At 74.8% G+C, this 226,800-nt stretch carries 214 protein-coding genes, 6 tRNA genes, 1 other RNA gene, 2 pseudogenes and 1 riboswitch (2 of these 224 cut by a window edge); of the genes and pseudogenes, 128 read left to right on the top strand and 95 right to left on the bottom strand.

Annotated elements, in window-relative coordinates; all coding sequences use genetic code 11:
- Positions 1–578, bottom strand: the 5' portion of a protein-coding gene (locus tag EV188_RS12600) for a protein kinase domain-containing protein (protein ID WP_166659860.1). The gene continues 538 nt to the left of window position 1, outside the view; only the first 578 of its 1,116 coding nucleotides appear in the window; it begins with the start codon at positions 576–578; the stop codon falls past the left edge of the window.
- Positions 579–890: 312 nt separating this feature from the next.
- Between EV188_RS12600 and EV188_RS12595 the strand changes: the two genes are divergently transcribed.
- The gene (locus EV188_RS12595; protein WP_133826618.1) at positions 891–1,358 is read left to right on the top strand and encodes a hypothetical protein; all 468 of its coding nucleotides are present in this window, start codon (positions 891–893) and stop codon (positions 1,356–1,358) included.
- A 113-nt stretch (positions 1,359–1,471) separates the two neighbouring features.
- The gene (locus EV188_RS12590) at positions 1,472–1,849 is read left to right on the top strand and encodes a hypothetical protein (protein ID WP_133826617.1); all 378 of its coding nucleotides are present in this window, start codon (positions 1,472–1,474) and stop codon (positions 1,847–1,849) included.
- A 90-nt stretch (positions 1,850–1,939) separates the two neighbouring features.
- On the opposite strand, the gene EV188_RS12585 is transcribed toward EV188_RS12590, so the two are convergent.
- From EV188_RS12585 to EV188_RS12570, 4 genes are all read right to left on the bottom strand, one after another.
- Positions 1,940–3,559, bottom strand: coding sequence for a peptide chain release factor 3 (locus EV188_RS12585; RefSeq protein WP_133826616.1), 1,620 nt, complete (start codon positions 3,557–3,559; stop codon positions 1,940–1,942).
- Positions 3,560–3,621: 62 nt separating this feature from the next.
- Positions 3,622–4,590, bottom strand: a complete 969-nt coding sequence (locus tag EV188_RS12580) for a TIGR03557 family F420-dependent LLM class oxidoreductase (RefSeq protein WP_133826615.1) — start codon at positions 4,588–4,590, stop codon at positions 3,622–3,624.
- Positions 4,591–4,755: 165 nt separating this feature from the next.
- Positions 4,756–5,046 carry a PASTA domain-containing protein gene (locus EV188_RS12575; RefSeq protein ID WP_133826614.1) on the bottom strand — a complete coding sequence of 97 codons (291 nt, stop codon included), beginning with the start codon at positions 5,044–5,046 and terminating at the stop codon, positions 4,756–4,758.
- A gap of 20 nt (positions 5,047–5,066) precedes the next feature.
- Positions 5,067–5,516, bottom strand: coding sequence for an ATP-binding protein (locus tag EV188_RS12570; RefSeq protein WP_133826613.1), 450 nt, complete (start codon positions 5,514–5,516; stop codon positions 5,067–5,069).
- A gap of 180 nt (positions 5,517–5,696) precedes the next feature.
- Here EV188_RS12570 and EV188_RS12565 point away from each other — a divergent pair, with 180 nt between their 5' ends.
- The 15 genes from EV188_RS12565 to EV188_RS12495 all read left to right on the top strand — a co-directional run bounded on the left by EV188_RS12565 (position 5,697) and on the right by EV188_RS12495 (position 18,245).
- Positions 5,697–7,193 carry an alpha/beta hydrolase gene (locus EV188_RS12565; protein ID WP_133826612.1) on the top strand — a complete coding sequence of 499 codons (1,497 nt, stop codon included), beginning with the start codon at positions 5,697–5,699 and terminating at the stop codon, positions 7,191–7,193.
- A gap of 79 nt (positions 7,194–7,272) precedes the next feature.
- Positions 7,273–8,568 carry a Na+/H+ antiporter NhaA gene (gene nhaA / locus EV188_RS12560; protein ID WP_133826611.1) on the top strand — a complete coding sequence of 432 codons (1,296 nt, stop codon included), beginning with the start codon at positions 7,273–7,275 and terminating at the stop codon, positions 8,566–8,568.
- 129 nt (positions 8,569–8,697) lie between these two features.
- Positions 8,698–9,765: a ParA family protein gene (locus EV188_RS12555; RefSeq protein ID WP_133826610.1), complete on the top strand. Its 1,068-nt coding sequence runs from the start codon at positions 8,698–8,700 to the stop codon at positions 9,763–9,765.
- Positions 9,762–10,460, top strand: a complete 699-nt coding sequence (locus EV188_RS12550) for a PadR family transcriptional regulator (protein WP_133826609.1) — start codon at positions 9,762–9,764, stop codon at positions 10,458–10,460. Before EV188_RS12555 ends, EV188_RS12550 begins: the two co-directional genes overlap by 4 nt.
- Before the next feature lie 528 nt (positions 10,461–10,988).
- A complete protein-coding gene (locus EV188_RS12545; protein ID WP_133826608.1) occupies positions 10,989–11,801 on the top strand; it encodes a hypothetical protein in 813 nt (270 codons plus the stop codon).
- The gene (locus EV188_RS12540) at positions 11,794–13,053 is read left to right on the top strand and encodes an SRPBCC family protein (RefSeq protein ID WP_133826607.1); all 1,260 of its coding nucleotides are present in this window, start codon (positions 11,794–11,796) and stop codon (positions 13,051–13,053) included. The genes EV188_RS12545 and EV188_RS12540 overlap by 8 nt, the downstream gene beginning before the upstream one ends.
- A 142-nt stretch (positions 13,054–13,195) precedes the next feature.
- Positions 13,196–13,546, top strand: a complete 351-nt coding sequence (gene gvpJ / locus EV188_RS12535; protein WP_243741651.1) for a gas vesicle protein GvpJ — start codon at positions 13,196–13,198, stop codon at positions 13,544–13,546.
- 11 nt (positions 13,547–13,557) lie between these two features.
- Positions 13,558–14,367: a GvpL/GvpF family gas vesicle protein gene (locus tag EV188_RS12530; protein ID WP_166659859.1), complete on the top strand. Its 810-nt coding sequence runs from the start codon at positions 13,558–13,560 to the stop codon at positions 14,365–14,367.
- A 13-nt stretch (positions 14,368–14,380) separates the two neighbouring features.
- Positions 14,381–14,617: a gas vesicle protein GvpG gene (locus EV188_RS12525; protein WP_133826604.1), complete on the top strand. Its 237-nt coding sequence runs from the start codon at positions 14,381–14,383 to the stop codon at positions 14,615–14,617.
- Entirely contained in the window at positions 14,614–15,813 is a 1,200-nt protein-coding gene (gene gvpO / locus EV188_RS12520) for a gas vesicle protein GvpO (protein ID WP_133826603.1), read from the top strand. The genes EV188_RS12525 and gvpO overlap by 4 nt, the downstream gene beginning before the upstream one ends.
- A gap of 37 nt (positions 15,814–15,850) precedes the next feature.
- Complete coding sequence (locus EV188_RS12515) at positions 15,851–16,387, top strand: gas vesicle protein (protein WP_133826602.1); 537 nt, start codon at positions 15,851–15,853, stop codon at positions 16,385–16,387.
- Positions 16,380–17,147 carry a GvpL/GvpF family gas vesicle protein gene (locus EV188_RS12510; RefSeq protein ID WP_166659858.1) on the top strand — a complete coding sequence of 256 codons (768 nt, stop codon included), beginning with the start codon at positions 16,380–16,382 and terminating at the stop codon, positions 17,145–17,147. Before EV188_RS12515 ends, EV188_RS12510 begins: the two co-directional genes overlap by 8 nt.
- Positions 17,144–17,404 (top strand): gas vesicle protein, encoded by a 261-nt coding sequence (locus tag EV188_RS32235; RefSeq protein ID WP_208114161.1) that lies wholly within the window; start codon positions 17,144–17,146, stop codon positions 17,402–17,404. The genes EV188_RS12510 and EV188_RS32235 overlap by 4 nt, the downstream gene beginning before the upstream one ends.
- Positions 17,397–17,705 (top strand): gas vesicle protein K, encoded by a 309-nt coding sequence (locus EV188_RS12500; RefSeq protein ID WP_279536726.1) that lies wholly within the window; start codon positions 17,397–17,399, stop codon positions 17,703–17,705. The genes EV188_RS32235 and EV188_RS12500 overlap by 8 nt, the downstream gene beginning before the upstream one ends.
- A 54-nt stretch (positions 17,706–17,759) precedes the next feature.
- On the top strand, positions 17,760–18,245 hold the full coding sequence (locus EV188_RS12495) for an Asp23/Gls24 family envelope stress response protein (protein WP_133826600.1): 486 nt from the start codon (positions 17,760–17,762) through the stop codon (positions 18,243–18,245).
- Between the two features lies 1 nt (position 18,246).
- Here EV188_RS12495 and EV188_RS12490 read toward each other — a convergent pair whose 3' ends face one another.
- Positions 18,247–18,852, bottom strand: a complete 606-nt coding sequence (locus EV188_RS12490) for a dTDP-4-dehydrorhamnose 3,5-epimerase family protein (protein ID WP_133826599.1) — start codon at positions 18,850–18,852, stop codon at positions 18,247–18,249.
- A 60-nt stretch (positions 18,853–18,912) separates the two neighbouring features.
- Here EV188_RS12490 and rfbB point away from each other — a divergent pair, with 60 nt between their 5' ends.
- Entirely contained in the window at positions 18,913–19,920 is a 1,008-nt protein-coding gene (gene rfbB / locus EV188_RS12485) for a dTDP-glucose 4,6-dehydratase (protein ID WP_133826598.1), read from the top strand.
- Positions 19,917–20,819 (top strand): glucose-1-phosphate thymidylyltransferase RfbA, encoded by a 903-nt coding sequence (gene rfbA / locus EV188_RS12480; protein ID WP_133826597.1) that lies wholly within the window; start codon positions 19,917–19,919, stop codon positions 20,817–20,819. Before rfbB ends, rfbA begins: the two co-directional genes overlap by 4 nt.
- 9 nt (positions 20,820–20,828) lie before the next feature.
- Here rfbA and EV188_RS12475 read toward each other — a convergent pair whose 3' ends face one another.
- The 3 genes from EV188_RS12475 to EV188_RS12470 all read right to left on the bottom strand — a co-directional run bounded on the left by EV188_RS12475 (position 20,829) and on the right by EV188_RS12470 (position 21,822).
- Positions 20,829–21,224, bottom strand: a complete 396-nt coding sequence (locus EV188_RS12475; RefSeq protein ID WP_133826596.1) for a DUF2267 domain-containing protein — start codon at positions 21,222–21,224, stop codon at positions 20,829–20,831.
- 91 nt (positions 21,225–21,315) lie between these two features.
- Complete coding sequence (locus tag EV188_RS31555) at positions 21,316–21,468, bottom strand: hypothetical protein (protein ID WP_166659857.1); 153 nt, start codon at positions 21,466–21,468, stop codon at positions 21,316–21,318.
- Between the two features lie 108 nt (positions 21,469–21,576).
- Positions 21,577–21,822, bottom strand: coding sequence for a hypothetical protein (locus EV188_RS12470; RefSeq protein ID WP_133826595.1), 246 nt, complete (start codon positions 21,820–21,822; stop codon positions 21,577–21,579).
- 74 nt (positions 21,823–21,896) lie between these two features.
- On the opposite strand from EV188_RS12470, the gene EV188_RS12465 reads away from it, so the two are divergent.
- Positions 21,897–22,157, top strand: coding sequence for a hypothetical protein (locus EV188_RS12465; RefSeq protein WP_133826594.1), 261 nt, complete (start codon positions 21,897–21,899; stop codon positions 22,155–22,157).
- 13 nt (positions 22,158–22,170) lie between these two features.
- Here the strand turns inward: EV188_RS12465 and EV188_RS12460 are convergent, their stop codons facing one another.
- Positions 22,171–25,590 (bottom strand): arabinosyltransferase domain-containing protein, encoded by a 3,420-nt coding sequence (locus tag EV188_RS12460; RefSeq protein ID WP_133826593.1) that lies wholly within the window; start codon positions 25,588–25,590, stop codon positions 22,171–22,173.
- Between the two features lie 141 nt (positions 25,591–25,731).
- On the opposite strand from EV188_RS12460, the gene EV188_RS12455 reads away from it, so the two are divergent.
- From EV188_RS12455 to EV188_RS12445, 3 genes are all read left to right on the top strand, one after another.
- Positions 25,732–27,678 (top strand): aconitate hydratase, encoded by a 1,947-nt coding sequence (locus tag EV188_RS12455; protein ID WP_133826592.1) that lies wholly within the window; start codon positions 25,732–25,734, stop codon positions 27,676–27,678.
- Between the two features lie 107 nt (positions 27,679–27,785).
- A complete protein-coding gene (locus EV188_RS12450) occupies positions 27,786–29,078 on the top strand; it encodes a lipopolysaccharide biosynthesis protein (RefSeq protein ID WP_166659856.1) in 1,293 nt (430 codons plus the stop codon).
- Positions 29,075–29,770 carry a class I SAM-dependent methyltransferase gene (locus EV188_RS12445; RefSeq protein ID WP_166659855.1) on the top strand — a complete coding sequence of 232 codons (696 nt, stop codon included), beginning with the start codon at positions 29,075–29,077 and terminating at the stop codon, positions 29,768–29,770. The genes EV188_RS12450 and EV188_RS12445 overlap by 4 nt, the downstream gene beginning before the upstream one ends.
- Before the next feature lie 6 nt (positions 29,771–29,776).
- On the opposite strand, the gene EV188_RS12440 is transcribed toward EV188_RS12445, so the two are convergent.
- Both EV188_RS12440 and EV188_RS12435 read right to left on the bottom strand, forming a co-directional pair.
- The gene (locus EV188_RS12440; protein ID WP_133826589.1) at positions 29,777–31,240 is read right to left on the bottom strand and encodes a hypothetical protein; all 1,464 of its coding nucleotides are present in this window, start codon (positions 31,238–31,240) and stop codon (positions 29,777–29,779) included.
- Positions 31,241–31,261: 21 nt separating this feature from the next.
- Positions 31,262–34,366 (bottom strand): arabinosyltransferase domain-containing protein, encoded by a 3,105-nt coding sequence (locus EV188_RS12435; protein ID WP_133826588.1) that lies wholly within the window; start codon positions 34,364–34,366, stop codon positions 31,262–31,264.
- Between the two features lie 230 nt (positions 34,367–34,596).
- Between EV188_RS12435 and EV188_RS12430 the strand changes: the two genes are divergently transcribed.
- Positions 34,597–35,742 (top strand): glycosyltransferase family 4 protein, encoded by a 1,146-nt coding sequence (locus EV188_RS12430; RefSeq protein ID WP_133826587.1) that lies wholly within the window; start codon positions 34,597–34,599, stop codon positions 35,740–35,742.
- A gap of 2 nt (positions 35,743–35,744) precedes the next feature.
- Here EV188_RS12430 and EV188_RS12425 read toward each other — a convergent pair whose 3' ends face one another.
- The 5 genes from EV188_RS12425 to EV188_RS12405 all read right to left on the bottom strand — a co-directional run bounded on the left by EV188_RS12425 (position 35,745) and on the right by EV188_RS12405 (position 42,922).
- Positions 35,745–37,004, bottom strand: coding sequence for a hypothetical protein (locus tag EV188_RS12425; protein ID WP_133826586.1), 1,260 nt, complete (start codon positions 37,002–37,004; stop codon positions 35,745–35,747).
- Positions 37,001–38,884 (bottom strand): glycosyltransferase, encoded by a 1,884-nt coding sequence (locus tag EV188_RS33305; RefSeq protein WP_133826585.1) that lies wholly within the window; start codon positions 38,882–38,884, stop codon positions 37,001–37,003. The genes EV188_RS12425 and EV188_RS33305 overlap by 4 nt, the downstream gene beginning before the upstream one ends.
- 79 nt (positions 38,885–38,963) lie before the next feature.
- Positions 38,964–41,075 (bottom strand): acyltransferase family protein, encoded by a 2,112-nt coding sequence (locus tag EV188_RS12415; protein WP_133826584.1) that lies wholly within the window; start codon positions 41,073–41,075, stop codon positions 38,964–38,966.
- 238 nt (positions 41,076–41,313) lie between these two features.
- Positions 41,314–42,189 carry a class I SAM-dependent methyltransferase gene (locus EV188_RS12410; protein WP_133826583.1) on the bottom strand — a complete coding sequence of 292 codons (876 nt, stop codon included), beginning with the start codon at positions 42,187–42,189 and terminating at the stop codon, positions 41,314–41,316.
- A 79-nt stretch (positions 42,190–42,268) separates the two neighbouring features.
- Positions 42,269–42,922: a hypothetical protein gene (locus tag EV188_RS12405; RefSeq protein ID WP_133826582.1), complete on the bottom strand. Its 654-nt coding sequence runs from the start codon at positions 42,920–42,922 to the stop codon at positions 42,269–42,271.
- A gap of 186 nt (positions 42,923–43,108) precedes the next feature.
- Between EV188_RS12405 and EV188_RS12400 the strand changes: the two genes are divergently transcribed.
- Genes EV188_RS12400 through EV188_RS12375 form a run of 6 tightly spaced genes read left to right on the top strand, consistent with a single transcriptional unit; the run spans position 43,109 to position 51,271 of the window.
- Positions 43,109–43,996 carry a DMT family transporter gene (locus EV188_RS12400; RefSeq protein WP_133826581.1) on the top strand — a complete coding sequence of 296 codons (888 nt, stop codon included), beginning with the start codon at positions 43,109–43,111 and terminating at the stop codon, positions 43,994–43,996.
- The gene (locus EV188_RS12395) at positions 43,993–44,802 is read left to right on the top strand and encodes a hypothetical protein (RefSeq protein ID WP_208114160.1); all 810 of its coding nucleotides are present in this window, start codon (positions 43,993–43,995) and stop codon (positions 44,800–44,802) included. Before EV188_RS12400 ends, EV188_RS12395 begins: the two co-directional genes overlap by 4 nt.
- A 1-nt stretch (position 44,803) precedes the next feature.
- Positions 44,804–48,262, top strand: coding sequence for a lysine--tRNA ligase (gene lysS, locus EV188_RS12390; protein WP_133826580.1), 3,459 nt, complete (start codon positions 44,804–44,806; stop codon positions 48,260–48,262).
- Positions 48,259–48,762 (top strand): hypothetical protein, encoded by a 504-nt coding sequence (locus EV188_RS12385; protein WP_133826579.1) that lies wholly within the window; start codon positions 48,259–48,261, stop codon positions 48,760–48,762. Before lysS ends, EV188_RS12385 begins: the two co-directional genes overlap by 4 nt.
- Positions 48,759–50,153, top strand: a complete 1,395-nt coding sequence (locus EV188_RS12380) for an APC family permease (RefSeq protein ID WP_133826578.1) — start codon at positions 48,759–48,761, stop codon at positions 50,151–50,153. The genes EV188_RS12385 and EV188_RS12380 overlap by 4 nt, the downstream gene beginning before the upstream one ends.
- The gene (locus EV188_RS12375; protein WP_243741649.1) at positions 50,150–51,271 is read left to right on the top strand and encodes an alpha/beta hydrolase; all 1,122 of its coding nucleotides are present in this window, start codon (positions 50,150–50,152) and stop codon (positions 51,269–51,271) included. Before EV188_RS12380 ends, EV188_RS12375 begins: the two co-directional genes overlap by 4 nt.
- Before the next feature lies 1 nt (position 51,272).
- Here the strand turns inward: EV188_RS12375 and EV188_RS12370 are convergent, their stop codons facing one another.
- Entirely contained in the window at positions 51,273–52,232 is a 960-nt protein-coding gene (locus EV188_RS12370) for a helix-turn-helix transcriptional regulator (protein ID WP_133826577.1), read from the bottom strand.
- A gap of 94 nt (positions 52,233–52,326) precedes the next feature.
- Here EV188_RS12370 and EV188_RS12365 point away from each other — a divergent pair, with 94 nt between their 5' ends.
- Both EV188_RS12365 and EV188_RS12360 read left to right on the top strand, forming a co-directional pair.
- Positions 52,327–53,757 (top strand): amidase, encoded by a 1,431-nt coding sequence (locus tag EV188_RS12365; protein WP_133826576.1) that lies wholly within the window; start codon positions 52,327–52,329, stop codon positions 53,755–53,757.
- A 43-nt stretch (positions 53,758–53,800) separates the two neighbouring features.
- Positions 53,801–54,349, top strand: coding sequence for a hypothetical protein (locus EV188_RS12360; RefSeq protein ID WP_133826575.1), 549 nt, complete (start codon positions 53,801–53,803; stop codon positions 54,347–54,349).
- A gap of 4 nt (positions 54,350–54,353) precedes the next feature.
- On the opposite strand, the gene EV188_RS12355 is transcribed toward EV188_RS12360, so the two are convergent.
- Positions 54,354–54,794 (bottom strand): SRPBCC family protein, encoded by a 441-nt coding sequence (locus EV188_RS12355; RefSeq protein ID WP_133826574.1) that lies wholly within the window; start codon positions 54,792–54,794, stop codon positions 54,354–54,356.
- A 55-nt stretch (positions 54,795–54,849) separates the two neighbouring features.
- Between EV188_RS12355 and glf the strand changes: the two genes are divergently transcribed.
- The 3 genes from glf to EV188_RS12340 all read left to right on the top strand — a co-directional run bounded on the left by glf (position 54,850) and on the right by EV188_RS12340 (position 58,605).
- Positions 54,850–56,046 (top strand): UDP-galactopyranose mutase, encoded by a 1,197-nt coding sequence (gene glf / locus EV188_RS12350; RefSeq protein ID WP_133826573.1) that lies wholly within the window; start codon positions 54,850–54,852, stop codon positions 56,044–56,046.
- Between the two features lie 86 nt (positions 56,047–56,132).
- Positions 56,133–56,408, top strand: coding sequence for a hypothetical protein (locus tag EV188_RS12345; protein WP_133826572.1), 276 nt, complete (start codon positions 56,133–56,135; stop codon positions 56,406–56,408).
- Between the two features lie 85 nt (positions 56,409–56,493).
- Positions 56,494–58,605, top strand: coding sequence for an HNH endonuclease signature motif containing protein (locus tag EV188_RS12340; RefSeq protein ID WP_166659854.1), 2,112 nt, complete (start codon positions 56,494–56,496; stop codon positions 58,603–58,605).
- A gap of 27 nt (positions 58,606–58,632) precedes the next feature.
- Here EV188_RS12340 and EV188_RS12335 read toward each other — a convergent pair whose 3' ends face one another.
- Complete coding sequence (locus EV188_RS12335; RefSeq protein WP_208114159.1) at positions 58,633–59,259, bottom strand: mycothiol-dependent nitroreductase Rv2466c family protein; 627 nt, start codon at positions 59,257–59,259, stop codon at positions 58,633–58,635.
- 98 nt (positions 59,260–59,357) lie between these two features.
- Here EV188_RS12335 and EV188_RS12330 point away from each other — a divergent pair, with 98 nt between their 5' ends.
- From EV188_RS12330 to EV188_RS31550, 3 genes are all read left to right on the top strand, one after another.
- Complete coding sequence (locus EV188_RS12330; RefSeq protein ID WP_243741648.1) at positions 59,358–61,397, top strand: glycosyltransferase; 2,040 nt, start codon at positions 59,358–59,360, stop codon at positions 61,395–61,397.
- A gap of 106 nt (positions 61,398–61,503) precedes the next feature.
- Positions 61,504–62,103: a DinB family protein gene (locus EV188_RS12325; RefSeq protein ID WP_133826569.1), complete on the top strand. Its 600-nt coding sequence runs from the start codon at positions 61,504–61,506 to the stop codon at positions 62,101–62,103.
- Positions 62,104–62,153: 50 nt separating this feature from the next.
- Positions 62,154–62,849 carry a hypothetical protein gene (locus tag EV188_RS31550; protein WP_166659853.1) on the top strand — a complete coding sequence of 232 codons (696 nt, stop codon included), beginning with the start codon at positions 62,154–62,156 and terminating at the stop codon, positions 62,847–62,849.
- 7 nt (positions 62,850–62,856) lie between these two features.
- On the opposite strand, the gene EV188_RS12315 is transcribed toward EV188_RS31550, so the two are convergent.
- Positions 62,857–64,188 (bottom strand): MFS transporter, encoded by a 1,332-nt coding sequence (locus tag EV188_RS12315; RefSeq protein WP_243741647.1) that lies wholly within the window; start codon positions 64,186–64,188, stop codon positions 62,857–62,859.
- Between the two features lie 452 nt (positions 64,189–64,640).
- On the opposite strand from EV188_RS12315, the gene EV188_RS12310 reads away from it, so the two are divergent.
- The 3 genes from EV188_RS12310 to mscL all read left to right on the top strand — a co-directional run bounded on the left by EV188_RS12310 (position 64,641) and on the right by mscL (position 65,881).
- Complete coding sequence (locus tag EV188_RS12310; RefSeq protein WP_133826567.1) at positions 64,641–64,928, top strand: hypothetical protein; 288 nt, start codon at positions 64,641–64,643, stop codon at positions 64,926–64,928.
- Between the two features lie 96 nt (positions 64,929–65,024).
- Positions 65,025–65,345: a hypothetical protein gene (locus EV188_RS12305; RefSeq protein ID WP_133826566.1), complete on the top strand. Its 321-nt coding sequence runs from the start codon at positions 65,025–65,027 to the stop codon at positions 65,343–65,345.
- Positions 65,346–65,452: 107 nt separating this feature from the next.
- Positions 65,453–65,881, top strand: a complete 429-nt coding sequence (gene mscL / locus EV188_RS12300) for a large conductance mechanosensitive channel protein MscL (RefSeq protein WP_133826565.1) — start codon at positions 65,453–65,455, stop codon at positions 65,879–65,881.
- A gap of 259 nt (positions 65,882–66,140) precedes the next feature.
- Here the strand turns inward: mscL and EV188_RS31545 are convergent, their stop codons facing one another.
- Positions 66,141–66,695: a GNAT family N-acetyltransferase gene (locus EV188_RS31545; RefSeq protein WP_166659852.1), complete on the bottom strand. Its 555-nt coding sequence runs from the start codon at positions 66,693–66,695 to the stop codon at positions 66,141–66,143.
- Positions 66,696–67,043: 348 nt separating this feature from the next.
- Between EV188_RS31545 and EV188_RS12290 the strand changes: the two genes are divergently transcribed.
- Positions 67,044–68,540: an acyltransferase family protein gene (locus EV188_RS12290; protein WP_166659851.1), complete on the top strand. Its 1,497-nt coding sequence runs from the start codon at positions 67,044–67,046 to the stop codon at positions 68,538–68,540.
- 127 nt (positions 68,541–68,667) lie between these two features.
- Positions 68,668–69,180, top strand: coding sequence for a RidA family protein (locus EV188_RS12285; RefSeq protein ID WP_133826562.1), 513 nt, complete (start codon positions 68,668–68,670; stop codon positions 69,178–69,180).
- Here EV188_RS12285 and dprE2 read toward each other — a convergent pair.
- Genes dprE2 through EV188_RS12265 form a run of 4 tightly spaced genes read right to left on the bottom strand, consistent with a single transcriptional unit; the run spans position 69,125 to position 77,454 of the window.
- Entirely contained in the window at positions 69,125–69,880 is a 756-nt protein-coding gene (gene dprE2, locus EV188_RS12280; protein WP_133826561.1) for a decaprenylphospho-beta-D-erythro-pentofuranosid-2-ulose 2-reductase, read from the bottom strand. The genes EV188_RS12285 and dprE2 overlap by 56 nt on opposite strands.
- A gap of 8 nt (positions 69,881–69,888) precedes the next feature.
- Positions 69,889–71,259 (bottom strand): decaprenylphosphoryl-beta-D-ribose oxidase, encoded by a 1,371-nt coding sequence (gene dprE1, locus EV188_RS12275; RefSeq protein ID WP_133826560.1) that lies wholly within the window; start codon positions 71,257–71,259, stop codon positions 69,889–69,891.
- Between the two features lie 11 nt (positions 71,260–71,270).
- Complete coding sequence (locus EV188_RS12270) at positions 71,271–74,306, bottom strand: arabinosyltransferase domain-containing protein (RefSeq protein WP_133826559.1); 3,036 nt, start codon at positions 74,304–74,306, stop codon at positions 71,271–71,273.
- On the bottom strand, positions 74,290–77,454 hold the full coding sequence (locus tag EV188_RS12265; protein ID WP_133826558.1) for an arabinosyltransferase domain-containing protein: 3,165 nt from the start codon (positions 77,452–77,454) through the stop codon (positions 74,290–74,292). The genes EV188_RS12270 and EV188_RS12265 overlap by 17 nt, the downstream gene beginning before the upstream one ends.
- Before the next feature lie 74 nt (positions 77,455–77,528).
- Here EV188_RS12265 and EV188_RS12260 point away from each other — a divergent pair, with 74 nt between their 5' ends.
- Positions 77,529–77,969, top strand: coding sequence for a GtrA family protein (locus EV188_RS12260; protein WP_133826557.1), 441 nt, complete (start codon positions 77,529–77,531; stop codon positions 77,967–77,969).
- Between the two features lie 53 nt (positions 77,970–78,022).
- Positions 78,023–79,000 (top strand): glycosyltransferase, encoded by a 978-nt coding sequence (locus EV188_RS12255; protein WP_133826556.1) that lies wholly within the window; start codon positions 78,023–78,025, stop codon positions 78,998–79,000.
- Positions 79,001–79,085: 85 nt separating this feature from the next.
- Here the strand turns inward: EV188_RS12255 and EV188_RS12250 are convergent, their stop codons facing one another.
- Genes EV188_RS12250 through EV188_RS12230 form a run of 5 tightly spaced genes read right to left on the bottom strand, consistent with a single transcriptional unit; the run spans position 79,086 to position 85,999 of the window.
- A complete protein-coding gene (locus EV188_RS12250) occupies positions 79,086–82,670 on the bottom strand; it encodes an arabinosyltransferase domain-containing protein (protein ID WP_133826555.1) in 3,585 nt (1,194 codons plus the stop codon).
- 59 nt (positions 82,671–82,729) lie between these two features.
- On the bottom strand, positions 82,730–83,635 hold the full coding sequence (glfT1, locus tag EV188_RS12245; protein ID WP_133827078.1) for a galactofuranosyltransferase GlfT1: 906 nt from the start codon (positions 83,633–83,635) through the stop codon (positions 82,730–82,732).
- 11 nt (positions 83,636–83,646) lie between these two features.
- Positions 83,647–84,444 carry a galactan export ABC transporter ATP-binding subunit Wzt/RfbE gene (gene wzt / locus EV188_RS12240; protein WP_133827077.1) on the bottom strand — a complete coding sequence of 266 codons (798 nt, stop codon included), beginning with the start codon at positions 84,442–84,444 and terminating at the stop codon, positions 83,647–83,649.
- 5 nt (positions 84,445–84,449) lie between these two features.
- On the bottom strand, positions 84,450–85,388 hold the full coding sequence (gene wzm, locus EV188_RS12235; RefSeq protein ID WP_133826554.1) for a galactan export ABC transporter permease subunit Wzm/RfbD: 939 nt from the start codon (positions 85,386–85,388) through the stop codon (positions 84,450–84,452).
- Positions 85,389–85,444: 56 nt separating this feature from the next.
- A complete protein-coding gene (locus EV188_RS12230; RefSeq protein WP_424922925.1) occupies positions 85,445–85,999 on the bottom strand; it encodes a bacterial proteasome activator family protein in 555 nt (184 codons plus the stop codon).
- A gap of 119 nt (positions 86,000–86,118) precedes the next feature.
- Here EV188_RS12230 and EV188_RS12225 point away from each other — a divergent pair, with 119 nt between their 5' ends.
- Positions 86,119–87,336, top strand: coding sequence for a cysteine desulfurase-like protein (locus EV188_RS12225; protein ID WP_133826552.1), 1,218 nt, complete (start codon positions 86,119–86,121; stop codon positions 87,334–87,336).
- A 241-nt stretch (positions 87,337–87,577) separates the two neighbouring features.
- Here EV188_RS12225 and EV188_RS12220 read toward each other — a convergent pair whose 3' ends face one another.
- Positions 87,578–88,588: an NAD(P)H-quinone oxidoreductase gene (locus EV188_RS12220; RefSeq protein ID WP_133826551.1), complete on the bottom strand. Its 1,011-nt coding sequence runs from the start codon at positions 88,586–88,588 to the stop codon at positions 87,578–87,580.
- Between the two features lie 77 nt (positions 88,589–88,665).
- Between EV188_RS12220 and EV188_RS12215 the strand changes: the two genes are divergently transcribed.
- The 3 genes from EV188_RS12215 to EV188_RS12205 all read left to right on the top strand — a co-directional run bounded on the left by EV188_RS12215 (position 88,666) and on the right by EV188_RS12205 (position 89,682).
- A complete protein-coding gene (locus EV188_RS12215; protein ID WP_133826550.1) occupies positions 88,666–89,133 on the top strand; it encodes a MarR family winged helix-turn-helix transcriptional regulator in 468 nt (155 codons plus the stop codon).
- 21 nt (positions 89,134–89,154) lie between these two features.
- Positions 89,155–89,239: transfer RNA gene (locus EV188_RS12210), tRNA-Ser, on the top strand.
- 23 nt (positions 89,240–89,262) lie between these two features.
- Positions 89,263–89,682: a PPOX class F420-dependent oxidoreductase gene (locus EV188_RS12205; protein ID WP_133826549.1), complete on the top strand. Its 420-nt coding sequence runs from the start codon at positions 89,263–89,265 to the stop codon at positions 89,680–89,682.
- Positions 89,683–90,332: 650 nt separating this feature from the next.
- Here the strand turns inward: EV188_RS12205 and EV188_RS32970 are convergent.
- The 3 genes from EV188_RS32970 to EV188_RS12195 all read right to left on the bottom strand — a co-directional run bounded on the left by EV188_RS32970 (position 90,333) and on the right by EV188_RS12195 (position 91,531).
- Positions 90,333–90,458 (bottom strand): hypothetical protein, encoded by a 126-nt coding sequence (locus EV188_RS32970; protein ID WP_279536724.1) that lies wholly within the window; start codon positions 90,456–90,458, stop codon positions 90,333–90,335.
- A 24-nt stretch (positions 90,459–90,482) separates the two neighbouring features.
- Positions 90,483–90,716: a hypothetical protein gene (locus tag EV188_RS12200; RefSeq protein WP_133826548.1), complete on the bottom strand. Its 234-nt coding sequence runs from the start codon at positions 90,714–90,716 to the stop codon at positions 90,483–90,485.
- A gap of 137 nt (positions 90,717–90,853) precedes the next feature.
- Entirely contained in the window at positions 90,854–91,531 is a 678-nt protein-coding gene (locus EV188_RS12195) for a DUF1990 family protein (protein ID WP_166659850.1), read from the bottom strand.
- Positions 91,532–91,698: 167 nt separating this feature from the next.
- On the opposite strand from EV188_RS12195, the gene EV188_RS12190 reads away from it, so the two are divergent.
- Positions 91,699–92,349 carry a DUF1990 family protein gene (locus tag EV188_RS12190; protein WP_133826546.1) on the top strand — a complete coding sequence of 217 codons (651 nt, stop codon included), beginning with the start codon at positions 91,699–91,701 and terminating at the stop codon, positions 92,347–92,349.
- A gap of 64 nt (positions 92,350–92,413) precedes the next feature.
- A pseudogene (locus tag EV188_RS32560) lies at positions 92,414–93,376 on the top strand (acyltransferase family protein); the annotation flags it as partial.
- A 65-nt stretch (positions 93,377–93,441) separates the two neighbouring features.
- Here EV188_RS32560 and hisC read toward each other — a convergent pair.
- Positions 93,442–94,494 (bottom strand): histidinol-phosphate transaminase, encoded by a 1,053-nt coding sequence (gene hisC / locus EV188_RS12180; protein WP_133826544.1) that lies wholly within the window; start codon positions 94,492–94,494, stop codon positions 93,442–93,444.
- Between the two features lie 98 nt (positions 94,495–94,592).
- Between hisC and EV188_RS12175 the strand changes: the two genes are divergently transcribed.
- Both EV188_RS12175 and EV188_RS12170 read left to right on the top strand, forming a co-directional pair.
- Entirely contained in the window at positions 94,593–95,345 is a 753-nt protein-coding gene (locus EV188_RS12175; RefSeq protein ID WP_133826543.1) for a dienelactone hydrolase family protein, read from the top strand.
- Between the two features lie 24 nt (positions 95,346–95,369).
- Entirely contained in the window at positions 95,370–97,121 is a 1,752-nt protein-coding gene (locus tag EV188_RS12170) for a phosphatidylglycerol lysyltransferase domain-containing protein (protein WP_133826542.1), read from the top strand.
- A gap of 62 nt (positions 97,122–97,183) precedes the next feature.
- Here the strand turns inward: EV188_RS12170 and EV188_RS12165 are convergent, their stop codons facing one another.
- Positions 97,184–98,215 carry a zinc-dependent alcohol dehydrogenase family protein gene (locus EV188_RS12165; RefSeq protein ID WP_133826541.1) on the bottom strand — a complete coding sequence of 344 codons (1,032 nt, stop codon included), beginning with the start codon at positions 98,213–98,215 and terminating at the stop codon, positions 97,184–97,186.
- A 158-nt stretch (positions 98,216–98,373) separates the two neighbouring features.
- Between EV188_RS12165 and EV188_RS12160 the strand changes: the two genes are divergently transcribed.
- From EV188_RS12160 to EV188_RS12145, 4 genes are all read left to right on the top strand, one after another.
- A tRNA-Ser gene (locus EV188_RS12160) sits at positions 98,374–98,463 on the top strand.
- Between the two features lie 44 nt (positions 98,464–98,507).
- A tRNA-Arg gene (locus tag EV188_RS12155) sits at positions 98,508–98,580 on the top strand.
- Positions 98,581–98,694: 114 nt separating this feature from the next.
- A complete protein-coding gene (locus tag EV188_RS12150) occupies positions 98,695–99,051 on the top strand; it encodes a VOC family protein (RefSeq protein WP_133826540.1) in 357 nt (118 codons plus the stop codon).
- Positions 99,048–99,389, top strand: a complete 342-nt coding sequence (locus EV188_RS12145; RefSeq protein WP_133826539.1) for a VOC family protein — start codon at positions 99,048–99,050, stop codon at positions 99,387–99,389. The genes EV188_RS12150 and EV188_RS12145 overlap by 4 nt, the downstream gene beginning before the upstream one ends.
- Before the next feature lie 10 nt (positions 99,390–99,399).
- Here EV188_RS12145 and EV188_RS12140 read toward each other — a convergent pair whose 3' ends face one another.
- Positions 99,400–99,738, bottom strand: coding sequence for a hypothetical protein (locus EV188_RS12140; protein ID WP_133826538.1), 339 nt, complete (start codon positions 99,736–99,738; stop codon positions 99,400–99,402).
- A 274-nt stretch (positions 99,739–100,012) separates the two neighbouring features.
- Here EV188_RS12140 and EV188_RS12135 point away from each other — a divergent pair, with 274 nt between their 5' ends.
- Positions 100,013–100,258 carry a hypothetical protein gene (locus EV188_RS12135; protein ID WP_133826537.1) on the top strand — a complete coding sequence of 82 codons (246 nt, stop codon included), beginning with the start codon at positions 100,013–100,015 and terminating at the stop codon, positions 100,256–100,258.
- 60 nt (positions 100,259–100,318) lie between these two features.
- Here the strand turns inward: EV188_RS12135 and EV188_RS12130 are convergent, their stop codons facing one another.
- Positions 100,319–100,495: a CsbD family protein gene (locus EV188_RS12130; RefSeq protein ID WP_133826536.1), complete on the bottom strand. Its 177-nt coding sequence runs from the start codon at positions 100,493–100,495 to the stop codon at positions 100,319–100,321.
- A gap of 30 nt (positions 100,496–100,525) precedes the next feature.
- The gene (locus EV188_RS12125; RefSeq protein WP_133826535.1) at positions 100,526–101,458 is read right to left on the bottom strand and encodes a DUF3048 domain-containing protein; all 933 of its coding nucleotides are present in this window, start codon (positions 101,456–101,458) and stop codon (positions 100,526–100,528) included.
- A 56-nt stretch (positions 101,459–101,514) separates the two neighbouring features.
- Between EV188_RS12125 and EV188_RS12120 the strand changes: the two genes are divergently transcribed.
- From EV188_RS12120 to EV188_RS12100, 5 genes are all read left to right on the top strand, one after another.
- Positions 101,515–102,165, top strand: coding sequence for a DUF1707 SHOCT-like domain-containing protein (locus EV188_RS12120; protein ID WP_133826534.1), 651 nt, complete (start codon positions 101,515–101,517; stop codon positions 102,163–102,165).
- A 66-nt stretch (positions 102,166–102,231) separates the two neighbouring features.
- Positions 102,232–104,031, top strand: a complete 1,800-nt coding sequence (locus tag EV188_RS12115) for a serine/threonine-protein kinase (RefSeq protein ID WP_133826533.1) — start codon at positions 102,232–102,234, stop codon at positions 104,029–104,031.
- Between the two features lie 122 nt (positions 104,032–104,153).
- Positions 104,154–104,543 (top strand): hypothetical protein, encoded by a 390-nt coding sequence (locus tag EV188_RS12110; protein ID WP_133826532.1) that lies wholly within the window; start codon positions 104,154–104,156, stop codon positions 104,541–104,543.
- Between the two features lie 10 nt (positions 104,544–104,553).
- Complete coding sequence (locus EV188_RS12105; protein WP_133826531.1) at positions 104,554–105,564, top strand: acetamidase/formamidase family protein; 1,011 nt, start codon at positions 104,554–104,556, stop codon at positions 105,562–105,564.
- 11 nt (positions 105,565–105,575) lie between these two features.
- On the top strand, positions 105,576–106,334 hold the full coding sequence (locus EV188_RS12100) for an SDR family NAD(P)-dependent oxidoreductase (RefSeq protein ID WP_133826530.1): 759 nt from the start codon (positions 105,576–105,578) through the stop codon (positions 106,332–106,334).
- Here the strand turns inward: EV188_RS12100 and EV188_RS12095 are convergent.
- Entirely contained in the window at positions 106,331–106,627 is a 297-nt protein-coding gene (locus EV188_RS12095; RefSeq protein ID WP_133826529.1) for a hypothetical protein, read from the bottom strand. The two genes, EV188_RS12100 and EV188_RS12095, sit on opposite strands and share 4 nt — an antisense overlap.
- Before the next feature lie 459 nt (positions 106,628–107,086).
- On the bottom strand, positions 107,087–108,058 hold the full coding sequence (locus tag EV188_RS12090) for a hypothetical protein (RefSeq protein ID WP_133826528.1): 972 nt from the start codon (positions 108,056–108,058) through the stop codon (positions 107,087–107,089).
- A gap of 7 nt (positions 108,059–108,065) precedes the next feature.
- On the opposite strand from EV188_RS12090, the gene EV188_RS12085 reads away from it, so the two are divergent.
- Entirely contained in the window at positions 108,066–110,654 is a 2,589-nt protein-coding gene (locus tag EV188_RS12085; RefSeq protein ID WP_133826527.1) for a transglycosylase domain-containing protein, read from the top strand.
- A 9-nt stretch (positions 110,655–110,663) separates the two neighbouring features.
- Here EV188_RS12085 and EV188_RS12080 read toward each other — a convergent pair whose 3' ends face one another.
- The 3 genes from EV188_RS12080 to mobA are packed head-to-tail and all read right to left on the bottom strand — an operon-like array spanning position 110,664 to position 112,183.
- Positions 110,664–111,101: a cupin domain-containing protein gene (locus tag EV188_RS12080; protein ID WP_133826526.1), complete on the bottom strand. Its 438-nt coding sequence runs from the start codon at positions 111,099–111,101 to the stop codon at positions 110,664–110,666.
- Positions 111,098–111,523, bottom strand: coding sequence for a PPOX class F420-dependent oxidoreductase (locus tag EV188_RS12075; RefSeq protein WP_133826525.1), 426 nt, complete (start codon positions 111,521–111,523; stop codon positions 111,098–111,100). The genes EV188_RS12080 and EV188_RS12075 overlap by 4 nt, the downstream gene beginning before the upstream one ends.
- A gap of 9 nt (positions 111,524–111,532) precedes the next feature.
- A complete protein-coding gene (mobA, locus tag EV188_RS12070; RefSeq protein ID WP_133826524.1) occupies positions 111,533–112,183 on the bottom strand; it encodes a molybdenum cofactor guanylyltransferase in 651 nt (216 codons plus the stop codon).
- 86 nt (positions 112,184–112,269) lie between these two features.
- On the opposite strand from mobA, the gene EV188_RS12065 reads away from it, so the two are divergent.
- Positions 112,270–112,500, top strand: a complete 231-nt coding sequence (locus tag EV188_RS12065) for a hypothetical protein (RefSeq protein ID WP_133826523.1) — start codon at positions 112,270–112,272, stop codon at positions 112,498–112,500.
- Between the two features lie 5 nt (positions 112,501–112,505).
- On the opposite strand, the gene EV188_RS12060 is transcribed toward EV188_RS12065, so the two are convergent.
- A complete protein-coding gene (locus EV188_RS12060; protein WP_133826522.1) occupies positions 112,506–113,453 on the bottom strand; it encodes an AEC family transporter in 948 nt (315 codons plus the stop codon).
- A 22-nt stretch (positions 113,454–113,475) separates the two neighbouring features.
- Complete coding sequence (locus EV188_RS12055) at positions 113,476–114,261, bottom strand: cutinase family protein (RefSeq protein ID WP_166659849.1); 786 nt, start codon at positions 114,259–114,261, stop codon at positions 113,476–113,478.
- A gap of 154 nt (positions 114,262–114,415) precedes the next feature.
- Here EV188_RS12055 and EV188_RS12050 point away from each other — a divergent pair, with 154 nt between their 5' ends.
- The 8 genes from EV188_RS12050 to cobA all read left to right on the top strand — a co-directional run bounded on the left by EV188_RS12050 (position 114,416) and on the right by cobA (position 122,816).
- Positions 114,416–116,113, top strand: coding sequence for a formate--tetrahydrofolate ligase (locus tag EV188_RS12050; protein ID WP_133826520.1), 1,698 nt, complete (start codon positions 114,416–114,418; stop codon positions 116,111–116,113).
- Positions 116,017–116,664 carry a cyclodeaminase/cyclohydrolase family protein gene (locus EV188_RS12045; RefSeq protein ID WP_133827076.1) on the top strand — a complete coding sequence of 216 codons (648 nt, stop codon included), beginning with the start codon at positions 116,017–116,019 and terminating at the stop codon, positions 116,662–116,664. The genes EV188_RS12050 and EV188_RS12045 overlap by 97 nt, the downstream gene beginning before the upstream one ends.
- Positions 116,661–117,596 (top strand): asparaginase, encoded by a 936-nt coding sequence (locus EV188_RS12040; protein WP_133826519.1) that lies wholly within the window; start codon positions 116,661–116,663, stop codon positions 117,594–117,596. Before EV188_RS12045 ends, EV188_RS12040 begins: the two co-directional genes overlap by 4 nt.
- Before the next feature lie 11 nt (positions 117,597–117,607).
- Positions 117,608–118,222 (top strand): helix-turn-helix transcriptional regulator, encoded by a 615-nt coding sequence (locus tag EV188_RS33090; RefSeq protein WP_133826518.1) that lies wholly within the window; start codon positions 117,608–117,610, stop codon positions 118,220–118,222.
- A 99-nt stretch (positions 118,223–118,321) separates the two neighbouring features.
- A riboswitch (cobalamin riboswitch) is annotated at positions 118,322–118,444 on the top strand.
- Between the two features lie 97 nt (positions 118,445–118,541).
- Positions 118,542–118,826, top strand: a complete 285-nt coding sequence (locus EV188_RS12030) for a hypothetical protein (RefSeq protein WP_133826517.1) — start codon at positions 118,542–118,544, stop codon at positions 118,824–118,826.
- Between the two features lie 8 nt (positions 118,827–118,834).
- On the top strand, positions 118,835–119,878 hold the full coding sequence (gene cobC, locus EV188_RS32230) for an Rv2231c family histidinol phosphate aminotransferase CobC (RefSeq protein ID WP_243741646.1): 1,044 nt from the start codon (positions 118,835–118,837) through the stop codon (positions 119,876–119,878).
- Entirely contained in the window at positions 119,875–121,602 is a 1,728-nt protein-coding gene (gene cobT, locus EV188_RS12025; protein WP_243741645.1) for a nicotinate-nucleotide--dimethylbenzimidazole phosphoribosyltransferase, read from the top strand. Before cobC ends, cobT begins: the two co-directional genes overlap by 4 nt.
- Positions 121,599–122,816 carry a uroporphyrinogen-III C-methyltransferase gene (cobA, locus tag EV188_RS12020; protein WP_133826515.1) on the top strand — a complete coding sequence of 406 codons (1,218 nt, stop codon included), beginning with the start codon at positions 121,599–121,601 and terminating at the stop codon, positions 122,814–122,816. Before cobT ends, cobA begins: the two co-directional genes overlap by 4 nt.
- Here cobA and EV188_RS12015 read toward each other — a convergent pair.
- The 6 genes from EV188_RS12015 to EV188_RS11990 all read right to left on the bottom strand — a co-directional run bounded on the left by EV188_RS12015 (position 122,788) and on the right by EV188_RS11990 (position 129,431).
- Positions 122,788–123,669, bottom strand: coding sequence for an endonuclease/exonuclease/phosphatase family protein (locus tag EV188_RS12015; protein ID WP_208114157.1), 882 nt, complete (start codon positions 123,667–123,669; stop codon positions 122,788–122,790). The two genes, cobA and EV188_RS12015, sit on opposite strands and share 29 nt — an antisense overlap.
- Positions 123,624–124,457 carry a DNA-formamidopyrimidine glycosylase family protein gene (locus EV188_RS12010; RefSeq protein WP_133826514.1) on the bottom strand — a complete coding sequence of 278 codons (834 nt, stop codon included), beginning with the start codon at positions 124,455–124,457 and terminating at the stop codon, positions 123,624–123,626. The genes EV188_RS12015 and EV188_RS12010 overlap by 46 nt, the downstream gene beginning before the upstream one ends.
- Positions 124,458–124,469: 12 nt before the next feature.
- Positions 124,470–125,624, bottom strand: coding sequence for an Hsp70 family protein (locus EV188_RS12005; protein ID WP_133826513.1), 1,155 nt, complete (start codon positions 125,622–125,624; stop codon positions 124,470–124,472).
- A 21-nt stretch (positions 125,625–125,645) separates the two neighbouring features.
- Positions 125,646–126,875, bottom strand: coding sequence for a cytochrome P450 family protein (locus EV188_RS12000; RefSeq protein WP_133826512.1), 1,230 nt, complete (start codon positions 126,873–126,875; stop codon positions 125,646–125,648).
- A gap of 80 nt (positions 126,876–126,955) precedes the next feature.
- On the bottom strand, positions 126,956–127,840 hold the full coding sequence (locus tag EV188_RS11995; protein ID WP_133826511.1) for an SDR family oxidoreductase: 885 nt from the start codon (positions 127,838–127,840) through the stop codon (positions 126,956–126,958).
- 22 nt (positions 127,841–127,862) lie between these two features.
- Positions 127,863–129,431 carry a flavin-containing monooxygenase gene (locus EV188_RS11990; RefSeq protein WP_133826510.1) on the bottom strand — a complete coding sequence of 523 codons (1,569 nt, stop codon included), beginning with the start codon at positions 129,429–129,431 and terminating at the stop codon, positions 127,863–127,865.
- A gap of 128 nt (positions 129,432–129,559) precedes the next feature.
- On the opposite strand from EV188_RS11990, the gene EV188_RS11985 reads away from it, so the two are divergent.
- Together EV188_RS11985 and EV188_RS11980 are read left to right on the top strand one after the other, a co-directional pair.
- The gene (locus tag EV188_RS11985; RefSeq protein WP_133826509.1) at positions 129,560–130,249 is read left to right on the top strand and encodes a TetR/AcrR family transcriptional regulator; all 690 of its coding nucleotides are present in this window, start codon (positions 129,560–129,562) and stop codon (positions 130,247–130,249) included.
- A 358-nt stretch (positions 130,250–130,607) separates the two neighbouring features.
- The gene (locus EV188_RS11980; RefSeq protein ID WP_243741644.1) at positions 130,608–131,831 is read left to right on the top strand and encodes an LCP family protein; all 1,224 of its coding nucleotides are present in this window, start codon (positions 130,608–130,610) and stop codon (positions 131,829–131,831) included.
- Between the two features lie 30 nt (positions 131,832–131,861).
- On the opposite strand, the gene EV188_RS11975 is transcribed toward EV188_RS11980, so the two are convergent.
- Together EV188_RS11975 and EV188_RS11970 are read right to left on the bottom strand one after the other, a co-directional pair.
- Positions 131,862–132,974, bottom strand: coding sequence for an NHL repeat-containing protein (locus EV188_RS11975; RefSeq protein ID WP_208114156.1), 1,113 nt, complete (start codon positions 132,972–132,974; stop codon positions 131,862–131,864).
- 99 nt (positions 132,975–133,073) lie between these two features.
- The gene (locus EV188_RS11970) at positions 133,074–133,664 is read right to left on the bottom strand and encodes a type 1 glutamine amidotransferase domain-containing protein (protein WP_133826508.1); all 591 of its coding nucleotides are present in this window, start codon (positions 133,662–133,664) and stop codon (positions 133,074–133,076) included.
- A 122-nt stretch (positions 133,665–133,786) separates the two neighbouring features.
- Between EV188_RS11970 and EV188_RS11965 the strand changes: the two genes are divergently transcribed.
- A complete protein-coding gene (locus EV188_RS11965; RefSeq protein ID WP_133826507.1) occupies positions 133,787–134,011 on the top strand; it encodes a copper ion binding protein in 225 nt (74 codons plus the stop codon).
- A 15-nt stretch (positions 134,012–134,026) separates the two neighbouring features.
- On the opposite strand, the gene ku is transcribed toward EV188_RS11965, so the two are convergent.
- A complete protein-coding gene (gene ku / locus EV188_RS11960) occupies positions 134,027–135,055 on the bottom strand; it encodes a non-homologous end joining protein Ku (RefSeq protein ID WP_243741643.1) in 1,029 nt (342 codons plus the stop codon).
- Positions 135,056–135,204: 149 nt separating this feature from the next.
- On the opposite strand from ku, the gene EV188_RS11955 reads away from it, so the two are divergent.
- On the top strand, positions 135,205–135,894 hold the full coding sequence (locus EV188_RS11955; RefSeq protein WP_243741707.1) for an ATP-dependent DNA ligase: 690 nt from the start codon (positions 135,205–135,207) through the stop codon (positions 135,892–135,894).
- Between the two features lie 16 nt (positions 135,895–135,910).
- Here EV188_RS11955 and EV188_RS11950 read toward each other — a convergent pair whose 3' ends face one another.
- The 3 genes from EV188_RS11950 to EV188_RS11940 all read right to left on the bottom strand — a co-directional run bounded on the left by EV188_RS11950 (position 135,911) and on the right by EV188_RS11940 (position 140,117).
- The gene (locus EV188_RS11950) at positions 135,911–137,677 is read right to left on the bottom strand and encodes an HNH endonuclease signature motif containing protein (protein WP_133826505.1); all 1,767 of its coding nucleotides are present in this window, start codon (positions 137,675–137,677) and stop codon (positions 135,911–135,913) included.
- A gap of 101 nt (positions 137,678–137,778) precedes the next feature.
- Positions 137,779–138,807, bottom strand: coding sequence for a prephenate dehydrogenase (locus EV188_RS11945; protein WP_133826504.1), 1,029 nt, complete (start codon positions 138,805–138,807; stop codon positions 137,779–137,781).
- A 56-nt stretch (positions 138,808–138,863) separates the two neighbouring features.
- Entirely contained in the window at positions 138,864–140,117 is a 1,254-nt protein-coding gene (locus EV188_RS11940) for a M20 metallopeptidase family protein (protein WP_133826503.1), read from the bottom strand.
- A 165-nt stretch (positions 140,118–140,282) separates the two neighbouring features.
- Between EV188_RS11940 and EV188_RS11935 the strand changes: the two genes are divergently transcribed.
- From EV188_RS11935 to EV188_RS11925, 3 genes are all read left to right on the top strand, one after another.
- Complete coding sequence (locus EV188_RS11935) at positions 140,283–140,822, top strand: tRNA adenosine deaminase-associated protein (RefSeq protein WP_133826502.1); 540 nt, start codon at positions 140,283–140,285, stop codon at positions 140,820–140,822.
- Entirely contained in the window at positions 140,812–141,282 is a 471-nt protein-coding gene (locus tag EV188_RS11930) for a nucleoside deaminase (protein ID WP_279536744.1), read from the top strand. Before EV188_RS11935 ends, EV188_RS11930 begins: the two co-directional genes overlap by 11 nt.
- A gap of 10 nt (positions 141,283–141,292) precedes the next feature.
- Positions 141,293–141,378: transfer RNA gene (locus EV188_RS11925), tRNA-Ser, on the top strand.
- 63 nt (positions 141,379–141,441) lie between these two features.
- Here the strand turns inward: EV188_RS11925 and mftD are convergent.
- The gene (gene mftD / locus EV188_RS11920; RefSeq protein ID WP_133826500.1) at positions 141,442–142,614 is read right to left on the bottom strand and encodes a pre-mycofactocin synthase MftD; all 1,173 of its coding nucleotides are present in this window, start codon (positions 142,612–142,614) and stop codon (positions 141,442–141,444) included.
- A 104-nt stretch (positions 142,615–142,718) separates the two neighbouring features.
- On the bottom strand, positions 142,719–143,789 hold the full coding sequence (locus EV188_RS11915) for a LacI family DNA-binding transcriptional regulator (protein WP_133826499.1): 1,071 nt from the start codon (positions 143,787–143,789) through the stop codon (positions 142,719–142,721).
- Positions 143,790–143,916: 127 nt separating this feature from the next.
- On the opposite strand from EV188_RS11915, the gene EV188_RS11910 reads away from it, so the two are divergent.
- From EV188_RS11910 to EV188_RS11895, 4 genes are all read left to right on the top strand, one after another.
- A complete protein-coding gene (locus EV188_RS11910; protein WP_133826498.1) occupies positions 143,917–144,171 on the top strand; it encodes a hypothetical protein in 255 nt (84 codons plus the stop codon).
- Between the two features lie 72 nt (positions 144,172–144,243).
- Positions 144,244–144,903: an RNA polymerase sigma factor gene (locus tag EV188_RS11905; RefSeq protein ID WP_243741642.1), complete on the top strand. Its 660-nt coding sequence runs from the start codon at positions 144,244–144,246 to the stop codon at positions 144,901–144,903.
- The gene (locus tag EV188_RS11900; RefSeq protein ID WP_133826496.1) at positions 144,900–145,718 is read left to right on the top strand and encodes an anti-sigma factor domain-containing protein; all 819 of its coding nucleotides are present in this window, start codon (positions 144,900–144,902) and stop codon (positions 145,716–145,718) included. Before EV188_RS11905 ends, EV188_RS11900 begins: the two co-directional genes overlap by 4 nt.
- 183 nt (positions 145,719–145,901) lie before the next feature.
- Positions 145,902–147,665 carry an ATP-dependent DNA ligase gene (locus tag EV188_RS11895; RefSeq protein ID WP_133826495.1) on the top strand — a complete coding sequence of 588 codons (1,764 nt, stop codon included), beginning with the start codon at positions 145,902–145,904 and terminating at the stop codon, positions 147,663–147,665.
- Between the two features lie 89 nt (positions 147,666–147,754).
- Here EV188_RS11895 and EV188_RS31540 read toward each other — a convergent pair whose 3' ends face one another.
- Positions 147,755–148,039: a hypothetical protein gene (locus tag EV188_RS31540; RefSeq protein ID WP_166659848.1), complete on the bottom strand. Its 285-nt coding sequence runs from the start codon at positions 148,037–148,039 to the stop codon at positions 147,755–147,757.
- 231 nt (positions 148,040–148,270) lie between these two features.
- On the opposite strand from EV188_RS31540, the gene EV188_RS11885 reads away from it, so the two are divergent.
- Positions 148,271–149,050: a hypothetical protein gene (locus EV188_RS11885; protein ID WP_133826494.1), complete on the top strand. Its 780-nt coding sequence runs from the start codon at positions 148,271–148,273 to the stop codon at positions 149,048–149,050.
- Positions 149,051–149,052: 2 nt separating this feature from the next.
- Here EV188_RS11885 and EV188_RS11880 read toward each other — a convergent pair whose 3' ends face one another.
- The 5 genes from EV188_RS11880 to EV188_RS11860 are packed head-to-tail and all read right to left on the bottom strand — an operon-like array spanning position 149,053 to position 153,485.
- Complete coding sequence (locus EV188_RS11880; protein WP_133826493.1) at positions 149,053–149,334, bottom strand: twin-arginine translocase TatA/TatE family subunit; 282 nt, start codon at positions 149,332–149,334, stop codon at positions 149,053–149,055.
- Between the two features lie 18 nt (positions 149,335–149,352).
- On the bottom strand, positions 149,353–150,264 hold the full coding sequence (gene tatC / locus EV188_RS11875) for a twin-arginine translocase subunit TatC (RefSeq protein ID WP_279536723.1): 912 nt from the start codon (positions 150,262–150,264) through the stop codon (positions 149,353–149,355).
- Between the two features lie 3 nt (positions 150,265–150,267).
- On the bottom strand, positions 150,268–150,519 hold the full coding sequence (gene tatA / locus EV188_RS11870; RefSeq protein WP_133826492.1) for a Sec-independent protein translocase subunit TatA: 252 nt from the start codon (positions 150,517–150,519) through the stop codon (positions 150,268–150,270).
- Positions 150,520–150,568: 49 nt separating this feature from the next.
- Complete coding sequence (locus tag EV188_RS11865) at positions 150,569–151,045, bottom strand: (2Fe-2S)-binding protein (protein WP_133826491.1); 477 nt, start codon at positions 151,043–151,045, stop codon at positions 150,569–150,571.
- Positions 151,046–151,055: 10 nt separating this feature from the next.
- Positions 151,056–153,485 (bottom strand): molybdopterin cofactor-binding domain-containing protein, encoded by a 2,430-nt coding sequence (locus EV188_RS11860; RefSeq protein ID WP_243741641.1) that lies wholly within the window; start codon positions 153,483–153,485, stop codon positions 151,056–151,058.
- A 322-nt stretch (positions 153,486–153,807) separates the two neighbouring features.
- On the opposite strand from EV188_RS11860, the gene EV188_RS11855 reads away from it, so the two are divergent.
- Both EV188_RS11855 and EV188_RS11850 read left to right on the top strand, forming a co-directional pair.
- Complete coding sequence (locus EV188_RS11855) at positions 153,808–155,091, top strand: Gfo/Idh/MocA family protein (RefSeq protein WP_133826489.1); 1,284 nt, start codon at positions 153,808–153,810, stop codon at positions 155,089–155,091.
- On the top strand, positions 155,061–155,987 hold the full coding sequence (locus EV188_RS11850) for a TIGR03619 family F420-dependent LLM class oxidoreductase (protein WP_208114155.1): 927 nt from the start codon (positions 155,061–155,063) through the stop codon (positions 155,985–155,987). The genes EV188_RS11855 and EV188_RS11850 overlap by 31 nt, the downstream gene beginning before the upstream one ends.
- Here the strand turns inward: EV188_RS11850 and EV188_RS11845 are convergent.
- Genes EV188_RS11845 through EV188_RS11835 form a run of 3 tightly spaced genes read right to left on the bottom strand, consistent with a single transcriptional unit; the run spans position 155,976 to position 158,973 of the window.
- Positions 155,976–157,082 carry an ROK family transcriptional regulator gene (locus EV188_RS11845; protein ID WP_133826488.1) on the bottom strand — a complete coding sequence of 369 codons (1,107 nt, stop codon included), beginning with the start codon at positions 157,080–157,082 and terminating at the stop codon, positions 155,976–155,978. The two genes, EV188_RS11850 and EV188_RS11845, sit on opposite strands and share 12 nt — an antisense overlap.
- Positions 157,083–157,120: 38 nt before the next feature.
- A complete protein-coding gene (locus tag EV188_RS11840) occupies positions 157,121–158,134 on the bottom strand; it encodes a Gfo/Idh/MocA family protein (RefSeq protein ID WP_133826487.1) in 1,014 nt (337 codons plus the stop codon).
- Positions 158,135–158,160: 26 nt separating this feature from the next.
- Positions 158,161–158,973 carry an LmeA family phospholipid-binding protein gene (locus EV188_RS11835; protein ID WP_166659847.1) on the bottom strand — a complete coding sequence of 271 codons (813 nt, stop codon included), beginning with the start codon at positions 158,971–158,973 and terminating at the stop codon, positions 158,161–158,163.
- Between the two features lie 271 nt (positions 158,974–159,244).
- Here EV188_RS11835 and EV188_RS11830 point away from each other — a divergent pair, with 271 nt between their 5' ends.
- Positions 159,245–160,069 (top strand): hypothetical protein, encoded by an 825-nt coding sequence (locus EV188_RS11830; protein WP_133826485.1) that lies wholly within the window; start codon positions 159,245–159,247, stop codon positions 160,067–160,069.
- Between the two features lie 59 nt (positions 160,070–160,128).
- Here the strand turns inward: EV188_RS11830 and EV188_RS11825 are convergent.
- Positions 160,129–160,213: transfer RNA gene (locus tag EV188_RS11825), tRNA-Ser, on the bottom strand.
- 74 nt (positions 160,214–160,287) lie between these two features.
- Here EV188_RS11825 and ffs point away from each other — a divergent pair.
- Positions 160,288–160,382, top strand: an RNA gene (gene ffs / locus EV188_RS11820) — signal recognition particle sRNA small type.
- A gap of 50 nt (positions 160,383–160,432) precedes the next feature.
- Positions 160,433–162,520, top strand: coding sequence for a DNA polymerase III subunit gamma and tau (locus EV188_RS11815; RefSeq protein ID WP_133826484.1), 2,088 nt, complete (start codon positions 160,433–160,435; stop codon positions 162,518–162,520).
- A gap of 3 nt (positions 162,521–162,523) precedes the next feature.
- On the opposite strand, the gene EV188_RS11810 is transcribed toward EV188_RS11815, so the two are convergent.
- The 3 genes from EV188_RS11810 to EV188_RS11800 form a co-directional block, all read right to left on the bottom strand.
- Complete coding sequence (locus tag EV188_RS11810; protein ID WP_133826483.1) at positions 162,524–163,363, bottom strand: DMT family transporter; 840 nt, start codon at positions 163,361–163,363, stop codon at positions 162,524–162,526.
- Positions 163,364–163,367: 4 nt separating this feature from the next.
- Positions 163,368–164,480 carry an MGDG synthase family glycosyltransferase gene (locus EV188_RS11805; protein WP_243741640.1) on the bottom strand — a complete coding sequence of 371 codons (1,113 nt, stop codon included), beginning with the start codon at positions 164,478–164,480 and terminating at the stop codon, positions 163,368–163,370.
- Between the two features lie 89 nt (positions 164,481–164,569).
- Positions 164,570–166,381: a S9 family peptidase gene (locus EV188_RS11800; protein ID WP_133826482.1), complete on the bottom strand. Its 1,812-nt coding sequence runs from the start codon at positions 166,379–166,381 to the stop codon at positions 164,570–164,572.
- Positions 166,382–166,479: 98 nt separating this feature from the next.
- Between EV188_RS11800 and EV188_RS11795 the strand changes: the two genes are divergently transcribed.
- Positions 166,480–166,800 (top strand): YbaB/EbfC family nucleoid-associated protein, encoded by a 321-nt coding sequence (locus EV188_RS11795; RefSeq protein ID WP_133827069.1) that lies wholly within the window; start codon positions 166,480–166,482, stop codon positions 166,798–166,800.
- Positions 166,801–166,806: 6 nt separating this feature from the next.
- Positions 166,807–167,415, top strand: coding sequence for a recombination mediator RecR (gene recR / locus EV188_RS11790; protein WP_133826481.1), 609 nt, complete (start codon positions 166,807–166,809; stop codon positions 167,413–167,415).
- Between the two features lie 3 nt (positions 167,416–167,418).
- Here the strand turns inward: recR and EV188_RS11785 are convergent, their stop codons facing one another.
- Entirely contained in the window at positions 167,419–167,616 is a 198-nt protein-coding gene (locus EV188_RS11785; RefSeq protein ID WP_133826480.1) for a hypothetical protein, read from the bottom strand.
- Positions 167,617–167,919: 303 nt separating this feature from the next.
- Here EV188_RS11785 and EV188_RS11780 point away from each other — a divergent pair, with 303 nt between their 5' ends.
- Positions 167,920–168,768: a helix-turn-helix domain-containing protein gene (locus EV188_RS11780; RefSeq protein WP_166659845.1), complete on the top strand. Its 849-nt coding sequence runs from the start codon at positions 167,920–167,922 to the stop codon at positions 168,766–168,768.
- Positions 168,769–168,817: 49 nt separating this feature from the next.
- Complete coding sequence (locus EV188_RS11775) at positions 168,818–169,021, top strand: DUF397 domain-containing protein (protein WP_243741639.1); 204 nt, start codon at positions 168,818–168,820, stop codon at positions 169,019–169,021.
- 221 nt (positions 169,022–169,242) lie between these two features.
- On the opposite strand, the gene leuA is transcribed toward EV188_RS11775, so the two are convergent.
- Positions 169,243–171,054, bottom strand: coding sequence for a 2-isopropylmalate synthase (leuA, locus tag EV188_RS11770; protein WP_243741638.1), 1,812 nt, complete (start codon positions 171,052–171,054; stop codon positions 169,243–169,245).
- Positions 171,055–171,358: 304 nt separating this feature from the next.
- Between leuA and EV188_RS11765 the strand changes: the two genes are divergently transcribed.
- The 6 genes from EV188_RS11765 (at position 171,359) to EV188_RS11740 (ending at position 176,899) form a co-directional block, all read left to right on the top strand.
- Positions 171,359–171,718: a hypothetical protein gene (locus tag EV188_RS11765; protein ID WP_133826477.1), complete on the top strand. Its 360-nt coding sequence runs from the start codon at positions 171,359–171,361 to the stop codon at positions 171,716–171,718.
- 102 nt (positions 171,719–171,820) lie between these two features.
- Positions 171,821–173,086, top strand: coding sequence for an aspartate kinase (locus EV188_RS11760; protein WP_133826476.1), 1,266 nt, complete (start codon positions 171,821–171,823; stop codon positions 173,084–173,086).
- A gap of 4 nt (positions 173,087–173,090) precedes the next feature.
- Positions 173,091–174,143, top strand: coding sequence for an aspartate-semialdehyde dehydrogenase (locus EV188_RS11755; protein ID WP_133826475.1), 1,053 nt, complete (start codon positions 173,091–173,093; stop codon positions 174,141–174,143).
- A gap of 169 nt (positions 174,144–174,312) precedes the next feature.
- Entirely contained in the window at positions 174,313–174,780 is a 468-nt protein-coding gene (locus tag EV188_RS11750) for a Fur family transcriptional regulator (RefSeq protein ID WP_243741703.1), read from the top strand.
- A 9-nt stretch (positions 174,781–174,789) separates the two neighbouring features.
- A complete protein-coding gene (locus EV188_RS11745; RefSeq protein ID WP_133826473.1) occupies positions 174,790–176,274 on the top strand; it encodes a catalase in 1,485 nt (494 codons plus the stop codon).
- A gap of 145 nt (positions 176,275–176,419) precedes the next feature.
- Positions 176,420–176,899 (top strand): Dps family protein, encoded by a 480-nt coding sequence (locus EV188_RS11740; protein ID WP_133826472.1) that lies wholly within the window; start codon positions 176,420–176,422, stop codon positions 176,897–176,899.
- A gap of 109 nt (positions 176,900–177,008) precedes the next feature.
- Here the strand turns inward: EV188_RS11740 and EV188_RS11735 are convergent, their stop codons facing one another.
- Positions 177,009–178,877, bottom strand: coding sequence for a S9 family peptidase (locus EV188_RS11735; protein ID WP_133826471.1), 1,869 nt, complete (start codon positions 178,875–178,877; stop codon positions 177,009–177,011).
- Between the two features lie 80 nt (positions 178,878–178,957).
- On the opposite strand from EV188_RS11735, the gene EV188_RS11730 reads away from it, so the two are divergent.
- Both EV188_RS11730 and EV188_RS11725 read left to right on the top strand, forming a co-directional pair.
- Positions 178,958–179,761 (top strand): SAM-dependent methyltransferase, encoded by an 804-nt coding sequence (locus EV188_RS11730; RefSeq protein WP_166659844.1) that lies wholly within the window; start codon positions 178,958–178,960, stop codon positions 179,759–179,761.
- 7 nt (positions 179,762–179,768) lie between these two features.
- Positions 179,769–180,500 carry an enoyl-CoA hydratase gene (locus tag EV188_RS11725; RefSeq protein WP_133826469.1) on the top strand — a complete coding sequence of 244 codons (732 nt, stop codon included), beginning with the start codon at positions 179,769–179,771 and terminating at the stop codon, positions 180,498–180,500.
- A gap of 66 nt (positions 180,501–180,566) precedes the next feature.
- Here the strand turns inward: EV188_RS11725 and EV188_RS11720 are convergent, their stop codons facing one another.
- On the bottom strand, positions 180,567–182,015 hold the full coding sequence (locus EV188_RS11720; RefSeq protein ID WP_243741637.1) for an HAD-IB family hydrolase: 1,449 nt from the start codon (positions 182,013–182,015) through the stop codon (positions 180,567–180,569).
- On the bottom strand, positions 182,002–184,383 hold the full coding sequence (locus EV188_RS11715) for a glycerol-3-phosphate 1-O-acyltransferase (protein WP_208114154.1): 2,382 nt from the start codon (positions 184,381–184,383) through the stop codon (positions 182,002–182,004). The genes EV188_RS11720 and EV188_RS11715 overlap by 14 nt, the downstream gene beginning before the upstream one ends.
- Before the next feature lie 187 nt (positions 184,384–184,570).
- On the opposite strand from EV188_RS11715, the gene EV188_RS11710 reads away from it, so the two are divergent.
- Positions 184,571–185,584, top strand: a complete 1,014-nt coding sequence (locus EV188_RS11710) for an alcohol dehydrogenase (protein ID WP_208114201.1) — start codon at positions 184,571–184,573, stop codon at positions 185,582–185,584.
- Between the two features lie 3 nt (positions 185,585–185,587).
- Here EV188_RS11710 and EV188_RS11705 read toward each other — a convergent pair whose 3' ends face one another.
- The 5 genes from EV188_RS11705 to EV188_RS11685 all read right to left on the bottom strand — a co-directional run bounded on the left by EV188_RS11705 (position 185,588) and on the right by EV188_RS11685 (position 191,590).
- Positions 185,588–186,601: a glycoside hydrolase family 18 protein gene (locus tag EV188_RS11705; protein WP_133826466.1), complete on the bottom strand. Its 1,014-nt coding sequence runs from the start codon at positions 186,599–186,601 to the stop codon at positions 185,588–185,590.
- 77 nt (positions 186,602–186,678) lie between these two features.
- Positions 186,679–187,953 carry a hypothetical protein gene (locus EV188_RS11700; RefSeq protein WP_133826465.1) on the bottom strand — a complete coding sequence of 425 codons (1,275 nt, stop codon included), beginning with the start codon at positions 187,951–187,953 and terminating at the stop codon, positions 186,679–186,681.
- Between the two features lie 184 nt (positions 187,954–188,137).
- Positions 188,138–188,211, bottom strand: a tRNA-Pro gene (locus EV188_RS11695).
- 23 nt (positions 188,212–188,234) lie between these two features.
- Positions 188,235–189,221: a metallophosphoesterase gene (locus EV188_RS11690; RefSeq protein WP_133826464.1), complete on the bottom strand. Its 987-nt coding sequence runs from the start codon at positions 189,219–189,221 to the stop codon at positions 188,235–188,237.
- Entirely contained in the window at positions 189,218–191,590 is a 2,373-nt protein-coding gene (locus EV188_RS11685; RefSeq protein ID WP_243741636.1) for a penicillin-binding protein, read from the bottom strand. Before EV188_RS11685 ends, EV188_RS11690 begins: the two co-directional genes overlap by 4 nt.
- A 254-nt stretch (positions 191,591–191,844) precedes the next feature.
- Between EV188_RS11685 and EV188_RS32965 the strand changes: the two genes are divergently transcribed.
- Positions 191,845–192,243 carry a WhiB family transcriptional regulator gene (locus EV188_RS32965; RefSeq protein ID WP_424922924.1) on the top strand — a complete coding sequence of 133 codons (399 nt, stop codon included), beginning with the start codon at positions 191,845–191,847 and terminating at the stop codon, positions 192,241–192,243.
- A gap of 9 nt (positions 192,244–192,252) precedes the next feature.
- On the opposite strand, the gene bagB is transcribed toward EV188_RS32965, so the two are convergent.
- The gene (bagB, locus tag EV188_RS11675; RefSeq protein WP_133826461.1) at positions 192,253–193,404 is read right to left on the bottom strand and encodes an ATPase BagB; all 1,152 of its coding nucleotides are present in this window, start codon (positions 193,402–193,404) and stop codon (positions 192,253–192,255) included.
- Positions 193,404–194,420, bottom strand: coding sequence for an ATPase BagA (gene bagA, locus EV188_RS11670; RefSeq protein WP_133826460.1), 1,017 nt, complete (start codon positions 194,418–194,420; stop codon positions 193,404–193,406). Before bagA ends, bagB begins: the two co-directional genes overlap by 1 nt.
- A 94-nt stretch (positions 194,421–194,514) precedes the next feature.
- Here bagA and sp36 point away from each other — a divergent pair, with 94 nt between their 5' ends.
- The 6 genes from sp36 (at position 194,515) to EV188_RS11640 (ending at position 200,357) form a co-directional block, all read left to right on the top strand.
- Positions 194,515–194,682 (top strand): Sp36 family protein, encoded by a 168-nt coding sequence (gene sp36, locus EV188_RS11665; RefSeq protein ID WP_133826459.1) that lies wholly within the window; start codon positions 194,515–194,517, stop codon positions 194,680–194,682.
- The gene (locus EV188_RS11660) at positions 194,679–195,146 is read left to right on the top strand and encodes a RidA family protein (RefSeq protein ID WP_133826458.1); all 468 of its coding nucleotides are present in this window, start codon (positions 194,679–194,681) and stop codon (positions 195,144–195,146) included. Before sp36 ends, EV188_RS11660 begins: the two co-directional genes overlap by 4 nt.
- Positions 195,147–195,300: 154 nt before the next feature.
- Positions 195,301–195,912: a hypothetical protein gene (locus EV188_RS11655; RefSeq protein ID WP_133826457.1), complete on the top strand. Its 612-nt coding sequence runs from the start codon at positions 195,301–195,303 to the stop codon at positions 195,910–195,912.
- Positions 195,905–198,574 (top strand): hypothetical protein, encoded by a 2,670-nt coding sequence (locus EV188_RS11650; RefSeq protein WP_133826456.1) that lies wholly within the window; start codon positions 195,905–195,907, stop codon positions 198,572–198,574. The genes EV188_RS11655 and EV188_RS11650 overlap by 8 nt, the downstream gene beginning before the upstream one ends.
- Positions 198,575–198,726: 152 nt before the next feature.
- Positions 198,727–199,542, top strand: coding sequence for an NUDIX hydrolase (locus EV188_RS11645; protein WP_243741635.1), 816 nt, complete (start codon positions 198,727–198,729; stop codon positions 199,540–199,542).
- A complete protein-coding gene (locus tag EV188_RS11640) occupies positions 199,539–200,357 on the top strand; it encodes an MBL fold metallo-hydrolase (protein WP_243741634.1) in 819 nt (272 codons plus the stop codon). Before EV188_RS11645 ends, EV188_RS11640 begins: the two co-directional genes overlap by 4 nt.
- On the opposite strand, the gene EV188_RS11635 is transcribed toward EV188_RS11640, so the two are convergent.
- A complete protein-coding gene (locus EV188_RS11635; RefSeq protein ID WP_116708603.1) occupies positions 200,354–201,028 on the bottom strand; it encodes a Crp/Fnr family transcriptional regulator in 675 nt (224 codons plus the stop codon). The two genes, EV188_RS11640 and EV188_RS11635, sit on opposite strands and share 4 nt — an antisense overlap.
- Before the next feature lie 248 nt (positions 201,029–201,276).
- The gene (locus tag EV188_RS11630) at positions 201,277–201,525 is read right to left on the bottom strand and encodes a hypothetical protein (protein WP_133826455.1); all 249 of its coding nucleotides are present in this window, start codon (positions 201,523–201,525) and stop codon (positions 201,277–201,279) included.
- A gap of 212 nt (positions 201,526–201,737) precedes the next feature.
- On the opposite strand from EV188_RS11630, the gene nth reads away from it, so the two are divergent.
- Genes nth through EV188_RS11610 form a run of 4 tightly spaced genes read left to right on the top strand, consistent with a single transcriptional unit; the run spans position 201,738 to position 205,001 of the window.
- Positions 201,738–202,424 carry an endonuclease III gene (gene nth / locus EV188_RS11625; protein ID WP_208114199.1) on the top strand — a complete coding sequence of 229 codons (687 nt, stop codon included), beginning with the start codon at positions 201,738–201,740 and terminating at the stop codon, positions 202,422–202,424.
- Entirely contained in the window at positions 202,421–203,068 is a 648-nt protein-coding gene (locus tag EV188_RS11620) for a TlpA family protein disulfide reductase (protein WP_243741633.1), read from the top strand. The genes nth and EV188_RS11620 overlap by 4 nt, the downstream gene beginning before the upstream one ends.
- A complete protein-coding gene (locus EV188_RS11615) occupies positions 203,065–203,808 on the top strand; it encodes an NUDIX hydrolase (RefSeq protein ID WP_133826453.1) in 744 nt (247 codons plus the stop codon). Before EV188_RS11620 ends, EV188_RS11615 begins: the two co-directional genes overlap by 4 nt.
- Positions 203,805–205,001: a MarP family serine protease gene (locus EV188_RS11610; RefSeq protein WP_133826452.1), complete on the top strand. Its 1,197-nt coding sequence runs from the start codon at positions 203,805–203,807 to the stop codon at positions 204,999–205,001. Before EV188_RS11615 ends, EV188_RS11610 begins: the two co-directional genes overlap by 4 nt.
- Positions 205,002–205,147: 146 nt before the next feature.
- Here the strand turns inward: EV188_RS11610 and EV188_RS11605 are convergent, their stop codons facing one another.
- From EV188_RS11605 to EV188_RS11590, 4 genes are all read right to left on the bottom strand, one after another.
- The gene (locus tag EV188_RS11605) at positions 205,148–206,062 is read right to left on the bottom strand and encodes an alpha/beta fold hydrolase (RefSeq protein WP_133826451.1); all 915 of its coding nucleotides are present in this window, start codon (positions 206,060–206,062) and stop codon (positions 205,148–205,150) included.
- Positions 206,063–206,076: 14 nt separating this feature from the next.
- On the bottom strand, positions 206,077–206,556 hold the full coding sequence (locus tag EV188_RS11600; protein WP_133826450.1) for a phage holin family protein: 480 nt from the start codon (positions 206,554–206,556) through the stop codon (positions 206,077–206,079).
- Between the two features lie 179 nt (positions 206,557–206,735).
- Entirely contained in the window at positions 206,736–207,182 is a 447-nt protein-coding gene (gene arfB / locus EV188_RS11595) for an alternative ribosome rescue aminoacyl-tRNA hydrolase ArfB (RefSeq protein ID WP_133826449.1), read from the bottom strand.
- Between the two features lie 19 nt (positions 207,183–207,201).
- Positions 207,202–207,855 (bottom strand): acetate uptake transporter, encoded by a 654-nt coding sequence (locus EV188_RS11590; protein ID WP_133826448.1) that lies wholly within the window; start codon positions 207,853–207,855, stop codon positions 207,202–207,204.
- Between the two features lie 191 nt (positions 207,856–208,046).
- On the opposite strand from EV188_RS11590, the gene EV188_RS11585 reads away from it, so the two are divergent.
- From EV188_RS11585 to EV188_RS11545, 9 genes are all read left to right on the top strand, one after another.
- The gene (locus EV188_RS11585) at positions 208,047–208,784 is read left to right on the top strand and encodes an oxidoreductase (RefSeq protein ID WP_133826447.1); all 738 of its coding nucleotides are present in this window, start codon (positions 208,047–208,049) and stop codon (positions 208,782–208,784) included.
- 189 nt (positions 208,785–208,973) lie between these two features.
- Positions 208,974–210,074 carry a septum site-determining protein Ssd gene (gene ssd, locus EV188_RS11580; RefSeq protein WP_243741632.1) on the top strand — a complete coding sequence of 367 codons (1,101 nt, stop codon included), beginning with the start codon at positions 208,974–208,976 and terminating at the stop codon, positions 210,072–210,074.
- The gene (locus EV188_RS11575) at positions 210,071–211,375 is read left to right on the top strand and encodes a TadA family conjugal transfer-associated ATPase (protein WP_133826446.1); all 1,305 of its coding nucleotides are present in this window, start codon (positions 210,071–210,073) and stop codon (positions 211,373–211,375) included. The genes ssd and EV188_RS11575 overlap by 4 nt, the downstream gene beginning before the upstream one ends.
- Positions 211,372–212,193 carry a type II secretion system F family protein gene (locus EV188_RS11570; RefSeq protein WP_166659843.1) on the top strand — a complete coding sequence of 274 codons (822 nt, stop codon included), beginning with the start codon at positions 211,372–211,374 and terminating at the stop codon, positions 212,191–212,193. Before EV188_RS11575 ends, EV188_RS11570 begins: the two co-directional genes overlap by 4 nt.
- Positions 212,190–212,909, top strand: a complete 720-nt coding sequence (locus tag EV188_RS11565; RefSeq protein WP_243741631.1) for a type II secretion system F family protein — start codon at positions 212,190–212,192, stop codon at positions 212,907–212,909. Before EV188_RS11570 ends, EV188_RS11565 begins: the two co-directional genes overlap by 4 nt.
- A 42-nt stretch (positions 212,910–212,951) precedes the next feature.
- Positions 212,952–213,185 (top strand): DUF4244 domain-containing protein, encoded by a 234-nt coding sequence (locus tag EV188_RS11560; RefSeq protein ID WP_133826444.1) that lies wholly within the window; start codon positions 212,952–212,954, stop codon positions 213,183–213,185.
- 23 nt (positions 213,186–213,208) lie between these two features.
- Complete coding sequence (locus EV188_RS11555) at positions 213,209–213,673, top strand: TadE family type IV pilus minor pilin (protein ID WP_243741630.1); 465 nt, start codon at positions 213,209–213,211, stop codon at positions 213,671–213,673.
- Positions 213,670–214,128: an Rv3654c family TadE-like protein gene (locus EV188_RS11550; protein WP_133826443.1), complete on the top strand. Its 459-nt coding sequence runs from the start codon at positions 213,670–213,672 to the stop codon at positions 214,126–214,128. Before EV188_RS11555 ends, EV188_RS11550 begins: the two co-directional genes overlap by 4 nt.
- 188 nt (positions 214,129–214,316) lie before the next feature.
- On the top strand, positions 214,317–214,961 hold the full coding sequence (locus EV188_RS11545) for a bifunctional DNA primase/polymerase (protein ID WP_243741629.1): 645 nt from the start codon (positions 214,317–214,319) through the stop codon (positions 214,959–214,961).
- Positions 214,962–215,352: 391 nt separating this feature from the next.
- On the opposite strand, the gene EV188_RS11540 is transcribed toward EV188_RS11545, so the two are convergent.
- Positions 215,353–217,695 (bottom strand): DEAD/DEAH box helicase, encoded by a 2,343-nt coding sequence (locus EV188_RS11540; RefSeq protein ID WP_243741628.1) that lies wholly within the window; start codon positions 217,693–217,695, stop codon positions 215,353–215,355.
- A 227-nt stretch (positions 217,696–217,922) separates the two neighbouring features.
- Here EV188_RS11540 and EV188_RS11535 point away from each other — a divergent pair, with 227 nt between their 5' ends.
- Positions 217,923–220,241: a sodium-translocating pyrophosphatase gene (locus EV188_RS11535; protein ID WP_133826441.1), complete on the top strand. Its 2,319-nt coding sequence runs from the start codon at positions 217,923–217,925 to the stop codon at positions 220,239–220,241.
- Positions 220,242–220,326: 85 nt separating this feature from the next.
- Here the strand turns inward: EV188_RS11535 and EV188_RS11530 are convergent, their stop codons facing one another.
- Positions 220,327–221,016, bottom strand: coding sequence for an SDR family NAD(P)-dependent oxidoreductase (locus EV188_RS11530; protein ID WP_133826440.1), 690 nt, complete (start codon positions 221,014–221,016; stop codon positions 220,327–220,329).
- Between EV188_RS11530 and EV188_RS32545 the strand changes: the two are divergent.
- The 4 genes and pseudogenes from EV188_RS32545 to topA all read left to right on the top strand — a co-directional run.
- A pseudogene (locus EV188_RS32545) lies at positions 221,015–221,317 on the top strand (helix-turn-helix domain-containing protein); the annotation flags it as partial. The gene EV188_RS11530 and the pseudogene EV188_RS32545 sit on opposite strands and share 2 nt — an antisense overlap.
- Before the next feature lie 163 nt (positions 221,318–221,480).
- Positions 221,481–221,972, top strand: a complete 492-nt coding sequence (locus EV188_RS32540; RefSeq protein ID WP_243741627.1) for an MmyB family transcriptional regulator — start codon at positions 221,481–221,483, stop codon at positions 221,970–221,972.
- Between the two features lie 48 nt (positions 221,973–222,020).
- Entirely contained in the window at positions 222,021–222,932 is a 912-nt protein-coding gene (locus tag EV188_RS11520; protein ID WP_133826439.1) for a hypothetical protein, read from the top strand.
- A 204-nt stretch (positions 222,933–223,136) separates the two neighbouring features.
- A complete protein-coding gene (gene topA, locus EV188_RS11515) occupies positions 223,137–226,118 on the top strand; it encodes a type I DNA topoisomerase (RefSeq protein WP_208114153.1) in 2,982 nt (993 codons plus the stop codon).
- A gap of 56 nt (positions 226,119–226,174) precedes the next feature.
- On the opposite strand, the gene EV188_RS11510 is transcribed toward topA, so the two are convergent.
- On the bottom strand, positions 226,175–226,800 hold the 3' portion of the coding sequence (locus tag EV188_RS11510) for an FMN-dependent NADH-azoreductase (protein ID WP_133826438.1). The gene runs 31 nt beyond the window's last position; only the last 626 of its 657 coding nucleotides appear in the window; its start codon lies off the right edge, out of view; its stop codon occupies positions 226,175–226,177.

The raw sequence follows: 226,800 nt of genomic DNA, 5'->3' as shown, positions 1-226,800 counted from the left end.
CTGGGGTTGAGGTCGGCGTGCAGCAGGCCGTGGCGGTGCAGCGCCGCGAGCGGGGGCACGGCGCCGAGCACGGCGTCGAGGGCCTCGGCGGGCGGGCAGGGGCGCGACGCGGAGAGCACCTCGCCGGGCACGTGGTCGAGCACGAGCAGGCGGACCGCGCCGTCCCGCCCGTCGGCGTGGACGACGTCGCGGGCGTGCACGAGCCCGGGGACGTCGAGGGCGAGCAGCACCTCGGTCTCCTCGACGGCCAGCGCGCCCGCGGCCGGACCGTCGGGACCCTCGAGCCTGCCGAGCACGACCAGGGCGCCGTCGGACCCGCACCGCGCGGTGTAGGACCAGCCGCGCGCGCCGCGCACGAGCGGCGCCTCCACGCGGTAGCGGTCCGCGCGGCCGACGAGCTCGGCGCCCGCCGCGAGGTCGGGGCGGACGTCGTACGCGGCCCCGCACCACGGGCACGTGCCGCGCTCCGGCCCGGGGCGACCCGAGCGGCCCCGACCCACGGGCCCGTCGCAGCGCGCGCAGAACCGCGCCTGCTCGGGCACCGGGGGACCGCTGGTCCCCGGGTCGGTGCTGTTCACGTCGACTCTCCGCTCGTCACGACGTCCGTCCACGCCATCGTGTCATCGCCGCGTCGGCCACCGCGCTCCGCCGTCGGGCGTCGATCATCAGTGCCCGGAGAGCGCTCCTCCGTCCGGGTGGCGACGAACACCCGCTCGGCTCACACGCACGTCGATCGGGGTTTCCGGGAGCGCTCCCGGGGAGGGTGCCCGGGCCGATCGGGTCGTGGCCTGCCATGCTGTCGCGGCACCGAAGCCGATCGGGGGGTTGGGTGCCGCGCCTCCAGCAGGCCCGGCGCGCGGCCGTCCGCGCGAGAGTCCGGAGGTCGTGCCGTGAGCGCAACCGACGACGCCGAGCGTCCCCTCGGGTCCCCCGTGGGATCCGACGAGCTGACCGGGGACCGGTCGGCCCAGCACCGCCGGCCCGAGTCCGACGAGCTCACCGACCGGGACAGCATGCCCGCCGCGGGCACCGGGACGCCCGGCGCCACGCCGAGCGGGGCGGGATCCGACACGACGGCGCCCGTCCCGTCGAGCACGCCGTCGGGCTCCCCCTCCGGCGCCACCACGTCGAGCTCCCCGTCCGGCGCCCCGTCCGGGTCCACCGACGCCTCCTCCGTCGCCGACGCGGCCGCCGAGGCCGAGCGTGCCCTGGCGCAGGCCGCGCGCGACGCCGAGCAGGCCGTGCGCGAGGCGCACACGGACGGCACCCAGGCCGTGCAGAAGGGCTTCGCGGACGCCCAGCGCGCCACCGAGCGCGCCTACGAAGAGGCCGCGGCGAAGAACGACCGCCTCTCCTGAGCCCGGCTGTGCCCCGGACCAGGTCGTGCCGCCGTCCGGAGGCACGTGTGGGGTCCGGTCCCCGTCCTGCGCCGTTCGCGGTGCCCGGCCCGTCCGCACGAGGCAGGTGAGACATGGCGGTCCAGATCCGCGTCACCGCGGACGGCGTCGTCGTGCGCTTCACCGGCACCGACCGCGTCTGGGCGTGCTGCCGCGGGGTGTACCTGCCGCTGAGCCGGGTGCTGCTGGCCCGGCCGATGGCGCGGCGCGACGCGGTGACGGCGAGCCCGCGCGTCCACCTGCCCGGCGTCAGCGTGCCGCGCGTGCTGCGCGCCGGCTCGTACGGCGTGGGTGAGCGCCGCCAGCTCTGGATGGTGCGGCGCGCGGAGAGCCTGCTCGCGATCTACCTGCGCGGCGACCCGTACCACCGCGTCGTCATCGAGGTCGCGGACCCCGAGGCGACCAGCAAGACGATCAACGAGGCGCTGCCTCCGCGCCGCCTGCCCGCCTAGCCTCGCGGCAAGCCGGTTCGACAGTTCACGCTCCTCCGTCGCGTGATCTGCCGACGTGCGGCGCCGCGTCCAGTGGTGGCGTGAGGCGGGTCAGACCCCCTCGGCGACCAGCGGCGCCAGCAGCATGTCCGGGTTGTTCTGCGCGACGGCCTGCAGGCGCCACTTGTGCGGGAAGAGCGCGAGCATCTCCCCGTCGATGCGGCGGGTGAGCACCTCGATCCCCACCGCGCCCCGCAGCGCCGTGGCGCCGGCCTCGTCGGTCCGGCGCGCGAGCGTGTAGTCGAGGCGGTCGAGCTTCACCGGGGCGCCGAACTCGTCGGCGAGGCGCGCCGACACCACCTCGAACTGCAGCGGCCCGACCGCGGCCAGCACCGGCGCCTGGTCGCCGCGCAGGTCCGAGGACAGCACCTGGATGACGCCCTCGGAGTCGAGCTGCTCGATGCCCTTGCGGAACTGCTTGGTCTTCGACATGTCCGCCACCCGGCACACCGCGAAGTGCTCGGGGGCGAAGCTCGGGATGGTCGGGAACGTGACCTGCTCGTCGGCCCACAGGGTGTCGCCGGGCCGCAGTGCCGTGGCGTTGACCAGCCCGACGATGTCGCCCGGGAACGCCTCGTCGATCGTGGAGCGGTCGCGGCCGAACATCGCCTGCGCGTACTTGGTGGCGAACGGGCGCCCGGTCGCGTCGTGGGTGAGCACCATGCCGCGCTCGAAGCGCCCGGAGCAGATGCGCACGAACGCGACGCGGTCGCGGTGCGACTTGTCCATCGAGGCCTGCACCTTGAACACCAGCCCCGAGAACGGGGCGTCGACCGGGCGGGGCTCGCCCTTCTGGTCGGGGCGCGGTCCGGGCGGCGGGGCCAGCTCGACGAGCGCGTCGAGCAGCCGGGCCACGCCGATGTTCGACAGCGCCGACCCGAACATGACCGGCGTCGCGGTGCCCGCCTGGAACGCCTGGTCGTCGAACCCGGCGCCGATCTCGTCGAGCAGCGCCAGCTCCTCGGTCGCGCGCTCCCAGTCCGGGCCCTCCTCGGCGGCCGCGCGGTCGGCGTCGAGCACCTCCGAGGTCGCCCGCGACGCGCCGTGCGCGGTGCGGGTGAAGCGGTGCATGGTGCCGTCGGCGCGCTCGACGAGGCCGCGCAGGTCGCCGGCGATGCCGACCGGCCAGGTGATCGGCATCGGGCGCAGGCCGATCGTCTGCTCGACCTCGTCGACCAGCTCGAGCGCCTCGCGGCCCGGGCGGTCCCACTTGTTGACGAACGTCAGCACCGGCACCCCGCGGTCGCGGCAGACGTCGAAGAGCTTGAGGGTCTGCGGCTCGAGGCCCTTCGCGGCGTCGAGCAGCATCACCGCGGCGTCGACGGCGGCGAGCACCCGGTAGGTGTCCTCGGAGAAGTCGCCGTGGCCGGGGGTGTCGAGCAGGTTGATGACCTGGTCGCGATAGGCGAACTGGAGCACCGCGGAGGTCACCGAGATGCCCCGCTCGCGCTCCATGTCCATCCAGTCGGACGTGACGCCCTTGCGCCCGCCCTTGCCGTGCACGGCGCCCGCGGCCGAGATGACCTCGGCGTGCAGCGCCAGCGCCTCGGTGAGCGTGGACTTGCCGGCGTCCGGGTGGCTGATCACCGCGAACGTGCGCCGGCGCCGCGCCTGGGTGCCGGGATCCTCGGCCGTCCCCTCGCCGGTGGACGGGGCCGACACCGCGGTCATGCTGTTCCTCCCTCACACGGGCCGTTCACGTCGAATGCCCGCGATCGAGGGTACGGCGGTGCTCAGCTCGACGGCGTCAGCGCCCGCAGGGGCTCGGCCAGCTCGGCGGTGAAGTGGTCGAAGAACCCGTCGACGTCGGTGCCCGCGTTGATCAGCGCGAGGTGGTCGTAGCCCGCGTCGACGAACGGCTGCGCGGCCGCGAGCTGCGTCTTCACCTCGGGGCCGCACCCGAACGCCTGCCGCATGTCCTCGGTGGTGACGTAGGCCGTCGCGGCGTCGAAGTTGATCGGGTTCGGCAGCTCGGACTGCACCTTCCAGCCGGTGACCCCGAAGCGGAACAGGCGGCGGGCGGACTCGGCGCCCTCGTCCTCGGTCGGCGCGTAGGCCATCGGGACCTCGGTGTAGCGCGGTCCCTGCCCGCCGGCGGCGGTGAACGCCTCGATGAGGTCGGTGCGCGGCTCGGTGGTGAAGATGCCGTCCCCGAGCTCGGCGGCCAGCGCCGAGGCCCGCTCCCCGCCCGTCGCCACGACGATCTTCGGCAGCTGCTCGGGGAGGTCGAAGACGCGTGCGTCCTCGAGCGTGAGGTGCCTGCCCTCGTAGCTCTGGTAACCGCCCTGCCACAGCAGCCGGATGATCTCCAGGGACTCACGGAACATCTGGTGCCGCACGTGCACCGCGGGCCAGCCCTGCCCGACCACGTGCTCGTTGAGGCGCTCGCCGGACCCGACGCCGAGGGTGAACCGGCCGTCGGCGAGCAGCTGGGTGGTCGCGGCGGCCTGGGCGATGATCGCCGGGTGGTAGCGGATGAACGGGCAGGTCACGCCCGTGGCCAGCTCGATCCGCTCCGTCTTCGCGGCCATCGCGGCGAGCATCGACCAGGCGAAGCCCGAGTGCTGCTGCTCGGAGACCCACGGGTGGTAGTGGTCGGAGATCTCGACGAAGTCGAAGCCGGCCTCCTCGGCGCGCACGCACTGGCGCACCATCTCGGCGGGCGAGTACGCCTCGGCGATCAGCTTGTAACCGATCTTCACGGTCGGACACCTCCGGGTGCGGGAAACGACCCCGCGGGTGTGCCCGATCGGCACCGGATCCCACGCGACCCGTAACGCGGCTCTCCCGGCGGACGACATCCCGGGTGGCCCCGCGGGGCGGTGGACCCCCGACCCACCGTCCCGCGGGCCTTCACCGTCCGGGGGTCAGTTGGCGCCCGCGCCGTCGAGCGGCTTGTCGGGCTCGATGCGCGGCATGTTGCCGCCGCCCCCTCCGCCGCCGCCCGAGTCGGGCTCCACCCAGATGGTCACGGCCTCGCCGGCGGGCACGCGCGTGCCGGGCTCGGGCTGCTGGGCCGTCACGGTGCCCTCGACGGTGGGCGGCGTGTCCGGGTCCGGGTCGACGGCCACCACCCGGGCGGCCATCGCGACCTCGTGGGCCTGCGCCGCCGGGAGCCCCACGAGCGCGGGCACGAGCACCAGCTCGGGTGTCCTCATGGGCAGGGACGGTAGCCAGCTCACGGTGACCGGTGCCACCACAGCCGCACCCGGGTCCCTTCCCGTTCGTGCTGCAGGTCATGGCCGTCGGTGAGCCCGGAGAGCAGCAGCAGGCCCCGGCCGCGGTGGCCGGGGTCGGCGGGCGGCGGGCGCCAGCCGCCGCGGTCGGACACGGCGATCTCGAGCCACGGCGTCCCCGTGACGGAGAGCCGGGCGGTGACGTGGACGGGGCCCGCGCCCTCGGGGTAGGCGTGGTCGACGACGTTGGTCAGCGCCTCGTAGAAGGCGGTCGCCACGTCCTCCAGGCGTTCGGTCAGCGCGGGTTCTGCCGGCTGCCCGGAGGCCTCGGCGGTGCCGCGCACCCAGTTGACGACCTCGGTCCGCAGCGCCCGCAGGTCGGCGGCGCGGACGACCTCGTGGGCGACCTCGTGCACCACGCTGCGCGTTCCGGCGTCCGCGGGGCCCTGCATGTCCGGAGGGTCGACGCTCGGGACCCGGTCAAACCACGCCGGGCGGGGGACAAGCCGCCCACGCAGCGTGAAGACGCTGTGAACGCGGTGACGACGGAGCCGCGCGCAGCTCCGTCGAGCGGCCCGGCATGATGGGCCGCCCGGCGCAATCGGGCGTTCGGGGGACGGCAGGAGTGGCACATGGCGCGACCGCACGCCCGGCCCGGTGTCCGGCGACGGGCACGGGGGCTGGTGGTCGTGGCCGCCGCGGCGCTGGCGCTCGCGGGCTGTGCACGCGGCCCGGAGCCCGGGGTGCCGCCGATCCCGATGTCGTCCTCGACGCCGTCCGCCACCCCGGCGCCGCCACCGGACCCGAGCGGCGCGGCCCGCTTCGCCCCGTGCCAGGCCGGGCTGCAGTGCGCGTCGGTGGCGGTGCCGGTCGACTACGCGAACCCCACCGGGCCGACGATGTCGATCGCCATCGCGAAGCGGCCGGCCACGAACCAGGCCGCCAAGCTCGGCGTGCTGCTCGTCAACCCCGGCGGGCCCGGGGGCTCGGGCATCGAGATCGTCCAGGCCGGCGTGCTGCCCCCGGAGGTCACCGACCGCTTCGATGTCATCGGGTTCGACCCGCGCGGCGTCGGGGGCAGCACCGACCTGCGCTGCCCGCTCGGGCCCGACACCCCGTACGCCGGCGACCCCGACCCGGGCGACCCCGCCGACGAGGCGGCCACCAACGAGGCCGTCGACCGGTACGACGCGGCGTGCGGTGAGCGCTACCGCGACCTGCTGCCGCACCTCGGCACCCGCAACGTCGCCCGCGACATGGACCGGATCCGCGAGGCGCTCGGCGAGGAGCGCATCAACTACCTGGGCTTCTCGTACGGCACCTCGATCGGCCAGACCTACGCCCAGCTCTTCGCGGACCGCCTGCGCGCGATCGTGCTCGACGGCGTCGTCGACGTGTCCAAGCCGGGTCTGGACTCCGCGCAGGCCGAGAGCTTCGAGAACTCGCTGCGCCAGTTCGACGCCGACTGCCGCCTCACACCGACCTGCCCGGTGCGCGCCGACCCGATCGGCACCCTCGACCGCGTGCGCGCCCGCGTCACCGCCGCGCCGCTGCCCGTGGCCGGCACGACGCCCCTGTCGGCGGGCCTGCTGGAGATCGGCGTCGTCTACCCGCTCTACAGCAAGGAGAGCTGGCCGCAGCTCGCCCAGGCCCTCGCGGCCGCCGACCGCGGCGACGGCACGCCGATGCGCGCGCTGGCGACGGCGTACTTCCGGGGCAGCAACTCCGACACCTACAACGCGGTGACCTGCCTGGACAACGCGTGGCCCACCGAGGACGCGCAGGTGTTCGACGCCGCCCGCGCGACCGAGATCCGTGCCCCGCACTTCTCCGGCAACGTGCTCGTCAGCGGCCTGACCTGCGCGGACTGGCCGGCACCGCAGCAGCCGCTCACCCCGCTCGAGGGCTACACGGGTCCGCCGATGCTCGTCCTGGGCACGACGAACGACCCGGCGACGCCGTACCAGAACAGCGTCGCGCTGGCCGGGCGCCTGCCGGGCTCGGCGCTGCTGACCTACCGGGGCGACGGCCACACCGTCTACACGAACGGCGTCCCGTGCGTCGACGACGCGGTCAACCGCTACCTCGTGGACACGACCCTCCCGCCGCCGAACACCGTCTGCTCGTAGGTGGTGTCGTAGGGTCGGTCCCGGTGCGCCGGGAAGTCTGGTCGGCAGTCGCTGCCGCCTGCCCGCCGGAGGACCGTTCGTGACCCGCTCGACACCCCGCCTGTTCGCCCGCCGCTCGTGGTCCGAGACCAGCCGGATCGGCGACATCCTGCGGCGCGAGACGGTCGGCGGGATCCTGCTGCTCGTCGGCGCCGCGGCGGCGCTGGTCTGGGCCAACACCCCGTGGCGGGAGGCCTACACCGCGCTCTCGGAGCTGCGGGTCGGCCCGGCCGCGCTGCACCTCGACCTCACCCTCGCGACGTGGGCCGCCGATGGCCTGCTGGCGATCTTCTTCTTCGTCGCGGGCCTGGAGCTCAAGCGCGAGTTCGTGGCCGGCGACCTTCGCTCGCCCTCGCGCGCGCTGCTGCCGGTGGCCGCCGCGGTCGGCGGCATGATCGCCCCCGCGCTGATCTACACCGCGATCAACCTCGGCGGACCGGGCGCGCCGGGGTGGGCGATCCCGACCGCCACCGACATCGCCTTCGCGGTCTCGGTGCTCGCCCTCATCGGCTCGAGCCTGCCCGACGCGCTGCGCACGTTCCTGCTCACGCTGGCCGTCGTCGACGACCTGCTCGCCATCACGATCATCGCCGTCTTCTACACCGACACCCTCGAGATCGTCCCGCTGCTCCTCGCGCTGCTCCCGCTCGCGGCGTTCACCGTCCTCGTGCAGCGGCGGGTCCGCTCGTGGTGGCTGCTGCTGCCGCTGGCCGTGCTGACGTGGGTCCTCGTGCACGAGTCCGGGGTGCACGCGACGGTGGCCGGCGTCCTGCTCGGCTTCGCCGTCCCCGTGATCCGGCGCAAGGAGGGCCCCGGGCCCGGGCTCGCCGAGCACTTCGAGCACCGCTGGCGGCCCCTGTCGGCCGGGGTGGCGGTGCCGGTCTTCGCCTTCTTCGCCTCCGGCGTGACGGTCGTCGGCGGTGGCCTGGCCGCCGCGTTCGGCGACCCGATCACCCTCGGGATCGTCGCCGGTCTCGTCGGCGGCAAGGTCGTCGGCATCATGGGCGCGACCTGGCTCGTCCAGCGGGTCACCCGCGCCGAGCTCTCCGAGGACCTCGCCTGGTCCGACGTCCTCGGCCTCTCGCTCCTGGCGGGCATCGGGTTCACGGTGTCCCTGCTCATCGGCGAGCTCGCGTTCGGCACCGGCTCGGCCGCCGACGACCACGTGAAGATCGGCGTGCTGACGGCGTCCCTGCTCGCCGCGCTGCTCGCCACCGTGGTCCTCCGGTACCGCAACCGGGTGCACCGGCGCATCCACGAGCGCGAGCGCGTCGACCTCGACCGCGACGACGTCCCCGACGTCTACGAGCAGGAGGACGACGGGCACGGGCGGTGACGCCGTCGCGCCGTCCGCCGCAACGTGCTGGGCCGATGGCGTCCCGTCCCTGCGGCCGTGCAGAGCCAAGCGGGTGGCGTCGCGGGTGTCGGCCTTGCCGGGGCGGGAGCCGGGACGCACCCTCGCCGCATGACCGGACCGGCGGGTCGCGCCGCCCGCAGCTCCAGCGGCCGACGTCGTGGCACGCGCGCCGTCCGACCGGTCGAGCCGGTGCCCCCGCTCCCGCCCGAGGACCCGCCGCCGGGCATCGACCGCGAGGCGCTCACACGGACCGTCGCGATGGTCAACGACAAGGGCGGGGTCGGGAAGACGTCGCTCGTCGCGAACCTCGCGGGCCAGTTCGCCGCCGCCGGGTACCGCTGTCTGCTCGTCGACCTCAACCGGCAGGCCAACCTCGCCGACGACCTCGGCTTCCGCGACGGGCCCGCCGACGACCGGGGCGCCGGCCTGCTCGTGTCGGTGGTCGCGGGCACGCCGCTGCGGCCGGTCGAGGGCGTGCGGCCCGGGCTGGACGTGGTCGCGGGCGGGGCGCGGCTGGTCGACCTCGTGCCGCTGATGGTCTCGCGGGTCCAGGAGCAGGGGCGCGAGGCGTTCCTGGCCCTCGCCGAGGTCCTCGCCCCCGTCGCCGGCGACTACGACCTGGTGTTCATCGACTGCCCGCCCGAGACGACGATCCTCACCGACCTCGCGCTCGCGGCGGCCCGCTGGGTGCTCATGCCGACGAAGTCGGACGGCGGGGGCCTCGTCGGGATGCGGCTGGTCGGCGAGCGCTTCGCGCTGGCCCGCGAGCTGAACCCCGACCTCGGGCTGCTCGGCGCCGTGCTGTTCGCGACCGGCTCGCGGTCCCGCGTGGTGCACGCCGAGGTCCGCGAGGCCGTCGAGGAGGCCTTCGGCGGGCACTCGCCGCTGTTCACGACCTCGATCCGCCACGCCGAGCGCACCGCGCAGGACGCCCGCAGGCTCGGGCGGCTCGCACACGAGCTCGAGCAGGAGGTCGCGGCGCAGCCGGCCTGGTGGGCGGCCCTGCGCGAGGGCGGCGGCGGCAGCGCCCGCCGCCTGTCGCCGACCGCCGCGAGCGTCGCCGGTGACTACCGCGACCTCGGCGTGGAGCTGCTCACGCTGCTGCGCGCCACCGAGGAGTCCGCGACGGGGTCCACGATCCCGGGCGCCCGCCCCGACCAGGAGGCCACCCCGTGACCGCCGAGCCCAGTTTCGCCGCCGAGCCCTCCGAGGGCTCCGACCTCAGCAGCGCGTTCGGGCGTCCCGCGACGTCGAGCCTGCGCGGCCTCCTGCCGCCGCGCCCGCGGCGCAGCACCGAGCAGACCTCCGACGACGCGGAAGCGGCCGAGCCAGCCGAGCCGGCCGAGGACGGCCCGGACGACGCCGCCGACGAGACCGGCGGGGCGGCCCCCGGGCCGGCCGAAGACGCCGCGGCCGAGGCCGGGACCCCGGTCGAGGAGGCCGCGCCGGAGGAGACCCCGGCGGACCTCGTGCCCGCCCCGCGCGCCCGCCGGCGCGGGACCGCCCCGGCGGCGTCGGGGACGCGCACCGCGGGCGTCGCGAACCGGCGCTGGGGCTCGGTGCGCGTCACGTCCCAGGAGCACGTGGAACTGCTCGTCCTCGTCGCGCTGCGCCGCGGTCCCGCGGACGGACGCGAACTCGCGACGAGATTGCGGGACGACAGTGCGGGCGGCCTGGCGGCGCCGCCGACCACGATCCAGCGCACGTTGCACCACCTCGCGCGACACGGACTCGTCGAACGCGTCGACACCGATCGACGGCGCTACCGGCTCACCATTCTGGGGACCCGGATCGCCCGCGCACGGGTGCGGGCCTGGCAGGCGATGCGGCGCGCCGTGGACGCCGTCGTGCGCGCCGCCGACACCGACTGACGCGCCGCCGGGCCCTGATCGCTGTCCGGCATCAGTCGGTCGGGCGGTTGCGCCGTCCCGGGCATGTCTCGTGCCCTCGGACGGCGGGATCAACAACGCCGAGCGAGGGAGCAGGGCACGGGCCGTCCGTGCCCGGTCGTGATGTCGCTGTGTCGTCACACGACCGCAGGGTGTACGGACATGACGCATTCAGCGCAGAGGAATGTGGCAAAACGTCGAACTTCGTCGCGAAGAACGGGTGCGAGGTTTTGGCCGTCGGTGTGACGGCTGAATGCGTGACCTCGCTTCGTGCTTCCGTGATCGACAACTGGGTCGAACGGACCACGAATAATTTGATCTTCCCGGTCTAGCGCATTCGAGAACGGCGAGCGGTAATGTCCCGCACGATGGCGGCGGGCTGTGGTCCACCGCGGAGGTGAGACCAAATCCGTTCGGAGGTGCACGGTGCCCGGTACCGGCCTGAAATTGGCCCTCGCGGTCATCGGCGGCTATCTGTTGGGCCGTACGAAGAAAATGAAGTTGGCCATCATGCTGGGTGGTGCACTCGCGGGTAAGAAGATCTCCACGGACCCGGCGGCGATCCTCGGCCAGGTCTCCAAGCTCGTCCAGGCGTCGCCGGAGCTCCAGAAGCTCGACAGCGCGGTGCGTGGCCGTCTGATGGAGGCGGGCAAAGACGCGGCGCTCGCGGTCGCGAGCTCCCGCATGGAGGCGCTGACCGACAACCTCGTCAACCGCGTCGAGAACCTCGGCAAGCCCGCCACGGAGGCCGCCGGCGCCGCCGGGCAGGCCGTGGGCGAGACCGCCGGTGCGGCCGGCGACGCCGTCGGCCAGGCCGGCGGGGCCGTCGGTGACGCGGCGTCGACCGCGGGCGGGGCCGTCGGCGGCGCCGTGGGCGACACGGCGCGCGGGCTCTCCGGCCGCGGACGTCGCAAGAAGGGCGCCGACGAGGCCTCGGGCGACGAGGGCGTCGACGTCGCGGAGGAGACCGCGGACGAGGACGACACCGAGGACGCCGAGGCCACCGCGCCCGCGGCGAGCTCCTCGGGCTCGTCGGGCTCCTCGCGCCGGCGCTCCACCAAGTCGTCCTCCTCGGGCGGCTCGTCGGGCAGCTCCTCGGGCGGTGAGCGCCGTCGACGCAGCGCGTCGTCGGAGGACAGCGGCTCCTCGTCGTCGGGGTCGTCCTCCTCGGGCTCCGGGCGGGCGAGCAACGGCTCGACGCGCAAGAGCACCTCGGGCGGGCGGTCGCGCTCCACCTCGTCCTCCTCCGAGGGCGGCGGCACCCGCAGCCGCGCGACGGCCGGCTCCGGCTCGCGACGGACGGCGGCGAAGCGCGATGACTGAGGCCGCCACCGACGTCACGTCCAACGGCCACCGGCCGGACGCGGACGCCTCCGACGACTCGTCGTCGGGATCCCTCACGGACATGCTGCCGACCGACCGGCTCAAGCAGGCCGCGACGTCGCTGCTCAAGGCGGCCGGCGACCGGGCCGTCAGTGCTGCCCTCGACCAGGTCGAGGGCCTGACCAGCAAGCTCACCGACGTCGCCGAGAACCCGAGCGTGGGCCTGCAGTCCGCGCTGGGCGCCGGCGGGTCGATGCTGCAGGGCGGCAGCGGCGTGGGCGGCGCGCTCAAGGGCGGGCTCTCGGCCGTCAAGGACAAGGCCATGGGAGCGCTCGGCATGGGCGGCGACGACAGCGACGACGACAGCGACGAGAGCGGCGGCGGTAGCGGTGGCGGTGGCTCCGACACCGGTCGCGGCAAGTTCAAGTTCATGAACATCTACGAGGTCCAGGACGTCGGGGTGCCGCTGCGCGTCGCCTACGACCAGTGGACCCAGATGGCCGACTTCCCGAGCTTCATGAAGAAGGTCGAGACGGTCAACCAGGAGTCCGACGAGAAGGTCACCTGGACCGCCAAGGTGTTCTGGTCGCGGCGCTCCTGGCAGACCACGATCCGCGAGCAGGTGCCCGACAGCCACATCCTCTGGGTCTCGTCGGGCGCCAAGGGCTCCGCGGACGGCATCGTGACGTTCAGCGAGCTCGCGCCGAACCTCACGCGCATCGTCCTGATCATGGAGTACTACCCGAAGGGCTTCTTCGAGAAGACCGGCAACATCTGGCGGGCGGTCGGGCGCCGCGCGCGGCTGGAGTTCAAGCACTTCTGCCGCCACGTCATGATGGACACCCTGATCAACCGCGAGGAGCTCGAGGGCTGGCGCGGTGAGATCCGCGACAGTGAGGTCGTCAAGACCCACGAGGAGGCCCTCGAGGAGGAGCAGCGGGCCGCCGAGGACGAGGGCGACGAGTACGAGGACGAGTACGACGACGTCGCCGACGAGGACCTCGAGGACCAGGACGAGGACGAGGACGACGACCTGGTCGCCGAGGACGAGGAGCTCGACGACGACGAGCTCGAGGACGAGTACGACGACGAGCTGTCCGACGAGGACGCCGAGGGCGAGCTCGACGAGGACGTCGCCGACGAGGACCTCGAGGAGGTCGACGACGAGCTCGAGGACGAGCCCGCCGACGACGAGCCCGCCGAGGAGGAGCGTCCCCGCCGTCGCTCGCGCCGTCAGAGCACCCCGGCCTGACCAGGCCTGATCGCATCCCGGTTGAGCGCACAGCCGGGCCGACCGTCACACGACCCGACCCCGGCGCCGGCACGAGCCGGCGCCGGCCCCGTCGTCAAAGAGAGGGGGCACGGTGACCGTCAGCCAACGGCAAGGCGGAGGCGTGCAGAAGGACCCGCAGGGCGGGCTCGCCGAGGTCCTCGACCTGATCCTGGACAAGGGTCTGGTCATCGACGCGTTCGTGAAGGTGTCACTGGTCGGGATCGAGATCCTCACCATCGACGCCCGCATCGTGGTGGCCAGTGTCGACACCTACCTGCGGTTCGCCGAGGCGACCAACCGCCTGGACCTGCACGCCAAGGGCGGCAAGGACCTGGGCGAGGTCGTCGGCGGGATGACCGAGGGCGCCACGCAGGGCGGGGCGAAGGGCAAGACCAAGGGCGTGCTCGACGCCGGCAAGGAGAAGTGGGACGAAGTGCGCGGTGAGCGCCAGAGCCGCCGTGAGCAGGCGTGAAGGAGGCCGGCGTGACCACCAGCGAGAGCTCCGCGAAGAGCTCGCAGGGCAGTGCCCGGGCGTCCTACATCTACGGCATCGTGCCGGCCGGGGTGCGCATCCCCGACGGGCTCGACCCGATCCCCTACGGCGAGGACGGCAACCAGCTGGGCCTCGTCACGGAGGGGCGGCTGGCCGCGGTCGTCAGTGACGTCGCCTCCGACCGGGCGCTGGGCACCCGCAAGGACCTCATGGCCCACGAGGCGGTGCTCAACGCCATCGCCCAGGACACCCCGGTGCTCCCGATGCGGTTCGGGGCCGTCGTCACCGACGACGACGCGGTCGCCGAGGAGCTGCTCAAGCCGCACCAGGACTACTTCGTCCGGGCGCTCGAGCAGCTCGAGGGCCACCTCGAGTTCCGGCTGCGCGGCGACTACGACCAGAACGCGGTGCTGACGCGCATCGTCGAGGCCGACCCGCGCATCCAGACCCTGCGCGAGAAGATCGCCGGGGTCGACGAGGACGCCAGCTACTACGACCGCATCAAGCTCGGCGAGGCGATCTCGAACGCCATGGACCAGCTGCGCGCCGACGACGCCCAGGCGTCCGTCGACGCGCTCTCCAAGTTCGCGGTGGCGACCGAGGTCAAGGAGGCGGGCGGCGAGAACGGGGCCGTGCACCTCGCGTTCCTCATCCGCACCGACCACCGCAGCGACTTCGAGCGGGCCGTCGACGAGCTCGGCGACGCGTGGTCCGGGCGCATCGAGCTGCGTCTCGTCGGCCCGACGGCGGCGTTCGACTTCCTGCCGGAGTTCGACGCCCCCGAAGAAGCCCAGGCCTGAGGGCCGGCACGACGTGGGTTTCTTCACCGAGCTGCTGCTCCTGCCCCTGGCGCCCGTCCGCGGGGTGGCCTGGGTGGGCGAGAAGATCGCCGACCAGGTCGACCACCAGATGAACGACCCCGCGGTCATCCGCGCCCAGATCGACGAGCTCGACGCGGCGTTCGAGCGCGGCGAGATCACCGAGAGCGACCGTGACGAGCAGCAGGAGGTCCTGCTGCAGCGCCTCGTGGGCGGCGGGGGTGGCGCGTGACGCGCTCCGCCGACGGTGAGACGGCGGCCGACGACACGACCGAGGACGACCCCCCGCTCACCGACCAGGAACGTCCCCGCCGTCGCCGGTCGAACGGCAACGGCAACGGCGCCGCGCCCGAGTCCGGGGGCGAGGAACGGCCGCGCCGCCGGCGGAAGCCGGCCGACCCCGACGCCGAGGAGAAGCCACGCCGGCGACGCCGGCCGGCGGACGGCGAGGCCGAGGAGAAGCCGCGGCGTCGTCGGTCGACCGGCCAGGGTTCGGAGGATGCCGCGGAGGAGAAGCCGCGCCGCCGGCGTTCTTCGGCGGACACCGACGGCGAGGAGAAGCCGCGCCGCCGGCGTTCGTCGGCGGACACCGACGGCGAGGAGAAGCCGCGGCGTCGCCGTCGGCCGCCGGAGGACGCGGGCGACGGTGAGGAACGTCCGCGTCGCCGCAGGTCGGCGGCCGGTGCGGGCAGCACGGACAGCGGCGAGTCGGCGGACCAGGAACGGCCCCGGCGTCGCCGTCGGCCGTCGGACGAGGGCTCGGACGGCGCGGACGAGAAGCCGCGGCGTCGGCGTCGGCCGTCCGACGACGCGGGCGACGGTGAGGAACGTCCACGTCGCCGCAGGTCGGCGGCCGGTGCGGACAGCACGGGCAGCGGCGAGTCGGCGGACCAGGAACGGCCGCGGCGACGCCGTCGCCCCGCCGGCGACGACACCGCGGACGAGGAGCGCCCGCGCCGTCGTCGCCGCCCGGCGGAGGACGCCCCGGAACCGTCGGACCAGGAGCGTCCTCGGCGCCGCCGGCGCGAGGAGCCGGAGCCCGAGCCCGCACCGGAGCCCGAGGACCTGGACGAGGACGACGTCGACGAGGACCAGGACGACGACGAGGACGTCGCCGAGGAGCCGGAACCCGAGCCCGAACCGGAACCCGAGCCCGAGCCCGAGCCGAAGAAGATCCCCGCTCGCAAGATCGCGCGGTGGGCGGCCGAGCAGGTGCAGGAGATGAGCGGCAAGGAGACCGAGACGATCACGTCGGTCAAGCGCACCGGCGACGGCTTCGTCGTGGGCCTCGAAGTGGTCGAGAGCCGCAAGATCCCCGAGACTGCGGACATCCTCGCGACGTACGAGGCCGAGATGGACGCGGACGGCGAGCTCATCAGCTACAGCCGCGTCAAGCGCTACACCCGGGGTCGCGGCGACGACGAGTGACGGTGGGGGACGCGGGGGAGACGAGAGGGAGCACTCCATGAACGACCCGGTGCGTTGGACCGGGCAGATGCCGTCGGCCCCGAACCAGGCGGCAGGCGGGTCCCCCGCCCGGCAGGGCGGCGGGGGCGACGGCACCAACCTCGCCGACATCCTCGAACGGGTCCTCGACAAGGGTATCGTCATCGCCGGCGACGTCCAGATCAACCTGCTCGACATCGAGCTGCTGACGATCAAGCTGCGGCTGGTCGTCGCGTCGGTCGACCGCGCCAAGGAGATGGGCATCGACTGGTGGGAGCGCGATCCCACCCTCTCCTCGGGGCACCAGGAGCTCGAGGAGGAGAACCGCCGCCTGCGCGAGCGCGTCGAGGCGCTGGAGGCCGGCAACGGCCACGCCCCGGCCCTGGAGGGTGGCGACGAGGAGGACGCCGACGACGACGACCTCGAGGACGCCGAGATCGTCGACGAGGACGAGCCCGCCGAGGAGGAGCCCGAGCCCCAGCCGGTGCGCCGCAAGCGCTCGAGCGGGCAGGGCCAGGGCTCCGGCCAGCGGCGCCGGAGGGCCGACCGTGAGTGACACGCTGACCTACGTCTACGCGCTCGCCCACGGCGTCGACCCCGGCGAGGTCGAGGGCCTCACCGGCGTCGGCGGCGGGGCCGTCCGCCTGCTGAGCACGGACGGCGTGGCGGCGATCGTGAGCGACGTCGACCGCGCCGAGTTCCAGGAGCGGGCGCTCGAGGAGCGCCTCGAGGACCTCGAGTGGCTCACGGCGACCGCGCGGGCGCACCACCACGTCGTCGACACCCTGGGCCACGACCACCTCGTCGCCCCGCTCGCGCTCGCCACCGTCTACTTCGACGACGAGCGGGTGCGGGCCGTGCTGGCCGAGAACCGCGACGCGTTCTCCGCGGTGCTCGACCAGCTCGCCGGCCGCGCCGAGTGGGGCCTCAAGATCTACGCGCGGAAGGGCGGCGGTGGGGGCGACGCCGGCGAGGCGGCGAAGCCGCGCTCCGGCGCAGAGTACCTGCGCGCGCGGCGCAAGGCGCTGCGCGAGAGCGAGACCTCGCTCGACGACGCCCGCGAGGCCGCCATGGAGGTGGACGCGGCCGTCACCGAGCTCGCCGCCGCTACGCGCAGCCACCGTCTGCAGGACGCGCAGCTCTCCGGGCAGTCGGACCCGATGGTGCTCAACCACGCCTACCTGCTGCCGGTCGAGCGGGTCGACGAGCTGCGCGCGCTCGTGGCGTCGTTCGCCGACCACCCGAAGGTGCGTGTCGAGGTCACCGGCCCGTGGGTGCCGTACTCCTTCGCGCAGGCGGCGCAGGGCGCGTCGTGACGGGGCCGGGCTCGGGAGAGCTCGAACCCCGGGCGACGTCGCTGTTCGGGGACGAGGAGGTCGCGCTCGTCGACCTGCTCGACCGCCTCCTGGCCGGCGGCGTCGTGCTCGCGGGCGACGTGACGATCTCGCTGGCGGGCGTCGACCTCGTGCGCATCTCGCTGCGCGCCCTCATCGTGTCGATCGCGCCGGTCGAACGTCCGGGCACCCTCGCGGCACGGGCGGAGAGAGCCGAGCTGGAGTCGGGGCGTGGCTGAGGACGACGACGGTGGCCGCACCCGGGCCAACCGCATCGAGATCGACAAGGACGCGGTCCGCCGCGACCTGATGAAGCTGGTGCTGACGATCGTCGAGCTGCTCCGGCAGCTGATGGAACGGCAGGCGATCCGGCGGGTGGAGCAGGGCGACCTCACCGAGCAGGAAGAGGAGGACCTCGGCACGTCGCTGATGCACCTCGCCGACGCGATGGACGAGCTCACCGAGGAGTTCGGCCTGTCCCCCGAGGACCTCAACATCGATCTCGGACCGCTCGGTCCGCTGCTGCCGCGGAACCGCTGACGGAGCCGCCGAACGGGCGGACTCCGTACCGTCCCCGCGGGGTACTCGGGGCACATGACCAGCGCTCAGCGTCCGAGCAGCACCCCGTCCAGCCCGACCCCGACCGCCACCTCCGTCCCCGGTGCCGCGGGCGACCCGACGACCGTCGAGGGCACCACCGAGGTGCTGCCCTCGGTGATCCAGAAGGTGACCGCCTTCTCCGCGCGCGAGATCCCCGGCGTCGTGGCGCTCGGTGGGAGCACCTCCCGGGCCGTCGGCGCCGTGCGCCAGACGCTGACCGGCAACACCGAGAACACGGCGGGCGTGCGCGTCGAGCTCGCCGACCAGAAGGCCCACATCGGCCTGGACGTCGAGATCGAGTACGGCGTGGGGGCCCGGGAGCTGGTCCGCGCGCTGCGCCGCCACGTGCCGAAGGCCGTCGAGGAGATCGCCGGCGTGACCGTCGTCGAGCTCAACATCGTCATCACCGACGTCCACCTGCCCGGCGCGGACGTCGACTCCGACGCCGACCCCGTCGCGCCGCCGGCCGCCACGCTCTGAGCTACCGCAGGCCCTCGACCCACGCCCGGCACGCCGCCGCCGTCGGCAGCAGCGCGGCCTCGCGTGCCTGCGCGAGCGTGGGCGCGGACCGGTCCTTGTCCGACAGGACGAGCTCCTCGCGCGCGATGTACCGGTCCCACGGCAGGCCGAGCGCGGGGTCGAGCGGATCGACTCCGTGCTCGGCGGTCGGGTCGTAGGGCGTCGAGCAGAGGTAGCTCGTGACGGTGCCGTCCTCGAGCGCCAGGAAGGCGTGGCCGAGGCCCTCCGAGAGGTACACCCCCGCCATCGTCGACGGATCGAGGCGCACGGCGTCCCACCGGCCGTAGGTCGCGGACCCGACGCGGATGTCGACGACGACGTCGAGGACCGCACCGGCGACGCAGTGCACGTACTTCGCCTGCCCCGGCGGCACGTCGGCGTAGTGGACGCCGCGCAGCACCCCGCGGCGGGACACGCTGGTGTTCGCCTGCGCCACCACGAGGTCGTGGCCGACGGCGGCCCGGAGGTGCCGGCCCTGGAACGGCGCGGCGAACACCCCGCGGGCGTCCGGGAACACCGGCGGCGTGAACCGCCAGGCGCCGGGCACGGCCATCTCCTCGGTCTCCATCACCGCGGAGCCTAGGGACGTGCGTGGGAGGATCGTCGTCACGCCCGGCCGAGGGAGACGATGAGTACGGTTCTGGTGACCGGTGCCGCGGGGTTCATCGGGTCGAACGTCGTGCGCCACTGGCGGCGCGAGCACCCGGGAGACCGGGTGGTGGCGCTGGACGCGCTGACCTACGCCGGGGTGCGGGCGAACGTCGAGGGCCTGCCCGGGGTCGAGTTCGTGCACGGGTCGATCGCGAACACCGAGCTGGTCGAGCACCTGCTGCGTGCCCACTCCGTGGACGTGGTGGTGAACTTCGCCGCCGAGTCGCACAACAGCCTGGCCATCCTGCGGCCCGGCGACTTCTTCGCCACCAACGTCATGGGCACACAGCAACTGCTCGAGGCGGTCCGCCGCGTCGGCGTCAGCCGCTTCCACCACATCTCCACCTGCGAGGTCTACGGCGACCTCCCCCTCGACGTCGACGACGCGTTCACCGAGGAGTCCCCGTACCGGCCGCGGACCCCGTACAACGCGGCCAAGGCCGGCGGCGACCACGTGGTCAGGGCCTACGGGCTGACCTACGACCTGCCGGTGACGATCACCAACTGCGCGAACAACTACGGGCCCTTCCAGTTCCCCGAGAAGGTCATCCCGCTGTTCACCACCCGTGCGCTGGCCGGCGAGGCGCTGCCGCTCTACGCGTCGACGAAGAACCGCCGCGAGTGGCTGCACGTCGACGACCACGCCCGCGCCATCGACACCGTGATCCACCACGGGCGGGTCGGCGAGACCTACAACGTCGGCTCGGGGCACGAGGTCGACATCGAGGGCATCGCCGACAGCGTGCTGGGCGCGCTGGGCCTGGGCCCCGACCTGAAGACGATCGTCCCGGACCGGCCGTCCCACGACCGGCGCTACCTGCTCGACAGCACGAAGCTGCGCTCCGAGCTGGGGTGGGCGCCGCGGGTCGGCTGGGACGAGGGCATCGCCGCGACCGTCGACTGGTACCGGGCGAACGAGGCGTGGTGGCGGCCGCTGATCGGTCGCAGCCCGGTCGTCGAGGGGGCCTGGGGCATGTCGCCGTGAAGGGCATCGTCCTGGCCGGCGGCTCCGGCTCCCGGCTGCACCCGGTGACCCGCGCGGTGTCCAAGCAGCTGCTGCCGGTCTACGACAAGCCGATGATCTACTACCCGATCTCGGTGCTGATGCTGGCCGGCATCCGCGAGATCCTCGTGATCTCGACGCCGGTGGACCTGCCCGCCTTCCGCCGGCTGTTCGGCGACGGCGGCGAGCTCGGGGTCTCGTTCTCGTACGCCGAGCAGGCCGCCCCGAACGGGCTGGCCGAGGCGTTCCTCATCGGCGCCGACCACGTCGGCGACGACACCGCCGCCCTCGTGCTCGGCGACAACATCTTCCACGGGCAGGGCTTCGCGTCGATCCTGCAGCAGCAGCTCACCCGGCTCGAGGCGGAGAAGGGCTGCGTGCTGTTCGGCTACCCGGTGCGCGACCCGGGCCGCTACGGGGTGGGGGAGGCCGACGAGACCGGGCGGCTGCTCTCCATCGAGGAGAAGCCCGCGCGACCGCGGTCGAACCGCGCGATCACCGGGCTGTACTTCTACGACAACGACGTCCTCGACGTCGCGGCCACCCTGAGCCCGTCCGCGCGCGGCGAGCTCGAGATCACCGACGTCAACCGCGCCTACGTCGACCGCGGCGACGCCCGGCTCATCGACCTCGGCCGCGGGTTCGCCTGGCTCGACACCGGCACCCACGAATCGCTGATCGAGGCCAGCCAGTACGTGCAGGTGCTCGAGCACCGCCAGGGCGTGCGGTTCGCCTGCCTCGAGGAGATCGCCCTGGTGAAGGGCTGGATCACCCCGGAGCAGGCCTACGCGCTCGGGGAACGCCAGGCCAGCTCCGGCTACGGCGACTACGTCATGGACGTCGCCCGCCGCGCCGGGGCTGCCCCGCCGCGTCCATCCTGACCGCGGCTCCTAGTGCTTCTCGACGGGCTCGGTGCCGAGGAAGTCCTGGAAGTCCTTCGGGAGCTGGCTCGTGAAGTTGTTCCACTCGCCGTCGGTCAGCGCGGTCTCGAGCCCCTTCGCGATCGCCCGGGCGTGCTGACGGGCCTGGGCGACGGTGACGCCGTCGCCCTCCTGGTCGGCGATCCGCTGGTAGAAGGTGTCGACGTCGAAACGCTCGCCGGCACCCTGGTCGGGCAGCGCGTCCGCGAGGCCGCCGGGGAGCTGGGAGGCCAGGTCCTTGGCCTCGCCGCCCTCGAGCCGCTGACCGAGAACGGTCAGCGTGGCGCGCACCGCGCGCTCGGCGCTCTGGTTGTCGGGGAGGTCGAGGCTCTCCTTGACCGCGCTGACGAATTCCTGCTGCTGCATCGTTCTCCTCTCGCGCTCGTGGCCCCGGAGGGCCGGACGAACGCGGGGGTGCCCGACGCGGGGCGGGCGCCACACGTCGGGGCCGCAGCGATCAGAAGAGGCTCTGGAAGAACAGGACGATCGACTCGGCGAAGCTGACCAGGATCGCCAGGATGTTGGTGACCGTGGCCGCCGCGGTGGCGGGCGAGTCGATGATCCAGAACAGCACGAGGGCCAAGGCGAGGAGCCCTACCACTCGTTGCATGCTCCGCACGGTAATCGCCACGGTCGTGTCCGTCACGCTCTGGTCGCCGAGCGGGTGACTTACACCCGTGTCACGGACGAGCGCGATGCTCCGGACGCCCCAGGGGCGTCAGTCGTCGAGGCGCGCCGAGAGCCCTCGGTTCAGCTCGGAGACCTCGAGGGTGCGCGGTCCCTCCGAGAACGTCACGGAGGCGATGACCCCGTAGTTGACGAGCACCGCCTGGTTGTCGGCGAGCACGTAGCGGTGGACCTCGCCGTCGGTGACGAGCTGGTGGAAGCGGTCCATCACCGCCCCGAGCTCCTCCTCGAACTTGAGGGTGAGCGGGATCTGCGGGAGCGACACGTAGACGGTCACAGTTCCTCCGGGCGCCACAACAATTGCTCCGAGTGCCGCGCGTGGGAATGGCGACGATTACCGATCCTAGGTCCATGGAGATCGACGGGGTCGAGGTCGTCGAGCAGTCCGAGGACTACGGCTACTCCTGGAGCTGGGACGACCCGCGCGGGTTCCAGTCGGAGATCCTCTGGCAGCGCGAGGTCGGGCATCTCAGCCTCGGCACCCGGCAGCTGCCGGGCGGTTGGATCCACAACCGTCTCGACCCGAACGCCTGGGGCAGCGCGCGGACGATCTACGAGGCCCGCCAGGTCGTCGAGAACTACGTGACGCAGGCGGCGGCCAAGCCCGGCTGAGCCCCGCCCACGATCAGGGCAGGCCCGACTCGGTCCGCCGCTCGCGGGTCAGGTCGTAGCCGTTCGCCGGGTAGGGCGGGCGGAGGTCGAACACGTAGACGTCGTCGATCTCGTCGCCGACGCCGCGGATGCGGGTGGTGAGCTGGGTGGGCTCGCCCCCGGGCGCCTCGCGGCCGGCGTGGCCGAGCAGGCCACCGCGCGCGGGGTTGTAGGCCCAGTCGGCGAGGGCCGCGTCGACGTCCTTGCCGTAGCCCACCGCGGCCACCACCGGCTCGGTGATGCCGGCCTGCTGGCGCGGCTGACGCTGGCAGGGGAAGAGGAAACCGATCTGCCACGGCAGCCCGACCGCGGCGCCCGCGGGCAGGTACTGCTGCAGGGGCACCCATGACCGCTCCATCGGCGCCGTGAACGCCAGCCAGCCGCCGGTCGACGCGCTCCGGTCGTCGGCGACGAGGCGGACGATCTCGGCGCCCGGAGGCGGGGCCACGTTCGGGAGTGCTGGCTCGTCCTCGGTCGACTCCCCGCCGGCTCCGCTGCCGGTCTCGGTGGCGCTGCCGGTCCGGATGCCGGTGCCGGGGTCGACCTCGGTGCCGGTCTGCGCCCCACCGGCGGGGGTCGGGTCCGCGTCCTCGGTGAGCGCGACGGGGCGCCACGCGGTGGACTCGTCCTCCGTCGCGACCGGGGTGCTGCCCATCGGGACGAAGCCCGTGGGGCCGAGCCGCCCGTACTCGGCGCGCAGCGACACGTCGGTACCGGTCCGGCCGGAGACGGACACGACGACGCCACCGCGGTCCGCGGGCGGGAGCCGGAACCAGTCGGTGGCGAAGACGCCCTGGCGGGCGTCGGCGTTCGCGCCGGACGACGGCACGAGGAAGCTGCCCCACGCCGGCGTCCCGACCGGCACGTCCGGGGGCAGGGGGCTCTGCGGGAAGAACGCGCCGGGGACGAACGGCTCGGTGCGCGCCTCCGGGGCCGGGGCATCCAGGTCGTCCACGGCCGGGATCGGCGGGGACGGCGGCAGGCCGGGCAGGACCGCGGGCGGCAGGACCCGCGAGTTCCGGGGGTCGAGGACGTCGATCTGGTTCGCCAGCCCGCACTGCACGCCGGTGGGGTCGCGCAGGGCGTCGACCTGGGGCGACCACCCGTCGGCGGTCCGTCCGGTCGCCCGGACGAAGTCGCCGACCGTCCAGAGCGTGAACGTGAGGAGCAGGACGCAGGCCATCACCGGCACCGCCACGCCGAGCGCCAGGCGCTGCAGGTGCGGCGCGCGCCACCGGGCGAGCGCCCACACGACGGCGGTGACGACGAGGAGGCCGAGCGCCCACCACAGCGGCTGGTCGTACTCGATCCCCTGCACCGACGGGAAGTCGCCCTCGGAGGGCCGGCCGAGGCCCCACCCGTGGGGCCACATGGCGCGCCCGTGTCCGGCGAGGGCGAAGACGAGGACCGAGGACACCGCGGCCGCGACCAGGGCGACCTGCGGGACGCGGCGGTGGCGGTCGAGCCCGGCGAGCAGGCGGGGCGCCTCCACCAGCACGAGCGCGATGAGGATCGCGCCCAGGCCGGCGAACGCCCCGAAGTGGTGGGTCGGCTTGCTCGGGGTCGGGAGCAGCAGGGCGAACGCCAGCAGCGTCGACCACCCCGCGAGCGGCAGCCGAGCCGGCACGACGAGGTCGCGCGCGCGGGCCGCGACGAGCAGGACGAGGAACCAGACGAGCGCCAGGAAGCAGACGAGCAGCGCGACGCGGCGGGCGTAGGACCCGTGGTGGGTCATGGTGTCGAGGAGCGCGTCGTAGCGCAGCACCTCCTCGTACCAGGTCTGCGCCCGCTGGATCGGCGCGAAGATGTTTTGCGAGCGCACGAAGTCCCGGTAGGCGCCGTCGGCGAAGCCCAGCAGGCTCCCGACCGCGACCGGGCCCAGCACGACGACCCAGCGCCCGGCGGCGGCCCAGGGGGTCGCCGAGCGTTCCCTGATGTGGCGCCACATGGCAGGGGCCGCGGCGACGAGCGGCGCGAGCGTGATGAAGCCGGTGGGCGCGGCCATCAGCCCGGCCATCGAGAGCCCGACCGCGAGCCCGAGCAGCGCGAGCCGGCGGCGCTCGAGGCCCTCGGCGACCGCGACGAGCGTCGCGACCGTGAAGAAGGCGACGACCGGTTCCGGGCGGACGCCCATGTCGTAGGCAAGGAACCAGGCGAGGAAGGCCGCGGCCAGGGTCAGGCGCGCCAGCGCGGGCGCCCACCAGGCCGACTGGCCCCGCGGCCCGAGCAGGGGCGTCGACGAGACGTACCAGCGGGCCAGGAACCAGGTCCCGATCCCGAGGACGAGCGCGGGGATCCGCAGCATGACCGGGCCGAACCCGACCGTGTCCTCCCACCAGGACAGGGCGTAGTACGGCCACGAGAAGGGCGTGTAGCCCTGGTTGAAGAGCTGGAAGTAGTTCGGCACGTACCCGGAGAAGGGCACGTTGGCCGCCATCGCGCTGTAGTAGCCGTCGTCGTCGGTGATCGGGGCCAGGAACAGCCACGCGACGAGCACGCCGGGCACCACGACGTCCAGGACCCGCGGGCGCAGCCCCCACGGCGCGGCGCCCGGGCGGCGGGACAGGCGCCGGCGGAGCCGGATCGCCACGCGCGTCCGGGTGGGGTCGGCCCGCGCCGCGAGGACGGCGAGGACGACCATCGCGGCCGCCCCGACCGCCAGCGCGGCGAGGGTCACGCCGATGAGCGCGGACTTGAGCGGCGTCGGGGTGTGGTCGAAGGCGTCGTCGAGGACGAGCCGCACCGAGAGGTCGGCGGGCGTGGCCGCCGGGGAGACGGGCGCCGAGGTCCGGAGCGCGTCGACCTCGGGCATCGGGCTGATCGGCTCGTGGAGGGGCTCGGAGTCGGGCAGCTCGTCCGGGTCGACGTCCTCGGGCGGGCGCGGTCCCGTCGTGGACAGCACGGCGCCGTTCACCGCGACGCGCATCGTCGTGCCGTCACCGGTGACGAGGAAACCGCAGTCGCCCGGCGGGAGCGGGCCGGTGAAGAGGTCGGCGCCGCCGCTGCGGATCGCCACCGCGCCACCGCGCGAGACGACGGTGAGCGCCTCCTGCCTCGCATCGGGCGACTCCGGGCCCATGGTCGACAGCACGACGCCGTCCGGGCTCTCGCCGGCCGCCCGGGCGGTGCGGCAGCTGAACCGCGCCTCGAGGGACGCCGGCTCGTAGGCCGTCAGCGGCAGCATCGCCGGGGCCGGGACGCGCGGGTCGGGCGGCCAGCTGACCTGCGGCGTGCTCACGGACACCGGCGCGAACGGCAGCAGCAGCGCGCCGACGATCGCGACCAGGCCGGCGACGACCGCCGTCAGCGAGGCGATCGAGCGGACAGGGGTCCGACGGTGCGGAGGCAGGTCGTCCGCGTCCTGTCGGTCCCGGGTCGGGGCGTCGGTGCTCAACCGTCCGTTCGTCCCCTCGATCGGTGCCGCGCGACCGGAACCCTAGTTGCCGGTCCTTCCGTCCTCGTGGACGCATCGCCGGGGGACTGCGTTGTGCTCCGAATCGGGTAACCGTGAGTCACGCAACTCGGGGAGGACCCAATGCCGCACGGCGTCGCGCACCAGCTCATCGCGTCGCACCTGGTCGACGGGGAGATGACGCCGGGCGAGGAGATCGCCCTGCGCATCGACCAGACGCTGACCCAGGACGCCACGGGCACGCTCGTCATGCAGGAGCTCGAGGCGCTCGGGCTCGAGCGCGTGCAGACCGAGGTGTCGGTGCAGTACGTCGACCACAACCTCCTGCAGGCCGACGAGAAGAACGCCGAGGACCATGCCTACCTGCGGTCGGCGTCGCGCCGGTTCGGGCTCTGGTACTCGCAGCCCGGCAACGGCGTCTCGCACCCCACGCACATGCAGCGCTTCGGGGCGCCCGGGAAGACGATGATCGGGTCGGACTCGCACACCCCGGCCTGCGGGTCGCTGGGCATGCTCGCGATCGGCGTCGGCGGGCTCGAGGTGGCCATGGCCATCGCGGGGCAGCCGCTGAGCATCCGGATGCCCGAGGTCTGGGGCGTCGAGCTGACCGGCGAGCTGCCGCCGTGGTGCTCGGCCAAGGACGTGATCCTCGAGATGCTGCGCCGCCACGGCACGAAGGGCGGCACCAACCGGATCATCGAGTACCACGGGCCGGGTCTCGCGGGCCTGACCGCGATGGACCGGCACGTCATCGCGAACATGGGCGCGGAGCTCGGCGCGACGACGACGGTGTTCCCCGCCGACGACGAGGTCCGCCGGTTCCTCACCGGCGAGGGCCGCGAGGACGACTACACGGAGCTGCTCGCCGAGGACGGCGCCGAGTACGACGTCACCGAGCACATCGAGCTCTCGGAGCTCGAGCCCCTCATCGCCCAGCCGGGCTCGCCCGCCGACGTGGTCCCGGTCCGCGAGGTCGCCGGCACCCCGGTCGGCCAGGTGGTCATCGGGTCGTCGGCCAACCCGGGCCTGCGCGACTTCGCGATCGCCGCCCGCATGGTCGACGGCCGGCAGACCCACCCGGGCGTGAGCTTCGACATCAACCCGACCTCGCGGCCGATCCTCGCCGACCTCACCCGCTGGGGCGGCACGACCTCGCTCATCGCCGCCGGCGCCCGCCTGCACCAGTCGGGGTGCCTCGGCTGCATCGGGATGGGGCAGGCGCCCGCCCCGGGCACCAACTCGCTGCGGACCATGCCCCGCAACTTCCCGGGGCGCTCCGGCGGCGGCAAGGACGACCGCGTCTGGCTGTGCTCCCCCGAGACGGCGGCTGCGAGCGCGCTGCGCGGTGAGATCACCGACCCGCGGACGCTCGCCGACGAGCTCGGCCTCACGTGGGGCGACCTCGACCTGCCCGAACCCACGGTGATCCCGGACATGATCGAGGAGCCGCCCCCGGTCGAGGACGCGCAGCAGGAGGAGCTGGTCAAGGGCCCGAACATCTCCGGGCTGCCGGAGCTCGACCCGTTCCCGGACGCGTTCGAGGTCCCGGTCCTGCTCGCGGTCGGGGACGACATCTCCACCGACGACATCTCGCCCGCCGGCGCCGAGGCGCTGCCCTTCCGCTCGAACATCCCGGCGCTGGCCCGCTTCGCGTTCACGCGGATCGACCCCGACTACCCGGCGAACGCCGAGGAGATCCGCGAGACGGGACACGCGATCGTCGGCGGCGCCAACTACGGCCAGGGCTCGTCCCGGGAGCACGCGGCGATCTGTCCGCGCTACCTGGGCCTGCGCGTCGTCGTGGCGGAGTCGTTCGCCCGCATCCACTGGCAGAACCTGGCGAACTTCGGGATCCTCGCCCTCGAGTTCACCGGCGAGAAGGACCGCGACGCGGTGCCGCAGGGCTCGACGCTGTCGTTCTCCGGCCTGCACGACCAGCTCACCGGCGGCGACGAGGTCGTCGGCACCGTCGACGGGACCGAGTTCACCTTCCGCCACCGGCTCTCGGAGCGTCAGGTACGCATGGTCCTCGACGGCGGGCTGATCCGGCAGCTGGCCGAGCAGACGTAGCGCTCGGGGCGACGTCCGCGCGTGTCCCGGTCCCCGTGCGGGGCACGTCGTCCACGGCCGGATACCGTGGACGAATCGCTTCAGCACCGAGTGAGGAGTCGCTCGCCGTGAGCGACCAGGCGCCCGGCCGGGTCGGAGCCAGGAGGCTGGTCGGCGCGGCCAGCCTCGGCGTGCTGATCTCCGGCATCGTCGTCAACGTCTACCTGGCCGTCGTCGCGCGCGCGCTCGAGCCGATCGAGTACGCGACCTTCGGCTCGTTCTGGGCGCTCGCGCTCGTCCTCGGGTTCGGCGCCTTCCTGCCGCTCGAGCAGGAGCTGGCCCGGCGCCTGCCGATCCCCGGCGACCGGCGCGCCCTCCTGCGGGCCGCCACCGGCGCGGCCGGCGTGCTGACGGTGATCGCGCTGCTCGTCCTCGGCGGCGCGCTGCCGATCCTCTACCGCGCGCTCGACGACCACACGTCGGTGCTCCTGGCGCTGGTCGCCCTGACGGTCGTGTCGGCCGGGCAGTTCCTCGTCCGCGGCACCCTGATCGGCACCGACCGCCTCGTGCGGCACGCCGCGGTGATGGTGCTCGACTCCGGCGTGCGGCTCGGGCTCGCGGTCGTCCTGTTCTTCGTCGGTGGGGCGAACGCCGCCGCGTTCTGCTGGGCCCTGGTGCTCGCGATCGCGCTCTCGCACGTCCCGCAGCTGCCCGGCGCCTGGAAGCGGGCGATCGCCTGGGCGCGCCCGCCCTCGGAGTGGCGCGGCCCGTCGCCCTCGGCGCGCGGCCTCGTGCGCGACATGATGCCGCTGCTCGTCGGCTCGGCGTGCGCGCAGCTGCTGCTCAACGGGCTGCCGGTGCTCGTCGTGGCCCAGGCCGCGGACGGCGGCGAGACCGCCGCCGCCGGCGTGTTCGTCGCCGCGTTCACCCTCGCCCGCGCGCCCCTGAGCATGGTGGTGCCGCTGCAGTCCGCGGTCGTGCCCACGCTGACCCGGCTCATCGGCAACGGCCGGCGCCGCGAGGTGCTGGTCATCCTGGTCAAGTTCGCGGTGGTCCTCGTGGCCGTCGCCGCGGTGGGCGCCCCGCTCGCCTGGTGGATCGGCCCGTGGGTCGTCTCGCTGATCTTCGGCGCGGACTACGCGATCGGCGGGGTGGACCTCGCGCTCATCGTGGTCGGGGTCCTCGCGCACGTGGGTCTGGTCGTCCTCACGCAGGTCCACGTGGCCCGCGGCCGCCACCGCGACGTGGCGATCAGCTGGATCGCGGCGCTCGCCGCGGCCGGCGTGACGTTCTGGGTGGTGCCCGGCGCGATCCTCTCCGGGGAGATCGGCTTCGCCGTGGGCAGCGCCGTCGGTGCCGTGGTCAGCGGCCTCATCCTGGCGGCGTCGCGCCGCCGACCAGCGAGCGGGAGCGAGACGTGAGCAGCGAGAGCACGGAGTACGACGAGGCCTACTACCAGGCGAACGGGCAGGCGGACGACCGTCCGGCCCTGCGCTGGTTCACCCGGCTCGTCGGCCGCTACGCCGCGGGCGGCCCGTACCTCGACTTCGGCTGCGGCACGGGGCATCTGGTGCGCAGGCTCTCCGCGCTCGGCCCCGCCGCCGGCTTCGAGATCTCCGAGTACTCGGCGCGCACGGCCCGGGCCAACGCCCCCGGCGCGCAGATCACCACCGACACCGCCGAGCTCGGCGACGCCGCGTTCGGGGCCCTGACCGCCATCCACGTCCTCGAGCACCTCGACGACGCGACGGCGGAGCAGGTCCTGGCGACGTGGCTGCGCATCCTGCGGCCCGGCGGGCACGCGCTCGTCGTCATGCCCGACCCCGCGGGCAAGGGCCGTCGCCTGGCCGGCGATGCGTGGATGGGCTTCGAGGACCCGACCCACATCAACCTCAAGACCCACGCCGAGTGGCGCGCGTTCCTCGTCGACCACGGCTTCGTCGTGGAGCGCGAGGGCACCGACGGCCTGTGGGACGTGCCGTACTCGAAGCTGCCGAAGCTCGTCGACGCCGGCCTGCGCGCGGGGCCGTGCCTGGCGCAGTTCCTCAGCGGCCGGCTCTTCCTGCGCCCGGGCAGCGGCGAGTCCTCGGTGTTCGTGCTGCGCAGACCCTGAGCAGGTTCAGCAGTCCCCGAGCTCGCCGCACTCACCCTCGCCACGCCAGTAGTACCCGACGACGTCGTCCGGCCCGAGCGCCGGCCGGCGGCCGTTGCGCTCGGCGAGCAGAAAGAGCAGGGCGAGCACGCGGGTCCCGCCCCAGCCGTCACCAACCTGGCGGGGCGTGAGCAGGCCCTGGCGCAGGTCACGGTCGAGCCGGTCGAGGGTCTGCTGCTGGGTGGCGCCGGGATCGGTGGGGAACGGCCAGTCCCGTGGCAGCGCCGGTACGCCGGCGACCGTGTCGCGCCTCCAGTCGAGGGTGTGGTCGACCGACGGCACGGCGACCAGCAGCGTCGCCAGGACCGTGACGACCGCGCCTGCCGCCGCGCCGAGGCGCCCGGCGCCGTGCTCGCGCACCGCACGGACGAGCACGTCGGTCGTCACGCCCAGGCCGAGCGCGAGGACGACGACGAGCGCGACGACGCGCCGCGAGCCCGGCACCCCGGAGGACACCGTGTAGAGCGCGACGGCGGCGAGACCGACGAGCAGCCAGGGCGCGAGCTCGCGCAGCCGGGCGACGACGGCCACGAGCAGCGTCAGCACGAGGACGGCCGCCAGCCAGGAGGCGCCGAGCATCGGGAGGTCGGAGAAGTAGTAGTAGCTGCCCCCGTCGACCGCGAGGTAGCGGACGAGCTCGGCGAGGTGGGTGCCGGCGGCGCCCGGGTCGGGGCCGGCGCGCCCGCCGCCCGTCACCACGACGCCGCCGTTGTTCCACCACACGAGCGGCCAGACGACGACGGCCACGCCGCCGACGACCCCCGCGAGCACGAGCGCCCCGTCGCGGGGCCCCCGGACCCGCGCGAGCGCGATGACCGCGGCGGCCGCGGCCCACGCGAGCCCCGCGGTGTAGGCCGACACCGACAGCCCGGCGAGGACCAGGCCGAGCGGCCACCAGGGGCGCCGTGAGGTGAGGACGTAGACCGCGGCGACGCCGACGACCGTGTCGAGCGGGGTCTCGATGGCCAGCCAGGCGAGCATCGACACCCCGGGCAGGACGCCGACCGCCACGGCCGCGACCGCCGACCCGGATCGCGTGGCCCCGAGGCGGCGGCGCATCACGAGGAACACCAGCGGCACGAGGAGCGCCGTGGCGACGGCCTTCGCCGGGCGGGGCGAGAGCAGCCCGTACTCAGGCGTCAGGAGGCCCGCGGCCCAGTAGAAGAGCTGACCGGCGACATTGGTCGACCAGACCGACGGCTGCCACCCCATGGCGATCGCCATCGCGTCCCGGTGCGCGACCGAGGCCTCCTCGCCGGTGATGACGCCCTGGGCGGAGGCCGCTGCGGCGAGCCACATGAACCAGGCGGCGGCCGCGAGGTACAGCCCGCCCGCGACGGCGGCGTCGACCCACTGGCGTCGTCGCGGCGCGGACGGGCGGGGGAGGTCACCGACCGGCACCGGGCGCACCGGCACCGTCGCCCCGGCCATCGCCTCCCCCCTTCCGGTCGCTCAGCCGGTCGTGTCCCCGTCGTCGATCGGCACCGACATCGTCGTGTTCGGCGCCGGCGACCACCCCGCGACCACGACGCGCTCCTGCGCGAGCCGGTAGGCGTCCGGCCGCGACGGGACGTACGGGGTCAAGCGATACACCATCCCGGGGTCGGCGTCCGGTGCATCGCGCAGGCGTGTCACCAGTCCGACCACCTCGGAGTCCCGCAGGCTCTGGGCGAACAGGCCCCCGCGCCGGATCTGCCAGATCCCGTCGCCGCGGTAGGCGAGCTCCTGGTCGCCCCACACCACGCCGACGGTCGAGGGCTCGTTGAGCCCGTCGGCCTGCACCGGCTTGCGCTGGCACGGGAAGAGGAAGGCGTACTGCCAGCTCACCGCCGACGCCTCTCCGGGGACGAGGTGGTCGGCCAGCGGGCTCCACCGCTGCACGGTCGGGTCGGTGAACGCGACCCAGCCGCCGGGCGCGGTGGAGGCGTCGACGGCGACCAGCCGCATGACGTCGGCGCCGGGCGGTGGGCCGTTGCCCTCCTCGAGCAGGATGCCGCGCCAGACCGGTGAGTCCACGGCCTCGTCGCCGGGGTCCAGCCCCAGGTCGCGGGTGGCGACGGGCACGACCCGGTCCCCCTCGGCCCGCGCGTACTCGACGCGCACCGTGTTGCCGTCGCCGGTCCGCCCCGAGATCGAGGTCGTCATCGCGGCGTCGGGCCGGTCCGGGATCGCGTACCAGGGCGTCGCGTACGCGCCGACCGTCCCGTCGTTGCCGGCGGCCGACGCGGGCCCGGCCGGCGGCGGGGTGAAGCTGCCGCGGACGACGTCGGAGGCGGTGGCGGGCGGCGGGCTGGTCGGGAACCAGCCGCCGTCGACGAAGCCGGAGGACCCGCCGGGAACGGGGGAGGGCAGTCCGGGCACCGGGGTCATCGGCCGCGCGCTCGCCGGGTCGAGGACCTGCATCGCCGCGGTCGCCCCGCAGTCGCGGCCGAGGGGGTCGCGGACCGCGTCGGCCCACGGCGACCAGGTGTCCATCGTGCGCGCCGTGGCCAGCGCGAACCCGCCGACGAGGTAGGTGGTGGTGACGAGCAGGACGGCGGCCGCGGTGAGGGCGACCGCGGCGACCCCGGCGACCGGGCGCCAGTCGGGGGCGCGGCGGCGCGTGACCCACACGGCGACGGCGGCCAGCACGAGCCCGCCGAGGATCCACCAGGCCGGCTGGTCGAAGGACACGACCGAGACCGCGGGGCGCTCGCCGGGGTCGGGCAGCCCGAGCAGCCACGAGTACGGCCACGCGTTGCGCCCGTGCCACCCGAGGCCCGCGAGCACCGCCAGCAGCAGCCCGGCGCCGACGAGGACGGGGGTCCGGACCGCGGGCCGACCGGGGTCGCGATCGAGGTCCCGCAGCAGGACGGGCGTGCCGACCATCGCCAGCGCCAGGACCACGGCGCCGACGCCGGCCAGGGTGCCGAAGTGGTGGGTCCACTTGCTCGGCGTGAGCCAGAGCAGGGCGAACCCGAGCAGCAGCGTCGTGGCGGCCAGCGCGGCCCGCGACGGCATCGGGCGCCCGCGTCCGCGCAGGTGGGCGGCCAGGAGCCCGAGGCAGGCCAGGGCGAGCAGGCCCAGGAGCACCGGCACGCGCTTGGCGTAGGAGCCCATCGGGCCGCCGCTGTCGTCGAGCAGGAAGATCCAGCGGGCGATCTCGGAGTACCAGCTCTCCTGGGCCTGCATCCCCAGGAAGATCTGCTGGCCGCGGACGAAGTCGCGGAACGAGCCGTCGGCGAACCCGAGGAGCCCGACGAAGGCCCCGGGCCCGGCCACCGCGACCAGCCGTCCGAGCGCGCGCGGCACGGACGCGCCGACCCGCATGCGCCGCCAGACGGCCGGCAGGCACGCCAGCAGGGGCGCGAGCGCCACGAAGCCGGTCGGGGCCGCGGTGGCGCCGAACGAGGCCACGGCGACCCCGAGCCCGAACAGCGCCCACCGGTCGCGCTCCAGCCCGACCACGATCGACAGGAGGCTCGCGGCCACGGCCGTGGCGATCACCGGCTCGGCCCGCACGCCGGCGTCGAACGGCAGCCACCAGGCCAGGAACCCGATCGCCAGCGCCGCGTGCAGGGCCACCGCCCGCCCGCGCCCGGTCCCGGCCGGCAGCGCGCGGGCCACGAACGCGCGGACCAGGACCCAGCAGACGATCCCGAGCACGAGCGACGGCAGCCGCAGCACCACCGGGGCGAAGCCGACGAGCTGCTGCCACGCCGAGAGGGCGTAGTACATCCACGTGAACGGCGTGAAGCCCTGGTTGTAGAGCTGGTAGTAGTTCGCGACGTAGCCCGAGAACGGCACGTTGGCCGCCATCGCGCTGTAGTAGCCGTCGTCGTCGGTCATCGGGGCGATGACCGTCCACACCGCCAGGACCAGGGGCACCACGGCGTCGACGACGCGCGGGCGCGGCCGCACGCGAGCCCCGGCGGACAGCACCGCCCCCGCGGCGCGGTCGCGGGCCACCAGCGCGCCGAGGGCGACGAGCACGGCGAGGACGAGCAGCACGATCACGGCGGTCTTGACCGGCGTGGGCGACGTCGCGAACTGGTCGTCCAGGGTGAGGCGCACGTCCAGGCCGGCCGACGTGCCGGGCGCGGCGGCGGGCACCGAGGTGACGAGGGCGTCGACGTCGGGCAGGAGCTGTGGCGGGGCGCGGCCCACGACCTGCCCGTCGAGGGCGAGCGCCATGCCGTTCTGGTCGCCCGTCACCGCGAGGGTGCAGTCGCCCGCGGGCAGCGGTCCGAGGAACAGGGGGACGCCGCGGGAGAGCACGGCGAGCTGGCCGCCGCGCACCGTCGCGACCAGCGCGCTCTGCCGGGTCTCGGCGGACTGCGGGGGCATGGTGGCGAGCAGCAGGCCGTCGGCCGAGGCTCCGGCGGCGCGCGCGGCGGTGCAGTCGGCGCGGACGTCGAGCGCGATCGGGCGCTGGGTCGTGAGCTGCAGCGCGGTGGGCTGCGGCGACGCCGGGTCGGCGGGCCAGGAGACCACCGGCTGGTTCACCGCGACCGGCAGCAGCGGCAGCAGCACCGCGCAGACCAGAGCGACGAGGCTCGCGCCGAGGGCGACCGGCATCGCCCACCCGTGTCGCCCGGGACCGGGACGGCCGGGATCGTCGTCGGTGCCGTCGTCCGCAGGTGCGACCGGTGGCGAGGTGCTGGGTGTCGCCGTCACGCCAGGCGCTCCCGTGTCGGTGGCCGGATGACGCACGCTAGCAATCACAGCCCGTGAGCTGACGGCGCGGGCTGTCCCTTTACAGTGGCCGGGCGGGACCGCCCCGCAGCCGCGGCGACGGGAGGACGGCGTTGCAGGATCCCCCGCACCACGATCTCTGCATCGTCCTGACCTACTACAGCCCCTACGTCTCCGGCCTCACCAACGTGGCCCGGGACGTGGCCGAGGGCCTCGCCGCCCGCGGCTGGAAGGTCTGCGTCGTCGCGTCGCGCCACGAGCCGGACCTCCCGACGCGCGAGGTCGTCAACGGCGTCGAGGTCGTCCGCGCGCCGGTCCTGGCGAAGGTCGGCAAGGGCACGATCGGCCTCAACCTCACGCGTCTGGCGCTGCGGGAGATGGCGCGCTCCGCGGTGGTCAACCTGCACCTGCCGCTCGTCGAGGCCGGCGTCCTCGCCCGGCTCGCCACGGTGCCGGTGGTGTCGACCTACCACTGCGACGTCTCGCTGCCGACCGACGACGGCCCGCGCGTGGTGCGCACCGTGAACGCCCTGCAGCACAAGGCGATCGACTTCTCCAGCCGCGTGGCGCTCAAGCGCTCGACGGCCGTGGTCGTGAGCAGCGAGGACTACGCACGCCACAGCCGGATGTGGCCGGCCATCGAGGGCTCGATGGTCGCGGTCCCGCCGCCCTGCCCGCCGCGCGGCACGGGCAGCCCCACGTTCCGCCGCGGCCCGGGGCTGCACGTCGGCTTCCTCGGCCGGATCGTCGAGGAGAAGGGCGTCGAGTATCTCGTCGACGCCTTCCGACGCCTCGACGACCCCGACGCGCGCCTGCTCATCGGCGGCGACTTCCAGGGCGTGGCCGGCGGCAGTGTGGCCGCCACCGTCCGCCGGCACATCGACGGCGACCCGCGGATCGAGATGCTCGGCTTCCTGCCCGAGGAGCAGCTCGACGACTTCTACGCGTCGATCGACGTGTTCGCGCTGCCGTCGGTGAACGCGTTCGAGGCCTTCGGCATCGTCCAGGTCGTCGCGATGATGGCCGGGGTCCCGGCCCTGGTGAGCGACATCCCCGGCGTGCGCACGGTCGTCGAGAACACGGGCTTCGGGGCGGTGGCCAAGCCCCGCGACGTCGCCGGTCTCACCGAGGCGCTGGCGCGGCTGCGCGACACGCCGCCGGACCGCGCGGCCGGCGCCGCGTCCGCCTCGGCGCTCTACAGCGTCGACGCGGTGCTCGACGCCTACGAGGCGGTCTTCGCCAAGTCGCGGGGGCGTTGAGCTCAGCCGGCCCAGAGGTTCGCGGTGAACATCGCGAACAGCACGGACCCGACGAGCACGCCCAGGTAGAGGTGCGCAAGGGCGATCGCCCGCTGCACCCCGCCCCGTTCGGCCAGCAGCGCGAGCGCCACGTAGATACCGAGCGCGGGCAGCACGTAGCGGTGCACCGCCACGAGGTTGCCGTTCAACGTGATCATCAGCATGGTCGCGATGCCGTAGAGCCCGAGCGGGACACCGGCGCCACGCAGGACGACGATCAGGTACACCGACGCGGCGAGCAGGACGGCGACCGCGAGGAGCGGCAGCAGCTGGTCGATGAGCACGTAGTTCGTGAAGGGCGCGGCCCCGGCCAAGGCGCGGGCGACGATCCCGACCGCGCGGCCGAGCGTGAGCAGCACGTTGGGCTCGAACTGCGTGTAGCCCCAGCTCGGCTCGATCTCGTAGGCCGTGAACATGCCCCACGGGTCGCCCGTGCGCTCCCCGAGATAGGCCGCGTACGCGGCGAACCCCGCCAGCGCCGCGGGGAACCAGAGCACCGGCCAGCGCAGGAACCCCCGGCGCCAGCCCTGGGCGCGCCAGAACTCGAGGAAGCAGAGACCCAGGACGACGATCGCGGTGACCCGGGAGGTCGTGAGCGGGATCAGGCACAGGCCCATCGGCGTCCAGCGCCGCGCGAGGGCGAACCGGTAGGCCGTGGCGGCGAGCGCGACGAAGACGGCCTCGCTGTAGAAGACGTGCAGGTAGTACGCCGTCGGCGCCGCGAGGAGCGCGAGCAGGGCGAACCACCCCCGCCCCGGCTCGCGCACGAAGTGCCGGGTGATCGCGAGCAGGGCGCACAGGGCCGCCCAGAGGGCCAGGGTGTTGACGATCAGCGCCGCGGCGAGGATGCCGAGGTTGTCGAACGACAGCAGCTGCACGCCACGCACGAGCAACGGGAACAGCGGGTAGAACGCCGCGGACTGCGGCCGGCTGACGTACGAGCCCTCGATGATCGGGCTGATCCAGGTCGCGTCGAACCGGTAGGTGTGCGAGAGCAGCGAGAAGGCCGGCGGCTCGGGACCCTGGTTGCCCGTCACCAGGCTGCGCAGCGGGCGCTCGAGCACCGCGCCCCACACGGTGAGGGCGACCTGCCAGCCGATCGCGAGCAGCGCGCAGCGCACGGCGTCCGCAGACGGTCGTGGCAGCCGCCGGGCCACGCGGGCCCGGGCGGTGTCCTCGCCGCCCGTCGCGTCCGTGTCGGGCGCCGTCGTCGTCGCGGTCATCGCTCGCGGGAGAAGAGCCGTTCCCAGTTGTGCGCCGAGGTGAGCGTCGGCGCGGCGGCGCGCCAGCGCTCGGCGGCGGCGGAGCCCTCGCGGGTCAGCCGCCACAGGGCGCGCCCGCCCTCGCGCGCGAGCCGTCGGAGCGCGTCCGGGTCGCGGCGGCGCACCCGGACCCCGCCCTGGCCGGCGTCGGTCACCGCGACGCGGTCGAAGAGCGCGATGTGCCACCAGTCGGCCTCGCCCGCCCCGACGAGGCCCTCGTGGTGCGGGGTGCGGCCCAGGGCCTGCTGCACGATCCGCTTCGCCATGACCAGGCCCGTCCGGGTCGGCTCGGGGCCGCGGCGCACGATCGGCATCTCGGTCGGCCCGAGGCCCGGCGCGTCGGCGACCGGGTGGGCGACCGTCTCGACGTGGTCGGCGCGCAGGGCGCGCACGGCGGCCGTCGCGGCCACGCCGCCGTCACCGACGACGTCGGGGCCCGCCACGAAGTCGTCGACGGCCTTGATCAGCGTCGCGGCGAGGCCGTAGTTCATCGCGAGCAGGTAGCGGGCGAGCAGGTCGGCGAGCACCCCGCTGATGCGGCGGACCGGGAACGCGGAGTGCAGCGCCGCGGTGATCATGGCGTTGCGCAGGTTGAAGTACCGGTGCCAGTCGTCCCAGTCCTTCCACGGGAAGTCGGCGTGCCACACGCCGGCCCCGGGCAGCGTCACCGTCGGGACGCCGTGCGCGCGGGCGCGGTAGCAGTACTCGACGTCGTCCCACTGGAAGAACAGCGGCAGCGGGTAGCCGGCGCGCCGGACGAGCTCCGCGGGGATGAGGCAGGACCACCAGCCGGTGTAGCCCGCGTCGACCCGCCGGTCCTGGACGTTCTTGGTGCCGTCCGGGAAGAACGCGGTCACGTCGGACTCGCCGACCGCCCCCGGGCTGACGTGCCCGTTGGAGAGCTCGTCGAGGCGCGCGTACTCGGCGCCGGCGAGCACCTGCGTGGGGTGGAGCAGGTTGAGCATCTGCGCGCCGACGATCGTCGGGTGCGCCGTGCACTGCGCGAACGCGGCGAGCCGGACGACGACCTCCGGCTCGCAGCGGATGTCGTCGTCCATGAACAGGACGTCGTGGGCGTCGCCCGGGGTGTTCTCCACCAGCTCGTACAGCCCGCGGGTGAAGCCGCCGGAGCCGCCGAGGTTGGGCTGCGTGATGTAGCGGAACCGGGCGCCGAGGCGGGACGCGACGTCCGCGAGGCCGGGGCGGGTCTCGACGCGGTCGGTGCCCTGGTCGACGACGATCACGCCGTCCAGGGCGGCGACCGCGTCCTCGTCGCCGGTGAGCGCCTCCAGCGTCGCCACGGCGTCGTCGGCGCGGTTGTGGGTGCACATGACGACCGACGTGGAGCGCCGGACCGCCGGCGCCGCGACCGTCCACCGGACGTCGTGCAGGACGAGCTCGTCGTCCTCGGTGACGATCTCGACCCACAGCCCGCCGCCGTCGAGGAAGCGGTCGAGCGCGGCGGTCAGGCGCAGCTGCCCGCTGCCGGTGTCGTGGACGGCGACCGTGCGCGGCACGCCGTTGGTGTCCGACGCCCGCAGCAGCACCCGGCCGGACCCGGTGATCCCGGCCTCGAAGCGGACCTCGGTGACCGTGGTCCAGCGCTGCCAGTAGCTGGCCGGGAAGCGGCCGAAGTAGGTGTTGGTGCTGATCCGGCTGGCGCGCTCGACCCGGACGTGGTCGCGGCGGCGCTCGGCGCCCCCGGACACGACCTCGGCGTAGAGCTCGTCGGGGACCTCGGTCCGCGGGCCGGCGAACAGCCCGCGCGCGACCACGAGCCGCGTGGCGTCGGCCGACCGCGCGGCGGTGCGGGAGGTCGACCTGGCGGCGACGTCGGTCATGCGGGCGGGCTCCGTGGCGTCGGGGGCTGGACAGCGGACCTGGACGGGCGGGTCGGCTCCCAGGGTAGGAGCCGCGGGGTCACCGACCGAGCAGGGCGGCGAGGCGTTTCCCGACGACCGGGGCGAGCGAGGCCGTGAAGGTCCCGGTCAGGTGGTTGTCGTCGAGGTAGACCATCACCCGCCCGATCTCGGGCGGACAGGTCGTCGGCAGGCAGATCGAGTCGCTGAGGTCGAGGAACGACACCGTCGACGGCGTCCCGGCCGGCAGGGACGACGCGCGCGGGTAGAGCCCGGCGCGCGGCACGTCGCACTCCGGCGCCCCGCGCCCGTAGGTGTCCACGCAGCTCGGCGGGGCGCTGTCGAAGCGGGGGTTGTCGCGGATCCCGAGCACCGGCACGCCGTCGGCCGCCAGGCGGCCCCAGGCCTCGACCATGCCGGGCGGGGTGGCCTCGGTCCCGCCCGCGCGCACGTTGTGCGTCGCCTGCGCGACCACGAGTGCGGGGCGCATCTCGCCGAGCGCGTCGAGGGTCTGCTCGTTCCAGGTGATGCAGGGAGCCTCGCCGATGTTCGACTCGGAGGTCGTCGAGAGTGGGCAGCCGGGGCGGATCAGCGTCTGCACCCGCCAGCCCCGCTCGCGGGCGATCGGCGCCACGGCGGGGAGGAACTGGCCCATGTGGGAGTCGCCGACGACGACGATCGTGCGCGCGGCCGGGTCGGGCGCGGGGACGTAGGTGCACAGCTCGAGCGCGGGCCGGTCCGGGACGCCGGCGCAGTCGGACTGGTACTCGACCCAGTCCTCGTACGCCGACACCGCGGGCGGGATCGCCTCGGCGTCGCGCGCGCCCCGGTCGACGAAGCCGGGCGCGAGGGCGGCGGCGCCGGGGTGGTCCGGGTCGCCGACGAGGCCCGAGGGCTCGGCGCGGGCGTCGGTGACGGCGTGCCAGGCCAGCGCCAGCACGAGCACCGGGACGAGGGCCAGCACGGCGGCGCGGTGGTCGCGCAGCGTCCCCGGGCGCCGGCGCCTGCTGCGCAGCAGCGGATCCTCGACGAGGTGGCGCGTGCCCGCCGCCAGGAGCAGCGAGGTGGCGATGACCGCCGCGCCGAGGATCGGCCCGGGCTCCTCGCGGTGGAACGTGACGAGGGCGAGCGTCAGCACCGGCCAGTGCCAGAGGTAGAGCGGGAAGCTGATGCTGCCCAGGTACTGCATCGGCCGCGACGACAGGAACCGCCCGGTGCCGAACCGGTGGTCGGTGTCGCCGGCGACGATGACGGCCGCGGCGCAGAGCACCGGCCACAGCGCGAGGTAGCCGGGGAAGCCGCCCTCGACGTCGAGGACCATGCCGCACGCGGCGAGCCCGGCGAGCCCGGCCCAGCCGGCGGCGATCCCGGCCCACACCGGCAGGCGCAGCCGGGACATGCCGAGCGCGAGCAGGCCGCCGAGCGTGAACTCCCAGACGCGGGTGAGGGAGTCGAAGTAGGCGAAGGTCTGGTCGGTGGCCGTGGTGGTGACCGACCACGCGAGCGAGATCGCCGTCGCCGCGACGAGCAGCGTCGCGACCGCGGGCCGCGCGGCGATCCCGGCGCGGCGCGCGGCCAGCGTCGCCACGATGATCACTACGGGGAAGAGCAGCGCGAACTGCCCCTGGATCGACAGCGACCAGAAGTGCTGGACCACGCTCGCGGTGTTGTGCGAGGCGTAGTAGTCGACGGAGTCGGCGGCGAGCTGCCAGTTCTCGACGAAGAACGCCGAGGTCACGACCTCCTGCACCGTCTGCGGCCAGCGCGACTCGGGCAGGAACAGCACGCTCGCGACCACGGTGCCGACGAGGACGACCGCGGCCGGCGGCACGAGGCGGCGCAGCGTGCGCCCCCACTGGCCGAACAGGTCGATCCCGCCGCGCTCCGCGGCGCGCAGGAGCTGGCCCGCGGCCAGGAACCCGGTGAGCGCGAAGAACACGTCCACGCCTCCGGAGACCCGGCCGATCCAGACGTGGTAGACGACGACGAGGAGCGAGGCGACCGCCCGGAGGCCCTCGATCTCGGGCCGGAAGCGGGAACCGTCGCTCGGCTGGCGTCCCTGCCCCTGTCCCGGGGATCCGGGGGCGGCGGGACTGCCCGCAGTCGGTCGGTCGGGGGCCGGCGCGTGGTCCTGGCTCCCCGGCCGGACCCGATCGTCGGCCGTGGAGGTCATCGACTCGGACTGTGCCCTTCCCGCTCGTCACCGCGTACACCGGGGGGCACCGGGAGCGACGAACCGACGACGCACCGCGACTGTCCCGTGGCGTGCGGGAGTGTCCGGTTCGCGGTGTCGGATCAGCGTGCGGAGCCTGTGAACGGGTTCTTACCCCGAGGCGGGGCTCCCCCCACCGCGCGCGGGCGCACTGCGATCACGGCCACGGACGGAGCGACGAGCGGTCGGCGGGACGTCGCTAGGACGCGACGACCGGTGCCGCCGACCGCTGCTGCGGTGTCACGGGGGCCGGCGCCGACGTGACGACCACGACCACCTGCTCGTGGTCGTGGGTGAAGGCCTCGTAGGTGAAGTCGACGCCGGCCTGCGCCACGAACTCGCTCCAGGCGCGGTGCTCGCCGTCCTCCCACCCCGGGTGGTTGAGGTACTCGTCGAACACGACGACCGAGCCGGGGCGCAGGCGCGGGCCGACGTGCTCGAGCACCGTGGCCGTCGAGGAGTAGAGGTCGGCGTCGAGGTGCAGGAGGTCGACCGGCTCCGGGTGCTCGGCGAGGAACCCGGGCAGCGTGTCGGCGAACCAGCCGACGACGAGCTCGGCGCCCGGCACCTCGGGCGGCTCGGCGTCGTCGAAGGTCCCGGCGCCGAACCCGGCGCGCCAGTGCTCGGGCAGGCCCTGGAACGAGTCGAAGCCGTGCACGCGGCCGTCGGCGCGGGACGCGGCGATCGCCCGCAGCGTGGTGCCCGAGTAGACGCCGAACTCGAGGGCCAGCCCACCGCGCCGCGGTGCGACCTCGAGGGCGTGCGCCAGCGTCGCCGCGGGAGTCGGGAACGTGCGGGCCCCGGGCATGGCCTCCCGGACGAAGCGCGCACTGCTCGTGACGGCGTCGCGCTCGCCGGCGGCGATCATGTCGCGGCGGTCGCGGATCTCCCGGGCCACGGTGTCGTGCCGCAGGTGCGCGACCTCCTCGCGCAGCGCCTCGAGCGTGGCCCCGAGCCCCCGCACCTCGGCCTCGAGGGCGTCCAGGCGGGGGCTGACGCCGCGCTCGACGGCGCGGACCAGCCGGACGTTCACGGCGTGGCGCAGGCGGGAGAGGCGGGAGGTCACGCGAGCCATGGAATCGGACACGGCGGGGCGCGTCGAGAGGTCGTCGCGGACCGGTCGGCAGCGGCCGACGAGGGGTCACCCGGTCGAGCTACGCGCGCGTGACCGGCGCGTCCGCGCCCGGTGCGGCCGGCGCACGACGAGCGGTCGGGGACGTGCGCCGGGTCGCCGCCAGCGCCATCGCCGTGTGCCCGATCCCGAGCATGACCATGGTCGCCACGCCGTAGGGCCAGTAGATGTGGCTGGTCAGGAACGACCAGGCGCCGACGACCGCGAACAGCGCGCCGACACCGGCCAGCAGGCGCCAGAGGCCCGGCGCCGCGACGAGCGCGAGGACGGCGGCGAGCACCGTCGCGGCCAGGTAGGCGTACGACCCGTTGATGCCGAGCGCGTCGGCGATCTCGAACAGCGCCGCGACCCACGGGCCCGGGCCGACGCGCATGGTCTCGTGGCCGCCGCCGATGCCGGCCAGGGCGTCGAGCGCGCCGTAGAAGACGGCGTAGACGAGGCCGAGCACGATCACGAGGCCCTCGAGGACCTTGCCGGCCACGCCCGCCGGCTTCGCGGCCCGCACCACCGCCCACGGCCCGAGCGCCAGCAGCGGGAAGAGCACGAGGCCGATGACGTGGAGATCGCGCCACCACGGCGCCGACTCCGGCGTGAGCACCGGCGGGTGGTAGCTCCCGAGGACGGCGAGGGCCAGGGCCGGGAGGGCGGTGGCCAGGACAGCCGTCGTCGGACGCATCGGCGCCATCCTGGCAAACGGAGCATTGTGCGCGTGTACGGCGCCCGACTGCCACCCTTTGTCATCGTCAGGACGGGTGAATCGACCGCTCCTCGCCCGATCGGGTGGCCTCGCCGAGATCTTGTCGCTTTGCGTGGTCGCCAGGTGCTCCACTGACCGGGTGACAGCGGTCGACCGGGCGACGAGGTGACGCTCCTCGCGGGCGCGCTCGCGGTCCTGGCCGCCCTGCTCTTCGCGATCGCGTCCGTCGCCCAGCGCGGCGCCGCCGCCGACGTCCCCGACGACGAGGCCCGGGGCGGCCGCCTGATCCTGCGCCTCGTGCGCTCCCCGCGCTGGTGGGCGGGCACGGTGGGCGACACCGGCGGCTTCGTCGTCCAGGCCGCGGCGCTCGGGGTGGGCTCGCTGCTGCTCGTCCAGCCGCTGCTCGTCACCACCGTGCTGTTCGCGCTGCCCCTCGAGGCGCGCCTCACCGGACGGCGCATCGGGCGCAGCGAGGTGCGGTGGGCCCTCGTGCTCGTCGCGGCGCTCGCCCTGTTCGTCGTGATCGGGGAACCCACCGCCGGCCGCGACCGCGCGCCGCTGCACCACTGGCTGCCCGCGCTGGTGGTGCTGCTCGTCGTGCTCGCCGGGTGCGTGCTGCTGGCCGGCCGCAAGCGCGGCCCGCGCCGGGCGGCGCTGCTCGCGGTGGCGACCGGCCTCGCCTACGGCCTGGTCGCGGCGCTGACGAAGTCGGTCGTCGACGCGCTGGGCGACGGCCCCGTCGAGCTGCTGACCTCCTGGGAGACGTGGGCGCTGGTCGTCGCCGTGCTCGGCGGCACGCTGCTGCAGCAGGCGGCGTTCGGCGCCGGCCCGCTCGCGGCGTCGCTGCCCGCGGTGACCGTGGGGGAGCCGATCGTCGCCGCGGTGCTCGGCGTCGTCGTGCTCTTCGAGCAGGTCCGCGCCGACGGCCCCGAGTGGTTCCTCATCGGCCTGCTGGTGGTGCTCATGGTCGTCGCCACCGCGGCCCTCTCGCGCTCGTCGGCCGCGTCCGCGGCGACACCCGACCCCGCCGATCGTGAGGTGGCGACCCCGTGACGATTGACCTGTCGCTCGACATCGAGGCCCGGGCCGGCGCCGCGTGGATGCTCGGCTCGTTCGTCGTCGTCTTCCTCGCCACGCGGGTGATCGTGCGGATGATCCGCGCCGGGAAGGGCCCGTTCCGCAACCAGGCCGTGGGCGGGGTCCACCTGCACCACCTGGTGCACGGCATCTTCCTCATGCTGCTCGCGGGCGTCGGCGAGTTCACCTACCAGCCCGACCCGCCGTGGCTCTACGTCCTCGCCGCCGCGTTCGGCGCGGGCGCCGCGCTCACCCTCGACGAGTTCGCGCTCTGGCTGCACCTCTCCGACGTCTACTGGGAGCGCGAGGGGCGCATCTCCGTGGACGCCGTGCTCGTCGTCGGCGCGCTGATGGCCCTGCTCGTCGTCGGCGCCAACCCGTTCGACTCCAGCACCGCCGACGGGGTCGAGGCCCTCGTCGCGACGATCGTGATCAACGGCCTGATCGCCGTCATCGCGCTGTTCAAGGGGCGCCCGCTGCTCGGGCTGCTCGGGCTGCTGGTGCCCCTGGTGGCCCTGTTCGGCGCGGTGCGCCTGGCCCGCCCGACCTCGCCGTGGGCGCGCTGGCGCTACCCCGAGGGGTCGAAGAAGGCCGCGCGCAGCAGGCGGCGGTTCCCCGAGCGCGAGCGGCGGCGCTGGGACGCGATGGTCGAGGCGATCGCGGGTCGGCCGAACGAGGACGAGACCCCCGCGGCCGAGACCCCGGCGACCCCCGCGACCCGAACGACCCCCACGACCCCGGAGCCCGACGTCGCGCCGCGTGAGCAGGAGGGAGCACGCTGACATGGACGCCCCCACGGACACGCCGGTGCACCCCGAGCCACCGGACGACCCCGAGGGTCATGACGACCACGGCGTCCACCTCGGCCAGCAGGACTTCCGCGCGGCGAAGCTCGCGGCCCGCCGGGCGGCGGGGGAGACCGAGCCCTACCGGTGGCCGGTCGGCAGCGGGAAGAACACGGCCCTCGCCGACATCCGCACCGCCCACGCCGACCTGGCGCCGGACACCGTCACCGACGACGAGGTCTCGGTCGCCGGACGCCTCACGGGTCTGCGCCGCCAGGGCGGCCTGAGCTTCGGCACGCTGCGCGACCGCACCGGCGCGATCCAGCTCTTCGTCGACACCGCGGTCGTCGGGCACGAGGCCCACGTCGCGATCGACGACCTCGACCGCGGCGACTGGGTCGGCGTCCGCGGCCGGGTCATGACGACGAAGCGCGGCGAGCTCTCGCTCCGCGTCGAGGAGTGCGCCCTGCTGGCGAAGGCGCTGCGGCCCCCGGCCGGCGGGCACCACGGCCTCGCCGACGTCGAGACGCGCTACCGCCAGCGCTACGCCGACCTGCAGGTCAACGAGCGCACCCGTGAGATCTTCCGCGTCCGGCACGCCGCGGTGCGCGCGATCCGGAACCACCTCGCCGAGCAGGGCTTCACCGAGGTCGAGGGCCCGGTGCTGCAGAGCATCCAGGGCGGGGCGTCGGCGCGGCCGTTCGTCACCCACCACAACGCGCTCGACCTCGACATGTACCTGCGCATCGCGCTCGAGCTGCACCTCAAGCGACTGATCGTCGGGGGGATGGAGCGCGTCTTCGAGCTCGGGCGGGTGTTCCGCAACGAGGGCGTCGACACCCGGCACAACCCCGAGTTCACGATGCTCGAGGCCTACCAGGCCTTCGCGGACTACCACGACATGATGGACCTGACCGAGGGCATGGTCGTCGCCGCCGCGCACGCCGCCCTCGGCGACGACCTGACGGTCCGCTACCAGGGCCAGGAGATCGACGTCCGGCCGCCTTGGCCGCGCCGGCGCTTCGCCGACATGATCACCGAGAAGACCGGCGCGGTGATGCACCCCGAGATGCCGATCGACGAGGCCCGCCGGATCCTCGACGGCCTCGGGATCGCGTGGGAACAGGGCTGGGGCGCGGGCCGCCTCATGAAGGAGGTCTACGACGAGCGCGTCCAGCACGACGTCGTCGGCCCCGTCTTCTGCATCGACTACCCGCGCGAGGTCTCGCCGCTGGCGCGCGCGCACCGCGAGGACCCCGCCTACAGCGAGCGCTTCGAGCTGATCGTCGCCGGCTTCGAGCTCTGCAACGCCTACTCCGAGCAGAACGACCCCGTCGAGCAGATGGCCGCGTTCGAGTCCGAGGCGCAGGCCAAGCGGGACGGCGACCCCGAGGCCGGCGACATCGACCTCGACTACGTCCGCGCCCTCGAGTACGGCATGCCGCCCACCGGCGGGCTCGGCATCGGCATCGACCGGCTCGTGATGCTCCTGGCCAGCGTCGACTCGATCCGCGAGGTCATCCTCTTCCCGACCCTGCGCCCCGAGTTCGCGCCGCCGCCCGGCGGCGGGCCCGGCGGCGCCCACCGCCCGGTGCTGCCGCCGACACCGATGCCGGCCGCGGCGCTCGCACCCCCGGCCCCGGCGGCGCCGGTGGCCGTGGCGTCGGCGGCACCCGACGAGGGTCCCCCGAAGCGGCCGTGGGTGGTCACGCTGATCGCCGGGCTCACCGCGCTCGCCGGCCTGCTGCACCTGCTGGTGCACATGCCGATCGTCCACCAGCGCCTCGGCGACCGGGTCAGCCTCGACCTGGTCCCGCCGTGGTTCGCGGTCACCGGGCACGTGCTCTCGGCGGCCATCGGGCTGCTGCTGATCCTGCTCGCCGACCAGCTCGCGAAGCGCAAGCAGGCGGCCTGGCGGGTGGCCGTGGCGCTCTCGGCGCTGGCCGTGGTCGCGCACATCCTCAAGGGCCCGCACCAGGTGGGCCTCGCGATCAGCGTCGCGCTGCTGGTGCTGCTCGTCGTCGCGCGCCGGAACTTCCGCGCGCCGGCCGACCCGCCGTCGCTGCTGCGGCTGGTGCGGTTCGTGCCGCTGTACCTGGCCTGCGTGCTGGCGTTCGGCTTCGTCTCGCTCGGCCTGCAGAGCGGGCGGATGACGCCGTCGCTGACCGTCCTCGGCGGCCTCGAGACGATCCTCGGCGGGCTGGTCGGGATCGACGGCCCGTACACGTTCGACCGGCGGGTGTTCGCCGAGACCTTCCCCGCCGCGCTGCTCGCGCTCGGCGTCGTCGGGCTCGTCGTCTTCCTCGTGCTGCTCTTCCGCCCGCTCACGGCCCGCGACCCGCACACCCGCGACGACTGGAGCCGCGCCGAGACGCTGGTGCACACCTACGGCTGGGACACGCTCGCGGCGTTCGCGCTGCGCGACGACAAGAGCTTCTTCTTCGGCTCCGACGGCCGGGCGATGATCGCCTACACCTACCTCGGCGGCTACGCGCTCGCGGCGGGCGACCCGATCGGCGACGAGGCCTCGCTGCCCGCCGTCGTCGACGAGTTCCTCGCGATGTGCGCCCAGCGCGCCTGGACCCCGGCGTTCCTGGCCGCCCGCGAGGAGGACACCCGCGAGGGCGGGCTGCTCGCCTCGCGCGGCTTCCGGTCGTTCTACCTGGGCGACGAGGCGATCATCGACTGCCCCGCGTTCACGCTCGAGGGCCGCGAGCGCAAGAGCGTGCGCGCCGCGGTGCGCCGGGTCGAGCGCACCCACCGGTTCCAGCTGATCGCCGAGTCGGCCGCGTCGCCGAAGCTCGTGGAGGCGCTCAACGCGATCTCGGAGAAGTGGCGCGGCAAGAACCCCGAACGCGGCTTCACGATGTCGCTCTCGCAGGACATCACCGGCTCGGCCGCCAACAGCGACTTCCTGCTCTGCGTCGCCCTGGACGCCGACGGGGTGCCGGGCGGGTTCCTGCGCCTCGTGCCCGCGTACGGCGGACCCGCCACCGGCACGACGTTCGGCTACACGCTCGACCTCATGCGCCACGACCCCGGCGCGCCCAACGGCATGACCGAGTTCCTCATCGCGAAGAGCGCGCTGGCGCTGGCCGAGCGGGGCGTGACGCGCCTGTCGATGAACTTCGCGATGTGGGGGCGGCTGTTCGCGGAGGACGTGCCGTTCACCGCCACGCAGAAGCTCGCGCGCCGCGCGGTGGGCGTGCTCAACCCGTTCTTCCAGGTCCGCTCGCTGCACGACTTCAACGCGAAGTTCGGCCCGCAGTGGCTGCCCCGGGTGCTCGCCTACCGCAGCCCGGCCGACCTGCCGCGCGTCGGGCTGCTCTACGCGGGCGCGGAGGGCTTCCTAGCCGTGCCGGGCCTCGGGCCGATGTTCGTGCCGGCCGCGGTGGGCGGCGCGCCCTCCCCGTCGGGTGAGCCGTCGGGCGAGGCACCCACAGCGACCGCGGCATGAGCGTCATCGAGCGCCACCCCCGGCGCACGCGCGGCAACGGGTTCGGCGACGTCGTCCTCGTCGTGGTGCTCGTCGCGATGGCGCTGGCCGTGGTCGTGGTGGTCGTCGTCCTCGCCGACGCGAGCGGGAAGAAGACGCCGCAGGGCCCGCGCGGCGCGGGCGCGCTGGACGCGCTGCAGGCCGACATCACCGCGTCCGGCCTCGTCGTGTGCTCGCGCACCGACCTGCCCGACCCGCTGGCCACCGACGCCGTGGCCGCCCGCACCCTGGTCGTGGCGGTGCAGTGCCGGGACGGCGAGACGGCCACGGTGCAGGCCGACGCCTTCGCCGACGACGCCGACCGCGACGCGGCGGCGCGCAGCATCTCGGGGGTCGGGCGCCCGCGCGCGTCGTCGACGGTGCGCACGTACGGCGACCTCGTGGTGGTCGTGCAGGGCGGCGCGGAGGACGTGGTGGCCGACCGCATCGACGCGGTGCTGCTCGCGAAGGGCGCGGCGTGAAGCTCGGCGTCCTCGCCCTGGCGATGATCAACATCGCGGCGATCGTCAGCGTGCGCAACCTGCCGGTGATGGCCGAGTACGGCTGGTCGATGCTGGCGCTGTTCGCGCTCTCGATCGTCGTGTTCCTGGTGCCGATCGCCATGGTCGCCGCCGAGCTCGGCACCGGCTGGCCGCGCGACGGCGGGGTCTACGCGTGGGTCAAGGAGGCCTTCGGCGAGCGCGCGGGCTTCCTCGCGGTCTGGTGCGACTACGCCGAGAACGTCGCCTGGTTCCCCACGGTGCTCTCGTTCATGGCCGCGAGCCTCGCCTACGCGCTCGACCCCTCGCTCGCGACCGACAAGGTCTTCCTCGTCGTGGTCATGCTCGCGTTCTTCTGGGCCACGACGATCGTGAGCCTGCGCGGGGTCGGCACGTCGTCGTGGATCGGCTCGGTCGGCACGGTCGCCGGCTCGATCGTCCCGGCGATCGGCGTCGTCGTCCTCGCGGCCGCGTACCTGGCCCAGGGCAACCCGAGCGAGATCCCGTTCTCGGCCGGCGCCCTCGTGCCCGACGTCGAGCTGAACAACCTGGCCTTCCTCGGCGGGATCATCCTGCTGTTCACCGGCATGGAGATGGCGGGCTTCCACGCCCGCGAGACCCGCGACCCGGGGCGCACGGTGCCGCGCGCGATCGCCCTGTGTGTCGGGGTCGTCGTGGTGTTCTCGGTGCTCGGCTCGCTCTTCCTCGCGATGGTCGTGCCCGCGAGCGAGATCAGCCTGGTCTCCGGGACGATGGAGCTGTTCAGCCGCGTGCTCGACCGGCTCGGCGTCGGGTGGGCGGTCGCCCCGCTCGCGCTGGTCGTCGCGTTCGGCGGGGTCGCGCACCTCGCGCCGTGGATCCTCGGGCCGGCGAACGGCGTGGCCGCGGTCGCCGAGTCCGGGTCGGTGCCGGCGCGGGTCGGGCGGCGCAACGCCCGCGGCGTGCCGGTGACCCTGCTGCTGCTCCAGGGCGCGGCCGGCACGGTCTTCACGCTGCTGTTCCTGTTCGTGCCCAGCGTGAGCACGTCGTACTGGATGCTCTCCGCGGTCACCGCCCAGATCGTGATCATCATGTACGCGCTGATGTTCGCGGCGGTCGTGCGCCTGCGCCACACCCGCCCCGACGTGCCGCGGCCCTACCGGATCCCCGGCGGCCTGCCCGGCGTGTACGCGGTCGGCGGGATCGGGCTGCTCGGCTGCCTCGTCGCGTTCGTGCTCGGGTTCGTGCCGCCGGGCCAGCTCGCCACCGGCGACCCCGTCGTCTACGTGGGCCTGCTCGCCGTCGCGGTCGTGGTGCTCTCGGCGCCGCCGTTCGTGTTCGCGGCGCTGGCGCGGCGGCGGGCCCGCCGCGACGACGAGCTGGTGCCGGCGTGACCGTCGACAGCGTCGGCGAGATCGACATCACGACCGACTCGTTCCTGGGCGCCGGCGGCGTCATCGCCCTGCTGGTGGTCGTCGGGCTCGCGCTCGTCATGCGCAACCGGCTCGGCCGCATCACCCGGGTCGGGAAGGTCGCGCTCGCCTCGGTGATCACGATCCTGGTGCTGATCGGCTCCGGGGCGAGCGTCAACGCGCACTTCGACTACTTCCGCACCCTCGGCGACGTGCTCGGGCTGCCGCCGTCGGACGAGGTGGAGCTCGCGGCGCTGCTGGCGCGCACCGACCGTCCCGACCGCGGGGTGGTCACGACGATCGAGCTGCCCGGCAAGGAGTCGGGGTTCACCGGGCGGCCGGCGATGGTGTGGGTGCCGCCGGCGTGGTTCGCCCGCCCGCGCCCGACGCTGCCGGTGCTCATGCTGCTGCACGGCACCCCCGGCACGCCGCAGGACTGGCTCGACGGCGGTCAGGCCGGCGCGACCGCCGACGAGTACGCGGCCGCGCACGGCGGGACCGCGCCGATCCTCGTCATGCCCGACGTCAACGGCACGATCGACGGCGACACCGAGTGCGTCGACGGCCCCGACGGCCGGGTGGAGACCTACCTGACCGCCGACGTCCCGCGGTTCGTCCAGGACGTGTTCCACGCCGCGGCGCCCGGACGGACCTGGGCCGTCGCCGGCCTGTCCGAGGGCGGGTCGTGCTCGCTGATGCTCGCGCTGCGCCACCCCGACCTCTTCGGGACCTTCGGCGACTACGCCGGGCTCGCGGGGCCGCGCGCCGGGGACACGAACGCCGACACCGACTCCGCGGTGGCCCAGCTCTTCGGCGGCTCGCGGCAGGCGTTCCTCGCCCACGAGCCGGCCGCGCTGCTCGCCGGGCGCCGGTATCCCGGGCTCGGCGGCTGGTTCGAGGTGGGCGACGCCGACCCGGAGCCGTCCGCCGCCGCCGAGACGATCGTGCCCGCGGCCCGGCGGGCGGGGATCGCGACGTGCGAGGTCGTCGTCCCCGGCGCCGGGCACACGTTCGTGCTGTTCTCCCAGGCGTTCTCCGACTCCCTGCCCTGGATCGCCGGGCGCCTCGGCGCGGGGCCGGCGGTGCCCAGCTGCCCCTGAGCTACGCGAGCAGCCCCCACCGTGCGGCGCTGCGGGCGGCGGCCGCCCGGTTGCGGGCCTCCGTCTTGGCCAGCACGTGCTCGACGTGGGTCGCGACGGTGCGCGGGCTGATCCCGAGCCGCGCGCCGATCTCCGGGTTGCTCAGCCCGTGGCCCACCCCGTCGAGGACCTCCAGCTCCCGCACGGTCAGCCCGGCGGGCGGGTCCGCCTCGCGGTGCAGCACGAGCACCCCGCGGGCGGTGGCGTGCAGCTCGACGCCGACGACGTCCCCGGAGCCCGCGAGGAGCAGCAGGGGACCGGGCGGGGGCGCGCCGGCGAGCACCCGGTCGACGAGGTCGGCCAGCGGCGACGGCGGGTGCACGAGGTCGGGCCGCGCGCCGGCCGAGAGCACGTCGACGCGCCCCGCCCGCCCCACGAGGAGCCCGTGGGTGCCGTCGGCGCCGAGCGTCGCCGTGCGGGCCGTCGGCGTCGGGACGGGGTCGAGCGCGGCGGCGAGGTCGGGGGCGAGCAGCTCGAGCAGGGCGACCGTGTCGTCGTCGGGGTGTCGGGCGTCGAGCGTGCTGGCGTTGAGCATGCCGACGTAGCGGTCGTCGGCGGCGAAGAGGCAGAGCGTCACGCCGTCACGGAACCCCTGCGGGTCGATGATCCGCTCGAAGATCTCGCCGCGGCGCCGCCGCTGCTCGAGGTCGCGGACCCGCACCGCCTGCCGTCCCTCGCGGACCAGGGAGAACAGCCGGTCGGTGTGCATCCGGGTGTCGATGAGGACGTCGATCGCGGCGGGGTAGGACGACGCGAGCGTGCGGTGCCCACCCGTGGTCGGGTCCCACAGCGAGAGCGAGACGCAGTCGGCGGGCACGACCTCGCCGAGACCCGCGAGCACGGCTCGGGCGGCGCCCGGGGACCGGCTCCCGTGACGCCGGAGGAACGACCGCAGCTCGCGAGCAGCGGCGACCGCGGACATACCTCACGAAGCTACGCGGCGCGCAGGCCGCGTGACCAGCGGATCCGTCATCCGACCGATGTCCTCGGCGGCGGTCCGGCCCACGATCCGCACCATGACACCCGAGGAGTACGCCGAGCTGGACGCCACCGGCCTGGCCGCGCTGCTGAGCAAGGGCGAGGTCGGCGCCGACGAGGTGCGCGACGCCGCGATCGCCGCGCTGGACGCCGTGAACCCCCGCCTGAACGCGCTCGTCGGCGAGCGCTTCGACGCGCCGCTCGAGCACGCCGCGGACGGCCCGTTCGCCGGCGTCCCGTTCGCGATCAAGGACCTGATCGTCCACGCCGAGGGCGTGCCGCAGCGGGCGGGGACGCGCCTGCTCGGCGACGGCGTGCCGATGCCCGCCGACACCCACCTCATGACCCGCTTCCGCCGGGCCGGGCTCGCGACCCTCGCGCTCACCGCCACCCCGGAGCTCGGGTTCAACGCGACCACCGAGTCGGTGGCGACCGGCGCGGTGCACAACCCCTGGGACACCACCCGCAGCCCCGGCGGCTCGTCCGGTGGCTCGGCGGCGCTCGTCGCGGCGCGGGCGCTGCCGGCCGCGCACGCCAACGACGGCGGCGGCTCGATCCGCATCCCCGCGGCGGCCTGCGGGCTCGTCGGCCTCAAGCCCAGCCAGGGACGCACCTCGCCGGGCCCCGACTACGCGGACCCGCTGCTCGGCATGGGCGTCGAGTTCGCCGTGACCCGCACCGTGCGCGACACCGCGGGCCTGCTCGACGCCGTCCACGGGTACGAGCCGGGCGACCGCTACCTGCTCCCCGACCCGGTGCGGCCCTACGCCGACGAGGTCACCGCCGGAGGCCGCCCGCTGCGCGTGGCGCTGTGGACCACGCCGTTCTCCGGCGGCGGATCGGTCGACCCCCGCTGCACGCAGGCGACCGAGGCGGCCGCGCGCACGCTCGAGGGACTGGGCCACACCGTGGAGATCGCCGGCCCGGAGCTCGACGCGGCGGCCTTCGACGACGCCAACCTCGTCGCCTGGACGAGCTTCCTCGCCGACGGCGTCGACGTGCTCGCCGGCGCGCTCGGCGTCGAGCCGGGCCCCGACACCCTCGAGGCGGCGACGCTCGCCTGCGCCGAGTACGGCCGGGGCCTGCGGGCCGGCGACCTGTACGCCGCCGACCGCGTCTTCAACGCGACCCGCCGCGCCGTCGCCGCGTTCCACCAGCGCTACGACGTGATCCTCACGCCGACGATGAACGTGCCCAACACGCCGCTCGGGTACCTCGACCAGGACGACCCCTCGCGCGACGCCCGCGGCTGGTACGACCACATCTTCTCGACCGCGGGCTTCACGGCGCTGTCGAACATGACCGGCAACCCGGCGATCTCGCTGCCGCTCGGGCGCACCGAGGAGGGCTGGCCGATCGGGGTGCAGGTCGTCGGTCCGTACGGCGGGGAGTCGACGCTGATCGCGCTCGCCGCCGACCTCGAGCGGGCGCAGCCGTGGGCGGCGCACCGCCCGCCGCTCGCCACCTGATCGAGGGACCCGCGCGGGCGGACCGGGCTGGCACCGTGGCCGGATGGCGCCCGAGGAGTCCGTCGACGACCTGCCGCGGCTGCGCCCCCCGACACCGAGGGAACAGCGGATCACCGTGGCCGCCGCGGCCGGGCTGGCCCTGGTGGGCGTGGCGGGCGCGCTGTGGCTGCGGCCGTCCGGTCAGCTCGCGTGGGTGACCGTGCTCGCCGGCCTGCTCATGGCGGGCGGCGTGGTGTCGGCGCTGCTCACCCTGCGCACGCCGCGGATCGACCACTACGCGGGCCCGTCGCTCAACGGCCTGTCGCGCGAGGAGCGGCGCGACGTCCGGCAGGCGGTCCGGCGGGGCGAGTGGCCGTCCGACGAGCACCGGGGCAAGGCCCTGACCTGGATCACGGAGGCCCTGCGCCGGCCGCTGGCGTCGACCGCCTACCTGTTCCTCGCCGGCTGGCTGATGATCACGTCCGCCGATCCCGAGCTGTCCTGGTTCACGGCCGTCGTCGCGCTCGCGGCCGTCGTCGGGGCCGTCGCCTTCCACGTCCGGCGGCGCAGCCTGCTCCACGGTGCGGAGCGGCTGGTCGGGTCGACCGCCTGACCGGTCAGGTCACGGGGAGCTTCTCAAGCGCCGCCTGCAGGGTCTTCTGCGCCTCGTCGCCGAGGCTCCCGAGCGCCGGCACGAGCAGCGGGGTGGCGAGCTTCGCGACGCCGTGGAAGGTGAACGTCGCGGTGTAGGTCAGCGTCGTGCCGGGCCCGTCGGCGGTGAGGGCCAGGTCGTCCTCGCTGGTCACCGTCTTGTTGCGGCCGACGATGCGCAGGTGGCCGGGGTCGTCGCGCTCGAGGGTGTAGATCAGCGTGGTCTCGCGACCGCGGAACTCGGAGACGTTGCGCCACTGCTTGCCCACGCCGATCGGGGCGTCGTCGACGGGGGTGCACGAGATCGTGCCGGCGTCCCACTCCTCGGCGTGGGTGAAGTCGCGCAGGTAGGCCTGCACGGTGCCGACGGGGGCGGGCGAGTGCACGGTGCGCGTCACGGTGGGCATGGCGTGCGGATACCCCGACCCGCCGGCACCCACCGCCCCGGCTACCGTCGGTCGCATGGCTGTGGAACCGGACCTCGTCGTCGTCGGCTCGGGCTTCTTCGGCCTGACCGTGGCCGAGCGGGCCGCCACCGAGCTCGGCAAGCGTGTCCTGGTGGTCGAGCGCCGCTCCCACCTCGGCGGGAACGCCTACTCGGAGCCCGACCCGGAGACCGGGATCGAGGTCCACCGCTACGGAGCGCACCTGTTCCACACCTCGAACAAGCGCGTGTGGGACTACGTCAACCGCTTCACCGACTTCACCGGCTACCAGCACCGCGTCTTCACGATCTACCAGGGCCGCGTCTACCCGATGCCGGTCAACCTGGCGACGATCTGCGAGTACGCCGGCCGCGCGATGACGCCCGACGAGGCGCGCGCCTGGGTGGCCGAGCACGCCGCCGAGATCGACGTCGCGGACGCGGAGAACTTCGAGGAGAAGGGCGTCGCGCTGGTCGGCCGCCCGCTCTACGAGGCGTTCTTCGAGGGCTACACGGCCAAGCAGTGGCAGACCGACCCCAAGAACCTCCCGGCGTCGATCGTGTCGCGCCTGCCGGTGCGCTACACCTTCGACAACCGGTACTTCTCCGACACCTACGAGGGCCTGCCGGTCGACGGCTACACGGCCTGGCTCGAGCGGATGGCCGACCACCCGAACATCGAGGTCCTCCTCGACACCGACTGGTTCGACCTGCGCGACCGGCTGTCGGCCGACGTCCCGACGGTCTACACCGGCCCGCTCGACCGCTACTTCGACTACAGCGAGGGCGAGCTCGGCTGGCGCACGCTGGACTTCGAGCCCGAGGTCCTCACCACCACCGGCGACTACCAGGGCACGCCGGTGATGAACTACGCCGACCGGGGCGTCCCGTTCACGCGCATCCACGAGTTCCGGCACTTTCACCCGGAGCGCACGTCCTACCCCAAGGACAAGACGATCATCGTCCGCGAGTACTCGCGCTTCGCGCAGCACGGCGACGAGCCGTACTACCCGATCAACACCCCCGAGGACCGCGCCAAGCTCGAGCGCTACCGCGAGCTCGCCCGCAAGGAGGCGACCAACCGGCGCGTGCTCTTCGGCGGGCGTCTCGGGACGTACAAGTACCTGGACATGCACATGGCCATCGGGTCCGCGCTCACCCTGTTCGACAACCGCATCGCGCCGTGGTTCACCGAGGGTGCGTCGTTCGACGGTGCGGACCTCGCCGAGGCCTGAGGTCGTCACCCTTTCGGCCGCGTCGTCCGGTCCGATGATTCCGTAGCGTCACGGCCTTCACGTCGATCATCGACCGGAGGCCCGCCGTGTCCGCTCCCCTGTCCCCCGTCCGGCGGCGCTCCGCTGCCGGTGTCCTGGCGATGCTGTCGTGCGCGGCGGTGCTGACGTTGTCGGCGTGCGACACCAGTGGTGAGTCGGCCCCGTCCGGCGGCGGCTCGGGCGGACACGAGAGCGGCCACACGGAGCACAGCGGCACGCCGCACCCGTCGTCGACCCACCACACCGCCCCGACCTCGAGGCCCTCCGAGTACAACCCGGCCAACTGCCCGACCGGCCTGGTCTGCTCGACGCCGACGCCCTGATCGTTGCCGTTCCGTGACCTTCGTGGGGACCTGACCTGGCCTTTTCGGGGCGGCGTTGTCGGGGGTCGGGCCTAGCGTTCTCGGTGTGAGCATCGACCACGACCTGGGGTGCGGCCTGGCCGGGCTGGCGGGTCGTGAGCCGGATGCGGGTCTGGTGGCCGAGCTCGACGGGGTCGACCCGACTTTGTTGACCGGGGAGGACCTGGCGGCCTATGTGCGGGCCCGCTGGCGGGTGCACAACCGGGCCGAGGCCCAGCTGCTGGCCGGGCTGCGCGAGCTCGGCACCGCGCAGGACGGGCACACCGGGCGGCTGGCGAGCTCGGATGAGTTCTCCGGCGACGAGGTCGCCGCGGTGCTGGGCTGCTCGCGCACCGCGGCGTCGGCGCGCCTGGATCTGGCCGATGACCTGTGCGTGCGGCTGCCGGCGCTGGGTCGGGCGTTGTGGGACGGGCGCCTCGACGAGCCGAAGGTCCGCGCGATCGGCGAGCTGACCCGGGACCTGGCCGACGATCATGCCCGGCTGGCGGTGGCGGTGGTGCTGCCCGAAGCCCAGGGGCTGCCGGTGATGGCGTTGCGGGAGCGGGTCGCCGAGGTGGTGCTCGACATCGACCCGGAGTGGGCGGAGCGGCGTCGTCGGCGGGCGGAGTCGCGGGGCCGGGTGGATCTCACGATGAACCCCTCGGGGACCGCGACGTTGGCGGTGGTGGACGCCCCCGCGGCGGAGGGGATCGCGTCGATGTCGCGGATCGAGGCGCTGGCCGCGGTGGTGCGGGGGCTGGGGGTGCTGACCCCGATCACGTTGTTGCGTCGTCAGGTCGGTACCCGGCTGCTCGACGGCTCGACCGCGGGCATGACCGACACCGAGGTCGCCGAACTCCTCGCCGCCGAGTACCACGCCAACACCCCGCCCGACCCCGACGACCCCGACGGTGGTGACGACCCCGACGGTGGTGACGACCCCGACGACGACGGGCCTGACAGTGGGCCGGACGACGGCGGGCCGGACGACGGCGGGCTGGACGACCATGGTCCGGACGACAGCGGGCCGGACGACAGCGGGCCGGCCAACGGGTCGTGTACCGGCGAGGTCGAGCCGTCGGTGCCGGCGCCTCGGTCGCCGGGAGAGCAGGGCGGGCAGGGCGAGCAGGGAGAGCAGGGTGCACTCGACCTGCTGGGCCTGCCTGCGCTGCCCGACGTGTCGCTGCCGGCCGCCGAGCCCGAGGCCCGGGCCGGGCGCCTGCGCCTGGGCACCGTGGAGGTCCGGCTCCGGCTGTCGACCGCGCTCGGGCTCGACGAACACCCCGCGACCGTCCCCGGCTACGGCGCAGTCTCCGCGATCGTGGCCCGCCACCTGATCGCCGCCCGCCACCACGGCGAATGGCGCATCGTGCTCACCGACCCCGGCGGGCACCTCCACCACGTCCTGCTCGCCCGCCGCCGACCCGAACGACCACCCAGCCCCCGCGGCCGACATCGGGCGCGGGGGCGGGCACCGGGCGCGACCCGGACCGGCGCGATCGTCGAACTCCAGGTTCCGACGACACTGCTCGCCGCCCTCGACCCCACCGACCACCCCGCATGGGCACCGCTGCTGGCCGAGCTCCAACAACGCCTCACCGACCTGACCGCTTCGGGGATGCTCGGGCGCCCACCCGACGCCGACCACGGCCCCGACCTGTGGACCCGGCGCCGCGCCGGCGCCGAGACCGAACGCTGGATCCGCGCCCGCGACCGGGCCTGCGTCGCCCCCTGGTGCCGCAGCCGCGCGCACCGCGCCGAGATCGACCACACCCGCGAGCACGCCTCCGGCGGCCCGAGCCTGTCCTGGAACCTCGGCACCTGGTGCACCCACGACCACCGCGCCAAACACCTCGCCGGCTGGACCGTGCGCCAACCCCTGCCCGGCTGGTTCGTCATCCGCACCCGCGCCGGTGTCACCCACACCACCAGCCCACCGCAGATCCTCCGACCACTGCCCGGGCCCCGGCCCACCGCCGGGCCCCGGCCCCTGCCCCACGACGGCCGGCCCGACACCGGGCCCGACGCCGACCCCGGCGACGACGACCCCGACGAACCCGGCTGGCGTGACAAGTTCGCCGCCGCGTTCGCCGCCAAGTTCGGCACCCGCCGCACCGCGCTGGCCGTGACACCGGCACCGGCATCGTCTTTCGACCCCGACGACCCGACGCCCTTCTGAAGAGCCGTCGGCGGGCCACCCCGCGCACTAGCTGAAGTCGATCTCCCCGCTGCGCGTGCGCTTGAGCTCCGTGAACCCCGGTGTTCCCGCCAGCAGGATCGCGCCGTCGAAGGCGTCGAGCGCCGCCTGCCCGCGCGGCACCGCCTCGAGCACCGGACCGAAGAACGCGACGGGGCCGCGCGCGGTCGTGACGTGCAGCGTCGGGGTGCCGACGTCGAGGCCGACCGGGGCCATCCCCTCGTCGTGGCGGGCGCGGACGTCGTCGTCGAGGTCAGTGACGTCGGCAGCGGCGTAGAGGCCGGCCGCGTCGAGGTCGGCGTCGGCCAGCTCCTCGCAGACCTCGCGCAGCACCCGGTCGCGCCCGCGCAGGCCCTCGTCGTGGAACCGGGTTCCGAACGCCGCGACGAACGTCGCCCAGGCGTCGTCCCCGCGCGCCGCGACCAGCCGCGCCCCGACCCGCACGGGACGCCAGGCGCTGTCCTCGCCGCGCTCGGGGGCGACCGGGTCTTCCCCGTTGAGGACGGCGAGGCTCATCCGCCGCACGTCGAGGGCGAGCGGGCGCTGCCGGGCGACCTCGCGCAGCCAGCGCAGCGCGAGCCACGCGAAGGGGCAGACGGGGTCGACGTACACCGCTACGTGATCGGGCTCGTCCACGTCGGTCACGGTAGGTCGGGCCTCGTCGGGGTGGTCCGCGAGGCGACCCGCCGGGGGGCTCCCGGGCCGGCGAGCGCCTCGCGGTTACCGTCGTCCTCGTGACGAGCACGGTCGGCGGGACGGTGGAGATGACGGCACGACCCGCGGGCGTCCCCGGTGCGGCCGGGGCCTCGCTCCTCCAGCGCATCATCCTGCCCCGGCCCGCCGACCCGACCTCGGTGCGCGCGCTCTACCTCGACGAGGGCACCGCGACGTCGGTGGAGACCACCGCGCCGACGGCCCACCGCCCCGGCACGTTCGACGACTCCGCCGAGGAGTTCGTCATGCACGTCCGGCGCTCCGGCGGCCGGGTGGCCGAGGTCGTGTCGCGCACCGGCGTGCGGCTGCCCGAGCGCAGCGAGGTCTCGTTCGCCGCGTACTTCAACGCCTTCCCCGCCTCCTACTGGCGGCGCTGGTCGGTGCTCGACGCAGTCAGCCTGCGCCTGACGCTGCGCGGGCGGGGCCGCGTCGACGTGTACCGGTCGACCGCGAAGGGCGTGCCGGTGCACCTCGCGGGCGAGGTCGTCGACACCGACCCCGACGCGAGCACCGCGGCCGAGGTCGTCGTGCCCGTGTCGCTGACGCCGTTCGCCGACGGCGGCTGGGTCTGGTTCGACCTGACCAGCGACAACGAGGGCCTCGAGCTCGTCTCCGGCGGCTGGTATGCCGACCGGGAGGCGCCCGGCCGGGCCGCGATCACCGTCGGGATGCCGACGTTCAACCGCCCGTCCGACTGCGTGGCGACGCTGCGCGCGCTCGGCGAGGACCCGCTGGTCAGCGACACCCTGACCGCCGTGATCATCCCCGACCAGGGGTCGTCGAAGGTGCGCGACCAGCCCGGCTTCGCCGAGGCCGCCGCGGCCCTGGGCGACCGGCTGCGGATCATCGACCAGCCCAACCTCGGCGGCTCCGGCGGCTACGCGCGGATCATGTACGAGGCGCTCGAGAACACCGACTGCGAGCAGATCCTGTTCATGGACGACGACGTCGTCCTCGAGCCGGACTCGGTGCTGCGCGCCCTCGCGTTCTCCCGGTTCTCCCGCGAGGACATGCTGGTCGGCGGCCAGATGCTCTCGCTGCAGGCGCGCTCGCACCTGCACACGATGGGCGAGGTCGTCGACCGCGGGCAGTTCTTCTGGCAGATCGCCCCGCACACCGAGGACGACCACGACTTCGCCGTCGACTCGCTGCGCGAGACGCTGTGGATGCACCGGCGCACCGACGTCGACTACAACGCCTGGTGGATGTGCCTGATCCCGCGCACCGTCGCCGAGCGGATCGGGCTGCCGCTGCCGCTGTTCATCAAGTGGGACGACTGCGAGTACGGCCTGCGCGCCGGCAGCCACGGCATCCCGACCGCGACCGTGCCCGGCGTCGCGATCTGGCACATGTCGTTCGTCGAGAAGGACGACACGTCGGACTGGCAGGCGTACTTCCACGTCCGCAACCGCCTCGTCGTCGGCGCGCTGCACGGGCCGGACAACCCGCGGGCGATGCTCGCCGACTCGCTCAAGCGCACCCTGCGCCACCTGTTCCTGCTCGAGTACTCGACGATCGCCCTGCACCACATGGCGATGCGCGACTTCCTCTCCGGCCCGAAGGCGCTGTTCGGGGCCCTGCCGACCGCGCTCGGCGCCGTCCGGGCCACGCGCGCCGAGTTCCCCGACGGCACCGTGCACCGGGGCGCCGCCGACCTCCCGCGCCCGGCCCTCGGCGCCCGCGAGTCGCAGCTGTGGCCGAAGCCGCCGGTCGGCAAGGTCGCGCAGGTCGCGGCGCTGGCCCGGGGTCTCGTGCACCAGCTGCGCCCCGTCGACCCGGCCGCCCACGAGCGCCCGCAGCGTGACGTCCCCGCCGAGCACAGCCAGTGGTTCCTGCTCTCGATGCTCGACGGGGCGGCGGTGACCACCTCCGACGGCTCCGGCGTGACCTACCGCAAGCGGGACCGCGAGATGTTCTGGGCGATGCTGCGCGAGTCGGTGCGGCTGCACGCCGAGGTCGGCAAGGCCTGGCCGGCGCTGCGCCGCCGGTACCAGGACTCGATGGGCGAGCTCGTCAGCCGCCAGGCCTGGCGCGAGCAGGTCTTCGACCGCTTCCGCTGAGGATTTCTGCGCGATTCGTGCTGGTGAGGCAGGAAGCAGGACCGAACCTGTCCGCCTCCCTCCGTAGCTTTCAGGTCATCAGGGACGACGAGGAAGGCACACTCCGATGACCACGATCGCCGCGCAGGAGACCGCCATGACCGCCACCGACACCGACGAGCGCGCCGACCTCCTCGCCGAGCTGGCCCAGGCCCGGCACTGGCTCGTCTTCCCGACCCGCGACCTCACCGACGAGCAGGCCGGCTCGCGGCCGACGGCCTCGCAGCTCACCCTCGGCGGGCTGATCAAGCACGTCACCAAGGTCGAGGAGGGCTGGATGCGCTTCGCCGTCGAGGGCGACAACGGCGAGGAGGGCTTCGAGCTCCCCGAGGGCATGACGATCGACGACTTCGAGGGCTGGATCGCGAGCCTCGACGAGAAGCCGGAGTGGCTGGTCGAGCGCGAGAACGAGTTCAAGCTCCTGCCCGGCGAGACGCTCGCCGGGGTGGTCGCGAAGTACCACGAGACCGCGGCCCGCACCGAGGCGACGCTGGCGTCGCTGCCCGACCTCAACGCGCGCCACGAGCTGCCGAAGGCGCCGTGGCACGAGCCCGGCACGTCGTGGTCGGTGCGCCGCGTGCTGATCCACATCATCGCCGAGACCACCCAGCACGCCGGGCACGCCGACATGCTGCGCGAGCACATCGACGGCGCCACCTCCATGTGAGTGGTGGACCCGCTCTGCTCCGTCACGAGGCCGGTGCCAAGATGCCGGGCGTGACGGAGCAGGCGGGCGGGCAGCGCACCGAGGGCGGGACCGAGAGCGGCGAGTCGACGGAAACGTCGACCGCGAACGCCGGAGGCCAGGAGACGAGCGCGTCGACGGGGTCGACGGGCGCCGCCGAGCAGTCCTCGGGGCAGTCGTCGGAGCAGTCGTCGGAGCAGTCGTCGGGGAGCGACTCGGGCACGTCCTCGCCGACGGCGTCGTCCGAGTCGTCGTCCGGGTCGTCGTCCGAGGCCGCCACGTCCACCACCGCGACGGCGACCAAGACGCGCCCGTCGGACGACCCGCCGCCCGACGAGGCGCCGACGACGCAGCAGCGCACGCCGGACGTCTCGGCCGGGTCCGCGCCGCACGGCCGCGAGGAGCGTGCGCCGCTGAACGTCGGCGAGCTGGTCTGGAAGGTCGCGACGGTCCTGGCGTCGGTCATCCGGATCGTCGCCTACGTGATCGCCGTGGTGCTGGTGGCCTACGTCCTGCTCACGCTCGTCGGGGTGAACCCGCTGAACGCGATCGCGCAGGTCGTCGGCGGGGTCGCGAACTCCACGGTGCTGGCGTTCCGCGACCTGTTCCTCATCGCCGACCCGGTCTTCGCGATCGTCGTCAACTACGGCCTCGCGGCCGTGTTCTGGGTGCTCGTCGCGGAGTTCGGCTCGCGCCTCGTCCGCTGGCTGGGCGCCCGCTTCTCCTGACCGGGCCTCAGGTGCGGACCGCCGCCTGCCCGGCGGCCGCGCTGCCGGCCACGGCCCGCACCGGGATCAGCGTCGCGAGCCCGAGCAGCAGCACGAGCCCGATGCCGAGGATCCCCCAGCGCTGGGCCCCGAAGACGGCGATGAACAGCGCGAACATCGCCGGCGCGAGGAAGCTCACCGCACGTCCGGTGGTGGCGTAGAGGCCGAACAGCTCGCCCTCGCGCCCCGGCGGCACGATGCGCGCGAGGTAGCTGCGGGAGCAGGCCTGTGCGGGCCCGACGAACAGCGACAGGAACGTCCCGCCGATCCAGAACGCGGTGGGCCCGGAGGCGAACAGCATCACCGCCGCGGTGACGACCAGCGCCGCCAGGCACACGAGGATCACGAGCTTCGGGCCGACCCGGTCGTCGAGCCAGCCGCCGACGAGCGCCCCGAGCGCGGAGACGATGTTGGCGACGATCGCGAAGATGATGACGTCGCCGGGGCTGAGCCCGAACGTCCCGGCCGCGAGCACGCCGCCGAACGTGAACACGGCGGTCAGGCCGTCGCGGTAGATCGCGCTCGAGACGAGGAAGCCGAGCAGGTGGCGGTCGTCGCGGTAGAGGCGCGCGAGGCGGCGGAACAGCAGCTTGTACGACGCAAGCCACCCGACGGCGGCCTCGGTGTCGCCGGGCGGCGCGGGGAACGGGAACCGCATGCGCAGCACCGGGATCGTCGACACCGCGAACCACACGGCCGCGACGAGCACCACGACCCGCACGGCCGTGCCCTCGCCCTCGAACGGGATCACCGGTGAGTCCGCGAGGAAGAGGACGAAGCAGATCACCAGCAGGACGATCCCGCCGACGTAGCCGGCCGCCCAGCCGATCCCCGACACGCGCCCGGTTCGCCCGGGCGGCGCGAGGCGGTAGATCATCGCGTTGTACTCGACCTGGGCGAGCTCGTAGGCGAACGTGCCGACCCCGAGCAGCAGCAGGCCCCACCAGAGATAGGACGGCTGGGGCGCGATGAGCGCCATGAGCGCCGTGCAGGCGATGATCACCGCGGTCAGCCAGCCCAGCCGGCGCTGGCGGCCCGACTCGGCGCCCGCGGCGTCGCTGCGCTGCCCGTAGACCGGCGCGACCAGGGCGACGAGGACCCCGGACACGCTGATGGCCGTGGCCAGCGCCGACGAGCCGCTGGCCTCGTCGGCGGCGACCGAGCCCGTCAGGTACACGGTGAAGACGAACGTCGTGACGATGTGGTTGAACGCGGCGGAGCCCCAGTCCCACGCGGCCCAGGCCGCGAGCGGGCGCCCGATACGGGCCGTCGGCGCGGACGGCGCAGTCGAGGACGACACGCGCGAACCGTAGCGATACCGACCCCGCGACGCGCGCCCCCGGACAGGCGGGTGAGCGGTCCGTGCGTGTGACACCGAGGGCGCTGCGTGCCACCGAGCGCTGCCGGTGAACCGTTGAGCGTTCGCCCACATGGCCCTGTGGTGACCCGGTCAGTGACGCCGCGTGCGATTGCGCACCACTCTGTCGTGGACGACCGGACGGTCTGTTTCACCGGCTGTCCGCCAATCGATGGCGACCCTGACTAATGATCACCTTCTCAGGGTCCGCGTGGTGTTCCCGACCGGGTGACGCCAAGGCTGTCGAGGGGCATTTCCGGCGCCCGACCCGTGCGCACTCGATCGCTACTGTCCGCCGCGCGGCATTCCGGTGTCGCCGGTGAAGGCTCCCCGTCCGTCCCGGCTCGGGGAGGACCATGCGAAAGGACATCCCCGTGGGAATTCTCCGTAAGTCCGTGCTGGCTGCGACGCTCATCGGTGCGGGCCTCGCGAGCACGACCGGTTCGGCTCTCGCGCACGAGAACAACGCCGACCAGGACGGTTTCGCGAACGTCGACTCGATCCAGACCATCACGCCTGCCAACGCGTGCCAGAACGACGTCCCGGTGAACGCGCTGGGCGTCCAGGTGCCGGTCGAGGACGTCTCTGGTGCCATTCCGGCGCTGTCGGGCGACTCCGACGGTGCGGCCGCGCAGCCCGAGTCGCAGTCCTGCGGCTCGTCGGTCGACGGCGACGCCAACTGAGCCCAGGAGCGGCTGCTCCCCCCGTCGCCCGGACCGTCGGACCCCGAAATCCGGCCGGGCGATCGGCTCCCCGATCCCTCCTGAGGAGGACATGACATGAGCTTCCTGCGGCGCGCCGCGCTCGCCGGCGCCCTCGCCGGCACGGCGCTGGCGTCCACCTCGGGCTCGGCGTTCGCCGCCGAGGCCGGCTCCGACGGCGACCAGCACGGCCTGGTCAACGTCGGTGACGTGCAGACGATCACCCCGGTGAACGCCTGCAACAACGACGTCCCGGTCAACGCCGCCGGGGTCCAGGTCCCGGTCGAGGACGTGTCGGGCGTCCTCGACCTCGGCCTGCTCGGCGGCGGCGACAACGACGGCCCGGCGGCACAGCCGGAGTCGCTGTCGTGCGACAGCGGGACCGACGCGGCCGCCTGACGGTCGGCGTCGGCGTCCGGGCCCCGGCCCTCCCCGAGGGGACCGGGGCCCGGGCGTGTCCCTATCCTCGGCGCGGATCATCGGTTCGCGAGTGCAGGGAAGTGGACGTGCTCAAGGGATTCAAGGACTTCCTGCTGCGCGGGAACGTCGTCGACCTCGCGGTCGCCGTCGTCATCGGCGCGGCGTTCACCGCGGTCGTGACGGCGTTCACGAGTGCATTCCTCAAGCCGCTGATCCAGCTGTTCTCCGGCGGCGGCGAGTTCGCCGGTTCGTTCGTCGTGAACGGCGTCGTCTTCGACTACGCGAGTTTCATCAATGCGCTGATCACGTTCGTCATCACGGCAGCCGTCATCTATTTCCTCGTCGTGCTACCGTTGAAGTACGTCGAGGAGCGGCGCCGCCGCGGTGAGGAAGAGGGTCCGGCCGACCCGACCGACATCGAGCTCCTCACCGAGATCCGCGACCTCCTGCGCGAGCAGTCCGGCCGCTCCGGCGACGCGGGTCCCGACGGACGCATCCCGCAGCAGGATCGCTGACGCCGCCGCACCCCCGGTGCGAGCGATGCGGCATCGCCGGCGTCTGACGCCAGGCTCGCCACATCCTCGCTCGCGCGACACGCCGCGAGCCGTCGACCCGAGCCGGTCGAGGCACGGGGTGTCTCAGCGTGGCGGCCACGCTGACGTTGAACGTCAGTTTCTCCACCAGCTCGATCCCGGTGCCGCCTCGACGGACCGACGAAGATCGTGGCGCCTTTCCTGACGTTGAACGTCAGCACGGCCGCTAGGCTGGAACACCTCAGGGGGTCAAGGCGCTCGGGTCGATCTCGAAGTGCACGGTGGACCAGGGGTCCGGGCGTGCGTCGTGGACCAGCGTCGCGCCGGGGAAGCTCGTCCAGAACGCGAGCGCGCCGGGCACCGCGGCGTTGGTGTGCAGGCAGACCGGGTCGTAGCCGTCGGCGAGCGCCCAGCGCGCCGCCTCGACCGCGAGCATCCGGCCGACACCGAGGCGCCGGTGCTCCGGGTCGACCCAGACCCGGCAGATCTGGCCGACGCGCCGCCCCGCGTAGCGATCCGTGAGCCACGACGGCACGAACTGCGGCTTCGGCCCGCCCGCGCGCACGGACGCGGTGCCGGCGAGCGCCGGGCCGTCGGGGCCCTCGACGAGGCACACGAGCAGCCGCGTGCCCGGCGCGCCGAGGTAGGTCCCGGCGAGGTCGTCGACGTCGGCGTGCAGCCGCGGGTCGTAACCCCCGAGCTCGCGCTCGAGCATCGCGCGCATGTGCCGCGACACGCCCGGGAGGTCCTCGCGCTGCGCGGCACGGACGACGGGCGGCGCGAGGGCGATGGTCATGAGCCGCACTGTTGCACAAGTCTGGCAACGGACAAAGACCCGGTGTCGCGAGACTGTCCGACCGGGCAGGTCCTGGCACGACGACGGCACCTCGGCGGCTCCCCGAGACCGCCGAGGAGGCCCTCCTGTCGCAGACCCTCGACCCGGTGTCACCGCCACTCGCCGGTGATTGCTCCGATCGTGGATCGATGACGCAGAGCGACCGTCGGCGTGGTCACCGCCCCCGGATCGAACGGCACCACACCCCAATCCACCGATCGGAGTATTCATACACGGCCACTCGGCGCCGTTGACCGGATCGAGGGTTGGCATCCGCCAATCTGGTCGGCGACGTCGGGGGAGGCGCGGGTGCGGACGGTGGTGGGGCAGGACCACGGCGGGCCGGACGGCCGCGGCGACCGCATCGGGACGAGCCTGCCGGGCATCCGGCCGATTCCCGTCCCGCGCGGTGCCGCTGCGCCTCTCCCGACGCCCGCACCGTCCGGCTCGAGCGCCCGGACCGCCGAGCAGGCGATCCGGACCGTCGAGCAGGCCGCGCCGGGCACGGGCCCCCGTCCGGTCGCCCGTCCCGTCACGGTCGAGATCCCGGCCCTCACCGGCCTGCGGGCCGTCGCGGCGGTGTGGGTCCTCCTGCACCACGTCAGCTACCTGCCGGTGACCGGCTACGCCGAGTGGTTCGCGCCGGTGGCGCCGCTCGTGGCCGCCGGCCCCCTCGGCGTCGACCTGTTCTTCGCCCTCTCCGGTTTCCTCCTGGCGCGGTCCTACCTGGACCGCTGGCAGGGGGCGCCGGGCCCGCGCCAGGCGTTGGGGTTCGTCTGGGCGCGACTGGCCCGGGTGTGGCCGCTCTACGCGGTCGTGGTGGTCCTGGCCGGGCTGTGGTGCGCCGCGCGCGCCGTCCTGGGGAGCGACGGTGTGATCACGTGGCAGGGCACCCAGCCTGGCCTGGACCCCCTGAGCTGGCTGCGGCAGCTGACGATGACGCAGATGTGGGACTCGGGCGGCATCGACGGCGTCTCGTTCGTCCTGCCGGCGTGGTCGATCAGCGCCGAGTGGGCCGCCTACCTCGCCTTCCCGCTGCTCGCCGGCGGCGCCTGGCTGCTGCGCGGCACGCCGCGGGCGGTGCTCGCCGTCCTGGCGGTCCTCGCGGCCACGCCGACCGCCGCCTTCGCCGTGCACGGCGCGATGGAGGGCGCCTGGTCCGGGTTCTGGGCGGTGCGCCTCCTCGCGGGCTTCACCGCCGGGGTGCTGACGTGGCTGGTCGTGCGCCGCGTGCCGCGGACCCGCACGGTCTCGCGCTGGGCGCACCGGGTGCTGCTGCTCGCCGTCGCCGAGGTGCTCGTGGTCATCTACTGGGCCGCCACGGCCCCGCCGACCGCCGCCTTCACCGCCGACGCGCGCATCTACCTCGCCGCGCCCCTGCTGCCGGTGGTGCTCGGCGCGCTGGCGCTCACCGACGGCCCGGTCGCCCGGGTGCTCGGGACGCCGCGCCTGCGCCACGGCGGGCGCATCTCCTACGCGCTCTACCTCGTGCACTTCCCGCTGATCGAGATGGCGCTCGTCGCCATGACCCGCATCCCCGCGCTCGCGCCGGACACGGCGGCGGCCGCGCTGCTCGTGCCGCACCTCGTCGTGGCGTCGCTGGTGCTCGCGCACCTGGCCTACCGCTACGTCGAGGAGCCCGGGCAGGCGTGGATGCGGGACAAGGACCCGTCGCGGCGCCGGGGCAGCGCGCGCCGCGACGCCGCTGATGTCCGTCGTCCGGAGGTCACCCCGCCCTCCGGCCGTCGGGCGGTCGGGCGGCGTGGGGGTAGCCACGCCGCCCGGCCGGCAGCGGTCGCGGCCTGAGCGCCGACCCCGAGGTACGACGGACGCCCTCGCTGCCCCCGACGCAGCGAGGGCGTCCTTCGCTCACCCTTGACCGCCCGCCACGCCCGACGGTCTCCTCGTCGTGGGTACCGCGGGGGAGGGCGACATGGGACCAGCCGAGCAACGCCTCACCGAGGCCGGGATCGTCGTGCCGACACCGTTCCGCCCCGTGGGCCGCTACGTGCCGGCCCGCCGGTGGGGCGACCTCGTGTACGTCTCCGGGCAGGGGCCCGTCGAGCCGGACGGCAGCGGCCTCGTGACCGGGAAGGTGGGCACGGACGTCGATCTCGAGGAGGCCCGGCGTGCGGCGCGGCTGACGGGGCTGCAGCTCCTCGGCGTCCTGCGCGAGGAGCTCGGGACGCTGGACGACGTCGCGGCCGTGCTCAAGGTCTTCGGGATGGTCAGCACCGCGCCCGGCTTCACCGACCCGCCCGCCGTGATCGACGGGTGCTCCGAGCTCCTGCTCGAGGTCTTCGGCCCCGAGGTCGGCGCGCACGCCCGCAGCGCGATCGGCGTCGCGGAGCTGCCGCGCGGCATCGCCGTCGAGATCGAGCTGGTGTGCGCTACAGCGGCAGGCGCCGGAAGATCGGACGCGGCACGTGGCGCAGCGCCGACATGACGAACCGCAGCGGCGCCGGCGCCCAGGCCTGCTCGCGGCCGTTCTTCACCGACGAGACGATGACGTCGGCGACGGCCTCGGGGGTCGTCGAGAGCGGGGCGGCGTCGAGGCCCTCGGTCATCTTCGTGTGCACGAAGCCGGGGCGGACGACGGTGACGCCGATGCCCTCGCCGCGCAGCGCCTCGGTCAGGCCCGTGTAGAACGCGTCGAGCCCGGCCTTGGTGGAGCCGTAGACGAAGTTGGAGCGGCGGGCCCGCTCGGCGGCGACGGACGACAGCGCGACGAGGTGCCCGTGGCCCTGACGGCGGAACTCGGCGGACAGCGCGACGCCCACCGACACGGCGGCGACGTAGTTGACCTCGGCGAGCTCGACGGCGGCGTCGATGTCCTGCCAGGCCTTCTCCTGGTCGCCGAGCACGCCGAACGCGACCAGGGCGATGTCGATGTCCCCGCCCGCGAACGCCTTGCGGACGGCCTCGGTGTGCACGGCGGCGTCGCGGGCGTCGAACTCGACGGTCTCGATCGTCGCGCCGGCCCGGGTGAGGCGGGCGGCGGCGTCGGCGAGCCGCGGCGACTGCCGCCCGGCGAGGACGACCCGCACCGGCCCGCCCGCGAGGTAGCGCTCCGCGGTCGCCAGGCCGATCTCCGAGGTCCCGCCGAGCAGGAGCAGGGACGAGGGGTGGCCGACGGCGTCGATCATGGTTCTCCTCAGGGAGTGAGGCGGAGGCGGCGCGACATGTCCGACGCGAACACCCCGTCGGGGTCGGCGGCGTCGCGGACCTTGCGCCACTCGTCCAGCCGCGGGTACATGGCGGCGAAGGTGTCGTGGTCGGTGCGCGAGTCCTTGGCGGTGTAGAGGCGCCCGCCCATGGCCAGGACCCGCTCGTCGAGGGACCGGCAGAACTCCCCGAGCCCGTCGACGATCGGGAAGTCGACGCAGATGTTCCAGCCCGGCATCGGGAAGGACAGCGGCGCGCGATTGCCCTCGCCGAACTTCTTGAAGACGTTGAGGAACGAGACGTGGCCGGACTCGGCGATGTCGCGCACGATCGCGCGGAACTCGGCCTCGGCGTCGAGCGGGACGATGAACTGGTACTGCAGGAACCCCTTCGAGCCGTAGGCCCGGTTCCAGTCCCCGAACAGGTCCAGCGGGTGGTAGAAGGCGGTCAGGTTCTGGATCTGCCCGCGCTTGTTCTTGGTCTTGCGGTAGTACAGCTCGCCGATCGCCGAGAAGGTCAGCTTGTTGGCCAGCCCGTTCGGGAAGACGTCGGGCAGGGTCGCGAGCGTCGGTGCGTCGAACTTCAGCGGGTCGGCGCGCAGCTTGGCGGGCAGCTCGTCGAGACGGGCCAGCGAGCCGCGGCCGAGCGCCGCACGTCCCAGCTTCGGGCCGGTGGAGATCGAGTCGAACCAGGCCGACGAGTAGTCGTACGCCTCGTCGGAGCCGTCGGAGAACCGCTCGATGGTCTCGTCGAGGTCCGCGGTGCGCTCGGTGTCGGCGACGAAGTACGCCGTCTCGGTGGGCGTCATCCGGATGGTCGCGCGCAGGATGACCCCGGTCAGCCCGATGCCGCCGACCGTCGCCCAGAACAGCTCGGACTCCGGCCCCTCGGGCTCGACCCGGCGGACCTCGCCCGACGCGAGCAGCAGGTCCATCGACACCACGTGGTCGCCGAAGCTGCCGTTCGAGTGGTGGTTCTTGCCGTGGATGTCGTTGGCGATCGCGCCGCCGATGGTGACCTGGCGCGTGCCCGGGAGCACCGGTACCCAGAGGCCGAACGGCAGCGCCACGCGCATGAGGCGGTCGAGCGAGACGCCGGCGTCGAGGTCGACGAGGCCGGTCGCGGCGTCCACCGCGTGGATGCGGTCGCGCGCGGTCATGTCGAGCACGAGGCCGCCGGCGTTCTGGGCGGTGTCGCCGTAGGAGCGCCCGAGCCCGCGGGCGATGACGCCGCGCTCGCCCGCCCCGGCGATCGCCTCGGCGAGCCGGTCGGTGGAGACGACCTCGTCGCCGGTGAGCACGGTGGCCCGCGACGGGGCGGTGCGGGCCCACCCGGCGAGCGTCTTCTGGCTGCGCGACATCCCGGGCGAGTCTAGGGGGTGTCCAGAACGGGGATGCTCGCGCGTCCCTGCCTGCTCCACCCGGCCACGGTCTCCTCGCCGACCTGCGGCGACAGGGTCGAGAGCCCCAGGCGCGGCGTCCACCGCGCGAGGCCCACCGCGTCGCGCGTCGGGTCGCCGTCGAGGTACACCGGCACGCGGACCTCGTCGACGAGCAGGCGGGGCATGAGGAACGGGCCGCCGGTGGTCGGGCTGACCGCGATCTCGCCCGCGTCCGAGAGCCCGGGCGCGGTGATCCGCCACGGCGGGACGCCCGCGGTGCCCCCGGTCAGCGGCGGCGGGCGCAGGCAGCCGAACGGGAACGCGACCGGCCAGTCGACGAGCGCGGTACTGCCGGGCGGGACGACGTCGTCGAACGGCACCGTGCGCGGCACGCGCGGGACGCTGACGGCGAGCGGGAGGTCGGGCGACTGACCGGCCGGGGTGGCCGTGCGGGCCTCGTCGGCGTCGCGCGCGGTGCTCGTGGCCCGCACCCGCACCAGGGTGGCGCCGTCGGGGGCGAGCGCGCGCAGGTCGCGCGGGGCGGTCCCGTTCCGGGCGCCGGCCGGGGACTCGGTGACGGGCGCGTCGGCCGGCGAGACCGCGAACTCGAGGGCGACGCTGCCGCGCGCGACGCTCCCGCTCGCCGTCACGACCACCGGCGCCTCGCGGCGCTGCGCCTCCGGGGGCAGCGGGAACCAGCCGGAGCGCAGCTCCGCGGCGCCGTTCCCGACCCCGGCGGGCGCGGCCCACCCGGGGAGCTCGATCCCGCCGGCGGTCAGCGGCACGGCCGGCGCCTGCGCGCTCGTCGGCGTGAAGGAGGGCCCGAACGCCTGCGGTGCCGCATCGCTCGCACCGAGGATACCCGCGCGCGGGTCCGTCTCCACGGCCAGTTCCGACGCCATTCCGCACGGGTCACCGCGCAGGGCGGCCAGGGAGTCCGAGCCGTAGCTGAAGGTGCCGAGACGGTCGGCGGTGACCTTGAGGAACGAGCCGCCCTCGAGCGCCACGACGGCGACGACGAGCACGAGCGCCAGCGCGCCCGGCGCCAGGGCCCGGGACAGACGTCGCGGCACGGCGCCCCGCACGGCCACGAGCACGCCGAGGACCAGGGTCCCGGCCATGGTCACCGGCAGCGTGAGGTTGGCGAGCGGCACGCGGGCGACCTGCGGCGGGATGTCGTTCCAGAACACGCCCCACGCCGCGGCGTAGGCCCACTGGTTGTTGCCGATGAGCACGAGCGTCGTGACCAGCCCGAGCCCGCCGAGGACGACGACGAGCGCGGGCCCGCGCAGCCGGTGCGCCGCCCCGACGACCCGCGGCGACCACAGGACGACGAACAGGGTCAGGACCATGGTCCCGACGCCGATGAGCTCGCCGAAGTGCAGCGTCCACTTGGTCGGGCTGACGACCAGCAGCACCGGCGCGAGCGACACGAGGGCGAGCAGCCGGCGCACCGGGGGCGCGGCGACGGCGGCCCGCGCCCGGTACAGCGCCCACGCCACGGCGGGCAGGGCGAGCAGGGTCAGCAGGACCGCGAGCCGCGCCCCGATCCCGCCCTGGACGTCGCCGGGCACCAGCAGCGTCGTGTAGCGGGAGAGCTCGTTCCACCACGGCGACCCGCCCCCGACGAGCTGGCGCACGCGCGTGGCCTCGAGCAGGCCCGCGAGCGACTGGTCGGCGGCCATCGGCAGCACCGCGACGGCGAGGCCCGCGACGACGACGAGCGCGCGCGTCCAGCCCTCGCGCACCCCGAGCCCGGCCCGCGAGAGCGCCGGCAGGGCCACGAGCAGCGGCGCGAGCCCGAGCAGCGCGCCCGGTGTGAGCGCCACGGTGAATCCGGCGAGCACCGCGGCCCCGAGCAGCGGCACCAGCGCGCGCGTGGCGATGGCGCGCTCCGTGCACACCCACACCGCGAGCACCCCGAGCGCGAGCCACGGTTCCGGGCGCAGCGAGAGCCCGAACGGCGCCCACCACGCGAAGAAGGCGGCGGCGGCCACCCACGTCGCGCCGGGCCGCCGCAGCGCCGGCCCGAGGCGGGGGAGGGCGTGGCGGCGTAGGAGCGCCCAGAGCAGGAGGCCGAGGACGGTCGCGGGCACGCGCAGCCAGAGCACCGACGCGGCCCCGTCGGGCGCCAGCGACGCCCACGCCCGCGTGACCTCGTAGAACCAGCTGAACGGCGCCTCGGGCGCGTTGAGCCAGCGGTAGACGTTGCCCGTGAACCCGCTCTCGCCGCGGTTGCGCAGGATGCCGACGATGTAGCCGTCGTCGACGGTCGCCGGGCCCACCAGCGCCCACCCGGCGAGCCCGAGCGCGACGAGGCCGTCGACCGGGCGCAGGCGGGGCCGCCGGAACCCGCGGAAGCGGCGCCCGTCCCGCCGCCAGACCGCGACGACCATCCCGGCGAGCCCCAGCAGGACCCCGATCCCGAGCAGGTCCTTGACCACGCTCGGCGTCGTCTGGAACCGGGTGTCGGTCTGCAGGGACACCGACAGGCCGTCGGTGCCCGGCGTCCCGGCGACCAGGGCGGCGACGACCGGGCGGACGTCGCCGTCACGGGACGCGACGACCCGCCCGTCGAGAGCCACCGACGTCCGCGACGGGTCCGACGCCACCGTCAGGGCGCACGGCCCCGGCGGCACCCCGACGGCGGCGAGCGTCTCCCCGTTGCTGGTCACGACGACGCCCCCCGCCGCAGGCCGGACCTTGAGCCCCCCGACCGGGGCCGGCGGGGTCCCGGGCGGCGTGGTGGCGAGGGTGGCCGCGCCGGGCGGGGTCGCCGCGAGCGCCGCGCAGCTCACCGAGGCGTCGAGGCGCACCGGTTGGTAGGGCATCAGCGGCAGGGACGCCGCGGTCGTGCCCTGCGGCCAGGTGAACGTGACGACGGGCTGGACGACCGGTGCCAGCGGGAAGGCGATCGCGCAGAGCAGCGTCAGGACCGCGGAGGCCAGCAGCAGGGTGGGGCGCGGGGGAGGGACCGGCCGGTCCGTCGTGGTCTCCTCCGCCCGCGGCTCAGCCGAGGTACTCACGACCGGAGTAGGCCTCCGAGGCCAGGGTCGCGAACCGCTCGAGGCCGCCCCGCGTCACGTGGTCGACCCGCAGGTCGTAGCCGTCGGTGGGGTGGTCGTAGACGATCCGGTCGACGTTGCCCCACGGCAGGGCGGGCACGCCGCCGTCCGGCACCGCCGAGAACGGGCGGACCGTGGCCCACGTCCGTTCCGACTGCACCATCGTGCCGCCCCAGGACTCGTAGGTCGGATTCGTCAGGATGAACTCCGGGGTGTTCTCGGCGGCGATGAGGCGCAGGGTCGGGGTGGGCGCGATGCCGTCCTTGACGGCGACCTGGTCGATGCACGGCCACAGCACCGCCGAGAGCTGGTCGGCGAACGCCCCGCCCGCGACCTGCGCGGGCGGGCGGTCCTCGGTGGTCGCGAGGTTCATGACCGGCTGCATCCGGGCCAGGTGCGGCGACGCCACGGCGAGCGCGCTGTCGGGGCCCGCGACCCGGTCCTCCACGACCAGCCGCACCGCGGTGGGCCGGCTGCCCGGCAGCTGCACCGGGATCTCCTGCCACTGCCGCGCGGTGAACCCGGGGGCGGGGGTCACGGCCACCGACTCCGCCTCGACCGGCGCGCGCGGGTCGCCGGAGGCGAACTGGACGACGATCCGCTGGCGGTCCGGCTCGTTGCCGGCGACGGGGACGATCACGTGGGTCGGCGCGCCCTCGGCGGCCGGGTCGACCGCGGGCAGCGGGTACCAGCCGGTGGTCAGCGACCCGAGGCCCGTGACGCCCTGGGGCGAGGTGGTCGGGTCGGCGCCCGGCGGGAGCTCGACCTCGTCGTGCCAGAGCTCGCCGGGGCCCGGTGCGGGCACGGGGGCGGGGTCGTCGGCGGCGAGTGCGAAGTCGCCGGTGCGGGTGTCCGGCGTCGTCGGCGACCCGACGTCCTGCCCGGTCCGCGCCATCACCGTCGCGGCCTCGCCCAGCCCGCAGCCGCGTCCCGTGAGGGCCTGGGCCTGGCTGCCGGCGACGGTCCACCCGGCGCCCTGCCGCAGCGGCGCGACGACCATGACCGCGACCATGAGCCCGACGAGCGCCCCGGTGGCGACGACGAGCACGGCGCGTTCCGGGGTCACCCCGAACGTGCGACCCCCGCTCCGTCGCCGCCAGGCCAGCCACAGCCCGGCGAGCGCGGCGAGGATCAGCCACCACCACACGTCGCGCAGGTAGAAGTCGTGCCAGTGCGGCGCGAAGCTCTCGAGGTCGAGCATCGAGATGTCGGTGTCGAGGTGGTCCCCGAACGGCTGCCCGCGGTCGCTGTAGGGCTTCCAGGTGTTCGGCCCCGCGAACCCGAGCACGGTCGCGCCGCTGATGAGCACGACGGACGCGCCGGTCACCAGCGCGCCGGCGCGCCGCGGCAGCGGCGAGCGCAGCAGCGTCAGGGCCAGCAGGATCGTCGCCGGCGCCTCGATGGCCCCGAAGTGGTTCACCCACTTCGTCGGCCCCAGCGCGAGCAGCCCGAGCGCCACGGCGACGGTGACGGCGGCGCCCAGCGTCGCGTCGCGGATCCGCCCGGCGGCGGGCCCGCGGCTGCCCCGGCCGCTGCCGATCGACACGACGACCAGCAGCACCACGGTGAGCAGCACCGGAAGCCGGCGTCCCCAGGTCCCGGTCTCGATGAGGGTCCGGTAGTGGGCCCACTCCTCGTACCAGGGGAAGGTCAGGTAGTACCAGCTGTGGACGTCGGTGGCCTCGATGACGTCGCCCAGGGTCGCGTCGCCGAACCCGACGGGGATGGCGATCGTGCCGGCGGCGATCACCGCGCCCGCCGCGCCGAGCCGGGAGCGCCACCCGCGCGCGGCGAGCCAGCGCCACAGCCACGGCAGCGCGACGACCACCGGCGCGGCCGCGACCAGCCCCGACGGCGACACGGTGACCGCGAGCGCGGCCAGCGCGGTCGCCGGGACCAGCGGGCCGACCGCCTCCCGGCGCCGGGCGACCTCGGCGAGCACGAGCACCGCGGCGGAGATCGGGACGATGACGACCTCGGGGCGCAGCGCCATCCCGTACGGCAGCCACCAGGCCAGGTGGGCGACCAGCAGGGCCCAGGCGACCCCGGGCAGACGTCCGCCCCGCCCGAGGATCGTCGCCAGCAGGACCCGCAGCAGCGCCCACGTCAGCAGCCCGAGCAGCAGCGGCAGCAGGCGCATCCAGAGCAGACCCCACCCCGGGAGCCCGACCGCCTCGCCGAGGTGGCCCCAGACCGCCATCACGTACTGCGTCAGCACGAACGGGTTCTCCGTCGTGTTGAACATGTAGATCTGGTTGCCGATGTAGCCCGTCGGCGTCGCGTTGCGGGCCATCAGCAGGTACCAGGAGTCGTCGTTCTGGAGCGGCCCGATCACCACCCAGAGCGCCGACACGAGGCCGACGACGACGTCGGCGGGGTGGAACCGCGGCCACACGAGACCCGCGCCGCGGCCGCGCCACCGCCGGGTCGCCATCCAGATCGTCGCGACCAGCGCGAGCGCGTGGAGCACCAGCAGCGTCGTCTTCAGCCCGCTCGGCACCGAGGAGTAGCGGTCGTCCGTGTGCACGGTCGCCGCCAGGCCCGGCGTGCCCGGCGCGTCCGTGGCGAGCTCGGCGACCTGCGGGACCAGCGCGCCCGGCCGTTCCGCCAGGACCTCACCGTCGCGCTCCACCCGCGTGCCCTGCTGGTCGGCGACGACCCGGTAGGTGCAGTCGCCGAGGGGGAGGATCTCGGAGACCAGGGTGTCGCCGGAGCTGGTGACGAGGACGCGCCCGCCGCTCGTGGCCACGGTCAGGCCCCGGCCCGGCGCGCCCGCCGACTCGGGCTGGGTGCGCAGCGCGTCGCCGCCCGGGCGCAGCGCCGCGCACGGGACGTCGGCGGTCAGCGAGAGCGGCCGGTACGGCGTCAGCGGCAGGCTCGTCGACGACGCCGGCTGCCCGGCCTTCGGCCAGGTGACGACGGGGTCGTCGGCGATCACCGGCGCCAGCGGGATCGCGAGACCCAGGAGGACCGTGATCGCCCCGAGGGCGGCGAGCCACCAGCCGGCGGCCCGCGAGCCACCCGGTCGGGGCGGGCCGGCCGACTCGTCGTGGTGCTCCTCGCCGGGAGCCGGGTCGGCCCGGCCCTCCTGCGCTGCCACCACGGCCATGGGTGTCGACGATATCGACGCCCTCCGGCGACACCCCGAGGAGGTCACCAGCTGCGTACTCGTACCCTCAGGGCATGACCGCGACCGGGACCGGTACGGACGAGCGACCCGCTCCGCTCGGCCTCAAGGCCCAGATCGTCCGTTTCGTCGCGATCGGCGCCGTCGCCGCCGCCGTCGACCTCGGTGTCTACTCCGGCCTGCTGGCCCTCAGCGTCTGGGCGCCGCTGGCCAAGGCCGTGTCGTTCATCCTCGGCACCACGACGGCCTACCTGCTCAACCGCCGCTTCACGTTCGCGTCCTCGTCCGGGGGTGCCGGGAAGTTCCTCGGCTTCGTCGTGCTCTACGGCTCGACGTTCGCGGTCAACGTCGGCGTCGCCGCGCTGGTCCTGCACGTCATGGACGCGCCGACGGTCAACCCGGGCCTGCTCGCCGGCTTCCTGTCCTGGTTCATCGCCCAGGCCTGCGCGACGACGATCAACTTCGTGGTCATGCGCACCGTCATCTTCCGCGACTGACCCTGCACACGCTGCGGATCGTCCCCGACCTGCGCAGTTCCGTCGTCGAGGCGATGCCCGCCGGTCAGGCGCTGCTGTTCACCTCCCGCCGCGACGACGCCGACGCCGCGCTGCTCGCCGCCCCGGGTGTCGCGCCGTTCACGTGGCGGCGGCTGCTCCGCGCGCTGCGCGACCCCGACCTCGAGGTCCTGGAGGTCGCCGAGCCGCTGTGGCTCGGGGAGTGGCGGCGCGCGCTGCGCTACATCGCGCTCGCGAGGGCGGTGCGGGTCGTGCGCCGGCGGCGGGTGGCGGTCGCGACCTACGCCATCGAGAACCTCGACGCCCGCGAGCGCGTGCCCTCGCGGGTCGCGCGGCTCGCCCTCGCCGTGTCGCTGCTGTCGCTGGACGCCGTGGTGTTCGGGACCTCCGGCGCCGCCGAGAACTACCGCCGGGCGTTCGGGTGGTCGCTGCGCCGCGCCCGCCACACCGTCCTGCCCCCGCGCCTCGACGCGTGCAGCGTGTGCGCCGCGGACGGGACGCCCCGCGAGGCGACCGTGCTGTTCCTGGGCACGCCGAGCGAGCGCAAGGGGTTCCCGGTGCTCCTGGAGGCCTGGGCGCTGGCCGGCGCGGCGGAGCGGGGCTGGCGGCTGGTGGTGGCCGACCCCCGGGGGTCGAGCGAGCTCGCGCTGCCGGCCGGGGTGTCGGTCACGGTGGACCCGCCCCGGGCCCAGGTGCACGCGATGCTGCGCTCCGCGACCGTGGTCGCCATGCCGTCGGTCCGCGTCCCGGGCTGGCGCGAGCAGATCGGGCTCCCGCTGGTCGAGGGCCTGGCGCACGGCTGCCGCGTCGTGACGACCACCGAGACCGGCCTCGCCGACGACCTCCGCGACCACCCCGCGGTCGAGCTCACGACCCCGCGCGACCCGCAGAGCCTCGCCGACGGCCTCCTCCGGGCGATGCGGGGACGCGTGGACGTTCCGCCGGGCCGGCGGGGTCACACCAAGAGCGACGTCGTCGCCTGGTGGCGGTCGGCCTGCATGCGCCGGTGGTGATGAGCGAGGGTCACGCTCGCTGCCTCCCAGGCAGTCGAGGTGACCCTCGCTCCTCGTGGCGAGCGGCGGCGAGCGGTGGCGGGCGTCAGCGCGACGGCGACGGCGTGCCGGGCGGCGGGTCGCCGATCGGGCCGGGGGTGAACGTCCCCCACACCGTGCGCTGGCCGTGGGTCACGGTCGGCGCGGCGGCGTCCGGGACGTAGGGGTCGAGGCGCTCGACGATGCCCCAGTCGCGCCAGGGCTGGCCCTGGAGATAGGTCGGCAGTTCGGTCCGCCGCTCCAGGATCTCGATCCACCCCAGCGGCCCGCCGGCGTTGGCCGACGACCAGTTCACCCCACCCGGACGCAGCTGGCTCGCGTCGGCGATGAGGCGGTAGCGCGCGACCTCGGCGATGCCGTCGCGCACGTCGAACGGCCGCAGGCACGGGCTCGCGAACTGCACCGGCCACTCGAGGTAGCCGGGGTTCTCCGGCCCGAGGATCTCGGTCAGCGGCACGAGCTGCGGGCCGCGCATCGGCGCGATCGCGAGCCAGCCGTCGGGGCCGAGCGCGCGGTCCTGGGCGATGAGGCGCACCTCGTCGGCCTGGGCGCCGAGCCCGCCGGCGAGGTTGAGCCGGATGTCGCGCCATCCCGGCTCACCGGCCCGCCCGTCGTCGACCGGCTGCTGGCCGAGGACCTGCACGCGGCCGTCGGGCAGGCGGTCGGCGAACTGGAGGGTGAGGAAGTTCCCGCCGTTCAGCCGCCCGGCGACGGTGAGGACGAGCGGCGTGGTGCCGCTGCGCAGGTCGTCGTTCAGCGAGTACCAGTCGGTGCGCAGGACGCCGGTGCCGGTGCCGTTCGCGTCGTACGAGCCGAGCGCCTGGTCGGCGAGGCCGTTGCGCAGCGAGTACTCGTAGCCCGAGACCCCGGTGCCGCCGCCGACCGGCGGGCTGGCGCCGGCGCGGGAGAACCCGCTGTTGGCCGGCTGCGGCTCGACGAGCTGGGCGTCGGGGGCGGACGCCGGGATGGTGTTGGCGGGCAGCGGGGCCGGTGTCTGGCTGGTCGACGACCCCGCGGCGCCGGGCGTGGTGGACGTGGTCGGCGGGGTCGTGGTGGTCGTCCCGCCGCCGTCGGTGCTGCCGGTCCCGCCGCTGCCCGAGGAGCCCGACGCCCCGTCGGTGGTGCCGGCACCGGCGGTCGGTGTCGGGGTCGCGGGCGCCACGACGGGCAGCACGCCCGGTGCGGAGGGCGCGAGACCGGTCGGCGGGGGCGCCGCGGGCAGCACGCCCGCGAGGGTCGAGCCCTCGACGCGGACGGCGTCGGCGAGGCCGCAGCTGTTGCCGGTGGGGTGCTCGAGGACGTCGCCGCCGAGGGAGAAGCTGCCCTCCTGGGCCTCGATCCCGTCGGTCATCGAGATCATCTCGAACGCGAGGAGGGCGGCGCAGACCAGCGCGATCGGCGCCGAACCGAGCCGCAGGGCCCGGGCGCGGCGCTCGACGGAGGACCCGCCGGGCGTGCGCCGCAGCTTGCCGAGGGCCTCGCGCGGCGGCCGCAGGACGTTGCCGACGGCGGACGAGACCGCCGGGGGCAGCGTGGTCGCCGAGGACGAGGGGGGCGTCCCGAGCTCCTCGGGTCGCGGCACCCCGCGGATGTGCTCGACCCCGGCCCAGATCAGCAGGAGCACCGAGACGCCGAGACACAGCGTGTAGACCGGCCACGGCTCGGTGAGGCCGTAGCCGAACGGCCAGCCGTCCCAGAAGACCGCGCCGCCGTTGAACGGCACGCCCCAGTTGTTCGTGTACCACCAGGTGTTCGGGCCGGTGAACGCGAGCGCGAGGACACCGAACAGCGCGGCCAGGAACAGCAGGCGGTTACGGCGCGAGCGCAGGACGTCCGCCGAGGTCGCGAGCGCCGTCAGCGCGGCCATGCCGGCGCCGAGGGCGGCGAAGGCGCCGAAGTGGTGGGTCCACTTCGTCGGGGTCAGCGCGAGCACCGCGAACGCGATCACCGACGAGCCGATCAGCCGCTGCGACGGCCCGAGGGCCGCGCCGGCGATCTTGTCGCGACGCAGGAGCACGACGATGCAGACGCCGATCCCGAGCATCAGCAGCAGCACCGGGAAGCGGCGCGCGAGCGAGCCGTCGGCGGCCGTCCCGAACAGCGACTGGTAGCGGACGACCTCCTGGAACCAGCTCCAGTTGGGGCCGAGCAGCGTGCGCAGGCGGGTCGCCTCCCACACCGCGGACCAGGTCTGGTCGGCGTAGATCGCGACGAGCACGAGCAGCCCGGCGGCGAACACCGGGGCGAGCACCGGCAGCCAGCCGCCGAAGCGGACCCGCTCCATGATCAGCTTCCACAGCGGGCGCGCGGCGGCCAGGAACGGCGCGACGGCGATGAAGCCGGTGGGGGTCGCGGCCACCGCGAACGCGGCCGCGAGCAGCCCCAGCGCGACGGGGGCGAGCCGCCGCGTCGCGACACCGCGCTCGACCGCGCAGAACGCGAGGAGCGCCGAGATGACGACGACCGGCTCGGGGCGCAGGCCGTTGTTGTAGGGCAGCCAGAACGCGAGGAAGACCATCGCCGCGGCCCAGGCGGCGGCCTTCGACCGGCGCACCTGCTGACCGAGGCGCGGCAGCATCTCGCGGCTGATGAGGATCCAGGACACGATCCCCATCGCGAGCGAGGGCACGCGCAGCCAGAGCACCGAGTCGTCGATGCGGATCCACTGCGCGTAGAGCTCGTAGAACCAGCCGAACGGCGCCTCGGGGACGTTGAACCACCGGTAGTAGTTGCCGATGTAGCCCGCCGACTCGCGGGCCCGCGCGATGCCGAGGATGTAGCCGTCGTCGGAGGTCTGACTGCCGATCACCGCCCAGACGGCGAGCACCGCGCTGACCACGAGGTCGCGTCCCGTGGGCCACCACCAGCGCTTGGGCGCCAGGCGCGGGGCGCGGCGCCCGGCGCGCACGTCGAGCGCGTGCAGCGCCCACACGCCACCGGCCACGGCGAGCACCGCGAGGACGCCGGCGAGCACCTTGAGCGTCGTCGGCGACGTCTCGAACCGCGTGTCCGGCGTGATCGACACCGACACGCCCGCGACGTCGTCCTGCCCGTCGTCGAGGTCGGAGTAGATGCCGACGACCTGCGGGCGCGCGTCGAACGGCAGCCGGATCTCCTGGCCGATGCCGAGGTCGACGAGCGTCGAGCCGGCGTCGGACACGATCCGGACGGTGCAGTCGCCGGGCGGCACCGCGGCGTTCGCCATCTGCTGGCCGCGGTCGTTGAGGACGAGCTGGCCGTTCTCGACGGTCAGGCGCATCCCGACCTGGGCGCCCGCGTCGGAGAGCGGCGGGTAGGTCGACAGGACGGTCGCGGTGCCGGTGCTGCGCGCGTCGAGGTCCTGGACCGCCCGGCACGGCACCGTGACGCTCATCGTCTCGGGGCGGTAGGCCACCAACGGGGCGTCCACCGGACGGGTGCCTGTGGTCGCGCTCGGCCACGTGATGGTCGAGGTGTCCTGCACGACGGGCAGGAACGGGAACAGCAGCGCGAGCCCGGTCCCGAGCAGGCCGAGACCGACCGCGAGCCAGCGCAACCAGCGGGGACCGCGGGTCGGACGGCTCCCGTCCGGGGTCTCGGACACGTCCGCGCCCGGGCGGTCCGGGCTGACGGCCTGTTCCGAGGTCAGCACGCTGCGAGGCTAGTCGTGACGTCGGAGGGCCTCGTGAGGTGGATCCGGTGGACGGTGCGTCAGCGGCGGTGGAAGCGCTCGCGGCGCCCGAGGCGCACGAGTGCGAGCCATTCCCGCAGCGCCGCCGGGTCGCGCCGCGAGACGAGGAAGTACCACGCGAAGCGCAGGTGCTCGATCGCCCCGAACTTCCGCAGGCCGGGCTGGGCGAGCAGGTACCCCCGGTTGCGGTACGTGTAGTAGCGCTTCGCGGCGTCGCCCGGGTCCTGGGCGTGCAGCCGCCCGCCGAGCATCGGCTTGAACTCCGCCGAGCCGTCCGGGTGCAGGTAGGCCGTGGTGAGGCAGATGCCGTACGGCAGCCCCGAGCGGGCGAGGCGCCGGTGCACCTCGACCTCGTCGCCGCGGACGAACAGCCGCAGGTCCGGGACGCCGATGACGTCGAGGGTGTCGGCGCGGAACAGCGCGCCGTTGAACAGGTGCGCGATGCCCGGCATGAGCTCGTCGTCCCCGTAGGCTTCGAGCTCGCTGCGCCGCCGCATCCAGCGCAGCCCCTGGCGCAGGGGGAACGCGAGGCGGTCCGGGTCGGTGATGTCGGCGATCACCGGCGACACCTCGGCGAGGCCGCGCCGGCGGGCGACGTCGAGCAGCGTCGCCAGCACGTGCTCGTCGGCCGGGCGCCCGTCGTCGTCGGCGAGCCAGAGCCAGTCGGTGCCGCGGGCCAGCGCCGTGAGCATGCCGAGCGCGTAGCCGCCGGCCCCGCCCAGGTTGTGCTGCGACGGCAGGTAGGTGACGGGCAGCCCGCAGTTCTCGACGACCGCGCGGGTCCCGTCGTCGGGGCCGTTGTCGACGACGATCAGGTGGTCCGGTGGGCGGGTCTGCTTGGCGATGACCGCCAGCCCGTCGACGAGCAGGTCGGCGCGGTGGCGCGTGACGACGACCGCGGTGACGGTCTCGGCCTCGGCGTTCATCGGGTCAGGGCTCACCCGCTGGTGCCCGCGCGGTCGAGGCGCTCGAGCGTCTCCGGGCTGAGGTTCTCGAACACGTCGCGGCCCTTGTAGTGGCTCAGCACGTCGCGCAGCGAGCCCTGCTCGCGGATGACGCCGCCGTCCATCCAGATCGCGGTGTCGCACAGCTCGACGAGGAACTCGTCGGAGTGCGAGGCGAACACGAGCATCCCGGAGCGGCCGACGAGGTCGCGCAGGCGGTCGCGGGCCTTCTCGAGGAACGCGGAGTCCACGGCGCCGATGCCCTCGTCGAGGATGAGGATCTCGGGGTCGATCGAGGTGACGACGCCCAGCGCGAGGCGCACGCGCATGCCGGTGGAGTAGGTGCGCAGCGGCATGTTCAGGTAGTCGCCGAGCTCGGTGAACTCGGCGATCTCGTCGACCCGGCGCTCCATCTCGCGGCGGTTCATGCCCAGGAAGAGCCCGCGGATGATGATGTTCTCGTAGCCGGAGATCTCCGGGTCCATGCCGACGGCGAGGTCGAACACGGGGGCGACGCGCCCGCGGATGCTCGCCCGCCCGCGCGTCGGCTCGTAGATGCCGGCGAGCAGGCGCAGCAGCGTCGACTTGCCGGCGCCGTTGTGCCCGACGAGCCCGACGCGGGCGCCCTCGCCGAGCGAGAGGTCGACGTCGCGCAGGGCCTCCACGACGGGGACCTTCTGCTCGCTGATCCGGCCGCCCGCCCGGCCGAGGACGGACTTCTTCAGCGACCTGTTCTTGGCGTCGAAGATCGGGAACTCGACGCAGGCCCCGCGGACCTCGATGCTGACCATCTGACTCACACCCAGTACGCGACGCGCGAGCGGTAGTTGCGCAGGGCGATCAGCGCGAGGGCCCAGCCCACGAGGGTGATGCCGCCGCAGACCACCCAGTGCGTCCAGCTCTGCACCTGGCCCACGAGCGGGGCCCGGAAGATCTCGATGAAGTGGTAGAAGGGGTTCAGCTTCGCGAGGAACGCGATGATCGCCTTCGGGCTGCCGGGATCGCCGCCGGACAGCAGGTCGGTGGTCCAGATGATCGGCGTCATCGTGAAGAACAGCTGCATGAAGCTGCCGACCACCGGCGGGATGTCGCGGAAGCGCGCCGAGATGATCCCGAACAGCAGCGTCACCCACAGACCGTTGACGACGATCAGCACGAACGCCGGGATCGCCAGCAGCGCCCACCAGCTCAGGCCGGGGTGCACGATCGCGTCTGGGTTGTTGTTGACCATCGTGTACGGCTGGTCGAGCTGGCGGAAGAAGAGCGCCAGGACGATGACGTAGACGACGACGTTGTGGGCGAAGAACAGGATCTGGCGCCACACCGTGCGGAAGACGTAGATCATCAGCGGCGCTGGCAGGAAGCGGATGAGCCCCTCGTTGGAGATGAAGGTCTCGGTCCCCTCCAGCACGCAGGCGCTGATGAAGTACCAGATCATGAAGCCGACGGTCACGTACGGCATGAACGTGCCGATGGGCTGCCCGAACAGCTGCGAGTACAGGCCGCCGAGCGCCGCGGCCGTCACGGCCATGCTGATGGTGATCCAGAGCGGGCCGATCACCGAGCGCCGGTAGCGCTGCTTGATGTCCTGCCAGCCGAGGTGGCCCCACAGCTCGCGCTGCGCGATCGCCGCCCGGATGTCTCCGAACGCGCGTCCCCAACTGCGCGGGGACGGCGCGTTCTCGGCAGGCGCCGAGTCGTCGGCGTCCTGGCGCGCGAGTGCTGGGACGGCCACGACGGGTGAGCCTACCTGCGCGGGGGGTCGCTCCTCGCGGACCGGCTCGCCCGGCGTCAGAGGTACTGACCCGTCGTGTCGTTGCCGCTCGCCGCGCCCCCGGACCCGGCCGGCAGGCCCCGGCGCATCTGCTCGAGCTGCACCTTCGCGGCCATCTGCTGGGCGACGAGCGCGGTCTGGATGCCGTGGAACAGGCCCTCGAGCCAGCCGACGAGCTGCGCCTGGGCGATCCGCAGCTCGCCCGCGGACGGCGGGTCGTCGGTCGAGAACGGTTCGACGAGGCGCTCGAGCTCCTCGCGGAGGTCGGGCGAGAGCGCGGACTCGAGCTCGCGCAGGGACGAGGCGTGGATCTCGCGCAGCCGGCCGCGGCTCGCGTCGTCGAGGTCGGTGCCGCGGACCTCCTCGAGGAGCTGCTTGATCATCATGCCGATGCGCATGACCTTCGCCGGCTCCTCGACGCCGGTGGAGAGGTCCTCGGGGGAGTCGTCGTCGCTGGTGGCGGGCGCCTCGGACGCGTTCTGCCCGTCGCCGGGGACCCGGACCGTGCCGACCGGCTGCCCGTCGGGTCCGACGATCATGACCTGGTCACCGGGGGTGGGGCTCTCGCTCATGCCGTCCATCCTCCACCCGGCGGTACCCGGCACCCGCCCGGCGCCCGCCCACCGCCCGCAGCCGTCACCTGGGCTGACCGCCGTCGCTGCTCGGAGTGCCGCTCCGTACCCTCGCGGGCATGGCGTTCGACGTCGCTCGGGTGAGGGGCCTCGTGCCCGCCCTGGGTGACGGGTGGGCGCACCTGGACGGTCCGACGGGCATGCAGGTCCCCGAACAGGTCGCCACGGCCGTGTCCTCGGCCCTGCGCGCGCCGGTCTCGCGGCCCGGCGGGGTGTTCCCGGCCTCGCAGCGCGGCGGCGCCATCATCGAGGCGGCGCGCCGTGCCGTCGCCGACCTCGTCGGCGCCGACCCCAAGGGCGTTGTCCTCGGCCCCGGCCCGGCCCCCCTGCTCGAGCGGCTGGCCGACGCCCTGAGCGGGGACTGGGCCCTGGGCGACGAGGTCGTCGTGTCCCGGCTGGACGACACCGCCAACGTCGCGCCGTGGGAGCGCGCCGCGCGCCGCTCCGGCGGGCACGTGGTCACCGCCGAGATCGACGTCGAGACCTGCGAGCTGCCGAGCTGGCAGTTCGACGAGCTGCTCGGCGACCGCACGCGCGTCGTCACCGTCACCGCGGCGTGCCCGGCGATCGGCACCCGCACCGAGGTCGCGGCCATCGCGCGCAAGGTGCACGCGCTGCGGCAGTACGGCACCGGCATCGAGCCGCTGATGGTCGTCGACGCCACCGCCGCCGCGCCCTTCCTGCCGCTGGACCTCGACACGATGGGCGCCGACATCATGGTGCTCTCCGCCGCGGCCTGGGGCGGGCCGCCGGTCGGGGCGCTGGTGTTCCGCAACCCCGAGCTGCTCGACCGCCTGCCCGCCGTGTCCCTCGACGCGTCGGCCAAGGGCCCCGAGCGCCTCGAGATCGGCGACGCGCCGTACGCCCTGCTCGCGGGGCTCGTCGCGTCGATCGACTACCTCGCCGACCTCGACGACAACGCCGACGGCCCCCGCCGCGACCGCGTGCTCACCTCGATGAGCTCGGTCCGCAGCCACCAGGACGAGCTCACCGCCTACCTGGTCTCCGAGCTGCGCTTCCTGCCCGGTGTCATGGTCATCGGCGAGCCGCCGCGCCGGATCCCCGTCGTCGCCTTCACCGTCGCCGGCCGCACGGCCCGCGAGGTCGCCGAACGCGTCGCCGAGCACGGCGTCTGCGTCGTCACCGACACCGGCGACCACGGCGCCCTGGAGGTCCTCGGCGGCGCCGAGGTCGGCGGCGTCGTGCGCGTGGGCCTGGCGCACTACACGACACGCAACGAGATCGACACGCTTGTCAGCGCCCTCGCCCGCCTCTGAGTCCCCGGGCTCGTCCCTGAGCCGGTCCCTGAGGCCGAACGGCCCACGGGTGTGCCAGCGATGCGGCTTCGCTGGCACTCAAGGCCAGGATCGCCACATGCTCGCTGCGCGACACGCCGAGGTCGGCGTACCGCGAGGCGCCGGCGCGAGCCCGGCCCCGTCACCAGAGATCACGGGCGTCGCCACGCACACCGTGGCCGCCTCGAGGTCGATGGCGTCGCCCGTGATCTCCGCGAGCGGGTCAGCCGCTCAGGACCCCGTCCTCGTCGCGCACGACGAGCACGAGCTTCCCGACGACGCCGCCCTCGTCCAGTGCCGCGTGCGCCCGGGACGCCTCGGCGACGGGGAGGTACTCGTGGATCACGGGCCGGACGCCGCCCGCGGCGACGAGCGGCCACAGCTGCTCGCGCACCGAGGCGACGATCGCGCCCTTGCCGTCGGGGCCCTCGACGGGACGCGCGCGCAGGGTCGTGGCGCCGACGGAGAGGCGCCGGGTCAGCAGCGTCGCGAGGTTGATCTCGGCCTTCGGTCCGCCCATCAGCCCGATGATCACCAGGCGCCCGCCGGTCGCGAGTGCGGCGAGGTTCGCCTTGAGCGTGGAGCCGCCCATGTTGTCGAGGATGACGTCGACGCCGCGGTCGTCGGTGGCGCTCGCGACCTCGGTGGGCAGGTCGTCGTGGTAGTCGATGGCGACGTCGGCGCCGAGGTCGAGGCAGGTCTGCAGGCGCTCCGGCGAGCCGGCGGTGGCGAGCACGCGCGCGCCCATGGCCTTGCCGACCTGGATCGCGTGGGTGCCGATGCCCCCGGACCCGCCGTGCACGAGCAGCGTCTCGCCCTCGCCGAGGTGCCCGGTCATCGCGAGGTTCGACCAGACCGTGCACGCGACCTCGGGCAGCCCGCCCGCGTCGACGAGCGAGACCCCGTCCGGCACGGGCAGGAGCTGGGCCGCGGGCACGGCGACCTTCTCCGCGTAGCCGCCGCCCGCGAGTAGCGCGCAGACCTCGTCGCCGACCGACCACCCCGTGACCCCGGAGCCGAGCGCCGCGATCCGCCCGGAGCACTCGAGCCCCGGCACCTCGGAGGCGCCCGGGGGCGGCGGGTACATGCCCTGGCGCTGCATGACGTCGGCGCGGTTGACGGCCGTGGCGACGACGTCGACGACGACCTCGCCCGGTCCCGGCTCGGGGTCGGGGTGCTCGACCCACTCGAGGACCTCGGGGCCACCGGACTCGCGGATGCTGATCGCGTACACGCCGCGGCACGCTATCGGCGGGGCCCGGCGTCCGCGCGTTTCGTACCGCGGGTACGCCTTCCGGCTATCGTGGGCTGATGGCCGAGCAGGAGCCGCGCTGGCTCGACCCCGTCGAGTGGCACGCGTGGCGCAACTACATCGCGGGCCAGGCCCTCCTCGCGGGCCGGCTCAACCGCGAGCTGTCCGACGCCCACGGCCTCTCGCTGGCCGACTACGAGATCCTCGTGCGCCTCTCCGAGCAGGAGGACCACCGCATGCGGATGAGCCTGCTCGCCGAGGAGGTCGTCGCGTCGAAGTCGCGGCTCTCCCACCAGGTGTCCCGCCTCGAGGCCGACGACCTGGTGCGCCGCGAGCTCTGCCCCTCCGACGGCCGCGGCGTCTTCGCGGTCCTCACCGACCACGGCTTCGACGTGCTCCAGCGCGCCGCGCCCGACCACCTCGAGGGCGTGCGCGCCCACTTCGTCGACCTGCTCGACGAGCACGAGCGCAAGGTCATCGGTGACGTCTTCGAGCGCGTCGCGACCAAGCTGCGCGCCGACTCCTGACCGGCGCCTACCCTGGCGCGCGGAAGCGTGGCAGAGCGGCCGATTGCATCCGCCTTGAAAGCGGACGTCACGAGAGTGACCGGGGGTTCGAATCCCCCCGCTTCCGCAGGTGAGAGCCGGGGAGGCGTGGTGTCGTTCACGGACGCGGAGATCGAGTTCATCCGGGCGCAGGGCATCGGACGGCTGGCCACCGTGGGTCCGGAAGGGCAGCCGGACGTCGTGCCCGTCGCGGTCGAGTTCGACGGGCAGCACCTCTGGGTGGGAGGCCCCGGGGATGTCGTCCGGACGCGCAAGTTCCGCAACGTTGCCGGCGGCTCTGCTCGGGTCAGCGTCGTCTTCGACGACCTGCCGTCCATGGAGCCGTTCGTGGCCCGCGGTCTCAGGGTCTACGGGAAGGCCGAGCAGCCCTTCGAGCGCGTCGGGATGGTCGGGCCGGGCACCTACATGCGGATCACGCCCACGGTCTCGTGGAGCTGGAACCTCGCCGGAGAGCCGGCGGGAGAGGAGTGGTACCCGGTGACCCGCCGCGAGCACGTGGGCTCGGACTAGCGTCGGGTTCGTCCCGATCGCGACAGTCCGAGGAGCGTCCCGACGCGGAGAGCGCCGGGCACGGCGCGCTGAACCTCACGATCGACAGCGTCGACGAGGCGGACCGGACGCTCCGCGACCGCGGCATCGTTCCCGGCGAGCTCGTCGAGGCCTCCGAGTTCGTGCGCATCCTGCCCGTCACCGACCCCGACGGGAACTCGATCACCCTGCTCCAAGCGCGCTGACGCGCCCCGGCAAGCCCGGAAGTGCGTCCGCCGAACAATGCGATCGTTGCTCGTCCGAATGGCGCGCCACTCGCCCGGAATACCGGCCGGTTCCGTTGACCTCTCGAATCCCTGAGGAGGACGATCGGGACAGCCCTGTTCGGTCGGATTGACAGAACAGACGGCAGTCGGGGCTGTCGGGGGCGTGCGCCGATGGCGCACGCCCTCTTCTTCTACCGGGGGCGTGTGGTCGTACGTGGAGAGCCGAGTGGGGGACAGCGGTGGCGCAGGAGCTGTGGTGGACAGGTTCCCCTTACCGGGCTCACCAGCCGCTGTGCAGCGGGGTTGCACCTGCTCGGTGCTCGCCAACGCCGCCTACCGCACCGGGGCGTCGGATCTCCCGGTGATCGACGCCGACTGTCCCCTCCACCGTTCCGGGAGCATTTCCTAGAACTCCCGGTATTCGTATTCGGCCATCCCGAGCCGCTCGCGCGTGAACGCGATCGCGGCGGCCGCGTCGAAGTGCGTGCCGGCGAACACCACGAGCGCGAGGAAGCGTCGCGACGTCCACACGTCGAGCGAGATACCGCGAACGCGTCACTCCGGGCGATCGTCCTCGTCGGGCTCCTGCTGGCGGATGCTGTCGAGGATGTCGTCGATCTCGGTGCGGTCCCGCGGGGGCCGGACGCGTCGGCTCTCGAACGCGAGGTGCTGGAACTGCGGCGCGAGGGTACGCCACACCTCCTTCTTCATCGCGTCGTCCACCGCGTCGCCGAGCGCGGCCTCCTCGCCGGGCTCGTCGGTGGGCTGGCCGCCCTCGTCTGTGGACATCCGCGCCTCCCTGCCGGGTAGGGCCAGGGTGCCCGCTCCCCGCCGAGGTGAAGCCCGTCAGGCGACGGCGGCGCTGCGCTCCACCCGGCGCGACGCGACGGCGAGGCCGGCCGAGACCTCACAGGGAGGCAACGCGCTCAGGCGGTGGGCGCCACCACGATGTCGCCGGGACCGATCCGCCGCGGCTCCGGACGCTCGCCGCCCGCGGCCACCTCGGCCACGAGACGGGCCAGCCGCCGGCCCGCGGCGCGGTAGAAGCGGGTCTGCGTCCAGCGCCCGAACACCCCGAACCCGAGGGCGACGACGGGATTGGCGATCTTGGCGCGGCTGGAGACGCCGGTGATGACGAACTCGACGCGCCCGGTGTCGAGGTTCTTCACCACCTCGTACACCAGCCGCCCGCGCTCGAGGTGGTGCTCGAGGGTGCGGTAGCTCCAGCCCCAGGAGCGCTCGCGGGTGCCGTCGGCGCGGTCCCGCACCTCGTCGACCTCGGCGTCCACCCGCACGCCCAGGGGGAAGCGCAGCACGATGAACCGGCCCTCGAGGAGCATGTCGCGCCCGACGAGCGGGGCCTCGGCGTGGAAGTACGCGCGCATGATCGAGGGCTCGGCGAACTCGTAGTCGTGCACCATCCGGCACGCCTGCTCGTACGGGCCGTCGGGCACGGGCTCGCCCGGTTCCTCCTCGCCGAGCAGGTGCCGGACGCGGTCGTGGTGCCACCCGCGGCCCTCGGTCTCGGCGGGGTCGTAGTTCAGCCCGTGCGCGGCGATCTCGCGTAGGCCGCGGTCCGGGTCGGGGTGGGCCGTGAACCTCACGCGGTGCCTCTCGATCGCCGGGAAGAGCGGTGGACGGTCTGCGGAGCGGACGGACCGGCGCATGCTGTCATCGCCGGACGGCTACCCAGCACCCCGTGTCGCCACGACTGCTGTTCTCCCGTCGCCCCCCGCTCGGACGCCTCCGGCGCGGCTGGGGTGCCCTGATCATGGCCGGACGGCACCTGCGGACGCTGCCGATCCTCGATCGCGCGCACGAGGACGGCGACGGCACCGACCTCCCCGCCCCCTGGCCCCTGGCCCTCGTCGACGAGCGCACCAAGACGATCGCCGCGGGCCACGGCCCGCTGTTCCACCGCACGTTCACGGTCCGGGCCGTCGACGCCCGGCACGGGGCCGCCGACCTCGTCGGGACCCTCTCCCGCGACCTCGACGCCGGGGCCCCGCCGCACGTCGTGACGTTCGCGCGTGAGCGCGGCGAGCCGGGACGGATGCTCGTCGGCGACGAGTACCGCGTGTACATGCCGGCGCCGTGGGACGGGCCGGTGCGCGTGCTGGCCCGCACCGAGACGTCCTTCCGCCTCGGGACGCTCGACGGCCACCTCGAGGCCGGCGAGATCGAGTTCCGGGCCGCCGACGTCGGGGAGGGGGCCGTCGACTTCACGATCGAGGTGTGGTCCCGTGCGGGGGACCGCGCGGCGGAGCTCCTGTACGGCCGCCTGGGCGTCGGTCGGGAGGTCCAGGCGGGCCTCTGGGTCCAGTTCTGTCTGAGTGCGGTCGAGCTGCTCGAGGGCCGCCGGGAGGGCCACGTGCGGGAGGTCACCCGTCGGGTACCGGCCTCTGAGCTGGACGGCCGATGACCTCAGGCGCGCCGTGGCCTCGTCTCAGCGCCCTCTCAGGAACCGTTCGTAGCTTCCGCCGGTTGTGAGCGGAACACGGCAGCTGAGCTGGGACGTCGTGCGCGTCGTCGCGGTCGCCAGCGTGGTCCTGCAGCACGCCACCTACTCGGTCATCGGGGTCATGCCCTGGATGCCGCGGATGCCGTTCGTGTGGCCCATCCAGGCGGGCGCGAACACGTTGATGGTGGTCTCGGCCTACTTCGTGTGCCGGACGCTCTCGACCCGTCCGCCGGGCCGGTGGTGGGTCGACCGGCTGGCCCGGTTGCTGCCGGCGTACGTCGTCGCGGTGCTCCTGACGTACCTGCTGACGCTCGTCGCCTCGCAGTTCGGCTACTGGCGTCCCAGCGGCGTCGACCTCATCGGCAACCTGCTGCTCGTCCAGGGCTGGGACTCGCGCGTCACGTACATCGACCACTCGTACTGGACGCTGCCCGCCCAGCTGGCGATGTTCACCCTCGCCGCCGTGGCCGCCGCCTACCTGGGCCGCGGGTTCTGGCGCCGGAGCTGGACGCTGCCCGCGCTGGCCTGGGGGATCATCGTCGTCCCGGCCCTGATGATGGAGCTGGGCTACGCGGACGGCGTGCTCAGCCAGGTGTTCCACGGCCTCGTCATGTTCCGCTGGCAGATGTTCGGCATCGGGCTCGCCGTGTGGCTGTGGTCCCGCGGGCGCATCGGCGTCGTGCACCTCGTCGCGCTGGTGCTCGCCGGCCTGGTCGCCGAGGACCTGCACACCCCCGACGTGCCGTCCGTGCTCGTCCTGGCGCTCGCGGTCCTGGGGATCGCGGCCGCCGCGGCGGGCCGGGACTGGAGCGTGCTGCGGATCGGCCGGCTCCCGCGGGCGATCACGTGGCTCGCCGGCATCTCCTACGGCATCTACCTGATGAACCAGCAGATCGGCTACTTCGTGGCCTGGGGCCTGCTGCACCGCTTCGGGGTCGACGGGTGGCCGCGCCTCGTCGCCGTCGTCGCCGTGGCGGTGCTGCTCGGCTGGCTCCTGACGGTGCTGGTGGAGCGGCCCGCGCACCGGTGGCTGGTGCGCAGGCCGAGCCAGAGTCAGAGGCTGAACGAGCCCGCCGCGGACAGGAAGAGGTCGACCTCCTCGGGCGTGCCGGCGCTCACCCGCACGCCGTCGCCGGCGAACGCGCGCACGACGACCTTGTTCTCGAGCGCGTGCTCCGAGAACTCGACGGCCCGCTCGCCCAGGGGCAGCCAGACGAAGTTGGTCTGCGACGGCGGCACCTCGTATCCCATCGAGCGCAGCTCGGCGGTCATCCGCGCGACCTCGGAGACCGCGCCCGCGCAGTCCGCGAGCAGCTCGTCGAGGTGGTCGAGCGCGGCGAGCGCCCCGGCCTGCGCCGGCGTCGACACCCCGAACGGCACCGCGACCCCGCGCAGCGCGGCCGCGAGCTCGGCCGGCCCGACGGCGTAGCCGACGCGCAGCCCGGCGAGCCGGTGGGCCTTGGAGAAGGTCCGCAGCACGCAGATGTTGTCGTACTCCTCGGCGAGCGCGAGCCCGTCGGGGACGGCCGGGTCGGACACGAACTCGCGGTAGGCCTCGTCGAGCACCACCAGGACGTCGTCCGGGACGCGGTCGAGGAAGGCGCGCAGCGCGGTCTCGTCGACGGCGGTGCCGGTCGGGTTGTTGGGGTTGCAGACGAAGACCAGGCGCGTCCGGTCGGTGATCGCGTCCGCCATCGCGTCGAGGTCGTGGACGTGGCCCGCGTCCAGCGGCACCCGCACGGCCCGCGCGTGGCCCGCCAGCGCGACGATCGGGTAGGCCTCGAACGAGCGCCAGGCGAACACGACCTCGTCGCCGGGCGCGCAGACCGCCTGGACCAGCTGCCCGCACAGGGCCACCGACCCGGTGCCGACGGCGATCCGGGCCGGGTCGACGCCGTGGTGCTCGGCCAGGCGCGCTGTGAGCGTCGTCACCGCGATGTCGGGGTAGCGGTTGCCGGCCTCGACGGCGCGGTGGATCGCGGACAGCACCGCCGGCAGGGGCGGCAGCGCCATCTCGTTGCTCGCGAGCTTCACGGCGCCGGGCACGGTGCGACCGGCGACGTAGGTGGGGAGGGCGGCGAGGTCGTCACGCAGGCGCACGGGCACGGTCACCACGGTAAACGCCCGGCGTCGTGCGCCGTCCCGGCCACGGAGATCGCCCGGGCGCCGGGCACGCCCCCCTCCGGACGTGGAAGGCTGAACGCATGACGGGGACCCACACCGAGACCATCCCTCTGGTCGACGAGACCCAACTGCGGGTGACGATCGCCGAGCCGGACGGTGCGGTGCGCGGCGGTGTGGTGGTCCTCCACGAGTCGCGGGGTGTCACGTCCCGCACCCAGGCGATCGCCCAGGCCCTCGCGGGGGAGGGCTGGCTGGCGGTCGCGCCCCACCTGTACCACCGCGACGACCCCGGCATCGACGAGCAGACCGGCGACGAGGAGGCCGTCGACCGCGCCGTTGCCAAGATCTCGGGCGAGTCGGTGCTCGCCGACTCCGACGCCGCGTTCGGGATGCTCGCCGACCGCGGGATCAGCTCCGACCGCATGGGCGTGGTCGGCTTCGACCTCGGCGCCACGGCCGCGCTCGTCGTCGCCGCCCAGCGCTCGCTCGGCGCCGTCGTGACGGTCTCCGCGGCGGGCGTCTCGCAGTCCCTGTCGACGGGGCTGCCGGCGCTGGTCGACGTCGTCGGCGAGCTGACCTGCCCCTGGCTCGGGCTCTACGGCGAGCGCGGGGACCCGGTCGACCCCGCCGACGTCGACCGTCTCCGCGAGGCGGCGCACGCCTCTGGCCGTGTGGTCGACGTGGTCGTCTACCCCTCGCGCGAGCACCGGTTCGACACCGACGAGCGTGCGGCGGACCAGCCGGATCCCCTGGACGAGGGGAACTCCGACGAAGCGACCAAGATGGAGGCGCGCAGCCGGGTGCTCAACTGGTTGGATACACATCTGCGCTGACGCGTGGACGCTGCCGGAGGACACATGACGTCGGGGGTGCGGGCCGATCGCCCCACGACGGCCGCCGTCGAGGGTCGCTTCGCCCGGTTCCGGGGCCGTCGTGTCGCCCGGGTGGTGACGTGGGCGGCGCGCGTGGCGGGCCTGCTCACCGTCCTCTCGCTCCTCACGCCGCTGCTGCGCCGGCGGCTGCAGCCGGCGACCTGGTTCGGTCTGCCGCCCGAGGCCACGCTGGTCGGTGCGGTCGTCGTCGCGACCCTCGGCGTCGGCCTGATGATGCTGGCCACGGGCCTGCGCCGGCGGAAACGGCGGGCGTGGCAGCTCGCGGTCGTGGCCTGCGTGCTGCTGGTCGTCTCGCACATCGTCGGGCGCCACGCCCTGGTGCCGACGATCGTCGTCGCCGTCCTGCTCGCCGGCCTGCTGCTGACCCGCCGCGAGTTCACGGCGCTGCCCGACCCCGTCGGGCGCCTGGCCGCCCTCCGCGTCGTCGTCCAGATGCTGCTCGGGGGCTTCGTCACCGTCTTCCTGCTGCTGCTCGTGCGCCCCTCGCTGCTCGCCGGGGGACCGAGCGTGGAGGACAAGCTCGCGCAGGCGGGCCTCTCGCTCGTCGGCGTCAGCGGCCCCGTGGAGTTCCGGGCCGGGTGGTTCGACGACCTCACCGCCGTGCTCGGCCTGTCGTTCGGCGTCGCCGCGCTCGTGCTCGGCGGCTACTTCCTGCTGCGCTCCTCGGAGCCGCGCCCGGCGCTGACCGCCGAGGAGGGCGACCGGATCCGCGAGCTGCTCACGCGCCACGGCAAGGCCGACTCGCTGGGCTACTTCGCGCTGCGCCGGGACAAGTCGGTGGTGTTCTCGTCGTCGGGCAAGGCGGCGGTGGCGTACCGGGTCGTCGCGGGGGTGGCGCTGGCGTCGGGCGACCCGCTCGGCGATCTCGAGGCCTGGCCCGGCGCGATCACCGAGTTCCTCGCCGTCTGCCGCCGCTACGGCTGGGTGCCCGCGGTGCTGGGCTGCTCGGAGTCCGGTGCGCGCGTGTGGCTGCGCGAGGGCGGGCTGGACGCGCTGGAGCTCGGCGACGAGGCGGTCGTCGACGTCGCCACGTTCTCGCTGCAGGGCCGGTCGATGCGCACCGTCCGCCAGGCCGTGTCCCGCATCCAGCGGGCCGGCTACGCGACCACCGTGCGGCGCGTCCGCGACGTGCCGTCCGAGGAGCTCGCGCAGCTGCGCGAGCTGGTGTCCCGGTGGCGCGGCGGGCCCGCCGAGCGCGGGTTCTCGATGGCGCTGTCCCGGGTCGCGGACGGCGAGTCCGACCCCGCGGGTGTGCTGGTCGTCGCCACCGCGGAGGACGAGGTGCGCGGGCTGCTGCAGTTCGTGCCCTGGGGCGACGACGGGCTCTCGCTCGACCTCATGATCCGCGACCCCGCGGTGCCCGACAACGGGCTGAACGAGCTGCTCATCGCCGACCTCCTCGGCGCCTGCCGCGGCCTCGGCGTCGACCGGGTGTCGCTGAACTTCGCCGTGTTCCGGTCGGCCCTGGAGCGCGGCGAGAAGATCGGCGCCGGGCCCGTGGCGCGGCTCTGGGCGCGCCTGCTGCGCACGGCGTCACGGTGGTGGCAGATCGACTCGCTCTACCGCTTCAACACCCGGTTCGGGCCGGCGTGGGTGCCGCGGTTCCTGGTCTTCGACGCCGTGCGCGACCTGCCCCGTATCGCCGTCGCCGCCTTCGAGGCCGAGGGGTACGGCGGGCGCCCGCCGGCGCTGCTGCGCTTCCTGCGCCGGACCTGAGGCGCAGCGAGGGACGCCTTCGCTGCGTCGGGAGCAGCGCGGGCGTCCCTCGCTCCGGGGTGTCAGGGCCGCACGAGCACCTTGAGCGCTTCGCGGTCGTTCATCGCCCGGTAACCGTCGGGGGTCTCGGCGAGCGGGATCTCGCGGTCGAAGACCTTGCCCGGCTCGACCTGCCCGTCGAGGACGTCGGGCAGCAGCTCGTACATGTTCGCCTGGGTCGGGGCGATGCCGCCGGCCACGGTCACGTTCTTCATGAACTTCTGCGCCAGGTTCGGCAGCTCGCCGCTCTGCGGCACGCCGACGATGCCGACGTGCCCGCCGGGCTTGGTGAGGTTGATCGCCGAGGTCAGCGACTGCTCGTAGCCGACGGCCTCGATCGCCGAGTGCACGCCGTCGGTGCCGAGGAGGTCGCGGACCTTCTGCTCGCCCTCCTCGCCCCGCTCGGAGACGACGTCGGTGGCGCCGAACTCGCGGCCGAGGTCGGTGCGGTCCTTGTGTCGGCCCATGAGCACGATCCGCTCGGCGCCGAGGCGCTTCGACGCCAGCACGCCGAGCAGGCCGACGGCGCCGTCCCCGATCACCACGACGTCCTTGCCGGGCCCGACCTGCGCCGACACCGCGGCGTGGTGGCCGGTGCCGAAGACGTCGGAGAGGGTCAGCAGGCTCGGCATCAGCGCCGAGTCGTGGGGCACGGTGAGCTTCATCAGCGACGCGTCGGCGAACGGGACGCGCGCCGCCTCGCCCTGGCCGCCGTCGGTCTCGGCGCCCCAGGCGCTGCCGTTCGGGCAGGCGCTGGTGAGGCCGGCGCGGCAGTACTCGCAGGTGCCGTCGGCGTAGAAGAACGGCGCGACGACCAGGTCGCCCTTCCGGATGCGGCTCACGTCCGAGCCGATCTCCTCGACCACGCCGATGAACTCGTGGCCGATGCGGTCGCCCTGCTCGGTCTGCTCGCGGCTCTTGTACGGCCACAGGTCGCTGCCGCAGATGCACGAGTGCGTGATCCGCACGATCGCGTCGGTGGAGCTCTGCAGGGTCGGGTCCGGGACGTCCTCGACGCGGATGTCGCCGGCTCCGTAGATCAGGGTCGCCTTCACGGCGGGTGTCCTCCTCGTGGCGGGTTCGGTCGTGGGCTACCCGCCGCCGGGGGTCGCATGCGGGACCGTGCACACGTCACGCCGGGCCGGGGGGTGGCGACCAACCCGCTCGACGGCGGTGTGTACTGTTTCCCGTCGGAGGCCCTAGGGGGACCTCGGGAGGCTTCGCCTAGTCTGGTCTATGGCGCCGCACTGCTAATGCGGTTGGGAGTTCGGCTCCCTCCCGGGTTCAAATCCCGGAGCCTCCGCAGCCGCGGTCCGGACCGGGTCGGGGCACCACAACCACATACCTGCGCCCGTAGCTCAACGGATAGAGCATCTGACTACGGATCAGAAGGTTAGGGGTTCGAATCCCTTCGGGCGCGCGCCGGTCGAGGCAGCTCAGAGGGGTCGCAGCAACGCTGCGGCCCCTTTGTCTTGCGCGAGCCAGGCCGTCGATACGGTTGCGATACCGGTAAGTCCTGTATCAGTATCGGACGATGACACGTCCGGCAGCATGGATCGACATCACCGCCACCGACGCCGCGCGGTCGCGGGCGTTCTACGGCGAGCTCCTCGGCTGGCCCATCCACGTCGTCGAGGAGATCGACTACGGCCTCGTCGAGCCCGGCCCGGAGCGGTTGCCCGGCGGCGTCGGGCGGGCCGGGAACGGCAACCGGCACCCCGTCGGCATGGTCACCTACTTCACCGTCGACGACGTCGCGACGGCCCTCGCGCGGGCCCTCGAGCTCGGCGCGACGACGGCGGTCGAGCCGTGGGAGGTCCCCGGGATGGGCACGATGGCCGTCGTGCTCGACCCCGACGGCACCCGCGTCGGCCTGTGGACGCCGGCGTGAGCGGCCCGGACCTCTTCGCCGGGCTCTTCGCCAGTGACTACGCGGCCTCGCGGCCCTGGTACGAGCGGCTGCTGGGTCGCGAGCCGTCGTTCCTGGCGTCGGACACGGAAGCGGTGTGGGAGCTCGGGGAGCACCGCTGGCTCTACCTCAAGCAGCACCCGGAGCACGCCGGGCACGGCGAGGTGACGATCTTCCCCGAGGACCTCGACGCCGCCGTCGCGGGCGCGGCGGACCGGGGCGTCGTGCCGGACCGGCACGAGGACTACCCGGGCGGCGTGCGCAAGGTCGTGTTCCGCGACCCCGACGGCAACGAGATCGGGCTCGGCGGCGGGGGCTGACGGCGCAGGATCAGCCCGCGCGGCGCACCGGGACGATGCGGGCGCGGCGGAGGCGCACGGCGGCGTTCTCGGCGAGCAGGGAGTTGCGGCGCCGCACGATCGCGGTGGCCAGTTCCTGCGTGGCCTGGACGATCTCCTCGGGGTCGTCGTCGGTCGGCAGCGCGCGGGCGGTGGTGCGCTCGACGATCTCGCCGATGGTGACGACGGCGCGGGCGAGCTCGTCGAGGGCGTCGCTGGACCAGTCGAAGCGGTCCGGTCCCGACGGGTGGGCGCCGCTGTGCTCCAGCATCTCGGCGAGCGCTTCGGACGCCTGCCGCGCGAGCCTCGCCGCCGCCTCGTCTCTGTGCACTGCCGCCTCATCGTCGATCGGAATCCTGATGAGAGTGTCCGCTGGGACGCCGCTCCAATCCAGGGCGTGGCGCGACCGTCAGAGGATGGGGAGGACCCGGCCGGCGGGGGGACACCGACCGGGTCCGGTGCCGATCACGGGGGGCATGACCGGCGGCGATCATCCTTGCATGTGCATGTACAGCTGCAAAGAGTGGGCCCGGACGATCCGCTCGTCTGAGCGCGGCGTGCCACCATGAGCGCGACCCGGCCGACGAGACGAGGGGAGGGCCCACGTGCGGATACGGCTCGCCGACGGACCCTGTCGGGGCGACCACGACCTGGGCATCGCCGACGGCGCCAGCCTCCCCGAGGAGTACCTGGTGCTCGTCGAGGCGGGGCCGCGCCAGAAGGTCGGCGACATCTTCGGGGGGTCCATCCCCGGCGTGAACGTCTTCGCGGTGCACCGGCTCGCGCGGCGCGACACCGACGGCACCCCGGTCTACGCCTTCGCCGGGCGCCGGGAGTCGCGGGGGTACTAGACGCACAGCGACCCCGGGGACTTCGAGGTTCCCCGGGGTCGCTTCGGTGCGGTGACGTCGTCAGTCGGACTTGAAGGCGTCCTTGATCTTCTCGCCCGCCTGCTTGACGTCGCCCTTGGTCTGGTCGGCCTTGCCCTCGTGACGCAGCTCCTCGTCGCCCTGGAGCGTGCCGGCGGTCTCCTTGACCTTGCCCTTGAGCTTGTCGGCCTGGTTGTCGATCTTGTCGTCAGCACCCATGCCCGGCGTCTACCCGATCGGGCGCCCGTCTCAACCGTCGACCGGGACGAGCAGCACCCACACCGGCCCGGGCGCGAACGACACCGGCAGGCGGTCCGGTCCGAGGACGGCGGTCGGGTCGGTCGGCAGCGGGCGTGACCAGCGCGCGGGGTACGCCCGGCCGTCGCGCAGGACCTCGGCCTCGCCCCCGCCGGTCGTCACCGCGTAGGGCGAGACGGCGCCGGCGGCGTCGCGGATCGCCGACGGGCGGGTCGTCACCCGCTGGATCAGCACGGTGGCCGCGCCGATCGGCTCGCCGCCGGTCGCCGGGACCGCCGGGTCGCCCCCGCCGGGCTCGACGAGCCAGCGCCCGCGCACCGCGTCCCAGGTCAGCCCCAGCTCGGCCGTCCCGAAGGTGACGTCGCGATGGCGGACGACCTCGCCGCCCGCCGGGGTCGCGCCGAACCGGAACCCGATGTCGCGGGGCGGGGTGGCACCGCCGGCGGCGGCGAGCAGCGCCGACGGGTCCGCGTACAGGTTCACCGGCGCGCGCCGGGCGCCGTCGCGGCGGAACGCGTCGCCGGCGGTCTGCGGGGTCAGCGGCACGAGCGAGGCGCCGGCGAGCGTGCCCGCGAGCTCGGGCGCCGACCCGGAGAACGCGAGCCCGGGGCGTCCGTAGGCGCCGAGCACGGTCACGTCGGACTCGCGGGCGCTGCGCACCGGCCCCACCGACGCCGGCAGGCGCGACGAGAAGACGGCGAGCAGCCGGGTCGTGCCGCCCTCGACGGGCTCGACGTAGACGACGTCCGCGTCCTCGACGCCGGTCCAGGGACGCCCGGCGGGGGAGTTGTCGACCTTGACCGCCAGCACGGGGGCGTCGGCGGGCGCGGAGGTGCCGGTCAGCGGCGAGGCGCGGGTACCGGATCCGGCGCACCCGGTGAGCAGCGCGGCGGCGGCGAGGAGCACGAGCAGGCCTCGCGGCACCGGTCACCTCCACGCTCTCGTCCGTCCCGTCCCCGGCGGCGCCCTATCCTTACCGTGTGACGTCCGCGAGCCCGGAGCCCGGTGATCCCGCGGCGCTGCGTGTCTCGGACGTGGAGCGCGAGCAGGTCCAGCAGTTCCTCGCGCGCGCGATGGTCGCCGGGCAGATCACCGCCGGCGAGTACAGCGACCGCGCCGCGGCGGCCCTGGCCGCGCGGTTCCGGCGCGACCTCGAGGGATTGCTCGACGACCTGCCCGGGGCGGAGCTGCACGCCTCCCGGTCGGTGGACGTCCTCGACCTGCAGGCCGGCGTCGGCGGCGCGATCAGCCGCCGGGGCTACTGGCGCGTCCCGCCGCTCGTGCGCGTCCACAGCTGGATCGGCGGGGTGACGCTCGACTTCAGCAGCGCGGAGTTCACGACGCCCGTGGTCGCCGTGGAGCTCGCGACGGGGATGTGCTCGCCGCTGCTGGTGCTGCCCGAGCACGCCACCGCGGACGTCGACGACCTGCGGATCTCGGCCGGGAAGGTCCGCGACGACATCCGGCACCGGCGCGAGCGCGGCGTCCCGCACCTCGTGGTGCGCGGGAAGCACAGCCTGGGTGACGTGGTCCTGCGTCACCCCCGCAAACCGCGGTGGCGCCCGGGGCGCAGGAAAACCACCGTGACGCGTGAGGGTGACGGCGCGCCGGGTCGACGCAACGGGGACTGATCGGCGACCCCGGTACGGTCACGACAGGCAGGGGTCGAGGGAACGTCGACGGGAGGAGGCGGACAGGTGGGGCTGGCACAGCTGGGCCCGGGGCTGCCCGTCGTCGTGGTGCTGGTCGCGGGCGTCCTGACGGCGCTCGCGATGGCCCCGCTGCACCGCCGTGCCGCGCACCAGCGGCGCTCGGCGATGCTCGTCGACCGCGTGGTCACCGACCGTGTCGCCCGCCTGACCGGCGCCGAGCGCCGCCGCGCCCGCCGTCACCTCCACCGTGCCGCCGACCTGCCCGTGCCCCGCGCGGTGGGGCTGACGCTGCTGACCGCCGCCGTGACCGGCGCGGTCGGCGCGCTCGCCGTCTCGCTGGTGGCCGACGAGCTCGGTGCGGGCCGGCGCCTCGCGATCCGCGGTCTCATCGCGCGGATGGAGGACCTCGGGCTGCCGGCCCCGACGGCCTCCGGCCCCACGATCACCGTCGGCGGCGTCGTCGTGCTCGCGGTGCTGAGCTTCGCGGTCGCCGGGCTCTACGTCGGCGGCCTCGACGTCGAGCGCCGCCGGGCGATGCCGGTGACGCGCCCGTGGCCCACGAGCCGGGGCAAGGCGACGGCGATGCTCGGCCTGGTGCTCGCGCTCCTGCTCGTGCTCGCGGGCGGGACGCTCGCGGTGCCGGGGGTGGGGCTGGGCGCGGCCCTGTTCCTGCTCGCCCACCAGCTGGTCACGCGCACCCAGCGTCCGCGGGCGTGCCGTGAGGCGCCGGTGGTGCCCGAGGCGCTGCGGGCCGCGCGCCTGCCCGCGGTCAAGGAGCGCCGCCTGCTGCGCGCCCGCCGCGACAAGGAGAAGCAGCTCGAACCGGCGCCGCCCGCCGCCCCGGCCTCCGTCCCCGCCGCGCCGGCCCCGCGCCGCGGGCTGTCGATGCCGTCGCGGTCCGCGCCGCCCCCGCCGCCCGCCGTCGGACCCTCGACGCGCCTGGTCGACATGGCGGCGCCCGAGCAGCCGCTGACCCCGCACGACCCGCGCTCGGTCGGCGAGTACACGCTGACCGGCCGCCTCGGCTCCGGCGGCATGGGCACCGTCTACCTGGGCCACCGCGCCGGCACCCACGGGGTCGTCGCCATCAAGGTCCTCGCGCCGCACCTGCTCGACGACGTCGACGCCCGCACCCGCTTCCTGCGCGAGGGCCAGACGCTGCAGAAGGTCACCGGCGACTACACGGCGCGCGTCCACGGCGTCGGCTTCGACGGCTCGATGCCCTACATCGTCATGGAGCGCCTCGACGGGCCGTCGCTGCACGCCTTCGTCGCGGCGTCGGGCGCGGTGACCGACGGCGAGATGCTCACCCGCACCGCCATCGCGCTGGCCCGGGCGCTCGCGGCGCTGCACGCCGACGGGATCACCCACCGCGACCTCAAGCCGGGCAACGTCCTGCTGACCTCGGCGGGCCCCAAGGTCGTCGACTTCGGCATCGCCCGCGTCGTCGGGCAGACCCACCACACGCCGGCCGGGAACATGGTCGGCACGCCCGGGTACATGGCGCCCGAGCAGGTCACCGGCAACGGCGCCGGCCCGGCCACCGACGTCTGGGCCTGGGCGTGCTGCGTTGTCTTCGCGGCCCGCGGCGACCACCTCTTCGACGGAGACAACATCCTCGACATCGCCCGCCGGATCCTCGACGGACCCGGCCCCGAGGCCTTCGCGGCCGTGCACCGGCTCTCGCCCCGGCTCGTGCCCGTCCTGCGCCGCGCGACGGCCCAGGAGGTCGGCGACCGGCCCCGTGACGGCGCGGCCCTGCTGCGCCTGCTCGACCGCAGCGGCGCCACCGCGGTGGCCGGCCCGTCCGGGTGGGACCGCCTGGTCGGCGGGGGTGTCCGGTGATCGAGCGCGGCGAACCGTCGCGTCACCGGCGCGCTGCTACGGTGCGATCTCTCCGCCCGGCGAGCCGTCCGGGCCGCCCCGGCAACGGGACGTCGAGCCCTCGTGAGGACGGTGACTGGTCGGTGGCGTCGTGGGACGACCTCGTGCTGTGGGTGCGGGTGCGCTACGAGGTGATGGCGCAGGACCAGCACAGCCTGACGTTCCGGCTGCCGACGTCGGACGACCGCACCCAGCTGGTGTACGTGCACCACAAGGGCGTCGTCGACGGGCACGACTGGCTGCAGATCGAGTCGCCGATCGGCCGCCTCGACGAGATCGACACGCGCCGGCTGCTCGAGCTGGCGGAGGACGCCGTGGTCGGCGGGGCGGTCGCCGTGGGCGGTGTCGCGGTGTTCCGTCACGCCACCCCGCTCGAGGACCTCTCGTTCGCCGAGTTCGACGCCCCGTTCCGGCTGGTCACCCGCATCGCCGACCAGCTCGAGCACGCCCTCACCGGCACCGACCGCTACTAGGCTCCCGGGCGTGGACGTCGTCGAGTTCCGCCCCGAGCCGTCGCAGTACGCCTACACGTTCGGCGGGGTCGCCCCGATCCGCGAGGTCGAGCCCGGGAGCGTGCTGCGCCTGTGGTGCGACGACGCCTTCGGCGGCACCCTCCGGTCGACCTCCGACCTGGCGAGCGCCCACCTGCGGATGGGCTTCCTCAACCCGCAGACCGGCCCGTTCGCGGTCAGGGGCGCCGAGCCGGGCGACACGCTCGTGCTGCACCTCGTCGACCTCACCCCGGCCCGCGACTGGGGCGCCTCGACGCTGGTGCCGTTCTTCGGCGGCCTCACCGGCACCGACCGCACGGCGCTGCTGAACGACCCGCTCGCCGAGCGCACCTGGATCTACGAGGTCGACCGCGCCCGGAGCACCGTCACCTTCACCGCGGCCCGGTCCGACCTCTCGATCGACCTGCCGCTCGCCCCGATGCTCGGCACGGTCGGGGTCGCGCCGGCGTACGGCGAGGTGCGCTCGTCGCTCACGCCGGACGCCTTCGGCGGCAACATGGACACCCCGGAGATGCGGGCCGGCGCCACCTGCTACCTGCCCGTCAACACGCCCGGCGCGATCTTCTCGGTGGGCGACGGGCACTACCGCCAGGGCGAGGGCGAGTCCTGCGGCACCGCCGTCGAGGGCGCCATGGACGTCACGCTGATCGTCGACCTGGTCAAGGCCTCGCAGGCGCCGGCGCCGCTGTGGCCGCGGCTGGAGAACGACGACGAGATCGTCGTGGTCGGCTCGTCACGCCCGCTCGAGGACGCCTGGCGGATCAGCCAGGTCGAGATGATCACGTGGCTCACCGGCCTGCTCGGCCTCGACCGCCTCGACGCCTACCAGCTGCTCACGCAGGTGTCGCTGGCGCCGCTGGCCAACGTCGTCGACACGAACTACAGCGCGGTGACGAAGGTGTCCAAGACGCTGGTGCCCGGCCTGCGGCCCCTCGACGGGCTGCACGCGGACCTGCGCGAGCGCGCACGGTCCCTGACCTGAGGGAGCTCGCGATGGATCTCCAGCTGACCGGCCGCACCGCGCTCGTCACCGGCGGCAGCCGGGGCATCGGGCGGGCGATCGTCGAGGGCCTCGCGGCCGAGGGCGCCACGGTCGCCTTCTGCGCGCGGTCCGCCGACGCCGTCCGCAGCACCGAGGAGGAGCTGCGCAACGCCGGGCACGACGTGCACGGCACCCCGGTGGACGTCGCCGACGGGGACGCGCTGGCCACCTGGGTGCGGGCGAGCGCGTCGGCGCACGGCGGCATCGACGCGGTGGTCGCGAACGTCTCGGCGCTCGCGATCCCGTCGTCCGAGGAGAACTGGGCGGCGAGCTTCACCACCGACATGCTCGGCACCGTGCGCCTCGTCGAGGCGGCGCTGCCGTCGCTCGAGGCCAGCGACGCCGGCGCGATCGTGACGATCTCGAGCGTGTCCGGCCGGGAGATCGACTTCGCGGCCGGCCCGTACGGGACGTTCAAGGGCGCGATCATCCACTACACCCAGGGGCTGGCGTACCAGCTCGCCGGACGGGTGCGCGCCAACTCCGTGTCCCCGGGCAACACCTACTTCCCGGGCGGGGTCTGGGAGTCGATCGAGGAGAACAACCCCGAGCTGTTCTCGCACGCGCTCGGGCTCAACCCCACCGGGCGCATGGCGGGTCCCGAGGAGATCGCCCGCGCGGTGGTGTTCCTGGCGAGCCCGGCGGCGACGTTCATCAGCGGCACGAACCTCGTCGTCGACGGGGCGCTGACGCGCGGGGTGCAGCTCTAGCGCGACGCGGGCGCCGGGGCCAGCAGCGCGACCAGCGAGCGGACGCCGTCCGCGGTGACGTGCGCGAGCCGGGCGACGGCGCGGGCGCAGGTGCGCAGGAAGCCCGGGTCCTCGGGCGCGCGCACGGCGAGGGCGGTGGAGGGGGCCGTCACGGCCTGCTCGGGCAGCCGCTCGAGGGCGGGCGCGACGCGCGGGAACGGGATCGTCGGGCTCCACGGATCCCCGCCGGCACGGATGTCCGCCCGGCCGCCGTCGCGGGGCGCGGGGACCCAGGGGTCCTGATGGGCGTCCATGCCTCGTGTGTCCTCTCGCCGGGCATCCTCGCCCCGGTCATCGGTCGCGGCGGCGCCGTTGTTAGCGCCCACGCCGGCGGCCTCGTTCGCGCTGGGTGACCGCGGTCGCCACTGAGCGCATCGGCCCGAGACCAGTGGGACCGACGTCACGACGGAGTGACACCGGACCACCACTCACCGCATCGATCGGTCCGGTCGTGGACGGTCCCCCGTTCGCACCGCGACCCGCGCAGTCCTGACGCGTTGCCTGCGTGCGGGTTCGAGGACCGGACGTCGGGCCCGACGATCGCCGTCGACGCACCGGCGCGGTCGTGACCACAGGCAGTGACTGCGAGCGACACGGGGAGGTGGTTGCTCGGTGGCGGGCACGCATGCTCGTACGTCGGGTCGGCGCCGCGCTGTCGACGTCGATCCCCCCGACGACGGCGACCGGGGCTCGGGGCGGCACGCCGACAGCGACTACGGCGACGTCAGCGCGCGGATCACCTCGACGCCCGCGCCCGCGTCCCCGCCGGTCGGCTTCCCCTCGGCCTTCTCCACCGGGTCCTTCCGCTCCACGACCAGCACGAACGGCGGTGGCTCGGCGTCGGCTGGCCACTCGGGCACGAGCAGCGCGACGGGCACCGCCACCGCCGCGCGCCCCGAGACCCGCCGCAACGACCGCCCGGACATGAAGCCCGGCGGCGCCGAGCCCGCCCGCCCGGCGGCACCCAGCGCGCCGCCCGCCGCGAGCCAGGCCCGACCGGGCACGCGACCGACGCCGCCGCCGGCGCGGCCGAACGGCGCCCCGCAGGGCCCGGCCGTTCCGAACGGCGCCCCGCAGGCCCCGGCGGCTCCGCAGGGCCCGAACGGCTCGGCCCCGAACGGCTCGCCCGCCCCCCGTGGCGTCCCGAACCGCTCGACGCCCAACGGCTCGACCCCCAACGGCTCGGCTCCGAACGGCTCCGCCTCGACCGCCCTCGCCGCCCCGCCCGCCGTGCCGCCGCCGCCCCCGGCCGCGCCCGCGGGCTCCCCGCCGCCCGGCGCGCCGGGCCGCCCCTCCGGACCCCGGCCGCCCGCCGGTCCGGCCGCGCGCCCCACGCCGCCGCCGGCGAACCCCGCGGCGCGCCCCCAGAACCCCCAGGCCAACCCCCAGCCCGGACCCGGTGCGCGCCCCACGCCGCCGCCCGGAGCCCCGGCCGGCCGACCGACGCCGCCGCCCGCGGGTCCCGCGGGTCCCGGCGCTCCGCGCGGAGCAGCGCCCGCCCCGCCCGGACCGCGCGGCGCCGCGCCCGCGGGTGCTCCCGGCCGTCCCGCCACGCCACCGCCCGGTCGCCCGCCGGCCGGTCCGCCCGCGACCGCGACCACGAACGCGCCCGCCGGCCCGGCCACCGCGACGACCTCCACGACCAGCGACGCCGACAGCCCGGCCCGGCGCCGTCCGACCGGCACCTCCGTGATGCCCGCCGTCGACGCGCCGTCGCCCCGGGGCCACAGCTCCGGTCCGCTGCCCCGGGAGCCGAGGGACCGCGACCGCGACGACGAGCCTGCGGAGCCCGCCGACCTCGACGAGATCGAGGACTTCGCCGAGGCCGTCGAGCAGGACCGCGAGGACGAGGAGCAGGACGCGGGCGCCACGCGCGCCACCCGGACCGCCGCCACGCGGGCGGCAACCCGCCGGGGCTCCACCGGAGCCCGCCGTGCCACGACCCGCTCGCGCACCACCGCGCACCGCTCGCCGGGCCGCAAGGAGAACGGCAAGGCCAGCCGGAACAGCGACACCCCGACCGTCCCCCGCGGCCGCCTCGCCGCCGCGATCGCGACCGTCCTGAGCGTCGTCGCCGCCCGCGTCGTCGGCCTGCCCGGCGGTGAGCGGGTCGTGGCGTTCGGTCGCCAGGTCCGCTCGCGGGTCGTGCTCTACCTCGACGGCCCGGCGCCCGAGCTGCTCACGGCCACGGCGCTGCGCTGGCGCCGCCTGCGCCGCACCGCCTACGCGGCGCTCGGCGCGATGATCGCCACGCCGGTCCTGGCGATGCTGCTCGGCTGGGTGTTCGTGCCCGTGCCGAACGCCGACGACGCGGTGGAGAGCCAGCTCAACACGGTGTCGTTCTCCGACGGCACGGTGCTCGCGCGCATCGCGCCGGGCGAGCAGGGCAACCGGCAGAAGGTCGGCCTCGAGCAGGTGCCGCCGCCCGTGCGGTTCGCGGTGCTGTCCGCGGAGGACCGCTCCTTCTACTCCAACAGCGGCTTCGACGTCGTCGGCTTCGGCCGCGCCGTGTGGAAGAACCTGACCGGCGGCACCGGCGGCGGGTCGACGATCACGCAGCAGTACGTCAAGAACGCGATGGTGGGCGACGAGTACTCGCTGATGCGCAAGTACAAGGAGCTCATCATCTCCTTGAAGATCTCGCAGGAGCGCTCGAAGGACGAGATCCTCGCCGACTACCTGAACAGCATCTACTTCGGCCGTGGCGCCTACGGCATCCAGGCGGCGAGCCAGGCGTACTTCGGCCGGCCCGTCGAGACGCTGACACCGGCCGAGGGTGCGCTGCTCGCGGGCGTCATCCAGGCCCCGTCGAAGTGGGACCCGGCGCAGAACCCCGACGACGCGAACCGTCGCTGGAACTACGTCATGGACGGGATGGTCGCCCAGGGCTGGCTGCCCGCGCCGGAGCGCGCGGCCGCGCAGTTCCCGGCGACCGTGCCCCCGCGCCGCGTCACCGGCGGCGTCCCCGACGACGACCGCGGCCACATCTACAGCGCCGTCCGCGACGAGCTGCGCAGCCTGGGGATCGACCAGGACGCGCTGGTCACGCAGGGTCTGCAGATCCAGACGACGATCCAGCCGGTGGCCCAGCGCGAGGCCGTCGACGCCGTGCGCCGCAACATGCGCGACCAGCCGCAGAACCTGCGGACCTCGGCGGTGTCGATCGACCCGCGCACCGGCGGCATCCTCGCCTACTACGGCGGCGACAACGGCGCGGGACTCGACTACGCGCGCGTCGAGAAGCAGGCCGGGTCGACGTTCAAGCCGTTCGTCCTGCTGGCCGCTCTGCAGCAGGACCCGCCGATCGGCATCTCCACCGAGTTCGACGGACGGGCCGTCCCCGGGCGCACCGTCCGCAACGTCGACGGCGCCGACTGCACCAACTGCAGCCTCAAGCGCGCCATGACGCTGTCGAACAACGTCGTGTTCACCGCGCTCGGCAACCGGGTCGGACCGCAGGCCGTGGCCGCCGCCGCCCGCCAGGCCGGCGTCACGCAGCCGATGAACGACCCGAACAGCGGCATCTCGCTCGGCAACCAGGAGACCACCGCCGTCGACCTGGCCTCGGCCTACGCGACCTTCTCGAACGAGGGCATGTACCACCGCCCCCACCTGGTCGCGCGCGTGACGACGGCCAGCGGCGAGGTCCTCTACGACGACGCCACGGCCCAGGGCGAGCAGCGCATCGACCCGCGGGTGGCGCGCAACGTCACCGAGGCGATGCGGGACGTCCCCGAGTACGACGGGGTGTCGCTGCAGGGCGGGCGCCAGTCGGCCGCCAAGACCGGCACGGTCCAGTCGCACGTCGAGAGCCAGAACAACGACGCCTGGTTCGCCGGCTACACGCCGTCCGCGTCGACGGTCGTGTGGGTGGGCACCGACGACAACAGCCCGATCAAGACCTCCGACGGGCGCCCGGTCTACGGCCACGGGCTGCCCAGCGAGATCTGGAAGAGCTTCATGGACGACGCCCTCGAGGACACGCCGAAGCAGACGTTCGGCGCGTTCACGCCCGTCGCCGGCACCGACCCGGGTGACACCGCCCGGTCCACCGAGTCCTCGTCGCCCACGCCGTCGAGCACGTCGGCGCCCCGGTCGTCGACGGCGCCCACGACGACGGCACCGCCGGCCGACGCGCCCGGCCAGGCCGGCGAGGACGCCCCGGCGGGCGGGGCCGAGCAGCCCGGCGACCCGGCCGCGGCGGCCGGGGCACCCGAGAACGGCGAGGGCGGTGCCGGCGGCGACGCCCCCGCCGCGGGCGCGGACCCGCCGGAGAACTAGGCCCGACGACTACCCCAGCGTGAAGTCGGCGTCGTCGAAGCCCGGGCTGACGACGCAGGTCACGAGCACCTCGGTGCTCGCGCCCGGCGCCGGGGCGGCGCGCTGCCACACCCCGCCGGGCACGAGGGCCTGGGCGGCGTGGCCGTCCTCGACGCGGTCACCGAGGACGATCTCCCGGCCGGCGGCGTCGTCGGGGGCCTCGCCGTCCCCGCCGAGCCACAGCGACAGCGCCGGGCCCCGGTGCCAGCACCACAGCTCGTCGGAGCGGACGCGGTGCCAGCGCGACTCCTCGCCGGGCGCGAGGACGTAGTGGATCGCCGTGGCGCTCGCCCGCGGCCCCGGGTAGCCGGCGGGCTGCAGCGTGGGCGCCGCGGTCCAGGTGCGCCGGAACCAGCCGCCCTCGGGATGGGGCGCGAGGTCGAGCGCCCGGGCGAGCGGGGGTGTCACGCCGTCATGTCCAGCGTGGCGATCACCTTCGACGGGTGCAGGCGCACGACCAGCTCGCCCGGCACGCCGTTGCGGGCGCCGAACTCCTCGGCGCGGTCCGCGCCCATGTACCGGGCGCCGAGGGCGGTGGCGGTGCGGCGCAGCTCGTCCGGGTCCTCGGAGAACGTCACCGACCCCTGGACCTGCACGAACGCGTACGGCGGCTCCTGGAGGTCCACGCTGAGCACGGCGCGCGGGTCGCGGGCGAACGCGCGGCCCTTGGCGGTGTCCTTGCCGGTGTTGAAGACGATCGTGCCGTCCTCGACGAGGAACCAGATCGGGGCCACGAGCGGGCGGCCGTCCTTCGCGGTCCACCCGATCTTCCCGGTACGGGTGCCCTCGGAGAGGAACGCGACGACGTCGGGATCGCTGAGATCGGCCATGCCCCGAGCCTAGGTCGGCGGGCCGGGGCGCTCCCGCTGCGCGCGGTCCCATTCCTCGGGCGTGTTGACGCCCCGCGCCCCGAGCAGCTCCGGGTCCCGCGCGGCGAGGCGGGGGTCGGCGAGCAGCGTCGCGGCGTCGAGCTCGCGGACCCGGCTCGCGGCGATGAGGGCGCCCACGCTGCGCTCGCCGCGCTCGAGGAGGTCGTCGGCGCGATGGGCGAGGTCGGTGGCGTACGCGGCGAGCAGGTGCTGGCGGTGCCCGTCGAGCACCGGCAGCGCCACCTCGACCGGCGGGGTCCGGTGGGCGAGCACGGCGCGGACCAGGTCCTCGTGCAGGTGGGGCAGGTCGACGGCGGCGACGAAGGCGGTGCCGGCGGCCCGCGCCGCGCCGAGGCCGGTGGCCAGCCCCTGCAGGGGCCCGCGGTCGGCGACGGGATCCGCCACGACGGTGCAGCGCGCCCGCGCCGTGGCCGTGAGCTCGAGAGGCAGCTCACGGGGCGAGTCGGCGGCCCCGACGACCACCAGCGGGCCGTCGACCGCTGCGGCGAGGACGGCGAGGACGTGCGCGAGCAGCGGCGTCCCGTCCCGGCGCAGGCCGGCCTTGTCGGTGCCCATCCGCCGCGAGCGTCCGCCCGCGAGCACGACCCCCGCGGTGGTCATCGGCGTGAGCCACCTGACCGGTTGGGCGGCATCGGCCCCGGGAACGCCAGGAGGGACCCGTACACACGCGATCGGAGGTCATCACCATGATCGGTGTCGAGGGACGACGCCACGACGAGCCCGAGGACGCCCACCGCGGCTGGGTCGCGCCGACCCCCGCCGACGCCGACGAGGCGGCGGTGGACCGCGCCATGGCCGACGCCGAGCGCGCGGTCGCCGAGGGCGGGGCCACCGACGACCAGCGCGCCCGTGTCGCCCGGATGGGGCAGGCCCGCACGCACGAGGAGCGCCGGGCCGCCTTCCGCGGCGAGGGCTGAGGTCCTCACGGCAGGACCAGCACGACGAGCGGCAGCGTGACCAGCGAGAGCACCGTGGTGATGACGACCACCGCGGTGCTCTCGCGGTACCAGGCCCGGTACTGCGCGGTGAGCACGAACACCGTGGCGGCGTCGGGCAGCGCCGCCATCACCACCAGCACCGCGCCCCACGGCGCGGGGATGCCGAACAGCGCCACGGCGCCCAGCGCGAGCGCCGGCATGACCAGCAGCTTGATGGCGACCGCCGCGCCGATCGGCACCCACTGCGCCCGCGACTCCCGCAGCGCGCCGACCGCCCCGCGCAGCAGGATCCCCAGCGCGAACAGGCCGCCCGGCGCCGCCAGGTCGCCGAGCATCTCGATCGTCGCCGCCACCGGCGCCGGCAGCCGCACGCCCAGCAGCGCGACGGCGACGCCCGCCGCGATGCCGATGACCACGGGGTTGCCCAGCACGCGGCGGGCCAGCAGGGCGGGCAGGGCGATCGCGCCGTCCTCCCCGCGCCCGCGGCCGTCGAGGGTCACCGCGACGAGGAACACCGTGATCGCGAGCGCGGTGTGCAGCGTCGAGGTCAGCGACGCGGCGAACGCCGTCGTGGGACCGAGCACGGCCACCGTCAGCGGTATGCCGAGGTAGCCGACGTTGCCCCACCCCGCCACCAGGCCGACGGCGTGCGCCTCACGCCCGGGGCGCCGCACGAGCCGAGCCGCGGCCCAGCCGAGCGCGTAGGCGACGATCACGACGGCCGCGGAGGCCAGCAGCGCCGACGCGGGGACCCCGGCGGACAGGTCCGCCTCGGCCACCGACACGAAGATCAGGGCGGGCAGCGCGATCCAGTAGACGAGGTCGTTGAGCACGGCGGCGGTGCGCTCGCCGAAGCGCTCGAAGCGTCCCGCCACCGCCCCGACCGCGATGACCGCGAAGACGGGGAGGATGCGGCTCAGCAGTTCACCCACGCTTCAGACGGTACGAGTGCCCTTACCCATCCGCGGCCAGTGCGGGCGACATCGTGGCCCGTGCCACGACGGCGTCGGCGGCGCGCTCGAGCACGGTGAACAGCGGGGTGCCGGCCGGGCCGACGCGGACCTGCGGGTAGCTGTGGTGCGCCCCGGACGCCCAGCCCTCGCGGAACACGCGGACGTCGAGGGTCTCGGTGGCGCAGATCGGGTCGCCGGGCGCGCACACCTCGTAGACCCGCCCGTCGTAGACGGCGAGCTCGCGGGTCGGGCGGGGCCCGAGGACGCCGCGCCCGGGGGTGTCGACGAGGTTGGGCCCGCGCGGGTCGCGGCGCGGGCTGCCCAGCATGACCGCGCCGGCGATCCGGTCGGCGGGCAGCCCGATCGTCCCGTTGGCGGCGCGGTGCACGACGTCGGACACCACGTCGCCGCCCTGGCTGTAGCCGACCAGCATGATCGTGGTGGCCGGGCAGCGGGTGGCGACGTCCCCGGCGTCGCGGGCGAGGCGCTCGGCGCCGCGGCCCTCGCTGGTGAAGTAGAAGGGCCGATCCACGGTCGCCGGGTACGGGATGTAGCGCACCGAGAGCGCGTCGCCCCACCGGCGGGCGAGCGGGTCGGTGAGGCCGGCGAGGAGCCCGATGGACGCGGCGGGGTCGGCCGCCTCGGAGGTCTCGCCGGTGCCCGGCACCGCGAAGAGCACCACCGGCGGGCAGGCGGGCGCCGCCGTCGCGGCGGGCGTCGCGACGAGACCGGCCGTGAGCAGGAGCACGGCGAGCAGCAGCGCGCGCCGCACCACCCCGCCCGTCACCTGGTCATCGTGGCGGAGATCCGGGACGTGGACCACCACGAACCGTCACACCTCGGGCTGACAGATCGGCCCCGCTCTGCCAACGTGCCCCGTCAAGAGTCCCCCGGCGGCGGTGCCGGAGCCGGGGTGGCCCCCCGGACCCAGGAGGACTCGCGTGAGCATCCCGTCGGACCTCGACATCGCCCAGGCGGCGACGCTGAAGCCCATGGACGACATCGCTCGGCAGATGGACCTGCCGACCGAGTTCCTGGAGCGCCACGGCACCGACGTCGCGAAGATCGAGCTCGAGGCCATCGAGGCGATGAAGGACCGCCCGCGCGCGAAGTACGTCGTCGTGACCGCGATCACCCCGACCCCGCTGGGCGAGGGCAAGACGACGACGACGGTCGGGCTCGGCCAGGCGTTCTCGCACATCGGCAAGCGCGGGGTCGTCGCGATCCGCCAGCCGAGCATGGGCCCGACGTTCGGCATCAAGGGCGGCGCGGCGGGCGGCGGCTACTCGCAGGTCGTGCCGATGGAGAAGTTCAACCTCCACCTCACCGGCGACTTCCACGCCGTCACCAGCGCGCACAACATGCTCTCGGCGGTGCTCGACAACCACCTCTACCAGGGCAACGCCGCCGGGCTCGACCCGTACCGCGTGACCTGGCGGCGCGTGCTCGACGTCAACGACCGGGCGCTGCGCAACGTCGTCACCGGGCTCGGCGGGCGGATGGACGGTGTGCCGCGCGAGGCGGGCTTCGACATCACCTCGGCCTCCGAGGTGATGGCCGTGCTCGCGCTGTCCAACGACCTCGGGGAGCTGCGCCAGCGCCTCGGGCGCATCGTCGTCGGCTACACCCCCGACGGCGACGCGGTGACCGCCGAGGACATCCACGCCGCCGGGTCGATGGCCGCGCTCATGCGCGACGCGCTCAAGCCCAACCTCATGCAGACCCTGGAGAACACGCCGGTCCTGGTGCACGCCGGGCCGTTCGGCAACATCGCGACCGGCAACTCGTCGATCGTCGCCGACCGCATCGGCATCCACTCCGGCGACTTCCTCGTCACCGAGGCCGGGTTCGGCGCCGACATGGGCGCCGAGCGGTTCTTCAACATCAAGTGCCGGACGTCGGGCATGACGCCGGACGCGGCGGTCGTCGTCGCCACCGTGCGCGCGCTCAAGGTCCACTCCGGCAACCACAGGATCGTCGCGGGCAAGGACCTGCCGCCGGCGCTGCTCGAGGAGAACCCCGAGGAGGTGCACGCCGGTGCGGCGAACCTGCGCAAGCAGATCGAGAACATGCGCCTGCACGGCGTCTCGCCGGTGGTCTGCATCAACGCGTTCCCGACCGACCACGACAGCGAGCACCAGGCGATCCGCGAGATCGCCGAGTCGATGGGCGCGCGGGCCGCGGTGTCGACGCACTTCGCCGACGGCGGGCGCGGCGCGGCGGAGCTGGCCGAGGCCGTCGCCGAGGCCGCGAACGAGCCGAGCGACTTCCAGCTGCTCTACCCCGACGATGCCCCGCTGCGCGAGAAGATCGAGACGATCGCGACCAAGGTGTACGGCGCCGACGGCGTCGACTACGCCCCGGCCGCGAACACCTCGATCGACCTCTACGAGCGCAACGGCTTCGGCAACCTGCCGATCTGCGTCGCCAAGACCCACCTGTCGATCTCGTCGGACCCGAAGCTCCTCGGCGCGCCGACCGGCTGGCGGATGCCGGTCCGCGAGGTCCGCGCGTCGGTCGGCGCCGGCTTCGTCTACCCGATCTGCGGCGACATGCGGACGATGCCGGGCCTGGGCAAGAACCCCGCCGCCCACCACATCGACGTGAAGCCCGACGGCACGATCGTGGGGCTGTTCTGACGACCGCGCCTGGCGGCCGGCCGCTCGGCGAGCTCGGGGTCGCGCGGCTCGGGGAGGTCCTCGCCGCGCGGGGCCCCGGACCGGCGGCGGGGTCGACGGCCGCCGTCACCGTGTCGCTCGCCGCGGGCCTCGCGACCAAGGTGGCCAAGGCCGCGGCCGACCGGGAGGCCGTCGAGGAGCTCGACCGCCTGCGGGCCAAGGCGCTGAGCCTCGCCGACGACGACGTCGAGGCCTTCGCCGGGTTCCTCGAGGAGCGCCGCAAGCCCGCGGGCGGGCCCGCGGCGGCGGAGGCGATCGTCCAGGTGCCCGCGGACGTCGTCACGGTCGCCGTGCGGGTCGCCGAGCTCGCGGCCCTGCTCGCCGAGGAAGGCCCCGACGCGCTCACCGGCGACGCGGTGACCGCCGCCTTCCTCGCCGCCGCGGCCGCCGAGTCCGCGGCGATGCTGGTCGGCACCAACATCGCGGATGCCGGCGAGCTCGCCGACCCCCGCGTCGAGCACGTCGAGGAGCGGGCCGGGCACGCGCGCACGCTGGCGGAACGGCTGGTGTGAGCACGGAGAGCTGGACCGTCGAGGTCACCCGCGGCGACCTCGTCGAGTCCGAGCACCGCGTGTCGCTCGTCGTGCTCGGTCCCGACGGCGAGGAGGAGCTGCGCGCGGGCCCCGTCGACGCGCCGATGCTCGCGCGCTCGGCGCTCAAGCCCGCCCAGGCCGTCGCGTGCCTCGAGCTGGGCGCCGACCTCGACGACCGCGAGCTCGCCCTCGCCGCCGGCTCGCACTCCGGCGAGCCCGAGCACCTCGCCGTCGCCGCGGGCATGCTCGCCCGTCTCGGGCTCGGACCGGACGCGCTGGGCTGCCCGCCGGGGCGCCCGCTCGGCCTGGCCGCCGATCAGGCCTGGGGCGCGCGCGAGCCCGAGCGGCTCGCCATGAACTGCTCGGGCAAGCACGCGGCGATGCTCGCGGCCTGCCGGGCTCAGGGCTGGCCGACCGAGGGCTACCTCGACCCCGAGCACCCGCTGCAGCGCCACGTGCGCGCCACGCTCGAACGGCTCGCGGGCCCGGTCCGCGCCGTCACCGTCGACGGCTGCGGCGCGCCTGCGTTCGCCACCGACCTCGTGGCGGTGGCGCGCCTCGGGCAGAGCCTCGCGGGCCACCGCGTCGCCGCCGCGATGCGCGCCCACCCCGAGATGGTCGCCGGCACCGACCGCCTCGACACCGCGGTGATGACCCTCCTGCCCGGGGCGCTGTCGAAGGTCGGCGCCGAGGGGGTCCTGCTCACCGTGCTCCCCGACGGCGCCGCGCTCGCCCTCGCCGTCGTCGACGGCGGTGCGCGGGCGGTCGGCCCGGTGCTGCTGGAGATCCTGGACCGGCGCGGGATCCGTCACCCCGCCGAGCTGCGCGAGCTCGCTGCGCCACACGTCCGAGGAGGGGGTCACCCGATCGGCGTTCACCGTGTGCGAGTGTGTGCACACTCATCGGGGTGAGGAGCGCGTGAATGGGATCGTGCCTGGTGTTCGCGGGAGCCACGCCCGCGAGGGAACGGCTCGTCGGCCATCTCTCGTCGGTGTTCGACGACCTCCCCTGCGTCGACAACGTCCCTGACCTGGTCGGACGCCTCGCCGCGACCGCCGAGGGACCGGCTCCCGACGTCGTCCTCGTGGGCGCCGACGAGGGCAGCGCGTGGATGGAGGCCGTCCGCCAGGTGCGCCGCCGGACGCCGGAGACCCCGGTGCTCGTCGTGGGGGAACCCCCGGCGAGCGCGATGGACCCGCTCGGTGACCGTCCGGCGCCCGACCCCGCCGGGATCGCCGAGGACGAGCGCGCCACCTACGCCCTGCGCCTGGGGGCCCGCGGGTTCCTGCGCGCCGGCGAGCTCGCCGACCCGTCGGTCCTCCCCGGCGCCCGCCCGGCGACCACCGACCTCTCCGACCGCGAGATGGACGTGCTGCTCGGCATGACCGAGGGCCTGTCCAATGCCGAGATCGCCGCCGAGCTCGTGCTCGCCGAGGACACGGTGAAGACCCACGCCCGGCGCCTGTTCCGCAAGCTCGGTGCGGGTGACCGCGCCGACGCCGTCGCCCGCGGCTTCCGGCAGGGCCTGCTGCGCTGATCGGACGCCCGACGTCCGCAACGCCACAGCCGCGGTGCGCCCGGGCGCGTTGACGGGCGCGCGTCCACGGGGTGAACTGGCCGCGATCGACGGATGCGGAGGAAGCCGGTGTGAATCCGGCGCGGTCCCGCCACTGTCACCGGGGAGCGGACCCCACCAGCGCCACTGCCGGGCCACCGGCGGGAAGGCCGGGGCGAGCAGCGATCCGGGAGCCAGGAGACTCCGGCCGTCGCGAGGGCAACGACATCGGGCGAGGAACCCGAGGAAGGCCGGCGACGAGATGCACGCTCCCGCGACCCCCCATGCGCGTCCCCACCCCGTGGTCACCCGGAGGAGGCGCCGCGAGGACCTCCTCCTCGCCGACCTGCGCCGGGTGCTCGCCGGCACCGGGCACCTGCCGCTCGACCTGCTCGGCGAGGGGCCGGTCCGCGACGTCGGCGAGGCGGCGGAGCGCGTCGACGCCCTCGCCCGCGAGCTCGTCGAGCGCATGGACGGCGCCGGCTGGCAGGAGGGCGCGGTCCCGTCGGCGGTGACGTCGGTGCTCGCCGCGTCCGTCCCCGAGGCCGAGACGGTCCTGCTCCGGGCCGCGCGCACGCGACGGTGACGGCGCGGGTGACGATCTCCGGGGACCAGGACACCGACCGGTACGACCTCCACCACCACGGCGACGCCGAGGTCGGCCCCGGTCTCGTCGACCTCGCCGTCAACGTCCGCACCGGCACCCCGCCGCGCTGGCTGCGCGACCGGCTCGTCGCGAGCCTCGACGACGTCGCCGCCTACCCCGACCCGGGCCGGGCGATCGCCGCGCTCGCCGAGCGCCACGACCGCCCCGGCGACGAGGTGGTCCCGACCGCCGGCGGCGCCGAGGCGTTCGTGCTGCTCGCGCGGGCCCTGCGGCCCCGCCACGCCGTGGTCGTGCACCCGCAGTTCACCGAGCCCGAGGCCGCGCTGCGCGCCGCGGGGCACGCGGTGGACCGGGTGGTCCTGGACGGCGACTTCCGCCTCGACCCCGACGCGGTCCCGGCCGACGCCGACCTCGTGGTCGTCGGCAACCCCACCAACCCCACGTCCGTGCGCCACCCCGCCGACGTCCTCGCGCGCCTCGCCCGCCCCGGCCGCACGCTCGTCGTCGACGAGGCGTTCATCGACACCGCGCCGGGCGAGCCCGACTCGCTGGGCGGGCGGCGCGACCTCCCCGGGCTCGTGGTCCTGCGCAGCCTGACCAAGACCTGGGGGCTCGCCGGCCTGCGCGTCGGCTACGCGCTCGCCCCCGCCGGGCTCGCCGAGGGCCTGCGCGCCGCCGCGCCGCCGTGGTCGGTGTCGACGCCGGCGCTGGTCGCCCTCGAGGCCTGCAGCAGCCCCGCGGCCCGCGCCGAGGCGGACGAGGCCGCCCGCGCACTCACCGCCGACCGGGCGCACCTCGTGACGGCGCTCAGCGCGGTCGACGGCCTCGAGCTCCGCGCCACCCCCGCCGCCAGCTTCGTCCTCGCCCGCACCCCGGGCCGCACCGACGTCCGCAAACGGCTGCGCGAGCGGGGCATCGCCGTCCGGCGCGGCGACACCTTCCCCGGCCTCGACGCCGAGCACGTCCGGATCGCGGTGCGCGCGCCGGAGGTCAGCGACGGGCTCGTGGCGGCGCTCTCGGAGATCCTGTGACCCTGCAGCACGGCGACCGCGACGCCCTCCACCGCGTCCTGCGCGCCCGCCGCGACGTGCGCACCGGGTTCGTCGACACCCCCGTCGACGACGCGCGCCTGCACCGCGTCCTCGAGGCCGCCCACGCCGCGCCGAGCGTCGGGTTCTCCCAGCCCTGGGACTTCCTGGTCCTGCGCTCGCCGGAGCTGCGCGCCGAGCTCGCCGCCCTCGCCGAGCAGCAGCGCCGGGACTTCGCCGCGTCCCTCCCCGCCGCGAGAGCCCGGACGTTCGCCGGCCTGCGCGTCGAGGCGATCCGCGAGGCGCCGCTGGGCATCGTCGTCACCTGCGACCCCACGCGCGGCGGCCGCCACGTCCTCGGCCGGCACACCCAGCCGCGGATGGCCGCGCACTCGGTCGCCGGCGCGGTCCAGAACCTCTGGCTCGCGGCGCGCGCCGAGGACCTCGGCGTCGGCTGGGTGAGCTTCTTCCGCGAGCGGGAGCTCGCCGAGCTGCTGGGACGCCGGGTCGGGATGCCGCAGCACCTCGAGGTCGTCGCGTACCTGTGCGTCGGCGACGTCGAGGGGTTCGCCGACGAGCCCGAGCTCGCCACCGCCGGTTGGGCCCGACGTCGACCCCTGGCGTGGGCCGTGCACGAGGAGATCTGGGGACACCACCACATGGATCCACTGGACGAGACGCTCGCCGCGCTCGCCGACCTGGACACAGCGCCCGGCGAGGCCGCCGCGCGCGAGCACCTGACCCGCATGACCGTGCCGCCCGGCGCGCTGGGCGGGGTGGCCGAGGTCGGGGTGCAGCTGTCGGGGCTCGCGGGCGCCTGCCCCCCGTCGCTGCCCGAGCCCGCCGTCGTCGCGGTGTTCGCGGGCGACCACGGCGTGCACGCCCGCGGGGTCACGCCCTGGCCGCAGGAGGTGACCGCGCAGATGGTCGCCAACTTCCTGTCCGGCGGCGCCGCGGTCAACGCGTTCGCCGCGACGGTGGGCGCCGAGGTCCAGGTCGTCGACGTCGGGGTGGCCGCCGAGCTCGAGGCCGCGCCGGGCCTGCTCCCGCGCAAGGTCCGCGCCGGTACGCGCGACATGACCGCCGAGCCCGCGCTGACCCGCGACGAGGCGCGCGCCGCCCTGCGCGCCGGCATCGAGGCCGCCCGCGACCTCGTCACCGCCGGCAACCGCCTGCTCGTCACCGGCGACATGGGCATCGCCAACACCACGCCGTCGGCGGCGCTCGTCGCCGCCTTCACCGGTGCCTCCGCCGAGCAGGTCACCGGCCGCGGCACCGGGATCGACGACGCCACCCACGCGCGCAAGACCGCCGTCGTCGCCGAGGCGCTCGCCCTCCACCGCCCCGACCCGGCGGACCCGCTCGGGGTGCTCGCCGCGGTCGGCGGGCTGGAGCACGCCGGCATCGCCGGGTTCCTGCTGGGCGCGGCGGCGCTGCGCACGCCCGTCGTCCTCGACGGCGTCGTGTCCGGCGCGGCGGCGCTCGCGGCGGCGGCCCTGGCACCGACCGCGTCACACGCCTGGATCGCGGGACACCGCTCGGTCGAACCGGCCCATACCCTGGCACTCGAGCACCTCGGCCTGGCCCCCACGCTGGACCTGCGGCTGCGGGTCGGCGAGGGCACCGGTGCCCTGCTGGCGGTGCCGGTGGTGACCGCCGCGGCCCGCGCGCTCGCCGACGTCGCGACCTTCGACGCGGCGGGTGTGACCGAGAAGGAGCACGAGTGAACGACGGCGAGAACCCGGCCCGCGTGTACCCCGTCGGCCTGCACCTGCGGGGCCGGCGGGTCGTCGTGGTCGGCGGCGGTTCCGTGGCCCAGCGCCGCGTGGCCGGGCTGCACGAGGTCGGCGCGGACACGGTCGTCGTCAGCCCGACGCTGACCACGGCCCTCTCGGCCCTCGCGGACTCCTCCGAGATCACGTGGCACGCCCGCCCCTGGGCCGACGGCGACCTCGCCGAGGCCTGGTACGCGGTCGCGGCCACCGACGACGCCGGGGTCAACGCCGCCGTCGCCGCCGAGGCCGAGCGCCTCCGCGTGTTCTGCGTGCGGGCCGACATCGCCGACGCCGGCACGGCCGTCACCCCGGCGGTCGGGCGCTACGACGACATCACCGTCGCCGTGCACGGCGGCGGCGACCCCCGGCGGGCCACCGGCGTGCGCGACGGTGCCGTCGAGGCCCTGCGCAGCGGCACCCTGCTCGACCGCCGCCACCGCGCCGTGCGCCCCGGCGTCGTGCTCGTCGGCGGGGGGCCCGGCGACCCCGGGCTGATCACGGTCCGCGGGCGGCAGGCGCTGGCGCAGGCCGACGTCGTCGTCACCGACCGGCTCGCCCCGCAGCCGCTGCTCGACGAGCTGCCGCCGGACGTCACGATCATCGACGCCTCGAAGCTGCCCCGCGGGCGCTACATGAGCCAGGACACGATCAACGAGGTCCTGGTCTCCGAGGCGCTGGCCGGCCGGCGGGTCGTGCGGCTCAAGGGCGGCGACCCGTTCGTCTTCGGCCGCGGCCTCGAGGAGATCCAGGCCTGCGTCGCGGCAGGCGTCGAGGTCGAGGTCGTCCCGGGCATCACCAGCGCCATCGCGGTCCCGGCGCTGGTCGGCGTGCCCGTCACCCACCGCGGCGTGACCCACGAGTTCACCGTCGTCTCCGGGCACCTCCCGCCCGGGCACGACCAGTCGCTGGTCGACTGGGACGCGCTGGGGCGCCTGCGCGGCACGATCGTGCTGCTCATGGCCGTCGAGAACATCGGGGCGATCACCGAGGCGCTCGTCGCCGCGGGCCGCGACCCGCAGACCCCGGCGCTCGCCGTCCAGGAGGGCGGGCTGCCCGGGGAGGTCACGACGCGCGCGACGCTGGCGAAGCTGCCCCACGCGATCGCCGAGGCCGGCGTGCGCCCGCCCGCGGTGATCGTCATCGGGGCGGTCGCCGACCTGAGCTGATCAGGTCCACCACCAGCGCCCGGTGGTCCGACACGGCCGTCGGGACCGCGCGGGCGTCGCGGACCTCCGGCGTGCCCGGCCCGGCGAGAGCGTGGTCGAACTGGATCCGCGGCCGTTCGGTGGGGAACGTCGCCGTGCGCGCGAGCGACGTGAAGCGCTGCGGCACGGAGCGCAGCGGAGCTGCCGCGCCGAAGGCCGAACACCGGAGGACGAGGCTCGCCACCGGCCACGGCATGTTCAGGTCCCCGAGGATCACGACCGGGCCGGGCAGGTGCTCGACGGCCCGCGCCAGCCGGGCGAGCTGCAGGACGTTCGCGCCCGGCGTGAACGCGAGGTGGGTGGCGACGACCGTCCCCACGGGCGCCGGCGCCTCGAGCACGGCCGCCAGGGCGACGCGCGGCTCGTCGCGGATCAGCGCCGGGCGCCGCGCGTCGACGAGCAGCGGCAGCGTGGCCCGCGACGTCCCGAGCGGGATGCGCAGCCACCGCGCGACCGGGTGCCTGCTGGCGAGGCCGATGCCGTAGGTGGGCTCGCCGTTCGGGCTCTCGTCCGCGCCGGCGGCCCGCCACCGCTCGCCCGGGGTGCCGACGAGCGCCGGGACGAAGTGGGCATCGCGCGCGCCCATGGCGCCGGCGACCAGGGCCGTCTGGTCGACGAGCCCGGAGCGGGGCTGGGAGTGGTCGACCTCTTGGAGGGCGAGGACGTCGGCGTCGAGGCCGGCGACGGCCCCGCGGAGGCGGTCGGGACTCACGACGCCGTCGACGGGGGAGCGCCCGTGCAGGAGGTTGAACGTGGCCAGTCGCATGATCACCGCGCGGATGCCCCGGCCGGCGCCGGCTGACACGAGGGACACCACCACACCTCGCGGCGGTACGGCGCGCCCGAGCCGAGCGCCGGCCGGAAGCGCACGAGCGTCCCGCAGCGCCGGCACGGACGGTTCGAGCGGCCGGTGACCCAGTGGTTCTCACCGCGGCGCTTCACGCCCGTGGTGGTCATGCCGGTGCCGTGCTCGAGGCTGTGCCGGATCATCCGACGCGCCAGCGCCAGGAGGGCCTCGAGGTCGACGTCACCGACCGGCGTCCACGGCCACAGCCCGCGCAGGAAGCACACCTCGACGGCCCAGAGGTTGCCGAGACCGGCGACGCCGCGCTGGTCGAGCAGGGCCTCGACGACCGGGCGCGCCGGGTCGCGGCGCAGGCGGGCCAGGGCGTCGTCCTGGTCGAAGTGCTCCTGGGTGGCGGTCGGCGTCCCGGCGAGGACGTCCGGGCCGAGGTGGCCGACGACCCGGTGCTCGTCGCGGGTGCGCAGCAGCTCGAGGACCGGGACGTCGACGCCGACGAGCGAGACCCCGGAGTCCAGGGTCAGCGCCGCCCGTACGCCCCGCGGCAGCGCGGGCCGTCCGTCGGGGCGGTGCTTGCGCACCACGCTCCAGGAGCCGGTCATCCGCAGGTGGCTGTGCAGGGTCCAGCCGCCGGAGAACCGCGTGAGCAGGTGCTTGCCGTGGGCGCGGGTGTCGGTGAGGGTCCGGCCGGCCAGGTCGGCGGTGGCGAGCGACGGCGTCCGGAAGTCGCTGCGGACGACGCTGGCGCCGTCGAGGGCGGCGAGGCGCGCGGCGCAGCGGTGGACGGCGTCACCCTCCACGCCACGCTCCCGTCAGTGCCGTCCCAACCCGAGCCGCTCGGCCGCCCAGGCCGCCGCGCCCGAGGCGGGGCCGAACGCCGAGACCGCGCCGGGGTCCCCGCCGTGCGCGAGGCCGAACCCGGTGCGCTCGGCGATCCACTCCCGCACGCGCGGCATCTCGGCGAGCCCGCCGCGCACCAGCATCGCGGGCCGCGGCCCGGTCAGCGTGTCGACCACGGCGCCGATGCCCTGGGCGATCTCCTCGAGCCCGGGGGCGAGCATGGCGCCGAGGTCGGCGTGGGTCAGCTGGACGACCCCGGGGACCGGGCTGTCGGGCGGGAGGGCGGGCAGGGCGATGGCCACCGACCCGCTCGCGGCCAGCGTCTCCTTGCCCTCACGGACGCCCGTGCGCAGGCGGAACCAGGCCCGGTAGGCCTCGAGGTCGCCGCCGAAGCGCACGCGTGCGGAGAACGGCTGGGGCGCCCGGTCGAGCACGAGCTGGGCCAGCGCGTCGTCGAGCACCTCGCCGCCGACGTTGACCGTGCGCGCCGCCGCGATCGAGCCGGTGTGGTCGCTGCCCCGGTCGACGACGGCGAGCTCGGTCGCGGCGCCGCCGATGTCGACGACGAGCAGCCGCCCCTGGCCGCCGAGGCGGTGGGCCGCGGCGCGCGGGGAGTCGAGCAGCTGGAGCTGGTCGGGGGAGGTGTACGGGATCGCCGACAGCGCCGCAGCGCCCGCGGCGCGCAGGGCCTCGCACGCCGCCGTCGACCACGACGCGGGGTGCAGCAGCACGACCGCGGACGGCAGGGTCCCGCGGCGGGCCGCCTCGGAGCGGACGACCTTCGCGACGAGCGCCGTCGCGACGTCGACCGCCGTGGTCGGGCGGGGGTACTGCGTCAGCAGCTCGGGCGGGCCGCCGGTGCTCGCCGCGAGGTGCGGGCGCGTGCGCAGCAGGGCCGCCGCCGGGTCGAGCGCGCCGGCCTCGAGCGCCGGGCGCCCGGCCAGGACGGCGCCGTCGGGGCGCGAGAGCACCGCCGAGGGCATCGTCGGGGAGCCGTCGATGCCGACCGGGCCGACGCGCACCCAGCCGTCGCGCGGGTCGACGTCGGCCCACGCGCCCACCGTCGTCGTGGTCCCGTGGTCCACCGCCAGGGTCCACCGGGCGTCGGGGCCGGTCATGCTGGACACCCGCCGCAGGGTGTCACAGCGTCACGCCGACGGCGCGGTCCCCTGGCCTGCTTCGTCGCCGAGCAGGACCGGCAGCCGCGCCCAGGCGTTCACCAGCACGCTGCGGCGACGCTCGACGGGCAGCTCGACGCCCGCGGTGAACCCGGGGAAGCGGTCGAGCAGCGTCCGCAGCGCCACCTCGGCCTCGAGCCGGGCCAGCGACGCGCCGAGGCAGAAGTGCAGGCCGTGGCCGAACGCGAGGTGCCCGGTGGTGTCGCGCAGCTCCTCGTAGTCGTCCGGGTTCTCGAAGCGGGCCGGGTCGTGGTTGGCCGCCGCCAGCGACACCATGACCATCGCGCCGCGGGGCACCACGACCCCGTCGAAGTCGACGTCCTCGGCGGCGAAGCGCAGCGGCGCCTGGGCAATCGGGGAGCCCCAGCGCAGGAACTCCTCGATCGCGGCGCGCAGCTCGTCGGAGTCGGCGGCGGCGAGCCGGTCGCGCAGCGCGGGGTCGCGCAGCATCCGCTCCACCGCGGTCGTGATCAGCGTCGCCGTGGTCTCGTGGCCGGCGATCAGCAGCAGCATCGCCATCGCGATGATCTCGTTGGTCGAGAGCTGCTCGCCCTCCTCCGACACCGCGATGAGCGCGGAGATGAGCGCGTCGTCGGGCTCGGCGCGCTTGCGCTCGACGAGCTCGGCGAGGTACGCGGCAAGGCTCGCGTTCGCCTGCTGGCTGGCGGCCTCGCCGGTGTCGTCGATGAGGATCCGCGACCACTCGCCGAACGCGTCCTGGTCCTCCACCGGCACGCCGAGCAGCTCGCAGATCACCGCCGTGGGCAGCGGCACCGCGTACGACGCGACGAGGTCGACCGGCTCGTCGCCCGGCAGGCCCGCGAGCAGCGACGTCGCGATCGTCTCGACGCCCGGGCGCAGCGCGGCGACCCGGCGCACGGTGAACGCCTTCACCACGAGCTTGCGCAGGCGCGTGTGCACCGGCGGGTCGTTGAGCAGCATCATCTCGCCGCCCGGCGAGGGGATGCCGGGGACCGCGGCCCGCTGGTCCTCCGGCAGCGTGTTCCGGAAGTCCTTGACGAAGCGCGGGTCCGACATCACCGACCGGGCGTCCGCGTACCGCGTCACCAGCCAGGTCCGGCCGCCCTCGGGCAGGTCGACCTCGTGCACCGGCCCGCGCTCGCGCAGCTCACCCAGGGCGGCGAACGGCTCGTGCCAGTAGTCGTCGGTGAAGAGCGGCGCGGGGGCGACGTCGGTCACGGAAGCAGGACCCCTTCCGGGTTCACTGAGTGGTGGTTCAGTGACGACGGTACGCGTGGCCGCGTGCCCCCGCCGTGCCGTCACGTCCGCGTCTTGCCCATCCCAGCACTCGTGGCCCCGAAGGTGCGTCCGGTCTTCCGGAACTGCTCCTCCAGACGGGGCACCATCTGCTTCGCCTGCGCCAGCACGGGCAGGTCGCCGATCCACGAGAACGTGATCGGACGGGCCGCCGCGACGAGCGCGACCGCCTTCGGCACGAAGATCCGGCGCTTGCGCCTGGCGATCCCCTCGAGGAACGCGTTCGCGCAGTCCTCGACCGAGGTCAGCGCGCCCAGCGGGTAGGGCAGCCGCTTGAGGGTCTCCTCGAACGTCGACGAGTCGGCCTTCACGTCGCGCACGAGGTCGGTGTCGATCCACCCCATGTGTGCGGTGCCGACGCCGATCCCGCGGTGGGCGAGCTCGAAGCGCAGCGCGTTGCCGTAGTTCTCGACGCCGGCCTTGGCGCCGCAGTACGCGGCCATGCCCGGCAGCGCGGTGAAGGCGGCGAGCGAGGACACGAGCAGCAGGTAGCCCTGCCGCTTCTCGACCTCGGCGACGGTGGCGGACACGGTCCGCGAGACGCCGATGAGGTTGACCTCCATGACGCGGGCGATCACGTCGGCGGGGCTCTCGGCGACCGTGCCGTGGTTGGCGATGCCGGCGTTGGCGATCACGACGTCGATCCCGCCCAGCGCGCGGACGGTGGTCGCGACCGCGACCTCGAGCGAGGCCTGGTCGGTGACGTCGCACTCGGCCCAGCAGTGGCCCGGGCCGAGCTCGGTGACGAGCTTCTCCAGGCGCTCGGGCTCCATGCCGACGGCGGCGACATGGGCACCGCGGGCGGCGGCGCGCCGCGCGGTCTCCTCGCCGATCCCGCGGGCGGCGCCGGTGATGAAGAGGACCTTGCCGGTCAGGTCGGTGGTCATCGGATCTCCTCGGGGGTCGTGATCAGCGTCGGGTCGGGGCGAGCGGCGTGAGCGTGTGCTCCTCCGGCCGGAAGCGCCGCAGGCGCCGGCGGAACGGCATCGTGAAGGTCGGCCACAGCGCGGAGTTCTGGCCGTGCTTGTCGAGGTACCAGCTCGAGCACCCGCCATCGACCCACACGGTGCCCTCCGTCTTGCGCTGCATCTCGGCGACGAACGCGTCCTGCGCGGCCCGGGTGGGCTCGACGGCCCCGATGCCGTGGGCGCGCTGGTGGCGCAGGGTGTCGAGGACGAGCGCGATCTGCGACTCGATCATGAACACGACCGAGTTGTGCCCGAGCCCGGTGTTCGGCCCGAGCAGGGTGAACGCGTTCGGGAAGCCCGCGATCATCGTGCCGTTGTGGGCGTACGGCGAGCCGGCCCAGTGCTCGGCGAGGGTGCGCCCGTCGCGGCCGTGGATGCGGTGGCTGATCGGCAGGTCGCCGATCGCGAAGCCGGTGCCGGCGATGATCGTGTCGACCTCGTGCTCCGTGCCGTCGGCGGTGACGACCGCGTGGGGCCGGATCTCCACGATCTTCTCGGTGACCACCTCGACGTTGTCCCGGTCGAGCGCGGGCAGGTAGTCGTTGGACAGCAGGATGCGCTTGCAGCCCATGGAATAGCTCGGCGTGATCTTCTCGCGCAGCTCCGGGTCGCTCACCTGCCGGCGCATGTGGGCCTCGGCGATCTTCGCGGCCTTCGCCATGCGCCGCGGGTCCTTGAACCCGAACACGAACGTCTCGCGCGCCCAGTAGATCGCCTCGCGCACCAGGCGCTGGGCCGGCGGGAACCAGCGGAAGAGCAGCTTCTCGGGCCAGGTGATGGCGCGGTCGCCGCGCGGCATGATCCACGGCGGCGTGCGCTGGAAGACCTTCAGTTCGCCCACGACCGGCGCGATCTCCGGCACGAACTGGATCGCCGACGCACCGGTGCCGATGACGGCGACCTTGCGGCCGGTGAGGTCGAGGTCGTGCCGCCAGGTCGCGGAGTGGAAGACCGGGCCCTCGAACTCCTCGAGCCCGGGGACGTCGGGGAAGGACGGGTCGGACAGGGCGCCGGAGCCGAGGACGAGCGCGTCCGCGGTCCACGTGCCCTGGGTCGTCGTCACCGTCCAGTGCTGCGCGTCGTCGTCCCACGTGGCGTCGAGCACCTCGTGGCGGTGGCGGGTGAAGCGGTTGATGTCGTACTCGGCCGACACGCGCTGCAGGTAGGCGTGGATCTCCGGCTGGCCCGAGAAGGAGCGGCTCCAGTCCGGGTTGGGGGCGAACGAGAACGAGTACAGGTGGCTCGGCACGTCACAGGCGCAGCCGGGGTAGGAGTTGTCGCGCCAGGTGCCGCCGACGTCGTCGTGCCGCTCGAAGATCAGGAAGTTGTCCTCGCCCGCCTGGCGCAGCCGGATCGCCGTGCCGAGGCCGGAGAAGCCGTTGCCGACGATGGCCACGGCGAGGTGCGGGACGCGGCCGCCGTCACGGTCCGGTCCGGTGTCGGACGGGGCCGTGTCGGACGCTGCTGTGTCGGACGGGGCCTCGTCGGGGGTCCGGGTCGGCGTGCTCATGGAGTCCCTCCTCGGTGGACGTCGTCGACCGGGACGTCGTACCCGGTCCGCGCCTGTGATCGACGCCAGCGGTACGCAAGCGTACCGAAGTGGCGCCCCAGTGTGGTACGCGGTGGTACCGTTGTCCAGTGTCCGTTCCCGCCGCCGCCGGTCCCGTGGGTGCCGCCGGCTCCGCGCACCGCGACCGTCTCGTCCAGGCGATGATCACCCTCGTCGCCGAGCGGGGGTACGCGGCCGTGACCGTCGCCGACGTCGTCGCGGCCGCGCGGGTGTCAAAGCGGACGTTCTACCAGCACTTCTCCGACCGCGAGGACTGCTTCCTCGCCGCCTACGTGGCCGCCGCCGAGCAGCCGCTGACCCGGATCGCCGAGGCCGTCGCGCCCGTCGTCGAGGCCGCGCCGGACGCCGCGCCGCCGTCTCTCGCCGACGAGGTGACGGCGGGCACGTCGGCCTACCTGGCCGCCCTCGCCGAGCAGCCGGCGCTCACCCGCACCCTGCTCACCGAGATCAGCGGGCTCGGTCCGCGCGGCTGGCGGGTGCGCCGCGAGGTGCTCAACCGCTTCGCCGAGCAGCTCTCCGTCCTCATCGCCCTCGGCGCCGCGCGGTGGGCCTCGGGGGAGGAGGGCCCCGCGGCGGTCCCCGAGCTCGCCGGCGTGCGCGGGCTCTCGCACCCCACCGCCGTCGCGCTCGTCGGCGGCATCAACGAGCTGGTCCTCGACGCCGTCGAGGACGGGCGCGGCGACCGGCTCGCCGAGCTGACCCCGACGGTCACCGAGCTGATCCTCGCGGTCATCGACCGCACCGCGCACCCGTCCTGATCGACGCGGCGTCCGGGCTGCGGCTGGTCCGGACGTGTGACGGGGTCCGGCGGGCCTCCGCGACCCGTCCGAGGACCCCCGGACGAGCGGGGGGCGCTCGGCGGCCCTGTGGCCTGCGTATCCTCATCGATCACGACGGCCCCGCGGTCGGCAGCCGAGAGCCGGCCGGGCGTCCCCCGACGCCCCGTCACGCGAGGCGCGAGGTGAGACGGCGATGAACCGACCCGGCGGACCCCCCGGCCGGGGGCGACCTGGTGGCGGCCCGCCGCCCGGGCCGCCCGGACCCCCTCCCGGCGGACCCCCGCCCGGCCGTCCGGCGGGTCCACCTCCGCAGGCCCCGCGGCCCGGCGGGTTCCAGATGCCGGGGCGCGGGCGCGGCGGCGGTGGGGGCCGCGGCGGTGGTCGTGGTGGCAACGGGGGCGTCCCCGCGCCGCCGCCCGGCGGCCCGCGCCAGCAGCCGACCCGCGTCGGCGCGCCCGACTGGAACCGCGACCCCCAGGTCGGCTTCGACCCCGACGTCGCCCGCGCGGCCCGCGAGCAGGGCGGGCCGCGGCAGTCCTGGCGCGACCGGATGCCCGAGCGCCCCGCCTGGTCGCGGACCGGGGGTGGCGGCGGTGGCGGCCGCCGGGGACCGCTCGCGCACTGGAGCTGGCCCAAGCGCATCGGCGCCGTGCTCGCCGTCATCGTCCTGCTCTTCGTCGGCTTCGGGATCTACCTCGACACGCAGATGACGCGGGTCGACGCCCTGCCCGAGTACGAGGGCTCGGCGAGCTCCGGCACCAACTGGCTGATCATCGGCTCGGACAGCCGCGCCGGCATCGACGACGCGGCCGCCCAGCAGCTCTCCACCGGCGAGGTCGACGGCAGCCGCACCGACACGATGATGCTCGTGCACGTCGGCGGCTTCGGCGGCCAGACGTCGCTGACGAGCCTGCCGCGCGACTCGATCCTGTCCATCCCGGGCCACGGCCGGGGCCGCCTGAACTCCGCGTACGGGATCGGTGGCCCGAAGCTGCTCGTGCAGACCATCGAGCAGAACGCCGACATCGAGATCGACCACTACGCGGAGATCGGCTTCGAGGGCTTCGCCGGCATGGTCGACGCCATCGGCGGCGTCAACATGTGCCTCGACGAGGCGATCGACGACCCCAAGGCGGGCATCGACCTGCCGGCCGGCTGCCAGGACCTCGACGGCCCGAACGCGCTGGGCTTCGTGCGGACCCGCGCGTTCCCCAACGCCGACCTGCAGCGCATCCAGAACCAGCGCAAGTTCCTCTCGGCGCTGATCTCCGAGGCGTCGAGCCCGACGGTGCTGCTCAACCCCTTCCGCATCGTGCCGTTCGCGAACTCCGCGATCGCCACGCTGACGGTCGACGACGGCACCCACGTCTGGAACCTCGCGAGCCTCGGCTTCGCGATGCGCTCGCTCTCCGGCGGCAGCGGGGTCACCTCGACGGTCCCGATCGACCTGTCGACCAGCGTCTCCGGCGGCGTCGTGTGGAACAAGCAGAAGTCCGCGCAGTACTTCGACGCCATTCGCGAGGACGAGACGATCCCCCAGGACCTGATCACCGGCGGGTGACCGGGTGACCGGGTCCCGGGGGAGCGGGCCTCAGGCGGGCGGGTCGACGAACTGGACGGCGCCGGTGGAGACGCCGGCGACGTACAGTCGGCCGGTCTGCGGGTCGACGCCGAGCGTGTAGGGGTTCTGGATCGTCGCGACCCGGGCGACCTCGCGGGGCTGGGGCGCGGCCATGTCGTAGCCGACGACCTCGTTGGTGCCCGAGGACGCGACCCAGAGGCGGTCGCGGGCGGGGTCGTAGGTGATGCCGTAGGGCCCGCCGGGCTGAGGCACGCGGGCGACCTCGCGCGGCCCTCCGTTCGGCCCGGTCGTGGGCTCGAAGACGATCACGGCGTCGCCGCGGGTGTCGGTGGCGATCATGCGCCCGTGGCGGTCGGCGACGAGGTGGGTCGGCCCGGCGCCGGACGGGGCCTCGCCGACGATGCGCAGGGTCGCGACGTCGTAGGTGGTCAGCGTGTTCTTGCGGACGTCGACCATGCCGACGGTGTCGCCGACCGGGGCGACGCCCGCGGGCTGCACGGCGTCGGTGAAGACCTTGACGACCTGGTCGCCGCGCACCGCCGAGACGGTCCCGCCGAGCTCGTCGGCGGCGATCACGGTGCCGTTCGGGGCCTGGGTGACGTCGTGGGGCACGGTGCCGACGACCAGCGGCGGGTCGGCCTGGCCGCCGGGGAGCGCGACGCGGACCACGGCGTTGGCGCTCTCGACCGGCACGAGCACCGGGCCGCCCGGTGCGGCGAGCTGGAGGTGGCGGACGAAGCCCGGCAGCGGGGTGCGGGTGCGGATCGCGCCGGTGTCGGCGTCGAGCAGGACGAGCTCGTTGGGGTTGCGCTTGGCGACCGCCACGGTGCGCGTCACCGGGTCGACCACGACGCCCTCGGGCGCGGACCCGACCTGGACCTGGCGCCCGGGCGGGGTCGCGGTCGGCGCGGGGGCTCCCTGCGGCTCGGCGGCCAGGGGCAGCTGCTCCGTCGGCGGGCGGGTGCCCTCGGTGGGGACGCCCGGCGGGAGGAAGCCCGTGGTGGTCGTGGGCGGTGTGGCGGGGGCCGGCGGTGGCGCGGGTGGCTGGTTGCTGCACCCGGCGAGCGCGAGGCCCGCGATCAGGCCGAGGGTGGCCGCGGTGCGGGCGGTGCGTCGTCGCATGGGGCGGGAGTATGGCGCTGCTCCCGTGGGGTCCGCGCGATGACGCCGACCGGCGCAGTGCTGCGGGCCGGTCGGCGTCTGCGTGGGCTCAGGCGTGCGTCAGCCCTGGTCGGCGGACAGCGCGTGGGCCGGCGTCGGCGCGTTCGCGAACTCCTCGACCAGCGTGCGGCAGAACGCCGGCAGGTCGTCGGGGTTGCGGCTCGTGACCAGGCCCTGGTCGACCACGACCTCCTCGTCGACCCACTCCGCGCCGGCGTTGCGCAGGTCGGTGGCGATGCTCGGGAACGAGGTCATGCGGCGCCCGCGGACGACGTCGGCCTCGATGAGCGTCCAGGGCGCGTGGCAGATCGCGGCGACCGGCTTGCGGTTCGCGAAGAACTGCCCGACCACCTGGACGACGTCCGGGATCGTGCGCAGCAGGTCCGGGTTGGCGACGCCGCCCGGCAGCACGAGGGCGTCGTAGTTCTCGATCTTGACCTGGGTGATGACCGCGTCGACGTCGAAGCGGTCGCCCTTGTCGAGGTGGTTGAAGGCCTGGATGGAGCCGGGCGTCTCCGAGACCAGCACCGGGGTGCCCCCGGCCTGCTCGACCGCCTTCCACGGCTCGGTGAGCTCGACCTGCTCCGTGCCCTCCTTGGCGCAGAGGAACATGATCGTCTTCCCCTGCAGCGGCGTGCCGTTGTCGGCCATCTCGTGCAGCGCTCCCTCACGTCATGGGTACCCTCGGGGGGTATGCAGCCGTTCCCGATGAGGGACGGTGCTGTGGACGCGAGGGGCTCCCCCGGCCCCGCCGTGACGAAACGGAGGCCGTGATGGCCAGCACGACCCTGTCGGTTCCCGAGATCCACTGCGGGCACTGCAAGTCGGCGATCGAGGGCGCGGTCGGGCCGCTCGAGGGCGTGCGCACCGTCGAGGTCGACGTCGACGCCCGCAGTGTGCGCGTCGACCACGACGACGCCGTCACCGTGCGCGCGCTCGTCGACGTCATCGAGGACCAGGGCTACGACGTCCCCGACCAGGAGGCCCTGGCGGGCTGAGCCTGCTCGGCCTTCTCAGGCGCTCTTGCTGCGGCGGCCCTTCGCCGTCGTGGCCTCGTCGTCCTCCTCGGACTTCTTCTTCGAGGACGAGCTCTTGGACCGCGTCGACTTCTTCGGCGCCTCCTCGGCCTTCTCCTCGGAGCCCTCCGCGGCCTCCTCGGTCTTCTTGGTCCGGGAGCGGGAGCGCTTGGGCTTCTCCTCGGCCGGGGCTTCCTCGGCCTTCTCGTCGGCGCTGGCTGTGGCGGGCTCCTCGGCCGGGGCCTTGCCGCCGGCCGCCTCGACGCTGCGCCGCAGGGCAGTGAGCAGGTCGGTCATGTCGTCGCCCTCGTCGGCCGGGGCGGCCTCGGGGGTCGGGCGTCCGCCGCCGTGCTCGCGCTTGTACTCGATGAGGTCGGAGACGGCCTGGCGGTAGTCGTCCTCGAACTGGCTGGAGTCGAACTCGCCCGAGAGGCTCTCGACCAGCGAGGACGCCATCTGCATCTCCTGCGGACGCAGGTCGACCTCGGTGCGCAGGGTCTCGAACTCCGGCTCGCGCACCTCGTCGGGCCACAGCATCGTCTGCAGCACGATCGCCTCGTCCCGGACCCGCAGCAGCGCCAGCGTCTCGCGCTGCCGCAGCGCCACCTTCACCACGGCCATGCGGTCGGTCTCGCGCAGGGCCTCGCGCAGCAGCGCGTAGGGCTTGACCGCCTTGCTCTCCGGCTCGAGGTAGTAGCTCTTGTCGAGCAGCAGCGCGTCGATCTGGTCGGACGGCACGAACTGCACCACGTCGATCTCGTGCCCGGACGCGACCGGCAGCGTGGCCAGGTCGTCGTCGTCGAGCATGATCAGCTGGCCGTCGTCGGTCTCGTAGCCCTTGGCGATCTCGGAGTACTGCACCTCCTCGCCGCAGACCGAGCACGTGCGCTTCTGGCGGATGCGGCCGCCGTCGCGCTCGTGCACCTGGTGGAAACGGATGTCGTGGTTCGTGGTCGCGGCGTACAGCCGCACCGGCACGTTCACGAGCCCGAACGACACCGCGCCGTTCCAGATCGCGCGCATCATCGGCCCCTCTCGATGGTCACGGTGCGCGGACGGTCACCGTGCGTCGGACCCAGCATGCCCCACCGGCACCATTCGTCCCAGTCAATGACGCGCCGACCCCGGTCCCCGTGATTGTCGGTGGGCGGAGGCACGATGACCGGGTGCGTCCGATGCTCCCCGTCCCCGGCGACCTGCCGGTCGACGGCGGCTGGAGCTACGAGGTCGACTGGGCGGGCGTCCGGCTGCTCGCCGACGTCGACCAGGGCGAGCTCACCCTGCGCACCGCCGACGGCGAGGACGTCACCGCCCGCTTCCCCGAGTTCGCCGGCCTCGTCGACGCCGTCGCCGACGGCCTGCTCGACGGCGAGGCCGTGATGCTCGACGGGGGCAGCCCGTCGGGCGAGGCCCTCGGCGAGCGCCTCCGCCTCGCCGACGCCCAGCGCGCCCGCGCCATGGCCCGCGAACGGCCGGCGGTGTTCATGGTCTACGACGTCGTGCGGCTCTACGGCGTGCCGCTCGACCCGCGCCCGCTCGAGGAGCGGCGGGCCGTGCTCTCGCGGCTCGACCTCTCGCAGTCCACCCGCATCCAGATCTCCCCGGCCTACGACGACGGCCCCGCGCTGCTGTCGGGGGTGATCGCCCAGCACCTGTCCGGCGTCATCGCGAAACGCCGCGGGACGCCGTACCGCCCGGGTGACTCCGGCGGGGACTGGATCCGCGTCGACCCGACCCTCGCCGCCGGCCCGTCCCTGCTCCCGGGGGTCCCGGTCCCGGCGGCGGCCTCCAGCGCGCCGGCCCCGTCCCGCCGGCCCCGCCACGCCCGGCGCGAGCGCACGCCCCAGCACGACACGCTGTTCTGAGGCGCGCCCGCCGGCGTCAGGCCGGCTGGTCATGGTCCACCAGGGCGCCGAGCCCGTCGTCGCGCAGGCGCCGCGAGGGCCTCAGGTCGAGGGCCGTGGGGTCGGGGACGGGTCCGGGCCCGATCATCGCCGAGAGGTCGGGTCGGGAGTCGGGTTCTCGATCAGCTGTCGGCGTCGGTGTCGGCGGCTCGGTCGTGATCGGGAGCAGGACGGGGCGGATCGTGCGGTAGCGGCGGCCCGAGGGCGTGGTCCAGACCGTCGACCCGTCGGGACCGCGCGCGACGGCCCAGCCCGGCAGGTGCTTGATCCGGTGGTGGTGCCGGCAGTCGGGATCGAGGTTGTCGGCGGCCGTGCGTCCGGCGGGGTCGAGGGGGTCGAAGGGCACGACGTGGTCGAGGTCGCACGCCTGCGCGGGCACGCGGCAGCCCGGGAAGGTGCAGGTGAGGTCGCGGTTGCGGACGTGCTCGGCCATCGCCGCGGGTGGTCGGTAGCGGCGGTGCCCGACGTCGAGGACGGCGCCGGAGACGGGGTCGGTGAGGACCCTGCGCCACGTCGCGTCGGCCTCGGCGGCGAGGGCCCGCGCGGCGTCGGCGGTGATCGGGCCGTAGCCGATGAGCTCTGCGGGACGGTCGTCGAGCCCGAGGAGCGTGTCCGCGGGGATCACGACGCGCACCTGGACGTTGCGCGGCAGCCGGAGGGGCGCGAGGCGGGGTGCGGTCTTCGGGCTTGCCGGTGGGGTGGGCGGCGGGGTCGCGGCGGGGACGTCGTCGTCCTCGGGGCTGCGCGGCGTCGGCACCGGCGCGCCCTCGTCCGGCGAGGAGCCGTTCGTCGTCCGCCTGCCCGGGGGTGGGCACGTGCACGTGCCGGGCTCGGCGGGCGGCTCCGGTTCCATGTCCGGCACCACCCCGGCCGCCGCGAGCGCGCCGAGGGCGACGAGGTCACCCAGGGCGTCGGCGCGCCGGGCGTCGGGGGAGCGTTCGCCGTCGTCGGCCGGGTCCTCGGGGGCGACGCGCCGGGAGTGCGCGTCGATCGTGCGGTAGAGCAGCAGGGCCTCGGCGGCGGGCAGGTAGGCGGTCACGGTGGCCATGCCGTGGTCCTCGGCGCTCAGGTGCACCCCGCGCTCGCGGGCCGCGGCACGTTCGCGGCGGCGGGCGCTGCCGGGGTCGAGGCGGACGGCGGCGCGGCGGGCGGTGCCGGCGAGCTGCGCGGGGGTGCGGGCGATCTGCTCGCCGGCGGCGGTGCCCTCGAGCAGGTCGCGGCAGATGCGCTCGCGCAGCGCGGGGTCGAGGTCGAGCAGGACCGCGCCGACCGCGCGGACGTGGGCGAGCCCGAGCCGCCCGTCGAGCATCGCCTCGACGAGCAGCGGCAGCCCGCTCACCAGGCTGACGGCCTCGTCGACCCGGCGGGTGGCGGTGCGCTGGGCGACCTGCCAGGTGAGCGCCAGCTCGGCGACCACCGACTCGACCTCGGCGCTCACGCTGCCGACGTGTTCGTCGAGCGGCGTGCCACGCGGGCGCCGCTCGGCGCGCTCGACCGCCCGGGAGACCAGGGCCTCGACCGTCAGCATCTCCTGCGCCTGGGCCCACGCCGTCATCCGCGCCCACCCTGCGACCCGGTCGAGGCCCTCGCCGTTGGCCGCCTGCCACGTCGCCTCGCCGGCCGCCGAGTGGTCGGCCGGGTCGGGAGACGGGGCCAGGAGCTCGGCCGCGACCAGGTGCTCGGCCAGCTCCGGACCTGGGACGGCGCCGGCCAGCGCGCTCTCGGCCACGAATCCTTCGAACATGTGTTCGAGTAGAGCACACCGCACCGACAGCGCGGAGCGGATTCGCTGAGACCGCCTCAGCTTCCCCGCGCGAGGAGTCCGCTGAGCAGCACGGCGGCGCCTCAGTCGACGAGCGCCTCGCCCGCCTCGTCGGCGGCGTCGAGGGCCTCCGAGGTCCAGCCGATCACGCGCCCGCCGGTGCGGCCGAGCTCGCGCATCGACTCCAGGAACTCGCCCTCCGTGCCCTCGAGGTCGATCCGGACCTCGCGGCGGGCGGTGCGCGCCCCGTCGAGGGTGGTCCGGGCCTCGTGGCCGGCGGTGAGGGTCGCCAGCAGCCCGCCGGTCGAGGCCAGCGACCCGCGGGCGGCGCCGAGGCGGCCCAGCGCGTCGTCGAGCGACGACAGCAGGGCCGAGCGGTTGCCCTCGGTCATCGCGGCGGTGAGCTCGGGGCGGGTGGCGGCGACCCGGGTGCCGTCGGTGAAGGACCCGGCGGCCAGCGCGAGGGCGAGCTCGCCCCCGTCGGCGCCGACCGCGGCGAGCACCGCGGCGAACAGGTGCGGCAGGTGGGAGATGCGGGCGACGGCGAGGTCGTGCTCGTCGGCGGCGGCCGGGACGACGACCGCGCCGCACGCCAGCGCGAGGGCGGCGACGTCGACCCAGACCTCGAGGTCGGCGTCGTCCTCGGTGGCGACGACCCACACCTTCTCGTGGAACAGCTGCAGCGAGCCCGCGTCCCAGCCGGAGAACTCGGTCCCGGTCATCGGGTGGCCGCCGACGAACCGGGTCGCGGGCGCCAGGCGGGCCACCGACTCGGCGACGGGGAGCTTGACGCTGGTGACGTCGGTGAGCCGGCAGCCCGGGGCCTCGCGGGCCACGGCGGCGAGCACGTCGTCGAGTGCGGTCAGCGGCACGGCCAGCACGACGAGGGCGTCCTGCGCGGCGGCGCGGGCGAGCGCCTCGTCGACCGAGCCGGCGATGTCGTAGCCGTCGGCGGCGGCCTTCTCGGCGGTCGTCGTCGAGGCGGACGCGCCCCAGGCGTGACGCCCGGCGTCGGTGGCGGCGCGCAGCAGCGAGCCGCCGATGAGGCCGAGCCCGATGACGCACACCGGGCGCTGCTGGGCGGCGGCGAGGGTGGCACCTGCGGATTCCACGTCGGCGAGGGTAGGGCGACCCGGGAGAGTGAGGACGATGCGCCCGAACAGGGGTCTCAGCCCGGCCGGAGGGCGTCCATGACGTACCCCGAGTACAGGGCGACCCCGGCGACCATCGAGTCCTCGTCGAACACCACGCGGTTCGAGTGGTTGGGCGGCGCCTCGGCGGGGTCGACGTCCGACGGGCACGCGCCGAGGAACGCCAGCGCGCCGGGCACGCGCCCGAGGACGTAGGAGAAGTCCTCCGAGCCCATGATCGGGTCGGGCATCGGCTCGACGAAGCGCGAGCCCAGCACCGAGCGGCCCACGTCGGCGACGCGCTCGGCGACGTCGGGGTCGTTGACGGTGACCGGGTAGCCGGCCTCGATGTCCACCTCGCACGTGCACCCGTAGGCCGCCGCGACGCCCGTGCACACCTGCCCGATCTCCTCGAGCACGCGGCCGCGGGTCTCCTCGGAGAGTGTCCGCACCGTGCCCTCGAGCAGGGCGGTCTCGGGGATGACGTTGGTGGTGGTGCCGGCGCTGATGTGGGACACGGTGAGCACGGCGGGGTCGAACGCGCTGATCCGCCGGGTGATCATCGTGTGCAGCGCGCCGACCATCGCGGCCGCCGCCGGGACGGGGTCGAGCGCGTCGTGCGGGGCGGAGGCGTGGCCCCCGCGCCCGGTGACGCGGACGTGCAGGTCGTCGGACGACGCCATGATCGAGTCCGGCCTGGTCTGCAGCGTGCCGGCGCCGAGGCGCGAGGTGACGTGCAGCGCCATCGCCGACTCGGGGACGCCGCCCGGCCCGTCGGCGGAGAGCAGGCCCTCGTCGATCATCGTGCGGGCGCCGTGGGCGCTCTCCTCGCCGGGCTGGAACATGAACACCGCGGTGCCCGCGAGGCGTTCGCGCCGACCCGTGAGCAGCCGGGCGGCCGAGGCCAGCATCGCGGTGTGCAGGTCGTGCCCGCACGCGTGCATGGCGCCCTCGACCTCGGAGGCGAACGGCAGCCCGGAATTCTCCTCCATCGGCAGCGCGTCCATGTCGGCGCGCACGAGCACCGTCGGCCCCGGCTGCGCGCCCCGCAGCACCGCGGTGACGGAGCTGCAGTCGCGGCCCGTGTCGATCTCGAGCGGGAGCTCGCGCAGCGCGGAGAGGACCGCCGCCTGGGTGACCGGCAGGGTCAGTCCGATCTCGGGGTTGCGGTGCAGGACGCGGCGCAGCGCGAGCGTGCGCGGTTGCAGGGACCGTGCCTCGGCCAGCAGCGCCCGTTCGGGAGCCCTGTGGGCCGCGCGACGACCACCCGCTCGCCGCTCCGGAGCACTCACCCGTCCGATCCTGGCACCCCTGTCGTGTGCTCGCGGCGTGCGCGATGTGGTCCGTTCACCCCTGCGCGGTCCCCCGGACGCCCGGAGGCAGTGCGACGACGACCGTCCGGCGCCCGTGACCTCGCCGGACTTCCACGCAGACACACCCGCCCCTACCGTAGAGGTATGGCAGGCCAGGGCCCTGGAGGCTCCACCGCGACACGCGGCGGTGCGGGAACCGTCGCACCCCTCGACGGGTGGGCGGTGGCCGTGACGCGCGAGGAAGGACGCTGGCGCGCGGTCGCGATGGACCGCGGCAGCCTGGCCGATCTCGACTCCGCCATCAGTGCCCTGCGTGCCCTGCGCTCCACCGGCGCGGTGCTGGGTCTCCTGGACGTCGACGACGAGTTCTTCGTCCTCGTACGCCCGACGCCCGGCGGGGTGGCCCTGCTGCTCTCCGACGCGGTCGCGGCGCTCGACTACGACGTCGCCGCCGACGTGCTCGACCTGCTGCGCCTCGAGGTCCCGGACGAGGACGAGGCCGACGACGACCCGTGGCCCGAGGGCGATCTCGGCATGCTCGCCGACCTCGGCGTGCCCGAGGACGAGCTGGCGGTCCTCGTCGAGGAGATCGATCTCTACCCGGACGAGCAGCTCACCGCGATCGCCCGTCGCTGCGGGTTCGCCGACGAGCTGGCGAAGGTCGTGGAGACCGCTGCTCCGTAGTCACGACCAGTGGATGGGTCGGGCGCTCGAGATCGCCCGGACCTCGGGTGACGACGTGCCCGTCGGGGCGCTGGTCATCGACGCCGACGGCCGCGAGCTCGCCGCCGCCGCCAACGCCCGCGAGGCCACCGGCGACCCCACCGCCCACGCCGAGATCCTGGCGCTCCGGGAGGCGGCGACGCACCACGGCGACGGCTGGCGCCTGGGCGGCTGCACGCTCGTCGTCACCCTGGAGCCCTGCACGATGTGCGCGGGCGCGGCCGTCCTCGCGCGGGTCGACAAGGTCGTCTTCGGTGCCTGGGAACCGCGCACCGGGGCCGTCGGTTCCCTGTGGGACGTGGTGCGCGACCGGCGGCTCAACCACCGCCCCGAGGTGGTCGGCGGCGTGCGCGAGGCGGAGTGCGCGGCGCTGATGATCGATTTCTGGCCCGGTCGAGATCGCGAGCAGAGCGTCCCGTAGCCTGGTCGGCGGTAGCGTGTCCGAGCGGCCAAAGGAGCGCGCCTCGAAAGCGCGTGTGGGTTCTGCCCACCGTGGGTTCGAATCCCACCGCTACCGCCCCGAGAACGACGAAGGGCCCCTCCCGATCACCGGGAGGGGCCCCTCGTCGTGTCGGGACCGCTAGTGCACGGCCTGCCGCGTGAAGTTCGGCGGGATGATCAGGTCCTCGGGGACGAGGTCGTGGACCGACTTCTTGCCCAGGCCCATGAGTCCCGAGCCGATGCCGCTGCGCAGGATCTCCAGCACGTTCTCGACGCCCGGCTGGCCGGCGGCGGCGAGGCCCCACAGGTACGCGCGGCCGATGGCGACGGCGCGGGCGCCGAGCGCGAGGGCCTTGACGACGTCGCTGCCCCGGCGGATGCCGCCGTCGAGGATGACCTCGACGTCGCGGCCGACGGCGTCGACGATCCCGGGCAGCACGCGGATCGGCGCCGGGGTGGAGTCGAGGTTGTTGCCGCCGTGGTTGGACACCTGGATCGCGGTGGCGCCGGCGTCGACGGCGCGCTTGGCGTCGTCGATGCGCGTGATGCCCTTGACGCAGAACGGGCCGTCCCACTGCTCACGCAGCCAGGCGACGTCGGCCCAGGTGGGGGGCGGGGTGAACATCCACTGGCCGTAGGCGCCGAAGAACGTCGGCGCGTCCTCGCCCTGGGTCGGGATGTTCGGGACGGTCAGGTCGGGGATCTTGCCCGAGCGCAGGAACTGGAGCCCCCACTTGGGGCGGGAGGCGCCCTCGGGGATGTACTTGAGGATCGTCTTCCAGTCCATCTTCTCCGGGATGGCCGGGCTGCCCCAGTCGCGGCCGTGGGAGAACGACCAGTCGAGGGTGACGATGAGGCCCTTGGCGCCGGCCTTCTTCGCGCGCTCGGCGCGGGCGGCGAGGGTCTCGCGGTCGCCCACCCAGTACATCTGGAAGAACGTCGTCGGGTTGGCCTCGACGACGTCCTCGACCGCCCGGCTGGCGAACGACGACAGGCCCATCGCGGTGCCCGCGTTCTTGGCGGCGCGGGCGACGGCGACCTCGCCCTCCGGGTTCACGGCCTGCACGCCGGTCGGCGAGATGATCACCGGCAGCGAGACGTCCTGGCCCATCACCGTGGTGGACAGGTCCTTCTCGAACGGCAGGTCGCACACGTGCGGGAGGAACTGCAGCTCGCGGAAGGCGTTGACGTTGTCCTCGAGCGTCGCCCCCGCCTCGCTGCCGGCCACCAAGGCGCCGTACACCGACTTCGGCAGGTTCTTGCGGGCGCGCCGCTGTGCCTCGGCGACGGACTCGAACCACTGACCAGCCATGGAAACCCTTCCGCGTGACGTGCTTCATCGCAGACTATCCGCGCGTGGGCCCCGGCACGGTGTCCGCGCGGACGGTCCGGGGGCTGCCCGTTCGGAGGGGTTCGTCACCGCCGGGGCGGGGGCCCGGTCGAGGCCCGCACCACGAGCTCGACCGGTAGCCGGTGCTCGTCGGCGGTCGCGTGGGGGCGCAGCAGCAGCTCGGCGGCGCGGCGGCCCTTCTCCCGGTGGGGCTGGCGCACCGTGGTCAGCGCGGGGTGCGCGTCGGCGGCGGCCGGGACGTCGTCGAACCCGACGATCGACAGGTCGCCGGGCACCGAGAGCCCCGCGTCGGCCGCCGCGGCCAGCGCGCCGAGGGCGAGCTCGTCGCTCATCGCGAGCAGGGCCGTGGGACGGGGGCGCCTCGCCAGCAGCGCGGCGGCCTCGCGCCGGCCGGCGTCGCGGCCGTAGGGGAGGCGCTCCTCGACCGGCACCGCCGACCAGCGGTGGCCCGCGGCCTCGACCGCCTCGCGGTAGCCGATCAGCCGCTCGCGCGAGGCGCGGTAGCGGGCGCGGTCCTGGCGGTCCTGGTCGACGGTGCCCTCCCACCCGTCGTCCACCAGCGGCATCGCCAGCACGCCGAGCCGGGTGTGGCCGAGGTCGAGCAGGTGGCGGGCGGCGGACGCGGCGCCGCGGCGGTCGTCGATGCCGACGTGCCCGGCGTTCGGGAGCCGCGGTCCGTCGACGACGACGAACGGGAGCCCGCGGTCGACGATCGCCGCGAGCTTGCCGTCGATCGGGACGTCGCAGTAGCAGATGACGGCGTCGACGAGGGCCACGCGCGCGACCGCTCCCGCCGGGCCGCCGCTGATCAGCACGAGCGCGAGGTCCTCGTGCTCGCAGACCTCGCTGACGCCCTGGAGGAACAGCACGGCGGCCGGGTCGCTGAACGCGAACGACATCGGGTCGTCGTAGACCAGGCCGAGCGCGTTGACCCGGCCCCGCGAGAGCGTGGCGGCGAGGGGGTGGGGCCCGGAGTAGCCGAGCTCGCGCGCGGTGCCCAGCACCCGGTCGCGCAGGGCGGCGCTGAGCCGCTCGGGGTGGTTGTAGGCGTTGGAGACCGTCGCCCGGGAGACGCCGAGGGCGTCGGCGACGGTCGCGAGCGTGACCCGCCCGCCCCGGCGCCCGTCGGTCTCCACGCAGCGATTCTCCCGGACCTCGACGGGACCGGGGAGACGGCCGGTTGGTGAACCGGTTCAAGACCAGGTCGATCGACTTCTCTCGAGCCCTTGTGCGCCCGTCCTTTGAACCGGTTTAGTAGGTGCCATGACACTCCGACGAGACTGGTTCGCGCAGGCGCAGCGGCTGCTGGGGATCGGCGCGGCGGCCCGGGAGGTCGCGCGGGAGGCGGAACGGGTGGTCGCCCGGGCGGCCACGTGCGAGCGGCTCGCCGCGGTGGAGGGCGAGATCGCGTTCCTGCTGGTCGACGACCGCGTCCCGGCCCGCGGGCGGCGGCTGTGGGCGCTGGAGCAGGCGCGGGACGATCTCCGGGCGGAGCTGGGGTCGGCCGGCCCCGGGTGATTCCCTCCGAACGGCCGAACCGTCGGCGACCCCTGGGCGAACGGTGCCCAGGAACCCGACGAGGAGGTGGCCGTGGTGGTCGAGGTGGTGACGCCCCTGACGCCCGTGCGTACCGACGAGGTCCCCGCCACCGACGGCGGGGCGGCCGCGGCCGACGCCGCGCTGGTCGCCCGGATCGGCGGGCGCGAGCAGGCGGCGCTCGACGCGCTCTACCAGCGCTACGGTCGGCCCGCGTACTCGCTGGCGCGCCGGATCTGCGGCGACGAGGGGCTCGCGGAGGACGTCGTCCAGGAGGTCTTCCTCGCGCTGTGGCGGGACCCGGGCCGCTTCGACCCCGGGCGCGGGACCGTCGCCAGCTGGCTCATGACCCTCGTGCACCACAAGGCCGTCGACGCCGTGCGCCGCGAGGCCACCCGGCGTCGCCACCACCCGACCACCGGCGAGCCCGACGAGGGCGTGCCGGCGGCGGGCCCGTCGGCGGCCCGCCAGGCGCTGGGTGCGGTGATCGGCGAGCAGGTGCGCGCCGCGCTGCACCGGCTGCCGACCGAGCAGCGCACGGCCCTCGGGCTCGCCTACTACGGCGGCTACTCGCAGCGGGAGGTCGCGAGCCTGACCGGCGTGCCCATCGGCACCGTCAAGTCCCGGATGTTCGCCGGTGTGGCGCGCCTGCGGGTGCTGCTCGGGCCGGCGCTGGGGACCTCGGCCGCGGACGCCCTCGGGGACTTCGCGTGACCACGTGCGACCTGCGTGACGACGCCGTCGGCCACGCCTTCTCCGCCCTCGAGCCGGACGAGGACCGCGTCCTCGAGGCCCACCTGCCGCACTGCGAGTCCTGCCGGCGGGCCCACGACGAGGCCCTCGACGTCGTGGCCGCGCTGGGCGCGGCGGTGCCGCCCGTCGAGCCGCCCGCCGGGCTCCGGCAGCGGATCCTCGACGCCGCGCGGGCCGAGCCGGGGACGGTGGTGAGGCCGCCCGCCCCGGACCCGGCCCCGGAGGCCCCGTCGGTCGAGGTGCCCGCGCCCCGTCCCCGCCGGCGGCTCCTCACCGCGGTGGGCGGGCTGGTCGCGGCCGTCGTGCTGGGCGTCGGCCTGATCGTCGCCCAGGGCGTCCTGCCGACGCAGTCGACGCCCGCGGACGACCCGGTGACCGCGCTGTCTGCGCGGGCCGACCGGGTCGTCGACGACGCCCACTCCCGCGACCCGGCCGCGCGGACCACCGTGCTGCGCTCCGAGACCGGCACCCCGGCCGCGGTCCTCGTCGACCCGGGCGACGCGACCGCGCCGGTCCGCCTCGTCGCGCTGGACCTCCCGGCCACGGGCAACGCGCGGGACTACGTGGTCTGGGCGACCGGCATGCCCGGCAACGCGCCCGAGGCGGTGGCCGTCATGGACCCGGACGACGGGATGACACGCCCGCTCGCCGCACCGGAGGGGCCCGCGACGCCGGACCGGCCCGGACCGCGCGGCTGGGCCGTGTCGATCGAGCCCACCGGCCCCGTGCCCGCCCGGCCGTCGACGGTCGTCGCGATCGGCCTGGTGGCGAGCTGACGGCGCCTCACCCGCACGCCACCCGTCGTTCCACCGTTCGTCGCTGCTCGGTGGTCCCCGGTCGCAGTCCGCGCGTGCCGCGTCGGCGACTTCGGTGTCAGCGTCGGGCCGCGCGTCTACCGTGGACCGTGCCGGCGATCACCTCGTCGGCACGCGGCGCGACGTGTCGGGGAGGAGGCGCCGATGACGGACGTGGCGACCCTCGGGCTCTCCGGCCCCACCGTCGACACCGCCGTCGGCACCACCGCCGGTGAGGCCTCGCCCGGCCGGCCCATGGTCGCGAGCGCGGGCGACATCCCGCGCGGCGCGGGCTGGGCGTTCGAGTTCGTGTGGGACGGGCTGCGCTGCCTCGCCCGCACCGGCGCGGACGGGCTGAGCCTCGTCACCGAGGCGGGCCGCGACGTGACGTCCCACTTCCCGGAGCTGGGCGTGTCGGCCCCGTGGACGAGCACCGAGGGGCTGGTGCTCGACGGGGTCGTCGTCGCCCTCGACGGGGTCGGGCGGCCGAGCGCGGGCAAGCTGCGCCGCCGCCACCGCGTCGCGCACCCCTCCGAGGTCCTCCAGGCCCAGGTGCCGGTGTCCTTCTACGTGTTCGACGTGCTGGAGGTGGCCGGCGCCTCGACGCGCCGCCTGCCCTACCGTCAGCGCCGCGAACTGCTCGCCGAACTCGATCTCTCCGGGAGCCGTGTCGTGATCCCGCCGTTCTTCACCGGCGTCGCCGCCGAGGCCGTCATCGACACGGCGCGGCGCTACGGGCTCGACGGGGTGGTGGCGAAACGCCTGGAGTCGACCTACCAGGTCGGCCGGCGCTCGCGGAGCTGGATCGAGGCGCCCGTGCGCCGCACCCAGGACGTCGTCGTCGGCGGCTGGGTCCCGGCGCGCGACCGGCCCGGCACGGTCGGCGCGCTGCTCGTCGGCGTCCCCGGCGAGGCGGGCCTGAGCTACTCGGGGCGGGTCGTCACCGGCGTCACGGCGGCTGCGCGGCGCGAGCTCGACGGGGTCCTCGCGGCCCTCGAGCGCCCGGTCAGCCCGTTCTCCTCCCCGCTGCCCGAGAGTGACGGCGGCCCGGTGCACTGGCTGGCGCCGCGCCTCGTCGGGCAGGTCGAGCACCGGCGCTGGACCGCCACCGGCCTGCTCGAGCGCCCGACCTGGCAGGGCCTGCGCTCGGCCCACCCCGCGACGGTCGCCGCGCCGGTCCTGTCCGCGCCGGTCGTCGACACCGACCTGGAGCTCGACGACCTCGAGGTCGCCGACGTCCCCGCCGCCCGCCGCGTCGCGCGGACCCCCGCCGACGTCGTCGCGGTGCCGTCCAGCGAGGACGTCGAGTCGGCGCTGCGCTCGCGGTTCTCGGCGCACTTCGTGCACAACACGCTCACGGCGATCGCGTCCTACGTGCGCACCGACCCGGGCCGCGCGCGCGAGCTGCTCACCGAGTTCGCCGACTTCACGCGCTACTCGTTCCGCTCCGGCGGCGAGCTGACCACCGTCGGCGACGAGCTCCACAACGCCGAGCGCTACCTCCTGCTCGAGCAGGCGCGCTTCGGGCAGCGGCTGCGCGCCGAGGTCGCGGTGGCGCCCGAGGTGCGCGGGGTGCTGGTGCCGCCGTTCGTGGTGGCGCCGCTGGTGGAGAACGCCGTGCGCCACGGCATCGAGCCGGTGCCCGGCGGCGGCTCGGTCAGCGTCTTCGCGTCCGGCTCGGGGTCCGACTGCGTGATCACGGTGTCCGACGACGGCGCCGGCATGGGGCCGGAGGCCACGCGCACCGCGTCGCAGGTCGACCGTCGTCACGGCGGCATCGCCGAGGTGTCCCGCCGCCTGCACGCCACGTTCGGCTCGCAGTGCGACGTCCACGTCGACACGCGTCCCGGCGTCGGCACGGCGGTGCGCCTGCGGCTCCCGGCGGTCACCGCCTCGGCGACCGAGCCCAGCCGGGTGCTGGTGGGCTGAGCTCGCTGGTCGGACCCGCGACCGCGGGCAGGCCGGACGGCTCGGGGCCGTCCGGTCCACCCGCGGGCCCGTGGGCCCTGGAGCCGTCCTCAGTCGTCGTCGCCGTCGTGCACCACGCTGCACGTCGCGTCGGGTGCCGCCGTGTCCGAGGGCGAGAGGACGTCGGACAGGATCGGGATGCCCGCCTCCACGCCGCAGGCCTGGACGGGCAGGACGGTGAGGTCGTTGAGCAGGTTCACCCCGGACTCGGAGTCGTCGACGACGACCCCGGGATCGTCGTCGTCGACGACGACGGGGTCGGCGAGCGCGAACGGGGCGGCGGCGAGCAGCCCGGCGCCGGTGAGGGCGACGATCGAGGCAGTGCGACGGAACATGAGTGGTCTCCTCGCGAAGGGGCGAATCAAGGAGACCGTTCGTCGCATCTGCAGCTGCGGTGAACGGCCCGCGTGGACTCAACCCCGCCGCCCGGGACGCGGCAATCGGTGCGACGAAGGGCCACCGGAAAGCGTGGTGGTCGGTTGGGCGAGACGAGCGGTGGGCACGGCACGTCGAACGGTCGGCGCGACGGGGTGAACGGCGAGCGCCGGAAGGGGAGCGAGGAGCGCGTGGAGGCCATCGCGGTCGACTGGTCGGGCGATGCCCGAGCGGCCCGTCGGCGCATCCGCATGGCGTCCGCGGTTCCCGGTCGGCTCGTGGAGGTCCGCGCCGGGCTCGACCGCGACGGGGTCGCCGCGCTGCTGCGCGAGCGCGCGGCGTCGGGACCCGTCGTCGCCGGCCTCGACTTCTCGTTCGCGCTGCCGGCCTGGTTCGCGCGCGAGCACGGGTGCGCCGACGTCGCCGCGCTCTGGGACCTCGTCGGGCGCGAGGGGGAGCGCTGGCTGCGGGAGTGCCGGCCACCGTTCTGGGGCCGCGGGGCGACACCGCGCCCGCCGCTCGACCCGGCGCGCCCGCCGTTCCGCGTCACCGAGGAGGCCGCGCGCGCCGACGGGCTCGCGCCGAGCTCGACGTTCCAGGTCGGCGGCGCCGGCGCGGTCGGGACGGGCTCGCTGCGCGGGATGCCGCACCTCGCCCGCCTGCGCGCGGCCGGGCTCGCGGTGTGGCCGTTCGACGACGCCGGCGCCGCGACGCTGATGGAGATCTATCCGCGGGTGCACACCGGGCCGGTGGTGAAGCGCTCGCCCGCGGCGCGCCGCGAGGCCGCGGGCAGCGACCCGCGCATCCCCGCGGCGCTGCTCGACGACGTCGTGGCCACCGAGGACGCCTTCGACGCGGCGTTCTCGGCGCTCGCGATGGCCGAGCACCTCGACGAGCTGGGGTCGTTGCGCGCGGCACCGCCGGAGCGCCCCGAGGCGATCGAGGGCGCGCTCTGGCGCCCCCGACCGTGAGCTCAGACCCGCGTGCGGGGTGCCGCCGGCGGGACCTCCCGGAAGGCCTCGCGCACCGCCCGGCGCGGGTCCGCCGAGCGGATCTCGGCCAGCGGTTCGCGCAGCTCGTCGAGCTGGCGGCGGACCTCCGCGAGGTCGGCGGCGGTGTCGACCTGCTCGCGCAGTGACGCCGCGTGCCCCTTGAGCTGCTTCACGACGCCCGCGAGCGAGCGGATCGCGCCGGGGAGGCGCTCGGGGCCGATGACGAAGAAACCGACGAGGGCGAGCAGGACGAGCTCACCCATGCCCAGACCGAACACGGCTCAGCTCCTCTCGGGGGTGGGGTCGGCGTCGGGCAGCGGGGACGCGCTGTCGTCGTCGAGGTCCTCCCAGCCGGGGTCCCGGCGCGCGCGCCGGCGGTCGTGGAGGCGGCAGACCTGGATGGCCAGCTCGAGCAGCACGCACAGCGCGGCGCCGAGCACGCCCATGGAGATCGGATCACCGCCCGGCGTCGCGATCCCGGCGAAGAGGAAGGCGCCGAAGATCATGGCGCGCCGCCAGCTCGCGAGCTTGCGGTAGGAGACGACGCCGACCCGGTTGAGCATGACCACGACCAGCGGGGTCAGGAACCCGACACCGAAGACGACCATGAGCGACAGGACGAGCGAGTAGTACTCGTCGCCGCGCAGCGCCGTGGTCTGCACCGAGTTGCCGATCATGAGCAGGAAGCTCAGCGCCTGGGCGACGACCAGGTAGGCCAGCACGGCCCCGCCCGCGAACAGCACCGACGCGGTGCTGATGAACGCGACCGCGCCGCGCCGCTCCCGGCTCCGCAGCCCCGGCGTCACGAACGCCCACAGCTGGCCGAGCCAGCCCGGGGCGGACAGGACCACGCCGGCCGTCGCCGCGACCTTGACCCGCAGCAGGAACTGGTCGAAGGGACCCGTCGCCAGCAGCCGGCAGTCGGTGCCGTTCAGGCCCGCCCGGGCCGACGGGGGCAGCGAGCAGTACGGCTGGATCAGCAGCGAGCCGAGGCTCGGTACGCCGAGCACCGAGTTCTCGTACCAGACGAACCCCAGCACCGTGCCGACGGCGATCGCGAGCAGCGCCCAGGCCAGGCGGCGGCGCAGCTCGAGGAGGTGGTCGAGGACCGACATCGTCGCCTCGGGGTCCCGGCGCCGTCCGGGCCACCACCGCGGGAGCCGATCGCTCCAGCGGCGCGTCGTGGAGGGCACGGGTCAGACCGTCGTGCCGTTCGTGGTGCGCACCGGCGCACCGTTGACCGGCGCGGGCTCCACGGCGGCCGGCTCCTTGGCGGCCTCCTTGGGGGCGTCCTTGTCGTCGTTGGCGAGCGCCGAGGTCTCGGCCTTGAAGATGCGCAGCGAGCGCCCGATCCCGCGCGCGGCGTCGGGCAGGCGCTTGGCGCCGAACAGCAGCAGCAGGACGACGAGGATGATCAGCCAGTGGGACGGGCTCAGGGCTCCGGTCATGACGGTTCCTTCCGGGGAGCGTGCGGGGGAGGGGGGAGCGGGCGGCGGCTCACATGTTCGCGGCGCCCTGCTTGATGGCCTCGCGGATGCGGCCGTAGGTGCCGCAGGCGCACATGTTGCGGATCTCGTCGATGTCGTCGTCGGTGACCGATCCGCCCTCGGCCTTGACCTTCTTGACCAGGTCGACGGCGGCCATGATCTGGCCGGGCTGGCAGTAGCCGCACTGGGGCACGTCCCGGTCGATCCACGCCTCCTGCATCGGGTGCAGGTCGGCGCCGACGGTGTCGGGCAGGCCCTCGATGGTCGTGATCTCGTCCGTGGGCTTGATCTGGCCCACCGGCACCGAGCAGGGGTTGAAGGCGCGGCCGTTGATGTGGCTCGTGCAGGCCTTGCAGACGTTGATGCCACAGCCGTACTTCGGACCGTTGATCTTCAGCAGGTCGCGCAGCACCCAGAGCAGGCGCACGTCGTCCTCGACCTCGACGGTGACCGGCCGGCCGTTGACCTTGAACGTGTGGGGAGGCACGGGGGAGCTCCTAGCTCGCGGGGTTGAACGCCGGGCCGGCGGCGGACGGCGTCGGGTACGCGGTCAGGCCGTCCACGGGCGACGGGGGCAGCGGCGGGACGAAGGACTTGACCTTGAACGGGACGTCCTTGGTGTGGCCGATCGGGAAGCTGGTGGGCATCTCGCCCGTCGCGCGGGCGTAGGCGCAGGCCACGGCGGCCGTCGCCGCACCCACGGCGAGCTCGCCGGCCCCGCCGGGACGGTCGCCGCTCGGCGGCATGACGATCACGTCGATCTCCGGCGGGGCGTTCCAGTGCCGGGTGTAGCGGTAGTCGTCCCAGCTGCCCTCGAGGAAGTTGCCGTCGCGCAGGTGCAGGCTGCCGGTGAAGACGTGGGAGATGCCCGTCATCACCCCGCCCTCCATCTGCGCCTTGAGGCCGAGCGGGTTGATGGGCAGGCCGACGTCGACCGCCACGGTGACCTTGCGGACGCGCGGACCGGTGGTGGCGCCGCGGATCTCGCGCTCGGCGGTCGCGGCCCGCGTGTCGACCTCGACGAGCACGGCGACCGAGCCCTTGTACTCGTTGTGCACGACGACGCCCTGGGCCACGCCCTCGGGCAGGTCGCGGCCCCAGTCGCCCTCGTCGCGCACCGTCTCCAGGCACGCCTTCGCGCGCTCGTCCTCGACGCGGTCCAGCCGGAACTCCAGCGGGTCCTCGCCCATCCGGGCCGCGAGGCGGTCGACCATGAGCTCCTGGGCGGGCCGGAAGTCCTGGTTGTTGAGGTTGCGGACGCTGCCGGTGGCGAACCGGTCGAAGTCGAAGATCTCGTTGTAGCCGAGCGCGACGGCGCCGAGGTCGTAGGGGACGCTCGCGGTGAGCAGGAAGACCGTCTGCGAGAGCGTGAGCTCGTTGGCGAACGGCAGCTTCGCGGCCTGCGACGTGATCATGTCGCCGAAGGACTCGGTGTAGTCGGTGGCGACGCTGGTGTGCCGCTGCTCGAAGCTGACGACCTCGGTGCCGCTGAAGGACGCCCGCACCCGGGAGATGCACATCGGGTGGACGCGGCCGGCCCGGCACTCGTCGGCGCGGTGCCACATGAGCCGCACCGGCTTACCGATCTCCTGGGACACCCGCGCCGCGTCCAGCGCGACGTCGCTGAAGAGCCGGCGGCCGAAGGCGCCGCCGCCGCGGGGGACGTGGACGGTCACCTGACCCGGGGTCATCCCGAGCACCTGGGCGATCTGGGACTGGGTGACGATCGGGATCTGGCTGGGGGTCCAGATCTCCGCCTCCCCGTCGCGGACGTCGGCGATGGCGACGTTCGGCTCCATCGCGGCGTTGCTGCGCCAGTAGAAGACGAACTCCTCGTCGATCGTCTCCACCGCGCCCACGCCGTCGAGGGCGGCGGTCGCGGGTTCGGTGACGAGCGGGAGCACCCCGCCGGCCTCGTCCAGGGGGCCGGGCGAGGGCAGGTTCGCCGGCGCGTCCGCGGCACGCAGCTGCGCCAGGATCGTCGCGTCCGACTCGTCGTCGACGTTGCCGCCGCCCCACGTGACGTCCAGGGCGTTCACCGCGTCGATGCACTGGCCGAAGGTCCGCGCCCGCACCGCGACCGCCGAGGACGTGGTCCCGCGCCCCGGCTCGGCGTCGGTGGAGATCTCCACGACGTCGGTGACGCCGGGCATCGCCTTGACCTCGGCCAGGTTGTTCACCGACTCGACGGTCCCCTTGATCGTCGGCGGCCGGGCGATCATGGTCGGCAGGGCCTCGGGGACGTCGAGGTCCATCGTGTACTTCTTCTGGCCGGTGACCGCGGCGCGGACGTCGTCGCGGCGCTGCCCCTTGCCGATGATCTCGAACTCGTCGACCGGCTTGAGCTCGGTGATCGCCTCGCGGGTCACCGAGTTCGCCGCGGCGGCGGCCAGCTCGGCGAACGGGACGCTCGAGCCGGCGGTGGAGAGGACCCGCCCGCCGGTGGTGCGGAGGTTCTCGGCCTCGTCGCCGAGGATCGTCGCGGCCGCCTCGACCAGCTGCCCGCGGGCCAGCGCCGCCGCCACCCGGACCGGCGTGTAGATGGAGATGACCGAGGCCGAGCCCTGCGTCTGCTGGTTGAACAGCAGCTCCGGGCGCGCGTCGGCCAGGGTGACGGTGACGTCGGAGACGTCGATGCCCATCTCCTCGGCGATGAGCATCGCCGCCGTCGTCGTGATGCCCTGGCCGCTCTCGGCACGCGGGATGCTGAACGAGACGGTGCCGTCCTCGTTCACGACGATCGTGATGAGGTTCGCCGTGGGGCGGGTGGAGTCGAGCAGGAGGTCGGACAGGTCGTAGACCTCCGACACCTCCGGGGTCGGCGACGGCAGGGCCTGCGCCTCGAGCACGCCGTCGGCGGTGAGCTTCACGCCGACGGCGAGGGTCGGGGCGGCGATGAGGTACCCGAGGAAGCGGCGGCGCTGCATGCCGCTAGGCGCACCCGCCGTCGTCTTGTTCGCGACCGGACGACGCGGTGGACGGGGAGCAGTGCGGTGCTTGGCCGGCATGGAGGTCCCTTCGGGCGAATGCGAAAGAGGCCGATCGCCGTAGTGGTGGGGAGCTTGAAGGACCAACGAGGTTGGTCACGAGAACGTAACGGGTAGCAATCAAGATCATTAAACGTGGTGTCGGTCGCACGGACGAGCGGCCGGGTGGCCGCGGTCACCGGCAGCCTCGTGTCCCCCGAAGGGGGCAGGATGGGGGGCCGGAGCGACCAACCGGGGGGACGGGCGGCAGGGAGGAACGCGGGTGAGTCTCGGGTCAGGTCCGGTCCGTGTCGGGATCGTCGGCGCGGGCGGCCGGGGCCGCCTGCACGCCCGCAACGTGGCGCTGGCGGGCGGCCGCGTCACCGCGATCGCCGAGCCGCTCCGGGAACGGCGCGAGCGTCTGGCCGACACCCACGACGTGCCCGCCGCCGCCCGGTTCACGCACTGGACCGACCTCGCCGAGCGCGGGGCGGGTCTCGTCGACGTGGTCGTCATCGCGACCCAGGACCACGACCACGCCGACCCCGCCGTCGCGTTCGCGGAGCGCGGCGTCCACCTGCTCTGCGAGAAGCCGATCGCGCCCGACGAGCCCGAGGCCCTGCGCGTCGCCGCGGCGGTGCGCCGCGCCGGCGTGCAGTTCACGATCGCCCACCCGCTGCCCTACGCGCCCTCGACCCGCGCGCTGGTCGCTGCGCTGCGCGCGGGGCGGATCGGCGACCTGGTGTCGGTGCAGCACCTCGAGCCGGTCGGCGCCTGGCACTTCGCCCACTCCTACGTGCGCGGCGAGTGGCGCCGGGAGGACCTCGCGTCGTCGTTGCTGCTCGCCAAGTGCAGCCACGACATCGACCTGCTCACCCACCTGATCGACGACCGCCCGGCCCGTCTCGCGTCGTTCGGGCGGCTGAGCCACTTCCGGCCCGAGCGCCGTCCCGAGGGCGCGGCCGCCCGCTGCCTGGACTGCGCCGTCGAGCCGACGTGCCCCTACTCCGCGCCACGGCTCTACCGCTCGTGCCTCGGCGACCCCGACTGGGAGCACCAGCTGCTCGGCGCCGTCACCGACGTGCCGACCCCGGAGGCCCTCGACGAGGCGCTGCGCGACGGCCCCTACGGCCGCTGCGTCTACGGCTGCGACAACGACGTCGTCGACCACCAGGTCGTCGCGTTCGAGTTCGACAGCGGCATCACCGCGACGCACACCGTCACCGCGTTCTCCGACCAGGCCCCGCGCCAGACGCGGGTGTTCGGCACCCACGGCGCGGTCGAGGCCAACGGCGGCGTCCTGCGCTTCCACGACTTCCGCGCCCACCCCGGACGAGCCGTCGACGTCGTCACCACCGGCGACGGGCGCGCCCCGCACCACCAGGGCGACGAGGAGCTCGTCCGGTGCTTCCTGCGCGCGGTCGCCGACGACGAGCCCGCCGGCAACCTGACCGGTCTCGAGGAGGCGCTGACCAGCCACCGCATCGTCTGGGCCGCCGAGAAGGCGCGGCGCTCCGGGGAGACGGTGCGGATGGCGTGGGACGCCCCGGTCGGGGCCTGCGGATGAAGGTCGGCGTCACCGTCCCCAACTTCGGCCCGGCCGCGACCGCGGACTCGCTACGGGCCTGGGCCGCGGTGGTCGAGGACGCCGGGTTCGACTTCCTCATGGTCGGCGACCACGTCGCCGCCACCCCGGACGTCACCGCCGCCTACCCCGGCCCGTTCTGGGAACCGCTGACGCTGCTCGGCTACCTCGCCGGGGTCACCCGCCGCGTGGAGCTGGGCACGACCGTGCTCGTCGTGCCCTACCGCGACCCGCTGCTGACCGCGCGCAGCCTCGCCGGGCTCGACCAGCTCAGCGACGGCCGCCTCGTCGTCGGCGTCGGGGTCGGGTGGGCGGACGAGGAGTTCGCCGCGGTCGGCGTCGACCCGCGCCGGCGCGGCGAGATCACCGACGAGTACCTGCGCGCGCTCCTCGCGCTGTGGTCCGACGACGTCGTCAGCTTCGCCGGCCGGCACGTCGCGTTCACCGACGTCGACACCCGTCCCCGGCCGCTCCGGCGGCCGCACCCGCCGCTGTGGGTCGGCGGCAACGGGGCGGCGGCGCGGCGGCGAGCCGTCCGGTTCGGGGACGCGTGGCACCCGCTGCGGACGCCCGCCGGGTGGCTGGCGGCGGTCGGGCTGCCGGGTCTTCGCGCGGCCGCCGAGGAGGCCGGGGCCCCGGTGCCCGCGCTCGCCCCGCGCGTGGTCCTGCATCCCACCGCCGAGCTGCGTCCCGACGACGACCGCCTCACCGGCGAGGGCCGGCCCGACCAGATCCGCGCCGACCTCGACGCGCTGCGCGAGCTCGGCGCCACCCACGTCCTGCTCGACACCCACCGCGATGCGGCGTCGGCGGCGCGCGACGACCACGCCGCGCTGCGGGCAATCGTCGAGGACGCGGCGGGCTGGCTAGCGTCCTGAGACCAGGCTCTCCCACGCCCGGCGCCGCGCCTCGGCCAGCGCGCCCCACAGCGGCGCGGTCTCCCCGAGCGCGCCGGCGACGACGGGCACCTCGCGGGGCGCGAGCTCGGCCACCGTGGCCTCGACGTGCGGGCGCAGCCCGGGGATGAGGCCCACCGGCCCGCCGAGGACGAGCAGCGCCGGGTCGACGCACGCGCACACCGCCACGGCCGCCTCGCCCAGCGTGCGGCCGGCGCGCTGCAGGGTCGCGTCGTCGACCGTGCCGCCGGTGGTCAGCGCCTGCGCGGCGACGGCGTCGCCGAACCGGAAGCGCCCGGAGCCCTCGCCGAGCGGGAGGTAGCCGATCTCGCCGGCGAGCCCGCGAGCGCCGCGGACCAGCACCCCGTCGACCACGAGCCCGAGGCCGACGCTGTGCCGTTCGCCGACGTAGAGGTAGGCGAAGGTCGCGGTGCCGACCGCGGCGCCGTGGTCGCGCTCGGCGAGCGCCGCGAAGTTCACGTCGTTGTCGAGCACCACCATCGACGGGTCGACGTCGTGCACGTCCTCGACGCCCACCACGCCTGCGGGGAAGGCGGACTCGTGCAGCTCGACCACCCGGCCCGTCGCCGGGTCGACGGGGTTGGCGATCGACACCGCGACCGCCCGCACCGGCCTGCCGTCGGCGCGCCAGCGCTCGGACAGCGTGGCGAGGACCTCGTGCAGGCGCGGGGCGACGCGGCCGTCGTCGGGCGGGTCGTGGTCGGCGCGCTCGAGGCTGCGCCCGGCGAGGTCGCCGACGGCCGTGCGCACCACGCGCCGGTTGATCTCGACGGCGACGACGACGCCGGCCCCAGGGGCCAGGTCGTAGAGCGTCGCGACGGCCCCCGGCACCCCGGAGCGCGGGCCGACGGCGACGAGGATCTGGTCGGCCTCGAGACGACGCACCGCCTCGCTGATGGCCGGCGGCGAGATGGCGGTCCGCCGCGACAGCTCGGCACGGGTCAGGGGGCCGTCCTCGGCGGCGAGACAGTCGAGGATCGCCCGCTCCGTGGTCGCCCGACGCAGGCCACTGTGGGGGGACGTGCTGCGCCCTGTCTCCTGCTCACGATCGGCCATGACACCTCCTGCCGTTCGCGTGCAGGGTAGGGGTCGCGTCACACGGACGTGTCGTCCTCCCGGAAGACGAGGCCGAGCTGGTCGGCCGCCTCGGCGAGGACGCCCTGGACCGCGAGCGTGTCGTCGAGGGGCATCACGGTGCTCTCGGTGCGCCCGGCGCGCAGACACTCGGTGACCTCGACCAGCTCGTGGAAGTAGCCCGCGCCCGTCGCCGGCAGCTCGATGGTCTCGCCGGGGTCGTTCGTGTCGTGGTGCAGGACGATCGTGCTCGGGTGGTGGAAGCGGGGCAGCACGTCGATCCAGCCCGTCGTCCCGAACACCCGCGCCTGGCCCGGCGAGGGGCTGTGGAACGACGTCTGCAGCGTGGCGTAGCGCCCGTCCTGGAACGCCAGCAGCATCGCCCCGTCGGCGTCGACGCCGGTGGTCTCGCGGGACGCGACGGCCGTGACGCGGTCCGGCGTGCCCAGCACCATCTGCGCGAAGGACACGGGGTAGACGCCGAGGTCGAGCAGCGCGCCGCCACCGAGCTCGGGGGCGAAGAGCCGGTCGGTGGGGTCGACGTCGCGCACCGTGCCGAGGTCGGCCTGCACCGAGCGCGGCTCGCCGATCGCGCCCTCGGCGATGAGCTCGCGCATCCGGACCACGGCGGGCTGGAAGCGCGTCCACATCGCCTCCATCGCGAACACCCCGCCGGTGCGCGCGGTGTCGACGACCCGCCACGCGCCCGCGAGCGTCGCGGTGAACGCCTTCTCCACCAGCACGCCCTTGCCGGCCTCGAGGCAGGCCACCGCGAGCTCCGCGTGCTGCGGGTGCGGCGTGGCGATGTAGACGACGTCGACCTCGGGGTCGTCGACGAGCGCCCGGTAGCTGCCGTGGGCCCGCGCGTTGGGCGCGCCGTGGGTCTCGGCGAAGGCGCGGGCGCGCTCCTCCGAGCGCGAGCCGACCGCGGCGAGGGCGGCACCCTCGACCAGGGCGAGGTCCTCGGCGACCTTCTCGGCGATGCGGCCGGGCCCGGCGATGCCCCAGCGGATGTCGGGCCGGTTCTCTGGCATGCGGCTCACCTTCTCAGCGCGGCCGTCTACGACCCCGGGCGGGCCAGCAGGTCGACGTCCCGGGCGGTCCCGGACACCACCAGCTCGCCGTTCTCCGCGCGCAGCTCGGTCGCGGTGATGTCGAACGGGAGCTGGCCGGGGTCGACGCTCGTCGAGAAGCCCGAGAGTTGGCGGCGCAGCGCGGCGGCGGCCACCTGGCCGGCCTGGCCCGACCCGCCCTCGGCGCGGATGTCGCGCGCCTGCAGCGAGATCGTCCCGCCGGAGAGCCGGAACGTCGCGACGACCTGGACCTGCACGGACTGCCCGCCGATCGTCCGCGTCGAGGTCAGGCGGACCGCGTTGGCGGGGTCGACGTCGGCGAGGGCACTGGCGCTGCCCGACGCGCCCGAGTCGTCGGCCGCGGCGTCGGCGCGCAGCTGCTCGAGGTCGGCCGCGGTGAGCGGCTCGATCGTCAGGTCGCCGACGTCGAGCAGGCGGGCGAGGTCGGTGGGGTTCACCCGGGCCGAGGCGACGACCTGGTCGACGGGGATCTCGCGGACCTGCCCGTTCAGCAGGTTCGCCGTCGGCACCGACACCCCGGACAGGTCGGCGGTCAGCGTGATGTCGCGCAGCTGGCCGTACTGGATGCCCGGCGCCGAGAGCCCGACGTCGTCGTACTGCCCCGACAGGGCCTGGGTGATGAAGGGGAAGCCGCGAACGTCGACGTCCGGCTGGTTCGGCAGCGACAGGGCGTCCTGCAGCGCGGCCCCGACGCGGTCCTCGGCGATCCACCGCGCGCCGAAGTCGACGCCGACGACCACGGCGACGATCACGAGCAGGGTGATGAGGCATCCGCGCACGGAGGACACGGTGTCATCGGTGTCCGTTGTCCCGGCGTGTGGGGCGGACCGGGACCCGCGCGACCCGGCGGGTGGCGCCCGACCGCCGGGGCGGGCGGTGGGGGCCGCTGCGCCGTTCGGCCTGACTCCGGACCGATTCCCGCGCGTCCGGCGTGTCGGGCGGACCCGCCGGGCACCACGCGGCGTTCCTGGCCGTCTGGAACCCCGCGGACGGCAGCAGCACGAGGACGGGAGGGCGCCCATGGCCTCCGACATGAGTACCGGCACACCGATGATCTCCGACGCTGTCGCGCACTGGTTCGACGACGTGTTCCGCATCTACGGCGAGGTGGTGGACTCGCAGCGCCGCCTCGCGGTCGCCCTGATCCACTCGGCCGCGCCGGTGCTCGACGTGGGGGAGCGGGCCGGCGAGAAGGCCGCCTCCGGTGCCGAGCGCCTGTCCGCGAGGGTGCAGGCGCGGCGGGAGGCCCCGCGAGATGACGACGCCCCGCGGGTCACCGACGCGGCCCCGGCCCGCGAGAGCGCCGACGACGGGGGCGGCGCTGTCGTGGACACCGGGGTCGTCGCCGGCGGGCGCGAGGAGTCCGGCATCGGCGTCGGTGTGGAGGGCGTCGGTGTGGAGGGCGCCGGTGTGGAGGGCGCCGTCGAGCCGAGCGGCGGCGAGGTCGACGGCATCGACGTCGGGGACGAGGAGATCGCCGACGTCCTCGACGGCGAGGAGCCGGAGGTCGTCGACGACCTCGACGACACGGACGGTGGCGAGGACACCACCGCGGATGCCACCGAGGACACCGCCGACGACACCACCGAGCAGCCGGCCGAGCTCACCGCCGTCGCCGACGTCGAGGCCGATCTCGGGGACACCGGCGAGACCGTCACGGCCGGCGGGGTCGAGGACGGCGAGGAGGCCGGTTCCGGCGGCGACCCGGAGACCAGGACCGGGCCGGCCACCGAGAACGGCGCCGACGAACGAGCCACCGGCTCGGCGGGCGCCAACGGCGCGCCGCGGCGCCGGGCCTCCGGGACGAAGAAGAGCTCCGGGTCGTCGCGGCCCACGCGCCGCGCGACGTCGGGCACCCGCGGGACGTCGGGCTGAGACACGGACGCCGGCCGGGCCACGAGGGTCCGGCCGGCGTTTCCGCAGTTCAGCGGGTGCGGAGGATACGGGATTCGAACCCGTGAGGGTGTGAGCCCAACACGATTTCCAATCGTGCGCCTTAGGCCGCTCGGCCAATCCTCCGCGGGAGACGATACAGCTCCCGGGTGGGCCGACCCGGGGGCCGGGTCCCGCCCGCTCTCTCCGTTACAGTGGGCACCGGACCCCGCGCGGCGTCCATCCTGTGAACTCCCCCAGGGCCGGAAGGCAGCAAGGGTCAGCGGGCTCTGGCGGGTGCGCGGGGTCCCCTTTCGTCTCCGGGACGCTTCCCCGGCCGTCGGACCCCCCGCGTAGCCTCGCCGTGTGGCTCTGGCGCTGTACCGCAGGTATCGGCCATCGACGTTCGCCGAGGTCGTCGGCCAGGAGCACGTCACCGATCCGTTGCGCACGGCGCTGTCGGCGGGGCGTGTCAACCACGCCTACCTCTTCTCCGGGCCCCGCGGCTGCGGCAAGACCTCCAGTGCGCGCATCCTCGCCCGGTCGCTGAACTGCGTGCAGGGCCCGACGCCCGACCCGTGCGGCGTCTGCGAGTCGTGCGTGGCCCTCGCACCCAACGGCCCCGGCTCCCTCGACGTCACCGAGATGGACGCGGCGAGCCACGGCACCGTCGACGAGGCGCGCGACCTGCGCGACAAGGCGGCGTACGCCCCGGTCAGCTCCCGCTACCGCGTCTTCATCATCGACGAGGCGCACATGGTGACGACGGCGGCGTTCAACGCGCTGCTCAAGGTGGTCGAGGAGCCGCCCGAGCACCTGATCTTCGTCTTCGCCACCACCGAGCCGGACAAGGTGCTCACCACCATCCGCTCGCGCACCCACCACTACCCCTTCCGCCTGCTGCCGCCGAGCACGCTGCGGGGGCTGCTCGAGCGCATCTGCACCGAGGAGGGCGTGACGGTCGAGCCGGCCGTCTACCCGCTGGTCGTCAGGGCCGGCGGGGGGTCCGCCCGTGACTCGCTCTCGGTGCTCGACCAGCTCCTCGCCGGCGCCGACGAGGCCGGGGTCACCTACGCGAACGCCGTGGGCCTGCTCGGCGTCACCGACGTGGCGATCCTCGACGACGTCGTCGACGCGCTCGGGGCCCAGGACGGCCCGGCGGTGTTCGGCGCGGTCGACCGGCTCGTCGAGGCCGGGCACGACCCGCGGCGCTTCGCCGCCGACCTGCTCCAGCGCCTGCGCGACCTCATCCTCGTGCAAGCCGTCCCCGACGCCGGGGAGCGCGGGCTGGTCGACGTGCCCGCCGACGAGATGGAGCGCATGGTCGACCAGGCCCAGCGCCTCGGGCCGGCGGCGCTGGCGCGGCACGCGGAGCTCGTGCACACCGCGCTCACCGAGATGCGGGGCGCCACGGCGCCGCGCCTGCTGCTCGAGCTGGTCTGCGCCCGCATGCTCCTGCCCGCGGCGTCGTCCGAGGACGCGGCGATGGTGCAGCGCCTCGAAGGTGTCGAGCGGCGCCTGGCGCTGGGGGCGTCGGGGCCGCCCGTGGGCGCGGGCGCCGAGGGTGCCGACGAGCCGGCGCGCTTCACCCGGCCGTCGCAGCAGCGCGCCGACGACCTCGACGCCACCGTGGAGCCGCCCACCGACCGGCCGACGGCCACCGTCGCGAGCCGCGACGACCCGCCGCGCGACGTGCCGCACGAGGCTCCTCGGGAAGCACCCCGTGAAGCGCCCCGTGAGCCCCAGCGTCCTCCGGCCCGGCCCGAGCCGCCGGCGCGCCAGGAGGCCCCGGCGCCCGCCGAGCCCGCCCCGGCCCCTGCCGCGTCGGCCCCCGGCAGCATGGACGCGGCGGGCCTGCGGCGGGTGTGGCCGGAGGTCATGAACCAGGTCCGCGAGCGCAACAAGCCCACCCACGCACTGCTGCAGAACGCCACGGTCACGGCGGTCGAGGGCACCACGGTGACGCTCGGGATGCCGACGCCGCCGCTGGCGCGCCAGCTCTCCCAGCCCAACCGGGCCGACCACGTCGCCGCGGCGCTCGGGACCGTGCTGTCGGGGCAGTGGCGGGTGGAGGCGGTGCACGGCACTGGGGACGGCGGGGGCGCCGCGCGTCCGGAGCCGCCCGCCCGCCAGCGTGCCGATCCGCCGCGCCGCCCCGAGCGCCCGCGCCAGGAGCAGCAGCCGGCGCCCGAGCGGCCGGCGGAGAAGCCGCGCGACGCGGGGCAGGCGTCCGCGCCCCCGCAGCGTCCGAGTCGCCCCGCGCCGGGGCCCTCCGACGTCCCGCCGCCCCCGGAGCCCCCGCCCGAGGACGGCGAGGTCACCGAGGAGGACATGTACAACGAGGCCGCCGCCGACCCGGGTGGCGCCTCTGGTGGGGCGCGCGTCGACCCCGAGGAGGCGGCGATGGAGCTGCTGACCTCGCAGCTCGGCGCGCGGCGGGTCGACGGGCGGTAGGGCTCAGCGCGCCGGGACGGGGTCCGGCGCGGGGTCGAGGAGCCGGACGCCCAGCACCGCGAGGCCCGCGGCCAGCACGATGCCCGTGGTCGTCGGGGCGTCGAGGGCGATGCGCTCCCCGAACCACGTCGCGCCGATGACCGTGGCCACCAGCGGGTCGACGAGCAGGATCACGGTCACCACCGGCCCGGCGCGCCGGGCGCGGGCGAGCGCGCGCTGACTCGTCACGAACGACGCCGGGCCGACGATCACCAGCAGCACCGCGGCCAGGGCGTGCTGCGGGTCGGTCAGCACGGCCCCGGGATCGCGGGCGACCACGGCGAGCAGGGAGGCGGCGAGCCCGTAGCCCGCCCCGCAGGCGAGCGCCAGGCCCAGCGCCCCGGGCGGGCCCGGCCGCAGCCGCGCCCCCGCCAGCCCGGCGGCCACGACCACGCCGACGCCCAGCAGGCTGAGCAGGACCGGGGTGCTCGTGAGGTCCACCGGTCCCTCGCCCGCGACGTCCCCGAGCAGCACGACGACCAGGACCGGGCCGGCCATCGCGAGCACGACCCCGAGCAGCGGCCCGCGTCCCGGTCGCCGGCGGGCGAGCAACGACTCGCCGACCGTCGTCCACGCGACCGCCGTCGCGAGCAGGGCCTGCACCACGACCACGGCGCCCTCGGCGAGCGCGACGGCCTGCAGCGCGCTCGCCACGATCGACGCGCCCGTCCCCGCGAGCCACCAGGGCCGGCGCAGGAGCCGCCGGTCCGCGGCACCGCCGAGCTCGTGCGTCGCCCGCTGCTGGGCGACCACCGCCGACCCGGCCGCCACGGCCGAGCCGACAGCGAGCACCTCGGCGAGCACGGTGCTACCCCGCCGCGGACAGAGCCGGTTCGGCGAGCGCGCCCGCGTACCGGGCGACGACGGCCGACGCGTCGCGCTCCTCGGTCCACCACGGCCGCGGCGGGCGGCGGCGCAGGGGACGCGCCCCGAAGCGGTCGATGGCGGCGACGAGCTCCTCGGGCCCGTGCAACCAGGGCGCGATCCCGGCCTCGTCGAGGACCGCGGCGTTGGCGCGGCCGTGCCCGGGGATGGGGCGGTAGGTCACGGCCGGGAGCCCGGCGACCAGCGCCTCGGTGAACGACAGCCCGCCCGCGTTGTGCACGAGCACGTCGGCCGCCGCCATCAGCTCGGGCACGTCGTCGCGCCAGCCGAGCGTCACCACCCGCTCCCGGTCGGCGAGCCGGGCGCGCAGTTTCGTGTTGCGCCCGCACGCGACGACCGACCACGCCCGCGGGTGCCGGCCGAGCGCGTCGACGGCCTTCTCGACCTCGCCCATCCCCAGCGAGCCGGAGACGAGCAGGGCCAGCGGGGCGTCGTCGGGCACGCCGAGCTCCGCCCGCACCCGGCCCCGCGTCGCGACGGGCATCGGGCGCGAGAAGCGCGGCGCGCACAGCGGTCCGACGCTGCGCAGCGCGACGCCGTAGCGGGCGCCGTCGGCCGCCGTGGCGTCGGTGACCGTGAGGTGCTCGTCGAGCCCGGGGTGGCACCAGAGGCGGTGCGCGGCGGGGTCGGTGAGGTAGGTCAGCGCCGGGACGTCGAGGCGCCCGTCGGCGCGCAGCGCGCCGAGCGTCTGGCCGGCGAGCGGGTAGGTCGTGACGACCGCGTCGACGTCGCGCGCGGCCTCCAGGACGGGCTCCTCGGCGACCGTGATCAGCCGTGCGGTGACGACGCTCGCCGGCCGGCGCGGGTGCTCGAGGTCGGTGAAGATGCGGTCGAAGAGCGCGGGCGTGTGGTGCACCGAGGGTGCGTACAGGTCACGCAGCGCCCGGCGGCCCCAGGTGGGGAGCAGGTCGGTCCAGTCGAGCACGTGCGCGGACACGCCACGGCGGTCGAGCCGCCGCACGAGCTCGCGCGCCGCGCCGTCGTGGCCCTGGCCGATCGCGGCGCTGAGCACGAGCACCCGGGGTCGTCGAGACACGTCGACACCCCAACCCAGCCGTCGGGTCAGGGGATGAACGCGCGGTGAGCGCCAACGATAGATCGCGTGGCGGGTGACCCCGCGGGGCGTCAGCCGGCGAGCACCCGTCCCAGGAACGCGACCGCCCGCGGGTAGGCGTCGAGCCGGTTGACGCGCTTCGCGAGCCCGTGGCCCTCGTCGTCGTAGACCGCCATCTCGACCTCGACGCCGTTGGCGCGCACCGCCGCGGCGACCTGCTCGGCCTCGGAGAGCGGCACGCGCGGGTCGTTGGCGCCGTGGATGACGAACAGCGGCGCCCGCACGTCGCCGATCCGGTTGAGGGGTGAGGCGCGCTCGAGGAAGTCGCGGTCGCGCTCGAGCGAGCCGTACTCGCGCTCGCGGTGGGCGCGGCGGTAGGGCGAGGTGTTCTCGAGGAACGTGACGAGCGAGGAGATGCCGACGATGTCGACGCCCGCGGCCCAGAGACCGGGCTGGAAGGCGACGCCCGCCAGCACCATGTAGCCGCCGTACGAGCCGCCCCAGAGCGCCGCGCGGGCCGGGTCGAGCCCGAGGTGGGGCAGGTAGGCGTGCAGGGCGGCGAGGTCGGCCACCGAGTCGAGGCGGCGCTCGACGTCGTCGAGGGAGTACCAGCGCTTCCCGTAGCCCACCGAGCCGCGGACGTTGGGCACGAGCACCGTGTGGCCGTCGCCGACGAGCGCCTGGACGATCGCCGAGAACGAGCGCACCGACTGCCCCTCCGGCCCGCCGTGCACGATCGTCACGCTCGACCCGGACGGCTCGCGCGGCGCGTAGACGAAGCACGGCACGGTCTCGCCGTCCGGCGTCGGCACCCCGTGGCTGGTGGGGTCGACGAGGTCGAGGTCCGCCAGCGGCTCCCGCGACGAGGCGGCCACGGCCGCGCGCCCGCGGGCGGCGTCGACGATGAGGACGTCGGCGGGCGTCGCGGGGTCGGTCCACGTGACCGCGAGCCCCGTCGAGTCCGGCGACCAGCGGGGGGTGGAGAGGAAGTCGGCGACCCCGCCGCGGAGCTCGGGCGGCAGGGCGATCGCGCGCAGGAACGTGCCGTCGACGTCGTGCACCGCGAGGCGGCTCGCGCCGTCGTCGTCGGTGAGGACGAGGAGCAGGCGGCCGTCGGGCGACAGGTGCGCGGCGACGTCGTGGGCATCGTCGGTGACCAGCCACGTCAGCGCGCCGGTGGCGACGTCGAGGCGCGCGACGCCGAGGTGGTCGCGGCCCGCGTCGGTGGTGAGCAGGGCCGCGTTCCCGTCCGGCAGCCACTCGGGGGAGAGGTGGCGGGCGTGCTCGTCGGCGTCGGTGAGCTCGGTGACGGTGTCGCCGGCGAGCAGCAGGACCTGGGAGCTCAGGGCCGGGCGGCCGGGGCGGGTCATGAGGGCCCGCGTCCCGTCGGGCGCGATCGCCGCGTTGCCGACCATCCCGCCGCCGTCGTAGAGCACGGTCTCGGTCCCGGCGTCGACGTCGCGGACGACGAGGTCGAAGTCGACGCCGTTGCGGCGGTTGGTGGCGTAGACGACGCGGCCGCCCTCGAGGACCTCGACGAGCCCGTGGATGTGGTCGGGGTCGTGCACGAGCGGCGTCAGGCCGTCCTCGCCGACGGGCTCGTCGACGGCGTCGGGGTCGAGCAGCGAGAGCTGCGCGCGCTCGTTGCCGCCGGCGTCGTGCGACACGACGACGCTGCGCCGTCCCGGGAGGTAGCGGCCTCCGACGGCGCCGGGCAGCGCGGTCAGCGGGACCCGCGTGCCGTCGGGTCGCAGCTCGACGAGCTGGACGGACCCGGAGGCGTCGTGGCCGGCGAGGATGCGGCCCTCGGCGTCGACGTCGAAGGCGCGCCAGGTGGTCGCGTCGAGGAGGCGGTGCAGCAGGGTGTCGCGCGCGGTGGTCATCGGTGACGAGCCTGCCTGGTCGCGGGGTGCGGCGGCGAGCGCGGCGGCGTGGTTACGCTGGTGACGTGCAACCCGGTCAGAACCCTGAAGGCATGGACATGGGCGCGCTGCTGCAGCAGGCGCAGGCGATGCAGGAGCAGCTGATGTCCGCCCAGGCGGAGCTGGCCGAGGCCGAGGTCACGGGCCAGGCCGGCAACGGCCTGGTCACCGTCACCCAGACCGCCGCCGGCGAGATCCGCTCCGTCAAGATCGACCCGAAGGTCGTCGACCCGGACGACGTCGAGACGCTGCAGGACCTCGTGGTCGGCGCGCTCGCCGACGCGGCCCGCGCGGCGCAGGACCTGCAGGCCGAGAAGATGGGCCCGCTCGCCGGCGGGCTCGGGGACATGGGCGGCGGGCTGGGCCTGCCCGGGCAGTAGACGGCGGTGTTCGAGGGGCCGGTCCAGGACCTCATCGACGAGCTGGGCCGGCTGCCCGGCATCGGGCCGAAGAGCGCCCAGCGCATCGCGTTCCACCTCCTCGCTACCGAGGAGGCCGACGTGACCCGCCTGCAGGAGGCCCTGCAGAAGGTCAAGGTCGGCGTCGTGTTCTGCGAGGTCTGCGGCAACGTCTCCGAGAAGACCCGGTGCCGCATCTGCAGCGACGCGCGGCGTGACGGCGCGCTGGTGTGCGTGGTCGAGGAGCCCAAGGACGTCATGGCCGTCGAGCGCACCCGCGAGTTCCGCGGTCGCTACCACGTGCTGGGCGGGGCGCTCGATCCGCTCTCGGGCATCGGACCCGACCAGCTGCGGGTCCGCGAGCTGCTCACCCGCATCGGTGGCGCCGGCGACGAGCCGGAGATCACCGAGGTCATCCTGGCCATGGACCCCAACACCGAGGGCGAGGCCACGGCCACCTATCTCGTGCGTCTGTTGCGCGACTTCCCGGGCCTGACCGTCACCAAGCTGGCGTCCGGCCTGCCCATGGGCGGCGACCTCGAGTTCGCCGACGAGCTCACGCTCGGCCGCGCGCTCGCGGGTCGCCGCGCCCTCTAGCTCTCAGACCCGGAAGTCCCGGCCCCGCGCGGGGGTCCGGCCGGCGATGAGCACATCGTGGTCGAGCGCCATCTCGGCGCGGTGGAGGCGGGCGCTGCGACGTCGCGTCGCCTCGCGGTGCACCGAGATGCCCACGAGCACACCCACCACGAACAGGGTCCAGAAGACGACCACCGTGATGATGATCGTCATGGCGGTCATCGGTCTTCGCGGACGGTCCCGCGACGGCGCTGCTGGCGCGCGTTCCTCGATCCGGTCATGGGGTCGTGCCTCCTCCGGGTCGCTTCGGTGGGAGGTCCGAGGGTTGTCCCCGTCCCCCCGAGGATGAGAGTGCCGTGTGCCATGCAGCTGCACAAGTGCCACGTGCAATTGCACGCAACGATTGCGTGACGACATGGCCGTCCGACGTCTACCGTGTACGGACAGACGCCGGCCCGGGGGGAAGCTGGCCTACGACCCCGACCCTCGGGAGGCGTGTGGATGAGCCAGTCACCAGGACCTGTGGTGACTCGCCGCCGCCTCGGCGGCGAGCTCCGACGACTCCGCGATGGCTTGGGGCTCAAGCTCGAGGACGTCGCCCGCAACCTTGACTGCTCGCCGTCGAAGATCAGCCGACTCGAGAACGGCAAGGGCGTGCCCCGCTGGCGGGACGTCCGGGACATGCTCGACGTCTACCGGGTGCCGGAGGGCGACGAACGCGAGCGCCTGCTCGACTGGGCGCGTACCGGTCGCACGCCGATGTGGTGGTCGGACTACTCCGACGTGCTCGCGCCGGACATGGCGATGTACGTCGAGTACGAGTGGGACGCGGCACGGATCGATGCCTACGAGGCCCACATCGTCCACGGCCTGCTGCAGACCCGTGACTACGCGCGAGGCGTGTTGCGCTCGGCGTGGGGTGGAACGCATAGCGTGGCCCAGATCGAGCGGCTCGCCGAGGTGCGGATGCGCCGCCAGGGAGCCCTCACCGCCGACCACGGCCTCACCTTTCGCTGCGTGCTCGACGAGTCAACGCTCTACCGCGTTGTAGAGAGCGCGGAAGTGCTCGCGCACCAGGTCGAGCACCTCATCCACATCGCCGAGGCCGAGCACGTCGATGTCCGCGTGCTCCCCTTCAGCGCGGGTCTCGTTCCGGCGAGCAGGGAGTCGTTCGCCAAGCTGCAGTTCACGGCAGGGATAGAGCACGGCATCGTCTACGTCGAGCGCCCAGGCACTGCGAGCGAGTTCTTGGCCGACCGCAACGAAGTGAGCCTGCACGACCGACGGATGGCGGCATTGGTTGCCGCTTCGCTCTCCGAGGACGAGTCCGTTCCTCTGATGAAGCGTGCCCTTCGGCGCATCGGCGACGCCTGATCGTGGGTCGACGTGAAGGTCACCGAGGCAATCCGACAAGATGCCGCGCGTGACCTCGCCTCGACCGCGTCGTGACCTGCGCCTCCGCACGAGCAGCTTCTGCTCCGACGGCGATTGCGTTGGCGTCGCGATCGACGGCGACGAGGTGCGCGTCGTCGACACCAAGTCCTCCGAGGCGCTGCAGTTCACGCCCGCGGAGTGGACGGCGTTCGTCGCGGGCGTCAAGGCCGGGGAGTTCGATCTCCCCCGCTGACCGGTCACGGCCTCGGTCGTGGCCCCGGCGGCGGGTCCCCCGCCCGATAGGGGATCCGCCGTCGGATCAGCAAGATCCGGATTGGTGGAGCGAGCGCTCCGCTGAGCGAGACATTCGCGCCACGCATCCGGATCTTGCTGCGCCGGCACATCCGTGATCGCCGTCTCGATGACGAACCCCCGCAGATCTGAGGGGATCCGTCACCGAGATCGCGATCTTGCTCAGCGCATCGCCCGGTTGACCGCCGACACCACGGCCTTGAGCGACGCCGTGAGGATCGAGCCGTCGATGCCGATGCCCCAGACCTCGACGTCGCCGACCGCGGCCTCGACGTAGGCGGCCGCGCGGGCGTCGTCGCCGGCGGACATGGCGTGCTCGGCGTAGTCGAGGACCCGCACGTCGTAGCCCACCGACGCGAGCGCGTCGACGAAGGCGGCGATCGGGCCGTTGCCAACACCCGTGACCTCGTGCAGGTCGCCCTCGACCTTCAGCGTCGCGCTGAGCTCGGCCTTGCCGTCGTCGTGGGTCTGCACGCGCGAGCTGACGAGCTCCAGCGGGACCCGGCGCTGCAGGTATTCCTCGGTGAAGATGTCGTACATCTCCTTGGCGGAGACCTCGCCACCCTCGGAGTCGGTGACCTCCTGGACGCGCCGCGAGAACTCGATCTGCAGCCGGCGGGGCAGGTCGAGCTGGTGCTCGGTCTTCATCAGGTACGCGACGCCGCCCTTGCCCGACTGCGAGTTCACGCGGATGACGGCCTCGTACGTGCGGCCGACGTCCTTCGGGTCGATGGGCAGGTACGGGACCTCCCACGGGTGCTCGGAGACGTCGTGCCCGGCGTCGGCGGCCTCCGCGTTCATCGCCTGCAGGCCCTTGTTGATCGCGTCCTGGTGCGAGCCGGAGAACGCGGTGAACACGAGGTCGCCGCCCCAGGGGTGACGCTCGCCGACGGGCAGCTGGTTGCAGAACTCGACGGTCCGGCGCACCTCGTCGATGTCCGAGAAGTCGATCTGCGGGTCGATGCCCTGGCTGAACAGGTTCATGCCGAGGGTCACCAGGCACACGTTGCCGGTGCGCTCCCCGTTGCCGAACAGGCAGCCCTCGACGCGGTCGGCCCCGGCCTGGACGCCGAGCTCGGCGGCGGCGACGCCGGTGCCGCGGTCGTTGTGAGGATGCAGCGACAGGATGATCGACTCGCGCCGGGCGAGGTTGCGGTGCATCCACTCGATGGAGTCGGCGTAGACGTTCGGGGTCGCCATCTCCACCGTCGCCGGCAGGTTCACGATCATCGGGCGCTCGGGTGTCGGCTCCCAGACGTCGCCGACCGCGTCGACGATCTCCTTCGCGTACGACAGCTCGGTGCCTGTGTAGGACTCCGGCGAGTACTGGAAGCGCCAGTCGGTGTCCGGGCGCTTCTCGGCCTCCTCGCGGACCAGGCGGGCGCCGTCGACGGCGATCTTCGTGATGCCGGCGCGGTCGGAGCGGAAGACCACGCGCCGCTGCAGGATCGAGGTCGAGTTGTAGAGGTGGACGACCGCGGAGTGGGCGCCCTCGAGCGACTCGAACGTGCGGGTGATCAGCTCGGGCCGGGCCTGGGTCAGCACCTGGATGCGGACGTCGGCGGGTACGGCGCCCTGCTCGATGATCTCGCGGACGAAGTCGAAGTCGGTCTGCGAGGCGGCGGGGAAGCCGACCTCGATCTCCTTGTAGCCCATGCGCACGAGCAGGTCGAACATGCGCCGCTTGCGGGCCGGCGACATCGGGTCGATCAGTGCCTGGTTGCCGTCGCGCAGGTCGACCGCGCCCCACAGCGGCGCCTTGTCGATGACCTTCTCCGGCCACGTGCGGTCCGGCAGCGAGATCTTCTCGACGACGTCGGCGAAGGGCTTGTAGCGGTGCACCGGCATGCGGCTCGGCCGCTGGGTGTTCCACGAGGCCTGGTCGGCCGGGATCTCGCCGTCGGGATGGATGACCGTCGAGCGGATGTCGGCGATGGGCTCGTCGTTGATCGGTGAGCCCGGGGTGATGCTCATGGGATGTCGCGCTCCTGCCTGCTGCACTGCGAGGGATGGCGACCGGCAGCGCGCATCACCCGCGGCGAGGGGCCGGTCTGTTCAGACCCCGCCGCGGCGGCGAAGGAGCAGCCCGGAAGCTGCGTGCGCGCGAGACATCACGCCCCACGGTAGACCCGTGGCGCGCCGCGTCGGTACCCCGGGCGCCCGACCGAGGGCCTCCCGACGTGCTGATCATGCCGCTGAACTGCCCGGACGAGCCGCTCGTGACTCAGGTCGCACCCTTGGCTACCGACGGGTCACTTGCCGTGCCATGATGACCCGCATGGCGCAGGACGCGAGCACGGAGACGGCCGAACAGCGGCGTTCGCACACCGGAGAGGACCTGCGTGCGCTCACCCGTAAGGTCCTGACGGTTGCCGCCTCGGTCATCCGCATCCTGACCGTGATCTTCGCGGCGATCCTGGTCATCCACGTGGTCCTCGCGGTGGCCGGCGCGAACCCCGCCAACAGCATCACGGTGTTCTTCAACGACCTCGCGAACAACCTCACGCTGGGCATCGGCGACCTCTTCATCCCGGCGAGCGAGTCGCTGCGGATCATCCTCAACTTCGGTCTCGCCGCCGTCGTGTGGATCGTCATCGGGATCGTCGTGTCGAAGCTGCTCAACGCCCTCGCGCCGTAGGAACCGCACGCGCGCGGAGTGGGGTTGCTCCCACCCCGTGATCCACCACGCCTCGGATAGGGTCGACGGGATTCACCGACCACTTCCCGGAGGTCCGTCGCGGTGGCACTCGTCGTCCAGAAGTACGGCGGCTCGTCCGTCCAGGACGCGGAGCGGATCCGCCGGGTGGCCGAGCGGATCGTGCGCACCGGCAAGGACGGTCACGACGTCGTCGTCGTCGCGTCCGCCATGGGCGACACCACCGACGAGCTGACCGACCTCGCGATGCAGGTGCACCCGAGCCCGCCGCCGCGCGAGCTCGACATGCTCCTGACGTCGGGCGAGCGGATCTCGAACGCGCTGCTGGCCATGGCGATCAACGCCCAGGGTGGCCGCGCGCGCTCGTTCACCGGGTCGCAGGCCGGGATGATGACCACGGGCAAGCACGGCGACGCGCGGATCGTCGACGTCACGCCCGGTCGCATCCACGCCGCCCTCGCCGAGGACCACATCGCGCTCGTCGCGGGGTTCCAGGGCGTCAGCGTGGACTCGAAGGAGATCACGACCCTCGGCCGCGGCGGCTCGGACACGACCGCGGTGGCCATGGCCGCCGCGATGAAGGCCGACGTCTGCGAGATCTACACCGACGTCGACGGCGTCTACTCGGCCGACCCGCGCATCGTCCCCGACGCGAAGCTGCTCACGACCATCACCTACGAGGAGATGCTCGAGATGGCGGCGTGCGGGGCGAAGGTGCTGCACCTGCGCGCGGTCGAGTACGCGCGCCGCGAGAACGTGCCCCTGCGGGTGCGCTCGTCGTACAACGACAAGCCCGGCACGACGATCGTCGGGTCCATCGAGGAGCTCAGCGTGGAACAGGCGGTCCTCACCGGCGTCGCGCACGACCGGTCCGAGGCGAAGGTGACCGTGGTCGGCGTCCCCGACCAGCCCGGCTTCGCGGCGCGCATCTTCCGCTGCATCGCGGACGTCGACGTCAACATCGACATGGTGCTGCAGAACATCTCGCACCTGCAGACGGGCAAGACCGACGTGACCTTCACGCTGCCGGTCAAGGACGGCCCACGGGCGGTCGAGGCGCTGAGCGCGGTGAAGTCGGAGGTCGGCTTCGAGGACGTGCTCTACGACGAGCACGTCGGCAAGGTGGCTCTGGTCGGCGCGGGGATGCGCAGCCACCCGGGCGTCACGGCCACCTTCTGCGAGTCCCTCGCCGTCGCGGGCGTGAACATCGAGATGATGAACACCTCGGAGATCCGCATCTCCGCGCTCATCCGCGACACCCAGCTCGACGACGCCGTCCGCGCGCTCCACTCCGCCTTCGACCTCGGGGGCGACGAGGAGGCCGTGGTGCACGCAGGAACGGGGAGGTAGTTCCGTGACCACACTCGCCATCGTCGGAGCCACCGGCGCGGTCGGCTCCGTCATGATCGACATCATCGACGCGCGCGAGAGCGTGCCGTGGAGCGAGATCCGGCTCATCGCCTCGCCCCGGTCCGCCGGCAAGCGGCTGCGGGTCCGCGGCGAGGAGATCGAGGTCGTCGCGCTCTCGCCGGAGGCGTTCGACGGCGTCGACATCGCGATGTTCGACGTCCCCGACGCCGTGAGCGCGGAGTGGGCGCCGGTCGCGGTGTCGCGCGGGGCCGTCGCGGTCGACAACTCGGGCGCGTTCCGCATGGACCCCGACGTGCCGCTGGTGGTGCCGGAGGTCAACGCCGACCAGGCCCACGAGCGACCCAAGGGCATCGTGTCCAACCCGAACTGCACGACGCTGTCGATGATGGCGGCGCTCGGTGCGCTGCACCGTGCGTTCGGGCTGCGCGAGCTCGTGGTCGCGAGCTACCAGGCGGCGTCCGGCGCCGGCCAGGAGGGCATCGACCGGCTGCAGGCCGAGCTCGCCGCGGTCGCCGGCAAGGGCGTCGGGTACCGGCGCGGGGACGTCGCGGAGGCCATCGCGTCCGCGGGGCTGCCGCCCGAGTCGCCGTTCAACGCCCCGCTCGCGCTGAACGTCGTGCCGTTCGCCGGGTCGCCCAAGGAGGCGGGCTGGACCTCCGAGGAGCTCAAGGTCCGCAACGAGTCGCGGAAGATCCTCGGGCTGCCCGAGCTCAAGGTGTCGGCGACCTGCGTGCGCGTCCCGGTCGTGACCACCCACTCGCTCTCGGTCCACGCGACCTTCGAGAACGAGGTGGACGTCGCCACCGCCCACCAGGTCTTCGCGGCCCAGCCGTCGATCGTGCTGGTCGACGAGCCGGAGGCCAAGCGCTTCCCGACGCCCGCGGACGTCGTCGGCGAGGACCCGACCTACGTGGGCCGCGTCCGCCAGGCGCTCGACTTCCCCAACACCCTCGACTTCTTCGTGTGCGGCGACAACCTGCGCAAGGGCGCGGCGCTGAACACCTACGAGATCGCCGAGGAGCTCGTCCGGCGCTGATCGGCGTGACCGGCGGCGCTTTTCTTGACCCGTTCCAGTCTGGGTGGCAACGTGGGTCGATATGACGTCCCCGACCGGTTCCCAGGACGACGCGGCCACCCCCGCGACCGTTCCTGAGGCCGGACCGGCCCCGGATCCGCGACACCACGTCGCCGACCCGCGTGCGCGGTTGCGCGCCGCGGGCCTGCGCGTCACCGCCCCACGCCAGGCGGTGCTCGGCGTCCTGGGCGAGTTCCCGCACTCCACGGCCGAGACCGTGGCGTCGACGGTGCGCTCCCGGCTGGGGTCGGTGAGCACCCAGGCCGTCTACGACGTGCTCGCCGCGTGCGTGGACGCCGGCCTGGTGCGCCGCATCGAGCCCGCGGGGTCGGCGGCGCTGTACGAGACGCGGACCGGCGACAACCACCACCACGTCGTCTGTCGGTCCTGCGGCACGACGGCCGACGTCGACTGCGTCGTCGACGAGCGTCCGTGCCTGACCCCCTCCGACACCGGGGGCTTCGTCGTCGACGAGGCCGAGGTCGTCTTCTGGGGGACATGCCCGACGTGCGTTGCGGCCGGAGTGGGTAACCGGGAATCCCGGCGAGCCGTGCGCGGCGCCGTCGCGGTCCTGCACGAGAGCACACCACCACGCTGAGAGGCGAACGTGACCACTACGAATCGCTCCTACGCCACCGACGACGCCGGCATCCCGGCGCCGAGCCACGAGTTCTCCGCCACGGTCGGGACCAACGGGCCCCTGGTGCTCCAGGACCACTACCTGATCGAGCAGATGGCGAACTTCAACCGGGAGCGGATCCCCGAGCGCCAGCCGCACGCGAAGGGTGCCGGCGCGTTCACGACGTTCGAGGTCACGCAGGACGTCACCGCGTACACGAAGGCCGCCGTGTTCCAGCCCGGCGAGACGACCGAGGGACTCATCCGCTTCTCGACGGTCGCCGGTGAGCGGGGCAGCCCCGACACCTGGCGCGACCCGCGCGGCTTCTCGCTGAAGCTCTACACGCGCGAGGGCAACTGGGACATGGTCGGCAACAACACGCCGGTCTTCTTCATCCGTGACCCCATGAAGTTCCAGAACTTCATCCGCTCGCAGAAGCGGCTGGCCCGCAACGGGCTGCGCGACCACGACATGCAGTGGGACTTCTGGACGCTCTCCCCGGAGTCGAAGCACCAGGTCACCTGGCTCATGGGTGACCGCGGTGTGCCCCAGGACTGGCGCCACATGAACGGCTACGGCAGCCACACCTATATGTGGATCAACGCCGCCGGCGAGGAGTTCTGGGTCAAGTACCACTTCATCTCGGACCAGGGCATCGAGTGCCTGACCCAGGACGAGGCCGACCGCCTCGCCGGGGCGGACGCCGACTACCACCGCCGCGACCTCTACGAGGCCATCGAGCGCGGGGACTTCCCGACCTGGACCCTGAAGGTGCAGATCATGCCCTTCGAGGACGCCAAGACCTACCGGTTCAACCCGTTCGACCTGACCAAGGTGTGGCCGCACAGCGACTACCCCCTGCAGGAGGTCGGGAAGCTGACGCTGAACCGCAACCCGGTCGACTTCCACACCGAGATCGAGCAGGCCGCGTTCGAGCCGAACAACCAGCCCCCGGGGCTCGGCCTCTCGCCGGACAAGATGCTGCTGGCGCGCGGGTTCTCCTACGCCGACGCCCACCGCGCCCGTCTCGGCGTCAACTACAAGCAGATCCCGGTGAACTCGCCGCGGGGCACCGACGCGCACCCGTACACGGTCGCCGGCGCCATGCGCGTCGTGAACGCGCCGGACCCGGTCTACGCGCCCAACACCAAGGGCGGCCCGCAGACGACGGAGACGATCCAGCCGCCGTCGTGGTACTCCGACGGGGAGATCCAGCGCGTCGCCTACGTCGCGCACCCGGAGGACTCCGACGAGGGTCAGGCCCGCACGATGATGCTCGAGGTCTGGGACGACGCCCAGCGCGACCGCTTCGTCGAGAACGTCTCCGGTCACCTCGCCGACGGCGTCGGTGACGACGTCCTGGCCCGCGCGTTCGACTACTGGAAGTCGATCGACGAGGGCATGGGCCAGCGCGTCGAGGACCGCGTCCGCGAGCTCACCGGCAAGCAGGACAAGGTGCTCAGCCAGAGCTAGGACCTGCTGGTCCCGTAGCCCAGCCTCACCTCACGCGGCCCGTCTCACACGTCGAGACGGGCCGCGTGGCGGTTTTCCACCCCGCTCCAGGGGCATCCTGTATCTGGAACCATTCCAGAAAACGGCAGCGAAGGAGCTGAACGGCATGGCCACCACCACGCCCATCACGAGCCCGCTCTCCGACGACGCCAAGCAGACCGTCGGCACCGTCCTGCAGGACTCGCTCGCGGACTACGTCGACCTGTCCCTGACGGCGAAGCAGTGGCACTGGAACGTCGTCGGCACCACCTTCCGCGACGCGCACCTGCACCTCGACGAGCTGACCGACCTCGCGCGCACCTACTCCGACGAGGTCGCCGAGCGCGCCGCCGCCCTGGGCGTCTCGCCCGACGGGCGCGCCGAGACCGTCGCGAAGAGCAGCGGCCTGCCCACCACCGACGAGGGGTGGCGCACGGTCGAGGACGTCAACCAGGCCGTCGTCGAGACCCTCGCGACGCTCATCGCGCGCATGCGCGAGCGCATCGCGGTCACCGACGAGCCGGACCCGGTCACCCAGGACCTGCTCATCGCCCACACGGCGAAGCTCGAGGAGGCCCACTGGATGTGGCAGGCCAAGACCGCCTGATCCGGATGGGCTGACGCCGGCGGCCGGATGCCGCCGACCTGCAGAAACGAACGGCGCTTTCGCTGCTTCCGAAGCAGCGAGAGCGCCGTTCGTTCGTTCCCGGAGGGGCTCAGGCGGGGACCGGAAGGCCCAGGGCCTCGCGGGTGAAGGCGATCTCGGCGACCGTGTGCTTGAGCGTCTCGGCGACGACGAGCGACCCGTGGCCGGCGTCGTAGCGCACCATCGCGTAGGGCACCCCGCGCTCGGCGAGGGCGTCGAGGTAGTTGTCGATCTGGCGGATGGGGCAGCGCGGGTCGTTCTCGCCGGCCAGCACCAGCACCGGCGCGCGGACCGCGTCCACCCACGTCAGCGGCGAGGCCTCCGAGTAGCGGGCCGGGACCTCCTCGGGCGAGCCGCCGAACAGCGAGCGGTCGAAGGCGCGCAGCGGCTCCATCTCGTCGGCGTAGGCGGCGAGGTAGTCGGCCACGGGCACGCCCGCGCAGCCGACCGCCCAGCGCTCGGGCTGGCGGCCCAGGCCCAGGAGCGTCAGGTACCCGCCCCACGACCAGCCCTCGAGCACACAGGCGGCCGGGTCCGCGAGCCCCGTGGACACGGCCCACTCGTGCACGGCGGCGATGTCCTCGAGCTCCGTGGTGCCCGGGCGTCCCTCGATGGCGTCGCGCCACGCCGAGCCGTAGCCCGAGGAGCCGCGGTAGTTGACGTGCACGACCGCGAAGCCGGCGTCCACCCACACCGCGCGCACCGGCGACCAGCGGTCCTCGTCGGCCGCCTGGGGTCCCCCGTGGATCATGAAGACGGTCGGCACCGGGCCGGTGGTGCCCTCGGGGCGGGTCCACAGCGCGTGCACCGCGCCCGCGGGGCCGTCGACCCAGGCGTCCTCGAGCGCCACCGACGGCGCGGGCCGGTCGCCGGGCGGGGCGAGCAGCTCGGTGTCGGTGCCGTCGGGGCGCAGCGCGCGCACCGACGACGGGTACGCCGCCGACGACCAGCCGTACTCCACGGTCCCGTCCGGGCGGACGTCCGCGCCCCCGACCGAGCCGGGCGCGGTGGGCAGGTCGCTGAGCTCGCCGGTCGCGAGGTCGTAGCGGTGCAGCGTCGTGCGGCCCGCGCGGGTGTGGGCGACGAGCAGGGCGGACGCGTCCGGGTAGAAGCCGGCGGAGAGGTCGCCGGGCAGGTCGATCGCCACCTCGGACTCGGTGTCCGTGGCGAGGTCCCAGATCAGCAGCTCGTCGCGGCCCCGGCGCTCGTGCCCGACGAGCAGGCGCTGGTCGCCCTCGACGGGCGCGAACTCGATGGGGTCCAGCCCGCGTCCGTTCCCATCAGGCCCCACGCCGTCGTGACGCTCGCCCACGGTCGCGCCGTCGGCGAGGCGCAGCACCCGGATCGCCGGGTGGCGGGAGTCGCCGTGCTCGGCGTGCGAGATCGCCAGCAGCGTCTCGTCACGCGAGAGCGCCCCGATCCCGGCGTCCTCGGTGTGGGTGTAGACGACCCGCGCCTCGGCACCGTCCTCGCTCACCGCCAGCGTCGAGCCGTCGTCGGTCGACCAGCCGACGGCGACCGTGCGGCGGCCGAGCTCGAGCCCGGCGGGATAGCCCGGCGACGCGCCGGCGACCGCGGGCGACGCCGCGCCACCGTCGAACGGCTCGGCGACCCAGACCCCGAACTCGTCGCCGTCGGTGTCGTCGAACCACCAGATCGCCGTGCCGTCGGTGCTCGCCGCGCCGCCGCGGGTGCCCTGCGGGCGGTCGGTCACGCGCCGGTGCGTGTCGCTCGCGCGGTCCCAGGCGTAGATCTCCCAGGTGCCCGTGGCGTTCGACGAGTAGACGCTGCGGTCCGGGGCGTCGCGGGCCCAGTCGGGCACCGAGACACGCGCCGCGGTGAAGCGTCCCCGCCACCTCGCCTCGGCCGCGGGGTCGGCGAAGAGGGCGTCGGGGATCTCCGGAGCCGGGTCCGAGCGGCGCGGGGAGGTCGGGGTCATGTCCCGGATCCTGCCTCGCGGGGTGCCGGGACGACGGCCCGGAGGGGGCGTGGGCGAGGATGGTCACGGGGGGAGGGACCGTGGACGAGCTGGATCCTGCTGACGGGGACGACGAGGAGACGCCGCCGAACATGGCGCGCGTGTTCGACTACAACCTCGGCGGCACCGAGAACCTCGAGGTCGACAGGGAGTTCTCCGTCGAGGTCGACGCGATGATGCCGGGGATGAGCGCGCTGTGTCGCGACCACCGGTCGTTCTCGCGGGCCGTCGTCGACCACTGGTGCGCCGAGGGCATCGACCAGTTCCTCGAGCTGGGGTCCGGCCTGCCGACCGTCGACCACGTGCACACCCGGTCCCGCCGCGTGCACCCCGACGCCCGGGTCGCCTACGTCGACTGGGACCCGCGGACCGTCGAGCACGCCCGGCGCCTGGTCGCCGGGCACGAGGGCGTGTCGGTCCTGCACGCCGACGCGGGGGACGCCGCGGCGGTGCTCGCCGCGCCCGAGGTCCGCGACGTCCTGGACCTCTCGCGTCCCGTCGGCCTGCTCGCCGTCGGCGTCCTGCACTACCTCCACGACGACGCGCTCGCCGCGCGGGCCGTGCGCGCCTACACCGACGCGCTCGCCCCGGGCAGCGGGTTCGCCATCTCGCACCTCACCTCCGTCGGGCGGCCCGACATCCACGCCTGGGCGACGATGAACCACGGCGGCTGGAGCTACGCGCCGCGGCTGCGGGGGCCCGTCGAGATGACGCCCTGGCTCGACGGCTGGGCGGTGGTCGGGCCCGGCTGGGTGTCCGCGCCCGACTGGCGGCCGCAGGGACCGGCCCCGGGGGCGGAGGTCACAGGCAGCGGGCTGTGGGGTGTGGTCGCGCGGCGGGGATGATGGCCCCGTGATCGGGACCTTCCGCCACGACGCCGCCGTGCACGAGATCCGCCTCGCCCGCACCGAGCGCCGCAACGCCCTCGACACCGCGCACTGCCGCGACCTGCACGCCGCGGTCGACGCGGCCGTCGCCGACGGGGCGCGGGCACTCGTGCTGACCGGCGAGGGCACCGCCTTCTGCTCCGGCGCCGACCTCGACACCGTCGGCGACCCGGACTTCCTCGCCGCCCTCTACGGCATGCTCCACCGGCTCGCCGGGATCCCGGTGCCGGTGATCGCCGCGGTGCACGGCCCGGCGATCGGCGCGGGCACGCAGCTCGCGCTGGCCGCGGACCTGCGCGTCGTCGACACCCCGGGCGTGTTCGGGCTGCCCACGGCCGCCCTCGGCCTCGCCGTCGACCCGTGGACCGTGCGCCGGCTCGCCCTCGTCGCCGGCGGTGGCGCGGCCCGGCGGATCCTGCTCGCCTGCGAGCGCCTCGACCACGACGCCGCCCGCGCCGCCGGGCTCGTCGACCGCGTCGGCGACCGGGAGACCGCGCTCGCCTGGGCGACCGAGATCGCCGCGCTCGCCCCGCTGACGCTCGCCTACAACAAGCTCGCCGTCGCCCGCCTGCTCGAGGACGCGCCGGTGCCCGACGAGGTCGCCGCGGCGTTCGACGCGTGCTGGGCGAGCGAGGACCTCGTCGAGGGGCGCCGGGCGCGGGAGGAGAAGCGTTCCCCGCAGTTCCGGGGTCATTAGCCTCCGAAGCGACGGCCCGTCGCGCTCCTGCGTCGCGCCACGGGCAGGTCGCCGGCGGTGGGGGGTCTAGTCCCCGGGCCAGTGCGCCAGCGTCCGGATGTACTGCTGGCGCACGCCCTCGATGCGCTCGTCCAGGTCGTCGCGCGTCCAGTCCGAGACGTCGATCGGCGGCAGCGCGGCCACCTGCACGACGCCCGGATGGATGATCATCGCGTTGCGGCTCATCAGCTCGCCGGTGTTGCGGAAGACCAGCGGGACGATCGGCACGCCGGCCTGCATGGCCAGGTGGAACGCGCCCTTCTTGAACTTCCCGGGCGTCGGGGTGGGCGAGCGGGTGCCCTCGGGCGCGATGACGATCGACGTCCCGGCGCGCAGGCGCTCGACCGCCGGCTCGAGGGCCTTGCGGGCCTGGGCGTTGTCGGCGCGGTCGATGAAGGCCGTCTCGAGCAGGCGCATGAGTCCGCCGAACAGCGGGTCGTTGGCGAGCTCCTTCTTCGCCACCGGGGCGAAGTTGCCGCGCAGCAGCCCGCCCAGCACGAGGACGTCGAGCTGGCTCTGGTGGTTGAACAGGAAGACCGCCGGCTGGGCCTCCCAGATGTGGCGCGCGCCGTGCACGTCGAGCGAGACCCCGGAGGCCATCAGCGACAGGTCGCCGCCGAGACCGATGCCGAGGTTGAGCCCGGCGCGCCGTGACCCGCCGAGCAGGCCCAGGCCCAGGCCGGTGGCGAAGCCGCCCATCATCCCGGCGAAGGTCGCCGCGGTGCGCGCGATCTCCACCGGCGTCGTCCACGGCCGGCCGGTGAAGTCCAGCGCGGGCCAGCCCCGCTCGGCGGCGGCCCGGCGCAGCCCGGCGGACGGGTTGACCGCGGCGGGGTGGGCGACGGTCGCGAGGAACGGCACGTCCTCGCCGCCGTTGGAGTAGGCGAAGCTCGCGTCGAGGTCGACGCCGTGCGCGGCGGCGAACTCCTTGACCGCGGCGGCCTTGCCCTCGCCGTACGGGGAGCGCCCGTCGGGGCGGCCGGTGAGCGTGCCGTCCTCGCCCACCTCGACGGCCGTGTAGATCGTGTGCTCGACGCCGAGCGCCTTCGCCGCGGGCTCGACCTGGAACCGGGTCGCCGAGCTCGCCAGGACGACCGTGTGGCCCTTCTCCAGGTGCGCCCGGATCAGCCGCCACGACTCCGGGTAGACGCTCGGGCCGATCTCGTCGCGGAAGAGCTGGTTGCCGATCTTCTCGAGCTCCTCGGGCGTGCGGCCCGCCCACGTCCGCAGCGTGATGCCGAGGAACTTGCGGAAGTCCTCCTCGCCGTGCAGGCCCTGCCAGCCGCTGGCCAGCGTCTCGAGCGTCGTGCGCGGGTGCAGGTCGAGGTGCTTGACGTGGTGGCGCATGAACGCGGTGACCGAGTAGCCGGCGATCACCGTGCCGTCGAAGTCGAAGAACGCGCCCACCTCGGGGCCGTCGGGCGCGGCCTCCACCGCGTCCATCAGGCCCTGCACCGTGGCTTCAGGGTCGGACACCCGCGGACTCCTGTCGGTTCGTCGCGTCGGTCTCGTCGATGGCCACGACCCGCTCCACCACGCCGCGGATCTCGGCGGCGAACGCGCGGCGCCGGGTCGCGAGGTCGGGGCCCCCGTCGGCGGGGGCGGTGTTCGGGGCCAGCAGCCCCCGGTTGGAGGCCAGCCGCAGCGCCGACGCGAACAGCTCCCGCGACAGCGACTCCGGCCCGTGCAGCTTGCCCTGCAGCAGCAGCTGCTGCCCGACGGCGGCGCAGCGCTCGAGCAGCCGGTCCTCGTCGACGGGGGTGTCGGGGTCGTGCTCCGCGAGGCGCTCGGCCACCACCCACTGGGCGTCGACGAACGAGCGCAGCACGCGGTGCGCGCACAGGAAGCGGCTCTGGCGCAGCAGCTTGCGGGTGCGCGCGATGTCGTTGTCGTCGGAGCGCCAGTCGGGGTCGATGAGCGTGAGCTCGTCGATCAGCTCGGCGCGGAAGGTCTCCTTGTCGGGGAAGAAGAACTCGTACTTCAGCAGGTCGCGCAGGTCGAGCGCGGCCTGGAAGCCCTTGGCCAGCGCGTCGCGGCCGGTGGCCTCGCCGACGTCGAGGATCGCGAGCTCGAGGATCGCCCGGTTGACGAAGTGGTGGATCGCCGAGTTGCGGTAGAACGCCGCGACGATGTGGTGGCCGCTCTCCACCGAGAACACCGGCTCGGAGCCCTCGGTGTAGGCGCTGACCACCTTCTCCCGGCGCAGCGAGAGCAGGGCCTCGGCGACGCCGCCGTTGGTGCGCAGCGACGCGATCCCGGTGTGCGGCAGGCCGCGGGCGTCGACGTAGTCGAGGACGGGCTCGACGACCCGGCGCACCTGCGACAGCGTCAGCGCGCGGTCGCGCACCCCGAGCAGGGCCAGCGCCGCGAGCGCGATCGGCGTCACCGGCGTGACCCGGTTGATGCGCACGAACACCTCGAACGCGGTCTTCTGCAGCGCGAGCCGGCGGGCCGGCTGGTCCTCGACGGCCGCGTCGGGGTCGGACTCGGCGCGGGCGTCGAGGGCAGGGTCGTTGGCCGCGGTGAGCGCGGCCCGCAGCGACAGGGGCCGCCCGAAGCTCACGTGCACCCCGCCGACGGGCCGCCGCTGCGCGCGGGCGTAGCCCATCAGCCAGCGCAGGCCCTCCGGGGTCTTCTGGGCGCCGGTCTGCTCGGCGGCCATCTGGTGCACTTCCTGGAGCTGGTCGTGGATGATCGACACCGGGACGAGGTAGACGTCCTCGGTGCGGCGGCGCTCCACGGCGCTGGCGACGTCGGCGAGCAGCCCGTACTTCGGCGGGCGCAGCTTGCCGGTGCGGGTGCGGCCGCCCTCCATGTACCACTCGAGGTTGAAGCGCTTGGCGCACAGCCAGGAGAAGTACTCGCGCACCACGGCCTTGTAGACCGGGTCGCCGCCGAAGCTGCGGCGGATGAAGATGATCCCGCTGCGCCGGGCCAGCGCCTCGAGACCCATGATCCGCAGGTTGTCGCCGCCGAGCACGTGGTTGCGCGGGAAGTCGTTGCTGCGCAGCACGTCGGCCAGCACGAACGGGTCGGTGTACGAGCGGTGCGACGGCAGGAACACGAGCGCGTGCTCGGCGTTGAGCTCCCGGAGCGGCTCGAGCCCGGCGGTGTCGGCGTGCACCGTCCACGCCTTCTCGTGCATCGGGCGCAGGACCCCGGAGAACAGGTCCACCGCGGCCGGGTCGAGCGAGGCGACGATGCTCTCGAGGTCGGCGGCGGCCTCGGTGGCCACCTCGTCCTCGGGGCGCCCGGTCGACGCGGCGAGGCGCTGGATCTCGCGGCTGAAGTGCGCCGACCCGACGATCTGGCCGGCGACCTCGCGCGGCACCTTGAAGCGGTTGCCCGTCAGCGCGCGCTCGGCGCGGTCGAGCGCGAGCGTGGCCTGGCGCGCGACGAAGCGCACGAAGTCGGCGGTGTCGGTGGCCGAGCGCTCGCGGCGGTGGCGGCGCATGAGCTCGCGCACCGTCGCGGGGCGTCCGACGACCACGCGGTGCTGCTGCGGGCCCCTGCGCGCCGCCCGGGCACGGGCGCGGAGCGCCCAGCCGCGCGTGAGGACGTCGGCGAGGCGCAGCAGCGTGCGGTCGGGCTCCGGCTCGGCGGACCAGACCACGCGCACCGGCACGAGCAGCGGGTTGTCGCCCCGGGTCAGGCGCCCGGCGAGCTGCTCGCCCTCGGCCGGGAGCACCTCGACGCCCCGGCTGCCCCGCATCCCGGGGCGGATCCCCGCGAGCCAGCGGTCGACCAGGCGGCGCTCGACACCCGACGGGGCGTCGACGAGGACGACCAGCGGCCGGTCCCCCGGGTCCGGGAGCGTCGCCGTGTCGTCCACCAGCGTGCTCACCGCCGCACCTCCGCCCTCGCGACGTCGCGTGCCCGGCGACGGAGCTGCCCGTCGCCGCAGCTCCTGGTCCATCCGGACCCTACCCGGTGGAGTGGTGGCGATCGATCGCGTGCGTCCGGACATGCGCGGGTACGCATCCGGTGATCGTTGATCGTCGAAGCACCGGAGGAGGCCGATCGTGGCCACCATGCGCGCCGTCCAGGTCACCCGGGCCGGGGGAGACCTCGAGCTCGTCGAGCGGGAGGTCCCGACGCCCGGGCGCGGCGAGGTCCGCGTCCGCGTCGAGGCCTGCGGGGTCTGCCACAGCGACATGTTCGCCAAGGAGGGCGTCATGCCCTCGACGCCGTTCCCGATCGTGCCCGGCCACGAGGTCGTCGGCCGCGTCGACGAGGTCGGCCCCGACGTGCTCGGCGACTGGGACGCCGGCGACCGCGTCGGCGTCGGCTGGTTCGGCGGCGCCTGCCACCACTGCGACGCGTGCCGCCGCGGGGACTTCATCACCTGCGAGAACGGCCGGATCCCCGGCGTCACCTTCGACGGCGGCTACGCGGACGCCGTCGTCGTGCCCGCCGACGCGCTCGCCCACGTCCCCGACGAGCTGTCGTCGGAGGAGGCCGCCCCGCTGATGTGCGCGGGCGTGACGACGTACCATGCGCTGCGCTCGAGCCCGGCCCGTCCGGGCGACCGGGTCGCGGTGCAGGGCGTCGGCGGCCTCGGCCACCTCGGCATCCAGTTCGCGGCGCGGATGGGCTTCGAGGTCGTCGCCGTCTCCCGCGGCCGCGACAAGGAGGACCTCGCCCGCAAGCTCGGGGCGCACGACTACGTCGACAGCGAGGCCACCGACCCCGGGCAGGCCCTCGCCGAGAAGGGCGGCTGCGCGGTCGTGCTCGCCACCGCCACCAGCGGCAAGGCGATCTCCGGGCTGATCCCGGGCCTCGACCGCCGCGGGCAGCTGCTCGTCGTCGGCGCGGCCGAGAGCCCGCTGACGGTCGACGCGATGAGCCTCATCGGCCCGGTCGCGAGCATCGCCGGCTACGCGTCGGGCACCTCGATCGACTCCGAGGACACCCTGCGCTTCGCGCGGCTCACCGACGTCCGTCCGATGATCGAGACGATGCCGCTGGAGAAGGCCGCCGAGGCGTACGACCGGATGATGAGCAACGACGCGCGGTTCCGGATGGTGCTCACCACGGGGCAGTGACGGTCAGGCCGGCGCGGTGAAGCCCTGGGCGATCCTCGTGAACGCCCAGGGCGCCTGCGCGATGCCGCTGCAGTCGTCGGCCTCGTCCTCGGTGCCCGGGCACGAGCCGTTGTCGCGGGCGAGCGCCCAGAACCCGACGCCGCCGTAGCCGTTGCCGCGGGCGTCGTCGACGACCGCGCGGGCGTCGTCGGGCGAGGTGGTCATGTCCATGTCGTTGCGCCCGAGCATGAACGTGACCCCGGTGCGCTGGCGCACGTCGGCGGGCTCGCTGCCGGGCCACATCGCCTCGAGCTGGCCGACGGCCGTGCGGGCGGCGCCGATCATCGCGTCGGCCCACGAGCCCTGGTACTCGAAGTTCATGACCATGAGGTTCACGCGCGCCGCGACGCCGGCGGTCGTGGCCGCCTGCACGAGGTCGCGGGCGTCGTCGCTGAGGCCCTCGGCGACGCCCTCGACCTGCACGGTGAGCGTGACCCGCGTGCCGCGCTGGTGCTGGAGCAGCGCGAGGGCCTCGGCGATGCGCTGCGAGGACACGGTGCGGCCGCGGTCGGTCTCGACGTCGACGTCGAGGTGGTCGGCGCCGACGGCGTCGAGCGCGGTCGCGTAGGCCCGCGCGAGCGAGGGCGCGTCGGGGCAGGCCTTCTCGAGGTAGTCGCCGAGCGCGCCGCCCGAGGAGACGGTCATCCGGCCGCCGCGCTGTTTCAGACCGGCGATCCGGGCCGTCACGGCGGGGTCGCGCAGGGCCGTCGTGCCGCCCCAGGTCGGCGCGCACGAGCCGTCGCTGCCGGCGAGGACGAAGGCGAGCACGACGTCGGCGTGGCCGGTCGCGTCGGCCATGTCGGTCATCGTGGGCAGCGGCGGGGTGGTCAGGTCGACGTAGGGGGCGAACGCGACCGTGGGCAGCGGGCCGTCCGGGGCGGCGACGCCCGGGCGGGGCGGTCCCGCCGCCGCGACCTCAGCGAGGGCCGGCTCCGGCGTCGGGGTCTCGCCGGTGACCGCGGGGACCGTGACGAGCACCGTGATCAGCGTGGCGAGCAGGACGGCGCGCAGGGACGGTCGGGCCGAGGGGCGGATCGACCGGCGCCGGGCGCGGCTCAGGTCGCCTGGGCGCCGTTCGCCGCGACGCCCTCCTGCTGGCCGCCGCCCCGGTCCTCGTCGTCGTCCTGCTGGACCTGCGGCGCCTGGCGCTGCGGGGCGACCGGGACCACGGGCGCGGGCGCCACGACGGCGGTCCGCGGCGTCACCCGCTGCGCCCGCGGCGTGGTGGTCTTCGGCGTCGGGCGCTTCGTCGTCGTCGCGCGGGCCGAGCGCTTGGCGGTGGTCGTCGGCTCGACCTCGGCGATGTTGCGGGCGTCGACGGACGGCGGCGCGACGGTCGGCGCGGGCGGGGCCAGGGTCGGCGGCGGGAGCAGGGTCGGCGCCGCGGTCGGCCCGACCGGGCCCGCCACGGCACCGACGGCCACCACGCCGACGTAGGACGCGCAGATGGCCGTGGCGGCGATCGCGGCCGTGCGCCAGCGCTTGGCGCGGCGCCCGGTGCCGTCGGCGAAGACCGGCGTCGCCGGGCCCTGCGTCGCGCTCTCCAGCGGCGGAGCGGGCGGGACGATGACCGCCCGCTCGGTCCGGTTCGCCCGGCGGCGCCCGCTCGGCGAGGAGCTGATCAGCGTGGTCGTGGCCCGCGCGGCGATCTCGGACGGGTCCGACCGGCGCGCGGCGGGGCGCCGGGCGGGCGCGGCGGGCTCGTCGACCTTCTGGGTGGTCGTGGTGGCGGTTGCCGTGGTGCGCGTGGCGGCCGTGGGCGCGGCGGGCGCGGGCCGGTGCGCGGTCGTCATCGCCGTCCGCGGGGGCACGACGGCGGTCGTGTCGGCCGGGGCGGGACGCGCGGGGCCGGCGGGACGGGCGGCGGTGCGGGGGGCCGGCGCCATGCTCGGCACCGAGGGGTGGTCCGCGGGGGGCACGGGAGGGGCGGCGCGACCGGGCGAGCGGGGCTCGGGGGCGCGGCGGGGCGCGGGCACGGAGCTCGCGCCGTCGGGGGCGTCGAGGACGTCGAGCCACGGGCGCGCGCCGGAGCGGCGGTCGGCGGCCGGCGGCGCGGGCGACTCGGCCGACGAGGCGGCGAGGATGTCGGCCAGGCGCGGGGTGCGGCGGGGCTCGTCGTCGCGGCGGCGGTCGCCGGGCGTCTCGCCGAGGTCCGGCACCGCGCGCAGACGCCGGTCGGACCCGTCGGCGGCGTCGGCCGTGCCGGGCCGCGAGTGCCGTCCGCCGGCTGGCGGCGCCGGAGCGTCCGTGTCGTGCGCAGGCGGCAGCGCCGGCTCCGCCGACGCGGCGTGCCGTCCCGCGGGCGGAAGTGATGCCCGTCCGTGTCGCATGAGGTCCCCGATCGTGTGACAGCCCCCCGACAGGGTGATGCACAAGGGCCATCGTCGAGCGACATCGTGTCGTTACCGGACAGAGACCGCCAAGTGCTTAGTGCTGACGAGGGAACCAACTCACTGGTCCGGAACGACGAAAGGCCCCCATCCACGCGGTGGATGGGGGCCTTCTGCGGCGGTGTCGGGGTGGCGGGATTCGAACCCACGGCCTCCTCGTCCCGAACGAGGCGCGCTACCAAGCTGCGCCACACCCCGGAGGCGATCGCGCAGGACAGACTCTACCCGTCCGCCCCCGAGCGGGCCGACGGGGGATGCCCCTCCCGGGCGGGCGCGCCCGGGCGGGCCGCGCCGGCGCCCTGCGGCCGTGGCACGAGCTCGAGCAGTGTCGCCTCGGGGCGGCAGGCGAAGCGCGCGGGCGCGTACGGCGAGGTCCCCAGACCGGCCGAGACGTGCAGGCGCATGCGCTCGCCCCAGCGGGACGCACCGCGGGCGCGGGAGCGGTCGACGCCGCAGTTGGTGACGATCGCGCCGTAGCCGGGCAGGCGCAGCTGGCCGCCGTGGGTGTGCCCGGCGAGCACGAGGTCGTAGCCGTCCGCGGCGAACGCGTCGAGCACCCGCGGCTCGGGGGAGTGGGTCAGGCCCAGGCGCAGGTCACACGGCTCGTCGACGGGGCCGGCGATGCGGTCGTGGTCGTCGCGGCCGATGTGGGGGTCGTCGACGCCGGCGACGGCGATCCGCACGCCGCCGACCGTCAGCGTGTGCCGGGCGTGGGTCGCGTCGAGCCAGCCGTGCTCGAGGAACGCCGCCCGCAGGTCGCGCCACGGCAGCTCGGGGCCGAGGACCCGGTGCTGGGGGCGGAACAGGTAGTGGCTGGGGTTCTTCGGCTTCGGCCCGTGGTAGTCGTTGCTGCCCCAGACGACCACGCCGGGCCGGTCGAGCAGCGAGCCGAGCGCGCGGAGCACCTCGGGCACGGCGCGGGTGTGGGACAGGTTGTCGCCGGTGTCGACGACGAGGTCCGGCTCGAGGGCCGCGAGACCTTCGACGAACCGGCGCTCGAGGCGCTGTCCGGGCCGCAGGTGCAGGTCGGAGATGTGCAGCACGCGCAGGGTGCGTCCGGCCGCCGTCACCGGGTCCAGCACCTCGAGGCGGGCCCGGCGCAGCGCGAACCACTGCCGCTCGACCCCGACGGCGTAGCCGAGCCCGAGCGCGCCGGCCGCGGTCACGCCGGCCCCGAGCTGCACGGTGCGGCGCAGGAGCCCGCTCATCCGCCTCCTCCGTTCGCGGCGCCGGCGAGCGGCGGACCGGCCGGCGGCGACGGCGCCGCGGGCACCGTCCCGTTGGACACCTGCAGGGTCACGACCTGGTCGGGCAGCACCGAACCGCGCGGGTTCTGGCCGACCACGGTGCCCGCGGGCGCCCGGTTGCCGACGGCCTGCTGCGACACCCGGAACCCGGCGTCCTGCAGCTCCTCGGTGGCCTCGTCGGCCTGGTCGCCGACGACCTCGGGGATCTGCTCGTTCGACCCGCCCTGCAGGTAGCGGGGGCTCGTCGGCGGCAGCGGGGCCACCGGGAGCGGCGCGAACAGCGGGTTCATGGCCTTGAACCACGTGCGGGCCGGGGTGGTGCCGCCGAAGAGGTTGCCGTCGCCGCACGGGAACGGCGGGCTGTCGCCGCCGCCGTCGCAGAGCGTCCGCGGGGACGAGGAGTCGTCGAACGTGATGACCGCGCCCGCGTACTGCTGGTTGAAGCCGACGAACGCGGCGGAGCGGTTGTTCTGCGTGGTCCCGGTCTTGCCCGACAGCGGGCGGTTCCAGCCGTTGGCGCCGGCGGCGGAGGCCGCGGTGCCGCCGGGCTGGTCGTCCTTGCTGAGGCCGGTCATCAGGGTGTCGGCGAGCGCCGGGTCGACGACCTGCTCGCAGGGCTGCTCGGCCACCGGGACCGGGGCGCCGCTCGTGTCGGTGATCGACTCGATGGGGCTCGGCGGGCACCACATGCCGCTGGAGCCCAGCGTGGCGCCGACGTTGGCGAGCTCGAGCGGGCTGGTGGGCGTGACGCCGAGGGTGAACGAGCCCTGGTTCTGCGCGCGGGCGGTGTCGGCGATCGACACCCCGTTCGGGCCGGGGTCGGCGAGCGAGCGCAGGCCGAGCTTCACCGCCATGTCGACCACCGGGGGCACGCCCGTGGTCTCCATGAGCTTGACGAACCCGGTGTTCGGCGACTGCGCGAGCGCGTCGGTCATGCTCAGGAACGGGGCGAGGCCCTCCTCGGCGTTGCGCACCGGGAACGGGCGCCCAGAGCCGTCGCGGTAGATCGGCGACGCGTAGCCGTCGGGCGGGATCGGCATCTGGTAGTTGATGCCCAGCCCCTCCTGCAGGGCCGCGGCCGCGGTGAAGATCTTGTACGTCGAGCCGGCGCCGAGGTTCACCGGCTCCCACGGCAGCCCGTAGCTGGTCTGCAGGGCGCTGCCGTCCACGCCGAAGACGCGGTTGGCGCCCATCGCGACGACGCGGTGCTTCTCGCGGCCCGGCTGCACCGTCGCCATGACGTCGGCGACGTTGCGCTGCCGCGCCGGGACCTCGCTGTCGAGCGCCTGCTGCATGGCGTTCATGGCGTTGCGGTCGAGCGTGGTGCGGATCGTGTAGCCGCCCCGGTTGACCTGCTCGGACGAGATGCCCGACTCGCCCAGGTAGTCGACGACGTACTTGCAGAAGAAGGCGGCGTTGCCGGCGCCGATGCAGCCGTTGGGCGGCGTCGCCAGCGGCTCGACGATCCCCAGCGGCGCGGCAACGGCCTCCTGCGCCTGCTGCTGGGTGATCATGCCCTGGCCCAGCATCTGGTTGATGACCTCGTTGCGCCGGCCGGTCGCGGCCTGCGGGTGGCGCGTCGGGTCGAACTGGGTCGTCGACTGCACCATCCCGGCGAGCATCGCCGACTGCGGGATCGTCAGGCGGTCGGGCGTGGTGTTGAAGTAGGTCCGCGCGGCGGCGGCGACGCCGTAGGAGTTGTTGCCGAGGAAGACGATGTTGAGGTAGCGCTCGAGCACCTCGTCCTTGGCGTCGCGCTTGGTGCGCCCGCTGGCGAGCTCGCGCTCGAGCTGCAGGGCGACGCGGACCTCGCGCAGCTTGCGGGCGTACGTCGGCTCGGTGGCCTGCAGGCGCTCGGACTCGGTCTGCGCGGTGACGTAGAGCTGGTAGTTCTTGATGTACTGCTGCGTCAGCGTCGAGGCGCCCTGCTGGGTGGAGCCCGCGGTCTGGTTGGTCACCAGCGCGCGCAGCGTGCCGGTCCAGTCGACGCCGTCGTGCTCGTAGAACCGGCGGTCCTCGATGGCGACGATCGCGCCGCGCATGGCGGGCGACATCTGCTGCAGCGAGACCGGCGTGCGGTTCTGCTCGTAGAGGTAGGCGACCGGGGCGCCCTGGTTGTCGGTGACGGTGGTGACCCCGGGCAGCTGACCCGCCGCGAGGTCCGACGACGTCGCGTTGACGGTGTCGCTCGCGTCGTTGGAGAGCAGCCCCACGCCGCCCACGAACGGGAAGGCCATCCCCGCCGCGATCACGCCGGCGACCAGGCAGACCGCCAGGAGCTTCGTGATCGGCCGAACCTTCGCACCGACGCTTCTTCCGCCCCTCGCCACGGCGACGAGGGTACGCGGTGCGTCGTATGGGGCCTGTCGGTGCGGCAGGCCCGGCGTGGCCCCACGCGCACGCATCGTCACGGATCCTTCCGATTCCGTTGTGAGGGGAACCGCGCGCTCCTAGTCTGCGTCAGACCCCGATGACGGGCCGGCCGCGCCCGGGGACCGATCCGGAGCGCGCACGGGGACCACCTGCGGGGAGGTGTGTCCACGGACGAGGGGCCCGCACGGGGAACAGAGGGTGGGGACACGACGTGACAGGTGAGTCGACGGCCGCGGCGACCTCGATCGACTGGCGGCACTCCGCGCGCTGCCGTGACGAGGACCCGGAGACCCTGTTCGTGCAGGGTGCCCTGCAGCGCGACGCCCGCGAGGTGTGCCGGTCCTGCCCGGTGCGCACCGAGTGCCTGGCGCACGCACTGGACAACCGCATCCGCTTCGGGGTCTGGGGCGGCATGACCGAGCGCGAGCGGCGCGCGCTGCTCAAGCGGCGCCCGGACGTCATCTCGTGGGCGGCGCTGCTCGAGTCCGCGCGGCGCGCAGCGGCCGCGAGCCCGCCGGCGAACCCGCAGGCCCCGGCGGCCCGCGAGCGCCGGGCGCCCCGCCCCGCCCCGGAGGCGAAGCCGGACACCGGCCGCCGACAGGCGGGCTGAGCGCGACCGTCAGGACGCCAGGCGGCGCCCGATCTCGCGCAGACCGTCGAGGTCGTGCACGTCGGTGGCCATGGCGGGCACGTCGATGATCGGCACCGTCGGGTGCGCGCGCGTGAAGCGGCCCAGCACCCTGCGCTCGCGCTCCGCGGTCTCGACGCGGTCGGCGTGCAGCCGGAGCACGGCGGCGGCCACTTCGTCGCCGCGCGAGGCCTCGAGCGTCTCGGCGCCCTCGCGGGCGCGGGCGCCCGAGAGCGTGGCGTGCACTGGGTGGGTCCGGTTGAGCACCAGGCCCGCGAGCGGCATGCGCTCGTCCGAGAGGCGTTCGACGAAGTAGCTCGCCTCGCGCAGGGCGTCGGGCTCGGGCGCGGCCACCACGACGAACGAGGTGCCCGGGGCGCGCAGCAGCTGGTAGGTCCGGTTCGCGCGCTCCTGGAAACCGCCGAAGAGCGTGTCGAAGGCCTGCACGAACGCCGACGCGTCCGCCAGCATCTGCCCGCCCAGGATCGTCGAGACGGCCTTGGCGAACAGGTTGAACGTCGACCCGACGATCTTGCGGAACGCGTTGCCGCCGGCGCGGGCGGGCGCGGAGAGCAGCCGGATCATGCGCCCGTCGAGGAACGACGAGAGCCGCTGCGGGGCGTCGAGGAAGTCCAGCGCGGAGCGCGAGGGCGGGGTGTCGACGACGATGAGGTCCCAATCGCCCGCGGCCGTGAGCTGCCCCAGCTTCTCCATCGCCATGTACTCCTGCGTCCCGGAGAACGACGTGGAGATGGTCTGGTAGAAGGGGTTGTCGAAGATCGCCTGCGCGCGATCGGGCGTGGTGTGCCCGGAGACCATCTCGTCGAAGGTCCGGCGCATGTCCAGCATCATCGCCTGGAGCTCGCCCGTCCCGGACCCCGGCGACAGCGCGCCCGGCACGGTGCGCGGCTCGTTGTCGAGCTCCTCGAGCCCGAGCGACTGGGCGAGCCGGCGCGCGGGGTCGATGGTCAGCACCACGACCCGCCGGCCCTGCTCGGCGGCCCGCAGCGCGAGCGACGCCGCGGTGGTCGTCTTGCCGACGCCGCCGGAGCCGCAGCACACGAGCACCTTGGTGGCGCGGTCGGCGAGCAGCGCGTCGAGGTCGAGGTGGCGGGGCCGTCCCGACCGTGCCGTGTCGGCCATCAGCGCACCCCCTGCTCGCGCAGCAGCTCGGCGAGCTCGTAGATCCCGCCCAGGTCGACGCCCTCGGTGAGCTCGGGCAGCTCGAGCTGCGGCAGCCCGGCGGCGTCGAGCCCGGAGCGGACGGCCTTCTCGACCTGCACGCGCTCGGCGTGCTCGACGGTCTCGCTCACGAGGCCGTCCACCTCCTCGTCCTTGAGGAACAGCCCCGCGGCCTCCAGCCCGGAGCGCAGCCCCGCGCCGAGGCCGGCACCGGTGGCGGCCCCGGCGAGCGCGGTGGCCGGCAGGCGCGAGGGCCGGACGCGGTTGACCAGCACCGCGCCCATCGGCAGCCCGGCCTCGGTGATCTCGGAGACGGTGTCGAGCGTCTCCTGCACCGGCAGGTCCTCCAGCTGGGTCACCAGGTGCACGGCGGTGCGCGACGAGTGCAGCAGCTCGACGACGCCCTCGCTCTGGGTGCGGATCGGCCCGGTGCGCGCAAGCGTGCCCATCGCCTTGGTGACGTCGAGGAACTTGACGACGCGGCCGGTGGGCGGCGCGTCCAGCACGACGGCGTCGTAGAGCGGCACGCGGCCCCGTCCGCCGCGCCCGTCGCCGACGGTGCGCCCGACGCACTCCTTGACCTTCCCGGTCAGCAGGACGTCGCGCAGGCCCGGCGCCAGCGTCGTCGCGAACTCGATCGCGCCCATGCGCCGCAGGCTCCGCCCGGCGAGACCCAGGTTGTAGAACATCTCGAGGTACTCGAGCAGGGCCGCCTCGGCGTCCACCGACAGCCCGCGGACCTCGCCGCCGTCGGGGGCGACGGCGATGCGCTGCTCGGCGTAGGGCAGGGGCGGGGTGTCGAAGACCTGGGCGATGCCCTGCCGGCCCTCGACCTCGACGAGCAGGGTGCGGCGGCCGCCGGCGGCGAGCGCCAGGGCCAGCGCCGCGGCCAGCGTCGTCTTGCCCGTGCCGCCCTTGCCGCTCACCACGTGCAGCCGGGCCTCGGCGAGGGCGGCGGGCCAGTGCTGATCGGTCACGTATCCACCCTAGGCCCGGTCGGCGAGCCTCGCGGGCGGTGTGCACGGGGTCCGGGTCACAGCGGCGTCGGGGGACTTCTCTACCCTCGCGGACATGACTGCGGACGCCGTGAAGTGGGAGTACGCGACGGTGCCGTTGCTCACCCACGCCACCAAGCAGATCCTCGACCAGTGGGGTGAGGACGGCTGGGAGCTGGTCACCGTGCTCCCGGGGCCGACGGGTGAGCAGCACGTCGCGTACCTGAAAAAGCCTCGTCCATGACCGGAGCGGGCGGTCCCCGGGAGGCGCTGCGGTCGCTCGGGCTGGAGCTCCCGCCCGTCGCGGCGCCGAAGGGCGTCTACGTCCCGGCGAAGCGCACCGGCAACCAGGTGTGGACCTCGGGCCAGCTGCCGCTGGTCGGCGGCGAGCTCCCGGCCACCGGGCTCGTCGGGGCCGAGGTCGACCCCGACGACGCGGCCGCCTACGCCCGCATCGCCACGCTGAACGCCCTGGCCGCGATCGACGCCCTCGTGGGGCTCGAGGCGGTGGCGTCGGTGGTCAAGGTCGTCGGCTTCGTGGCCTCCGCGCCCGGGTTCGGCGGTCAGCCCGGTGTGGTCAACGGTGCGTCGGAGCTCCTGGGTGCGGTCTTCGGTTCGGCGGGCGAGCACGCCCGCTCGGCGATCGGAGTCGCGGCGCTGCCGCTGAACGCCCCGGTCGAGGTTGAGGTCGTCGTCGACCTCACGTGAGCTGGAAGCGGACCCACCCGGCACCCCGGGCGGGTCGGGCGGCGGACGCCGCGGGCGGATCGGAGCGCAGAGCGTGGAATCGAGGACCGGGACCGGATCCGGGACCGCGTCGTCCAGCGATGCCGAGAGGGCGTGTCACGACGTCCTGCTGGCCATGGCCGGGCGACTGCCGGACCGCCTGCTCTGGCGCCTGCGCGACTGGCTGTCCTGCGGCGCCCACGTCGCGCTGCGCACCGCGCTGCCCCGCGCGCTGCTGCGCCACCGCGTCGGGGTCACCGAGGACGAGCGGGCGCGCCTGCGCGCCGCGGTCCTCGCCTGGGGCGGGCCCGCGCGGCTGGTCGACGCGGTGCTGCACGTCGACGCCGCGCCGGAGCCGGCCGCGACCTTCGTCGAGCCGGCCGCCGGGCCCGGGTGGGACGACACCGACCTGGTGCTGCGCGCCCTCGCCCCCGTGACCGCCGGCGTCACCGCGATCCGCCGGGCCTGGCGCTCCGGGTCCCACGGGCCGGTGCGCATCGTGCTCGTCGCCGCCGACGGCACCGCCGACCGCGCGGCCCTCGCCGGCGCCGTGCAGCGCGCGCTGCGGGCACGCGGCGAGGCCGATCCGTGCGTCGAGGTGCTCGGCGCGTCGAGCGCCGGCGCGCCGTACCACCGCGCCGCGCTCGCCGCCTCCGAGGTGCTGTGGCGCTCCAGCGAGGGCCGCGTGCCCTCGCCCACCCGCGCCGGGCTCGGCGCGCAGGCCGGGGAGCTGGTGGGCCATGGCTGAGCGTGACATGACCGGCGAGGACCACCAGGACCTCGAGGCGCCCGGGCTCGCGCGCCGCCGCGCCGAGGACCCGCCGCGCATCGGGCGGTTCGGGTTCGGCGAGCTGGGCGGGCTCGGTGAGCTCGGCGGCCTCGCCGGCGGTGGCGGCGATCTCGCGAACCTCCCGCCCTGGTCGGTCCGCGACGACGGCGCCGAGAGCGCGGGGACCGAGCGGCCCGACCGCGACCCGGTCGCGCTCGCCGCGTGGCGCCGGGTGGCCGAGCGGCGGCGGCAGCGGGCGTCGGCGGCGTCCGCAGCGCTGACCCCGGAGCCGTCCGAGCCGGTGGAGGATGTGCCCGAGCAGCCCGTCTCCCAGCGGGCGCTGGCCGAGCAGGCCCTCGCGGCGCTGGAGCGGGCGGCGGTGGAGGACGGGCCGCCCCTGGTGCCGGAGGTCGTCGACGAGCCGCCCGTGATCCCGGCGGCCGTCGACGAGCCGGTCGAGCCGCCCCGCGACGACGACGCCGGGGTGTTCGCCGGCGTCGCCGCGGCCGTCGCCGACGCCGATCCCGACCCCGACGACCGGTCCACCGGCGACGAGGGGCTCGAGCCGTGGCTCGGGACCCGCCCCGTCGAGGCCGAGGTCCGCGACCCGCACGCCGGCCCGCCCGGGCGGCCGTCCGGGCCACCGGCCGCCCGCGGCGGGCACGACCCGCGCCCCGGCGGCGGTCCCTCCGAGCCGGGCGGGCGCCACGAGGTGCTGCTCTCGCTGGCCGGCCGGATCGACGACGACGCCCTGACCTCGGTGCGCGAGCTCGTCGCCGTCGAGGACGAGGCCGCCGCGGCGGAGCTGCTCGGCGGCTGCCTCCTGGCGGCCGGCGCCGGCGTCACCGCACGCGAGCACGCCGTGCTGGGGCGCTGGTTCGCGGCGTCCCGCGTCGACCCCGAGCTGGTCGACGCCCTGCCCCGCGACCCCGAGGCCGACCGGCGCGACGAGCACCGCTTCACCGCCGACCCCCCGTCGGGCCCCGCCGGGGCGGGCGGCGCGGGCGAGGCCGTGGCCCGGGCCGCCGCGCGCCTGCCCGGCGTGCAGCGCGTGCACCAGTGCTGGCGCACCACCCCGGCGGGCACCGCGCCCGGCCCGGTGCCCCACCGGGTCGTGCTCGTCGAGACCCACTCGGTCGACGACTGCGAGCACGTCGCCCACCACGTGGCGCACGCCGCGCGCGAGCACGGGGCCGTGTCGGTCGAGGTGTTCGCGGCCGGGGCCGAGCTCCCCGCCTACCACCGGGCCGCGGTCCGCGCCGCCCGCCCGCTCGACGCCGCGCCCGCGTCCGGCGAGACCGCGGCCGTGCGCTCGCCGGGCCTGTCCGCCCGCGTCGTCCCCGGGTCGTCGACGTTCGCGCCGTCCGGCCCGGCGACGCCGCTGCGCCCCCGCCGGCCGGACCCCGCACCGTCCGCGCGCCGCGGCGAGGAGGTCCCGGCGTTCGGGGCCCCGGCCGGCGACGAGGTGCCGCCGTTCGGTGTGCCCACGCCCGCGGCTGCCGCCACGCCCGCGGACGAGCCGGAGGTCGAGGCGGCCGCGGCCCCGGTCGAGGCCGCCGACGAGGAGTACCGCACGGTCGCCTCCGCGGGTCGCGATCCGCTGGAGCGCGCCGAGCCGCGGCTCCCACAGCGCGACACCACCGGTCAGAGCGACCGCCCGTCGATCGCGAAGGCACCCGTCACGCCGCCGGTCACGCCACCGGCCGCGAGCGCCCCGCGCGAGGAGACCCCCTCCGCGCCCGCCGCTCCCGAGCCCGTCGCGCCGCCCGAGCCGGCACCGGTCGACCTCGACCCCGACGTCACCGCGGAGCGCATCGCGGCGCTCTGGCGCGTGCCGCCGCCCGACGAGATCCTCTCCGATCAGCACCCGATCTCGAGGTGGAGCGAGGGCCCGGTCGGCCCGACCTTCGGACCCGGCGAGGACGAGCCCGTCACGACGGCCCAGCAGTTCCCCGGGTCGCCGCTGGACGAGGCGCCCGGGCGGGACGCGTCCGCCGAGGCGCCGGTCGACCCCGACGCGGCCACCGGCGACATGCCCGTCGTCGGCCCGCGGACCACGCCCGCCGCCGCGGACGGCCAGGTGCGGCGCGCCCGGCACAGCCGCAGCGAGACCGGTGAGTTCGAGATGCCGGTCGACCCGCCGACCCAGGCCGCGCCCGCGCCGACCAACGGCCACCGCCACGGCCCGGAGGCCGACGGACACGACCGTTCCGGCGACGCCGCGACCGGCCCCGTGGAGCGTCCCGAGCAGGCCCCGCCCGAGACGTCCGCGCCGTCCGCACCGCGCCCGCCCGCCTCGTCGGGCCCCGACTCCTTCGACGTGCAGCTCTCCGAGCGCGAGCGCGAGCTCCTGGCGCGCCTGCACGAGGAGCTGGCCTCGCGGGAGCGCCTCGCGCCCGAGAGCCCGGACCCGTTGCTCGGGCGCCCGCCCGCGGGCCCGCCGGCGGCACCACCCGGGTCCGAGGAGGCCACCGCGCCCCGGCCCCGCCCGACCGGTCCGCAGGGACCGGGCCGCACCGGCTCGTGGCAGGGCCCGCCGCCCGGGGCCGCGGGCACCAACGGGCACGGCCCCGTCAACGGGCACGGCCTGCCGCGTCGGGCGGATCACGACGACGAGGACGGCCCGACGCAAGGAGCTTGAGCCGTTCCGGCGACGAGGAGACGGCCCGACAGCGCTCCTCCGTCGCGCTGCCCGACCGTTCCCGCGCCGGAGCCGTTCCGGCGACGAGGAGACGGCCCGACAGCGCTCCTCCGTCGCGCTGCCCGACCGTTCCCGCGCCTAGGGTCTTGCGGGTGACCACCGATCTCGTCGACCTGCCCCCGCGGTTCGGGATGGACCGGCCCGCCTTCGACAAGCTCGGGAGCCGACCGCCGGGCGAGCTGCGAGCGGCGACGTCGGTGATCCTGGCGCGGGACGGCGCCGAGGGCCTCGAGGTCTTCCTGCTCCAGCGCGCCGACAGCATGGCGTTCGGGGCCGGCATGTCGGTGTTCCCCGGCGGCGGCCTCGACGGGGGCGACCGCACGGCGCTGGCCGACGGGCTCGTCGACACCGGCGCGGCGGTGGAGGCCGCGGCGAGCTGGGGGACCACGCCCGAGGAGGCCGCCGCGCTGCTCGCGTGCGCGGTGCGCGAGACCTACGAGGAGACCGGGGTCCTGTTCGCCGACGTCGACGCGCCGGCGGCCGGTACCCGGGAGCGCCTGGTGGCGCGCGAGGTCGGGCTGCGCGACGTCGCCGGACGCGTCGCCGCCGACCGGCTGCGGCCCTGGGCGCGCTGGCTGACCCCGGAGGTCATGCCCAAGCGCTACGACACCGCGTTCTTCGTCGCCGCCGTCCCGGAGGGCCAGGAGCCCGACGGCGAGACGAGCGAGGCGGTCGGCGCCGGCTGGTGCGCGCCGTCGCGCGCGCTGCGGGAGTGGGACGCGAAGGAGCGGGGCCTGATGCCGCCGACCTGGGCGGTGCTGACCGAACTGGCCGCCGCCCCCGACGTCGCCACCCTGCTGGCGTCGGCGGCCGGCCGCCGCCCGGAGCCGATCACCCCGAGCCTGCGCCCGGGCGACGAGCGGGTCGGGATCGCGGTGCCGGCGCACGCGTTCGGGGGGCAGGCGTGAGCGGGCGCGTCGTCCCCGGGCCCGCCGCGCCGGAGCACCCGGCCTACGAGGAGCTGCGTCCGGTCACCGAGGCCGCGTCGGTGGTGCTCGCCGAGAACCCGTCGCCGATGACGCTCGACGGCACGAACACCTGGATCCTCCGCGCGCCGGGCCAGCCGGGCTGTGTGGTGGTCGACCCGGGTCCCGAGGACACGGTCCACCTCGACCGCCTCGCCGCCTGCGGGCCCGTCGAGCTCGTCGTGCTGACCCACCGCCACCTCGACCACACCGAGGCCGCCCGCACGTTCGCCGAGCGTGTCGGCGCGCCGGTCCGCGCGCTCGACCCGGAGCTGACCCTGGGCGCCGAGGGGCTCGGCGCGGGGGAGCGCCTCGCGGTCGCGGGGCTCGACCTGCGCGTGCTCGTGACCCCGGGCCACACCGACGACTCGCTGTGCCTGGTGGTCGACGACGACGGCAGCGTGCTCACCGGCGACACGGTGCTCGGGCGGGGCACCACCGTGCTCGGGGACTACGAGGGCGCGCTCACCGACTACCTCGCCTCGCTGCGGTACCTCGCCGAGCTGCCGCCGGGCACGACGCTGCTGCCCGGGCACGGCCCGGACCTCCCCGACGCCGGCGACACGGCGCGCTACTACCTGCGCCACCGTGAGGAGCGGCTCGACCAGGTGCGCGCGGCGCTGCGCGAGCTCGGTCCGGAGCCCGCGCCGCGCCAGGTCGTCGAGATCGTCTACGCCGACGTCGACCAGTCGCTCTGGCCGGCGGCCGACCAGTCGGTGGCCGCCCAGCTCGAGCACCTGCGCCGGGTCGACTCCTAGCGGGCCCGGCGCGCCAGACGGTCCGGCTCGAGGATGAGGACGCTCTTGCCCTCGAGGCGCAGCCAGCCGCGGGCGGCGAAGTCGGCCAGCGCCTTGTTCACGGTCTCGCGGGAGGCGCCGACGAGCTGGGCGATCTCCTCCTGCGTGAGGTCGTGGGTGACGCGCAGCAGGCCGGCCTCCTGCGAGCCGAAGCGCTGCGCGAGCTGCAGCAGCGCCTTGGCGACGCGACCGGGCACGTCGGTGAAGATGAGGTCGGCCAGCAGGTTGTTCGTGCGGCGCAGCCGGCGGGCGACGACGCGCAGGAGCTGCTCGGCGATCTCGGGTCGCTGGGCGATCCACTCGCGGAGCGCGTTGCGGTCCATCGTGTAGGCGCGCACGTCGGTGACGGTCGTGGCCGTCGAGGTGCGCGGGCCCGGGTCGAAGATCGAGAGCTCGCCGAACATGTCGGACGGGCCGAAGATCGACAGCAGGTTCTCGCGACCGTCCGGGGAACGGCGGCCGATCTTCACCTTGCCGGTCGACACGATGTAGAGCCTGTCGCCGGGCTCACCCTCGTTGAAGATGACCGTCCCGCGGGGGAACTCCACGCGCTCGAGGGACTCGGTGAGCACCTCGATCGCGGCGGGGTCGACCCCCTGGAAGATCCCGGCCCGCGCCAGTACCTCGTCCACCGTGCGCTCCTCGCCCACTCTCGTTCACCTGCGCGCGGGCCCCGGGCCGTCGGCCCGCGTCCGCACCTCTGTGTCGCCGGTCACGTTCGCGCCAGCAGCATAGTCACGTTTCTACCCATGATCTCGCTGCGGGAGGCCCTCGGGACTCACCGCATCGGGGTCGATCCCTCGAGCTCGCGCCGCGCATTCGCCCGATCGGACCATCATAGCCCCCGGGATCTCCGAGGCGTCGCTGCCGTGCGTGAGCGTCAGGCCCGTTCCTTGGTTCGTCGGGGACCGCCGCGCTTCCCGAGATTGCGGAGGCGGAACAACTGGAGCGCGCCGCCGATCCCTTGACGGAACAGCGCCTTGACCTCGTCCGGGCGGGCGCGCTCGAGGAAGTCCTCGACCTCGTCCTCGCGCACGGTGCCCGACCGCAGTCGGGTCTCGAGGCGCTCCATGCCGAGCGCGAAGACCATCACCAGCAGGGGGATGAGGATGGCGAGCCAGGCGGTCATGGTGAGCGCATCGTCCCGCACCGACCTGTGGCGTCACGCACCGGGGGCCCGTCGGGCGTGTCGCGGGAACGCTCCCACCAGCGCTTCCGATCTCAGGGGCACCGGGCCCGGCCGAGCGCCGCGGGGCCGCGTCCTACCCTGGGTGGGTGAGCAGGGCAGCCCGCGCCGTCGGGGACGAGAGCCGACTCGCCCTGGTGCGGCGGGCCCGGCGGATGGACCGCGAGCTCGCGGTCGCGCACCCCGACGCGCACTGCGAGCTGGACTTCACGTCACCGCTCGAGCTGCTCGTCGCCACCGTCCTCTCGGCGCAGACCACCGACGTGACGGTCAACCGGGTGACGCCGGGCCTGTTCGCCCGCTACCCGGACGCCGCGGCCTTCGCGGCCGCCGACCGCACGGAGCTCGAGGAGATCCTGCGGCCCACCGGCTTCTTCCGCGCGAAGGCCGAGTCGGTGACGAAGCTGGGCGCCGCGCTCGTCGAGCGCTTCGGCGGCGTCGTGCCCGGGCGCCTCGAGGACCTCGTGACGCTGCCCGGCGTCGGGCGCAAGACCGCCAACGTCGTGCTCGGCAACGCCTTCGGCGTCCCCGGGATCACCGTCGACACGCACTTCGGGCGCCTCGCGCGCCGCTTCGCGTGGACGGCGTCGGAGGACCCGGTCCAGGTGGAGAAGGAGGTGGGCGAGCTCATCCCGCGCAAGGACTGGACGATGCTGTCCCACCGGCTGATCTTCCACGGGCGCCGTGTCTGCCACGCCAAGAAGCCCGCGTGCGGCGCCTGCTCGCTGCGGCGCGACTGCCCGTCGTCGCAGACCGGCGAGCTCGATCCGGTCAAGGCCGCCAAGCTCGTCAAGGGCCCGGACGCCGACCACCTCCTCGCCCTCGTCGGCCTCGAGCGGTGACCCGCGCCGAGATCCGGGCCACGCTCGTGGTCGTGGTGCTGGCCGTCGTCGGGGTCATCGCGCTGTGGCCGCGCGACGCCGCGCCGCCCGCCGCCGAGTCCTCGTCGGTGCTCCAGCCGGCGCCGGACGCGGGCCCCGACGACCCGGGCGCGCTCGCCGACGCCCGGGCGGCGGCCGAGCTCGAGCCCTGCCCGGCCCCGGTGCCGGGCGCGGCCCCCGTCGGCGCACTCGCGGGCGTGACGCTGGACTGCCTGGGAGCGCCGGGCCGGGTCGACCTCGCCACCGCGCTCGGCGGGCGCGACACGTTGGTCAACCTCTGGGCGTCGTGGTGCGGGCCGTGCCGCGACGAGATCCCGGCGCTGCAGGCCTACGCCGAGCAGCCCGGCGCCGTCGCGGTGCTCGGTGTCGACGCCGCCGACCGCGCCACGACCGCGCTCGCGCTGGTCGAGAGCCTCGGCGCCCGGTACCCGTCGGTGAGCGACCCCGACCAGGTCGTCGGCCCGAAGCTCGGCGCGCCGCCGATCCTGCCGGCGAGCGTGCTCGTGCGCGCCGACGGCAGCGTCGTCGACATCCCGCCGCAGGTGCTGCGCACGCCCGAGCAGGTGCGCGCGGCCGTCGACGCGGCGCGAGGGGCGGCCCGGTGAGGACCACCTGCGAGGACGTCCGCCCCGACGCCGCGCCGGGCTGGCTCGCGCCGCTCGTGGACGCGTGCCGTCGTCTCGGTCCCGACGACGTCCCGTTCCGCCGCCGCCTCGCCGGCACCGCACCGAACGGGCGCGCCGCCGCGGTGCTCATGCTGTTCGTCGACGACGGCGCGGGCCCCGAGCTGCTGCTCACCGAGCGCGCCGCCGAGATGCGCTCGCACGCGGGCCAGGCGGCGTTCCCCGGCGGGTCGATCGACCCCGAGGACACCGGCCCCGTGGGTGCGGCGCTGCGCGAGGCCCAGGAGGAGACCGGGCTCGAGCCGGGCGGCGTCGTCCCGCTGGTGACCCTGCCGCCGCTGACCATCCCGGTCACCGGCTTCGCCGTGACGCCCGTGCTGGCGCACTGGTCGCACCCGTCCCCGGTGCACGTCGTCGACCCCGGCGAGACCGCCGCGGTGGTGCGCGTGCCGGTGGCGACGCTGGCCGACCCGGCGACGCGGTTCCGCGTCACCGGGCCCTCCGGTTACACGGGTCCTGCGTTCGCCGCAGGAGGATTGCTCGTCTGGGGCTTCACGGCCGGGCTCGTGGACTGGATGCTCACCCTGGGCGGGTGGGCGAGACCCTGGGACGGTTCCGACGTGCGTGACCTCGACGAGGTGTGGGCGCAGCGGCACGATCTGAGCAGCGCACACCCTGCGCCGAGCCGGCCGGACACGGCCGAAGGAGGGCCGATCCGGTGAGCTGGGTCGACGTGGTCGTCGTGCTCCTCGCGATCGCGGCGGGCATCTCGGGCTGGCGCCACGGTCTCGCCGTGGCCGCCCTGAGCTTCCTCGGCGTGCTCGGCGGCGCGCTGCTGGGCCTGAAGATCGCGCCGGCGCTCGTCGACAACTTCGAGGGCACCACCTCGAAGATCGTCGTGAGCGTCCTGCTCGTCGTCGCGCTGGTCGCGCTGGGCGAGACGCTCGGGGTCTACCTGGGTCGGGCGCTGCGCGACCGGATGCGCCTGCCCGCCGTGCGCACCGTCGACTCGTTCTTCGGCTCGATCCTGCAGGCGATCACCGCGCTGATCGTCGCCTGGCTGATCGCGCTGCCGCTGGCGGGCTCGTCGGAGACCGCGCTGGCGTCCTCGCTGCGCGACTCGCGGGTGCTCGCCGGCGTCGACACGGTCATGCCCGCCCCGCTGCGCCAGCTGCCCAACGAGCTGCGCGCGCTGTTCGACGCGTCGGGCTTCCCGGACGTCCTGAGCCCGTTCTCCTCGACGCCGATCGCGGACGTGCCGCCGCCCGAGCAGGCGCTCGTCGAGGACCCCGTGGTGCAGCAGGCCCGCTCCAGCGTGCTCAAGGTCCGCGGGCGCGCGCCGTCGTGCCAGCGCGCGCTCGAGGGCACCGGCTTCGTCATCGGCGAGGACCGGGTGATGACCAATGCCCACGTCGTCGCCGGCACCGACGAGGTGTCGGTGGAGGTCCCGACCTCCGACGGCGACGCCCGCACCCGCTCGGCGCGCGTCGTCTACTACGACGACGAGGTCGACGTCGCCGTGCTCGCGGTGCCCGGGCTGGACGCCGACCCGCTGGAGTTCGACTTCGCCAGCGCCGAGACCGGCGACAACGCGGTGGCGCTCGGCTACCCGCTCGACGGCCCGTTCTCGTCGTCGCCCGCGAAGGTCCGTCAGCGGATCCAGCTGCGCGGACCGAACATCTACGAGAGCGAGACCGTCACCCGCGACGTGTACACGATCCGCGGGCAGGTCCGGTCCGGGAACTCCGGCGGCCCGCTCGTCGACCCCGAGGGCCGGGTCATCGGCGTCGTCTTCGGTGCCGCGGTCGACCAGGGCGACACGGGCTTCGTCCTCACCGCCGACCAGGTCAAGCCGGCCCTCGACGCCTCCCCGACCGCCACCGGCCGCGTCAGCACCGGCTCCTGCGCGGCCTGAGTCGTCGGGCCAGCGCACACGAGGTGTGCGAGCGATGCGGCTTTGCTGGCGTCTGACGCCAGGATCGCCACATCCTCGCTAGCGCGACACGCCGTGTGTCAGCGTGGCGGCCACGCTCGCGTTGAACGTCAGGAAAGCCCCCACGATCACCCGTCGAGGAAGTCCAGCAGCGCGTCGGTGACGTGCTGCGGCGCCTCCTGGTGCGGGAAGTGCCCGACGCCGTCGAGCGTCCGGTGCTCGTGCCCGGCGTCGCACCAGCGCGCCGAGGCGCGGGCGACGCGGTCGGGCACCCACGGGTCGGCGCCGCCGTGGATCTGCAGCACCGGCACCGTGACGCGGCGCTTCATCGTCGTGGCGTAGCGCGCCCCGTCCGGCCGGAACTGCGAGCGCACGCTCCAGCGGAAGCCCTCGATCGCGGTGTGCGGCACGCGGGGCAGGAGCATGGCGGCGCGGTGGTGGTCGGCGACCTCCCCGAACTCCGGCGCGGCGACCCAGTCCGGCCCGGAGCCGGCGCGGAGCAGGTCGGCGACCCAGGCGCCCTCGTGGCGGCGCACCCGCCGCTCCGGCAGCCGCGGCGGCTGCAGCGACATCAGCGTGCGCAGCGCCGGACCCCACGGCCGCCGACGTGCCGCGGCCCGCAGCGCCCGCGGGTGCGGCGCCGCGAGGACGCCCACCCGCGAGACGACGCCGGGGCGCAGCGTCGCGAGCGTCCACGCGACGGCGCCGCCCCAGCCGTGTCCGACGACCGTCGCCTCGCGCGCCCCCAGCGACCGGACGAGGCCGGCGGCGTCACCGGCCAGCGTCCACAGGTCGTAGCCGCGGGGCGGCCGGTCGGAGTCGCCGTAACCGCGCAGGTCGGCGGCGGCGACCCGGTAGCCGGCCGCCGCGAGGGCGGGCAGCTGGTGGCGCCAGGCCCACCAGAAGCCCGGGAACCCGTGCAGCAGCAGCACGAGCGGCCCGGAGTCGGGACCGGCCTCGGCGACGTGCAGCTGGACGCCGTTGGCCGAGACGGTCCGGTGGGTCCAGGGGCCGGCGATGTCGACGGCGGACCCGGAGGTCACGCCCGGGACGGTGTTCAGGCGGCGTCGGAGCGGCCGCGACTGAAGACCGCCACCGACTCCTTCGCGGACTCGATGGTCCGCTCCGGCGCCTTGATCTTGCGGACCTTCAGGTAGCCGAGCAGGCCCATGATCCCGGCGAAGAGGATCATCAGGCCGAAGGTGACCGCGTACCCCGCCCACTGCTGGGTCGGCCAGATCAGGTTGAAGGCCTCGGACACCGCGATGAAGAAGAAGAACAGGCTGAACAGCGCGACGACGCCGGCGACGACGAAGAAGACGCTGCCCTGCACGCCCTTCTTGACCTCGGCGGTGATCTCGGTCTTCGCGAGCTCGACCTCGGCGCGGACCAGGGTCGAGACGTGGGTCGAGACCTCCTTGACCAGCGACCCGACGGAGGCGTCGCCGTCCTGCCGCACGGGCTCGGCGTTGAGGGGGATCGACGGGACGACCGGCGGGGTGGACGAGCCGCTGGCGGGCTGCTCGGGGCGGGTCACGGGCGCTCCTGGCGGTGTTCGGTCGCTCGGGTCGGATCGTCGAGCGGGTGCTGAGGTCGGTCATCGTGCCACGTCACCGGCGGTACTCCGCGCCACACGGTGTGCCGCGCGCTGATCACGCTCGGCCCGGGTCTTCCCCCGCACGCCGGTCGGTACTCCGGCGGTTCCCCCGAACGGGGCTACTCGCCGGTGGGGCGACGGCGCAGCGCCTTCACCGCGCCCTGGCGGCGCTTGTTCTCGAGCCGGCGGCGACGCGCCGAGCGGGACGGTCCGGTGGCACGGCGATCCGGTGGGTCGGGAGCCAGCGCGTCGCGGAGCAGGGCGGCGAGACGCTCGCGGGCGGACCGGCGGTTGCGGCGCTGGGAGCGGTCGTCGGCGGCGACGACGGTCAGCACGCCGTCGTGCAGACGCCCGGCGAGGCGTGCGAGCAGCCGGTCGCGGTCGGCGTCGCGCAACGGGGCGTCGCGCAGGTCCACCGAGAGCTCGACCCGGGAGTCGGTGGTGTTGACGCCCTGCCCGCCCGGTCCGCCGGCGCGGGAGAAGCGCCAGTGCAGCGTGGCCGCGGGCAGCACGACGTCGCGGGTGACCCGGAGGTCACCCGCGACGTCGTCGGTCCCCGGGTGCACACCCGGAGGATGCCCCGGTTCAGCTGCGCGGACCCACGGGCAGCACCGTGCGGCCCCACGTGGCGTTGGTGACGACCGCCGCGGAGGCGTACCAGGCGATCAGCGCGGACAGCAGACCCACGAAGCCGCCGACGGTGGCGATGGCGTCGGCGCCGGTGAGGTCACCGACGGCGAGCAGCGAGAACGTCAGGAACAGGGTGGCGAACACGCCGACCAGCGCGCTCGTGGTGCGCAGCGAGGCGATCAGCATGTAGAGCGTGAAGACGGCCCAGCCGACGAGGAAGAGACCGGTGGCCGTGGTGATCCCGGCCTCGGGGACGCCCGAGGCCTCCATCTCCGGCTCGATGAACTGCACATAGGCGGCGAAGGCGAGCCAGAACGCGCCGTAGGAGCAGAACGCGGTGGCGCCGAACGTGTTGGCCTTGCGGAACTCCCACAGTCCCGCGACGAACTGCGCGATGCCGCCGTAGAACAGCGCCAACGGCAGGACGGCGGGTTCCAGGGACTCGGGGGCCAGGCCGGCGTTGAAGAGGCTGAGCACGAACGTGGTGAGGGCGAACGCCGCCAGCCCGAGCGGACCGGGGTCCGCGATGTTCTGGGTGGGGTCGGCGGGAGCACGTTCCGGGGTCGTCCGCGTGGTGCGCTCCTCGCGCATCTCGGTCGTGCTGGACATGGGTGCTCCACTCCGTCGGCTGTGTTGCGGGTCACGTGGGGCAGGGGCTGCCCGTGTTCGCGATCCGGATAATCGAAAACAACGGACCGGACCGATACAGGGCCGTCCGGCCCTTGCCAGCAGGACCGTTCGGCCGTGTGGGATGGGCTGTGACGTGGGCCCCCGGGATCGTCCTGCGACCATGTCCCGCCGTGGCCGACCCGCTGGAGCCCCTGACCCGCCTGCCGGGCGTCGCCGACGACGCCGACGCCGTCCGCGAGGCGCTGACCCGGGTGCACAACCACCGCACCAACCGCCGCGGCTGGCCCGCCACCGCCGCGGAGGCCTCCGTGCGCGCGGCGCGGGCGTCGGCGAGCCTCGACGGCGGCTCCGCCGAACTGCCCACCGACGGGCCGGTCGACGACCCCGTGCTCGCCGGCTCGATCCGCGTCGCCGAGGCGCTCGGCGGGCTCCTGTCCGCCTGGCGATCGGCGCCGCGGCAGGCGCTCGCCCGCCTGCACGTGCTCGCCGCCGCCGACCTGCCGGGGGTCACCGACGACGACCTCGGCCGGCCCCGCCTCGACGCCGGCGTGGGCGAGCGCCTCGACGCCCTCGCCGGGCTCGTGACGGGCGGGACGTCGGTGCCCGCGCCCGTCCTCGTCGCCGTCGTCCACGGCGAGCTGCTCGCCCTCGCGCCGTTCCGGTCCGCGACCGGGGTCGTCGCGCGCGCCGCGGCCCGCCTCACCGCCGTCGGGACGGGCCTCGACCCCAAGGGCCTCGCCGTCCCCGAGGTCGGCCACTACCGCGCGGCCGACGAGTACCGCGCGTCCGCCGCCGCCTTCGCCACCGGCGAGCCCGACGGACTCGCGCGCTGGTTCGCGCACTGCGCCGCGGCCTGGCAGGTCGGCGCCCGCGAGGGCCTGGGCATCGCGGACGCGGCCGCCGCGTAGGTCAGGCGCGCAGGACGGCCGCCCGGGCGCCTCCGTTGCGGCGTCCGGGCGCGGATCGCGGCCCATCGTGCGGCGCGGTCGTCCCCACCCCCGCCCTCGGTCCACAGGCGGCGAACCGCTGCTCACGGCACCGGCTCCCGACCCGGCAACGTGCTCCTCGTCAGGCGGTGGACGGGGAGGGCACGGGCGATGGGGATGGCTGGCGCGAACGACCGGCGCGTGGTCGTGATGACCGACGACGAGGAGCTCCTCGACGAGGTCGTGCGGCTCGCGGCCGCCGCCGAGGTCGAGCTCGAACGGGTGCCGGACGCGCCGGGCCTGCGGCGGCGCTGGCACACCGCCGCGCTCGTGCTGGTCGACGAGGCTGCCGCGCGCGCCGTCGGGCCGCTGCGGCTCGGGCGGCGTGACGGCGTGGTGCTCCTGTGCCGGAGCGATCCGCCGGGGACGCTCTGGGAGCACGCGGTCGGGGTGGGCGCCGAGCACGTCGTCTCGCTGCCCGAGGGCGAGGACTGGCTCGTCGCCGAGCTCGCCGACACCGGGCCGCGCGACGACGCCGGGCCCGGGCGGGTGGTCGCCGTGGTCGGCGGACGCGGCGGTGCCGGGGCGTCGGTGCTCGCGGTCGCCGTCGCGGCCCACGCCGGCTCCCGGGACGAGCGGGTGCTGCTCGTCGACTGCGATCCGCTCGGCGGAGGGCTCGACCTCGTCGCGGGCGCCGAGGAGCTCGAGGGCCTGCGCTGGAGCGGGCTCGCCCTCGGCGGCGGGGGCGGTGGCCGGGTCGCCGCCGCGTCGCTGCACGAGGCGCTGCCCTCGCCGGGCGGGATGCTCACGGTGCTGGCGTGCGACCGCGCCGGCGCGGGCCCCGATCCCGGCGCGGCGGTCGCCGTCGTCGAGGCCGGGCGGCGGGCCGGCGAGGTCGTGGTCTGCGACCTCCCGCGCCACCCCACCGACACCGCGCTGGCGGTGGCCGACGTCGCCGACCTGGTCGTGGTGGTCGTACCGGCGGAGGTCCGTGCGGTGGCCGCGGCGACCCGCGTGATCGAGCCGCTGGCCGAGCGCGGGGTGGTGCTGCGGCTTGTCGTCCGCGGGCCCGCGCCCGGCGGGCTCGACGCCGAGGACGTGACGCACGCGCTCGGCCTCGACGTCCTCGCGTCCGTGGACGCCGAGCCGGGCCTGGACCGGGCGCTCGAGCAGGGCAGGGTGCCGGGAGTGCGCCGCGGGCCGCTGCAGGACGCCGCACGGGCCGTGGTCGATGCGCTCGACGCCGTCGCCGACCGGGGACGGGCGGCATGAGCGCCGCGCCGGAGACGCCGCTGGTCGAGCGGGTCCGGACGCGCCTCGTCACCTCCGGCGGGCAGGCCGGGGCCGGCGAGCTCGCCGCGGCGGTGCGGGCCGAGGCGCGCGGCGTGGTCGGCGACGCGGACGTCCTGACGGCGGTACGCGGCCTGCAGCGCGAGCTGGTGGGGGCCGGGCCGCTCGAGGAGCTGCTGCGCGAGCCGGGCACCTCGGACGTGCTCGTCACCGCGCCCGACGCCGTGTGGATCGACCGCGGCGCCGGCCTCGAGCGCACCGCGGTGTCGTTCCCCGACGAGGACGCCGTGCGCCGCCTGGCCCAGCGCCTCGCGAGCGCGGCCGGGCGGCGCCTGGACGACGCCAGCCCCTACGTCGACGCCCGCTTGCCCGGTTCCGGGGTGCGGCTGCACGCGGTGCTCGCCCCGGTCGCCGCCGACGGCACGTGCGTGTCGCTGCGGGTGCTGCGCCCCGCCCGCCACGACCTCGCGACGCTGGCGGCCACCGGCACGGTCGACGCCGAGGGCGCGGCCCTGCTGCGCGCTGTGGTGGCCGCCCGGCTGGCCTTCCTCGTGGTGGGCGGGACGGGCTCGGGCAAGACGACGCTGCTCTCGGCGCTGCTCGGCGAGGTGGCGCCGAGCGAGCGCATCGTGTGCGTCGAGGACGCCGAGGAGCTCCGGCCCGTGCACCCCCACGTCGTGCGGATGGTGTCCCGCCCGGCGAACGTCGAGGGCGCGGGCCAGGTGCTCCTGCGCGACCTCGTGCGCCAGGCGCTGCGGATGCGCCCCGACCGGCTCGTGGTCGGCGAGGTGCGCGGCGGCGAGGTCGTGGAGCTCCTCGCGGCGCTGAACACGGGCCACGACGGCGGCGCGGGCACGGTGCACGCCAACGCGCCCCGCGAGGTGCCCGCGCGCCTGGAGGCCCTCGCGGCGCTCGGCGGGCTCGGCCCGGCGGCCCTGCACAGCCAGCTCGCCGCCGCGGTGCAGGTGATCCTGCAGGTGCGGCGCGGGGGCGACGGCGCGCGCACGCTCGACGCGGTCGGCATCCTGCGCCGCCGCGACGGGGCGGGCGAGGTCGTCGTGGTGCCGGCCTGGACCCGCGGCGACGGCTGGGCGGTCGGGCGCGCCGACCTCGCGGCGATGCTGCGTGAGCGCGGGGTGGCGCCGCCGTGGGAGGGCGCGCCCGACCCCCAGGGCCCGCCCGAGCCGCCCGAGCCCGCGCCGCCGTCGCTCGTGCCCGCCCGACCGCCGCGCGCCGTGTCGGTCGCCGCCGGAGTGGCCGTGCTGCACCGGGAGCCGGCGTGAGCGCGGTGGGCGTCGCCCTGGTGCTCCTCGCCGCGGCGCTCGTGTGCTGGCCGGCTCCCACCGCGCCGCTGCGCGTGGCCGTGCCCGCTGCGCCTTCGTGGCGGGTGTCGCTGTCCGGTCTGCCGGCGCTCCTGCGTCGCCGGGCCGTCCTGCTGCCCGGCGCCGTCGTCGTCGGGATCGGGGTCGCCGGCCCCGGCGGTGCCCTCGCCGCGCTGGCCCTCACCGCGACGCTGCACCGCCACCGCACGGCGGCGGGTGCCGAGCGCGACCGCACGGCCGCGACCGCCGGGCTCGCCGAGGCCCTGTCGTCGTTCGCCGCGGAGATCCGCGCCGGCGCTCCGCCCACCGCGGCCGCGGCGTCGGCGGGCACCGACGCGCACCCGGTCGCGGCCCGCGTGATGACGCTGATCGGGTCCACCGCGCACCTCGGGGGCGACGTCCCCGCCGCCCTGCGCGCCGCGCGGACGCGGGAACCGGCCGTCGCCGTGCACCTCGACCGCCTCGCCGGGGCGTGGGCGCTCGCCGACCGGCACGGCATCGCGCTCGCCGGTCCTGCGGGCGCCGTGGCGCACGACCTGCGGGCCCGCGCGCGGATGGCCGGCGGCCTGCGGGCACGCCTGGCCGGACCGCGCGCCACGGCCGCGGTGCTGGGCGGGCTGCCGGTGCTCGGCCTGCTGCTCGGCGAGGGCATCGGCGCGCGGCCCTGGGCGGTGCTCACGACCGGCGTGGTCGGTCAGGTGCTCCTCGTCGTCGGCGTCGGGCTGGTGTGCGCCGGGCTGGCGTGGACGGAGCGGATCGTGGCGGGGGTGACCCGGTGAGCGTGTCCGCCGGCGTCGCCCTCGCCCTGCTTGCGGTCGCCGCCGCACTCGTGGTGGCGCCGGGCCCGGTCGCCGCGCACCACCGGGTCGCCCCGCCCGCCCCGGCCCGGCGCCCCGCCCGCGAGGGCCTGGTGGCCGGACTCGCCCTGGTCGCCGTCGGCCTCGCGCTGCTGACCGCCGGCGCGGGGACCCCGGGCGTGCTCACGATCGCCGCCGGCGTCGCCGTGGTGGCCCTGTTGCCGCGGTGGCAGGCGCACCGGGCGCGCCCCCGGCCCGACCCGCTGGGCCTCGCCGGGGCGTGGGACCAGCTCGCGGCGTGCCTGCGTGCCGGGCTCTCGCTCGACCGCGCCGCCCGGGCCGTCGTGCCGGTGCTGCCCGCGGCGGCCGGCGAGGCCCTGGGGCGCGTGGCCGACCTCGTCGCGCTGGGCGCGGACCCGGCCGCGGCCTGGGCGCCCGCCCTCGATACGCCCGACACGGCCCGCCTCGCCCGCGCCGCCCGGCGCTCGTCGCGGTCCGGCGCCGCGGTCGCCGACGTCGTCGAGTCCGTCGCCGCCGACCTGCGCGCCGAGGCCGCCGACGCCGTCGAGTCCCGCGCCGAGCGGGCGGGCGTGCTCGTCACCGGGCCGCTCGGCCTGTGCTTCCTGCCGGCGTTCCTGGCCCTGGGCATCATCCCGGTGGTCGTGGGGCTCGCCGGCCCGCTGCTGGAGCAGCGATGACGCCGCCCGCCCCGCCGGGGCGTGGGAGGAGAGGAGAACCCCATGTCAGCACCGTCAGCACCGTCAGCACCGAACGCACCCACCGCGCGAGCACGCCTGCGCGACCGCCTCGCGCACCTGCGCGACGACGACGCCGGGATGTCGACGGCCGAGTACGCGATCGGCACGGTCGCGGCCGCGGCGTTCGGCGCGATCCTCTACAGCGTGGTGACCGGGCAGAACATCGTCGCCGGCCTCACCGGGATCGTGCAGCGGGCGCTCGACACCGCCTTCTGAGCCTTACGAGCGACGCCGGCTCGGTGACGGTCGAGGCCGCGTTCGCGGTCGGCACGCTCGTCGTGGTGCTGGGGATCGTGCTCGCGGCGATGGGCGCGGTGGTGCTCCAGCTGCGCTGCCTCGACGCGGCCACCGAGGCGGCGCGCCTTGCGGCCCGCGGCGACGCCGAGGGCGCCCGGCGGGCCGCGGAGCAGCTGCTCCCCGGCGGCTCGGAGGTCGGCGTCGACGTCCGCGGCGACGACGTCGTGGTCCGCGTCCGCGCGGTACCGCTCGGCTCGGCGCTCCCGGGCCTGCGCATCGGCGCGGAGGCCTCGGCGGCCCGCGAACCCTCGCCGGTGGCGCCGGGCGAGGGCCCCGATCCGCTCCCCGGCGGGACGCCGGAGGCCGACGTCGCGCAGGACCCGGCGTCGGCCTCCGGGCAGTCCCCGCCCGCCTCCGGCGGGTCTCCGCCGCCCGTCACGGCCGCCGAGATCGGTCGTGCGCGATGAGCGGTACGGCGGGCGGTCGGCGAGCGGTCGGGGACGCCGGTTCGGCCACCGTGCTCGCGGCGGCCGCGGTGGGTGTCCTGGTGTGCCTGTTGGGGCTGGGCCTGCAGCTGGGCGCGGCGACGCTCGCCCGGCACCGGGCCGAGACCGCCGCCGACCTCGCGGCGCTCGCCGGGGCCCGCGAGGCCGTGCGTGGGGCCGACGTGGCCTGTGCGCGGGCCCGTGAGGTCGCCGCGGGCAACGGAGCCGACGTCGCGGACTGCGCCGTCGAGGGGTGGACCGTGACAGTGATCACGACCTACCCGTGCCGCTGCCTGCCGAGCGTGTCCGGTGAGGCGACCGGGCGAGCGCGGGCCGGTCCGGTGGCGGTGGGCGGGCCCCCGTCCGGCCGTGCCCGGGTGACCGGCGGCGACCGCGAGGTGAACACACCGGGACGAGCGGAGGGCGGTCCCGGGTGAGCGGCGACCCGCCGGAGCAATCGGTGACCGCCCTGCTACTCATCGCGCGCTCGCCCGCTCGACGGGGCCGACCGTGACGCTCAGCGTGTGATCACGGCCGATGGGCGATGACGGGTGGCGAAGCGACGTGCGCGTGCCGTTACTGGATACAGCACACCGGGAGCAGGAACCGGTCCAGGAGGATGCCGATGCAGTGGTGGGACAGCTATCGAGCCGTCTACGGCACGGAGCTCCGCGCTGAGGCCATGGTGCTCGCCGACCACGGCTGGGCGGTCGTCCCGGGCACGTTCCCGCAGGGCGAGGTGTGGAGCGGCTGCTCCGACGCCTCCCAGGACGGTCCGTGCCCGGTCCTCGACGACTGGGCGCGCCGGGCGTCGACCGACTGCGACCAGATCGCCGACTGGTGGTCCGGCCTGCCGTACTCGATCCTGCTACCGACCGGGCTGACCTTCGACGTGCTCGAGGTCCCCGCCACGGTCGGCCGGCGCGCCGCCGCCGTGCTGCGCGCGGTCGGCGTCCCGGTGCCGATCGCGGCGACCCCGACCGGCGAGTGGCTGTTCCCCGTCGGCGCGGGCGAGCCCCTGCGGCCCGACCTCGCCGAGCGCGCGGGCATCGTCCTGCACGGGCGCGGCAGCTGGTTCGCCGCGCCGCCCTCGACCCACCCGCAGGGATCGGTGCACTGGCGGGTCCGCCCCGCCGCGTGCGGCTGGGCCCTGCCCGACCCGTTCCGCGTCCAGGACGCGCTGGCCGAGGCCGTCGCCCAGCGTCCGGCCGTCGCCGGCGGCGGGTCGACCTACCGCCTCGCCACCGTCGCCACCGGGGTCCGCTCCTAGCGCTCCCGCCGACGACACCACCACAACTACACACACTTCGGGTCCCCTCGGGGCGACGCCGGACCAGCGAGGCCACCACGAGCCGCGCGCCCGCCGCCCCACCCGGACCACCGAAGGCCGACGCGCCGGTCCACCCGTCGCGACCGGCCGACGGTCCGGGCCAGGGGAGGACCCCGCGGCGGTGGGCCGCGCGCGACCGAGTCGCCCACCGCCGCCACAAACCGCGCCGCAGGCCGGGTCGAGACGCTCCTCGGCCTGCGGCGTGACAGACCTCGCCGCGGGTCGGGCGGACCCCGAACCCCCGACCCGCGGCGGAGCCCAAGCCCCCGGCTTCGCAGCGAACGCGCTGTTCGCTGCCTCGACGCGTCCGAACTCCCCGCTCGCGTCGCCGTCAGCCCTCCGCCAGCCGCCCCAGCACCGCGTCGAGGACGAGGATCGCGCCCGCCTTGTCGAGCGGGTCGTTGCCGTTCCCGCACTTCGGCGACTGCACGCACGACGGGCACCCCGAGGGGCACTCGCAGTCCGAGATCGCCGCCCGGGTCGCCGCCAGCCACTCCCGCAGCGCCTCGTGCGCCCGGTCGGCGAACCCCGCGCCGCCGGGGTGGCCGTCGTGCACGAAGACGGTCGGGTGCCCGGTGTCGGGGTGCAGGGCCGTCGACACGCCGCCGATGTCCCAGCGGTCGCAGGTCGCCACGAGCGGGAGCAGCCCGATCGCCGCGTGCTCGGCGGCGTGCAGCGCGCCCGGCCACTGCGCGGGCTCGAGCCCCGCGCGCAAGAGCGCCGACTCGGTGAGCGTGTACCAGACCGCCCGCGTCCGCAGCGATCGCGCCGGCATGTCCAGCGGCGTCGAGTCCAGCACCCGCCCGGAGGGGAGCTTGCGCAGGTAGCCGACCACCTGCTCGGTCACCTCGACCGAGCCCAGGCAGACCTGCAGCTCGCCGAAGCCCGCGCACTGCTCGGTCTCCTCCACCGAGATGTCGATCACCGTCCGGGCCTGGGTCGTCCACTCCGGGTCCTCGGCGTGCACGTGCGCCAGGCCTTCGTCGAGGTCGAGCGTGTCGACCACGTAGCTCTCGCCCTGGTGCAGGTGCACCGCGCCCGGATGGACGGTCGCGGGCGCGGTCCCGGGGTCGACGGTGCCGAGCATGCGCCCGGTCTCGGACTCGACCAGCACGACCTGCTCACCGCCGCTGCCCCGGATGTCGACGCCGGCGTGCGGCCGGTCGGTGGGGTGCGACCAGAACCAACCGCCGCGCCGGCGCCGCAGCAGCCCCTCGGCCACGAGGTCGTCGACCACGGAGAGCGCGGCGTCGCCCCCGAGCAGAGACACGTCCTCCCGCGTCAACGGGATCTCCGACGCCGCGCACGCCAGGTGCGGCGCGAGAACGTACGGGTTGGTCGGGTCGAGCACGCAGCGCTCGAGCGGCGCGCCGAGCATCGCCTGCGGGTGGTGCACGAGGTAGGTGTCGAGCGGGTCGTCGCGGGCCACGAGCACGACGAGCGCGTCGTCCCCCGAGCGCCCGGCGCGTCCCGCCTGCTGCCAGAACGACGCCCGCGTCCCCGGGAACCCGGCGACGACGACGGCGTCGAGACCCGCGATGTCGACCCCGAGCTCGAGCGCGTTCGTCGTCGCCACGCCGCGCAGTGCCCCGGTGAGCAGCGCCTGCTCCAGCTCCCGGCGCTCCTCGGGGAGATAGCCGGCCCGGTACGCGGCCACCTGGGACGCCAGCGCCGGATCCACCTCCGACAGCACCCGCCGCGCCCCCAGCGCGGTCAGCTCCGCTCCGCGCCGCGACCGGACGAACGCCAGCGACCGGGCCCCTTCGAGCACGAGGTCGGCGAGCATCCGCGCGGTCTCGGCGCCCGCCGAGCGCCGCACGGGCGCCCCGTTCTCGCCGGTGACCTCGTCGAGCAGCGGCGGCTCCCACAGCGCGACGGCCCGCGCCCCGCGCGGCGACCCGTCGTCGGTGACCTCCACCACGTCCAGCCCGGTCAGCACCGAGGCCGAGGCGGCGGGCTCGGACACCGTCGCCGAGGCGAGCACGAACGTCGGGTGCGCGCCGTAGCGCGCGCAGACCCGCCGGAGTCGCCGCATGAGCAACGCCACATGCGAGCCGAAGAGCCCGCGGTAGGAGTGGCACTCGTCGATCACGACGTAGCGCAGGCGGCGCAGGAACGTCGTCCAGCGACCGTGCCGCGGCAGGACGCCGCGGTGGAGCATGTCGGGGTTGGTGAACACCCAGTTGGCGTGCTGGCGGACCCAGTCGCGCTCGGGGATCGGGGTGTCGCCGTCGTAGGACGCGGCGCGCACGCCGTCGACGCGCAGATCGTGGACGGTGCGCAGCTGGTCGGCGCCCAGCGCCTTGGTCGGCGAGAGGTACAGGGCGGTCGCGCGCGGGTCCGTGTGCAGGCGTGTGATCACCGGCAGCTGGTAGGCCAGCGACTTTCCCGAGGCGGTGCCCGTCGAGACGACGACGTGCTCGCCGGCCCAGGCGTGCTCGGCGGCGGCGACCTGGTGGCCCCACGGCCGCTCGACGCCCCGCGCGAGGAACGGGGCGCGCACCGCCTCCGGGACCCACTCGGGCCAGCCGGTGGTGCGTCCGTCGCGCGCCGGGACGATCTCGGCGTGGGTCAGCGGGCTCTCGCCGGACGGGGTGCCGGCGAGCACGCGACGCAGCAGCTGGGCGCCGCGGGTCTCGCCGGAGAGCACCTCGACGTCACCGGAGAGCCCCACGCGCTCCGACCCTGACACAGCCCTCCCACCCCCGCTCTCGTTCGTGAAAGAAACACACCTCACAGCGTCCGGGGGAACTGCCGTGCGACCAGGTGACACGCACCTCCTACACTGCGGCACCTGTCCACCACCCGGTGTCGTCGGGTCGGTGGCCTGAATCATCACGCGCCGCAGCCGCCGCGAGGCCTGGCGAGGCGCGTCGTAGGAAGTGCCAACCGGGAGGCTGGATGCAAGCGTCCGTCCTCGCCGCGGGGATCTCGTTCTCCGCCGGCGACAACATCGTGGTCGTCGTGGTGGCGGTGGTGGCCGTCATCGCGCTGGTCATCGGCGTCGTGCTGCGCCAGCAGGTCCTGGCGGCCGACGAGGGCACGCAAGGGATGCGTGACATCGGCCGCGCGGTGCAGGAGGGCGCGAGCGCCTTCCTCACGCGCCAGTTCAAGACGCTCGCGCCGTTCATCGTCGTGGTCTTCCTCGTGCTCTTCGCCCTGCCGGCGAACAGCACGGGCGAGCTGATCGGGCGGTCGGTGGCCTTCGTCGTCGGCGCCCTGTTCTCCATGGCCATCGGCGCGCTGGGCATGAACCTCGCGACCCAGGCCAACATCCGCGTCGCCGCGGCGGCCAACGAGCCCGGCGGGCGCGACAAGGGCGCGAAGATCGCGTTCCGCACCGGCGGCGTGGTCGGCATGGCCACCGTCGGCCTCGGCCTCCTGGGCGCGGCGATCGTCGTGCTGATCTTCGTCGAGGAGGCCCCGCGCGTCCTCGAGGGCTTCGGTCTCGGTGCCGCCCTGCTCGCCATGTTCATGCGTGTCGGCGGCGGCATCTTCACCAAGGCCGCGGACGTCGGCGCCGACCTCGTCGGCAAGGTCGAGCAGAACATCCCCGAGGACGACCCCCGCAACGCCGCCACCATCGCGGACAACGTGGGCGACAACGTCGGTGACTGCGCCGGCATGGCCGCGGACCTCTTCGAGTCCTACGCCGTCACGCTGGTCGCCGCGCTGATCCTGGGCTCGGTCGCGTTCGGCACGCTGGGCCTGACGTTCCCGCTGATCATCCCGGCGATCGGTGTCCTCACCGCCATCGTCGGTGTGTTCATCACCCGCACCCGCGAGGGCGAGAACGCGCTGCGCGCCATCAACCGCAGCTTCTACATCTCGGCGATCATCTCGATCATCGCCTGCTCGTTCGCGGCGTTCTACTACCTGCCGTCGAGCTTCGCGGAGCTGCCCGGCGTCGACGCCGACCGCATCGGCGACCTCGCCGTCGCCGGCAACCCGCAGGTCATCGCCGCCGTCGCCGTGGTCATCGGCATCGTGCTCGCGATCATCATCCTGTCGCTGACGGGCTACTACACCGGCACCGAGACCCAGCCGGTCAAGGACGTCGGCACGAGCTCGCTCACCGGTGCCGCGACGGTCATCCTCGCCGGCATCTCGGTCGGCTTCGAGTCGGCGGTCTACACCGCGATCGTCATCGGCGCGGCCGTGTACGGCGCGTTCCTGCTCTCGGGCTCCGTGTTCGTCGCCCTGTTCGCCGTGGCCCTCGCGGGCACCGGGCTGCTGACCACGGTCGGCGTCATCGTCGCCATGGACACCTTCGGTCCGGTCTCCGACAACGCGCAGGGCATCGCCGAGATGTCCGGTGACGTCGAGGGCGCCGGCGCCGACATCCTCACCGAGCTGGACGCGGTCGGGAACACGACCAAGGCGATCACCAAGGGCATCGCCATCGCCACCGCGGTGCTCGCCGCGACGGCGCTGTTCGGGTCGTACAACGACGCGATCACCCAGGCCTACAGCGAGGCGGGCCAGGCGATCGGCGACATCTACAACATCACCGCCCCGAACATCCTGGTCGGCGTCCTCATCGGCGCGGCCGTCGTGTTCATGTTCTCGGGTCTCGCGGTCAACGCCGTGTCCCGCGCGGCGGGCGCCGTGGTGTACGAGGTGCGCCGCCAGTTCAACTCGATCCCCGGGATCATGCAGTACCGCGGCGGCCAGGGTGAGGGTCGTCCGGAATACGGCAAGGTCGTCGACCTCTGCACGCGCGACGCCCTGCGCGAGCTGGCCACCCCCGGCCTGCTCGCCATCCTCGCCCCGATCGCCGTCGGCTTCGGCCTCGGCGTCGGCCCGCTCGCGGGCTACCTCGGCGGCGCGATCGCCGCGGGCACGCTGATGGCGGTGTTCCTGGCCAACTCCGGTGGTGCCTGGGACAACGCCAAGAAGCTCGTCGAGGACGGCAACCACGGCGGCAAGGGCTCCGACGCCCACGAGGCGACGATCATCGGTGACACCGTCGGTGACCCGTTCAAGGACACCGCCGGCCCGTCGATCAACCCGCTGATCAAGGTCATGAACCTGGTGTCGGTGCTGATCGCCCCGGCCGTCGTGGCCCTCTCGGTCGGCGTGGACGCCAACCCGGCGGTCCGCATCACCATCGCCGTCGTCGCGCTCATCGGGATCGCGGTCGCGATCTACGTGTCGAAGCGCCGCTCGACGGCGATCGCCGACTCCAACCAGGACGCGGCGGCTCCCGCCCAGGCCTGACGGGCGAGGCAGTTACTGAGCGAAGGGCCCCTTCGGTCGATCTGGTCGACCGGAGGGGCCCTTCGCTCGTCTCACGGGGCGGGACTCACCACGGGATCTCGCCGTCCCGGTCGAGGAAGCGTCCCGACGGTCCCGTGGTGTCGGTGACGGCCGCGACGATGGCGTCGGTCCCCTCCGCGAGGGTCTGCGTGCCCTGGAACGCGTTGAGGTTCGTCGCGGTCCAGCCGGGGTTGACGACGGTGACGACGACGTCGGCGAGCGTCTTCGCGTAGAGCACCGAGATCATGTTCAGCGCCGCCTTCGACGACGGGTACGCGAGGTGCGGGTAGCGCTCCCACCGTCCGGCGTTCATGTCCTGCAGCGAGCCGAGGCTCGAGGAGACCATCACCAGCCGCGGGTGCGTGCCCCGGCGCAGCAGCGGCAGGAAGGCGTGGGTGACGCGCACCGGCCCCAGCACGTTCGTCTCGTACACCGCGCGCAGGTCCTCGGCCGTGGTGTCGGCGGGCGCGATCTCGCGCTCGGCCCCGGCGATGCCCGCGTTGTTGACCAGGACGTCGAGGGTCTCGACGGCGTCCTGCACCTCCTTCACCGCCGCGGCGACCGACGCGTCGTCGGTGACGTCGAGGGCGATCGGGCGGATGTCCGTCCCGTCCGGGATCGCCAGCGACGCCGGCTCGCGGCAGCCGGCGAGGACCGTCCAGCCCTGCTCGGCCAGCCGGCGGGCGGCCTCGAGGCCCAGGCCGCGCGAGGCTCCGGTGATCAGTGCGGTGCTCATGGGCCCACGGTGCGCCGCGCCGTGGTCGACGGACAGGGAGGGCGGACCCGGGGACCGGCGGTACCAGGATCGACAGCGGCGATCGGGGCACTCTGGAACCATGTCCCGCGGTGACCCGACCGAGCTCGCGGCGGCCCTGCGCCAGTGGCGCGAGCGCCTCGCCCCGGCCGATGCGGGCGTGCCGGCCGGGCCGCGCCGGCGCACCCCGGGGCTGCGCCGCGAGGAGGTGGCCCAGCTCGCCGGGGTGTCCGTCGACTACGTGGTGCGCCTCGAGCAGGGCCGCGGCCCGCACCCGTCGTCGTCGGTGCTGGGGGCGCTCGCCCGCGCGCTGCGGCTGTCGACGCCGGAGACGCGGCACCTGTTCGACCTCGCCGGCGTCGAGACGCCCGGCGCGGGCCAGATCGTCGACGTCGTGCGGCCGAGCGTGCTGCGCCTGCTCGACCGCATGCACGACCTGCCGGCCGATGCTCGTCGACGCCCGCAGCACCCTGCTGGCCTGGAACCCGCTGCTCGAGGCGCTGTACGGCGACCTCTCGGCGATCCCGCGCGACCGGCGCAACCTGACCTGGATGCGCTTCGGACCCCGCGGCGGCGAGGCCCGCGCGCTCGTGGTCGACGAGGACGGCAGCCGCGAGCGCCTCGACCGGCTGTCCGTCGCGCACACGCGGGCGGCGCTGGGCCGCTACCCGGACGACGCCGTCCTGCGGGGTCTCGTCGACTCGCTGAAGCGGACGAACCCGATCTTCGCCGAGCTGTGGGCGCAGCGTCCCGTCGAGGACCGGCGCGTCGACCGGAAGTCCTTCGAGGTGCCCGGCGTCGGCCGGCTCACGCTCGACTGCGAGTCCCTCGATGTCCCGGGCGACGACCAGCGCCTCGTCGTCTACTCCGCGGTCCCGGGCAGCCACGACGCGGAGCTGCTCGACCTCCTGCGCGTGGTGGGTCTGCAGACCGTCTGAGCCTCGCTTGCGCCGTTCGTTCGAACGCATGTTCTAGGCTCCGCGGCCGTGGGGCAGCTGTCGTTCTGGTCGGCGGACGCCCTGCCGCGCGCCCTGACGGATCTCGAGGGGCTGCTCTGCGGGCCGGGGCGCGCGGAGATCTTCGGCCGGGGCTCGGCGGCGCGGCTGACGGTCGTGCTGGGGCCCGAACCGGAGCCGGAGCCCGAGGAGGAGGACGAGGACGACGGGGACGCCGAGGCCTCGGACGACACGCCCGAACCCGATCCGGTCCCCGACGACCTCGATCCGGTGCCCGACATCGACCCGGACGAGCTCGCCCACCTCGACCTCGACCCCCACGAGATCGCGGCCCTGCTGGGGCGAGCCGGCGGATTTCCTGACACCCAACGCGAGCGTGGCCGCCGGGCTGACATCCCCGAGCACGCCGGCGTGTCGCCGGAGCGAGCATGTGGCGATCCTGGCGTCGGACGCCAGCGAAGCCGCATCGCTCGCACGGCGGAGGCCGACCACCCCCTCGTGACGTGGCGCGTGCGGGCCCTGTGCTGCGCGCTGCGGGCGCGCGGGGTGCCCGCCGAGGTCGGGCGTGCCGAGGACGGGCGACCGGAGGTGCGCACGGCGTTCCGCGCCGATCTGGTGGACCTCGCCAGGGCCTGGACCTGCGGCGGGGGAATGAAGCACGTGCCCGACGGGTTCGTGCTCGACGGACCCCGGTTGCGGCTGTGGGTGCTGGCCGCCGGGGCGCTGGACGGCAAGGCGTACACGCTCGGGCTCGACCCCGACGCGCCGGGATCGGGTGACCGTCTGCTCACGGCGAGTCGTCACGCGGGGCTCGGCGCGACCCTGGCGGGTGCGGCGCGGACGCCGGTCCTGCGTATCGTCGGGAGGCGACGGCACGGTCGGCTCGGCGAGCTGCTGGGTCGGCCGCCCCGCGATCTGGCCGACGGCGTCTGGCCGGTGTGAGCCCGGCGACACCGCCCCGCGAACCACCCGCACGGTCCCGCGACCAGCACCGATCGGTCCCGTAACGGGGGCGTTCGGAGATCCGATGAGTACCGTCACCACCCTCGTGCCACGGCATCGACACCGGTCGCGCCTGGCGCAGAGGACACCGTGAGGCACACTGGCGGCGAGTGGCGACCCGCCATGAGTACGACGAGACGAGGCATGCCCGTGGCACCGACGAAGGGCTCGACGACGGCACGCAGCGCGACCACCGAGGCCGAGACCCCGACCGAGAACGGGTCGACGGCCGGCGGTGGCACGCGCGCGAAGTCCGGCGCCAAGTCCTCGGGGGGCGGCAAGAAGACCGGTCGCGGCGGCGCGACGCCCGCCGGCGACGGCGGTCGCCGACTGGTGATCGTCGAGTCCCCGGCGAAGGCCCGCAAGATCGCCGACTACCTGGGCTCGCGGTACATCGTGGAGTCCAGCCGCGGCCACATCCGCGACCTCCCGCGGGGCGCGGCCGACGTGCCGGCCAAGTACAAGGGCGAGGCGTGGGCCCGGCTGGGCGTCGACGTCGACAACTCCTTCGAGCCGCTCTACATCGTGACGCCGGACAAGAAGTCGACGGTCACCGAGCTCAAGGAGGCCCTCAAGGAGGTCGACGAGCTCTACCTCGCGACGGACGGCGACCGCGAGGGCGAGGCCATCGCCTGGCACCTCCTCGAGACGCTCAAGCCCAAGGTGCCGGTCCGGCGCATGGTGTTCCACGAGATCACCGAGTCGGCGATCCAGGCGGCCGCCGCCAATCCCCGCGACCTCGACCAGGACCTCGTCGACGCGCAGGAGACCCGGCGCATCCTCGACCGGCTCTACGGCTACGAGGTCAGCCCCGTGCTGTGGAAGAAGGTCATGCCGAAGCTCTCGGCGGGCCGGGTGCAGTCGGTGGCGACCCGCGTCATCGTCGAGCGCGAGCGCGAGCGGATGGCGTTCGTGTCGGCCGGCTACTGGGGCATCGACGCGCAGCTGCGGGCGACCGAGAGCAAGGACGACCAGGCCCCGCGCACCTTCAAGGCGACGCTGACCAACGTCGCCGGCCAGCGTGTGGCGACGGGGCGCGACTTCGACTCGCGCGGCGTGCTCAAGACCGACGACGTCCTGCGCCTCGACGAGGCCAGCGCCCGTCGTCTCGCCGAGGGGCTGACCGGCCGGGACCTCGCGGTCGCGTCGGTCGAGGAGAAGCCCTACACGCGCAAGCCGTACCCGCCGTTCATGACCTCGACCCTCCAGCAGGAGGGCGGGCGCAAGCTGCGGTTCTCGGCCGAGCGGACGATGCGCACCGCGCAGCGCCTGTACGAGAACGGCTACATCACCTACATGCGCACGGACTCCACGACGCTGTCCGACACGGCGATCAACGCCGCGCGCAGCCAGGCCCGCGACCTCTACGGCCAGGAGAACGTCGCCGAGAAGCCGCGCCAGTACACGCGCAAGGTCAAGAACGCGCAGGAGGCGCACGAGGCGATCCGGCCGGCGGGGGAGTCGTTCCGGACCCCGGGCCAGGTCGCGAACGAGCTCTCAGGAGACGAGTTCCGCGTCTACGAGCTGATCTGGCAGCGCACGATCGCGAGCCAGATGCGCGACGCGCGCGGCACCACGATGAGCGTGCGGATCACCGGCACGGCCGCGACCGGCGAGGAGTGCACCTTCTCCGCGTCCGGGCGCACCATCACCTTCCCCGGGTTCCTGCGCGCCTACGTCGAGACCGTCGACGAGGAGGCCGGCGGCGAGGCCGACGACGCCGAGCGCCGCCTGCCGCGCCTGGCCGAGGGCGACGCCTGCGCCGCCGACGAGCTGACCCCCGAGGGGCACAGCACCAACCCGCCGGCGCGCTACACCGAGGCCAGCCTGGTCAAGACGCTCGAGGAGCGCGGCATCGGCCGTCCCTCGACCTACGCGTCGATCATCAACACGATCCAGGAACGCGGCTACGTCTGGAAGAAGGGCAGCGCGCTCGTCCCCAGCTGGATCGCGTTCGCCGTGATCGGGCTGATGGAGCAGCACTTCGGGCGCCTCGTCGACTACGACTTCACCGCCGCGCTCGAGGACGAGCTCGACGCCATCGCCGCCGGCGACGCCCAGCGCGAGACGTGGCTGTCGCACTTCTACTTCGGCGCGAACGGCAACGGCGCGAACGGCAACGGCAACGGCAAGAGCTCGCACGGCGAGGGCGTCGAGGCGTCGATGTCGAACCTCGGCGGGCTCAAGAAGCTCGTCGGGGACAAGCTTGAGGGCATCGACGCCCGCGAGGTCAACTCGCTGCGGATGTTCGCCGACGACCAGGGGCGCGACGTCGTCGTGCGCGTCGGGCGCTACGGGCCCTACCTCGAGCGGATCGTCAGCGAGGACGGTGAGGAGAAGTCGCAGCGGGCCAACCTGCCGGACGACCTGCCGCCGGACGAGCTCGACCTGGCGCTCGCCGAGGAGCTGTTCTCGACCCCGCAGGAGGGTCGCTCGCTCGGCACCGACCCCGAGTCGGGCCACGAGGTCCTCGCCAAGGAGGGCCGCTTCGGGCCCTACGTCACCGAGGTGCTGCCCGAGGGCGCCAAGGAGAAGCCGCGCACCGGCTCGCTGTTCAAGTCGATGACGCTGTCGGAGATCACGCTCGAGGACGCGCTGAAGCTGCTCAGCCTCCCGCGCGTCGTCGGCAAGGACCCCGACTCGGGCGAGGAGATCACCGCCCAGAACGGGCGCTACGGGCCCTACCTCAAGAAGGGCAAGGACTCCCGGTCGCTGGACAGCGAGGAGAAGCTGTTCACGGTGACTCTGGAGGAGGCCCAGAAGCTCTACGCCCAGCCCAAGCAGCGCGGGCGGGCCGCGGCGAAGCCGCCGCTCAAGGAGCTCGGCAAGGACCCGGCCTCGGGTGAGCCGATGGTCGTCAAGGACGGCCGGTTCGGGCCCTACGTCACCGACGGCACGGGCGTGAACGCCTCGCTGCGCAAGGGTGACGACGTCGAGACGCTCACCGACGAGCGGGCCGCCGAGCTGCTGGCCGAGAAGCGCTCGAAGGACGGCGTGAAGCCGGGCGCCAAGAAGGCACCGGCGAAGAAGGCCCCGGCGAAGAAGGCGCCCGCCAAGAGCGGGGCGGCCAAGAAGACGACGGCCAAGACGGGCACCGGCACGAAGCGCGGCACGCCCACCAGCTGATCCCCGTGATCTGACGAGGCCGGACCCGTGTCCCGAGGACACGGGTCCGGTCCGCGTCAGGCGACCTGCGCGGCCCCGCTGCGCGCCATCTGCCGGCCGGCGTCGCCGGCGAGCTCGTGGGCGCGGGCGCGCACCTGGTCGGCGAGCGGGCGCAGCTCGGCCATCGCCGGCACGGTCTCGGCGAGCGTCAGCTCGGCCTCGACGAGGGTGACGTCGCCGCCCCAGACGTCGGCGAGGATGCGCACGATCCAGCCGGTGGCGTGGTCCCAGCCCTCGCGCGGGGTGCCCTCGCCGTAGCCGCCGCCGCGCGCGATCACCAGCGTCACCGGCTTGCCGGCCAGCGGCGAGGTGCCCGGGGCGAAGCGGGGGTCGGTGATGAGCAGGTCGATCCACATCTTGAGCTGCTGCGACACCCCGAAGTTGTAGAGCGGCGTCGCGATGACCAGGGCGTCCGCCTCCTCGACCTCGTCGGCGAGGCGCGCGGCGAGGTCGACGGCGGCGCGCTGGTCGTCGCTGCGCTGGTCCTCCGGCGTGAAGCCCGCGAGCGCGGCGGACGGCCAGGCGTCGGCGGGGACGGGGTCGGTCCGCAGGTCGCGGCGGACGACGGCGCCCTCGGGGTGCTGGTCGAGGTAGGCCCGCTCGAGCGTGTCGGCGACCTCGCGGCTCACCGAGCCCTCGGCGC

The sequence above is a fragment of the Actinomycetospora succinea genome (assembly GCF_004363095.1).
GTDB lineage: Bacteria > Actinomycetota > Actinomycetes > Mycobacteriales > Pseudonocardiaceae > Actinomycetospora > Actinomycetospora succinea.
The sequence above is the reverse complement of the archived record's forward strand: the minus strand, read 5'-3'. Positions and strand labels throughout refer to the sequence as shown.

Excerpts from the sequence above, each read along its gene's own strand:
- nth (WP_208114199.1), top strand. The coding sequence starts at position 201,738 with ATGGACCGCGAGCTCGCGGTCGCGCACCCCGACGCGCACTGCGAGCTG.
- EV188_RS12545 (WP_133826608.1), top strand. The coding sequence starts at position 10,989 with ATGCTGGGTGGTGCACTCGCGGGTAAGAAGATCTCCACGGACCCGGCG.
- EV188_RS12255 (WP_133826556.1), top strand. The coding sequence starts at position 78,023 with ATGCCCGCCGGTCAGGCGCTGCTGTTCACCTCCCGCCGCGACGACGCC.
- EV188_RS12065 (WP_133826523.1), top strand. The coding sequence starts at position 112,270 with ATGATCGGTGTCGAGGGACGACGCCACGACGAGCCCGAGGACGCCCAC.
- EV188_RS11630 (WP_133826455.1), bottom strand. The coding sequence starts at position 201,525 with ATGACCGCCTGGCTCGCCATCCTCATCCCCCTGCTGGTGATGGTCTTC.
- EV188_RS12170 (WP_133826542.1), top strand. The coding sequence starts at position 95,370 with ATGACGTCGGGGGTGCGGGCCGATCGCCCCACGACGGCCGCCGTCGAG.
- glf (WP_133826573.1), top strand. The coding sequence starts at position 54,850 with ATGGCTGTGGAACCGGACCTCGTCGTCGTCGGCTCGGGCTTCTTCGGC.
- EV188_RS11660 (WP_133826458.1), top strand. The coding sequence starts at position 194,679 with ATGACCGGAGCGGGCGGTCCCCGGGAGGCGCTGCGGTCGCTCGGGCTG.
- EV188_RS12130 (WP_133826536.1), bottom strand. The coding sequence starts at position 100,495 with ATGGGTGCTGACGACAAGATCGACAACCAGGCCGACAAGCTCAAGGGC.
- EV188_RS11840 (WP_133826487.1), bottom strand. The coding sequence starts at position 158,134 with ATGCCAGAGAACCGGCCCGACATCCGCTGGGGCATCGCCGGGCCCGGC.
- EV188_RS11970 (WP_133826508.1), bottom strand. The coding sequence starts at position 133,664 with ATGGCCGACAACGGCACGCCGCTGCAGGGGAAGACGATCATGTTCCTC.
- EV188_RS12555 (WP_133826610.1), top strand. The coding sequence starts at position 8,698 with ATGACCGGACCGGCGGGTCGCGCCGCCCGCAGCTCCAGCGGCCGACGT.
- EV188_RS12490 (WP_133826599.1), bottom strand. The coding sequence starts at position 18,852 with ATGGAGACCGAGGAGATGGCCGTGCCCGGCGCCTGGCGGTTCACGCCG.
- EV188_RS11545 (WP_243741629.1), top strand. The coding sequence starts at position 214,317 with ATGCAGTGGTGGGACAGCTATCGAGCCGTCTACGGCACGGAGCTCCGC.
- ssd (WP_243741632.1), top strand. The coding sequence starts at position 208,974 with ATGGGGATGGCTGGCGCGAACGACCGGCGCGTGGTCGTGATGACCGAC.
- EV188_RS11950 (WP_133826505.1), bottom strand. The coding sequence starts at position 137,677 with ATGTTCGAAGGATTCGTGGCCGAGAGCGCGCTGGCCGGCGCCGTCCCA.
- tatA (WP_133826492.1), bottom strand. The coding sequence starts at position 150,519 with ATGACCGGAGCCCTGAGCCCGTCCCACTGGCTGATCATCCTCGTCGTC.
- wzt (WP_133827077.1), bottom strand. The coding sequence starts at position 84,444 with ATGGTCAGCATCGAGGTCCGCGGGGCCTGCGTCGAGTTCCCGATCTTC.
- EV188_RS11740 (WP_133826472.1), top strand. The coding sequence starts at position 176,420 with ATGGCCACCACCACGCCCATCACGAGCCCGCTCTCCGACGACGCCAAG.
- EV188_RS12265 (WP_133826558.1), bottom strand. The coding sequence starts at position 77,454 with ATGGCCGTGGTGGCAGCGCAGGAGGGCCGGGCCGACCCGGCTCCCGGC.
- EV188_RS12325 (WP_133826569.1), top strand. The coding sequence starts at position 61,504 with ATGACCACGATCGCCGCGCAGGAGACCGCCATGACCGCCACCGACACC.
- EV188_RS12190 (WP_133826546.1), top strand. The coding sequence starts at position 91,699 with ATGGCCGGACGGCACCTGCGGACGCTGCCGATCCTCGATCGCGCGCAC.
- ku (WP_243741643.1), bottom strand. The coding sequence starts at position 135,055 with ATGATGCGCGCGATCTGGAACGGCGCGGTGTCGTTCGGGCTCGTGAAC.
- EV188_RS12085 (WP_133826527.1), top strand. The coding sequence starts at position 108,066 with ATGCCCGCCGTCGACGCGCCGTCGCCCCGGGGCCACAGCTCCGGTCCG.
- EV188_RS12200 (WP_133826548.1), bottom strand. The coding sequence starts at position 90,716 with ATGTCCACAGACGAGGGCGGCCAGCCCACCGACGAGCCCGGCGAGGAG.
- EV188_RS11860 (WP_243741641.1), bottom strand. The coding sequence starts at position 153,485 with ATGCAGCGCCGCCGCTTCCTCGGGTACCTCATCGCCGCCCCGACCCTC.
- EV188_RS12230 (WP_424922925.1), bottom strand. The coding sequence starts at position 85,999 with ATGAGCGAGAGCCCCACCCCCGGTGACCAGGTCATGATCGTCGGACCC.
- EV188_RS11655 (WP_133826457.1), top strand. The coding sequence starts at position 195,301 with ATGGCCGGGCGACTGCCGGACCGCCTGCTCTGGCGCCTGCGCGACTGG.
- leuA (WP_243741638.1), bottom strand. The coding sequence starts at position 171,054 with ATGAGCATCACCCCGGGCTCACCGATCAACGACGAGCCCATCGCCGAC.
- EV188_RS12565 (WP_133826612.1), top strand. The coding sequence starts at position 5,697 with ATGGCGCGACCGCACGCCCGGCCCGGTGTCCGGCGACGGGCACGGGGG.
- EV188_RS11895 (WP_133826495.1), top strand. The coding sequence starts at position 145,902 with ATGACGGACGTGGCGACCCTCGGGCTCTCCGGCCCCACCGTCGACACC.
- EV188_RS12515 (WP_133826602.1), top strand. The coding sequence starts at position 15,851 with ATGAACGACCCGGTGCGTTGGACCGGGCAGATGCCGTCGGCCCCGAAC.
- EV188_RS12590 (WP_133826617.1), top strand. The coding sequence starts at position 1,472 with ATGGCGGTCCAGATCCGCGTCACCGCGGACGGCGTCGTCGTGCGCTTC.
- EV188_RS11700 (WP_133826465.1), bottom strand. The coding sequence starts at position 187,953 with ATGCGACACGGACGGGCATCACTTCCGCCCGCGGGACGGCACGCCGCG.
- EV188_RS12225 (WP_133826552.1), top strand. The coding sequence starts at position 86,119 with ATGGCGTTCGACGTCGCTCGGGTGAGGGGCCTCGTGCCCGCCCTGGGT.
- EV188_RS11955 (WP_243741707.1), top strand. The coding sequence starts at position 135,205 with ATGCTCCCCGTCCCCGGCGACCTGCCGGTCGACGGCGGCTGGAGCTAC.
- EV188_RS12415 (WP_133826584.1), bottom strand. The coding sequence starts at position 41,075 with ATGACCTCCACGGCCGACGATCGGGTCCGGCCGGGGAGCCAGGACCAC.
- dprE2 (WP_133826561.1), bottom strand. The coding sequence starts at position 69,880 with ATGATCGACGCCGTCGGCCACCCCTCGTCCCTGCTCCTGCTCGGCGGG.
- EV188_RS12475 (WP_133826596.1), bottom strand. The coding sequence starts at position 21,224 with ATGCAGCAGCAGGAATTCGTCAGCGCGGTCAAGGAGAGCCTCGACCTC.
- EV188_RS11995 (WP_133826511.1), bottom strand. The coding sequence starts at position 127,840 with ATGACCACCGACCTGACCGGCAAGGTCCTCTTCATCACCGGCGCCGCC.
- EV188_RS11880 (WP_133826493.1), bottom strand. The coding sequence starts at position 149,334 with ATGGGTGAGCTCGTCCTGCTCGCCCTCGTCGGTTTCTTCGTCATCGGC.
- EV188_RS31555 (WP_166659857.1), bottom strand. The coding sequence starts at position 21,468 with ATGCAACGAGTGGTAGGGCTCCTCGCCTTGGCCCTCGTGCTGTTCTGG.
- EV188_RS11530 (WP_133826440.1), bottom strand. The coding sequence starts at position 221,016 with ATGAGCACCGCACTGATCACCGGAGCCTCGCGCGGCCTGGGCCTCGAG.
- EV188_RS11690 (WP_133826464.1), bottom strand. The coding sequence starts at position 189,221 with ATGAGCGGGCTCCTGCGCCGCACCGTGCAGCTCGGGGCCGGCGTGACC.
- EV188_RS11830 (WP_133826485.1), top strand. The coding sequence starts at position 159,245 with ATGATCTCCGACGCTGTCGCGCACTGGTTCGACGACGTGTTCCGCATC.
- EV188_RS11550 (WP_133826443.1), top strand. The coding sequence starts at position 213,670 with ATGAGCGGTACGGCGGGCGGTCGGCGAGCGGTCGGGGACGCCGGTTCG.
- EV188_RS11980 (WP_243741644.1), top strand. The coding sequence starts at position 130,608 with ATGCCGGGGCGCGGGCGCGGCGGCGGTGGGGGCCGCGGCGGTGGTCGT.
- EV188_RS11765 (WP_133826477.1), top strand. The coding sequence starts at position 171,359 with ATGGCGCAGGACGCGAGCACGGAGACGGCCGAACAGCGGCGTTCGCAC.
- EV188_RS12540 (WP_133826607.1), top strand. The coding sequence starts at position 11,794 with ATGACTGAGGCCGCCACCGACGTCACGTCCAACGGCCACCGGCCGGAC.
- mobA (WP_133826524.1), bottom strand. The coding sequence starts at position 112,183 with ATGACCACCGCGGGGGTCGTGCTCGCGGGCGGACGCTCGCGGCGGATG.
- EV188_RS12570 (WP_133826613.1), bottom strand. The coding sequence starts at position 5,516 with ATGCAGGGCCCCGCGGACGCCGGAACGCGCAGCGTGGTGCACGAGGTC.
- EV188_RS11845 (WP_133826488.1), bottom strand. The coding sequence starts at position 157,082 with ATGGCCGATCGTGAGCAGGAGACAGGGCGCAGCACGTCCCCCCACAGT.
- EV188_RS12365 (WP_133826576.1), top strand. The coding sequence starts at position 52,327 with ATGACACCCGAGGAGTACGCCGAGCTGGACGCCACCGGCCTGGCCGCG.
- EV188_RS31540 (WP_166659848.1), bottom strand. The coding sequence starts at position 148,039 with ATGTTCCGTCGCACTGCCTCGATCGTCGCCCTCACCGGCGCCGGGCTG.
- EV188_RS12175 (WP_133826543.1), top strand. The coding sequence starts at position 94,593 with ATGACGGGGACCCACACCGAGACCATCCCTCTGGTCGACGAGACCCAA.
- dprE1 (WP_133826560.1), bottom strand. The coding sequence starts at position 71,259 with ATGTCGCGCAGCCAGAAGACGCTCGCCGGGTGGGCCCGCACCGCCCCG.
- EV188_RS11965 (WP_133826507.1), top strand. The coding sequence starts at position 133,787 with ATGGCCAGCACGACCCTGTCGGTTCCCGAGATCCACTGCGGGCACTGC.
- EV188_RS11795 (WP_133827069.1), top strand. The coding sequence starts at position 166,480 with ATGGGCGCGCTGCTGCAGCAGGCGCAGGCGATGCAGGAGCAGCTGATG.
- EV188_RS32540 (WP_243741627.1), top strand. The coding sequence starts at position 221,481 with ATGCTCGTCGACGCCCGCAGCACCCTGCTGGCCTGGAACCCGCTGCTC.
- rfbB (WP_133826598.1), top strand. The coding sequence starts at position 18,913 with ATGAGTACGGTTCTGGTGACCGGTGCCGCGGGGTTCATCGGGTCGAAC.
- EV188_RS12385 (WP_133826579.1), top strand. The coding sequence starts at position 48,259 with ATGAGCGTCATCGAGCGCCACCCCCGGCGCACGCGCGGCAACGGGTTC.
- lysS (WP_133826580.1), top strand. The coding sequence starts at position 44,804 with ATGGACGCCCCCACGGACACGCCGGTGCACCCCGAGCCACCGGACGAC.
- EV188_RS11785 (WP_133826480.1), bottom strand. The coding sequence starts at position 167,616 with ATGACCGCCATGACGATCATCATCACGGTGGTCGTCTTCTGGACCCTG.
- EV188_RS12355 (WP_133826574.1), bottom strand. The coding sequence starts at position 54,794 with ATGCCCACCGTGACGCGCACCGTGCACTCGCCCGCCCCCGTCGGCACC.
- EV188_RS11575 (WP_133826446.1), top strand. The coding sequence starts at position 210,071 with ATGAGCGCCGCGCCGGAGACGCCGCTGGTCGAGCGGGTCCGGACGCGC.
- EV188_RS12100 (WP_133826530.1), top strand. The coding sequence starts at position 105,576 with ATGGATCTCCAGCTGACCGGCCGCACCGCGCTCGTCACCGGCGGCAGC.
- EV188_RS12585 (WP_133826616.1), bottom strand. The coding sequence starts at position 3,559 with ATGACCGCGGTGTCGGCCCCGTCCACCGGCGAGGGGACGGCCGAGGAT.
- EV188_RS12360 (WP_133826575.1), top strand. The coding sequence starts at position 53,801 with ATGGCGCCCGAGGAGTCCGTCGACGACCTGCCGCGGCTGCGCCCCCCG.
- glfT1 (WP_133827078.1), bottom strand. The coding sequence starts at position 83,635 with ATGAACGCCGAGGCCGAGACCGTCACCGCGGTCGTCGTCACGCGCCAC.
- EV188_RS12465 (WP_133826594.1), top strand. The coding sequence starts at position 21,897 with ATGGAGATCGACGGGGTCGAGGTCGTCGAGCAGTCCGAGGACTACGGC.
- EV188_RS11710 (WP_208114201.1), top strand. The coding sequence starts at position 184,571 with ATGCGCGCCGTCCAGGTCACCCGGGCCGGGGGAGACCTCGAGCTCGTC.
- EV188_RS33305 (WP_133826585.1), bottom strand. The coding sequence starts at position 38,884 with ATGACCGACGTCGCCGCCAGGTCGACCTCCCGCACCGCCGCGCGGTCG.
- EV188_RS11935 (WP_133826502.1), top strand. The coding sequence starts at position 140,283 with ATGGCAGGCCAGGGCCCTGGAGGCTCCACCGCGACACGCGGCGGTGCG.
- EV188_RS12150 (WP_133826540.1), top strand. The coding sequence starts at position 98,695 with ATGACACGTCCGGCAGCATGGATCGACATCACCGCCACCGACGCCGCG.
- EV188_RS12410 (WP_133826583.1), bottom strand. The coding sequence starts at position 42,189 with ATGGCTCGCGTGACCTCCCGCCTCTCCCGCCTGCGCCACGCCGTGAAC.
- topA (WP_208114153.1), top strand. The coding sequence starts at position 223,137 with ATGCCCGTGGCACCGACGAAGGGCTCGACGACGGCACGCAGCGCGACC.
- EV188_RS11990 (WP_133826510.1), bottom strand. The coding sequence starts at position 129,431 with ATGAGCACGCCGACCCGGACCCCCGACGAGGCCCCGTCCGACACAGCA.
- EV188_RS12305 (WP_133826566.1), top strand. The coding sequence starts at position 65,025 with ATGAGCTTCCTGCGGCGCGCCGCGCTCGCCGGCGCCCTCGCCGGCACG.
- sp36 (WP_133826459.1), top strand. The coding sequence starts at position 194,515 with ATGACTGCGGACGCCGTGAAGTGGGAGTACGCGACGGTGCCGTTGCTC.
- bagB (WP_133826461.1), bottom strand. The coding sequence starts at position 193,404 with ATGGCCGACACGGCACGGTCGGGACGGCCCCGCCACCTCGACCTCGAC.
- EV188_RS12575 (WP_133826614.1), bottom strand. The coding sequence starts at position 5,046 with ATGAGGACACCCGAGCTGGTGCTCGTGCCCGCGCTCGTGGGGCTCCCG.
- EV188_RS11590 (WP_133826448.1), bottom strand. The coding sequence starts at position 207,855 with ATGTCCAGCACGACCGAGATGCGCGAGGAGCGCACCACGCGGACGACC.
- EV188_RS12075 (WP_133826525.1), bottom strand. The coding sequence starts at position 111,523 with ATGGCCGATCTCAGCGATCCCGACGTCGTCGCGTTCCTCTCCGAGGGC.
- EV188_RS11650 (WP_133826456.1), top strand. The coding sequence starts at position 195,905 with ATGGCTGAGCGTGACATGACCGGCGAGGACCACCAGGACCTCGAGGCG.
- EV188_RS12215 (WP_133826550.1), top strand. The coding sequence starts at position 88,666 with ATGGCCGAGCAGGAGCCGCGCTGGCTCGACCCCGTCGAGTGGCACGCG.
- EV188_RS11910 (WP_133826498.1), top strand. The coding sequence starts at position 143,917 with ATGACACTCCGACGAGACTGGTTCGCGCAGGCGCAGCGGCTGCTGGGG.
- EV188_RS12455 (WP_133826592.1), top strand. The coding sequence starts at position 25,732 with ATGCCGCACGGCGTCGCGCACCAGCTCATCGCGTCGCACCTGGTCGAC.
- EV188_RS11560 (WP_133826444.1), top strand. The coding sequence starts at position 212,952 with ATGTCAGCACCGTCAGCACCGTCAGCACCGAACGCACCCACCGCGCGA.
- EV188_RS12285 (WP_133826562.1), top strand. The coding sequence starts at position 68,668 with ATGGGACCAGCCGAGCAACGCCTCACCGAGGCCGGGATCGTCGTGCCG.
- EV188_RS33090 (WP_133826518.1), top strand. The coding sequence starts at position 117,608 with ATGGGATCGTGCCTGGTGTTCGCGGGAGCCACGCCCGCGAGGGAACGG.
- EV188_RS11535 (WP_133826441.1), top strand. The coding sequence starts at position 217,923 with ATGCAAGCGTCCGTCCTCGCCGCGGGGATCTCGTTCTCCGCCGGCGAC.
- EV188_RS31545 (WP_166659852.1), bottom strand. The coding sequence starts at position 66,695 with ATGACCATCGCCCTCGCGCCGCCCGTCGTCCGTGCCGCGCAGCGCGAG.
- EV188_RS12405 (WP_133826582.1), bottom strand. The coding sequence starts at position 42,922 with ATGCGTCCGACGACGGCTGTCCTGGCCACCGCCCTCCCGGCCCTGGCC.
- EV188_RS12440 (WP_133826589.1), bottom strand. The coding sequence starts at position 31,240 with ATGGCCGGGGCGACGGTGCCGGTGCGCCCGGTGCCGGTCGGTGACCTC.
- EV188_RS11735 (WP_133826471.1), bottom strand. The coding sequence starts at position 178,877 with ATGACCCCGACCTCCCCGCGCCGCTCGGACCCGGCTCCGGAGATCCCC.
- mftD (WP_133826500.1), bottom strand. The coding sequence starts at position 142,614 with ATGGCTGGTCAGTGGTTCGAGTCCGTCGCCGAGGCACAGCGGCGCGCC.
- EV188_RS11800 (WP_133826482.1), bottom strand. The coding sequence starts at position 166,381 with ATGACCACCGCGCGCGACACCCTGCTGCACCGCCTCCTCGACGCGACC.
- EV188_RS12425 (WP_133826586.1), bottom strand. The coding sequence starts at position 37,004 with ATGACCGCGACGACGACGGCGCCCGACACGGACGCGACGGGCGGCGAG.
- EV188_RS12095 (WP_133826529.1), bottom strand. The coding sequence starts at position 106,627 with ATGGACGCCCATCAGGACCCCTGGGTCCCCGCGCCCCGCGACGGCGGC.
- EV188_RS12495 (WP_133826600.1), top strand. The coding sequence starts at position 17,760 with ATGACCAGCGCTCAGCGTCCGAGCAGCACCCCGTCCAGCCCGACCCCG.
- EV188_RS12435 (WP_133826588.1), bottom strand. The coding sequence starts at position 34,366 with ATGCCGGTCGCCCTCGGCGCGAGCCTCGTCGCTCTGGTCTGCGCGGTG.
- EV188_RS11975 (WP_208114156.1), bottom strand. The coding sequence starts at position 132,974 with ATGCGACGACGCACCGCCCGCACCGCGGCCACCCTCGGCCTGATCGCG.
- EV188_RS12260 (WP_133826557.1), top strand. The coding sequence starts at position 77,529 with ATGACCGCGACCGGGACCGGTACGGACGAGCGACCCGCTCCGCTCGGC.
- EV188_RS12370 (WP_133826577.1), bottom strand. The coding sequence starts at position 52,232 with ATGTCCGCGGTCGCCGCTGCTCGCGAGCTGCGGTCGTTCCTCCGGCGT.